At 58.8% G+C, this 228689-nt stretch carries 210 protein-coding genes, 1 other RNA gene and 2 pseudogenes; 105 read left to right on the plus strand and 108 right to left on the minus strand.

The features are described from left to right. Positions 1-12: 12 nt before the first annotated feature. From ACIPR4_RS20105 to ACIPR4_RS20115, 3 genes are read left to right on the plus strand one after another with little or no spacing between them, the layout of a single operon-like run. On the plus strand, positions 13-759 hold the full coding sequence (locus ACIPR4_RS20105; protein ID WP_187290216.1) for a menaquinone biosynthesis protein: 747 nt from the start codon (positions 13-15) through the stop codon (positions 757-759). Next, positions 749-1897, plus strand: a complete 1149-nt coding sequence (gene mqnC, locus ACIPR4_RS20110; protein ID WP_013570507.1) for a cyclic dehypoxanthinyl futalosine synthase — start codon at positions 749-751, stop codon at positions 1895-1897. The genes ACIPR4_RS20105 and mqnC overlap by 11 nt, the downstream gene beginning before the upstream one ends. Next, complete coding sequence (locus ACIPR4_RS20115) at positions 1890-2732, plus strand: MqnA/MqnD/SBP family protein (protein WP_013570508.1); 843 nt, start codon at positions 1890-1892, stop codon at positions 2730-2732. The genes mqnC and ACIPR4_RS20115 overlap by 8 nt, the downstream gene beginning before the upstream one ends. Positions 2733-2903: 171 nt before the next feature. Here ACIPR4_RS20115 and ACIPR4_RS20120 read toward each other — a convergent pair whose 3' ends face one another. Beyond that, entirely contained in the window at positions 2904-4439 is a 1536-nt protein-coding gene (locus tag ACIPR4_RS20120) for a glycosyl hydrolase family 79 N-terminal domain-containing protein (RefSeq protein ID WP_013570509.1), read from the minus strand. A 51-nt stretch (positions 4440-4490) separates the two neighbouring features. On the opposite strand from ACIPR4_RS20120, the gene tgt reads away from it, so the two are divergent. From tgt to secF, 6 genes are all read left to right on the plus strand, one after another. Next, on the plus strand, positions 4491-5606 hold the full coding sequence (gene tgt, locus ACIPR4_RS20125; RefSeq protein WP_013570510.1) for a tRNA guanosine(34) transglycosylase Tgt: 1116 nt from the start codon (positions 4491-4493) through the stop codon (positions 5604-5606). A gap of 196 nt (positions 5607-5802) precedes the next feature. Next, positions 5803-7599, plus strand: coding sequence for a tetratricopeptide repeat protein (locus ACIPR4_RS20130; RefSeq protein WP_187290217.1), 1797 nt, complete (start codon positions 5803-5805; stop codon positions 7597-7599). Between the two features lie 53 nt (positions 7600-7652). Next, on the plus strand, positions 7653-8249 hold the full coding sequence (locus tag ACIPR4_RS21940; protein ID WP_013570512.1) for a putative signal transducing protein: 597 nt from the start codon (positions 7653-7655) through the stop codon (positions 8247-8249). A 255-nt stretch (positions 8250-8504) separates the two neighbouring features. Then, positions 8505-8828, plus strand: coding sequence for a preprotein translocase subunit YajC (yajC, locus tag ACIPR4_RS20140; RefSeq protein WP_013570513.1), 324 nt, complete (start codon positions 8505-8507; stop codon positions 8826-8828). 8 nt (positions 8829-8836) lie between these two features. Continuing rightward, positions 8837-10417 carry a protein translocase subunit SecD gene (gene secD, locus ACIPR4_RS20145; protein WP_013570514.1) on the plus strand — a complete coding sequence of 527 codons (1581 nt, stop codon included), beginning with the start codon at positions 8837-8839 and terminating at the stop codon, positions 10415-10417. Positions 10418-10473: 56 nt separating this feature from the next. Next, positions 10474-11427, plus strand: a complete 954-nt coding sequence (gene secF / locus ACIPR4_RS20150) for a protein translocase subunit SecF (protein ID WP_013570515.1) — start codon at positions 10474-10476, stop codon at positions 11425-11427. Positions 11428-11763: 336 nt separating this feature from the next. Here the strand turns inward: secF and ACIPR4_RS20155 are convergent, their stop codons facing one another. The 13 genes from ACIPR4_RS20155 to ACIPR4_RS20215 form a co-directional block, all read right to left on the minus strand. After that, positions 11764-12138 carry a cytochrome C oxidase subunit IV family protein gene (locus tag ACIPR4_RS20155; protein WP_013570516.1) on the minus strand — a complete coding sequence of 125 codons (375 nt, stop codon included), beginning with the start codon at positions 12136-12138 and terminating at the stop codon, positions 11764-11766. 34 nt (positions 12139-12172) lie between these two features. Next, entirely contained in the window at positions 12173-12907 is a 735-nt protein-coding gene (locus tag ACIPR4_RS20160; RefSeq protein ID WP_013570517.1) for a cytochrome c oxidase subunit 3 family protein, read from the minus strand. After that, entirely contained in the window at positions 12900-14570 is a 1671-nt protein-coding gene (locus ACIPR4_RS20165; RefSeq protein WP_013570518.1) for a cytochrome c oxidase subunit I, read from the minus strand. Before ACIPR4_RS20165 ends, ACIPR4_RS20160 begins: the two co-directional genes overlap by 8 nt. Continuing rightward, complete coding sequence (coxB, locus tag ACIPR4_RS20170) at positions 14567-15610, minus strand: cytochrome c oxidase subunit II (protein ID WP_013570519.1); 1044 nt, start codon at positions 15608-15610, stop codon at positions 14567-14569. Before coxB ends, ACIPR4_RS20165 begins: the two co-directional genes overlap by 4 nt. A gap of 73 nt (positions 15611-15683) precedes the next feature. Continuing rightward, a complete protein-coding gene (locus ACIPR4_RS20175; protein ID WP_013570520.1) occupies positions 15684-16598 on the minus strand; it encodes an SCO family protein in 915 nt (304 codons plus the stop codon). Between the two features lie 11 nt (positions 16599-16609). Continuing rightward, positions 16610-17326 (minus strand): hypothetical protein, encoded by a 717-nt coding sequence (locus tag ACIPR4_RS20180; RefSeq protein ID WP_013570521.1) that lies wholly within the window; start codon positions 17324-17326, stop codon positions 16610-16612. After that, positions 17316-18653 (minus strand): hypothetical protein, encoded by a 1338-nt coding sequence (locus ACIPR4_RS20185; protein ID WP_013570522.1) that lies wholly within the window; start codon positions 18651-18653, stop codon positions 17316-17318. The genes ACIPR4_RS20180 and ACIPR4_RS20185 overlap by 11 nt, the downstream gene beginning before the upstream one ends. A 56-nt stretch (positions 18654-18709) precedes the next feature. Then, positions 18710-19528: a c-type cytochrome gene (locus ACIPR4_RS21945; protein ID WP_013570523.1), complete on the minus strand. Its 819-nt coding sequence runs from the start codon at positions 19526-19528 to the stop codon at positions 18710-18712. After that, entirely contained in the window at positions 19525-20067 is a 543-nt protein-coding gene (locus ACIPR4_RS20195; protein ID WP_013570524.1) for a DUF3341 domain-containing protein, read from the minus strand. The genes ACIPR4_RS21945 and ACIPR4_RS20195 overlap by 4 nt, the downstream gene beginning before the upstream one ends. Then, on the minus strand, positions 20067-21509 hold the full coding sequence (gene nrfD / locus ACIPR4_RS20200) for an NrfD/PsrC family molybdoenzyme membrane anchor subunit (protein WP_013570525.1): 1443 nt from the start codon (positions 21507-21509) through the stop codon (positions 20067-20069). The genes ACIPR4_RS20195 and nrfD overlap by 1 nt, the downstream gene beginning before the upstream one ends. Further along, positions 21509-24670 (minus strand): TAT-variant-translocated molybdopterin oxidoreductase, encoded by a 3162-nt coding sequence (locus ACIPR4_RS20205; RefSeq protein WP_144312502.1) that lies wholly within the window; start codon positions 24668-24670, stop codon positions 21509-21511. Before ACIPR4_RS20205 ends, nrfD begins: the two co-directional genes overlap by 1 nt. A 35-nt stretch (positions 24671-24705) precedes the next feature. After that, positions 24706-25608, minus strand: a complete 903-nt coding sequence (locus ACIPR4_RS20210; protein ID WP_013570527.1) for a cytochrome c3 family protein — start codon at positions 25606-25608, stop codon at positions 24706-24708. Positions 25609-26005: 397 nt separating this feature from the next. Beyond that, the gene (locus ACIPR4_RS20215; protein WP_245536396.1) at positions 26006-27880 is read right to left on the minus strand and encodes a phospholipid carrier-dependent glycosyltransferase; all 1875 of its coding nucleotides are present in this window, start codon (positions 27878-27880) and stop codon (positions 26006-26008) included. 202 nt (positions 27881-28082) lie between these two features. On the opposite strand from ACIPR4_RS20215, the gene ACIPR4_RS20220 reads away from it, so the two are divergent. Together ACIPR4_RS20220 and ACIPR4_RS20225 are read left to right on the plus strand one after the other, a co-directional pair. Beyond that, positions 28083-28646 (plus strand): PEP-CTERM sorting domain-containing protein, encoded by a 564-nt coding sequence (locus ACIPR4_RS20220; protein WP_013570529.1) that lies wholly within the window; start codon positions 28083-28085, stop codon positions 28644-28646. 174 nt (positions 28647-28820) lie between these two features. Next, positions 28821-29930 (plus strand): Rieske 2Fe-2S domain-containing protein, encoded by a 1110-nt coding sequence (locus ACIPR4_RS20225; protein ID WP_245536397.1) that lies wholly within the window; start codon positions 28821-28823, stop codon positions 29928-29930. Between the two features lie 14 nt (positions 29931-29944). On the opposite strand, the gene ACIPR4_RS22865 is transcribed toward ACIPR4_RS20225, so the two are convergent. The 6 genes from ACIPR4_RS22865 to ACIPR4_RS20250 all read right to left on the minus strand — a co-directional run bounded on the left by ACIPR4_RS22865 (position 29945) and on the right by ACIPR4_RS20250 (position 37514). Further along, entirely contained in the window at positions 29945-30115 is a 171-nt protein-coding gene (locus ACIPR4_RS22865; RefSeq protein WP_013570531.1) for a hypothetical protein, read from the minus strand. A gap of 44 nt (positions 30116-30159) precedes the next feature. Then, a complete protein-coding gene (locus ACIPR4_RS20230; RefSeq protein ID WP_013570532.1) occupies positions 30160-32718 on the minus strand; it encodes a DUF3536 domain-containing protein in 2559 nt (852 codons plus the stop codon). Between the two features lie 65 nt (positions 32719-32783). Then, the gene (locus tag ACIPR4_RS20235) at positions 32784-33500 is read right to left on the minus strand and encodes a DNA-3-methyladenine glycosylase family protein (protein ID WP_013570533.1); all 717 of its coding nucleotides are present in this window, start codon (positions 33498-33500) and stop codon (positions 32784-32786) included. A 22-nt stretch (positions 33501-33522) separates the two neighbouring features. Beyond that, positions 33523-34734 carry a bacteriohopanetetrol glucosamine biosynthesis glycosyltransferase HpnI gene (hpnI, locus tag ACIPR4_RS20240; protein ID WP_013570534.1) on the minus strand — a complete coding sequence of 404 codons (1212 nt, stop codon included), beginning with the start codon at positions 34732-34734 and terminating at the stop codon, positions 33523-33525. Positions 34735-35031: 297 nt separating this feature from the next. After that, positions 35032-36285, minus strand: coding sequence for an ABC transporter permease (locus ACIPR4_RS20245; RefSeq protein WP_013570535.1), 1254 nt, complete (start codon positions 36283-36285; stop codon positions 35032-35034). Then, positions 36285-37514, minus strand: coding sequence for an ABC transporter permease (locus ACIPR4_RS20250; RefSeq protein WP_013570536.1), 1230 nt, complete (start codon positions 37512-37514; stop codon positions 36285-36287). The genes ACIPR4_RS20245 and ACIPR4_RS20250 overlap by 1 nt, the downstream gene beginning before the upstream one ends. Before the next feature lie 159 nt (positions 37515-37673). Between ACIPR4_RS20250 and ACIPR4_RS20255 the strand changes: the two genes are divergently transcribed. The 8 genes from ACIPR4_RS20255 (at position 37674) to ACIPR4_RS20280 (ending at position 41610) form a co-directional block, all read left to right on the plus strand. Continuing rightward, entirely contained in the window at positions 37674-38684 is a 1011-nt protein-coding gene (locus tag ACIPR4_RS20255; protein ID WP_013570537.1) for an MBL fold metallo-hydrolase, read from the plus strand. A 27-nt stretch (positions 38685-38711) separates the two neighbouring features. Further along, an RNA gene (rnpB, locus tag ACIPR4_RS21965) (RNase P RNA component class A) lies at positions 38712-39104 on the plus strand. Positions 39105-39116: 12 nt separating this feature from the next. Beyond that, positions 39117-39572: a GNAT family N-acetyltransferase gene (locus tag ACIPR4_RS20260; RefSeq protein WP_013570538.1), complete on the plus strand. Its 456-nt coding sequence runs from the start codon at positions 39117-39119 to the stop codon at positions 39570-39572. A 154-nt stretch (positions 39573-39726) separates the two neighbouring features. After that, complete coding sequence (locus ACIPR4_RS20265) at positions 39727-40212, plus strand: YcxB family protein (RefSeq protein ID WP_222829245.1); 486 nt, start codon at positions 39727-39729, stop codon at positions 40210-40212. 2 nt (positions 40213-40214) lie between these two features. Next, positions 40215-40802, plus strand: coding sequence for a hypothetical protein (locus tag ACIPR4_RS20270; protein ID WP_013570540.1), 588 nt, complete (start codon positions 40215-40217; stop codon positions 40800-40802). Positions 40803-40841: 39 nt separating this feature from the next. Then, positions 40842-41075, plus strand: a complete 234-nt coding sequence (locus tag ACIPR4_RS20275; RefSeq protein ID WP_041586223.1) for a hypothetical protein — start codon at positions 40842-40844, stop codon at positions 41073-41075. 9 nt (positions 41076-41084) lie between these two features. Beyond that, complete coding sequence (locus tag ACIPR4_RS23595; protein ID WP_425358325.1) at positions 41085-41249, plus strand: type II toxin-antitoxin system RelE/ParE family toxin; 165 nt, start codon at positions 41085-41087, stop codon at positions 41247-41249. Further along, the gene (locus ACIPR4_RS20280; protein ID WP_013570541.1) at positions 41221-41610 is read left to right on the plus strand and encodes a helix-turn-helix domain-containing protein; all 390 of its coding nucleotides are present in this window, start codon (positions 41221-41223) and stop codon (positions 41608-41610) included. Before ACIPR4_RS23595 ends, ACIPR4_RS20280 begins: the two co-directional genes overlap by 29 nt. Before the next feature lie 7 nt (positions 41611-41617). Here the strand turns inward: ACIPR4_RS20280 and ACIPR4_RS20285 are convergent, their stop codons facing one another. The 8 genes from ACIPR4_RS20285 to ACIPR4_RS20320 all read right to left on the minus strand — a co-directional run bounded on the left by ACIPR4_RS20285 (position 41618) and on the right by ACIPR4_RS20320 (position 50546). After that, positions 41618-43300 (minus strand): M28 family peptidase, encoded by a 1683-nt coding sequence (locus ACIPR4_RS20285; protein ID WP_013570542.1) that lies wholly within the window; start codon positions 43298-43300, stop codon positions 41618-41620. 47 nt (positions 43301-43347) lie between these two features. After that, complete coding sequence (locus ACIPR4_RS20290; RefSeq protein WP_041587039.1) at positions 43348-43842, minus strand: hypothetical protein; 495 nt, start codon at positions 43840-43842, stop codon at positions 43348-43350. A gap of 39 nt (positions 43843-43881) precedes the next feature. Next, the gene (locus ACIPR4_RS20295; RefSeq protein WP_013570544.1) at positions 43882-44712 is read right to left on the minus strand and encodes a glycoside hydrolase family 16 protein; all 831 of its coding nucleotides are present in this window, start codon (positions 44710-44712) and stop codon (positions 43882-43884) included. Positions 44713-44928: 216 nt separating this feature from the next. After that, a complete protein-coding gene (locus ACIPR4_RS20300) occupies positions 44929-45906 on the minus strand; it encodes an SPFH domain-containing protein (RefSeq protein ID WP_013570545.1) in 978 nt (325 codons plus the stop codon). Further along, on the minus strand, positions 45906-46091 hold the full coding sequence (locus ACIPR4_RS20305) for a hypothetical protein (protein WP_013570546.1): 186 nt from the start codon (positions 46089-46091) through the stop codon (positions 45906-45908). Before ACIPR4_RS20305 ends, ACIPR4_RS20300 begins: the two co-directional genes overlap by 1 nt. 223 nt (positions 46092-46314) lie before the next feature. Next, positions 46315-47709: a mercuric reductase gene (locus tag ACIPR4_RS20310; protein ID WP_013570547.1), complete on the minus strand. Its 1395-nt coding sequence runs from the start codon at positions 47707-47709 to the stop codon at positions 46315-46317. A gap of 91 nt (positions 47710-47800) precedes the next feature. Next, positions 47801-49063 (minus strand): serine hydroxymethyltransferase, encoded by a 1263-nt coding sequence (locus ACIPR4_RS20315; RefSeq protein WP_013570548.1) that lies wholly within the window; start codon positions 49061-49063, stop codon positions 47801-47803. 274 nt (positions 49064-49337) lie between these two features. After that, entirely contained in the window at positions 49338-50546 is a 1209-nt protein-coding gene (locus tag ACIPR4_RS20320) for an alpha/beta hydrolase family protein (protein WP_013570550.1), read from the minus strand. A gap of 204 nt (positions 50547-50750) precedes the next feature. On the opposite strand from ACIPR4_RS20320, the gene ACIPR4_RS20325 reads away from it, so the two are divergent. Then, entirely contained in the window at positions 50751-52190 is a 1440-nt protein-coding gene (locus ACIPR4_RS20325) for a nitronate monooxygenase (RefSeq protein WP_013570551.1), read from the plus strand. A gap of 41 nt (positions 52191-52231) precedes the next feature. Here the strand turns inward: ACIPR4_RS20325 and ACIPR4_RS20330 are convergent, their stop codons facing one another. The 7 genes from ACIPR4_RS20330 to dnaB form a co-directional block, all read right to left on the minus strand. Beyond that, positions 52232-52768: a DUF488 domain-containing protein gene (locus ACIPR4_RS20330; RefSeq protein ID WP_013570552.1), complete on the minus strand. Its 537-nt coding sequence runs from the start codon at positions 52766-52768 to the stop codon at positions 52232-52234. Between the two features lie 6 nt (positions 52769-52774). Then, positions 52775-53182 carry a hypothetical protein gene (locus ACIPR4_RS20335; RefSeq protein WP_013570553.1) on the minus strand — a complete coding sequence of 136 codons (408 nt, stop codon included), beginning with the start codon at positions 53180-53182 and terminating at the stop codon, positions 52775-52777. 35 nt (positions 53183-53217) lie between these two features. Continuing rightward, positions 53218-54399: an alanine racemase gene (alr, locus tag ACIPR4_RS20340; protein WP_245536398.1), complete on the minus strand. Its 1182-nt coding sequence runs from the start codon at positions 54397-54399 to the stop codon at positions 53218-53220. 8 nt (positions 54400-54407) lie between these two features. After that, positions 54408-55118 carry a helix-turn-helix transcriptional regulator gene (locus tag ACIPR4_RS20345; RefSeq protein ID WP_013570555.1) on the minus strand — a complete coding sequence of 237 codons (711 nt, stop codon included), beginning with the start codon at positions 55116-55118 and terminating at the stop codon, positions 54408-54410. Between the two features lie 28 nt (positions 55119-55146). Further along, entirely contained in the window at positions 55147-55512 is a 366-nt protein-coding gene (locus ACIPR4_RS20350) for a VOC family protein (RefSeq protein ID WP_013570556.1), read from the minus strand. Between the two features lie 74 nt (positions 55513-55586). Beyond that, on the minus strand, positions 55587-56795 hold the full coding sequence (locus ACIPR4_RS20355) for an MFS transporter (protein ID WP_013570557.1): 1209 nt from the start codon (positions 56793-56795) through the stop codon (positions 55587-55589). 12 nt (positions 56796-56807) lie between these two features. Further along, a complete protein-coding gene (gene dnaB, locus ACIPR4_RS20360; RefSeq protein ID WP_013570558.1) occupies positions 56808-58199 on the minus strand; it encodes a replicative DNA helicase in 1392 nt (463 codons plus the stop codon). A 117-nt stretch (positions 58200-58316) separates the two neighbouring features. On the opposite strand from dnaB, the gene ACIPR4_RS20365 reads away from it, so the two are divergent. Further along, positions 58317-58607, plus strand: coding sequence for a DUF5076 domain-containing protein (locus tag ACIPR4_RS20365; protein ID WP_013570559.1), 291 nt, complete (start codon positions 58317-58319; stop codon positions 58605-58607). Positions 58608-58611: 4 nt separating this feature from the next. Here the strand turns inward: ACIPR4_RS20365 and mnmG are convergent, their stop codons facing one another. The 3 genes from mnmG to ACIPR4_RS22870 are packed head-to-tail and all read right to left on the minus strand — an operon-like array spanning position 58612 to position 61201. Next, on the minus strand, positions 58612-60501 hold the full coding sequence (gene mnmG, locus ACIPR4_RS20370) for a tRNA uridine-5-carboxymethylaminomethyl(34) synthesis enzyme MnmG (protein ID WP_013570560.1): 1890 nt from the start codon (positions 60499-60501) through the stop codon (positions 58612-58614). Further along, on the minus strand, positions 60498-60917 hold the full coding sequence (locus ACIPR4_RS20375; protein ID WP_013570561.1) for a PIN domain-containing protein: 420 nt from the start codon (positions 60915-60917) through the stop codon (positions 60498-60500). The genes mnmG and ACIPR4_RS20375 overlap by 4 nt, the downstream gene beginning before the upstream one ends. Then, positions 60908-61201, minus strand: a complete 294-nt coding sequence (locus tag ACIPR4_RS22870; protein ID WP_013570562.1) for a hypothetical protein — start codon at positions 61199-61201, stop codon at positions 60908-60910. The genes ACIPR4_RS20375 and ACIPR4_RS22870 overlap by 10 nt, the downstream gene beginning before the upstream one ends. 18 nt (positions 61202-61219) lie before the next feature. Between ACIPR4_RS22870 and ACIPR4_RS20385 the strand changes: the two genes are divergently transcribed. After that, entirely contained in the window at positions 61220-62116 is an 897-nt protein-coding gene (locus ACIPR4_RS20385) for an SDR family oxidoreductase (protein WP_222829246.1), read from the plus strand. A gap of 238 nt (positions 62117-62354) precedes the next feature. Here ACIPR4_RS20385 and ACIPR4_RS20390 read toward each other — a convergent pair whose 3' ends face one another. Then, a complete protein-coding gene (locus tag ACIPR4_RS20390) occupies positions 62355-63452 on the minus strand; it encodes a rhodanese-like domain-containing protein (protein WP_245536399.1) in 1098 nt (365 codons plus the stop codon). Between ACIPR4_RS20390 and ACIPR4_RS20395 the strand changes: the two genes are divergently transcribed. Then, positions 63431-64159, plus strand: a complete 729-nt coding sequence (locus ACIPR4_RS20395; protein WP_013570565.1) for a dienelactone hydrolase family protein — start codon at positions 63431-63433, stop codon at positions 64157-64159. The genes ACIPR4_RS20390 and ACIPR4_RS20395 overlap by 22 nt on opposite strands. Here ACIPR4_RS20395 and ACIPR4_RS20400 read toward each other — a convergent pair. From ACIPR4_RS20400 to ACIPR4_RS20410, 3 genes are all read right to left on the minus strand, one after another. Continuing rightward, the gene (locus ACIPR4_RS20400) at positions 64156-64575 is read right to left on the minus strand and encodes an EamA family transporter (RefSeq protein ID WP_013570566.1); all 420 of its coding nucleotides are present in this window, start codon (positions 64573-64575) and stop codon (positions 64156-64158) included. The two genes, ACIPR4_RS20395 and ACIPR4_RS20400, sit on opposite strands and share 4 nt — an antisense overlap. Positions 64576-64598: 23 nt before the next feature. Continuing rightward, positions 64599-67859: a TonB-dependent receptor gene (locus ACIPR4_RS20405; RefSeq protein ID WP_049781061.1), complete on the minus strand. Its 3261-nt coding sequence runs from the start codon at positions 67857-67859 to the stop codon at positions 64599-64601. Positions 67860-68054: 195 nt separating this feature from the next. Then, the gene (locus tag ACIPR4_RS20410; protein WP_013570568.1) at positions 68055-71291 is read right to left on the minus strand and encodes a TonB-dependent receptor; all 3237 of its coding nucleotides are present in this window, start codon (positions 71289-71291) and stop codon (positions 68055-68057) included. Between the two features lie 369 nt (positions 71292-71660). Here ACIPR4_RS20410 and obgE point away from each other — a divergent pair, with 369 nt between their 5' ends. Beyond that, positions 71661-72761, plus strand: coding sequence for a GTPase ObgE (gene obgE, locus ACIPR4_RS20415; protein ID WP_013570569.1), 1101 nt, complete (start codon positions 71661-71663; stop codon positions 72759-72761). A 134-nt stretch (positions 72762-72895) separates the two neighbouring features. Here obgE and ACIPR4_RS20420 read toward each other — a convergent pair whose 3' ends face one another. Continuing rightward, entirely contained in the window at positions 72896-73303 is a 408-nt protein-coding gene (locus ACIPR4_RS20420; protein ID WP_013570570.1) for a winged helix-turn-helix transcriptional regulator, read from the minus strand. Positions 73304-73403: 100 nt separating this feature from the next. On the opposite strand from ACIPR4_RS20420, the gene ACIPR4_RS20425 reads away from it, so the two are divergent. Beyond that, positions 73404-74177: an SDR family NAD(P)-dependent oxidoreductase gene (locus tag ACIPR4_RS20425; RefSeq protein WP_013570571.1), complete on the plus strand. Its 774-nt coding sequence runs from the start codon at positions 73404-73406 to the stop codon at positions 74175-74177. 3 nt (positions 74178-74180) lie between these two features. On the opposite strand, the gene ACIPR4_RS20430 is transcribed toward ACIPR4_RS20425, so the two are convergent. Continuing rightward, the gene (locus ACIPR4_RS20430; RefSeq protein WP_425358326.1) at positions 74181-75521 is read right to left on the minus strand and encodes a glycoside hydrolase family 27 protein; all 1341 of its coding nucleotides are present in this window, start codon (positions 75519-75521) and stop codon (positions 74181-74183) included. Positions 75522-75710: 189 nt separating this feature from the next. Between ACIPR4_RS20430 and ACIPR4_RS20435 the strand changes: the two genes are divergently transcribed. The 6 genes from ACIPR4_RS20435 (at position 75711) to ACIPR4_RS20460 (ending at position 81420) form a co-directional block, all read left to right on the plus strand. Then, the gene (locus ACIPR4_RS20435; RefSeq protein ID WP_013570573.1) at positions 75711-76271 is read left to right on the plus strand and encodes a hypothetical protein; all 561 of its coding nucleotides are present in this window, start codon (positions 75711-75713) and stop codon (positions 76269-76271) included. 155 nt (positions 76272-76426) lie between these two features. Further along, positions 76427-77002, plus strand: a complete 576-nt coding sequence (gene nadD / locus ACIPR4_RS20440; RefSeq protein WP_013570574.1) for a nicotinate (nicotinamide) nucleotide adenylyltransferase — start codon at positions 76427-76429, stop codon at positions 77000-77002. Between the two features lie 2 nt (positions 77003-77004). Further along, on the plus strand, positions 77005-77493 hold the full coding sequence (locus ACIPR4_RS20445; protein ID WP_013570575.1) for a carboxymuconolactone decarboxylase family protein: 489 nt from the start codon (positions 77005-77007) through the stop codon (positions 77491-77493). Between the two features lie 54 nt (positions 77494-77547). Beyond that, positions 77548-78873, plus strand: coding sequence for a M20 metallopeptidase family protein (locus ACIPR4_RS20450; protein ID WP_013570576.1), 1326 nt, complete (start codon positions 77548-77550; stop codon positions 78871-78873). Positions 78874-79301: 428 nt separating this feature from the next. Then, on the plus strand, positions 79302-80429 hold the full coding sequence (locus tag ACIPR4_RS20455) for a hypothetical protein (RefSeq protein ID WP_013570577.1): 1128 nt from the start codon (positions 79302-79304) through the stop codon (positions 80427-80429). 190 nt (positions 80430-80619) lie between these two features. Then, positions 80620-81420, plus strand: coding sequence for a TIGR03435 family protein (locus ACIPR4_RS20460; RefSeq protein ID WP_013570578.1), 801 nt, complete (start codon positions 80620-80622; stop codon positions 81418-81420). Between the two features lie 87 nt (positions 81421-81507). Here the strand turns inward: ACIPR4_RS20460 and ACIPR4_RS20465 are convergent, their stop codons facing one another. From ACIPR4_RS20465 to ACIPR4_RS20475, 3 genes are all read right to left on the minus strand, one after another. After that, positions 81508-82080 carry an HNH endonuclease gene (locus tag ACIPR4_RS20465; RefSeq protein WP_013570579.1) on the minus strand — a complete coding sequence of 191 codons (573 nt, stop codon included), beginning with the start codon at positions 82078-82080 and terminating at the stop codon, positions 81508-81510. Next, on the minus strand, positions 82073-82834 hold the full coding sequence (locus tag ACIPR4_RS20470; protein WP_222829247.1) for a DNA cytosine methyltransferase: 762 nt from the start codon (positions 82832-82834) through the stop codon (positions 82073-82075). Before ACIPR4_RS20470 ends, ACIPR4_RS20465 begins: the two co-directional genes overlap by 8 nt. 117 nt (positions 82835-82951) lie before the next feature. Then, entirely contained in the window at positions 82952-83470 is a 519-nt protein-coding gene (locus tag ACIPR4_RS20475; protein WP_013570581.1) for a lipocalin-like domain-containing protein, read from the minus strand. A gap of 74 nt (positions 83471-83544) precedes the next feature. Between ACIPR4_RS20475 and ACIPR4_RS20480 the strand changes: the two genes are divergently transcribed. From ACIPR4_RS20480 to rsfS, 3 genes are all read left to right on the plus strand, one after another. After that, a complete protein-coding gene (locus tag ACIPR4_RS20480) occupies positions 83545-84486 on the plus strand; it encodes a LysR substrate-binding domain-containing protein (protein WP_013570582.1) in 942 nt (313 codons plus the stop codon). After that, positions 84483-86405, plus strand: a complete 1923-nt coding sequence (locus tag ACIPR4_RS20485) for a glycoside hydrolase family 35 protein (protein WP_013570583.1) — start codon at positions 84483-84485, stop codon at positions 86403-86405. Before ACIPR4_RS20480 ends, ACIPR4_RS20485 begins: the two co-directional genes overlap by 4 nt. Positions 86406-86786: 381 nt before the next feature. After that, positions 86787-87392, plus strand: a complete 606-nt coding sequence (gene rsfS / locus ACIPR4_RS20490; RefSeq protein WP_013570584.1) for a ribosome silencing factor — start codon at positions 86787-86789, stop codon at positions 87390-87392. 64 nt (positions 87393-87456) lie between these two features. Here rsfS and ACIPR4_RS20495 read toward each other — a convergent pair whose 3' ends face one another. Further along, on the minus strand, positions 87457-90759 hold the full coding sequence (locus ACIPR4_RS20495) for a TonB-dependent receptor (RefSeq protein WP_013570585.1): 3303 nt from the start codon (positions 90757-90759) through the stop codon (positions 87457-87459). 220 nt (positions 90760-90979) lie between these two features. Between ACIPR4_RS20495 and ACIPR4_RS22310 the strand changes: the two genes are divergently transcribed. Both ACIPR4_RS22310 and cobO read left to right on the plus strand, forming a co-directional pair. Further along, positions 90980-91477, plus strand: a complete 498-nt coding sequence (locus tag ACIPR4_RS22310) for a 23S rRNA (pseudouridine(1915)-N(3))-methyltransferase RlmH (RefSeq protein ID WP_013570586.1) — start codon at positions 90980-90982, stop codon at positions 91475-91477. Between the two features lie 10 nt (positions 91478-91487). Then, positions 91488-92033: a cob(I)yrinic acid a,c-diamide adenosyltransferase gene (gene cobO / locus ACIPR4_RS20505; RefSeq protein WP_041586226.1), complete on the plus strand. Its 546-nt coding sequence runs from the start codon at positions 91488-91490 to the stop codon at positions 92031-92033. Between the two features lie 195 nt (positions 92034-92228). Here cobO and ACIPR4_RS20510 read toward each other — a convergent pair whose 3' ends face one another. Beyond that, positions 92229-94265 (minus strand): M3 family metallopeptidase, encoded by a 2037-nt coding sequence (locus tag ACIPR4_RS20510; RefSeq protein ID WP_049781064.1) that lies wholly within the window; start codon positions 94263-94265, stop codon positions 92229-92231. A gap of 274 nt (positions 94266-94539) precedes the next feature. On the opposite strand from ACIPR4_RS20510, the gene ACIPR4_RS20515 reads away from it, so the two are divergent. From ACIPR4_RS20515 to ACIPR4_RS20540, 6 genes are all read left to right on the plus strand, one after another. Then, the gene (locus tag ACIPR4_RS20515; RefSeq protein ID WP_013570589.1) at positions 94540-95742 is read left to right on the plus strand and encodes a cytochrome P450; all 1203 of its coding nucleotides are present in this window, start codon (positions 94540-94542) and stop codon (positions 95740-95742) included. A 21-nt stretch (positions 95743-95763) separates the two neighbouring features. Beyond that, complete coding sequence (locus ACIPR4_RS20520) at positions 95764-96969, plus strand: cytochrome P450 (protein ID WP_013570590.1); 1206 nt, start codon at positions 95764-95766, stop codon at positions 96967-96969. A gap of 180 nt (positions 96970-97149) precedes the next feature. Continuing rightward, positions 97150-98058: a glycoside hydrolase family protein gene (locus ACIPR4_RS20525; protein ID WP_013570591.1), complete on the plus strand. Its 909-nt coding sequence runs from the start codon at positions 97150-97152 to the stop codon at positions 98056-98058. Positions 98059-98475: 417 nt separating this feature from the next. Beyond that, positions 98476-99666, plus strand: a complete 1191-nt coding sequence (locus tag ACIPR4_RS20530; protein ID WP_013570592.1) for an MFS transporter — start codon at positions 98476-98478, stop codon at positions 99664-99666. Positions 99667-99710: 44 nt separating this feature from the next. Further along, positions 99711-100139, plus strand: coding sequence for a MerC domain-containing protein (locus ACIPR4_RS22315; RefSeq protein WP_083811974.1), 429 nt, complete (start codon positions 99711-99713; stop codon positions 100137-100139). Between the two features lie 49 nt (positions 100140-100188). After that, complete coding sequence (locus ACIPR4_RS20540) at positions 100189-103131, plus strand: glycosyl hydrolase family 28-related protein (protein WP_013570594.1); 2943 nt, start codon at positions 100189-100191, stop codon at positions 103129-103131. 13 nt (positions 103132-103144) lie between these two features. Here the strand turns inward: ACIPR4_RS20540 and ACIPR4_RS20545 are convergent, their stop codons facing one another. Then, a complete protein-coding gene (locus ACIPR4_RS20545) occupies positions 103145-103765 on the minus strand; it encodes a TetR/AcrR family transcriptional regulator (RefSeq protein ID WP_041586228.1) in 621 nt (206 codons plus the stop codon). A gap of 81 nt (positions 103766-103846) precedes the next feature. On the opposite strand from ACIPR4_RS20545, the gene ACIPR4_RS20550 reads away from it, so the two are divergent. After that, positions 103847-104743: an NmrA family NAD(P)-binding protein gene (locus ACIPR4_RS20550; RefSeq protein ID WP_013570596.1), complete on the plus strand. Its 897-nt coding sequence runs from the start codon at positions 103847-103849 to the stop codon at positions 104741-104743. Positions 104744-104898: 155 nt separating this feature from the next. On the opposite strand, the gene ACIPR4_RS20555 is transcribed toward ACIPR4_RS20550, so the two are convergent. Continuing rightward, positions 104899-105720: an alpha/beta fold hydrolase gene (locus ACIPR4_RS20555; protein WP_013570597.1), complete on the minus strand. Its 822-nt coding sequence runs from the start codon at positions 105718-105720 to the stop codon at positions 104899-104901. Positions 105721-105959: 239 nt separating this feature from the next. On the opposite strand from ACIPR4_RS20555, the gene ACIPR4_RS20560 reads away from it, so the two are divergent. Then, on the plus strand, positions 105960-106169 hold the full coding sequence (locus ACIPR4_RS20560) for a DUF3606 domain-containing protein (RefSeq protein WP_013570598.1): 210 nt from the start codon (positions 105960-105962) through the stop codon (positions 106167-106169). A 461-nt stretch (positions 106170-106630) separates the two neighbouring features. Here ACIPR4_RS20560 and ACIPR4_RS22320 read toward each other — a convergent pair whose 3' ends face one another. Continuing rightward, positions 106631-107077 carry a very short patch repair endonuclease gene (locus tag ACIPR4_RS22320; RefSeq protein WP_083811975.1) on the minus strand — a complete coding sequence of 149 codons (447 nt, stop codon included), beginning with the start codon at positions 107075-107077 and terminating at the stop codon, positions 106631-106633. An 18-nt stretch (positions 107078-107095) separates the two neighbouring features. Between ACIPR4_RS22320 and ACIPR4_RS20565 the strand changes: the two genes are divergently transcribed. After that, positions 107096-108325: a DNA cytosine methyltransferase gene (locus tag ACIPR4_RS20565; RefSeq protein ID WP_013570600.1), complete on the plus strand. Its 1230-nt coding sequence runs from the start codon at positions 107096-107098 to the stop codon at positions 108323-108325. Then, on the plus strand, positions 108322-109056 hold the full coding sequence (locus ACIPR4_RS20570; RefSeq protein ID WP_013570601.1) for a PmeII family type II restriction endonuclease: 735 nt from the start codon (positions 108322-108324) through the stop codon (positions 109054-109056). Before ACIPR4_RS20565 ends, ACIPR4_RS20570 begins: the two co-directional genes overlap by 4 nt. 45 nt (positions 109057-109101) lie before the next feature. On the opposite strand, the gene ACIPR4_RS20575 is transcribed toward ACIPR4_RS20570, so the two are convergent. After that, positions 109102-111198 (minus strand): S9 family peptidase, encoded by a 2097-nt coding sequence (locus ACIPR4_RS20575; protein ID WP_222829248.1) that lies wholly within the window; start codon positions 111196-111198, stop codon positions 109102-109104. 127 nt (positions 111199-111325) lie between these two features. Between ACIPR4_RS20575 and accD the strand changes: the two genes are divergently transcribed. Together accD and ACIPR4_RS20585 are read left to right on the plus strand one after the other, a co-directional pair. Continuing rightward, entirely contained in the window at positions 111326-112165 is an 840-nt protein-coding gene (gene accD, locus ACIPR4_RS20580) for an acetyl-CoA carboxylase, carboxyltransferase subunit beta (protein WP_013570603.1), read from the plus strand. Positions 112166-112388: 223 nt separating this feature from the next. Beyond that, positions 112389-113126: a Crp/Fnr family transcriptional regulator gene (locus ACIPR4_RS20585; RefSeq protein ID WP_013570604.1), complete on the plus strand. Its 738-nt coding sequence runs from the start codon at positions 112389-112391 to the stop codon at positions 113124-113126. Between the two features lie 24 nt (positions 113127-113150). Here the strand turns inward: ACIPR4_RS20585 and ACIPR4_RS22630 are convergent, their stop codons facing one another. Then, positions 113151-113483 (minus strand): hypothetical protein, encoded by a 333-nt coding sequence (locus ACIPR4_RS22630; RefSeq protein WP_013570605.1) that lies wholly within the window; start codon positions 113481-113483, stop codon positions 113151-113153. Positions 113484-113718: 235 nt separating this feature from the next. Here ACIPR4_RS22630 and ACIPR4_RS20590 point away from each other — a divergent pair, with 235 nt between their 5' ends. Next, the gene (locus ACIPR4_RS20590) at positions 113719-115470 is read left to right on the plus strand and encodes a tetratricopeptide repeat protein (protein ID WP_013570606.1); all 1752 of its coding nucleotides are present in this window, start codon (positions 113719-113721) and stop codon (positions 115468-115470) included. 356 nt (positions 115471-115826) lie between these two features. Further along, positions 115827-117128 carry a phthiocerol/phthiodiolone dimycocerosyl transferase family protein gene (locus ACIPR4_RS20595; RefSeq protein WP_013570607.1) on the plus strand — a complete coding sequence of 434 codons (1302 nt, stop codon included), beginning with the start codon at positions 115827-115829 and terminating at the stop codon, positions 117126-117128. On the opposite strand, the gene ACIPR4_RS23250 is transcribed toward ACIPR4_RS20595, so the two are convergent. Next, on the minus strand, positions 117129-117518 hold the full coding sequence (locus tag ACIPR4_RS23250; RefSeq protein ID WP_245536553.1) for a hypothetical protein: 390 nt from the start codon (positions 117516-117518) through the stop codon (positions 117129-117131). Here ACIPR4_RS23250 and ACIPR4_RS20600 point away from each other — a divergent pair. The 3 genes from ACIPR4_RS20600 (at position 117408) to ACIPR4_RS20610 (ending at position 120729) form a co-directional block, all read left to right on the plus strand. Beyond that, entirely contained in the window at positions 117408-118238 is an 831-nt protein-coding gene (locus tag ACIPR4_RS20600; RefSeq protein ID WP_245536541.1) for a class I SAM-dependent methyltransferase, read from the plus strand. The genes ACIPR4_RS23250 and ACIPR4_RS20600 overlap by 111 nt on opposite strands. A 320-nt stretch (positions 118239-118558) precedes the next feature. Further along, a complete protein-coding gene (locus ACIPR4_RS20605) occupies positions 118559-119926 on the plus strand; it encodes a bifunctional folylpolyglutamate synthase/dihydrofolate synthase (protein WP_013570610.1) in 1368 nt (455 codons plus the stop codon). Then, positions 119923-120729 carry a lysophospholipid acyltransferase family protein gene (locus ACIPR4_RS20610; RefSeq protein ID WP_013570611.1) on the plus strand — a complete coding sequence of 269 codons (807 nt, stop codon included), beginning with the start codon at positions 119923-119925 and terminating at the stop codon, positions 120727-120729. The genes ACIPR4_RS20605 and ACIPR4_RS20610 overlap by 4 nt, the downstream gene beginning before the upstream one ends. Positions 120730-120939: 210 nt before the next feature. On the opposite strand, the gene ACIPR4_RS20615 is transcribed toward ACIPR4_RS20610, so the two are convergent. Beyond that, positions 120940-121773: an SDR family NAD(P)-dependent oxidoreductase gene (locus ACIPR4_RS20615; RefSeq protein ID WP_013570612.1), complete on the minus strand. Its 834-nt coding sequence runs from the start codon at positions 121771-121773 to the stop codon at positions 120940-120942. A gap of 128 nt (positions 121774-121901) precedes the next feature. Here ACIPR4_RS20615 and ACIPR4_RS21950 point away from each other — a divergent pair, with 128 nt between their 5' ends. Together ACIPR4_RS21950 and ACIPR4_RS20625 are read left to right on the plus strand one after the other, a co-directional pair. Continuing rightward, positions 121902-122507 carry a TetR/AcrR family transcriptional regulator gene (locus ACIPR4_RS21950; RefSeq protein ID WP_187290218.1) on the plus strand — a complete coding sequence of 202 codons (606 nt, stop codon included), beginning with the start codon at positions 121902-121904 and terminating at the stop codon, positions 122505-122507. A 220-nt stretch (positions 122508-122727) separates the two neighbouring features. Beyond that, entirely contained in the window at positions 122728-123078 is a 351-nt protein-coding gene (locus ACIPR4_RS20625) for a VOC family protein (protein ID WP_013570614.1), read from the plus strand. Positions 123079-123139: 61 nt separating this feature from the next. Here the strand turns inward: ACIPR4_RS20625 and ACIPR4_RS20630 are convergent, their stop codons facing one another. Next, positions 123140-124036: an RluA family pseudouridine synthase gene (locus tag ACIPR4_RS20630; protein ID WP_013570615.1), complete on the minus strand. Its 897-nt coding sequence runs from the start codon at positions 124034-124036 to the stop codon at positions 123140-123142. 386 nt (positions 124037-124422) lie between these two features. On the opposite strand from ACIPR4_RS20630, the gene ACIPR4_RS20635 reads away from it, so the two are divergent. Further along, positions 124423-125037, plus strand: coding sequence for a hypothetical protein (locus tag ACIPR4_RS20635; protein ID WP_187290219.1), 615 nt, complete (start codon positions 124423-124425; stop codon positions 125035-125037). A gap of 157 nt (positions 125038-125194) precedes the next feature. Here the strand turns inward: ACIPR4_RS20635 and ACIPR4_RS20640 are convergent, their stop codons facing one another. Further along, positions 125195-125998 (minus strand): Abi-alpha family protein, encoded by an 804-nt coding sequence (locus ACIPR4_RS20640; protein ID WP_013570617.1) that lies wholly within the window; start codon positions 125996-125998, stop codon positions 125195-125197. Positions 125999-126337: 339 nt separating this feature from the next. Between ACIPR4_RS20640 and ACIPR4_RS20645 the strand changes: the two genes are divergently transcribed. Both ACIPR4_RS20645 and ACIPR4_RS20650 read left to right on the plus strand, forming a co-directional pair. After that, positions 126338-127105, plus strand: coding sequence for an SDR family NAD(P)-dependent oxidoreductase (locus ACIPR4_RS20645; protein WP_013570618.1), 768 nt, complete (start codon positions 126338-126340; stop codon positions 127103-127105). A gap of 126 nt (positions 127106-127231) precedes the next feature. Next, the gene (locus tag ACIPR4_RS20650) at positions 127232-127525 is read left to right on the plus strand and encodes a putative quinol monooxygenase (RefSeq protein ID WP_013570619.1); all 294 of its coding nucleotides are present in this window, start codon (positions 127232-127234) and stop codon (positions 127523-127525) included. A gap of 183 nt (positions 127526-127708) precedes the next feature. Here ACIPR4_RS20650 and ACIPR4_RS20655 read toward each other — a convergent pair whose 3' ends face one another. Further along, positions 127709-128650 (minus strand): LysR family transcriptional regulator, encoded by a 942-nt coding sequence (locus tag ACIPR4_RS20655; RefSeq protein ID WP_013570620.1) that lies wholly within the window; start codon positions 128648-128650, stop codon positions 127709-127711. Between the two features lie 239 nt (positions 128651-128889). Here ACIPR4_RS20655 and ACIPR4_RS20660 point away from each other — a divergent pair, with 239 nt between their 5' ends. Further along, positions 128890-129264, plus strand: a complete 375-nt coding sequence (locus ACIPR4_RS20660; RefSeq protein ID WP_041586229.1) for a hypothetical protein — start codon at positions 128890-128892, stop codon at positions 129262-129264. A gap of 301 nt (positions 129265-129565) precedes the next feature. Here ACIPR4_RS20660 and ACIPR4_RS23375 read toward each other — a convergent pair whose 3' ends face one another. The 5 genes from ACIPR4_RS23375 to ACIPR4_RS20685 all read right to left on the minus strand — a co-directional run bounded on the left by ACIPR4_RS23375 (position 129566) and on the right by ACIPR4_RS20685 (position 134271). Then, positions 129566-129700, minus strand: coding sequence for a hypothetical protein (locus ACIPR4_RS23375; RefSeq protein WP_281046961.1), 135 nt, complete (start codon positions 129698-129700; stop codon positions 129566-129568). Between the two features lie 762 nt (positions 129701-130462). After that, positions 130463-131590: a hypothetical protein gene (locus ACIPR4_RS20670; protein WP_013570624.1), complete on the minus strand. Its 1128-nt coding sequence runs from the start codon at positions 131588-131590 to the stop codon at positions 130463-130465. A 248-nt stretch (positions 131591-131838) separates the two neighbouring features. Next, the gene (locus ACIPR4_RS20675) at positions 131839-132771 is read right to left on the minus strand and encodes a DUF2971 domain-containing protein (protein WP_013570625.1); all 933 of its coding nucleotides are present in this window, start codon (positions 132769-132771) and stop codon (positions 131839-131841) included. Between the two features lie 223 nt (positions 132772-132994). Continuing rightward, complete coding sequence (locus ACIPR4_RS20680) at positions 132995-133810, minus strand: NAD-dependent epimerase/dehydratase family protein (RefSeq protein WP_013570626.1); 816 nt, start codon at positions 133808-133810, stop codon at positions 132995-132997. Continuing rightward, positions 133807-134271 carry a MarR family winged helix-turn-helix transcriptional regulator gene (locus tag ACIPR4_RS20685; RefSeq protein WP_013570627.1) on the minus strand — a complete coding sequence of 155 codons (465 nt, stop codon included), beginning with the start codon at positions 134269-134271 and terminating at the stop codon, positions 133807-133809. The genes ACIPR4_RS20680 and ACIPR4_RS20685 overlap by 4 nt, the downstream gene beginning before the upstream one ends. A gap of 115 nt (positions 134272-134386) precedes the next feature. Here ACIPR4_RS20685 and ACIPR4_RS20690 point away from each other — a divergent pair, with 115 nt between their 5' ends. From ACIPR4_RS20690 to ACIPR4_RS20725, 8 genes are all read left to right on the plus strand, one after another. Further along, complete coding sequence (locus ACIPR4_RS20690; protein ID WP_013570628.1) at positions 134387-135121, plus strand: gamma-glutamyl-gamma-aminobutyrate hydrolase family protein; 735 nt, start codon at positions 134387-134389, stop codon at positions 135119-135121. Position 135122: 1 nt separating this feature from the next. Beyond that, positions 135123-135713: a 16S rRNA (guanine(527)-N(7))-methyltransferase RsmG gene (gene rsmG / locus ACIPR4_RS20695; RefSeq protein WP_013570629.1), complete on the plus strand. Its 591-nt coding sequence runs from the start codon at positions 135123-135125 to the stop codon at positions 135711-135713. 318 nt (positions 135714-136031) lie between these two features. Further along, positions 136032-136874 carry a ParA family protein gene (locus ACIPR4_RS20700; RefSeq protein WP_013570630.1) on the plus strand — a complete coding sequence of 281 codons (843 nt, stop codon included), beginning with the start codon at positions 136032-136034 and terminating at the stop codon, positions 136872-136874. A gap of 80 nt (positions 136875-136954) precedes the next feature. Next, the gene (locus tag ACIPR4_RS20705; protein ID WP_013570631.1) at positions 136955-137863 is read left to right on the plus strand and encodes a ParB/RepB/Spo0J family partition protein; all 909 of its coding nucleotides are present in this window, start codon (positions 136955-136957) and stop codon (positions 137861-137863) included. Between the two features lie 29 nt (positions 137864-137892). Then, positions 137893-138618: a methyltransferase family protein gene (locus ACIPR4_RS20710; protein WP_013570632.1), complete on the plus strand. Its 726-nt coding sequence runs from the start codon at positions 137893-137895 to the stop codon at positions 138616-138618. Between the two features lie 4 nt (positions 138619-138622). Then, positions 138623-139156: an MOSC domain-containing protein gene (locus ACIPR4_RS20715; protein ID WP_013570633.1), complete on the plus strand. Its 534-nt coding sequence runs from the start codon at positions 138623-138625 to the stop codon at positions 139154-139156. Positions 139157-139336: 180 nt separating this feature from the next. Then, positions 139337-139867: a DUF2199 domain-containing protein gene (locus ACIPR4_RS20720; RefSeq protein WP_013570634.1), complete on the plus strand. Its 531-nt coding sequence runs from the start codon at positions 139337-139339 to the stop codon at positions 139865-139867. 90 nt (positions 139868-139957) lie between these two features. Further along, a complete protein-coding gene (locus ACIPR4_RS20725) occupies positions 139958-140770 on the plus strand; it encodes a DUF3800 domain-containing protein (RefSeq protein WP_013570635.1) in 813 nt (270 codons plus the stop codon). Between the two features lie 350 nt (positions 140771-141120). On the opposite strand, the gene ACIPR4_RS20735 is transcribed toward ACIPR4_RS20725, so the two are convergent. From ACIPR4_RS20735 to ACIPR4_RS20750, 3 genes are all read right to left on the minus strand, one after another. Beyond that, the gene (locus ACIPR4_RS20735; RefSeq protein WP_013570637.1) at positions 141121-143556 is read right to left on the minus strand and encodes an ABC transporter permease; all 2436 of its coding nucleotides are present in this window, start codon (positions 143554-143556) and stop codon (positions 141121-141123) included. A gap of 649 nt (positions 143557-144205) precedes the next feature. Next, positions 144206-144502 (minus strand): HU family DNA-binding protein, encoded by a 297-nt coding sequence (locus tag ACIPR4_RS20745; protein WP_013570638.1) that lies wholly within the window; start codon positions 144500-144502, stop codon positions 144206-144208. 239 nt (positions 144503-144741) lie between these two features. Continuing rightward, the gene (locus ACIPR4_RS20750) at positions 144742-145467 is read right to left on the minus strand and encodes a DUF2461 domain-containing protein (protein ID WP_013570639.1); all 726 of its coding nucleotides are present in this window, start codon (positions 145465-145467) and stop codon (positions 144742-144744) included. A 258-nt stretch (positions 145468-145725) separates the two neighbouring features. Here ACIPR4_RS20750 and ACIPR4_RS20755 point away from each other — a divergent pair, with 258 nt between their 5' ends. Next, the gene (locus tag ACIPR4_RS20755; RefSeq protein WP_041587053.1) at positions 145726-146865 is read left to right on the plus strand and encodes an acyltransferase family protein; all 1140 of its coding nucleotides are present in this window, start codon (positions 145726-145728) and stop codon (positions 146863-146865) included. A 97-nt stretch (positions 146866-146962) separates the two neighbouring features. On the opposite strand, the gene ACIPR4_RS20760 is transcribed toward ACIPR4_RS20755, so the two are convergent. After that, a complete protein-coding gene (locus tag ACIPR4_RS20760) occupies positions 146963-147823 on the minus strand; it encodes a 2-hydroxyacid dehydrogenase (RefSeq protein ID WP_245536401.1) in 861 nt (286 codons plus the stop codon). Positions 147824-148099: 276 nt separating this feature from the next. Between ACIPR4_RS20760 and ACIPR4_RS20765 the strand changes: the two genes are divergently transcribed. Further along, on the plus strand, positions 148100-149023 hold the full coding sequence (locus ACIPR4_RS20765; RefSeq protein ID WP_013570642.1) for a LysR substrate-binding domain-containing protein: 924 nt from the start codon (positions 148100-148102) through the stop codon (positions 149021-149023). A 39-nt stretch (positions 149024-149062) separates the two neighbouring features. Here ACIPR4_RS20765 and ACIPR4_RS20770 read toward each other — a convergent pair whose 3' ends face one another. Together ACIPR4_RS20770 and ACIPR4_RS20775 are read right to left on the minus strand one after the other, a co-directional pair. After that, positions 149063-150196, minus strand: a complete 1134-nt coding sequence (locus ACIPR4_RS20770) for an FAD-dependent oxidoreductase (protein WP_013570643.1) — start codon at positions 150194-150196, stop codon at positions 149063-149065. Continuing rightward, positions 150193-151773 (minus strand): FAD-dependent monooxygenase, encoded by a 1581-nt coding sequence (locus ACIPR4_RS20775; protein ID WP_013570644.1) that lies wholly within the window; start codon positions 151771-151773, stop codon positions 150193-150195. Before ACIPR4_RS20775 ends, ACIPR4_RS20770 begins: the two co-directional genes overlap by 4 nt. Before the next feature lie 43 nt (positions 151774-151816). On the opposite strand from ACIPR4_RS20775, the gene ACIPR4_RS20780 reads away from it, so the two are divergent. Next, entirely contained in the window at positions 151817-152497 is a 681-nt protein-coding gene (locus ACIPR4_RS20780) for a TetR/AcrR family transcriptional regulator (protein WP_013570645.1), read from the plus strand. A gap of 60 nt (positions 152498-152557) precedes the next feature. Here ACIPR4_RS20780 and ACIPR4_RS20785 read toward each other — a convergent pair whose 3' ends face one another. Both ACIPR4_RS20785 and ACIPR4_RS20790 read right to left on the minus strand, forming a co-directional pair. Then, entirely contained in the window at positions 152558-153448 is an 891-nt protein-coding gene (locus tag ACIPR4_RS20785; RefSeq protein WP_013570646.1) for an SDR family oxidoreductase, read from the minus strand. Between the two features lie 315 nt (positions 153449-153763). Next, on the minus strand, positions 153764-154921 hold the full coding sequence (locus ACIPR4_RS20790) for an FG-GAP repeat domain-containing protein (RefSeq protein ID WP_013570648.1): 1158 nt from the start codon (positions 154919-154921) through the stop codon (positions 153764-153766). A 391-nt stretch (positions 154922-155312) separates the two neighbouring features. Between ACIPR4_RS20790 and ACIPR4_RS20795 the strand changes: the two genes are divergently transcribed. Beyond that, positions 155313-156356 (plus strand): SGNH/GDSL hydrolase family protein, encoded by a 1044-nt coding sequence (locus ACIPR4_RS20795; RefSeq protein ID WP_013570649.1) that lies wholly within the window; start codon positions 155313-155315, stop codon positions 156354-156356. Here the strand turns inward: ACIPR4_RS20795 and ACIPR4_RS20800 are convergent. After that, complete coding sequence (locus ACIPR4_RS20800; RefSeq protein ID WP_013570650.1) at positions 156304-156711, minus strand: nuclear transport factor 2 family protein; 408 nt, start codon at positions 156709-156711, stop codon at positions 156304-156306. The two genes, ACIPR4_RS20795 and ACIPR4_RS20800, sit on opposite strands and share 53 nt — an antisense overlap. A gap of 156 nt (positions 156712-156867) precedes the next feature. Here ACIPR4_RS20800 and ACIPR4_RS20805 point away from each other — a divergent pair, with 156 nt between their 5' ends. Beyond that, a complete protein-coding gene (locus ACIPR4_RS20805) occupies positions 156868-157284 on the plus strand; it encodes a secondary thiamine-phosphate synthase enzyme YjbQ (RefSeq protein WP_013570651.1) in 417 nt (138 codons plus the stop codon). A gap of 166 nt (positions 157285-157450) precedes the next feature. Here ACIPR4_RS20805 and ACIPR4_RS20810 read toward each other — a convergent pair whose 3' ends face one another. Together ACIPR4_RS20810 and ACIPR4_RS20815 are read right to left on the minus strand one after the other, a co-directional pair. Continuing rightward, positions 157451-157819, minus strand: coding sequence for a sulfite exporter TauE/SafE family protein (locus ACIPR4_RS20810; protein WP_013570652.1), 369 nt, complete (start codon positions 157817-157819; stop codon positions 157451-157453). Further along, positions 157816-158298, minus strand: a complete 483-nt coding sequence (locus ACIPR4_RS20815; RefSeq protein WP_013570653.1) for a rhodanese-like domain-containing protein — start codon at positions 158296-158298, stop codon at positions 157816-157818. The genes ACIPR4_RS20810 and ACIPR4_RS20815 overlap by 4 nt, the downstream gene beginning before the upstream one ends. A 56-nt stretch (positions 158299-158354) precedes the next feature. Here ACIPR4_RS20815 and ACIPR4_RS20820 point away from each other — a divergent pair, with 56 nt between their 5' ends. The 6 genes from ACIPR4_RS20820 (at position 158355) to ACIPR4_RS20840 (ending at position 163065) form a co-directional block, all read left to right on the plus strand. Further along, on the plus strand, positions 158355-158705 hold the full coding sequence (locus ACIPR4_RS20820; RefSeq protein WP_013570654.1) for an ArsR/SmtB family transcription factor: 351 nt from the start codon (positions 158355-158357) through the stop codon (positions 158703-158705). Beyond that, positions 158702-160084, plus strand: coding sequence for an MBL fold metallo-hydrolase (locus tag ACIPR4_RS20825; protein ID WP_013570655.1), 1383 nt, complete (start codon positions 158702-158704; stop codon positions 160082-160084). Before ACIPR4_RS20820 ends, ACIPR4_RS20825 begins: the two co-directional genes overlap by 4 nt. A 364-nt stretch (positions 160085-160448) precedes the next feature. Beyond that, positions 160449-162107 (plus strand): M28 family peptidase, encoded by a 1659-nt coding sequence (locus ACIPR4_RS20830; RefSeq protein WP_013570656.1) that lies wholly within the window; start codon positions 160449-160451, stop codon positions 162105-162107. A gap of 276 nt (positions 162108-162383) precedes the next feature. Beyond that, entirely contained in the window at positions 162384-162635 is a 252-nt protein-coding gene (locus ACIPR4_RS23415; RefSeq protein ID WP_342612443.1) for a type II toxin-antitoxin system RelE/ParE family toxin, read from the plus strand. Further along, on the plus strand, positions 162533-162751 hold the full coding sequence (locus ACIPR4_RS23380) for a type II toxin-antitoxin system RelE/ParE family toxin (RefSeq protein WP_281046969.1): 219 nt from the start codon (positions 162533-162535) through the stop codon (positions 162749-162751). Before ACIPR4_RS23415 ends, ACIPR4_RS23380 begins: the two co-directional genes overlap by 103 nt. Continuing rightward, the gene (locus ACIPR4_RS20840) at positions 162748-163065 is read left to right on the plus strand and encodes a helix-turn-helix domain-containing protein (RefSeq protein WP_013570657.1); all 318 of its coding nucleotides are present in this window, start codon (positions 162748-162750) and stop codon (positions 163063-163065) included. Before ACIPR4_RS23380 ends, ACIPR4_RS20840 begins: the two co-directional genes overlap by 4 nt. Positions 163066-163154: 89 nt before the next feature. Here ACIPR4_RS20840 and ACIPR4_RS20845 read toward each other — a convergent pair whose 3' ends face one another. After that, positions 163155-165662, minus strand: a complete 2508-nt coding sequence (locus ACIPR4_RS20845) for an excinuclease ABC subunit UvrA (protein WP_013570658.1) — start codon at positions 165660-165662, stop codon at positions 163155-163157. Between the two features lie 384 nt (positions 165663-166046). Between ACIPR4_RS20845 and ACIPR4_RS20850 the strand changes: the two genes are divergently transcribed. Together ACIPR4_RS20850 and ACIPR4_RS20855 are read left to right on the plus strand one after the other, a co-directional pair. Then, positions 166047-167537, plus strand: a complete 1491-nt coding sequence (locus ACIPR4_RS20850) for an ATPase domain-containing protein (protein ID WP_013570659.1) — start codon at positions 166047-166049, stop codon at positions 167535-167537. A 22-nt stretch (positions 167538-167559) separates the two neighbouring features. Then, the gene (locus tag ACIPR4_RS20855) at positions 167560-169101 is read left to right on the plus strand and encodes a two-component system sensor histidine kinase NtrB (protein ID WP_013570660.1); all 1542 of its coding nucleotides are present in this window, start codon (positions 167560-167562) and stop codon (positions 169099-169101) included. Positions 169102-169151: 50 nt separating this feature from the next. On the opposite strand, the gene ACIPR4_RS22875 is transcribed toward ACIPR4_RS20855, so the two are convergent. The 3 genes from ACIPR4_RS22875 to ACIPR4_RS20870 are packed head-to-tail and all read right to left on the minus strand — an operon-like array spanning position 169152 to position 170281. Next, positions 169152-169310 carry a hypothetical protein gene (locus ACIPR4_RS22875; RefSeq protein WP_013570661.1) on the minus strand — a complete coding sequence of 53 codons (159 nt, stop codon included), beginning with the start codon at positions 169308-169310 and terminating at the stop codon, positions 169152-169154. 23 nt (positions 169311-169333) lie between these two features. Then, positions 169334-169699, minus strand: coding sequence for a hypothetical protein (locus ACIPR4_RS20865; protein WP_013570662.1), 366 nt, complete (start codon positions 169697-169699; stop codon positions 169334-169336). Between the two features lie 9 nt (positions 169700-169708). Then, positions 169709-170281 carry an RNA polymerase sigma factor gene (locus tag ACIPR4_RS20870; RefSeq protein ID WP_013570663.1) on the minus strand — a complete coding sequence of 191 codons (573 nt, stop codon included), beginning with the start codon at positions 170279-170281 and terminating at the stop codon, positions 169709-169711. Positions 170282-170531: 250 nt separating this feature from the next. Between ACIPR4_RS20870 and ACIPR4_RS20875 the strand changes: the two genes are divergently transcribed. The 3 genes from ACIPR4_RS20875 (at position 170532) to ACIPR4_RS20885 (ending at position 173671) form a co-directional block, all read left to right on the plus strand. After that, positions 170532-171119, plus strand: a complete 588-nt coding sequence (locus ACIPR4_RS20875) for a hypothetical protein (protein WP_013570664.1) — start codon at positions 170532-170534, stop codon at positions 171117-171119. Between the two features lie 480 nt (positions 171120-171599). Continuing rightward, positions 171600-172862 carry a right-handed parallel beta-helix repeat-containing protein gene (locus ACIPR4_RS20880; protein ID WP_013570665.1) on the plus strand — a complete coding sequence of 421 codons (1263 nt, stop codon included), beginning with the start codon at positions 171600-171602 and terminating at the stop codon, positions 172860-172862. A 95-nt stretch (positions 172863-172957) separates the two neighbouring features. Next, positions 172958-173671: a DNA alkylation repair protein gene (locus tag ACIPR4_RS20885; protein WP_013570666.1), complete on the plus strand. Its 714-nt coding sequence runs from the start codon at positions 172958-172960 to the stop codon at positions 173669-173671. Between the two features lie 176 nt (positions 173672-173847). Here ACIPR4_RS20885 and ACIPR4_RS20890 read toward each other — a convergent pair whose 3' ends face one another. Further along, positions 173848-174636 (minus strand): GNAT family N-acetyltransferase, encoded by a 789-nt coding sequence (locus ACIPR4_RS20890; protein ID WP_013570667.1) that lies wholly within the window; start codon positions 174634-174636, stop codon positions 173848-173850. Between the two features lie 140 nt (positions 174637-174776). Here ACIPR4_RS20890 and ACIPR4_RS20895 point away from each other — a divergent pair, with 140 nt between their 5' ends. Beyond that, on the plus strand, positions 174777-175361 hold the full coding sequence (locus ACIPR4_RS20895; RefSeq protein ID WP_013570668.1) for an HD domain-containing protein: 585 nt from the start codon (positions 174777-174779) through the stop codon (positions 175359-175361). A gap of 19 nt (positions 175362-175380) precedes the next feature. On the opposite strand, the gene ACIPR4_RS20900 is transcribed toward ACIPR4_RS20895, so the two are convergent. Next, the gene (locus ACIPR4_RS20900; protein ID WP_013570669.1) at positions 175381-176550 is read right to left on the minus strand and encodes a GGDEF domain-containing protein; all 1170 of its coding nucleotides are present in this window, start codon (positions 176548-176550) and stop codon (positions 175381-175383) included. A gap of 139 nt (positions 176551-176689) precedes the next feature. On the opposite strand from ACIPR4_RS20900, the gene ACIPR4_RS20905 reads away from it, so the two are divergent. Both ACIPR4_RS20905 and ACIPR4_RS20910 read left to right on the plus strand, forming a co-directional pair. After that, complete coding sequence (locus tag ACIPR4_RS20905) at positions 176690-177445, plus strand: carbohydrate-binding family 9-like protein (protein WP_013570670.1); 756 nt, start codon at positions 176690-176692, stop codon at positions 177443-177445. Between the two features lie 165 nt (positions 177446-177610). Continuing rightward, positions 177611-178348 (plus strand): sensor histidine kinase, encoded by a 738-nt coding sequence (locus ACIPR4_RS20910; protein ID WP_144312508.1) that lies wholly within the window; start codon positions 177611-177613, stop codon positions 178346-178348. Between the two features lie 820 nt (positions 178349-179168). On the opposite strand, the gene ACIPR4_RS20915 is transcribed toward ACIPR4_RS20910, so the two are convergent. Both ACIPR4_RS20915 and ACIPR4_RS20920 read right to left on the minus strand, forming a co-directional pair. Then, on the minus strand, positions 179169-180086 hold the full coding sequence (locus tag ACIPR4_RS20915; protein WP_013570672.1) for an NADP-dependent oxidoreductase: 918 nt from the start codon (positions 180084-180086) through the stop codon (positions 179169-179171). A gap of 38 nt (positions 180087-180124) precedes the next feature. Further along, a complete protein-coding gene (locus ACIPR4_RS20920; RefSeq protein ID WP_083811977.1) occupies positions 180125-180616 on the minus strand; it encodes an SRPBCC family protein in 492 nt (163 codons plus the stop codon). A 50-nt stretch (positions 180617-180666) separates the two neighbouring features. On the opposite strand from ACIPR4_RS20920, the gene ACIPR4_RS20925 reads away from it, so the two are divergent. Further along, positions 180667-181743 carry a Gfo/Idh/MocA family protein gene (locus ACIPR4_RS20925; RefSeq protein ID WP_245536402.1) on the plus strand — a complete coding sequence of 359 codons (1077 nt, stop codon included), beginning with the start codon at positions 180667-180669 and terminating at the stop codon, positions 181741-181743. Between the two features lie 66 nt (positions 181744-181809). Here the strand turns inward: ACIPR4_RS20925 and ACIPR4_RS20930 are convergent, their stop codons facing one another. The 6 genes from ACIPR4_RS20930 to ACIPR4_RS20955 form a co-directional block, all read right to left on the minus strand. After that, on the minus strand, positions 181810-182241 hold the full coding sequence (locus ACIPR4_RS20930; protein WP_013570675.1) for a type II toxin-antitoxin system VapC family toxin: 432 nt from the start codon (positions 182239-182241) through the stop codon (positions 181810-181812). Then, a complete protein-coding gene (locus ACIPR4_RS20935) occupies positions 182241-182501 on the minus strand; it encodes a hypothetical protein (protein ID WP_049781169.1) in 261 nt (86 codons plus the stop codon). Before ACIPR4_RS20935 ends, ACIPR4_RS20930 begins: the two co-directional genes overlap by 1 nt. A gap of 15 nt (positions 182502-182516) precedes the next feature. Beyond that, entirely contained in the window at positions 182517-182891 is a 375-nt protein-coding gene (locus ACIPR4_RS20940; protein WP_013570677.1) for a hypothetical protein, read from the minus strand. A 21-nt stretch (positions 182892-182912) separates the two neighbouring features. Further along, on the minus strand, positions 182913-183599 hold the full coding sequence (locus ACIPR4_RS20945) for a phytanoyl-CoA dioxygenase family protein (RefSeq protein ID WP_013570678.1): 687 nt from the start codon (positions 183597-183599) through the stop codon (positions 182913-182915). A gap of 2 nt (positions 183600-183601) precedes the next feature. Further along, on the minus strand, positions 183602-185632 hold the full coding sequence (gene thrS / locus ACIPR4_RS20950) for a threonine--tRNA ligase (protein ID WP_013570679.1): 2031 nt from the start codon (positions 185630-185632) through the stop codon (positions 183602-183604). Positions 185633-185959: 327 nt separating this feature from the next. Further along, on the minus strand, positions 185960-187039 hold the full coding sequence (locus tag ACIPR4_RS20955; protein WP_013570680.1) for an NHL repeat-containing protein: 1080 nt from the start codon (positions 187037-187039) through the stop codon (positions 185960-185962). 130 nt (positions 187040-187169) lie between these two features. On the opposite strand from ACIPR4_RS20955, the gene ACIPR4_RS20960 reads away from it, so the two are divergent. Continuing rightward, positions 187170-188330 carry a pyridoxal phosphate-dependent aminotransferase gene (locus tag ACIPR4_RS20960; RefSeq protein WP_013570681.1) on the plus strand — a complete coding sequence of 387 codons (1161 nt, stop codon included), beginning with the start codon at positions 187170-187172 and terminating at the stop codon, positions 188328-188330. A gap of 186 nt (positions 188331-188516) precedes the next feature. On the opposite strand, the gene ACIPR4_RS20965 is transcribed toward ACIPR4_RS20960, so the two are convergent. Both ACIPR4_RS20965 and ACIPR4_RS20970 read right to left on the minus strand, forming a co-directional pair. Then, a complete protein-coding gene (locus tag ACIPR4_RS20965) occupies positions 188517-189722 on the minus strand; it encodes a DUF2252 family protein (RefSeq protein WP_013570682.1) in 1206 nt (401 codons plus the stop codon). Further along, positions 189719-190381 (minus strand): HAD family hydrolase, encoded by a 663-nt coding sequence (locus ACIPR4_RS20970; RefSeq protein WP_013570683.1) that lies wholly within the window; start codon positions 190379-190381, stop codon positions 189719-189721. Before ACIPR4_RS20970 ends, ACIPR4_RS20965 begins: the two co-directional genes overlap by 4 nt. Before the next feature lie 34 nt (positions 190382-190415). Here ACIPR4_RS20970 and ACIPR4_RS20975 point away from each other — a divergent pair, with 34 nt between their 5' ends. After that, positions 190416-190679: a UBP-type zinc finger domain-containing protein gene (locus ACIPR4_RS20975; protein ID WP_013570684.1), complete on the plus strand. Its 264-nt coding sequence runs from the start codon at positions 190416-190418 to the stop codon at positions 190677-190679. Between the two features lie 184 nt (positions 190680-190863). Then, positions 190864-192012 carry a type IV pilus twitching motility protein PilT gene (locus tag ACIPR4_RS20980; RefSeq protein ID WP_013570685.1) on the plus strand — a complete coding sequence of 383 codons (1149 nt, stop codon included), beginning with the start codon at positions 190864-190866 and terminating at the stop codon, positions 192010-192012. A gap of 44 nt (positions 192013-192056) precedes the next feature. Here the strand turns inward: ACIPR4_RS20980 and ACIPR4_RS20985 are convergent, their stop codons facing one another. From ACIPR4_RS20985 to ACIPR4_RS21000, 4 genes are all read right to left on the minus strand, one after another. Next, a complete protein-coding gene (locus tag ACIPR4_RS20985) occupies positions 192057-192926 on the minus strand; it encodes a 2-dehydropantoate 2-reductase (RefSeq protein WP_041587058.1) in 870 nt (289 codons plus the stop codon). An 85-nt stretch (positions 192927-193011) separates the two neighbouring features. Beyond that, positions 193012-193323: a type II toxin-antitoxin system RelE/ParE family toxin gene (locus ACIPR4_RS20990; protein ID WP_013570687.1), complete on the minus strand. Its 312-nt coding sequence runs from the start codon at positions 193321-193323 to the stop codon at positions 193012-193014. Continuing rightward, positions 193320-193598, minus strand: a complete 279-nt coding sequence (locus ACIPR4_RS20995; protein ID WP_013570688.1) for a hypothetical protein — start codon at positions 193596-193598, stop codon at positions 193320-193322. The genes ACIPR4_RS20990 and ACIPR4_RS20995 overlap by 4 nt, the downstream gene beginning before the upstream one ends. Before the next feature lie 125 nt (positions 193599-193723). Then, the gene (locus ACIPR4_RS21000; protein WP_013570689.1) at positions 193724-194503 is read right to left on the minus strand and encodes an SDR family NAD(P)-dependent oxidoreductase; all 780 of its coding nucleotides are present in this window, start codon (positions 194501-194503) and stop codon (positions 193724-193726) included. 105 nt (positions 194504-194608) lie between these two features. Here ACIPR4_RS21000 and ACIPR4_RS21005 point away from each other — a divergent pair, with 105 nt between their 5' ends. The 4 genes from ACIPR4_RS21005 to ACIPR4_RS21020 all read left to right on the plus strand — a co-directional run bounded on the left by ACIPR4_RS21005 (position 194609) and on the right by ACIPR4_RS21020 (position 199941). Then, a complete protein-coding gene (locus tag ACIPR4_RS21005) occupies positions 194609-195496 on the plus strand; it encodes an AraC family transcriptional regulator (protein WP_013570690.1) in 888 nt (295 codons plus the stop codon). A 190-nt stretch (positions 195497-195686) separates the two neighbouring features. After that, positions 195687-196874 (plus strand): S41 family peptidase, encoded by a 1188-nt coding sequence (locus ACIPR4_RS21010; RefSeq protein ID WP_013570691.1) that lies wholly within the window; start codon positions 195687-195689, stop codon positions 196872-196874. A gap of 45 nt (positions 196875-196919) precedes the next feature. After that, on the plus strand, positions 196920-197261 hold the full coding sequence (locus tag ACIPR4_RS21015) for a PadR family transcriptional regulator (RefSeq protein ID WP_013570692.1): 342 nt from the start codon (positions 196920-196922) through the stop codon (positions 197259-197261). Between the two features lies 1 nt (position 197262). Beyond that, a complete protein-coding gene (locus ACIPR4_RS21020; RefSeq protein WP_013570693.1) occupies positions 197263-199941 on the plus strand; it encodes an ABC transporter permease in 2679 nt (892 codons plus the stop codon). A 28-nt stretch (positions 199942-199969) separates the two neighbouring features. Here the strand turns inward: ACIPR4_RS21020 and ACIPR4_RS21025 are convergent, their stop codons facing one another. After that, positions 199970-202666 (minus strand): GH116 family glycosyl-hydrolase, encoded by a 2697-nt coding sequence (locus ACIPR4_RS21025; RefSeq protein ID WP_013570694.1) that lies wholly within the window; start codon positions 202664-202666, stop codon positions 199970-199972. A gap of 250 nt (positions 202667-202916) precedes the next feature. Between ACIPR4_RS21025 and ACIPR4_RS21030 the strand changes: the two genes are divergently transcribed. After that, entirely contained in the window at positions 202917-203477 is a 561-nt protein-coding gene (locus ACIPR4_RS21030) for a TetR/AcrR family transcriptional regulator (protein ID WP_013570695.1), read from the plus strand. A gap of 89 nt (positions 203478-203566) precedes the next feature. Here the strand turns inward: ACIPR4_RS21030 and ACIPR4_RS21035 are convergent, their stop codons facing one another. Together ACIPR4_RS21035 and ACIPR4_RS21040 are read right to left on the minus strand one after the other, a co-directional pair. After that, positions 203567-204712 (minus strand): right-handed parallel beta-helix repeat-containing protein, encoded by a 1146-nt coding sequence (locus tag ACIPR4_RS21035; protein WP_245536403.1) that lies wholly within the window; start codon positions 204710-204712, stop codon positions 203567-203569. An 854-nt stretch (positions 204713-205566) separates the two neighbouring features. Beyond that, positions 205567-206693 (minus strand): annotated as a pseudogene (locus tag ACIPR4_RS21040) (IS110 family RNA-guided transposase). 281 nt (positions 206694-206974) lie between these two features. On the opposite strand from ACIPR4_RS21040, the gene ACIPR4_RS21045 reads away from it, so the two are divergent. Beyond that, on the plus strand, positions 206975-209002 hold the full coding sequence (locus ACIPR4_RS21045; RefSeq protein WP_013570697.1) for a phospholipid carrier-dependent glycosyltransferase: 2028 nt from the start codon (positions 206975-206977) through the stop codon (positions 209000-209002). 677 nt (positions 209003-209679) lie between these two features. On the opposite strand, the gene dnaN is transcribed toward ACIPR4_RS21045, so the two are convergent. Beyond that, complete coding sequence (dnaN, locus tag ACIPR4_RS21050) at positions 209680-210873, minus strand: DNA polymerase III subunit beta (RefSeq protein WP_013570698.1); 1194 nt, start codon at positions 210871-210873, stop codon at positions 209680-209682. 854 nt (positions 210874-211727) lie between these two features. On the opposite strand from dnaN, the gene ACIPR4_RS23385 reads away from it, so the two are divergent. Both ACIPR4_RS23385 and ACIPR4_RS21060 read left to right on the plus strand, forming a co-directional pair. Continuing rightward, complete coding sequence (locus ACIPR4_RS23385) at positions 211728-211856, plus strand: hypothetical protein (protein ID WP_281046973.1); 129 nt, start codon at positions 211728-211730, stop codon at positions 211854-211856. Positions 211857-212041: 185 nt separating this feature from the next. Then, positions 212042-212524: a cupin domain-containing protein gene (locus tag ACIPR4_RS21060; protein ID WP_013570700.1), complete on the plus strand. Its 483-nt coding sequence runs from the start codon at positions 212042-212044 to the stop codon at positions 212522-212524. Between the two features lie 135 nt (positions 212525-212659). Here ACIPR4_RS21060 and ACIPR4_RS22635 read toward each other — a convergent pair whose 3' ends face one another. The 3 genes from ACIPR4_RS22635 to ACIPR4_RS21070 all read right to left on the minus strand — a co-directional run bounded on the left by ACIPR4_RS22635 (position 212660) and on the right by ACIPR4_RS21070 (position 215206). Next, positions 212660-212884, minus strand: coding sequence for a hypothetical protein (locus ACIPR4_RS22635; RefSeq protein WP_013570701.1), 225 nt, complete (start codon positions 212882-212884; stop codon positions 212660-212662). A 197-nt stretch (positions 212885-213081) separates the two neighbouring features. Further along, positions 213082-214863: a M20/M25/M40 family metallo-hydrolase gene (locus ACIPR4_RS21065; RefSeq protein ID WP_013570702.1), complete on the minus strand. Its 1782-nt coding sequence runs from the start codon at positions 214861-214863 to the stop codon at positions 213082-213084. Between the two features lie 46 nt (positions 214864-214909). Further along, positions 214910-215206, minus strand: a complete 297-nt coding sequence (locus ACIPR4_RS21070) for a DUF485 domain-containing protein (RefSeq protein ID WP_013570703.1) — start codon at positions 215204-215206, stop codon at positions 214910-214912. A gap of 44 nt (positions 215207-215250) precedes the next feature. Here ACIPR4_RS21070 and ACIPR4_RS21075 point away from each other — a divergent pair, with 44 nt between their 5' ends. Further along, the gene (locus ACIPR4_RS21075) at positions 215251-216042 is read left to right on the plus strand and encodes a hypothetical protein (protein ID WP_245536404.1); all 792 of its coding nucleotides are present in this window, start codon (positions 215251-215253) and stop codon (positions 216040-216042) included. 7 nt (positions 216043-216049) lie between these two features. Here ACIPR4_RS21075 and ACIPR4_RS21080 read toward each other — a convergent pair whose 3' ends face one another. Then, positions 216050-216466, minus strand: coding sequence for an XRE family transcriptional regulator (locus tag ACIPR4_RS21080; protein ID WP_013570705.1), 417 nt, complete (start codon positions 216464-216466; stop codon positions 216050-216052). Beyond that, positions 216463-216825 (minus strand): type II toxin-antitoxin system RelE/ParE family toxin, encoded by a 363-nt coding sequence (locus ACIPR4_RS21085; protein ID WP_041587061.1) that lies wholly within the window; start codon positions 216823-216825, stop codon positions 216463-216465. The genes ACIPR4_RS21080 and ACIPR4_RS21085 overlap by 4 nt, the downstream gene beginning before the upstream one ends. 98 nt (positions 216826-216923) lie before the next feature. Here ACIPR4_RS21085 and ACIPR4_RS21090 point away from each other — a divergent pair, with 98 nt between their 5' ends. After that, positions 216924-217466: a cupin domain-containing protein gene (locus ACIPR4_RS21090; RefSeq protein WP_013570707.1), complete on the plus strand. Its 543-nt coding sequence runs from the start codon at positions 216924-216926 to the stop codon at positions 217464-217466. Here the strand turns inward: ACIPR4_RS21090 and ACIPR4_RS21095 are convergent. Next, positions 217463-218719 (minus strand): MFS transporter, encoded by a 1257-nt coding sequence (locus tag ACIPR4_RS21095; RefSeq protein WP_013570708.1) that lies wholly within the window; start codon positions 218717-218719, stop codon positions 217463-217465. The two genes, ACIPR4_RS21090 and ACIPR4_RS21095, sit on opposite strands and share 4 nt — an antisense overlap. A gap of 62 nt (positions 218720-218781) precedes the next feature. On the opposite strand from ACIPR4_RS21095, the gene ruvA reads away from it, so the two are divergent. The 3 genes from ruvA to ACIPR4_RS21110 are packed head-to-tail and all read left to right on the plus strand — an operon-like array spanning position 218782 to position 222018. Next, positions 218782-219378, plus strand: coding sequence for a Holliday junction branch migration protein RuvA (gene ruvA, locus ACIPR4_RS21100; RefSeq protein ID WP_013570709.1), 597 nt, complete (start codon positions 218782-218784; stop codon positions 219376-219378). A gap of 38 nt (positions 219379-219416) precedes the next feature. Then, complete coding sequence (locus ACIPR4_RS21105) at positions 219417-220442, plus strand: lysozyme inhibitor LprI family protein (protein WP_013570710.1); 1026 nt, start codon at positions 219417-219419, stop codon at positions 220440-220442. A gap of 22 nt (positions 220443-220464) precedes the next feature. Beyond that, a complete protein-coding gene (locus tag ACIPR4_RS21110) occupies positions 220465-222018 on the plus strand; it encodes a trehalase family glycosidase (protein ID WP_013570711.1) in 1554 nt (517 codons plus the stop codon). A 163-nt stretch (positions 222019-222181) separates the two neighbouring features. Here ACIPR4_RS21110 and ACIPR4_RS21115 read toward each other — a convergent pair whose 3' ends face one another. Further along, entirely contained in the window at positions 222182-223939 is a 1758-nt protein-coding gene (locus ACIPR4_RS21115; protein WP_013570712.1) for an alpha-glucosidase, read from the minus strand. A 186-nt stretch (positions 223940-224125) separates the two neighbouring features. Here ACIPR4_RS21115 and xylB point away from each other — a divergent pair, with 186 nt between their 5' ends. Further along, on the plus strand, positions 224126-225589 hold the full coding sequence (gene xylB / locus ACIPR4_RS21120) for a xylulokinase (protein WP_013570713.1): 1464 nt from the start codon (positions 224126-224128) through the stop codon (positions 225587-225589). A gap of 3 nt (positions 225590-225592) precedes the next feature. On the opposite strand, the pseudogene ACIPR4_RS23600 reads toward xylB, so the two are convergent. Further along, positions 225593-226416 (minus strand): annotated as a pseudogene (locus ACIPR4_RS23600) (glutaminyl-peptide cyclotransferase). Positions 226417-226474: 58 nt separating this feature from the next. Between ACIPR4_RS23600 and ACIPR4_RS21130 the strand changes: the two are divergent. Beyond that, positions 226475-227083, plus strand: a complete 609-nt coding sequence (locus ACIPR4_RS21130) for a cysteine hydrolase family protein (RefSeq protein ID WP_144312511.1) — start codon at positions 226475-226477, stop codon at positions 227081-227083. 162 nt (positions 227084-227245) lie between these two features. Here the strand turns inward: ACIPR4_RS21130 and ACIPR4_RS21135 are convergent, their stop codons facing one another. Continuing rightward, positions 227246-228658, minus strand: coding sequence for an L-fucose/L-arabinose isomerase family protein (locus tag ACIPR4_RS21135; protein WP_013570715.1), 1413 nt, complete (start codon positions 228656-228658; stop codon positions 227246-227248). Positions 228659-228689: the final 31 nt, after the last annotated feature.

A 228689-nucleotide genomic window follows, 5' to 3' on the forward strand; every position in this document is an offset into this window, starting at 1 on the left:
TTGAGAATTGGCATGATCTCCTTCACCAATGCAACGCCCTTTCGGTTCGTCCCACCGCGTTTCAAGGCGCAGATAGTCTTCGGAGACCCGAGCGAGCTTACCGCGTTGATGATGGAAGGAAAGCTGGATGTCTGCCTGCTGCCGACTGGATCGCCGATCCACCTCGAGGAAAAGGTAAAGCCTCTCGGGCCTTATGGCATTGCCTCTTACGGCCATGTCATGAGCGTCCGGCTGTTTTCCAAGGTGGCCCTGGCGGAGCTTCTGGAGAAAGACCGTGCGATGCATCTGACCCAACGGTCGACGACCACGAGAAAGTTGTTGCAGATTCTCTTTAAAAAGGAGTTTGGCGCCACCCCGCGCATCTCGTCCGACCCTTCCGAAAGTGACGCTCGTCTTCTGATCGGCGATGAAGCGTTGAACTTTGCGAGGCAAGAGTATCGTTGGCCGGTAAACCGCGATATCGGCGAATGGTGGATGGAGCAGACCGGCCACGGATTTGTGTTTGCGCAGTGGGTGGTTTCGCCCACGGTGAGTGACGAGTCTGTCTCCGACCTGACCCAATGGATCGAGGAGAACCTTACCTTTGCCGCGACGGCCGAGGGACGCAGATCTCTGCGCGAGGCAGGCACTGCGGCGGGATGGAATCCTGACATGGCGGAGCTTTATTTTGAGCGTCTGGAGTTTCGCCTGACGCAGGTTCATCTGGAAGGCCTTTCCTACTTTCACAGACTTTTGAAGGGAACAGACGATGGCGATTGAGAGAATTTCCGCTGAGACGGGACTGGCGTGGCTTCGGGATATGCCGCTGGTCGAGCTGATGGCCCGCGCCGATGCCGTGCGCTGGGAGCTGCACCCCAGGGCCGAAGTGACCTACGTGCTGGATACGAATCCCAACTACACCAACGTCTGCACGGAGAACTGCACCTTCTGCAGCTTCTACCGTCCGGTTGGCAGTAAGGAAGGCTACGTCCACAGTCCGGAGGAGGTCGCCTCCCGTGTGGCGCGCGCGTATGCGCAGGGCGCAACGACGGTGCTGCTGCAGGGCGGACATAACCCCGACCTTCCGCTGGATTACTACCTCGCCCTGATCGACGCGATCCAAGCGAGCACGCCGAAGATGCATCTGCACCTCTTCTCTCCGTCGGAGATTACGCAGATTGCGAAGGTGGCAGGCGAGACGGTGGACCAGATCCTGCAACGCTTCTGGGAGCGCGGCGTGAAGACGATGCCGGGCGGTGGCGCGGAGATCCTCACAGATCGCGTGCGACGCAAGGTTTCGCCGAAGAAGCTCTCCGCCGACGGCTGGATCAATGTGATGCGGAGCGCGCATCGCGTGGGTATGTCGACGAGCGCGACGATGATGTACGGCCACCTGGAAGAGAACGAAGACATCATCGAGCACCTCGTCCGTCTGCGCGAGCTGCAGGATGAAACGGGCGGCTTCTACGCCTTCATTCCGTGGAGCTTCAAGCGCGGAGCTTCGCCACTGTCGCAACTGGTGAAGACGGATGCCCTGCCGAGCTTCTACCTGCGCATTCTGGCGATCTCGCGCCTGATGCTGGACAACATTCTGCACATCCAGGCGTCGTGGTTCGGAGAGGGAATCCGCGCGGGCCAGCTTGGCCTGTACAGCGGAGCGGACGACTTCGGCGGCATTCTGATCGAGGAGAACGTCCTCTCGCAGGCGCAGCACAAGGTAGCGATTACACGTCCCGCGTTGCTGAATGCGATTCGTGAAGCGGGCTTCACGCCGGTGCAGCGAACTACGGGGTACGAGGTAGTCCAGGGAACACCGCTGGTGAACATCGTGCATCCCGAAGCCGCCGTGGAAACCTTCCAGCGCACGCCGGGACCACAGCAGGTCGTCTCGCAGGAAGAAGAAAGAGCGAATGCCTGATTCGAATTCGTCCGCTCTGCGGCAGCTACGCATCGGCCACACACCGGATGCGGACGACGCCTTCATGTTCTATGGCTTCGTCTCCGAACAGGTAGTCATTCCCGGCTGCGAGATCGTGCACGAACTCACGACCATCGATGCTCTGAACCGCCGCGCGTGGAGCGACGATCCCCTGGAGGTGACGGCGATCTCCGTGCACGCGTACTTCTCCCTGCGCGAGCGGTATGAGCTTCTGGGCGTGGGCACGAGTGTGGGACGCGGCTACGGTCCACGCCTGTTGAGCCGCAATCTGAAGACTGTGGACGAGTTGGAGGGAAAGCGCATTGCTCTTCCGGGACCGTGGACGACGGCGACCCTCGCAGCGCGGCTCCTGCTGCCTCCATTTATCGAAATACAGCTACGTTTCGACGAGATCATCGACGCCATCCTCTCGGGCGAGGTCGATGCCGGTGTCATCATTCACGAGGAACAGCTCACCTTTGAAGAACGCGGCCTGCGTCTGCTGTGCGATCTTGGTGCGGTCTTTGCGGAGAGACACGAAGGCCTGCCGCTTCCGCTGGGCGTGAACTGCGTGCGGCAGGACCTCGATCCCGAACTGAAGCGCGCCATCGCAGACAACTATCGCAAGTCGATCCAGATCGGCTTCGCGCAGCGCGAGAAAGCGATGGAGTACAGCGCCCCCTTTGGCCGCGGCGCTCCAGTGGAGTTGCTGGATCGTTTCGTAGCAATGTACGTCAACGACGACTGCCTGGCCATGAACGCGGACGTGGTGCGTGCTGTGCAGATCCTGGAAAACGGGTACAACGCGCACTCGGTAAAGAGTCCTATTCTTTAGCTCTTTCTTGTGCCCCATTCTTTCGCGGCTTTATCGCGGAAGGGTGGGTCGCGCGGGGCGCACAAACCCGATCCTTCAGGAAGCCACACGAGAACACCCTGTCCGACCACAGCTTCATCGCATGCGCTGCTTGAACAAACTTTCAGCACTTCCCCTCAGAACCACAAGCGGCTATTTACAGACTGGGTTGTTCGCCGCTTCCAGCGTGAAAAAGGTAATGCTCGCAGCAGGTAAAGCCAGGCTCCCCTTGGCGGCACTGACGCCCGCAGGGGTTGGGACATCGCCCTCCGCTGTGAGAGAAAGCTCTTTGCCATTGAGCTGGACGGTGTGGCTCAACAGGTCCGCCGAGGTAAGCGTGTAGCGAGTGGACTTCTGCGGGAGGCTCAACATCTGCGGCGCAGTGCGGTCGAGGTTGAGCGCGAGCAGGGTGACACCGCCGGGATGGTTCTTCATACAGGCGGCATAGAGATGCACCTTGGGCGAGGGCAAAGCGCCTGCATTCAGAATCGTGGTTCCCATGGTATTGTGCCAGAGCAATGCCGCCCAGTAGTTGGGACGCGGTGTGAGCGTCTTTTCATCGATGAGCGCGTAATCCGAGGCTGCAAGCGTGTTGTGCAGAATCACCTGGACATGTCGCTTGGCAAGATTGCCCATCTGGTCGAGGTAGCGGAAGCTGTCGATAAACGTGGAGGCCCAACGGTCGCCTCCGCAGGCTGTCTGGCCTGTCTCCGTGAGCCACATCGGCTTGCCTGGAGCGTATTCATCGCGAAGCCCGGCGTAGAACTCTTCTACGATGCCGGTGCGGGAGAGCCACTCTTCGGAGAGCGCGGCTTCCGGGGTGGTCGAGCTCTTGATGCTGCCCATGTTGCCGCAGCGCGAAGAGACGCTTCCGTAGAAGTGATAGGAGAAGACATCCACGGGGTCGGGCCCGGAGGCGGCAAGAAGTTCTTTCGAAGGCAGGAGCTTCATAGGGACGAAATCAATCCCTTCGCCGACCGAGCCGGGCCCAAGGAGCAGCGCATGCGGCGAGGCCTTGCGAAAGAAGGGCTGGAAGACGGCGAAGTCGCGCCCGTAGGCGGCAGCGTCATAGCCTTTAGGAACGCCTGCGGCGGTGGTGAAGGTGGGCTCGTTCATGAACTCCGCAGCGGCGATGTTGCCTCCAAGGGAGTCGTCGTAGCGGAGGAACTTGGTCGCCTCAGCGGGTGTCCAGGTGCCGGAGGCATCGCGTGTCCCAAGACCGGTGCTGAAGGAGGTCACGATCTTCGCATCGACGGCTTTTGAAAAATCAACGACGCCCTTCCATTGCGCGCATGTGAGAACGCCACCAAAGCCTTCAGGCGGCGTCGCGGGCGCAGGGGCATCCGAATCCTGAAAGTAGACGGTGTTGGCCCAGCTTCCGGAGACGCGGATATACGCGGGACTGAGTGCAGCGGCAAGTTTGCGCAGACGTGGATTGGAGAGGTCGAGCGGCGTCCGCTGCTCGAAGAGCGAGGGGTCCATGCCCGGCGTCTGGTTGGCACTTGTGGGTGGCTTAGCTGCGGCAGTGCTCGCGTAGGGCTTCCAGAAGCGCCCGCCGATGACTTCGACCATCTCAACGTTGTAGGACTGAAAGCGCGGGTCGACCGTGCCGACCTTGGGCATGGTTGAGGGATTCGTCTGGGCGAAAGCAGTCGTGGCCGAGAGAGCGAGTGCGAGCGTGATTTTCATGGGGCGACTACTCTAGCACCGTCCGAACACCACAGTCCTTAGAATGAAGAGATGGGTTTGACGTTTGAAGTGAGCAAGACCACTGCGGCGGGTGGGCGGCGCGGTGTGATCGGTTTGCCGCATGGCGATGTGCAGACGCCTGTCTTTATGCCGGTGGGAACGGTGGCGAGCGTAAAAGCCGTTCCGCAGGAGACTGTGGAGACCATCGGCGCTGGCGGTCGCGGTGCGGAGATCATCCTGGCGAATACGTATCACCTGTATCTGCGGCCCGGCCATGAGCTGGTGCGGCGGATGGGTGGCGTGCACAAGTTCATGAGCTGGCGGCGGCCCATGCTGACGGACTCCGGCGGCTTCCAGGTCTTTTCGCTCAAGGGCCTGCGCAAGGTGAAGGAAGAGGGTGTGGAGTTTCGCTCGCATCTGGATGGCGGCAAGCACTTCTTCTCTCCCGAGCACTCCATGGCGGTGCAGATCGCCCTCGGCGCGGACATCATGATGGCCTTCGATGAGTGCACGGAGCATCCGGCAACATGGCAGCGCGCGAAGGACTCCATGGAGATGACGCATCGCTGGGCGCAGCGCTCTTTGGATTACTTCCAGGCGCATGCGAGCGAGGTTCCCTGGCACGAGGAGCGCGGCGGACGGCGGCAGAGCCTCTTCGGCATCGTACAGGGCGGGATGCACAAGGACCTGCGCACGCAGAGCGCGGAGACGCTCGTCGCCATGGACTTCGACGGCTATGCCATCGGCGGTCTGGCCGTGGGCGAGGAGCGCGACGTCACGCGCGAGATGATCGCGCACACGCTGGAGTATCTGCCCAAGGACAAGCCCCGGTACGTGATGGGCGTGGGCTATCCCGACGAGATCGAAGAGTACGCCAAGATGGGCGTGGACATGATGGACTGCGTTCTTCCGACGCGCGCGGGGCGCCACGGTCTGGTCTTCACCTCGCAGGGACGCGTGAATATCAAGAACAAGATCCACGAAGAGGACGGTGGACCTCTCGATCCAGCCTGCACCTGCTCGGTCTGCGCACGATACTCGCGGGGCTACATCCGGCATCTCTTTGCCGCCGGAGAGGCTCTTGGTATGACGCTCGCAAGCGTACATAACCTGGCGTTTTATCTGGATACGATGGAACGTGTGCGCGGAGAGATTGCGGAAGGGTGATTTCTTCCCGGCCATGATCGATCTCAATCCATAAATATTTTTCGCGCGCGGCGTTGAGAAAATAGCTTGAGGATAGTCATTGTCAGCAGAGGGTGGATACTGACAGTTTTCGGTTCCGTGCCAGGTAAGACCTGGCCGGAGGCATGGCCCATGCCTACCTTGAGCGCTCGGCATGGGCCGTCCCAAAAGACGCGGAATGACAGCAAGAAGGACCAGCAAAACCGGCAGACTGGTTCGCCAGAATCACTCTGCCTTCTTAAGTCTTTCAACGGCCTGGATAACAGCCATCCTTGCATTCACTTTTCTGGCCTATCTTCCGGTCTTGCGGTTTGCGTATGTCTTTGACGATGTCGAGCAGATTGTTAAAAATCCGCACATCCAGTCCTGGCAGTATCTGTCCGACTACTTTACTCAAAGCCTATGGAGCCACGGAGGTGCGTTTCAAACGCGATTCTATCGCCCATTCTTCCTGCTCTGGCTGCGCCTGAACAATGCACTCTTTGGTTTGAATCCTTTCTATTGGCATCTGACCACTCTTGTTAGTCACGTGTGTGCGACGTTTGTCCTCTATCTCCTGGTCCGTCAGGTCTCGAGAAATTGGCTGCCCGCCATTTTCTCCGCGCTCCTCTTCGGTCTGCACCCCATTCACATCCAGGTGGCAGCGTGGATCTCTTCTGTCAGCGAGTCTCTTCTCGCGGCTTCGCTGCTGGCCTCGTTGCTTTGTTACATGCTGAGTGTGTCGCGGAAGGACAAGCGGTGGCTGACCGCTTCGCTGGCGCTCTACACTGCGGCGCTGCTGTTGAAAGAAACTGCGGTCGGTCTCCCCGCAATCGTCTTTCTCTACGTGTGGCTTTGGAATGACCCGCAATCCAAAGACACGAGAGCCCGTTTCGCCTTTGCCCGCACGCTTCCATTTTTGGCTGTCACAGCGGTTTACCTCTGCGTGCGTGCTGTCGTGCTCCATACTGTCGTCGCGCAATCGTCTCCGATGCGGGCTTCGACGCTCTTCTTCACGCTGCCTTCCATTCTCCTGGCTTACTTCAAGCTGTTTTTGTGGCCCACGCGCCTGAGTCCCATGTATCCCTCGGTGCTCCTCACTCGTCTAGAAGCAAAAGCTTTTCTCTTTCCGCTTCTGGGATGGGTCGCTCTGGCTGTAGGGGCCGTGTTCTTGATCTGGCGGGACAGCAAGCGCACAGGACTGTCCTCGGCGGACAAGGACGATCAGAGACTTCTGCCTCTCTCGCTTCTTTGGGCTGCAATCTTCCTGCTGCCTGCGCTTTACCTGCCTGCACTTCAGGAAGGTGCGTTCATTCAGGATCGATATCTCTATCTTCCCTCAGCCGGATTGGCCATCGTCGTGGGTCTCGCAATCGCCAGAGTAGGAAGCGAAGGCAGAAAATTTCTTGGGATGCCAAGGGTACAGATAGTTATAGCCGCAACATTGGCAGTCATCATGGCCTTCGGAATCAGACGGGAAATCTATGTCTGGGCGGACAATATATCGCTCTTCACAAGAGCAGTGGAGCGATCTCCTGGGAACAAGATCGCGCAACATGATCTGGCTGCTGGACTCCTCGATGCCAAACGCTATGAGGACGCGATCCCTCTGCTGCAAAAGCTTTTGCGGGAAGAGCCGAACGATCCCGTAGGCAATAACAACCTGGGACAGGCTTATCTGAATCTTGGCGACCGAATCCATGCGGAAGGCTATTTGGCAAAATCCTGCCAGATCCATCCGACAGCCAGGCAGCTTTACCAATTGGGCGCGGTTCGATTCAACCTGGGTAGAGCAGACGCCGCCGAACAGACCTTCCGACAAGCCATCGCCATGGATCCAAACGGCTTAGGTTATCACTCAGGACTCGGCCTAGCGCTGGAACGCCTCGGGAAACAAAACCTCGCGAAAGAAGCTTTTGAGCAGGAGGTTACTGTAAACCCACAAGACACAATCTCCAGGCAAGCCATAGCGCGACTCTCAACTGGCGGTCTTTAAGCTCCGGTATCTCGAATCTGCATACGATAGAGAGAGTATGCGGGAGATAGAGAATGGAAGCCGAAGACTTCAGTACGCACTACAAAGCGATGGAAGACGAGCAGCTTCTTTCTCTGGCCCTCAAGTATGACGAACTGACCGACTCTGCCCAGACGGCGATGCGTGCCGAGTTTGCGCGTCGCGGGTTGGAGCCGCCTCTGCTCGAAGAACGCCCCGGAAGCGAGGTCGAACCGCTGAAGCTGGTCACGGTGCGTCGCTACCGGGATCTTTCTGAGGCGATTGTGGCGCGGTCGCTGCTGGAATCCGCCGGAATCACCGTGGATCTGCAAGATGAGAACCTCGTCCGGCTGGATTGGCAGGTTTCGAACATGATCGGTGGCATTCGCCTGCGTGTGGAAGCCCAGGACGAGGCAGGCGCAACCGAACTGCTGCGTGAGGCCGGGCCGGGTTCGATCGAGTTCGCCGCGGGGCAGGATTTTGTCCAACCCCACTGTTTTGTCTGCGGTTCGTCGGACATTACCTTCGAGGGCGCTTCGCGGAGTGCGGCCATGACCGCGCTCTATCTTCTGTCGGTTCCGCTGCCCACGGGCGCAAAGACCTGGGTCTGCAACCAATGCGGCACTCGCTGGAAGGATGAGGAGACGGTTTAGTTCTGTTCACGCTGGCAAAGATTCTTTTGATTTCGACAGAACAGAGACTGGCCGGGGCCGAAAAGGGAATCTCGCGACTCTACCAGGCCGCAACGTGTTGACAGTGATGGCGGGGTACGCGATTCTATTGACTAGCACTCATCTGCCTTGGCAAATGATGGGCCCTTGTGCTTTGTATAAGGGTTCTGGCAGGGTGCGGCAATCTTTCTCCGTACGGGCTCTGCCTGATGGAGCCTTAAATTAAGGAAGTCCCCTTTGTCCTCAGTTCCCTTTGCTTTTCTTTTGATGTTCCAGAGTGCTGGTTCGGGTTTCAGCTCGACTACGCTTCTGCTGCCAGTGTTTCTGATCGCCATGGTCTTGATGTCGGTGATCCCGAATCGCAATAAGCAGAAGAAGTGGCAGGCGATGCTGGCTGCGCTGAAGCCGGGCGATGTCGTGACCACCGTAGGCGGTCTGCGCGGCACAATTCTGAACCTGCGGGACGAGACCCTGACGCTGCGTGTTGCTCCTGACAATATCAAGCTCGAGTTTTTGAAGAGCGCTATCGCCTCCGTAACAACTACGGAAGAAGAGAAGTAAACGACCCAATGCAGAAGAACCTGACCGGCAAGATCGTTGCCATCATCGCTATCCTCGTGATCTTTGTGTACGGTGCACTGGGCAAGATCCCGGGACGCGACAAGGACGGCAAGACCAACCTCCAACTTGGGCTCGATCTCAAGGGCGGAACTCACCTGGTTTTGCAGGTGCACACGGCTGAGGCGATTGCCGCAGCCACCGACAACGCCGTGCAGCAGGTGCAGACCGACCTGGCCAAAGTGGGTGTAACCGGAACAACGGTGACGCGCAGCCAGAACGCGGCGGAGCCGGGCGTGATGATCATCACGGGCGTTCCTTCGGCCAAGCTGAGCGATGTGCGCGACGCCTTGACGGGTTCGACCTATGGCGACTACGACCTGACCTCGCAGCCTGACGGCACCATCCGCCTCTCTATGAAGGCAACGGCGGTCCGCGAGGCGCGCGAGCGTGCTCTGGAGACGTCGATTGAGACGATCCGCGAGCGTGTCGATACGCTGGGTGTTGCGGAAGCCGCGATCCAGAAGTATGGACAGGGCGAAGACCAGATCCTGGTCGAGCTGCCCGGCGTGAGCGATCCCGGACAGGTAAGCCGCGTGATCCAGTCCACGGCCCGCCTCGAGATTCACGAGGCGGTGAGCGGACAGGGCTATCCCACCGAGCAGGAAGCACAGGCTACCGCAGGACCGGACACAGTTGTAATGCAGGGCGGCAACGGCGCTGGCGACAACCAGTGGTGGGTTCTGAAGCGCGTTTCGATCGTGCAGGGACCGGACTTCCGCGACGCTCGTCCCAGCCAGGACCAGTCCGGACGCACGGCGGTTTCGTTCAACCTGACCACAGCAGCAGGCGACCGCTTCTACGCGTACACCAGCGCGAACGTCGGCAAGTACATGGCCATCGTTCTCGACAATCACGTCAAAGAAGTCGCGACGATCAACAGCGCGATCCGCGACAGCGGAGAGATCGCCGGCGGGTTCAACAAGGACAGCGCCGCCGAGCTTTCCCTGATGCTGCGCACGGGTTCGCTTCCGGCTTCGATCACCTATTTGGAAACACGCACCGTGGGAGCATCTCTGGGCGCGGCTTCCGTGAAGCAGGGTGTGATCGCGGCTGTGGCCGGCATGCTGGCCGTCATGGCCTTCATGCTGATCTACTATCGCGGTGCGGGCATCAACGCCGACCTCGCGCTCTTCCTCAACCTCGTGATTCTGCTTGGCTTTATGGGCTTTACCGGATCCACGCTGACGCTGCCGGGCATCGCCGGTGTGATTCTGACGATCGGTATGGGCGTCGATTCCAACGTGCTGATCTTCGAGCGTATTCGTGAAGAGCTGCGCGAGGGCAAGAACGCGCACGCTGCCGTACAGAACGGATTTGCACACGCCTGGATCACGATTGTGGATACCCACATCACGACCATCGTCTCGGCTGCCATCCTGTTCTTCGTCGGAACCGGTCCGGTCCGCGGATTTGCCGTCACGCTGGTCTTCGGTCTCCTGGCGAACCTGTTTACCGCAGTGTTTGTGTCGCGCACGATCTTCGACTTCCTCCTGAACCGCAAACAGCGCGGCGAAGCGTTGTCGATCTGATTCGGCTTTTGTAAGAGATTTGTTTCTGGGCTCGTTGAGCCACACGGAGTTATATTTTGGAACTGTTTCGCGAAGTAAATATCGATTGGCTAAGCAAGAAGTGGTACCTCCTGAGCTTCTCGCTGGTCTTCTCTGTGGCCGGAATCCTGAGCATGCTGTTCTGGCACGGCGTGCCGCGCGGTGTGGACTTCAAGGGCGGCACGCTCGTCTACGTTTCCTTTCCCTCGACGCCGAATGAGGACCATCTTCGTTCGGCGCTGGACAAGGCCGACGTAAAGGACTTCCGCCTTCAGCGCATCAGCGGCAATATGGGCGCGGCAGCAAACGAAGAGGTGATCGCAGTCCCCGAGATGGCGGATGCGAACCACGACGCCGCTCGCCAGTCCATCGAAGCAGCGCTCACGAACAACTACAAGGATTCAGGCTTCCGCGTAGAGCAGACGGACATCGTTGGACCCACCGCTGGCAAGCAGCTGACGCGGCAGGCAGGATGGGCCATTCTGTGGTCGCTGGCAGGCATGCTGATCTACCTCTGGTTCCGCTTCGAGCTGATCTATGGCGCGGCCGCTGTCGTCGCCGTCTTCCATGACACGCTGATTACGATCGGCGCCTTCTCCCTGACCAACCAGGAGATCACGCTGACCGTAGTCGCCGCGATCCTGACGCTCGTCGGTTACTCCATGAACGACACGATCGTCGTCTTCGACCGCATCCGCGAAAACCTGCAGACGATGCGTAAGGCCGACCTGAGCACCGTGGTGAACAAGAGCATCAATCAGACACTGAGCCGGACGGTCCTAAGCTCCGGCCTGACGTTCCTGACCGTCCTTTCGCTCTACCTCTTCGGCGGCGAAGTGCTGCATGGCTTCTCGTTCGCACTAGTGGTAGGCATCCTGATCGGAACCTACTCCTCGATCGCTGTAGCGGCACCGATGCTGGTGGCGTATCAGGACTGGCGTGCAAGCAAGGGCAAGGCGATTACCCTGCCTGGAGCGAAGGTTCGCGCTTAGTTCTTGTTTCTGGACTTATAAGAGCCCGGCCTTTTGGCCGGGCTCTTATATTGTCCCTACATAAAGCTCCGAGACTCTGGGTGCCCCGTACATCGCGCTTTTGCGATGTGCGGGAGGGATTGCTCTGGAGAAGCAGATTGCCCGTTTCTGCGGACTCCCGAGGATCCGTTTGTGCGCTCCGCGCCCCCACTCTTCCGCGATAAGGCCGCGAAAGAATGGGGGCACAAAACTGGTCTCTTAATTTGTCATCCCGTAGCGAAGCGGAGGGATCTGTTCGTTCTTAATGAAGAACGGGACAGCCCGAAGGCTGTCCCGTTCAACTATAGGGCGTGCAGCCTACCACTGTCCCCAGGCGCGGGAGATATAGTCGCTCATACTCATGATCACAAGAATAGAAAAGGTAAAGAAGCCAGCGGCCACGGTGAGCTTGACCAGGCGGGTGCTGTACTTGACGTGCATGAAGAAGAGCACGACGAAGACAGCTTTCGTCACTGCGATAGCCAGCGCTACAGGCGCGGTAAAGATGCCCAGCGGCAGCTTGGACGCAACCACCGTGAGGATGGTGCCGACCATCAGGATCGCGAAGATACCGAGGTATGTGGCCGGTCCAACGATGTGATGTTCGGCATGCTCCGGGTTGGTCACATTCGCCGGGTCGTGATGCTCCGAGGTGTGCGGGTCGTGCTTGGTGCTTACTTTGGTATCGCTCATAAAATTCTCCGGAGGCCTGTGCCCCGATGCGCGTTTAGTGCCGGTTGATCAGATACAACAGCGGGAAGAGGAAGATCCATACGATATCGACGAAATGCCAGTAAAGGCCAAAGTTCTCAATCGGTTGGACATATCCCGTGGTGTACAGACCCTGCCGCGCCTTGACGACGAAGTAGATCAGCATGCCGAGACCGATGATCATATGGAAGGCATGGACGCCGGTCATGGCAAAGTAGAGCGAGAAGTAGATCTGCGTCTTGTTCGCCATGTCGACGGGCAGGGGCTTCTCAGCCTTATCGGTCGGGTGGACGAACTCGGAGATATCGAAGCTGGCTCCGGGGACGTGGTGCAGTTCAAACTTTTCCTTGTACTCAACAGTTTTGATGCCAAGGAAGACGCAGCCCAGGACGATGGTGGCGACAAGATACATCACCAGCGCGCCCTGCTTGCGGACCTCGGCGGACCAAACGGCCATGGCCATCGTCAGCGAAGAGCCGATGAGGACGATGGTGTTGATCAGGCCGAGCGAAAGGCTAAGCGTATTGGAACCCGCAACGAAGGCGTCGTAGTACCAGTTGCGATAGAGCAGGTAGGCCATGAAGAGGCCACCGAAGAACATGATTTCCGTGAGCAGGAAGAGCCACATGCCGAAGCCTGCGGCTTCGCGCTGCTGCTCCGCCGTCTCAAAGTGGTGCTTCTGATAGAACGGATGTTCGTGCACGCCGTGGGGCGCGACAACCTCGTCGTGTGTGAGCGCGTGATCAGCCAACGGTCGTTACCTCTTTTTCAGTCTTGTGCGCGAGCCACTCGTAGTCGTAGGCTTCCTGCTCGACAATCGGGATCTCGATAAAGTTCTCGGTCAACGGCGGGGACTGGATCTGCCACTCAAGACCGGTCGCCTGCCAGGGATTGTTGCCTGCAATCTTGCCGTACTTCAGGCTCCATCCCAGGTACAGGAGGGGCAACATATATCCGACGCCGAGGACGGTTGCACCGGCAGTCGAGAGTACGTTGAGGACCTGATACTCAGCCGGGTAGGCATGGTAGCGTCGGGGCATACCGAGGTAGCCGACGATGAACTGGGGGAAGAAGGTCAGGATGAAGCCGATGAAGGTGGTAACGGCCGCAAACTTGGACATGCCTTCCGGATACATGCGGCCGGTCATCTTGGGCCACCAGAAGTGAATACCCGCGAGGAACGCCATCAACATGCCACCGACCATCACGAAATGGAAGTGGGCAACGATGAAGTAGGTCTCCGTGAGATGGATGTCCATACCCAACGAACCGAGGAAGACGCCCGTCAGACCGCCGATGGTGAAGAGGCCGATGAAACCGAAGACGTAGATCATCGGGGTCTCGAAGGTGATGGAACCCTTCTGCAACGTGAACGCCCAGTTGAAGATCTTGATGGCCGAAGGTACGGCAACAAGCATCGTCAGCAGAGAGAAGACGAGGGCCGAATAGTTCGACACGCCCATGATGAACATGTGATGGGCCCAAACGAAGAAGCCGAAGAGCGCGATGGCCACCGAAGAGAACGCGACGGCCGTGTATCCGAAGACACGCTTACGGCTGAAGGTCGAGATCACCTCGGAGATGACACCGAAGCCCGGCAGAATCATGATGTACACGGCCGGATGCGAGTAGAACCAGAAGAGATGCTGGAAGAGCAGGGGATCTCCGCCCTTGGCCGGATCGAAGACGCCGATGCCTACCGTGCGCTCCAGAGCGACGAGAACAATCGCAATCGCGAGAACCGGTGTACCGAGCACCATCATGATGGACGCCGCATAGTTCGCCCAGACGAAGAGCGGGAGGCGGAACCAGGTCATGCCCGGAGCGCGCATGCGGTGAATGGTCACGATGAAGTTCAGACCGGTGAAGATGGAAGAGAAGCCCGCGATGAAGATCGCCGTCGCCGTGGTGATGACATGGGTGTTCAGGTAGTGCGTCGAGAGGGGCGTGGTGAAGGTCCAGCCGGTATCGACGCCGCCGAGCACGAGCGAAGCGAGTGTGAAGAAACCACCGCCCAGGTACAGGTACCAGCTCAGAAGATTGATACGCGGGAAGGCAAGATCCTTCGCGCCGATCATAATCGGAATCAGGAAGTTACCCAGCGTTGCCGGAACGGAAGGCACCAGGAACAGGAAGATCATCACGATACCGTGCATCGTGAACATCTTGTTATAGGTGTCCGCCGCCATGAGATCGCCTGCCGGTGTGAGCAACTCGAAACGGACCATGCCGGCAAAGAAGCCGCCGAGCAGGAAGAAACCCGTGATCGAGAACAGATAAAGCATGGCGATGCGCTTGTGGTCAGCCGTGAGCAACCAGCTGAGGAGGCCATGCTCCTTGTTGATGTAATTCACCTTGGGCAGCGTGGCTGTCCGCTGATCGGGGAGGTTCACGATCGTGTGTGCGGTACTCATGGGATCACCGTTCCTGACGCGCTGGGCGCCGCTTGGTTCGATTGCGAGGTACCGAGTGTCTGCTGCACGCGGTAGTTGGTCTTAAGTCCTTTGATGTACTCGACGAGGTCGATCATGCCTTCTTCCGAGATCTGTCCCTGGTAGGTCGGCATGATTGGCTTGAATCCCGCGGGAAGGTGCGCCGAGGGGTTCAAAATCGCGTCACGAAGGAAGCCGTCCGTAACCAGCTGCGTACTTCCATCGTCCATCTTCAGTTTAGCGCCATGGATGCCCGCGAGGTTCGGTCCGCGCGCGGCGGCATCGCCCGTATGGCATTGGGAGCAGCCCATGGAGGCAAAAAGGCGTTCGCCATTCTGCGCCAGGCTCATACCGCTGGTGGAGGAATCGACCCATGCCTGGTAATCGGACGGAGTCATCACAACGATGTCACCAACCATGCCTGAGTGCAGAGTGCCGCAGTACTGGGTGCAGAAGAGATGATAGGTGCCCGCGGCTGTGGCGTTGAACCAGACCGTAGTGTAGCGGCCCGGGATCACTTCACGCTTTACGCGGAACTCCGGGATCGAATAGGAGTGGAAGACGTCCTGCGAGATCATGGTGAGCTGCACATTGCGTCCCATGGGAACGTGCAGCGCGTTGATCTCGTGCTGTCCGCCCGGATGCTCCGCCTTCCACATCCACTGCTTACCGACGATGTAGATGTTCATCGAATCGGCTGGCGGATTGTAGATACGGAAGTACAGCCATGCGCCCCAAACGAAGCAGAAGAGAAAGATGCCAAGAGGAATGATGGTCCAGGTCGCTTCCAGAAGCGTGGAGCCTTCAATCTGAATCGCGTTGGGGTGCTTCTCCTTGCGGTACTTGATGGAGAAGACGACGAGGAGGGTGAGGACCAGGGCCATGCCCACGAGGGTCATGAGCCAAAGGAAGATGTACAAGGCATCTGCCTGGCCTGCGACCGTCGACGCCTCGCGCGGCCACAGAGCCGAGGAGGTGAGCCACTTTGTAAGAAACTGCCAAAGTACTGGACTGATACCCATCGTTAGCCTTTATCCGTTCTTCTAATCTGCGTCGCGTTTCTTTGTCGCGTCTCTACTGCGTACTGCGAGAGTGTTATGCCTTGTCGTCGTGGTCTTGCGTAAGTGCGTGTTCACGACCGAGCTTTGCGTCTTTGCGGAACATAAGGAACATGAAACTGCCGAGCGAGGCCACCGTAATCATGCCTCCGAACTGCACCACACGAGCGACGATCAAACTATGTTTGTTGCGCTCGGGATCGTAGTGATAGCAGTACGTAAGAATGTTGGCGACCGGCGAACCAATCTTGTTGCCTGAGGATTCAATGAGGCCGAGAAGCATGTCCTTGGGCGAATACTCGACCCCCATGTAGTACTGGGCGACCTTGCCTTCGGGAGTGACGAGCTCGATGGAACTGGCGTGCGCGTACTGGTTGAGCACACCGTCCGGGCCGGGAACTTTGACATAACCGAAGCCGATGGCCGAAGCGAGGGCATCGATCGAAGCCTGGTTGGTGGTAGTGAGGAAGTGCCAGCCGTTTTCGGTGCCGGGGCGACCGTAGCGGTGGGTGTAGATGGCCTTCTTCTTTGCAGCTTCCGCCACCGTATCGTTCGGGTCGATGCTGGCGATGATCACATCGAAGTCTGTACCCGGGTTGAGCTTAACCATGGCAAGCGACTGAACGAGGCCGTCGAGCTCTTCCGTGCAGAGCATGGGGCAGTTCAGGTAGACGAGGGAGACGACGGCGGGCTTCTTGCTCTGCGACCCAAAGTACGTTCCGAGCGTCACGGCCTTGCCGGTCTCGTCCGTAAAGCTGGCCGAAAGAGGAAGCTCGCGGTTCAGATGCTGATCGACCTTTGCTCCCTTGAGTACCGAGGGAAGCTCGTTGCCGCTGTTTTCACCCGTCTGCTTATCGCCGTAGGAGGTCACCTGTGCGTGGACACAGAGCGGCATGAGCGCAATCGTGAGAAGCGCCGTGCCAAGTGTCGAGATGTGTCCGCGCAGATTCAAGCTGATCCTTCTTACTTCTTTGTCGGTGAAACGGTTTCGCCGCTGGCTTCATTGGCGTACTTCATCTTCTGTTCGCGTGACTCAATCTGGTCGATCTCGAATCCGGTGCGAGCAAAGCCGTTGGTGAGCGGTGCATGGATGGTACGGTTCGTCTCGCCAGCCATCAGGGTCTTGGCTTCTGCGGGGGCTCCTGCCGGAGCGGGAAGACCGCGCTTGACGATCGCCTCCATGGCCTGATCGATCGGGATACGAATACTGCCGTCGGTTCCGGCCGTGGTGTGATCCAGCAGAAGATCTTCGCGAGCGTGCAGATCGCTGGTGGACTGATTACTGTCATCCGCGTCGAGGCGGGGGGTGGGGAAGCTCTGCGCCAGACGGGCCGATTCCTTCTGCTCCATATACGGGTTTGTCGGCAGATTGACACGCTTGTGATCGACCGCAGGGCTTCCACCTGCGGTGACGGCCTGTGGCGAAAGCTTGGCTTCGTCCCCATCCTGCTTCAGGAGACCATAGTTGATGGCCTTACCCATGGCGAAGCAGAGAAGGAAGAAGACGACGAGGAACGCCATGAGGCCCGCGAGGAAGACCACGACACCGCGTGTATTGACGTCGGTGGTCTCGTATCCCGGATGCTCTGCGTCGAACTTCTCCGACGGATGCGGCTGCGGTTTGCTCATGCCGTGCTCATCCTCGTATTCACTGGGGCGGTTCTGATTCTCAATGGGCATGTTCTGCCTCCAGGATCTCGGCGGTGTGCGGATCGTTGAGAACAACGACCGGGCGTGCCATGAGTTGCGTCAGGTAATAGGCCATCCAGAGCGCGATAACCGCGACCGGGACAGTAATGTAGGCGAAGATACCGAAGTTGCCGGCCAGGTGAAGGTTTCCACGCGCGCCGGGGAAGTTCGGTTCAATCAGCCAGAAGAGATCGAAGGCCTTGGCGAAGATCATCCAGCCGGTGAGGAAGAGCATCTTCTTGCGGCTGTACTTGAAGTCGCGGCTCAACAGGCAGCAGAACGGGATGACCCAATGGAAGACGAAGTCGCAGGTCGTGATCACCCACCAGCCGCCGTGCGTCCGGTTGAGGTACCAAGGAATCTCCTCGGGCGAGTTGGCGCTCCAGATAATCAGGAACTGCGCGAAGGCCAGGTAGATGTTCAGCATGACGAAGCCGAGCATGAACTTGCCGAGATCGTACTGCTCGGTCTTGCGCAGAATGGTCTTGTACGGCTCGTACTCCGCCAGGCGGATCGAGGTGTGAACGCCAAGGGCGAGCACCGCGTAACCCTGACCGACGAGGAACAAGAAGCCCCAGACGGTGGAGTACCAGGTAATGTCCAGCGCCATGATGAGATCGATGGCAGCAATCGAAAGCATGATGACGTAGATCAGGATGCCGATGCCGGAGATGTTTTCGGCCTTAATGCGCCAGTACTCAAAGCTCTTCAGGGTGCCGCGATTCGGATCGGCGTCGCGCTGCAGGCTCCACTTGTTCAGGAAGAAGCCCCAGAGGAGGATGAAGCCGAAGACAACCGCCATCTGGATGCACACTGAAACCGGGCTGAGCATCGCCCGCTTGTAATCCAGGGCATGCGCTTCGCCTTCGGTGAGAAGATGACCGGCGAGTGCGTTGCGAACGGCGTCATAGCTGGTGTAGCGGGCCCAGAGCCAGAGGTGCTTGCCGAAGGCGATCAGCGGAATGAAGAGAAGGACGAGCAGGGGCGTGGTGCGCGTCATCGCTTCGAGCGGACGGCGCAGAAGCAGACCCCACTTACCACCGGAGACGTATTGCAGCATCAGCAGGCAGAGACCGCCGCCAGCGAAGCCGAAACAGAGCATGAATCCGAGCAGGTAGCCGCGGAGCATGTGGTTGCGGCCCTCCGAAGTGAACGCGAAGACGACCGAAAGCAGCGCGAAGAGGGCGGCGACGATGAGGGCGCGTGTGCGCCAGACCGCTACCACCGCCGGAGCGCTGAGGTCCGCAGGAAGTACGCGCGGGCCATGGTAGGCGTGCCCGTGTGCGTCGTGCCCGATAAGTTCGTTTCCGTGTGCCATTCGGTCTCTCGTCCGCCTTCTTGTCGCTGATGCTGCTTACTGCCTGCTACTTGGTGCTATCGGTTGGTGCTGCCGGGTGCGTTCAGCTTCACGTTGTTCGCCGAGCCTGGCGCCGGCTTTTCCGCGGTTACCGGTCCTGGCTTTGCAACCACTGCGGGTCCCGTGGGGTGGCTGTTGACCATATCTTCCCCGGGGATACCGTTGTCCTGGTTATTCGGCGTGCCGTAGACCGCGGTCGAGGGAAGGGTCCACTCGGCCGCGAAATCGCGGGGAAGGCCTTCACGCTCGGCAACATCCTCGAGCTTTTCTACCTTGGCGCCAGACTTGATATCTGCCGTGGTTGCGTGCTGCGAAAGCTGCAGCGCGCGAATGTAAGCTGCGATGGCCCAGCGGTCTTCAGGCGTAACCTGCGCGGCGTAATCCGGCATCGCGCCGTAGCCGTTGGTCATCACGTTAAAGAAGTGGCCGAGAGGCGCAGAGCGCAGGCGGTCCGTATGGAAGTTGCCCGCCGGACGATAGCCACGCTGCACGATCACGCCGCCGCCGTTGCCGACGCGCGAATGACAGGCCGCGCAGTAGATGTTGTAGCGCTCCTGTCCGCGCTGAAGAAGCTCAGCGTTGACCGGGAAAGGCATACCATCGCCCTCTTTGCCGTCGACCATACCCGTCAGCATGTAGCTATCGGCATCGGTCTGCGAGCGGGCGATCGTGTTCTCCACCTGCGGGCGCGCACCGCGGCCGTCGGCGTAAAACGCGCTTCCGCGCTGCGGATAAAGCTTAGGCTGGTCCTGCATGTCCTGACGGCAACCGGTCAGGAGGGCAGCGGACGCGATGGCCGATGCTGCGGCGATCCGCTGGAAAGAGTTCAAGGTCACAGCTCCACCTCCACCACACTCACAGCGTGGAACTGCTCAAGAAACGCGCGTGTGTCGTTCGCGTCGAACTGTGGGTCGATCGCTTCCAGGCAGAGGAAAAACTTGTTGTCCGTCGCGCCCAGACGAAAGTTGGGGGCGTTGAAGAGGGGATGATAAGGCTGCGGCAGACCGTTCAGCGCAAGCATGCCGAAGGCCGCCGAAAGTCCCGCGAAGAGAATGGTCCACTCGTAGGCCGGGATGATAAACGCAGGCCACGAGAACAACGGACGCCCCGCAATGTTAAGCGGGTAAGCAATCGCGGAAACCCACGTTTCCATCAGGAAGGACGTGGTCAAACCGAGGAGTCCGCCCATCAAGGTCAGCAGGGGTACGCGGTTGCGGTGTACATCGAGCGCTGAGGCCGCCTCTTCCACCGGATAGGGGGTGTAGCACTCCATGCGGCGGTAACCCGCATCGCGTGCAGCTTCGGTCGCGTGCACCATGGCACCCGGCGTATCGAATTCGGCCAACAGACCGTAGACTCCCTCACGCACCAGCATCAGGCCGTCTCCTCAACAGTTTCTTCCGCGTCGATCCCATGGATCTTGGTCGCCGGAAGCATCATCTTGATCTCGTTCATAGGAATCATCGGAGCGAAGCGCACGAAGAGAAGGAAGAGCGAGGTGAACAGGCCCATCGTTCCGATGAAGAGCAGATAATCCCAGCGTGTGGCCTTGTACGTACCCCAGCTGGAAGGAAGAAAGTCGCGGTAGAGCGAGGTCACAACGATGACGAAGCGCTCGAACCACATACCGATGTTCACGATGATCGACAGAAGGAACAGGTACGCAACATTGGTACGAAGCTTGCGCCACCAGAGCGTTCCGAGCGGGATCGCGATGTTGAAGAGAATCAGCAGCCAGTAGCCCCAGCCGAGGGGACCAAACATGCGGTTCCACATCATGAACCACTCCCAATGGGAGGCGGAGTACCAGGCCATGAAGACTTCCATCGCGTAACCGTACGCAACGATCAATCCCGTGCCGAGCATGACCTTCGCCATATTGTCCAGATGACGAACCGTGACGAGATCTTCCATGTGGTAGAACTTCCGGATCGGAATGGCCAGGGTCAGCACCATGGCGAAGCCGGAGTAGATAGCACCAGCAACGAAGTAAGGCGGGAAGATCGTCGTATGCCAGCCGGGAAGAGCAGCAACCGCGAAGTCGAAGCTGATGACCGTGTGTACCGAAAGTACGAGGGGTGTAGAGAGACCCGCAAGAAGCAGCGACGCCGTCTCATACCGCATCCAGTGGCGGGTCGAACCGCGCCAGCCGAGAGACAGAAGACCGTAAGCGTACTTGGCGAAGGGAAGCTGCGCCTTGTCGCGAAGGGTCCCGAAATCCGGCACCATGCCGATGTACCAGAAGACCACCGAGATCGTTGCGTAGGTCGAGACGGCGAAGACGTCCCAGGCCAGCGGCGAACGGAACTGCGGCCAGACGTTCATCGTGTTTGGCAGCGGAAGGAGCCAGTAACCGAGCCACGGACGGCCGACGTGCAGGATGGGGAACATACCCGCGCAGACGACGGCGAAGATCGTCATGGCTTCCGCGAAGCGGTTAATGGAGTTACGCCAGCCCTGCTTGAAGAGCAGAAGGATGGCGGAGATCAGGGTGCCGGCGTGGCCGATACCGATCCACCAGACGAAGTTGATAATCGCGAATCCCCATGCACCGGGAATCGTGACGCCCCAGATACCGACGCCCTTCAGGACCAGCCAGGTGACGGCGATCACGAAGAGGGTCGCGATGCCCGACGCCACGATCAGGCCGAAGAACCAGCCGAGCGGGGTGTGCGAGGTAAGCACGACGCGCGAGATCTTCTCCGTGACCGACTTGAAGGTGTGGCCGGGAGCGATGACAGCGAATTCGCCTGTGACCGGGTCGATCATAGGATCGACTGCGGGATCGTGGTGCGGCGGTAGAGGTTTGGTCGCCATTATGCCTGCTCCAATGCCGGGTTCGGGTTAATCACGCCTGCCACATAGGTGGTTCGCGGGCGATAGTTCAGATCGCCGAGAACAGCGTAGTTGCGCTCTTCGGCCTTACGCTTCGCGACCTTGGAGCCCTTGTCATTGATGTTGCCGAAGGTGATGGCGTCCGTCGGGCAGGCCTGCTGGCATGCCGTGATGACTTCTCCATCGCGAATCGCGCGACCTTCCTTGTCCGCCGTGATCTTGGCCGACTGGATACGCTGCACGCAGTAGCTGCACTTCTCCATGACGCCACGCGAACGAACGCTGACATCAGGATTGCGCATGAGCTTGGTGCTCTCCGTCTCGTAATCCGAGTACAGGAGGAAGTTGAAGCGGCGCACCTTGTAGGGGCAGTTGTTCGAGCAATAGCGCGTGCCCACGCAACGGTTGTACACCATGGTGTTGATGCCTTCGGGCGTATGCACCGTGGCGCCCACCGGGCAGACCTGCTCGCAACCCGCGTTTTCGCAGTGCTGGCAGAGCATCGGCTGGAAGTGGGCCTTGGGAGCGTGGAGGTCGCCTTCGAAGTAAGTATCGATGCGCAGCCACTGCATGTTACGGCCGATCTTGACCTGCTCGCGGCCGACGACGGGGATGTTGTTCTCCGCGTAGCAGCTGACGATGCAGGCGTTGCAGCCTGTGCAGGAGTTGAGATCAATCGCCATGCCCCAGGCGTTCTGGATCTGGCCGGAGCTCTTGTCGACGTTGTCGTACTTCCACGCGTCGGGGAAGAGGCTCATCTCCTTTTCCGGTGTCTCGCGCATCGCGCCAGCGCCGGTCTTTAGATTCGTCGGGGTTCCGAGCTCTTCGTGCGCAAAGTTGGGGTTCGCCTTCACCTCGTCGAGGGTGGCATAGCGGATGATCGACCGCTCCATCGCTTCGTGGCCGCCGAGGGAGACCGTACCGGGCTCGACGGGGTGAGCGAGATCGCTCTGCGCCGTCTTTCCACGGTTATCGAGCGAATGGACCGAGGTGACGCAAAGATCGTGCGTACCTTCTGTCTTGCGCGCCTGCAAACCGCCCTGCGAGAAGGGAGCATCCGAGGTGCGGAGAACGTAGCCATTGGATCCGACACCCTGACCGACACGGCCAAAGTTGCGGCCCAGGCCAAGATGCACGGTGATCACACCCTGAGGATGGCCGGGAACGACGAGCGGGGGAATGACCAGCTTGCGGCCGTTGAGTTCGAGCTCCAGGAGCTCCGTCTCTTCGGTCTTCAGCGCGGCCATCGTCTCCATGCTCATCAGAGCGGCGTTGTCCCAGGAGAGGTGCGTGACCTGCTTGGGCAGCTCCTGCAGCCAGCCGTTGTTCGCATAACGGCCGTCGTAAGTAGAGGTGTCCGCCTTGAAGTTGATCTCGTAGCCACCGGCAGTGGCCGGTGCGGTTGCGACGACAGTGGAAGCCTTCGGTACTCCCGACTTCGGCGTGAAGGCGGTGCCTTCAACCCAGCCGTCGTGGAGAGACTTCTTCCAACCAGTAGCGAAGTCGCCAGTGATGTACGTCTTCGCGGCGATCTGGACCGCATCGTAAGCCGTGGCGGTCGCGTCCGGAAGCAGCGCCTGGAGAACGTTGTGCGCGGAAACGCCGTTATAGAGAGGATCGATCAGCGGCTGAATGATGCTGATGGTTCCGTCGTAGGAGCGCGCGTCCGACCAGCTCTCAAGATAGTGCGCCTGGTTGATGTGCCAGGTCGTTGAGACGCCGGTCTCATCTACATACATACCCAGGTGGGCAGAGTTGGGGACCTTGGTGAGGGCAGAAGAGAAGTTGAGGTCGGCGGGAGCGCTATAGACCGGATTCACGCCCATGATGACCAGCCACTTGACCTTGCCGGAGTTGATGTCCGCGACGAGCGACTTCAGCTCGGCGGTCTGCTCCGTGGGGAGTGCCGCGACAGGCTGCGTATAGACGACCGTCTTGCCGATAGCTCCGATGGCGGAGTTGAGAGCGTAGGCGGCAGCGTGGATCGCGGCGGAAGACTGCGGTCCGGCGATGACGACCGCGCGACCGGAGGACTTCTTGAGGTCTTCGACAACCGTGGTAAAGAACTTCTGAACCTCTGCGTCGTCGAACTTGCCCGATCCAGCAGCGAGCGAACCGGCAAACGATTCAAGATCGCTCGGCTTGAGACCGAGGCGATGCTCGGCCTTGAAGCCCGTAACCGTAGGCATGCACTCTACGACGTAGAGGCGGTTCATCGTCTTGCCCTCTTCGTAACGGTGACGCTCGGCGTAGGCGCGAGAGACCGGGAGGAAGCCGGGGAAGGCGTTGGACGAAAGAAAGTCGGCGTCGAGCGAAAGGATCACATCGGCGTCTTCGAGCTTGTATTGCGCGTCGGTGTACTCACCGAAGGCAGCCTTGGAGGCGGCGCGAGCGCCATCCATATTAATGGCGTCGTACTGGACCAGCTTGGCACTCGGATACTTGGCCTGCACTTGCTTCCACTGTGCGGCAAGGGTGGGCGAGGTGATCGTATCCGTAAGGAAGTAAACACCTTCGCCGCTTCCAGTTGCCTTGACGGCGTCAGAGAAGGTTCCAGCAAAATCACCAAAGGTCGAATTCACGGTCAGACCGGCAGCGCGCTTGACAACGTGCTGCGAACGGTCCGGATCGTACAAGTCGAGGAGCGACGCCTGCGTAAAGAGGTCCGTCTTGCCCAACGACATCGGGTGTTCGGGGTTTCCGTCGACCTTGATGGGGCGGAAGGCGTCCGTCTTGACGAGAACGGGAACCGCACCGGTCGGGAAGGGATACGCCGTAGCAAAGAACATCGGCTTTCCGAGGACGAGGTCTTCGGGCTGCTTCACGTACGGGAAGATCTCTTCGTCAGGCTGCTTGGTGCAACCGGTCATCCCGGCAAGGGCGAGCGATGCGCCCATCACCTTCATGAAGCCCCGGCGAGAGACGCCGTCGGTCAGCTCACTGGCCTGACGGGGAAACTCTTCGCGCAGCATGGCTTCAAAACCGGGATCCTCGGCGAGATCGTCGAGCGAGGTCCAGAAACGCTTGCCCTTCTTTCCGGCGAGGCGGGCCTGCACTTCGGCGAGGGTGAGCTTGGCCGGGGCGATGCTGGTAACCACAGTTGCGCGCTGAGGCGCACTCGACATCGATGTAGCTTCTGGCATTGCGTTTCCAATCACTTCAGAACTAGGCGTCGTACTCATCGGTGGCATACCTCGCAGCTCTGCAGCTCGTTTGGCGTGCGGATGTGGTACTTGTCCGTGAGATAGACCCCGAGATCGCGCTGCGAGGTGAACTTCTTGTAGCTTGCCGGCATGATGATGCCGGGGCCTGCATCGGAGTAGGTTCCGGGACCGCCGATCGGGAAGGGGTTCATTCCCGGACCCGTCGTCGGTTGACCCTTGCCTGCGGCCTTCATCTGCAGGAAGGCCACTTCAGGATTGCTCTTGGACGGATCCTTCGTCACGCAGTTGACACGCTGTGCCGTGGGTCCGTTGGAGCCGGTATCGGCGCACCAGACAGGTTTGCTCTCGCTGGGGCCTGCCCACGCCATGTTGTAGATCTCGGAGGTCGGGCGAAGATTCTTCGCCGGATCGCGATGGCAGTTCAGGCACCACTCCATCTGGAGGGTGTTCTCTGCGTACATGAGGGGCATCTCGTCGACACGGCCATGGCAGCTTGCGCAGCCAATACCCTTGTTCACGTGGATTTCATGATTGAAGTAAACGTAATCCGGAAGATCGTGAACACGGATCCATTTGATAGATTCGCCTGTGGCCCAGCTAGTCCGTACGGGCTCGAGCATGGCGGCGTTGGTCCAGATCTGCGCGTGGCAGTTCATGCAGGTCTTGGTAGGAGGAATTCCGGCATAGGAAGACTTCTCGACCGAGGTGTGACAGTACTGGCATTGGAGGCCCAGGCCTTCGACGTGGTGGCGATGCGAGAACGGAACCGGCTGGTCGGCCCGCTGGCCCTGCCGCGTCACCCACGGGGATCGCTGCAGCTGGTTCAACGCCACGCCCAGGGCTACGACGATCAGACCTGTCAAAACAAGGCCTGCCCGAGCCAGGGCGTTCGAACTGCGGTCAAAAACTTGCGCCATGAGTACGTCCTGCTTCCTCTGCGTCTAAGGAAAAATCATTGTTCAAAAATCACGATTCAAAAACTGCTACAAACTCTTCACTACCTGCTACCGAACTACCTTGCAAACCGTCTACACCACACCATTGCGGTCAACCGGATTGTTCGCGCGGCAACATGCAGCGAAGAAATACATCCGGGAGATTTCAATATATCAGCGCAACGGAGCTGATTTGCTCCATCGGGAATGCAGCGCTAGTCGTTTTCTTTCATCGACTTTCGATAATCGAACTTACAGCTGTGACGCCGATCACAACATCTTGGATGTAAGTGCCGAAGAGCCTTGTATTACCGCTATATCTGCTGTTTTCGTCAGGTATCTGAAGCGGTAACTAAGCCTAAATTAGTCCGAGTTCAATTTATTTTTTGTTCATCTTGTTACTTAGGATTTGCTTTCCCCCACCATCGGAAATCACGAAGGCTTGCGCCGGAAGCGACGGGGCTTTACCAGCTTCGGTCCAGAGAAAGATGCGCTGCGGCCCTGTCCATTTCTGAAGGAAGCTCGCGTCGTCTTCGAAGATCTTTGGAGCGTCACTGAAGAAGCTGCCGTACCAGAGATTGGCGGAGTGCCCGTGCAGGATGTGGATTGGCTCGCCGCCGTTAGGCCCCGGACGCTGCAGGTAAAAACCGAGCGTAGAAGCAGCTTCATACTCGTCATTGAGGACGATCAGATCGCCGCGACGGATCTCGCGTGCGATAGCGAGAGCGTGTGTCTGCGAGGTCAGCACGGGCGAAAAGATCTGCAGACCCATGTGCGCGGCGATCAGGAAGAGATAAGCCATTCCAGCGAGCGCGAGGTTCGCGACGTGCGGCTTATACCTGCGTCGTGCCCACCAGCAGGCATAGCTTCCGAAGAAGAGCGCAACGGCGGTCAGCACGAGTGGAACGCGAAATGCCCCCATGGCCTGCGCGTTGAGATCGAGGAAATGGCCGAAGGAGAGGGCGTAGTCGCCTGGATTCTGTTGAAGCAGAGCAGCCAGATCGAGACCGGGCGAAGGTGGTTTGGCGTGGAGCACAAAAAACGTGCAGGCAATGGCCGCAGTCGACCCACACACCAGCAGGACAACCGAGATGTGTTGCCCCGCCGTTACCAGGCCTCCGGGTAGCTGGAACTCCTCCGCTTGACGGGCCTCGTCGTGAAGCCACTTGGCGATCAGAAGTGCGAAGGCGGGCAGGGCAGGAAGGACGTAGTACTCCTGCCGCGTGGAAAACGAGAAGAAGACGAGCGGAAGGAGCGCCCAGACGCCAAGCAGAAGACGCGCGCGCCCTTCTTCGTTCATGCCCTTTCTCCGCAGAGCATTGCGCCAGGGAACAGAGGCGATGGCTTTGAAGAGAAATGCGCTCCAGGGCATCAGCCAGATGAGGATGAGTCCCCAGAAGAGAACGAGCGGCACGGTGTCGTAGTCGCGTGGAACGCGGAGGTTGAGGTAGCGGAGGACGTGCTCGTTCATGAAGTAGAACCAGGTCCAGCCGTGCACGTTGCCGAGGGTAGGAAGGGGGACGTTCCAGTGTCCCCCGAGATGATTGAGCCCGAGAGGATGCCCCTCAGTCGGGTTATGCAGCCCCGCGAGGATGTGCCACGGGGCTGCGACGGCGAGGAAGACCAGCAGCGTCGGCACAAGATGAAGCTGCAGCAGGCGGTTTGCAGTTCCCTTCACGCCGCGCGTTACAAGGAGATACAACAGCACGATACCCAGGGGGAAGACGAGGCCGATGAGGCCTTTGGTCAGAATGTTGAGGGCGCAGGCGATACCGAAAAGAAGACATGGCGCGAGCGTCGGCCTGGGCTGCTCTTCGGTGTGCCAGAAGGCAGCCAGCGCAAGCGTGAGCCAGAGGCAGACGATAGCGTCCGGAATGAGGATTCGCGTAAAGATAAACAGGCCGAAGCTGGAGAGCAGGATCAGCGCGGCGTAAAAACCGACGCGTGCACTCCGGAAGATGCGGCGGCCGAGGCCTTCGACCGTCAGCAGCAGAGCGAGGACGTAAAGCGCGAGCGGCAGGCGCGCCGCGGCCGCGTGGACGCCGAAGAGGCGGAAGCTTGCCGCCATACTCCAGTAGAGGAGCGGCGCCTTTTCCAGGTAGCGGATGCCATTGGCATAAAGGGTAACTGGATCGTGCCTCTGCACCATCTCGCGTGCGACCTCGGCGTGGACGGAGTCAGCGTCGTCCAGCAGAGGTGGCGTGACAAGTGCAAACGTGGCATAAAGAACGAACCACAGCGCAATGAGGACCAAAAGATTCCGACGCGACTGTGGAGGTGTGTTCATACGGAGAAGTGTAGTGCGACGGCTTTCGGCGATTTGTAGTTGTCTCGAAAAAATGGGACTGCGCTACAGCATTGGAATGGGAAAATGACTTCTCATCTCCGCCCTAGTCTTTGCACGGTCGCAATCGATAGATTTCTTATGCGTACACAAATGCGCCGGGGAGTTTTCTATGCGCTTCAGGGCCCTTTTATATCTTGCTGCCACCCTCTTTTTTTATCCTCTCTCTGCCAGAGCGGATCTCATCGGAGACAACATTCATGTGTACGAAAACAATCCGATGCAGGCAACGACCAAAGATCTGGGATCCATCTTCGCGCCGGGCAGCGGAAGCAATGCCCTTTTGGGTTTCGTGACCTATGAGGTAACGGGCGATCAGATCTCTCTGCTCTTCAACGTGCCCAAATCGTTTTATCTTGAAAGCCGGTCTTTTACCTTCGTCGATACAAGCAAAGATCCCTGGATGGACCTTGTTTCCATGGATGCGCAATCGACTCCTCTCTTCGGTCAGGATGGCTCCGTAAACCAGCCAAGGCCTCCGATCATCACCTTCGACACTTCCAGCGTGACGTTTACGTTTGGAGATGTGGTGATCCCTCCTGGCAGTAAAGAGATCTTCGATCTTGACTTCCGCGATCCGGTCTCTGCTACACCTGAACCTGCCTCTCTCCTGCTGGTTGGCTCCGCCGTTCTTGGAGTGCTGGGTATGGGTAGGCGAAGATTTTTCGCGCGATAACGGTTTCTACTTTGTCATCCCGTAGCGAAGCGAAGGGATCTGCTGTTTATTTCCTGACAAATCAGATTTGTGCGCTCCGCGCGACCCCATCCTTTCGCAAAGACGCGAAAGAATGGGGCACGGGCCTCTCTTCTCGCCTTGTGTGGCGACGGTCACTTTACGGCGAAGCTGAAAATGCTAACCTCAGCTTCGATGAAGTTGCGGAACGACAAGCCGGATGGAACGCCTCAGCCACCAGCGGAGATGATCTTTGGGGAGTGGTATCCGGCGTTGCGAACAAACGCGCTGTCCAAAGGGAAGACCCTGACGGCCCTGCTGCTCGGTGTGCCTCTGCTGCTGGGGCGCAAGAACGATGGAAGCATCTTTGCCATGCGGGACCTCTGTCCGCACAGGGGGATTCCCCTTTCGGCGGGTTGGTTCGATGGCGATACGGTGCAGTGCAAGTACCACGGTTGGAAGTTCGAACCCTGCGGCGGCCAATGCGTGGAGATTCCTTCGCTGACGCAGATCGACGCGCTGGAACCCACGAAGATCTACGCCGGGGCGTATCCCTGCGTGGAGCGCGATGGACATGCGTGGGTCTACCTGCCGGAGGCGGGCGCTGGCCGGATTGCGGACCGCTCGACACTGCCTGTCGTGCCCGAGGTTCCGAAGTTTTCGACCAAGTTCCGAACGGCGCATCTCTCCGCAGAACTTCCCTGCAACGTGGACCACGGCATCATCGGCCTGATGGACCCGGCGCATGGGCCATTTGTGCACCAGGCATGGTGGTGGCGGTCACAGGCCTCGATTCACGAAAAGAAGAAGCTCTTCGTGCCGATCGAAGAAGGCTTTCGTATGGCCTCGCATGCGCCGAGCGCAAACTCCGCTCCGTACAAGCTGCTGGGCGTCTATGGCAGCGAGATCACGACGACGATCGACTTTGTTCTACCGAATCGGCGCTATGAGACCATCCGTGCCGGAGAGAAGTGGTTCGCCTCGCTGACCACCGTCACGCCCGTGACTCCGGCGACGTGCCGCATCGATGTAGTGGCCTGCTGGAATATCTTTTACGGGGTCCCGTTTGTGCCTGCCATCGCGAAGTACTTCGGCGCGAAGTTCGTCCGGCAGGACCAGGAGACGATGATCGAACAGGCCGAGGGCTTACGCTTCCGGCCAGCCATGATGTTGATTGACGATGCCGACCTGCCCGCGAAGTGGTACTTCGCCCTGAAGCAGCGCAGGCTTACGGGCAAAGGGGAACATCCGCTGGCAGGACCCATGGAGCTGCACTGGCGAAGCTGAACGTTCGCTGGGTCTTAGCGGTGGAAACCGTGAAAGAACCCGTAGGCGAAGAGCAGAAACGCCATCAAGGTAAGCAGGAGCATGATGCTGATGAAGGTTGTCGCGCGCGCCTCCTGCTGCGGCGTGGGCCTTGTAATCCCAAAGACATCGATAAAGATACTGACGAGCGATTTGACCGGATGCATGATGTCTATCAGAGTGCTCCGCGAGACGCTTCGATGCAAGCCCCCTATAGGGGTGTGGCCGGTGCGAAGGCGGAGACGCCCGACTCCGTCACCAGACGCTCCGTGTCCAGGTTGAGCGCTTCGCCGAGACGCATCCAACTTGTGCGCCATTCGCTGGGCCAGTAGCCGGAGCCGCGGCGGAGAAGGTCGTTCCAGATATTCTGCGCCTGCCAGAGGTCGACCTCAAAAGGCAGGTCGCGGAGGGTTTCGGCGATATCCAGCGTCTGCGCGATGGCTTCCGCGGGATGGGTGGCATCCGCGCCTGCTTCCAGGCGATGCATGGCGCGCTGCATGCATGCAGCAGCGGCAAAGCTGAGTTCGGCTTCATTGAGCGTGACCTTGTCCTCCGTCGCCCGCCGGAGCAGCGAAGCCACCAGAACGGAGTCGAAGGGATCGGTTTCGAGCGCCTGACGAAAGCTGGCGTTCAAGGCAAAGCCTGCCGCCAGGGCCAGCGCGGGAGGAGACTCCATGCCAGCGCGGGAGAGGAAGCGCAGAAGAGACGAATGATCTTCGTAGATGGTGCGAAGACTGGTTTCCACCTCGATCACCGTTGCGTCCAGAATACTGCGCAGAATACGCTGCTGTTCGTCGTGGAAGAGAGAGGTCAGCGAATAAGCTGTCTGTCCGAAGTAGCGGTCGATAAGGCGGATGACCTCGGGGAGATTGGCGCTCTCCATTGCGGTGTGGACGTTCTGTTCAAACTCCGCAAAGGCAACCTCCGACGCCTCGGTATACGGGCAGACGGCGGCGGAGAGGTTCTGGTCGCCGAGATGAAGCACGGCGAAGCTGACCTCCTCCTGCTCCTCCGTGATGCGGCTGCGAATCTCCGCGCGACCGATGGCGAGGCGTCCGCGCCCGGAGGTGAAGACCTCTTCCGAAATGCGGCGGACGTCGAAGCAGAAGAGTCCGCCCTCTTCCGGATAGGGCCGGAAGATCGAGCTGATGGCGTAGTGCGCTCCTACCTGCTCCAGACCGATAAACATCTTCTGGACCCACTGGTAGTAGACCTCCGCGCCATCCGCCGGAGTCTTGATGTTGCTCTTCGCCTCTGCCAGCGTGGCGAGGAAGGCGTCCTGAATGGGCGTTGCCACCTCTCTACCGAAGAGCTTGTGCGTCAGTTCAAGGACGCGTCCGGCATAGGCGATGATCTGCACGGTCTCGATGCCGGTGATGTCGTCGAAAAACCAGCCGCAGGAGGTGTACATGAGCTGGGTGTGGCGCTGGAGCTCCATCAACTCCCAGGCGCGGACACGCTCTTCCGCTGTCAGTTCATGCGTGCCAAACTCCGCAAAGTAGCGTGCCTCGTTCTCGGTGGAGCGATTGAGGATGATGCGGATGTACGCGTCGCGCGCGGCCCAGACGTCGTGGAAGAAAGTTCCGCCGAGCTGGTCCGTGAGCGGATCGACAGCATCACGCAGACGATCCAGCGCATCGCGAAGCGGCGCCCTCCACTTCTGGTTCCAGCCCGGCTTGCCGCCGTTACAACCGCAGTCGCTCTTCCAGCGTTCCACGCCGTGGGCGCAGGACCACGAAGAGTCTTCGACGACGCGCGCCTCCATCCGTGGAGGAAACTTCTCCAGAAACTCGGCGTAGTTGGTCAGCTTTGCCAGACCTTTGTCTTCGAGATAGTGCATCGCATAGGCGAGCGCCATGTCGCCGTGCTTGTGGTGATGCCCGTAGCTTTCCCCGTCCGTCGCGATGTTCACGATCTGCGGAAGAGGTTTTCCGTCTTCCAGGTATTCGGTCTCATGAAAGCGCGAGACGAGGCGCTTGCCGAAGTCCTTGCCAGAGTCGAGCACGCCTTCAAACGCGACAGCCCGGGAGCCATCACCGTCATAAAAGAAGACATCGATGGAGCGGCCCTCGGGCAGTTTCACGAGGTACGGCGTATTGGCATTCACGACACCGCCCGTGACATCCGTCCACTCCGCCTCAGGTGCGCCTGCTTTCGTGAGCGGACGTACTGCTGCGGCCTGCAGCGGTGCAAGGACGGTGAACTTGATCCCCTCCTGCGCGAGCAGGTCGAGGACGTCGTGATTGACGGCGGTCTCCGCCAGCCACATGCCTTCCGGCTTGCGTCCAAAGCGGAACTCAAAGTCGCCGATACCCCAACGAATCTGCGTGAGCGCATCACGGCGGGACGTCAGCGGCATGATGATGTGGTTGTAGACCTGTGCCATGGCGGAGCCGTGACCGCTGTAGCGGTCGGCGCTGGCCTTGTCCGCGTCGAGAATCATGGTGTACGTGCGCGGCGCAAACTCCTGCAGCCAGCTCAGCAGCGTAGGCCCGAAGTTGAAGCTCATCCGGGCGTAGTTATTCGTAATGCGGACGATCTTGTTCTCTTCGTTGAGGATGCGCGAAGCGCCGTTGGGCGAGTAGCACTCCGCCGTGATGCGCTCGTTCCAGTCGTGCCAGGGCGCGGCGGACGATTGCGACTCTACCGTTTCAAGCCAGGGATTTTCGCGGGGTGGCTGATAGAAGTGACCGTGAATGCAGACATAGCGCTCACCCAGTGCAGCGGGGGAGACATCAGCGCGGGATTTCAATCGACGTGTGCGGGCCATCTGTCCTCATGCAATACGGAGCGGAAGGTGAAACAAAAGAGTTCAGGATTTCTGAAGCGTACGATTCATTTCGGCTGTAGTTGTTTGCCCGCTGCCAGATCGCAGGCGCGGTACATGTACCAGCTTGCCACGGATCGGAAGGGACGCCACTTCTCAGCACGCTTTTCGATGACAACTGCTTTGGGAAGGTCGCGGGGAACGACCTTGCCTGTCGACTTAAGGCCAAGAAAAGTAAGGGCAAAGCCTTTGCGCACTCCATAGTCGTCCACGGGAAGAACGTCCGGACGGCCAAGGCGGAAGATCAGCATCATCTCCACCGTCCAGCGGCCGATGCCGCGGACCTGCGTGAGGTGTTCGATGATGGCCTCGTCGTCCATACGGCGGATCTTCGCAAGCGTGGGCACGGTGCCGTCGAGAGTCTTGGCAGCGAGGTCGCGGAGGGCAAGCGCTTTGTTATGCGAGAGACCCGCGCCGCGCAACTGCTCGTTGGGGCAATCCAGAAGATGCTCTGGCGAAGGATGAAGGCCGATGCCGCAGACGGGATGGAAGCTTTCCAGCAGGCGGCGATGGATCGTAGCCGCAGCCTTGCCGTGAAGCTGCTGGAAGACGATGGCCTCCGTCAGTGCTTCAAAGGGCGACTGTTGCCCCGCTGTACGCATGGTGAAGGCACCAGCCCGCGCGATGAGGCGGCCCAGCTTGGCGTCGCGCGCAGTCAGGTGCGCGAGGGCTGCTTCGGTATCGTAAGGTGGCTTGCGCGTGCGGGCTGGATGGCTTTCCGACATGAAGGGGATGCTAGCAGAGAGGTTAGCTCCGGTGAAGAATGCCTCGCCGCAGATGAAAGCGTTCGCCGCGCCAGACGACCGTATCTCCCGCATAGCTCCACGCCCAAAGCAGAAGTCCGATGCAGTCACGCAGCGGCAACAGCCAGATGTCGCGGAGGACCTGTTCGTCGCGCAGGATGCCAACACCAATCGAAAGCGCCACGGCCACCCTTGCTAGCAGAGCCACGGAGAGCAACGTGAAGCTCCAGAGCTCGAAGCCGCTGGCAACGCACGTAGCCAGCGCCCACGCGATCACGTACGTAACGGCGACACCAAGGTATCCCGCGCGGCGCGAGTCGCGCACAGAGCGCATCCACCGCAGCTGATGGTCGCAGAAGCCGCGCAGTGTATAGCGCGGGACGATGGTCTCCACGATCTCTGGCACCAGCTCAATAGCGTAACCTGCGCGATAGATCCGCGCTCCAAGTTCGTAGTCGTCCGCGAGATGTTCTGTGAGGGGAGCGAAGCCGCCGATTTCTTCCAACACAGTACGCGGCATGGCGAGCGTGGAACCGAGGCCAAAGCGGAGGCCGCCTTCCAGCATGCGCGCGGTCAGGACGCTGGGAAAGAACTCCGTGGCGATGCCTAGGGCTTCAATACGCGAGAGCAGGCCATGGCCCTTGGCCGACGCGCCGAGATACGGCGTGGTGACCATGCCGACCTTCTTTTTTCCGCGCGGTGTGAAGCCTGCGACGACGCGCGCCAGGTAGTGCGGAGAGACGAGAATGTCGCTGTCGTTGACGAGGAGGATCTCGCCGAGGGCGTGCGGGAGCATCTGCGCCAGATTGCTCACCTTGCCGCTGGTGCCGAGGCGTTCCGGGCACTCGAGGACACGGATCGCAAGCTCCGGAAACTCCGCTCGAAGGCGGTCGATCTCCGCCACGGCGGGGTCTTCCAGAGACGAAACGCCGAAGAGGATCTCGTACCGTCCCGCATACTGCTGCAAGCAGTGTGAGCGAAGTCCGGCGTACATGCGCGCGTCCACGCCTTTGAGCGGTTTCAGCAGCGTGACGGTGGGAGCCGTCGCAAGAGCGGTGAGCGGATGCGCGCGCCAATGGTGCGTAAAACTGCGACCCGCGCGGAGCGTCAGCACCATGTAGACGAGGCCCGCAAGCGTCATCAGGGCGCAGAAGATGGAGACGGCGATAGCGATGTGCGCGGCGAGGTCGGGGGCGATTTCAGTGGAAGGAGTCACTGAGGTAAGGATACGGGATCGCCGTTGCGAAGGAGACCATCGTGACTTCCAAAAAGTAGCACTTTTACTCAACCAACCCCGTCATTTCGACCGACCGAAGCAAAGCGAAGGGAGCGGAGAAATCTGCTTTTGCCATGTGCCAAAGGCACATCAGATCGCGCTTTGCGCGATAAACAAAAGCAGATCTCTCCACTTCGGTCGAGATGACGAAAATTATGGGTTCGAGATGACGAAAATTATGGTCGTATGACGGACATTACTGGGTCGAGATGACGGACATCATGGCCGGAAACTTGGCTACTCGTAGCGCAGCGCTTCGATGGGGTTCAGGTTCGCCGCCTTCCACGCAGGATAGATACCGAAGACGAGGCCGATGGTGCAGGAGATGAGAAACGCCGCGATCACCCACGTCGCAGAGAGCAGCGCCGGAAGGAAGAAGTGCATGCCCAGGACGACGAAGCAGCCGATGGTGACGCCCAGCAGGCCTCCCACGGCGCAGAGGGTCATCGCCTCCAACGTGAACTGGTAGAGGATCGTGCGCTTGGTCGCGCCGATGGCTTTGCGGATGCCGATCTCGCGCGTTCGTTCCGTGACGGAGACGAGCATGATGTTCATCACACCAACGCCGCCCACCATCAGGCCGACGCTGGACAACGCAAACATCAGGATGAAGAGGCCACCGGTGAGCTGCGTCCACAGGCGCGTCAGCGCGTCGGAGCCGAACATGGCGAAGTTGTCGTCCTGGTCGGACTTCACCTTGCGGCGCGCGCGGAGGACGTCGCGCACCTCTTCTTCCACCGCCGGACGGTTCATGGGATCGTCGTATTTCAGGCTCAACCAGTAGTCGAGCACCTCGGGATGGAGCTTGTGGAAGGTGGTGATGGGGAAGAAAGCGAAGTCGTCGTCGGGATTCTTGCCGCTGCTGAAGGCCTGTTTGAGCGTGTCGATCTGCCCAATGACGGTGAAGGTCATGCCGTTGACGGTGATCTCCTGGCCGATAGGATCGAGGCCGGGAAAGAGCGTCTCCGCCGCGTCATGCGCGAGCACGGTCACGTTGGCAGAGCGTTCTTCGTCCATCTGGTTGAAGAAACGTCCGCGCACGATGTGCCAGTCGTTGACGTCGCGCGAGGTCCAGGATTCGCCGCCGAGCGGAGCGTTTTCCACCTTATGCCCGTTCGCTTTGAGGATGGACATGCCTGCTCCACCGAAGGCGTCGAAGTTCTGATAACGCAGCGAGGCGGCAACGCTGGCGACGTGCGGCAGATGCATCAGAGATTGCGCGTCCTCATACGTAAGCTGCTTGCGCAGAAGCATCGCGGGCGTGGGACGCTTCCCAAAGACCTCGAAGCGGAAGATCATGAGCGTGTTGGTTCCCAGCTCGGAGATCATGCCGTTCACGTTATCGTTCAGGCCATTGATTACGCTCGACATGATAATGACCGTAATCACACCGATGACAATGCCGAGGATGGTAAGACCGCTGCGCAGCTTGTTGGCGCGCAGCGTGTCGAGCGCCATTTTGATCGTTTCTTTCTGGTCGCTAAGGCGCATTACATATCACTCCTGAGCGCAACGATGGGATCGAGGTCCGCCGCCTTGCGTGCCGGGTAGACGCCGAAGAAGATTCCCGTCACCGTACTGACGAAGAGGCCAACGAGGATGCTCCAGATCGCGACGTTAGCTGGAAAACCGGCAACAATGGTGACTCCGTACGCCACGAGGACACCGCCGAAGACGCCGATGATGCCTCCCACGAGAGACATCAGGGCGCTTTCGATAATGAACTGCGCCATGACGTCCTTCTTGCGCGCGCCGAGGGCCTTGCGAATGCCAATCTCGCGTGTGCGCTCGGTTACGCTGACCAGCATGATGTTCATGATGACGATACCGCCGACGACCAGCGAGATCCCCGCCGCGGGAATCGCAATCGCCGCGAACCAGCCCGTAATCTGCTTCATGATGGTGGCGAAGGCGTCGTTCTGGTCCAGATTGAAGTCGTCATCGGAGCCGGGAATGTCGTGGCGGAAGGCGCGCATGAGTACGCGCGTCTCTTCCATCGCGTCCTGCATGGCCAGGCCGGAGCCGCCGCGCGCCTTGAGGAAGATCGTGACCGACTTCTGCAGGCCGTAGCTGCGTTGAAACGCGGGCAGAGGAACGGCAACCCAGTTGTCCTGGCTCTGCCCTAAGGTCTTTCCCTGCTTCGCACCCACGCCGACTACCGTGTACGGAACACCGTCCACGCGGATCTCTTTGCCGATGGGATCCTCGCTCTTCAAGAGGTTTTCCTGAATATCGGTACCGATGATGGCGACGTGCGCGGAGTGGTCTTCTTCCGACTGCGTAAAGGTGCGGCCCTGCGCGATGTCGAGGTTGTTGAGTACAGGCATGCCACTGGTCCAACCCCGCAGAGCAACGTCGGTAACGGATTCGGTACTGAATTTCACCGTGCCGCGCGTCGTCTGCTGTACACCGATAAGAGCGCACTTGTGGCACTGCTCCACCAGCCAGCGGTAGGCGTCCACCTGGACGTTTTTACGTTTCTGGAACTTGGTATAGTCCTCGAAGCTGGTGATCGCCGTAGGCTGCTTGCTGACGGTGAAGACGTCGCTGCCGAAGGTGTTGAGCTTCTGGTCGACATAGGCGTTCGCGCCGTTCACCAGCGTGACGACAGCAATAACCGAAGCGACGCCGATCATCACGCCCAGAAGCGTGAGGACCGTCCGGAGTTTGTTGGCCCAGAGCGACTGCAGAGCGAGTTTGAAGGCTTCTTTTAGATCCATGGGGCTAAGTCCATTGCGTTCATCGGCGGTTCTACTTCTGGGAACGCGGTTTCTGCATGTCTGGGAGCACTCCTAGCGTATGCGAAATCTCCCTCTCTCAGGGAACTGTCTTGAGCGAATGTGCGCCGTTGCTCTGGTTGTGGGAATCTAAGAGCAGACATGAATCTCCTCAAACCAGCCGTCCGGGTCGGCGGCAAGTTTCAAAACCCTGTCCCAACCGAAATGTCGGCCTTGACCATGATGCCCCGCCTTTTGGTGGCGGCGATTGCGGCACGGGCCGAAGAGAGCGTTCCAAAGATCCCCCTTGGGCCCTTCGTGACCGATCCGGCGGCCTTCGCCGTCCCCTCCGCAACCGGCCTGCGCATCACCTGGCTGGGCCATTCGTCGCTGCTGGTGGAGATCGATGGCACAAACCTTCTGATCGATCCAGTCTTCAGCGAACGGGCCTCCATGGTGCAATGGGCAGGACCGAAGCGGTTTTTCCCTCCCCCGCTGCGGATCGAAGACCTGCCGCGCATCGACGCCGTCCTGCTCTCGCACGATCACTATGACCACCTGGACGCACCCGCCATGCCCTTACTCGTGGAACGCACGACGGAGTTTATTTGTTCCCTGGGCGTGGACGAGCATCTGCGACGATGGGGCGTTCCCCCCAGCAAGATCCGGGCGATGAACTGGATGGATTCCATCACCCTCCCCAGCGGCCTGAAGATTACGGCGCTCCCTGCGCGGCACTTCAGCGGCCGCAGCCTGCGGCGCTTCCGGACGCTCTGGTCCTCGTTTGTTCTGCAGGGGTCGAAACATCGCGTGTACTTTGGCGCGGATTCGGGTCCGTGGCCGGGATTCCGCCGCATTGGCGAAGAGTTTGGGCCATTCGACCTGGCCATGGTGGAGGTCGGCGCATGGAACAAGCTCTGGGGGGCCATTCATCTTGGGCCGGAGAATGCGGCGTTTGCCTTCCGCGATCTGCAAGCGCGCGTGTCCATGCCAATCCACTGGGGACTCTTCAATCTGGCGCTGCATGCCTGGTTTCAGCCAGCGGAGCAGATCACGCAGCTGGCGCTGGCGAGGAACAAGCCGCTCTTCATGCCGGTGCCGGGCGTACCTACGGATGTGACGGGGTTCAACCAGAACTCGCTGTGGTGGCGGCGGTATATGACGGCGAAGTAGCCGGTCCCGCGTATACTCGACCCTGAGCAGACGGACCGGATGATCGCCGCCAGCGTTCGCAAGAACAACGGGGGAGGAAAGTCCGAACTCCGCAGGGCAGTGTGCCGGGTAACGCCCGGGATGCTGGTTTCAAGACCAGCAGACGGCAAGTGCCACAGAGAAGATACCGCCCCTGGCAACAGAGGTAAGGGTGAAAAGGTGCGGTAAGAGCGCACCGCGCAGGCAGTAATGCAGGCGGCAAGGTAAACCCCACACGGAGCAAGACCAAATAGGCGGGAAGAGGCAGCAATGCCGAACGCGCTGGCCCGGCGCGTCAAACTCGCGGGTAGGTCGCTTGAGCCATGCAGCGATGCATGGCCTAGAGGAATGATCATCGACCGGCAACGGTTACAAAATTCGGCTTACAGGTCCGTCTGCTCAAATCATTCTTAGATGTCGATCGAAATCCAATACCGGCCGGGAACCCCCGGCGACCTCTCCGCGGTGAATGCCGTAGAAGAGGCATGCTTTCAGCCCCCCCTCCGCTTTTCGAAGGGCCTGTTGCGGCGAATGCTGCGCGACGACCTGAGCCTGGTAGCCCTGAGCAGCAAAGAGATCGCCGGCTTCGTCATCGCCAGCCTGGAAACAGAAAACTCCCAACGTTTCGGCTATATCGCCACGCTGGAGGTCCTGAGCGCCTATCGCAGGCACGGCGTGGCACGGCATCTGCTCATGACGGCGGAAGACCTTCTACGCAACGAGGGTTGCCGTTATGTCGCCCTGCACGTAGCCATGAATAACGTCGCAGCGATGGCCCTTTATGCCAGTTGCGGCTACGAGTCTGTGGGCACAGTGGAGAAGTTCTATCCAAACGGTACGGACGCGGCGCTGATGGTACACCTGCTTTAGCCCGTAGTCCCAAAACCACAACGCGGAAGATTACGAAGGCTCGACTGCCAAAAGGTTGAGCAACAGCTGTGCGACCTTGATTTACCCTGCTATCACCATGCGCCTCCATCCCACTATGACGTTTGAGCAGTACAAAGCGACCTACCTGGCTCTCATGGCAGAGAAAACAAAGGTAAAGCAAAATCAATCCTGGAAAGGCTACGTGTCGATCGCTCTCGCATGCCTCGCTATCGGTCTCGCACCACAGCTTCCTGCAGCGCGCACACCCGTTTTCTCGATCTTTGCGGTGTTCATCCTCTATTCGGTTGCATGTAAACCGCTTGCAAGGCGCGCTCAGGAAAAATGCTTAAAAGCTATCTACGATGAAGAGCAAGCCAAACTCAACGACCAGGTGCTCACCATCGACGAGTCGGGCGTCTCGTGCGATCAAAGCAAGGGACTAGCCACCTCACACCAAACCTGGCCCGCGTTTATTAAGCGCATCGATACGCCTGACGCCTTCGTCTTCCTGCCCTCCCCGAATACCTTCCTCCGCATCCCGAAAGAGCACCTGACTCTGGCAGATCAGCAGCTTATTCTGGAATGGAGTTCAAGGCCGCAGGGCTTGGGTAACTCCACGCAGCTGCCAAAATCGCAATAGCCATGTCCATCGACCGCACAGCCCGTGTTTTTTCCTCCTTTGAAGAACAGGAGGCAGAGAGCTATCGCTATTGGCAGACATTGCCGATTCGCGAACGTATGCAGGGCACGTGGGCGCTCTCCCATCGACACCAAGCAAAGGAAGATCCGATGCTTCCACTGACCTCCGACTACCGTGATCTGCTGACGCTCTTCGCGAAAAACAACGTGCGCTACCTGATCGTCGGCGGCTATGCGTACTCCATCTACGCCCGCGCGCGGTTTACGGGAGACATCGATCTCTTCGTCTCGCCCGATCCCAAAAACGCCGAGCGCGTCTTTCTTGCGCTGCTGGAGTTTGGCAGTCCTCTCCAGGGCGTCACAGGCGCGTACTTCGTTCAACCGGACGTCGTCTTCCAAATAGGCGTAGACCCGGACCGCATCGATATCCTCACAGGCATCTCAGGCGTCAGCTTTGAAGAGGCATGGAGTACGCGCGTTGTGGACGAAGGTTATAACTTCATCTCGCGTGAAGCCTTGATCGCGAATAAAATCGCGACCGGGCGGGATCAGGATCTGGTGGATGTTAAGAATCTGCGGCGGTATGTCTAATTCGCTCATGCTAAAAGAAAACCTGCCGATATAGCAAAAATGCTATATTCAGATGTGGCTAAGCCAACCAAAGCATCCAGGATTGCTGTGTCCTGGGAGGGCGATTCTCTGGAGGTCCTCCGCGCATGGCCAAAGCCTATTCGCGAAGACTTCGGAGTGGCTCTTGGGGAGATGCAGGAGGGCAAGATGGCCGCTCTTCCAGTTCGCCCCATGCCTTCCATTGCTCCGGGAGTCTTTGAGCTGAAGGATTCGGACGAGAGCCAATGGTATTGACTGGTCTATCTGGCCCGAGTAAAAGACACCATCTACGTTCTGCACTGCTTTACAAAGAACACGGCCAAAACAGAAAAGCGGGATCTTGCCACAGCAGAGCAGCGTTGGAAGCGAGTGCAGCAACGATTACGAGAGGAGCAGAAGAATGAAAAGCAAAGACTTCAACAAGGATAAAACCCCGCATCTGACGCATGGAAGTGTGCTGGATGAGCTTGGCTTCAGCGCCTCTGAAGCTCTGGAGATCAAGGTCAAAGCGGAGATCTACCGCGATCTGCTTCAGTACATTCAAGAGCGAGGCTTCGCGCAGCAGGAGCTCGGCACTCTGCTGGCGATTCACCAGCCCGATGTGAGCAATCTTTTGAATGGCCGTGTCTCCAAGTTCAGCGTCAGCAAGCTCATCAAGTTCGCCGGAAAACTGAATCTCGGTGCCGAGGTCAAGCTGACGAAGCCAAAGGCTGGCAAATTACCGAGCATCACCGCCTCACATAAGGCACCGAAGCGCATCGCTGCAAAATTGAGTTTGAAAGCACGCTGAGCTCAATTTATTGGACGTCGGCTGCTCCGGGTTTGAGTGTCGGCGTCACCGCTGCATCCCCCACATCAAACAGTGTGAGATACGCCAGCCTCACGATCTTCTGCATCTTGGGAAAGTCGATCTTCTCCACCGTGTCCGTCGTGTGATGGTAATCCGGATGGAAGCCGGTGAAGAACCAGATGGCCGGCACGCCGTGCAGGACGAAGGGGAACTGGTCCGAGCGGTAGAAGAGGCCGAGCGTCGTATCGCGGTCGAACCGGCCGTCGAGGATAAGGCCGACGCGCTTGTCTTCGCGCTCCACGATCTTCTGCAGATCGGGTGAGTAGAGCGAGCCAATCAGGTTCAGGCGATTGCTTGTATCCGCAGGGATCTCGACCTGTCCCTCGGTCTGCGCGCTGGGCTTTTCATCGCGGCCGATCATGTCGAAGTTGACGAGGGCGCGCGTCGTCCTGAGATCGCGGAGCGGATGTTGCGTGAGGTAGTTCGAGCCTTCAAAGCCGCGCTCCTCCGACGCGAAGACGACGAAGAGCAAGCTGCGCTTCGGCTTCACCGGGTTCTTCGCGAAGGCCTGCGCCAGAGCAACGACGCCCACCGTGCCGCTGCCGTTATCGTCCGCTCCGCTCCAGATGCCGGTGTGGCGCGTGCCGTCCGGCTCTTCCACTTCGGAGACGCCATTGTGGTCGTGGTGCGCGGAGAGCATCACCGTCTCCGCACGCAGCTTCGGGTCGCTGCCTTCGAGCAGGCCGACGGCGTTGTACGTCACGCCGGGCGTGCGGGTCAGGTTCTTCATGCGCAGGTGGATCTTCGCACCCACGATTTCCTGCGAGCGCGGCTTGAGATCGGCGTCGATGGAACGCTGCAGCTCACTGGTCGAAGCAGAGACAAACTTGTCCGCAACGACGACAGGCACGTTCATCAGGGGGATGTGGAGTTCGTCACCATCGAGTTGCTGCAGCGGGATCGGCGTCAGGCGCTTGCCGGTAACGCCTGCAAAGACGCGGGCCATACGCGCTGCGGTGGAAGGATGCGTGCTGTTGGGTTCGGGCAAAATAATTACCGCAACGGCGCCATGCCGCTGGGCGTTGAGCGCCTTCACGCGCAATGTACCGTGGCTGGTAAGACCGGTACCGTTGAAGATCGAGTGCTGGTCGTCCTCCTGCGGCTCGTACTCCATCATGAGGACGACCTTGCCGCTCACATCGACGCCTGCGTAGTCGTCGTAGTGCAGCTCAGGCGCGGTAATGCCGTAGCCCACGTAGACCAGCCCCGCGTCGATGCTTACAGGATCGCGAAAACTTCCGCCGATCTGCGGCGCGTGCCAGCTCTCATGCTTGCCATTCTGCTCGAAGGAGATCTCGGTCGCCTTGGGGTCGCTGGCGTAGTCGATGACGGGAACGGCCTGCAGGTAACTGGGCTTGCCGTTTGCATCGGTAGCAATGGGCTTCAAGCCAGCCTTGGCGAACTCCGCAGCCACCCACTGCGTCGCGGCGAGGTCTCCGGCGGAGAGCGTCATGCGACCCTCTGTGCCATCGCCCGCAAAGAAGGTGAGATCGGCCCGCATGCGTTCCTGCGAGATGTCGTTGTATCCGGCGCGCAGGCGCTGCGGGATAGTGCTTGTCTGAGCTACTGCCGTAACGCCAACGCACAAGGCAACGAGGGCCGCGAACTTCGCTTGCTTAAATGAGAGCATGCCAACACTATGGCATGCTCTCCGTCTTGCACGATATGGCGAAAGGCTTATGCAGCGGTAATTGCGATGCTCACGTTTCCTAAAGCGAGCCATACCGCGAGGATGGACATCAAGATGGCGACCGCATCCTCAACCACAGCAACATTCCAGTCCGGACACTTCAACGCCGCCACAGCGCGCGTCCGCACAAACCAGCCGCCATACGAACCGACCAGGGCGCCGACAATACCTGCGATGATCGCAACGGCCAGCGGAAGTACAAGGGGCTGCGCCAGGATGGCCGCGCAGAGAGAAGCGAAGACAACACGCGCGCCGAGGCCCGGAGGCGAGAGGCGGCTGGCTGTATTGGGAAGCTTATCTCCATAGAGTTCGCCGAGCGCGGCCAGCGTGAAAACCACCACGGAGACCAGGTAGGCGGCGTATCCGCGCCATCCCGTCAGCGCAAGGTGGTGTAGATAGGCGAACCAGCAAATCACCGCAATCGGCGTCATGGTGCGAAGGCCGGTGCATACACCGATCAGCAATACAAGGAGATAGCTCATGCAGCCCATGATGCGACAAGGAAGGGGTTCGCGCAATCGCTAATTTTTCTTTGCATAAACACGCACATAGTCGACGAGCATCCGCAGCGGAAACTGCGTGCTTGCGTCCGGAGGGCCGGGCCAGTCTCCACCGACGGCGAGGTTCAAAATCATAAAGAAGGGCTGGTCGAACGGAAGGTCGCGGCCATGCTCCGGGGTATCGAGCACCATGCTGCCATACGCGGCACCATCGAGGAAGAACGTCATCTTCTCTTTGCTCCACTCGACGGCGTAGACGTGGAAGTCGTCCGCAAGCTTTTGTCCTTCGGGCAGATCGTGGCGCGCCTGCAAGAGACTGCTGGCTCCGAAGCCGGGGCCATGCAGCGTGGAGTAGACCCGGCCGGGGTCTTTGGGGATGTTCTCCATGATGTCGATCTCGCCGCACGCTGGCCATTTCACCTGTGCCGCGCTGACGCCCTCCATCCAGAAGGCAGGCCACGCCCCACGCCCCTGCGGAATTTTGATGCGTGCCTCGAAGCGGCCATATTGCTGCGCAAATCTACCCAGCGTCTTCAAGCGAGCAGAGGTGAAGTGCTGCGGCTTACCGTCGACACCGGTAAAGTCCTCCCGATGCGCTTCGATCACGAGATTGCCGCGCTCCATCCGCACGTTCTTCGTTCGCGCCGTGTAGGTCTCCAGCTCATGGTTGTACCAGCCGCTGCCGCCGAGATCGTAGACCCACTTCTTCGGATCGGGCGAAGAGCCGTCCCTCCCGTTGAACTCATCGTGCCACGTGAGCTTCCAACCGGGAGGAGCCACGATCTTCTGCGCGATGGCTGAAGATACAAAGATTCCCGCAGCTAGAAAGACAACGAGGCGTTGAAACAACATTGCTGATTATCATGCTCCCACGCGCGGTTCACGGTCGAGGCTTATTTTCTTCGGAAATAGCGACCAGGTTCTTTTTGGGAAGCCGCACCTCTTCAAGGTGTCGCAGCATCGGAGCTTACATCGAATCGCTTTTGAGTTGCACAGACTACGCCCGATCCGGACGTAGTCTGTGCAGCGGTTCAGCTATTTGGCGGATGGCTCTTCACTCTGCAGACGTTACCGAACGGGCGGCAGCTGCATCATGGTGTTGCCGCCCGTCTCCACGCTGGGAAGCTGGCCGTTCCAGCGCTCGATCAGGGCGCGCTGGTTTTCCAGCTTGCGAAGCTCCAGCAGCTGCGGCGTGATGCTGGTCTGGCGAATGCGGTTCGCTTCGGCCTCACCTTGCGCGCGAGTCACAGAAGCTTTGGCTTCACCGTCTGCTTCGGCGATGGTCTTCGCCGCTTCGGCCTGCGTCTTCGCCAACTCATTGCGTGCACGCTCGGCGTCCTGGATCGCCTGCGCCTTGCCCGTGATCGCGTTGGCAATCACGCTGGGGACGCGCGGCGCACCGATGAAGCCGAACTGCTGGATCTCCACGCCCACAGGATCCATGCGGTCCTGAATGAGCTTCTGCACGCGCATCAGGAACTCCGTCTTCTGTTCTCCGTAGATCTGCTCCACGGTGAACGTAGACGCGACCTCGTTAAGCGAGTTGCGTACCGTGTCGCGCAGAATGCCGTGCGTGAACTGATCGAGATCCGTCACGCGATACTTCACATAGAAGTCCGGCACGCGGCTGGGCTGGATCGCATACGAGAGCGAGACGTCCGCGTAGATCTCCATGCCCTCTTTCGAGTTGAAGCTCATGGCTTCATTCGTCGGTCTGCCTTCGCTCAGGCTCTCCGTCCATTTGACCGTCTGCACGAAGGTAGGGAACTCCACAATCTGCGAACGCAGAGGGCTATAGAAGACCCAGCCCGTGCGAATCGGAATCTCCGAAGCGCCGCGCTGCGATCCACTCAGGACCACCTCGACGCCAACGTGTCCGGCACCGATGCGCGTAACAGACGCCACATAGTTGAAGAAGACACTCAGCACAACAAACGTCATGACTAAGAGGACAGCATAACGCACCAATCTCTTTACGCGTTGTAACTGGACATCCTGAGTAAGTGTGGTTTTACTTTCAGAATTGAATTGTTCAAAGAGTGACATTACGTCCGCCTCCAAAGGGAACGCACCGCGGTAAGTACACCCACCACCGTAACGACAAGCACGACGATACCGCCGTACAGAGCGGCGTCGCTTGCTAAGTTCATCCAGCGGAACGCGGTAATCATCAACTTGTATCCAAGGACGATTACCAGGAAGGAAAGGAGCACCCGGTATTTCAACTGCATCGTACTTCGCCTGGCCTCGTAACTTCTCCGGCCAACCAACATCTGAAAGATTATGCCGAGTAAGTGCCCCGCACCATCCATCCGAAGTGCTATTTACGAAGGCCAAAACAGGAGTATCCTAGAGAAAGCATGGAGGTCTTCCCTCCGCTTACTTCTTGGACAAAAGAATGCCTCGGCACTTACGTGTCGAGGCATTCTTTTTGTCTTCGCACTCTTGCCTTTGCTATGAGTCGAGGCTCATAAAGAGCGTGTTCAGTACTTCGGACTTCGTGGGATGCGAGAAGACCGCATCGCGCAGCACCGTGTACTTCAGGCCGCCCAACATCGCGAGCTGGATCTGCGCGATCACCTCGCCGCCTTCGACTCCCACGATAGACGCGCCGAGGATCAGGTCCGTCTCTGTATCGATGATCGCCTTCAACATGCCGCGCGACTCCGCCATCTCCAGCGCGCGCGCCATGTAACTCATCGGAACGCTGGCGACGCGGATCTTCTTCCCCGCCTTGCGGGCTTCCATCTCGTTCATACCAACGCGCCCGATCTCGGGGTCTGTGTAGATGGTGTAAACCAGCGTGCGATCGCTGACGCGGCGCGAACCATTGTGCAAGAGGTTTGCTGCGACGATGCGATAGTCGTCGTACGAGACGTGTGTGAACGCCGGTGGCCCCTTCACATCGCCAAGCGCCCAGATGCCTGGGACGCCAGTTTCAAGCAGGTCGTTCACCTCGATATAGCCGTGCTCGTTCTGCTTCACACCCACGCGGTCGAGATGCAGCGACTCAACATTCGGACGGCGGCCCGTGGCGACCAAAAGATGCGTTCCATGCAGCTCCTTGCCGTCCTTCAGCTTCAAGCGGATGCTGCCCGTCGTTCCGCTCACCTCGGCAGCCTCCGTCTCAAAGAGAATCTCCAGGCCGTCTTCGAGAAGGATGTCTCGCGCGCAACTGCAGATGTCCTCGTCCTCATGCGGCAGCAGGCGCGTGCCGCGTTCGATCACCGTAACCGCGGCACCGAAGCGGTGAAACATCTGCGCGAACTCCAACGCAACGATCCCCGCGCCCAGGACGATGAGATGGTCGGGCACCTCTTCCAACTCCATGATGGAGGTGCTGTCGAGGAAAGGAACGTTGTCCAGCCCCTTCAGCTCAGGAACCACTGGACGTTCGCCGGTATTCAAAAAGACCTGCTTCGTAATGAGACGACGTTCGGTTCCATCCGCTGCTTTCACTGCGATGGCATATTCGCCAGCGGACGCAGGCTGCTCGGCGAAGCCGCCTTCGCCCATGATGATGGTCGCGCCTGCCTTTTCAAGGCCTTTGATGTTACTGGCATTCGAATGTTCGACGATCTGCCGCTTGCGGGCGATCACCGCAGGCATATCAGTGTGGATCTCACCGCCGGAGATGCCGAAATCCGATGAGCGGTGCGCAAGGTACGCCACGCGCGCGCTGGCCGCCAGCGTCTTGGAGGGCGTACAGCCTACGTTCACGCAGGTGCCGCCGATGTGCCAACTCTCCACGATGGCAACACTCTGGCCCGCCTTTGCCAGGTCTTTTGCGAGCGGTACACCCGCCTGTCCACTGCCGAGAATCACTGCGTCAAAACGTTCGTCGCTCATGCGTTTCAGCCTACCAGCGAGCGAAGAAACGTGCAGAAAAAAGGGGCGCTGGCCGAAGCCAGCACCCCTCGAAGTATCGCTACAAATAGGTTTACGCGCGAAGCCAATCGTAGAGCGGAAACTTCTCCGCCATCTCGCCGACGCGGCCACGAATCTGCTCCAGGCGACCGGCATCGTTGCGATGCTCCAGCGCCTCTGCGATCCAGGCGGCGATCTCGCGCATCTCCGGCTCCTTCATGCCGCGCGTGGTGAGCGCCGGCGTTCCAAAGCGGACGCCACTGGGCTTCATCGGCGGGTTGGTGTCGTAGGGAATCGCATTCTTGTTCACCGTGATGCCCGCAGCTCCTAGCGCGTTCTCGGCTTCACTGCCGAACATACCCTTGGCAAAGACATCCACGAGCAAAAGATGCGTGTCCGTACCGCCGGAGATGACGCGATAGCCTTCTCCGGCGAGCGCCTCAGCCAGCGCCTTCGCGTTCGCGACGACCTGCGCGGCGTAAACCTTGAAGTCCGGCTGCAGGGCCTCCTTGAAGGCCACGGCCTTCGCCGCAACAACGTGGACGAGAGGTCCGCCCTGCTGTCCAGGAAAGACGCTGCGGTCGATGCTGGCGGCAAGCTCCTGCTTCGAAAGAATCATGCCGGAGCGCGGTCCGCGCAGGGTCTTATGCGTCGTCGTCGTGACGATGTCGGCATACGGTACGGGCGAAGGATGCGCTCCACCGGCGACGAGGCCCGCGAAATGCGCCATGTCCACCATGAGCTTTGCTCCCACGGCGTCCGCAATCTGCCGCATGCGGGGAAAATCGAACTGGCGCGGGTACGCAGAGCCGCCGCCGACGATCACCTTCGGCATCTCGCGCTTGGCGAGAGCTTCCAGCTCGTCATAGTCCACGACTTCGGTATCGCGACGCACATGGTAGCCGACGATCTTGTAAAGCTTGCCGGAAAAGTTCAGCTTGTGCCCGTGCGTGAGATGTCCGCCATGCGCGAGGTCGAGCCCGAGCAGCGTATCGCCCGGCTGAATGATGCTCATGTACGCCGCGGCATTGGCCTGCGAACCGGAGTGGGGCTGTACGTTGACGTGCTCCGCGCCGAAGAGCTCCTTGGCGCGATCGCGGGCGATATTCTCCACCACATCGGCGAACTCGCAACCACCGTAGTAGCGCTTGCCGGGATAACCTTCGGCATACTTGTTGGTAAAGACGGTTCCAGCCGCTTCCATCACGGCGCGGCTGACAAAGTTTTCCGAGGCAATCATCTCCAGACCTTCGTGCTGGCGGACAATTTCTTTTTCTATAAGTGCTGCAATCTCGGGATCAGAGGAGGCAAGCGGAGCGGCAAAATCGATCGACATACCTCGATTATCCCACTAATAGGGCATACGTCCGTACTACGGAAGTGCAGTGGCAATGAGGCATCCGTGGGATAGAGGCGACCGCAAAATGAGGAGATTCTAATCAGGCCGCAAAGAGGCCAACTCTTTCGGCTGCAAGGAAAGAGATCTGCCATGAGCGACCTGATTATCTCCGCCGTCTTCCTCGCGATCCTGATCGCGCCCTGTGTCATCGCTTCCTTCACCGGTCACTCGGTCCGGAAGACAATCTAAGTAACCCGGCCAAGCGACCCAGCTAAGCCGCCGAGGCTGCAGGTTTTGCGGCCCGTTCTCGCAGCCGCTTGTAGGCCTTGTAAACAAAGCTCCCCATCCACCATCCATCCATATACTTGTACGGCGTCTCGCCCGTGGTGTAGTGCCCGCAGGGCAGAACCTTGCTGACAAAGTCCACACCGCGCTGCCGGAAGGCCGTGAGCACCTCCAGCGAAAACTCCCGCAGGAACGTCAGATCGTAGGTTGCGTGAATGACCAGCGTCTGGCGCGACGTCTCCGCCGCATAGCGGTCCATCACGCTCTCCGGGCTGATGCCCATGAAGACCCGCCGTACCTCAGCCTGCCCCATGCCCACCTGCTCAAACGCCTCGCGCACATGCCGCGTGCTCTGGCCCGTCCAGACGACGTCTCCAAAGCGCGTCGAAGCATGATTGAAGACGCAGACCTGCAGACGCGAATCGAACGCCGCCGCCATAAACGCATAGCAGCTCCCCAGACTTGTCCCCAGAACACCGATCTGCTCGTACCCCTGCGACTCCAGCCAGTCCACACAGCTGCGGATGTCCACCACCGCCTGACGGCAGGCAGAGATGGTTCGTCCCACATTGGAACTCACGGCGTAGTCGCTGCGCTCCAGCTCCGCCGGTCGGCGGACATCATGGTACGGCTTCGACAGGCGCAGACCCGCGACGCCGAACTTGTTGAAGATCGAACAAAGAGCGTTGTGGCTGAAGGCATCCGCATTCCACTGCGGCATCACGATGATCGCCTGCCTCGGGCCGGGCTTCCGCTTGTCTTCCGGCTCCGGATACCAGCGCGCATTCACCTGGTCATTCTCCGGATGCTTGGTACGAACGGGCGAGGTAAACCGTAGAAACTGCGCCTTGTCCAGCTTTCCGCTCTCGGCATCGGCACGTACCTGCGCCGCCTGCTTCAGCGTCTCGGGACGGACGTTCGTGGGAAAGAGGTCAGGGAAACGCTCTTCCAGTCGAAAATCCGTAGGCGTGTCATAGCCATAGAACGCTTCGCCGTTAGCAACGATCTCATCATTGATGCGGAGCATCTTCTCCAGCGCATCGGCGTCCTGCTCCGTGGCAGAGGCAGCCGTCGCGCTAAAGTCACTGAGCCAGTCGAAGCCCCATTCCATTGGCCGCACAATACGGTTGGTGTCTCGTGTGGTGAGCGCAGTCTCCCACTTGAACATCCACTGCGAATAAAGCTTTCCGAACATTCTTTAAGTCTACCAACCCTGGAGAATCTTCCTCTTGCACAAAGATTGCTCTAGCGGTTATCGCTCTCTGGCGCGGTGACAGGCATCACTGTCGAGCCTTTGAATCGGTGTTACTTTTGCATCCCGTAGGGCTGTGATTCCTTGCCCTTGGAAGTTACAAAACTAAGACGATCGCTGCGTTGTTGGAGAGGCAAGATAGAACACATGACGAAGAATTATCCGGTAATTATTCAGGGCGGTATGGGGACGGGCATATCGAACTGGAGGCTGGCACAGGCAGTCTCGCAGCAGGGACAACTCGGCGTGGTATCAGGTACTGCGCTGGATCAGGTGTTGATACGACGCTTGCAGGACGGCGATCCGGGCGGGGATATGCGACGCGGGATGCTCGCGTTTCCCTTTCCAGCCATGGCAGAGCGCATCTGGAACAAATACTTCATCGCCGGTGGCAAGGACGAGGCTGTGGCTTACCAGACAGCACCTCCGCTTGGACTGACAAACTCGCGGGCCTCCGTGGAACTGTGCATCCTCAGCAACTTCGTCGAAGTCTTCCTGGCGCGTGAGGGCCACCAGAACCCCGTCGGCATTAACTATCTGGAGAAGATCCAGGCGGCGCATCTGCCGACCATCTACGGAGCCATGCTTGCCGGTGTGAGCTACATCATCATAGGAGCAGGCATTCCGCTCAAGATTCCGGGCGTGCTCGATCGGCTTACGACCCACCAGGCCGTGGAGTACACGTTCCACGTCACCGGCGCGCTGGAGAGCGACGACAATACGATGCACTTCGACCCCCGCGATTACATGGAGCAGGAGCTTGCTCCCCTGGAGCGCCCTCGTTTCCTTGCCATCGTCTCTTCCAACACGTTGGCAAGCACCATGGTGAAGAAAGCAAATGGGAGGGTGGACGGACTTGTGGTCGAGATGAACTCAGCAGGAGGCCACAATGCTCCTCCGAGGGGGAGGATGCAACTCTCCGCCGCAGGCGAGCCGGTCTATGGCGAACGCGACGGCGTCGATGTAGGCAAGCTATGCGAACTGGGCGTACCGTTCTGGCTGGCAGGCGGCTATGGAAGCGCCGAAAAACTACGGGAAGCCCTCTCCCAGGGCGCAACCGGCGTACAGGTTGGCACCGCTTTCGAGTTCGCAACAGAGTCCGGCCTGCGTTCGGATTACAAGGAGCGTCTCCTCGCTGAATCCGCTGCTGGCAAGGCACACATCTTTACCGACCCACTGGCTTCGCCTACCGGCTTTCCTTTCAAGGTTGCGATGCTGGAAGGCACAGGCTCTGACGAACTCGTGGGCTCGTCGCGTCCGCGCATCTGCGACCTCGGTTTTTTGCGCGAGGCCTATCGCACCGCCGACGGCGAGGTCGGTTATCGGTGCCCGGCTGAACCGCTGCCCCTCTTTCTTTCGAAGGGCGGCCGCGTCGAAGATACGGCGGGAAGGAAGTGCCTCTGCAATGCTCTGCTGGCCAATATCGGTTTAGAGCAGGTACGGAGCGGCAAACATCGTGAGCCGGCCATGATCACCGCTGGCTACGACCTGATCCACGTCCACCAGTTTCTTCCGCCGGGCCGGTCGAGCTACGATGCGGCGGACGTCCTCCATGCACTATTACAGCCCGAGCCTGCGACGGCTTAGAGTACCTTCCTGTTGCCGCAGAAGGAGAAAGCACCCTGGCGTTAGGGAAACTCCAGCCGCCCACTCAGCGGATAGGTCACCCTGTCACCCTCGACATGCGCCATCTTCGACAGCACATGCAACGAAGTCTTCGCCGCACTCACAATCTCGTGCACCTCAATACCCCGAGCCACCAGTGCATCCGCAGTCAGCGAACGATGGCAGCGCCACGGCACCGCCTCCGCGCACATCACGGCGACGCGTTCTTCGCTTGCCAGAGCGATCAGCTTCTCTAACGCCTCAGTAAACGCCGCCGTCTGCATGTAGTCCGCATAGCCGCGAAAGCTATCGTTGCGCCAGGCGTTGTTGATCGAATCGGGCACGGGTTTGCGAAAGCCGCCGAGCTCTTTGCCCATCCACACGTAACGCAACCCCGCTGCCTGTAACGAAGCCGAAAGCGCCTCTTGCGCGAACTGCGGATTATGCCGCGAGCGTGGGACCGTGCGCGTGTCCACAACGCTCTGCACGCCATGCGTCTGTAGCATGCCGACGAACTCTTCGATCGTCCGTGTGGAGTGGCCCACCGTAAACACGAGCATGCTCTGTTAGACGCGGCGCGTCCGCAGACTGGACACGATGCCAGCAAAGGCAAAGAGCAGCCACGACAGGGGCGGCACCATCACGAAGACGAGGCCGGTCTTCGTCCGTGGCGGATGCAACGCGACCAAACCGTACAGCGCCAGCGAAAAGACCGTCACCACCAGCGACAACCAGCAGAGCGTCCTGCGCGCGGCGGAAGACCACTGCTTCGCACGCACATGCGCCACCAGCAGAGCCACGAACGGCGCGGAGACCCACAACACAAACATCGCTTGCAGAAGATACGAAGGCTGATTGCGCCCCACGTAGATCACCAGACCCAGTGCGCCCATCAGCCCAACCTCCGCCGCCATGAGGCCTATCTTGTCGAGGGGATCGCGCTTACTTTTTGAAGAGATCTTTTTCGACTTCACGTGCCCTGCCTTCCAACTTTGCAACGAGAATAACGCTAATCCACAATCACGCGGGAAACGCGCTCGGAGATGCCGCAGATGATCTCATACGGAATCGTCTCCGCCCAGCGCGCATGCTCTTCTGCGCCAATGCGTTCTGCGCCCTGCGCGCCGATCAGCACAGCCTCTTCGCCGATCTCCACACCGGGAATCTCCGTGACATCCACGATCGTAAGGTCCATCGAGACACGCCCCACCACCGCTGCGCGCCTTCCGTGAAGCAGCACCGCGCCTGCGGGCGAAGAAAGTTCGCGGCGCAGACCATCCGCATATCCCACCGGCAACAGCGCGAGACGCATGGTCTTCACCGCGGTAAACGTTCCGCCATAGCCGACGTGATCGCCCGCCTGCACCTCGCGCAGCGAAACAACACGCGTCTTCCAAGTCATGACGGGCTCCGGATGCAGTTCCGGCGCGCCGCCTTCGAGATCCAGCGCATAGCCATAAAGTGCAAGACCAGCCCGCGTCATCGGCATAGCGCCAAGACTTTCTGCCATCACGCGCAACTGCGGCATCACCACACCGCAGTCCACCGCGGAGGTGTTACCCACATGCACAAGGGCAGGTCGGAGGCCGGTCTCACGCACCTGTTCCAGCGCGCAGGCGAAGCGGGCCATCTGCGACTCCGTCTGCGCTCCGTGGACGATCTCCGCCGAAGCCAGGTGCGACATCACACCCTCCAGCTTCAACCGAGACTCCGGCCCGAAGCGCTGCAACAGGGCCGCCATCTGCGCGCCGGGCCTTACGCCCTGCCGCGCCATGCCCGTGTCCACCTCGACGTGTACGGCCACGTCCCGCAGGCCAAGCTTCTTCGCCTCGGCCTCCATCAGATCGAGGTGATACGGCTCCCACACTACTGGCGTCAGGGCGTACCGTATTGCGGCCACTGCTTCGCCCGCCCAAACGCCGCACATGACCAGCACGCGCGGCGCAATGCCCTGCGGAAGGATGCCGAGCGCCTGCCGCACACGCACGCCCTCTTCCACAGAGGTCACGCCAAGCCACTTTGCCCCCGCCGCCGCCAGCACCGGCGCGCACTCCACCGCGCCGTGGCCATAGCCATCTGCTTTGACGACCGCCAGAACATCCACACCCGCCGTTGCCTGTACTGCCCGCAAATTGCGCGTCAGCTTTGAAGCGGAAACCTCTGCCCATACCGGGCGCATTGCGTTGGTCACTACTTCTCTCATCGTATGAGGCCCATCTTCTTTACTTCTTTCTCCGGCACAACAGACCGCATGTAATCTTTGAGCCTCTGCCCGCGCTTGGGCGTAAACACCTCTTCCAGCACCACAACCTCGCGCATGCGGTCGAGGCGGAAGTTACGGAAGTCCTCACGCTTTTCGCACCACGCCGCCAGCGTCCAGACGCCGCCCCAGAAGACGAGCGCCAGCGGCCACACACGCCTGCTCGTCACCGTACCGTCCAGCTTCTCATAGATAAACGCCGCGATATGCGTCCGCACAGACGCGCCATGGAGAGCGTCAATCCGCTGGCGCTGCTCTTTCGGCATCCAGGAGGTGGGCGCATACATCTGCACCATGTCCATCTCGGCGCGCATGGGGGCTGGGAGTACGGCTTCAATCTTGCGGAGCGCGTCCTTGGCCGCCGCGCCCGTCTGCTCGCCACCCCAGGCGAAGGCCATCCGCGCTCCCAGGACGAGCGCCGTCATCTCCTCAGCCGTGAACTGCATCGGCGGAAGGTCCATATCGCGACGCAGCGTGTAACCCACGCCCGCTTCGCCTTCGATCATCACGCCGTTCGCCTGCAGGTCTGCAATATCGCGATAGAGCGTGCGCGTGGAGACCTCCAGCTTGGACGCCAACTGCGCTCCCGTCAGCATCCTGCCGGAACGCAGCATCTGCACCACGCGGAATAGTCTATCGGCTCGTCGCATACTGACATCCTACTGCCATTTACGCCTCCTACGCGCCGTGAACGCCGACGAGGTTTCCTTCTGTATCCCTCAGGCAGAAAAATTCGCCGGGAACGCCGGAGAGGGTCATCTTCGGCATGATGACGGAACCGCCAGCAGGCTTCACGCGCGCAATGGCAGCATCCACATCTCCCAGCAGCCGCAGGTACACCAGCGTTCCGCCCATGGAAGGCTTCTGTTCCTCACGGTAGACGAGTGCGCCCTGAATAAAGGGCGCGGGAGCGGGAAAGAGCCGCATCGGTTCTCCGCCACTCTCTATGCTGGTGAGCTTCACCTGCAAAACTTCTTCGTAAAACCTTCCTGCCCGATCGATATCGACCGTGGGTATCTCAAAAAAGGTCAGTGCATCGCTCATCGGTCTTCTCCTTGTAAGCCGCGTCTCTTGCGGCTACAGGAAGAGACTACTGACACCCTGCTGACACCATCCTGTCAGCAGGCTTTGGATCTTCTGTCGACGAAAGAGACCAGAGCAAGGACAGAGACGCCCACACAGATACTCACCGCACCCTCGGTAAGAAGAAGACCATGCGCCCCCGCCACTCGATAGGCCCGCCCATCGCTGAGCACCATAATCTCAATCGCCACATTGCAGGCGGCCATCAGTATGGCATACAGCGTGGCGCTCAGTGGATTATCGCGCCCGATCAACTGGAAAGCCAACGCGCTCGCCGCAACATAGTTCACCCCGGCAAGCAGCGCATACAGGCTGACACCCGCAAAGAAAACCCACCAGAGACGTGGCCCAAAGGCCATACCCAGCGTAGCGATGGACGAGAGCACACCCGCCCCGACAAACAGCCAGCGGCGGTCATAACGAGCCGACAACCAGCCGCCTAGCACCGCACCCACGCTGGAAAGAATTGCCACGCCCACACCCGTAATCCACGCCGTCCGACCCGGAAGCGCACCGAAATCCGCGCCCATGCCTCCGAAATAATTGGTCGCGACAAAGGTGGCCGCAGGCGCCAGAAAGATCAGGAACCCCAGGGCATAGCGCGGCTGCCGAATGACCGTCCAGAGATCACTAAGGACTGTACGCATCGCCTCCGCAACGCGCCGGGGCACTCGCTCCTCATGCCGCGCAAGCAGCAGAATACAGGGCGGCAGAAGCATCTCCAATGAGCCCACACCAGCCGCCCCCACGCGCGGCAGGCGCGTCACAGCAACGACCATCAGTGTTCCCCCCGCCATGCCTCCGAGATAAGCAATGTTGAGCCACATCCCGGCAGCGGCCAACCGCGTCTCGTCCACAAGATTCGGCACCATGCCGCCAATGGTCGATCCATACATCTGCACCGAGAGATAACCCAGCGTCAGCACGGCGGTAAGCAAAGCGCGGCCATGCGGACTCGCCACGGCAGCATCCAGCCCCAGCACGGCACAGGCAAGACAAAGCGCAGCGACGCAGGCCAGCACCCAGGCCCACACCCTGCGCGCCAGACCGCAGTCCACCAGTGGCGTTAGAAGAAAGCTGAGAAAGCTCGGCAGGAGAACGATAAACGTGATGCCCGCAACACGGTCGAGCGCCATGCCGCGCTGCGTGAGCAGCAACGGCAGCGCCGCCGCTACAAACCCGTTGAACAGCCCAAACGGAAGGTAGGCAACGCCCACCATCCATGCCTTGAACTCGCGCGTCATGCGGGGCGCAGGCTAGTAGCCCGCATAGTCGTCCCCGCCTGCTCCAATCGGGTTTTCAAAGCGTGTGAAGTCCGCAATATAAGCCAGCTGTACCGATCCAGTAGGACCGTTACGCTGCTTGGCGATGATGATCTCCGCCTTGCCCTTCAGGTCTTCGTTTTCGCGGTCGTAGTACTCCTCGCGGTGGATGAAGCAGACCACGTCGGCGTCCTGCTCGATCGATCCAGACTCACGCAGATCGGAGAGCAACGGCTTCTTGTCGCCCGCGCGCTGTTCACTGCCACGGGAGAGCTGCGACAGAGCCACCACCGGCACACCCAGCTCCTTCGCCAGCGCCTTCAGACCGCGCGAGATCGCCGAGACCTCCTGCGTACGGTTTTCAAACCGGCCCTTGCCGCCGCCCGTCGCACCCGCCGTCATCAGCTGCAGGTAATCGACGACGATCAGGTCGATGCCGCCCTCCTGCTGCTTCAGACGCCGCGCCTTCGCACGCATTTCGGCCAGCGCAATGCCCGGCGTGTCGTCGATGTAGATCTTCGATCCCACCAGCCGTTCCAGCGCGTTCACCAGCTTGCCACGGTCGTCCTTCGCGATAAATCCCTGCTGGATCTTGCGCGCGCCCACCATCGCCTCGGAGGCCAGCATACGGCGAAGGAGCGACTCCTTCGACATTTCGAGCGAGAAGACCGCCACGATCTTGTTGCCACGCAGCGCCGCGTTCTGCGCAATGTTGATCGCCCATGCCGTCTTGCCCATGGAAGGACGCGCGGCGATGATCGTCAACTCACCCGGCTGCAAACCGCTCGTCATCCGGTCGAACTCGGTATAAAACGTCTGTAGACCCGTGACCTCCTGCCCCTGCTCCATCAGCTCGTCGATGGAACCGAAGCTCTCCGAGACGATGGAGCCGACGTCAGAAAGTCCACGCCGCACAGCGCCCTCGGAGATCTCCAAGAGCCGCGACTCCAGGTCGTTCAGCAGACCGAGGGACTGTTCACTCTGATCGGCGGCACGGTTCAAGCCCTCTTCGCAGACCTTCATCACGTTGCGAAGGATGCTCTTGTCCTTCACGATCTGGACGTAGTTCTCAATCGCAAGATGGCGTGGCAGGCCTTCCTGCAACGAGGCAAGGTAGGAGGGATTTCCAACAGCCTCCAGCTCCTTCTTGGTCTTCAGAGCATCGGCCACCGTGACGGCGTCAATGGCATAACCCAACTCCACCAACTCAAGAATCACGATGTAGATCCGGCGATGCGAGTCCACCGAAAAATCTTCCGGGTGCAGTTTGGCCGTCGCGTCGACCACGGCGACAGGATCCGTCAGCATCGCGCCCAGAATCACGCGCTCCGTGTGCAGCGATGCGGGAAGACCGTCTTTTTCGAGAATATGGAGAAATGTTGCCATGGGGCCCTTCCGATCTCTTACAGGATAAGACCTCGCGCTCAGGAGTCACCTGTGAACTTCTAGGATAAGGTGGCTCTCTTCGTGGACTTCGGGAGACAATCATCCTGAGGAACCACGATGTCCGCCAAAGAACAGCTCCAGATCCCCGCCGCCGCCCAGCGTGACCCGCGCTCTCTCGAAGTCCTCCGCGTCTGGATTGCGGAGCAGGACCAGCACATCGCGCTTGCCTTCGGCATGTGGGAAGATCCCGCCGACTGGGGCACGCTTCTGGCCGACCTGGCCCGCCACATCGCCAACGCGCACGCCGAGCAGGACCGCCACGTCAACACCGACGACTTCCTCGACCGCCTGCGCGAGGGCTTCGACCACGACCTCGACGGCTCAGGCGAAGAAGGCGACCCGAACTAGCCTCCTACGACGCCAGTTCGCGCGTATGCACTTCGATCAGGATATTGATCAGCGTCATCGCCGCGGGCGTCACGCCGGGAATGCCGCCAGCCTGCCCCACCGTCATCGGCCGCACACGCTCCAGCTTCTCCTGCATCTCGCGGGAAAGGCCGGAGATTCCCTTATAGCTGAACGAGGTAGGAATCACCCGCGCCTCGCTCGCCTTCAGCTTCTCCACGGAGCGGTCCTGCTGCGCGAGATAGCCCGCGTACTTGATCTGCGTCTCGACGGCTTTGGCTTCGCTCTTCAGCCGCCAGCCGAGCGGACCAGAGAACTCCGAAGCCGTCAGCGAAGGGATCAGGTCGAAGACCGTCACCTCGGGCCGCTTCAACCGCTTCGCCAGAAGCTCGCCGTCGACGCGCGTCGTCTCCAGCGCCACCTTCAAACGGGCCATCCGCATCTGCCGCGCTTCGAACTCCGCCCACGCCTCGTCCGTGATCAGCCCCAGCGCACGTGCCTTCGGTGTCAGACGCACATCGGCGTTATCGATCCGTAGATGCAGGCGAAACTCCGCCCTCGAGGTAAACATGCGGTAGGGCTCGTTCGTTCCCTTGCTGATGAGATCGTCGATCAGGATGCCTGTGTAGCCTTCGCTGCGGTCGAGCGTAAACATCGGCTCGCCCTTCACACTCAGCGACGCATTGATGCCCGCCATCAGCCCCTGGCACGCGGCCTCCTCGTAGCCCGAAGTCCCATTGATCTGCCCGGCAAGATACAGACCATCGATCGACTTCACCTTCAGCGAACGATCCAGCTCCGTCGCATCGATCGCGTCGTACTCGATCGCATACCCGGGACGCAGCATCTCCGCGTTTCCCAGCCCCGGGATCGAACGCACCATCGCACTCTGCACCTCCATCGGAAGGCTCGTACTCATGCCGTTGATGTAGACCTCGTGCGTGTTCAGGCCCTCGGGTTCGAGGAAGAACTGGTGCTGCGTCTTGTCCGGAAAGCGGACGATCTTGTCTTCGATGCTCGGGCAGTAGCGCGGCCCGATGCCTTCGATCTGCCCCGTGTACATCGGCGAACGATGCACGTTGTCGCGGATCAGCTGCAGCGTCTCCGGCGTCGTCACGGCGATGTAGCAACTGATCTGCTTGAGCGCGGGAAACTGCTCCTCGCTGGTGCGGAAGCTGAAGGGAGTCGGCTCCTCATCGCCGGGTTGCTCCTCAAAACGCGCCCAGTCAATCGTGCGCCCATCCAGACGCGGAGGCGTTCCCGTCTTCAGACGGCACTCGCGCAGGCCAAGCTTCTTCAACGACTCACCCAGCAGAACACTTGCAGGTTCGCCACTGCGCCCAGCGGTGTACTGCTGCTCTCCACAGTGAATCAACCCATTCAAAAATGTTCCGGTCGTAATCACAACAGCCTTGGCCTCAATCACGCGCCCATCCCGCAACCGCAGCCCCGTAATCCGCCGCTGCCCCGTGCTGACTCGCTGCCCCGCTGACCCGCTGACCGGCTCCAGCACTACATCAATAACTTCAGCCTGCTTAATAAAAAGGTTCTTCTCGCGCTCCAGCACCTCGCGCATCTTCACACGGTAGAGCGCCTTATCGCACTGCGCGCGCGGCGACCATACCGCCGGTCCACGACTCGTATTCAGCAGACGAAACTGGATGCCGCAGGCATCGGCGACCTCGCCCATCACGCCACCCATCGCATCCACTTCACGGACAAGATGGCCCTTGGCAATCCCGCCAATCGCAGGATTACAACTCATCTGCGCAATCAGGTCAAGGTTCAGCGTAAAGATCGCCGTCCGCAGCCCCATGCGCGCAGCCGCAACCGCAGCCTCGCACCCGGCATGGCCCGCGCCCACAACGGCAACATCGTATTGTTCGGTAAAACTCATAGTCCTGCCTCAACAACCCGCAGTTCCGGCACCAGCGTGAAGTGCCGTACGTTATGCGTTAGAACTCCATGACCGTATATAAGTGCAGTCGAAGCGATGATCGAATCAGCCAGCACAATCGTGAAACCGCGCCCGCGCAATTCTCCATTCAGCAGTCCGGCCCGACGGGCGATGCTGCTCTCTACAGGGTAAATCCCCGCCGAACTCTCAACCGATTTCAGGAAGTTTTCACGCCTGTTGCGCTGCACCTCAGTCCGCGCTCGGGCTACACCGTGTACCAACTCAAGTATGGTGATCGCGGAGAGGAAGAGCGATCCCGATTCAGCGGCCTCTCCTATACGAAAAAGCAGATCGACTAAGGTCACCTCTGCACGTTCCGCACGGATCAGAACCGAAGTGTCAACAATCAGTCCCACTTACCGTCTTCGAGCGGTTGATTCATCAGCTCATGCCCTTCCCGAACGTCCGCAGCAAAGGCTTCATCCATCAATGCAGGCGGATGGCCTTGTTCTTCGCGTGCCTTCAAGATAGCGATCATTTCGTGCGCAGTTCGCCCACGCAAAGGCGCATCTTCCGGTTGATGCAGCACAGCGATGACTTCTCCCGCTCGCTCCAACTCCACCCTGTCCCCCGCGCGCACATGCTCCATCAGCTTCGCAAAGTCGCGCACAACATCCGCTTCCTGCACGTGAATGGTCATATTTCAAGAATAACCCTCTTGCGATACCCTCGCCACATGCCAATCCCGCAGAAAACACCGAAAGTCGCCCTCATCACAGGAGCCTCCAGCGGCATCGGCCTGCTGGCCACGCTCACCCTCGCGCGCAACGGGTACACCGTCATAGCCACCATGCGCGACCTCGCCCGGGCGACGCATCTGCGCGAAAAGGCAGAGGCCGAAGGCCTCGCGGACCGAATCGACCTGCACGCACTCGATGTCACGGACTCCGCACAGGTTACCGAGGCTGCCAATTACGTGAAGGCGACCCACGGCCGCCTCGACGTCCTCGTGAACAACGCTGGCTACGCGCTCGCGGGCTTCTCCGAAGAAACCACCCTCGCCGAGCTCCGTCATCAGTTCGAAACCAACTTCTTTGGCGCAGTTCAGACCACCACCGCCATGCTGCCCCTCATGCGCGCGCAGACTCGACAAACCGGCGGAGCGAAGATCCTCATGATCTCCTCCATCTCCGGCCTCACCGCCTTCCCGCTCCTCGGCAGCTACAACGCCTCCAAGTTCGCTCTCGAAGGCTGGAGCGAAGCGCTCAGCATGGAGCTACGCAGCCTCGGCATTCACGTCAGCCTGGTCGAACCCGGTGCCTTCGACACCGACATCTGGAGCCGCAACGCAACCATCACCTCAGCGACGCAGTCCCCGGGCTCACCCAACTACAAACGCTCGCAGGCATTCCTCGCCCAGATTGGAAATGGAAAGATGAGCAAGGCCGACCCGCAGCAGATCGCCGACCTCATCCTCCGCATCGCACAATCGCCAAACCCGAAACTCCGCTACCTCATCGGCAAAGACGCCCGCTCAGCAAAACTTCTCCGCACCCTCCTGCCCATGCGCCTCTTCCAGAGCATTCTGCTCAAAGCAAGCGGCATCGACAGCTAGGCAACACACCGCACTGTGCCCCATTCTTCGCGGCTTCATCGCGAAACCGGGGTCCCCGGCGAACGGCTTTTTGTTCGCTGGGGTGGAAAAGGGTGAGATCGCGCAGAGCGCACAAACCAGATGTCGAGGAAGGGGCCATGCGCTGAAAGCGCATCTTTCCCTAGAAGAGCGCCCCAGGAAGAACCCGAAAAACAGATCCCTCCGCTACGCTACGGGATGACAAAGAGGGGATTTGCTTTCAATCAAACCGCGGCAGATGCCGCATATCATCCTCGGGCACCAGCTCCATCGGAAACCCGGCCTTCGTCCAAGCCTTCAGCCCACCCTGAATCACACGCACATTGTTCCCGCGCTCGTTGAGCATGTGCGCAATCCGCGCACTCGTCGCATCCCGCAGACACGAGCAGTACACATAGATCTCACACTCCGGAGCCAGCGTCTCGCGCAGCGCCTCCAGCTCAGGCAACAGACGACTCGGCTCCACGCGGATCGAGTTCTTGATCCGCTGCATCCCGGGATCGTAATAGCCATGGCTGCGCACATCCGCGATCACCACCGGGCGGTCCAGCGTCGGATTTTCCAGCCGCTCCAGAACCTCTTCCGCCGTAACCCGAGCCACCTGCGAATACTTCCGTCCCTTGATCGCCACCACCAGCCACGCGGCGGCATACCCAAACGCCGCCAGCGCCACCACTCCCAGAACCACATGTCCCACAACGGCCAGGGCGTTCGTAATCTTCAACAGAAAAGGGCTGAGCAGGAATCCAACGCCCATCCAGGCCGCGCAGTGCAACATCGCGCCCACAACATCCATCCGCCAGAACCGGAAGGGACGCATATGCAGGCTGCCCGCCAGCGGCGGGGCCATGGAGTTCAAACCCGGCACGAACCGCGCGATCAGCAGCGTGCGCGCGCCCTTCTCATAGAAGAAATCCGCCGACCGGAAGATGCAGACCTCGGGATCCATCGTAAGACGGCACAACCGTCCCAGCAGCCACCAACCCGTCGTCCGGCCTGCAAGATACATCAGCGTCGCGCCGATGTTTTCTACCAGCACCCCGAGAACAAACAGATGCACGATAGAGAGCTTGCCCGCATGCGCGGCCGCTCCGGCCAGCAACATCGTCACCACCACCGGCATCGGCAGGCCGAGCGAGGAAAGAAACAGAATCACCCCCACGGCGATATACCCGTGCCCCGCTACCCACACCGCTGCCCAGCCCATACCGCCACCCGCAAAAAATTCGCTATGCCGGTTTGGATGCAGGAATAACTCTCCTGACCGTATGCCAATGCGAGATGAAATACTCTCGCATGCGCCCGTTCGTCCTCGCACTCGCTCTGCTGCTCCCTGCGGCCCACGCCCAGATCAATTCCGCTCTTCTGGTAGACCCCAATCCCGATCTGAAATTCCCCGCCCGCAACCTCGACGTCACCATCCCGTCCCATGGCACACCGCTCCCCGGCGTCTTCTATCTCGCTGAAGGGAATAAGCCTCACCCCACCGTGCTCCTGCTCAACGGCCTCGGCTCCGAGCAAAACGGCGACCTGGCCCAGACCCTTCGCCGCGCCGGTTGGAACGTCCTCGCCGTCCATTCGCGCGGCACCGCAGGCGTTACCGGCACCTACACCCCAGCCACAGCCACGGAAGACGCCGAGGCCGAGAGCGCCTTCGTCCAGACCAACGCCACCACCTACTTCGCCGACCCCAAAAAGGTCGTCCCCCTTGGTTACAGCGAAGGCGCAACCGCCGCCCTGGCCCTGTTTACACAGAATGCGCAGATCCCAGCAGTCGTCCTGATCTCTCTCCCCACACAGGGAGCGCCCGGTGCGCCCAAAGTAGCCACCCGCCCCGTCCTTCTCTTCTCCGCCGAAGACGGCAGCGCACCCCAGACCGAAGCGCTCCTGCTCGCAATCAAACCCACCAGTCCGCACTCCCTGCACATGCACATGCGCACCGACCACAACTACGCCACGCTGCGCATCGCCCTGCAGTCCATCACCGTAGACTGGCTCGCCCGCCAGTTCCGCCCCGAACATTAACCTCGCGCCAGCACCACGGCCCCGGCTGCGATCAACCCGCCACCCACGACCTTGCTCACAGACATCCCCTCGCCCAGAAACGCCCACGCAAACAGGATCACCAGCACCACGCTCAGCTTGTCGATCGGCGCAACGCGCCCGGCATCGCCCATCTGCAGCGCGCGGAAGTAGCAGATCCAGCTCGCTCCCGTCGCCAAACCGCTCAGCACCAGAAACATCCAGCTGCGGCGTTCGATCCGCCCCAGACCACCATGCGCCCCCAGCGCGTAAGCCCAACCCCACGCAAAGACAAGCACCACCGTCGTGCGCACCGCCGTCGCCAGGTTGGAGTCCACACCCTTCACGCCGATCTTCGCCAGCACCGCCGTTGCCGCGGCAAAGACCGCACTCAAAAGCGCCCACCCCAACCAACCCATAGCAATTTCCTCTGCGACCTACGCTACCACTCCACACGCGCGCCAAACTGCACGCGCCGCTCGCGCGCGTTCGCTGCGTTGGCCGAATCGAAGCTTCCGAACGGACGCGACTGCAGGCCCTCCGTCGCGATCGTCGCCGCATCCTGAAAGACCAGCGGCGTCACGCCATTCACGGCATCTCCCACAAGAAACGCCCGCTGCTGCACACCGGTGTAGTTCACATGATTCAGAAGGTTGAAGCCGTCGACATAGACACGCGCATGCATCGCTTCGGAGAGATGGAATCGGCGACTCAGGCGCAGATCCAACACCTCGACCCACGGCAGCCTCTGCGTATTCCGTCCGACTGTGGGCAGATACCGCGCCCCTCCGGAACCGTTGATCGTCTCGCGTCCCGCGTCCAACTCGCTTCCGCCCAGGATCTCGTAGCTGTACGGTCTTCCACTCACAGCGGAAAGACTCGGAGCAAAGACCCACCCATTCGCCAGCCGTCCCGCACTTTTGTCCAGGTGAAAGACCGGCTCCCAAAGGCCGCTCGCACTCACCTTGTGCCTTCGGTCCAGCGTGGAAGCCGCGCGGTCATACCGCACCTCAAACGGATCGAACTGCGCATCCTGCTGCGGCGCGGCGGAGTGGTCCTGCCCGTAGTCCAGCATCTTCGCGTACGTCCACGACGCTCGGAACTGCACGCCGCGGCGCAGGCGGTGCTCCGCCTGCGCGATCAGCGCGTGATAGCTCGCGCTCGCATTGGAAAGAATCGCCGTCACCGGTCCAAAATCCGACGACACGCGCGCCGTGTACAGCGGGATAGAAAACACGTCGCCGTCCCGCGCTCCCGCCTCGCCCCCACCATTCGGGCGCACCACGCGAAAGCTGGCCGCCGAGGTCGACGGAGCGATGTTGATGTCCGTGGAGTTCGGCAACTGTCGGCTCGCCGCACCCGCATAGCCCAAACTGACCTCCGTTCCTCCAAAGTCATGCTCCACCGCGAACGTTGTTTGCTCCACCATCGGCAGTTGAAACCTGCGGCTGAACATCACCGCCGAGGTCGTCTGCAACGCAATCCCCGTCGGCGCGCAGGCGTACGTCGCCGGATAGCCGAAGTTCGTCCCCGCACTCGCGCACTGCGCATCGACGATCGTCTTCGGCCCGATGCGTAGCGAGTGCGAACTCGACGGCTGCGCAGTATTCATCAAGGCCGAGCGAATCGTTGCCCCTGCCACGCGCCCGAACGACACACCGAAGCCCGCATGAACGACCGTCCGCCGCGAGACGCTCCACGCCAACCCCACCCGTGGCTGCAGATTGTTCGTGTCCGAAGGCAGCGCGCTCGTGCGCGCTGCCAGACCCGCATTCGTTCCAAACAACGCATCCAGCTCTGCATTGGGATGCTGTGCTGGCGGCAGCGCCACGTATTCATAGCGAAGACCCGTATCCAGCGTCACACCCTTCGCCGGTCGCCAGTGATGCTGCACAAACGCCGCCCACTCACTCATATGGAAATCCGACACGCTATGACCGAAGCCCTGCGTATACGAGTGGAAACAGAAGAAGTGCTCACTTGCGAAGATCGAAGGGCAAGCGCCATTGGGATACGCCGTCGCGGAAAACGTGTAGTCCGTAATGAAGTCGACCAGCCCACCTGCGTGCCCGTCCGTCGTCCCGCTGGAGTAGTTGTACGTGCCCTCCTCGTTCGCCAAAGAATCGATATGCTCCTGGATCAGGCTCACATCAAAGCCCGCCTGCAACAGCGAAACACTCCCCGCCCAGCTCACCGTGTCCGCGAACTGCCAGCGCCGTTCGTCAGGGTAACTTCGACGTCCCAGCGACGCAGGCTTGCCCAGATAAAACTCCCCACCGAGATTGATCTGCGGCGAGTATCCATTCGGCCCGCTATGCGGCTCTTGCGGCAGAGGCGTCTGCGCCGCCTGCGTCTCCACGTCGCTGGAGTAACTCGCGCTCAACTCGTTGCTCAGAAAGCTCGTCGCAGAGTACGTCCAACGCGCAATGCCTTCATCCGTATGCATCCTGTCGTTGCCGAAGCTCGTCACCGCGCGATGCAGTACCGGCTCACCACGCACACCCGCAGGCGAAGTTCGCCGCGCGCGGTTCCACTCCACGCTGAACTGGTGCCGCGCACTCGCCTGCCAATCCAGCCGCGGAAAGAACGCCACCTCATCCCTCCGTCGCGGAACAATGCCAGACAGGGAATCGATATACCGCAAAGCCGCATCGATCTTCGGCAGCGTCACACCACGGTTCTGCAACAGCGCCGTCTGTGTCGCGCTCAGGTTATAAAAATCCGTCGTCGCCGGAGAAGACAGTGCAGGAAAGTTGCGCCTCTGCTGCTCATACGCCACAAAGTAAAACAGCTTCTCTCGAAGCGTATGCCACGGCACGCGTCCCTCTGCCGACAAGCCCCACTGCAGACGCAGATCCTGTGGTTTGTCGAACGTACTGACCGATTGACCATCGTTGTATCGCGTAAGAATTGCGAACGGGTTCGTCGCCGCCAGCGCATTGTCCTGCGCCTGGAAGAACGCAGACCCATGCGTCCGCGCGGAACCGCGCCGCGTCACCGTCGTCACACTGCCGCCTGCCGCCTTGCCCAGGTCGGCGGAGGAGTTCATCGTCTCCACGCGAAACTCCTGCACTGCCGTCTCCGGCAGAAGAAGGTCCGCTCGCACACCGCCACGTGGCACGCCGAGAAAGCTCTGGGTGTCGTCGACTCCATCCAGCACGTATTGGTTCTGCGTCGTCGCCACACCACGAGCCGTGATCTGTAAAAACGTGGAATCCGTCGCGTTCATCAACGGCGTCAGCAGAGCGAAGCTCGACCATCGCCTACCGTCAAGCGGGAGCTCCTGCACCTCTGCGGGAGAGATCGTCACGTTCGCCGGGGTAGCCTGCATCTCGACCTCAGCAACGGCCTGCACAGTCACACTCGCCGTCGCCCCGACCACGTGCAGCTCCACCTCGATCTCCAGCGTCTCCCCAAGCTCCACCGTCACGGTGCCAGACCAGGGCGCGAACGCAACAGCCGATTTCGCGGGAGAGACCACCACCGCATACGCTCCCGGCGCAAGCCGGGGAACGAAGAATGCCCCCTGCGCGTCGGTGGAAACCACCCGCGTCCGAGCCGCGTTGCCGTCCGCGGCCCGTGCCACCAACACACGCGCACCCACCACCGCAGCGCCCGCGCCATCGCGCACCACACCGCGCAGAGCTCCAGTCACCGTGTCCTGCGCGCACAGCCCCGACACGCAAAACAGATAAATCATCATTAGGGAAAAAATCCGGCTCGACACTTCATCCCTCGTTGCGCAGAATCTACGAGCCGTAGATCGCGCAAAATCTCTGAGAAGGGAAACACAGCGCGGACTCCATCAAGAAGTCCGCGCCAGGAAATCGTTACGACATTAAGTTGTAGGTCAGAGAGGGCGGCAGCCACAGACCGCCGCCCTCCGGACAATCTCGGCTTAGAAGAACAGACGTCCACCGATTTGGATATTGCGTGGGTTGTAGGCGTAGTTGTTGTTGGAGTTCTGCACTGCGCCGAAGGTGCTCTGGTACGTGAGCGAGGTGCCGGTCACGTTGTAAGCAGTCGTGTTGATACCCGTGATGTTCTGGTGGTTAGCAAGGTTGAACGCCTCGCCAATCAACTCGAAGCGCATGCGCTCCGTGATGGGGAAGTCGCGTTGCACACGCAGATCGATCACGATATCGCGCGGATATTGGAAGGTATTGCGCCCGAGGATCGGCATATACGTCGTACCGGTTCCGCCGAGGCCCGTGGTGAAGGGTTTCAAGCAGGTTGCAGCCGCGCATTGATTGCTCGTCGTGAAGCTGTTAGTGCTCGCCGAGTAAGGCAGACCGGACTGCATCTGGAACGCAGGCTTGATCGACCATCCGTTCGTTGCCTGCTTCAAAATGGCATTGCCGTGCGTTCCCGGGATATTCAGAATCGCCCAGCCCACGACGCGGTGCGGCACATTCAGGAAGGAGTTGCCGTAGTTCGCGCGTGCATTGTTGTAAGGATCGATCCACAGATTGCTGCCGAGACCGGTGACCTGGTTCTGATTGAAATCCAGCGCATGCGACCATGTGTAGTTTGCGTCGAAACTGATGTACTTGCTCGCGCGCTTCTGCACTTCCACTGTGAGAGCGTGGAAGCTGGAGTTGACGTTGCTGATCGCCGCATAGGCCGCATTCGCTGCCGTGTTCTTGACCGTCGGCGTTCCGCCAACCGTAGCGCCGGAGTAAACCGTCACAGGAAAGCTGCTGCCGCAGGCAAGAGGTCCGCAGTTGCCGGTGCCCGTCACGGTGTAGTTCTGTGTGTACGTCTTCGTCGGATCCAGGTTCAGATTCAGGCTGTTCGGAAGCTCACGTCCAAGCGAACCGAGATAGCTGACCGAGAGCACGGTGTTCATTCCCAGTTCCTGCTGCACCGCGAGATCGAACTGCTGCGCCATCGGATTCTGGAAGTTCTTGGCCAGGTACTGGATGTCCGGCGTCGTCGTGCCACCCGGCGTGAACGTCGTGGAAGGAAGACGAGGAGCCGAGGCGGAAGGCGTCAGCGTATAGGCATTCTGACCGCCAGCCGCACCTGTGGTGGAGCGCGCAGTCAGGAAAAGCGCATTCGGAATATGGCCATAGTACATACCGTACCCGCCACGAACCACCGTCTTGCCCAGGCCGTAAGGATCCCATGCAAAACCGAGACGAGGCGAGATGTTGTTCTTGTCGCTCGGCGTATTCAGAGTGTCCGGGAAAGCGGCGTTCGGCAGAATGACATCTGGCAACTTCTCATAGTCGTAGCGGACGCCGAGGTTCAGCGTCAGCGTCGGTGCGAGCTTCCAGTCATCCTGCGCGAAGAAGCCATAGTCGATCGTGCGCACATCGAAGTTCGGGCGTCCGAGCGTCTGTTTGTAGTTGGTGTAGCAACCCACAGGAACATACGCCGCGCCCGTACCCGTACCGCAGCCTCCACGGCTGGGGCTGGCGAGATCGGAGATGTAGCCCAGCAGCGTGCCGTAGGTGTAAAGACCGTTTGGCGGCGCCGTCGAACCGCCCAGCGTGTTCTGAATATCGTAGTTGTGCAGCAGGTCGAGACCGACCTTCAGGTTGTGCTTGCCATACAGGAAGCTTGCGGTATCGCCGATCTGCCACTTGCGCTCATCCGGCAACGCAGCGCGGAAGCTGTAGTACGGTGCGCCCATCGTGAAGGCGTTTGTGGGCAGGTTGATCTGTACGGGGATTCCCGAAGCAGGCGTGAGAAATTGGTTGGTGAAGGCAACGGGAGTCTGGCGGCCCTCGTCATTCAACTCGCGCGCGTATTGATAGCGAAGCTCATTGGTAATGTGCGACGTGATGATGCTATCCAACTTGGCCAGGCCATAGTCCAGCTTGACGAAGTCAGTTCCGAAAGAGTCCGTCGCGTAGGTGTTGGACTGCTGCGTCTGCACGCCACCCGGCGAATCCCAGCGCAGGCGATGGTAGAGGACGCTCACGTGATTCTTGCCGTTCACCTGCCAGTCAAGCTTGGGGGTGTTGATGTCCTGATTGCCATAACGTGCAACCGGACCGAGGGCGGTGTTCATCGACTGGATAAAGCTGCGATACGTTGCCAGTGCCTGCGCCGACGTGACCGTTGCACCCGTCGAATTGGAAAGACGCGTGGTCAATGTTGCCAGGTCTGCCGCGGAGGGGTCCGCGTAGAAAGTGGTATTGCCGGCACGGCCCGTGCCTGGGAAGTTACGACGGAACTCATCGAACGCATAGAAGAAGAAAAGCTTGTCCTTGATAATGGGGCCGCCAATACCGAAGCCGTACTGATTGCGCTTGTCCTTCGGCTTGAAGTTGATCTGGCTTGCGGTTCCCGTGGTCGTGTTGTAGACAACCGTGTTCGTGTAGGGATTCGGAGCGGCAAGCTCATCGCCCCGATGATAGAAGTACGCTTCACCGTGGATGGCATTCGTTCCACTCTTCGTCACCGAGTTCACCACGCCACCGACGGCACGGCCAAACTCCGCCGAATAAACGCCCGTGTTCACCTGAAACTCGCGGATCGCCGTCTGTGCGGTGGAGTAACCCGCGCGTGTACGTCCGCGCTCTTCACCGAAATAAGCCTGGTTGTCATCTGCGCCGTCGATCAGCACGTTGTTGAGCGTTGCGCTGATGGCGCGGAACGAAATCAAGCCAAAACCCGAAGCGTCATTGGTCACGCCCGGCGTCAACAGCGAAAGAGAGGACCAGCGTCGATTGTTGATCGGAATACTCTCGATTTCGGCATTCGAAAGCTGACCGCCATAGGCAGGCGTGTCGAACTTCAGCACCGGCGTCTCCGCCGTCACTTCTATTACGCTTGAGCTGGCGCCCGCCGTAAGATGCGGATTCAACTCCGTCACCTGGTTCACCTGCACCATCACCTGGTTCGACTTCAGCTCCGAGAAGCCCGCGGAACTAATCGTCACCGTGTAGGTTCCGGGAGGCAACTGGGGAGCCTTGAAAAAGCCACCGTCGTCTGCTGTCAGTGCCAGATCGGCGTTCGTGCCGTTATTGTGAATCGTGACGCTGGCTTTTGGAATGACGGCATTGGTCGCGTCAAACACCGTGCCGGAGATTGCGCCCTGCGTGGTGGACTGCGCCCAAACCGTGGTCGCCATGGTGAAAAGACAGCCCGCAAGAATTGCTCGTGCTGAAAGTAGATGCTTCATCTGGTGCTCTCCTGAAAAGCTGCATACTTCGTTTGCAACACACACTTTTGTGTCAACCTGAACGCTTTGGACACAACGGAGCCCTATAGGACTTCCCGGGAGTCTGATCGTTCACGTTGCTGCTCAGTGCGAAATTTCGATTGTTGTCTTTTGCGCGCTTTGCCCTTCACCGCGGCCGCGCGCTTGTTTTTGGGGTTACGGCCCATTGTGACAGTTCACCCGGACCGCCACAACCGCCGGAAATTCAAGGAAAACGCAGAAACCTCAGAATAAAAGCCCATATTTCCACACCCCAGGGTTGCGAGGGAGCCCGGTCCGGCCCTCTCGGTGGCAATCCGCTAAACTATAGGTACAGCAAGGGGTTTCGTAATGTTTATCGATGAGGCAAGAATCCGCATTAAAGCCGGAGACGGCGGAAACGGCTGTATGGCGTTTCGCCGGGAAAAATTTGTTCCCCGGGGCGGTCCCTCAGGCGGTGATGGCGGGCACGGCGGCAATATTCTCATGACGTCTTCCACCCAGCACAACACCCTGCTCCAGTTCCGGTTCAACCCCGAACACAAATCCGAGCGCGGCGGACACGGCGAAGGCTCCAACTGCTCCGGCACCTCAGGCGAAAACCTCGTCCTCAAGGTCCCCGTGGGCACGCAGCTCTACGACGACGAGACCGGCGACCTCATCCACGACTTCGCCCACCCCGACGAGACCATCATCGTCGCCAAGGGCGGTCGCGGCGGACGCGGCAACCAGCACTTCGCCACGCCCACCCACCAGGCTCCCCGTGAGCACGAACTCGGCCGCCCCGGCGAAGCCCGCAACTACCGCCTCGAACTGAAGCTCCTGGCGGACGTCGGTCTCCTCGGCTACCCCAACGTCGGTAAATCGACGCTCATCTCGCGCCTCTCCGCCGCCCGTCCCAAGATCGCGAACTACGCCTTCACCACGCTCGAGCCCAACCTGGGCGTCGTCCAGGTCGGCGAATGGCCGCACGAACACAGCTTCGTCATCGCCGACATGCCCGGCCTCATCGAAGGTGCCAGCCAGGGCGCGGGCCTTGGCATCCAGTTCCTCCGCCATATCGAGCGCACCAGCGTTCTGGCCCATCTCGTGGACGTCTCCGACGGCTCCGGTCGCGATAACCCCGTGGAAGACTTCAAGATCATCGAAGCCGAGCTCACCAGCTTCGGTCACGGTCTGCCCTCCAAGCCAGTCCTCGTCGTCGCCACCAAGATCGACGTCGCCAACCCGGACAAGTTGAAGAAGCTACAGGCCATGGCGAAGCGCAAGAAGCTCCCCTTCTACGCCATCTCCGCCGTCGCCGGTACCGGCATCGAAGAGCTCAAGTACGCCATCTCGCAGGCCGTCATCGACTTCCGCCGCGACAACCCGGCACCCCCACCACCGCCGCCGATGCGCAAAATGAAGGCCAACTACCCGCCCCCCCAGGCCAGCAAAAAAACCGTCCGCTAACCCACCAAAACCGGGTGCCCCATGTCCCGCTTTTGGGACATGGGTATTCGCGCAACGGGCGACCCTTTGTGCCCCGTTCTTTCGCAGCTTCATCGCGAAAGGGTGGGGTCGCGCAGAGCGCACAAACCAGATCCTCATGGAAGGGCTTTTACTACAGCCACCCCAACCTTAGGCCGAGCATCAAACTTCGCCCGAGCCTTCGCCACCACCTTGCAGTTCTTCTCCGCCCACATCCAAACCCCGCAAAACGCCTCGCTCAACTCAAACCCCAGCTGCGTCAGCTCATAGTCCACATGCGGCGGAATCACCGGATGCACCGTCCGGATCACCAACCCATCGCGCTCCATCTGCCGCAGCGTCTGGGTCAGCATCTTCTGGCTCACGCCCGGAATGGCTTCGCCGATCCGCGTGAAACGCATCGTTCCGCCCTGCGTTAGAGCCTCCAGCACCTCCATCGTCCAACGGTCGGCCACGCGGGCGATCACCTCCGCTACCAGCGCGTCCACCTCCGGCGTTGTTTCGGGATACGTCTTCGTCGCCATGCCTGCCTCCCATACGCACCATCGAGTAAGTACAGCACAAACAAGTGCCTACTTCCTGAAAGAGAGTGTCAGCTTTAGAGTACAGCAAGAGGTGAAACACATGAGCAGCACGACTACAGAAAAGAAGATCGCCCTCGTCACCGGAGGCTCTCGCGGTCTCGGCAGGAACACCGCGCTCAGCTTTGCCCAAAAGGGTGTCGACGTCATCCTCACCTACAACTCCAACAAGACCGAGGCCGACTCGGCCGTGGCCGCGATCCAGGCCCTCGGCGGCAAAGCCGTCGCCTTGCAGCTAAGCGCTGGCGAGATCGCTACCTTCGACACGTTCGTCGACGCAGTCAAGTCCGCCCTGCAGCAGAACTGGAACCGCACCACCTTCGATTACCTCATCAACAACGCGGGCAACGGTTACCACGCCACCTTCGCGGAGACCACCGAAGCCGCCTTCGACAACCTCGTAAACATTCACTTCAAGGGCGTCTACTTCCTCACGCAGAAGCTTCTTCCCGTCCTCGCCGACGGTGGCCGCATCGTGAACCTCTCCTCCGGCCTCGCCCGTTTCGCCACGCCCGGCTTCTCCGCCTATGCGTCCATGAAGGGCGCGATCGAAGTGCTCACGCGCTATATGGCGAAGGAACTTGGCGCTCGCGGCATCGCCGTCAACACCGTTGCTCCCGGCCCCATCGAAACCGACTTTGGCGGCGGCGTGGTGCGCGACAACGAAGCCATGAATAAAGCTATCGCCTCCACAACAGCGCTCGGTCGCGTCGGCCTGCCGGACGATGTGGGTCCGATGATCGCCTCGCTCGTCTCCGAAGACAATCGCTGGGTCAACGCGCAGCGCATCGAAGTCTCGGGCGGAATCAACCTCTAAACGCTATCGCACCGCATAGAGCACGGAAGCATGAGGAGCCAGCTCCACATGCACCCCGTGCTCGGATGTGCTCTTTTCGCCGGTCCAAAGGTCCGTCATCGTCCCACTCGCCGCCTTCCACCCCACCAGGTTCCACAGCAGATCCACCGGCAGCTTGGTCTCACCAAGATTGAAGACCGCAACATACTGCTCGCCATGCGCGCCCTTCGCCACCCACGCGCGCAAATCGCCATCGCTGAAGGCCAGCCGGTTGAGCGAGCTATGCTGGTTTACCGCCAGCACCTCCACGTTCGTCAGTAAACTCTTCGTCCAGTCGTCCAGCGTCAACAGATCGCCGCCAAACATCAGGGGCGAACGAAAGATCGACCACAGCGTCATCATCGTGCGTTGCTCGTCATGCGTCAGCTTCGACATCCGCGCCTCGCCCCGCTCGGCACGCAGACCGATGTGTCCCAGAGGAAGCATATCCGCATCCGGCCAGTGACCGCCGCGCGTATCCGGCTCCACGAAGATCGACCACTTCTCCATCAGGAAGTACATCGCCTTCACCGACTTCCACTCGTCCCAAAGATCGTCCGCAATACGCCACATCTGCGCATTGCCGCGCAGGTCGTCCACACGGTCCGTCGGCGCGGGTCCAGGCGAAAGGCTCAGCGCAATCGGCTGTCCCGACTTCACAATCGCGCGATGCAGCGCCGCGATCTCCGCCGAGTGGTACGGCCGCGCCATGTCGTCGGCCTTGATGAAGTCCACACCCCACGACGCATACATCTTCACCAGCGAATCGTAATAAGCCTGCCCGCCGGGCTTCGTCACATCGACGCCGTACATATCCGTATTCCACGCACACGTGCTGCTGGTGTCGGCAATCTCCATCGCATGCGTATCCACCGTTCCCAGAACCGGAAGATTCCGCGCCACCGCCTGCCGCGGGATGCCGCGCATGATGTGAATGCCGAACTTCAGCCCCTTGCCATGGACATACTCCGCAAGCTCGCGAAAGCCAGCGCCATCCTTCGCGGAAGGGAAGCGATTCGGCGCGGGAATCAGGCGTCCATACCCGTCCATCGCCAGCTCCGCGCCCACGCGGTATCCATGCGCCTTCGGCTGCGGCTCCGACCACTGGATATCGACGACGATGTACTCCCAGCCAAAGCGCTTCAGATTGCGCGCCATCACATCCGCCGTCGCGCGCACTTCGCTCTCCGTTACGGTCGTACCGTAGGCGTCCCAACTGTTCCAACCCATCGGCGGAGTCGGAGCGAGAACCTTAGTCTGCGCTCGCAGCAAGGGCAGCACCACCGACACACACACAGCAGCGAGAACAAGGCTCTTCAAAACCACACGCATCCGCACACCCCTCGAAACATCAGATCACCACTATCGCACCCGACCTTTCGTAGAGCATTCGGTGGAGTACCCAATCGAGTACCTGTTGGAATATCTCGCGGAGTACCCAGAGAGCTAACAACAACCTGCACAAGCGCACGCATCTGTCGTCTTAAGACCGCTACGCTTAACGTGGGAGCTCCGATGAAACTTCGCGCACTACTCTTCTCTACCCTCCTCGTTCTCACCACTGCAAAAGTACAGGCACAGGTAGGCCTGTATGCAAACTTCACAGCGCAACACGTGGGCGCTGCTACCGGCCAGACCTTTGGCAGTGCAGGCAATCTCTCCAACGGCATCTTCCTCTACGGTCCGACCTTCGGCATCTATAACGACTTCCTTCACGCTGGCCCGCTGCACATCGGTGCGGACATTCGCGGCTCGATCCTCTCCAACGGAGACGCCAAGATGAACAACGGCATGGCCGGTCTGCGTGCGTCCATCAAAGCACCCGTCCTTCCCATCAAGCCCTACGTACAGGCCTCCGCAGGCGTCGCCGGTTTCAACTACGGCCGCAGACAGGCCCTTACCAACTCCTTCACCTACGAGATCGACGGCGGCGTGGACCTCACCTTCCTCCCGCGCCTCGACTGGCGCATCGTCGAAGTCGGCGGCGGAGCCCTCACCAGCTCCGGCCCCGGCGCAAAAGACGGCAACGGCCTCTTCCACATCAGCACCGGCCTCGTCTTCCGCCTCCCCTTCTAGCAGAAACCTGTGCCCTATTCTTTCGCGGCTTCTTGCGAAAGGGTGGGGTCGCGCAGAGCGCACAAACCAGATCTCTGAGGAAGCCACTCTCCTTTTTGTCATCCCGTAGTGAAACGGAGGGATGACAAACATGAAACGCGTACCCTAGAGAAGCCATGCGAACAGCCCTCTACGGCGGCAGCTTCGACCCACCCCACCGCGCCCACCGCGCCGTAGCCCAAGCAGCGGCGGACGCCTTCGCGCTCGACCGCGTCCTGCTCGCACCGACGGGCAGACAACCCCTCAAAAGCAAGGCCCACCAGGCCACCTTCGCCGACCGCCTCGCCATGACCAGCCTTCTCTGCGGAGAAGACCCACGTCTCGAAGCCACAGACCTCGACGCCCCCCATCCAGACGGCACCCCGAACTACACCATCGATCTCCTCCGCTCCCTGCACACCGCCGAAGACCAGCTCTTCGTCATCGTCGGTGCGGACAGCTTCAGCGAACTCCACCGCTGGAAAGACCCCGAAGCCCTCCTGCAGATCGCCGAATGGATCGTCGTCTCCCGCCCAGGCGCGCCCTCGCCGCAGCCCACGGAACGCATCCACCTCCTCGATACACTTTCTCTGGAGATCTCGGCCACCCGCATCCGCGCGCAGAACCACACCACGCAGACCGCCACCCAGATCGGCGACCTCACCCCCGAGGTCGCCGCCTACATCGACCAGCACCACCTCTACAGGGAGTAGCAATGACCGCCCCTTCAAACAATGACATGCCGCAACCCAGGGTCACAGAAGCCCTGCGCTTCGATTACCTAACCGCCTTCCCCGAGGGCTACGCCAAGCTCGCCGCCTGGGGACATGTCATCAACAACAGCGGCGTGGAACAGTCCCTGCTCGAACTCATCAGCATGCGCTCCTCCACGCTGAACGGCTGCGCCATGTGCCTCGACAAGCACAGCAAACAGGCCATCAAGGCGGGTGAAACCACCGAGCGCCTCTTCGCCATCGCCGCCTGGCGCGACTCGCCCTACTTCACCGCCCGCGAACGCGCCGCCCTGCAGTGGACCGACGCCATCACCAACATCCAGACAGGTCATGCCCCACTGGCAGCCTGGCACGAGATGCTTATCCACTTCACCGAAGCCGAAGCCGTACAGGTCACCCACGCCATCGCCAACATGAACTCCTGGAACCGCCTCGCCATCGCCTTCCGTCACCGCGTGGGAGAGAAGTAGATCAATTTCGCTTCTCTCGCAAACGAAACCGTGTCATCCTGAGCGCACCCCCTCATGCGCATACCCTTTGCTCCAGCTCTCCTGCTCAGCACCTTCGCCGCAGTTAATAGCGCCGCCGCACAAACCATGTCCACCGCCGACATGGTCGCCATGTACAAAGATCTCCACGCGCATCCGGAGCTCTCCCACCACGAGGAGCGCACTTCGGCGATCCTCGCCAAGGGCCTCCGCTCTGCCGGATACACCGTCACCGAGCACGTAGGCGTCTACCCGGACGGCAGCAAAGCCTTCGGCGTCATCGGCATCCTGAAGAACGGCAGCGGCCCCACCGTCCTCGTGCGCGGCGATATGGACGCCCTCCCCGTCACGGAAGAGACCGGCGTCGCCTATGCCAGCAAGGTCACCGCCATCACCGCGACAGGCGCGACCACCGGCGTGATGCAAGCCTGCGGACACGACGTGCACACCACCGTCCTCCTCGCCACCGCGCGGAACCTTGCGCAGGAGAAGTCGAAGTGGCACGGCACGCTCATGATCCTCGGCCAGCCTTCCGAAGAGACCATCGACGGAGCGAAGGCCATGCTCGCAGACCATCTCTACGAGCGCTTCGGCACACCCAACCGCATCGTCGGCCTGCATGACACCAACGTGCTCGCGGCGGGACGTGTCGGCGTTCCCAGCGGTCCGGCCATGGCCAGCTCTCAGACGATCGACGTCACCATTCGTGGCATCGGCGGACACGGTTCCATGCCCGATCTCGGCAAAGATCCCATCGTCATCGCCGCCGCCTTCATTCAGCAGATCCAGACCATCGTCAGCCGCCAGGAAGACCCGCGCGACCCCGCCGTCGTCACCGTCGGTTCCATTCACGGCGGCACCAAGGCCAACATTATCCCGAACGAGGTCAAGCTCGAACTCACCACGCGCGCCTTCTCCGACCACGCCCGCGAGGTCATCCACACCGGCATCCGCAACGCCGCACGCGGAGTCGCCATCGCCGCAGGCCTGCCGGAAGACCTCTATCCCATCGTCACCATCCTGCCCAATGAGGCGACCTCCGTAAACTTCAACAACGAGGCCCAGGCCGCGCGAGTGAAAGCAGCGATGACCACGGCCCTCGGCGCGGCCAACGTCACAGACTTCCGCCCTATGATGGGAAGCGAAGACTTCGGCCTCCTCGGTCTGGCCGCCACACCCCACATCCCGACGACCTTCTTCTGGCTGGGCGCAATGTACCCGGACCGCTTCGCCGCCGCGCAGGCCAAAGGACAACTCCTCCCCGGCATCCACACCAGCCGCTTCGAGCCCGACCCCGAGCCGACGCTCCACACGGGAGCCATCGCCCTCACCGCCGCAACGCTCGAACTCCTGAAACCCTGATCGGGTCTAGCCATACGATCGGTTTCGTGGGTTAACCCAATCCAGAGAACGGATGGAAGGAACGAACAGGTTCACATGAGGCAAGTCAGCATGAGGGGCCTTGCTTGATGCGGGTCAGGCCAAGCGGAGAACCCTACAAATCCCGTCTCGGCGGCCCGATATGGGACAACAAGCAGACAGCGTTTATTTTATCTAATAAAAAATGGTGTTGAGGATATGTCCATTGCTATATGCTCCATCGCATGGGCCACGACACATAGGCCATTTGTCGTAGTAGCTGGGCTAATTATCTTTCTGGGTTCTCTCTAGTTTTGTGTTGCGAAGTTGATGTTATGAAGTCGTATTCGCAGGAATTCCTGCGATACGCCTTTTGGAACCCAACAGACGCCTGTATCTCATCGCGTCAGCACACGATTTAGGAGAACTCCATGAGCTTCACTCTGCCAATACGTGTTCCATCTCTATCGACACCCCTTCGCACACAATCAGAAGCAATTCCTTTCGGAAGTGTCATACCGAAGAGATGCAGAGACTTTGGTGGTCTGCTTCTTGCAATCCTGTTTGTCTTTTTAGGCATTTGCCCGAAGAGCGTTTCAGCTCAGGGCTATCCGGGGTTTCCTGCAGCCACGCTAAGTAATTCGGCGACTCCGCTTCGCGGCATCACAATGGTGCCTTTCCATTCGGATTTTTATGGGAATATCCTGTATTCCTTCTACGCCAATACGGATGGAAGACTCGCTTATGCTTATTCAGCCGATGGCTCGAATTTCCTGGCACAGGATATCCCGGGAAATGGCTCCGGCGGCTTTTTCAACATTGCTCAGGACGCAGCAATAGGCGACTTCACGGCAGCGGTTGGATCTGTTGTATTCAACGCCAACACGATCTTCCTCGGTTATGTTGAGGCTGGCACTTACCAGCTCGTCATCGTGGAAGCGGATTTCATCCCCGGGGTCAATTGGGGACTTAGCTTTCACGAAGTCTATCGGGATAGAAACGCCGGAGGCGCAACAACCGCACCAGGAATGGTTATTGCTCCGAATGGAAACGTCGTGGCGATGTATGGAACCTCCGGTCGCTCTTCCGTCCTGAATGAAGGCTGGACGACCTACCGCGATGTCACTACCGGAATATGGTCGTCAAAAGACGCAAATCTAAACTGCCCAACACAGCCCGGTTTGGCAAACTTCAGGAATTCGATCTACATGGTGCAAAGGCAGAACGGCGGTGGTGGGCGAGGTATATGGGAAAACATACTAGACAATACTGGCTTCTACATCAACGGCACGGGTCACCAGATTATCGGTTCCACCTATTGGGGACTCTCTATGCTCGTTTGGCAAGGTGAACTCATATTTGCTGCACAAGAAAATAATGGTGAGCATGCATTAGACATTTATGCCTCCCTCGACGGTGTGAACTGGGTTACCAATCGTTACTTCGGCATCGATATTGGTGCCACTCCCGGTATTGCTCTCTACAATGGTGGTCTAACCGCAGCATTCAAAGCGAACGACGCACGGTATGTGACGTACGCAACCCATTCAACCCCCTAGACTGCAAAGTGCCTGCGGGTAAACCCGCAGGCACGCTATGCGAATATACTTGCCCAACCAAGAGCCTATCCATCTTTATCATTCACTTCTCGGGATCGGCGCAGTCCTATATAGATACAGTGGGACGACTGCTACTTCCAGGATGAGCACAGCTCCTCCGATACGATGAATCTGTCAGCAGATGGGAATCATGACGAGACTTACTGGTTATCCAATGCGGTGGCTTGTTACGGTCTGCTTTGCGGTTGGCGCCTGCACAGCGCAATCACAAAGCAGCGCGAGTCCGTCCTTCGACGTAGCTTCCGTGCGGCCGAACAACTCCTCGAAGGATGGCCGTTCGCATATCTACAGCTCTTCGAACAGTGGAAACTTCCGCGCGATCAATGTACCCATCAAAGCCCTTCTGCTCCAGGCCTACGCTCTGCCCGAGACGCAGGTCCTCGGCGTGCCGAGCAATGTCGGCTCCGGCATGTTCGACATCGAAGCGAAAGTGACTCCCGAGTTTGACGAACAACTGAAGCTGCTCAACGAAGAGGAGCGCAAAACCCAGAAGAGACAGATGCTTCAGGCATTGCTGGCCGATCGATTCTATCTCGTCTGCCACAAAGAGACGAGGCAACTCCCGATCTACGCCCTCGTGACCGCTCAGGGCGGCGTGAAGTTAGCCCCATCTAAAAGCAATGGCCTGCTCATCAACTCGTCGTATGGAAAACTCTCCGCACAGGGATTAACTTCAGAAGGCCTTGCACGCGAGTTGGCGAAGATTGTAGGGCGGCCCGTCGTGGATGAAATCAAGGCCACCGGGCGCTTCGATATCACCCTGCTCTGGACCCCGGACGAGGGACCGAGATCGAACGCAGTCCCATCCGCTGATCCGCCCCCGTCGATCTACACCGCCGTGCAGGAACAACTAGGCGTGAAGCTGGAACCTCGCAAAGGACCAGTGGAAGTGTTAGTCGTCGACCGTCTGGATCTGCCCACGGAGAACTAACGGCTCGCGATAATTCGTTGCAAAGCTCCTTATTGAGATGGGGCTTGCTAGAGGGTCGCACCAATTGCAGTGCGACGTTCTGCAGTTCTATTTTTCGCTTCCAAACTTCTTAAGCAATGAAGCCAGGACGGCGCGCTGCTCCTCCTGGCCAGCTCGACGAATTTGAGACAGTAACCAGATAGTACTCGGCTTCTCTCCTGTGATGTTCTTGGCTCCTTGATTACAGCTTGAGCATAGTGCTCTTAGATTTGATAGCTCGTCTTTGCCACCTAAATTTTTGTCTACGATGTGCCCAATATGGAGACGAACTTTTCGGTTAGTGGCAGGATCGATCTCTCCGGGACAGAGACCACACATTTGGCAGGTAAAGCCGTTTCGATCAAGAACCTCTGCGCGCAGCTTTGCAGAAATATCGCGTTTGAATATAACTTTTTTCTCTGGAGGCTCTTCCTTAAGAATGTACTGACCGGGTTTTAGCTCTACCGTGTCGTGATGCGTGAGTATCTGCCAGCCCTCATCTTCTCTGAGTTCGCGTAAGCGTCTCGCCCATTCACTGACACTCGTACCGATAGAGTCTCTAATTTCAATCGAAGTAACGACTTGTCCGATATGCGCCCGCAAAAACTGCCTGATTCGCTCTTTTGAGCCCGGTTTACGCACGCTTACCCTCCATTACCCCTTGCATATGTTGAAGCAGCTGCTGGCCGATCAACTCCGTGTAGGCGGGAGGAATTGCTTCGTTTATTTCATTCTTGGTCATCCAATCAATACCCATTGCCTCGCGCGCTGCGCCGAGAGTGCAGTTTCCTCCACCGGTTACCTGCACAAAATCCACCCATTCATCTGTCTTGCCGAAATGGGACTTGCGTCGATCGAAAGTATGAACTCTAGGGTGCTTTTTGTGAGGCGGAGCGACAATTTCAAAATTAGCCTCAAAGAGACGGTGTCGGAGAACCCTAAGCTTGGGAAACATCGTTCCGCATAGAATCACAGCATTTATTAATGGAGCTCCATCGACATTTTCAATCACGTAAGGTAGCCCAGTATTGATGAGCATTTCACGGACAGGTTCGACCAATCTGGGCCATTCATGGGCGTTGCCATTTCTCTTAGCAAGATCGGAATATGACTGACACGGAGGGGAAGCATGAATAGCATCGAACGATGTTAAGAAGTTGAAATCCAGCTGGAACACGTTTGCTTGGATGAAGGGAAGAGGATAACGCGGTTGCGGATTGATATCGACGCCCACAACGTCGAATCCTGCACGGCTGTAACCCACGCCCGCTCCACCTGCACAGCAAAAAAGATCGAGCAAGCGCGGTTTTCCCAAAATTGGTCTTCGGGCGAAAACGATCTCCTGATCCGGATATGGTTTGAACAGCCGGAGAGTACCCATTTTGCCCTTGCTCATGACCTAATAGTAGATGACTTGCACGTGGGAAATAGCATGGGAAGGTAGTGGGGAACCATCTTGGAAATTCCCTTATAGAAGTTCTTGGCAATCTCGTTAGGGCGGCGCTGCCGAAGATCAGCGCGACACCCGCTTCCACTCCACCTCTCCGGTCACATTCCCACCCGTCGTAGGCGTCGGCACCAGATACCTGAACTCATCCCCCATCAGAACAAAACTCCGCGTCTGCTTCGTCCCCTCCCAATTCGGAAAGAAGGCATGCTCGATGGAGAACGTCACCGTATGCTCCGCTTCGTTCACCGAGTACATCCCGAAGTGGCTATTGCTACCCTGGACCGCCGCTTCATTCTCCTGCGGCGTCCCCTTGCTCTTATCCTTCGCGGCAAACTTCGGTCGATCGGCCCGCAGGATCTGCAGCGCGTAATGCCCGCTCGCATCGAAGGTGAGAATCCCCTGCGGATTCTCCCCATAGAGGTGCACGCGGCTCGCATCCGGAAGAACATTGTCCACGAAGACAAGCCGCCACGTTCCAACCAGCCGGGAAGCAAGCGTCTCCTGCGCTTTCGTCGTAGAACCACCGCACGCCAAAACTATCAGGCTGCACACCAAAATCCGAACCACGCTCAAAGTCTTCATAGCTGGAATCTATGGGTGAGATAGAGTGAACACAAGTTCATAATTCTCTTGAAACCCATGAGATTTCCTCACCGATGACCCTAGACCTCGACACGCTGCAGACACTCGTCATCACCCATGATCTGCGCGGCTACCGGCAGGCGGCAGACCGGCTCGGCCGCACGCCTTCGGCGATCAGTCTGCAGATGAAGCGCCTGCAGGACGACGTCGGCGCGCCGCTCTTCCGCAAAAACGGCCGCGGAACTTCCCTCACTGAGGCGGGCGAGATCGTCCTCCGCTACGCACGCAAAATGCTCGCCCTCAACGACGAACTCCTGCACACCGTCCGTGGCGCGCATCTCGCCGGGAGCGTAAGGCTAGGCTTCTCGCAGGACTTCGCCGAAACCGTCCTTCCGCAGGTACTCTCTCAGTTCTCCGCGCTCTACCCGCTGGTGCAGATGGAGGTACGCATCGAAGGAAACGCCGCTCTGGTGCAGGCGATCGAGACAGGGGAGATCGACATCGCGCTCGCCGTGGGGCAAGCCGACCGCCCCACCGCAGAGGTACTGGGAGAGCTCGACCTCGTCTGGATCGCGGGAGACCGCTTCGCCGCCCGACCCGGCCAACCGCTTCCACTCGTCCTGCTCGGCCCGCTCTGCGCCTTCAGGAAGGAAGCCATACGCAGGCTCGAAGACGCGAGCATCCCCTGGCGCATCGCCGCCGTAAGCCCCAGCCTCGCGGGTCTGTGGGCTTCAGCCATCGGTGGGCTGGGCATCACCGCCCGCACCGCACTCGGCCTGCCCGCAGGCTTGACTTGGGATAAGTCCCTCTTTGACCTGCCCGCCCTCGACAGCTTCCCCGCCACGCTGCACGTTCGGCCGGGGGAGAGGTCGGAAGTCGTGGAGGTTCTCCGCGACCTTATCCGACAATCTGTGGCCGCCGCACTTCCACGGCACAAACGAAAACACGTTGGTGCAAAGAGAGCCTCATCCGCCTCTTCCCCAGAGATCACTTCACCGTATAGCCTCATCCCATGAACCTCCGCGCCATTGCCACGCTCGCTCTTGCTTTTACGCTGCCCGCCGTCGCTCAACAGGTGCCCCACAGCTTCGCCGCCGTAGGCGACCACTTCGAGCTCGACGGCAAACCCTTCCGCATCCTCACCGGCGAGATGCACTACGCGCGCATCCCCCGCGCCCGCTGGGACGACGCCATGCAGAAGGCGAAGGCGCTCGGCCTGAATGCCATCACCACCTACGTCTTCTGGAACGTGCATGAGCCGCGCCCCGGCGTCTACGACTTCACCGGACAGAACGACCTCGGCGAATACCTCGCCGCCGCCCAGCGCGCGGGCCTCAAAGTCATCCTCCGCCCCGGCCCCTACGCCTGCGCCGAGTGGGAGTTCGGCGGCTACCCCGCGTGGCTCATCAAAGATCCCACCGTCGTCGTGCGCTCCTCCGATCCTAAGTTCATGAAGCCCGTCGCCAAGTGGTTTCACCGCCTGGGCCAGGAGGTGCAGCCCTACCTCGCCGCCAATGGCGGGCCCATCATCGCCGTGCAGGTCGAAAACGAATACGGCTCCTTCGGCAACGACCATGCCTACATGGAGCAGATGAAGGACCTCGTCATCTCCAGCGGCATCGGCGGCAAAAATCCGAAGAAGGCCGTCGATGAAGATGGCAAGAATGTGCCCCAGGACACCGGCACCATGCTCTACACCGCCGACGGTGGCGTACAGCTTCCCAACGGCACACTGCCCGAACTTCCCGCCGTCGTGAACTTCGGTGGAGGCCAGGCGAAATCCGAGCTGGCAAGATATGAGGCCTTCCGTCCCAACGGTCCGCGCATGGTCGGCGAATACTGGGCTGGCTGGTTCGATCACTGGGGCAACAACCATCAGAAGACCAACGCCGCCGAGCAGGTCGCCGAGTACGAATACATGTTGAAGCGTGGCTACTCCGTCAGCCTCTACATGCTCTACGGCGGCACCAGCTTCGGCTGGATGGCCGGGGCCAACAGCGGCGACAAAGCTCCGTATGAGCCCGACGTCACCAGCTACGACTACGACGCGCCCATCGACGAGCGCGGCAATCCGACGCCGAAGTACTTCGCCCTGCGCGAGGTCATCCAACGCGTCACGGGCATCACACCCCCACCCGTGCCGGAGACGGCCGCCACCGTAGCCTATCCCATCGCGCCCATCCTGCAGACGGCCTCGCTCTGGGACAATCTCTCCAAACCGCATACCTCCGTCACGACGCTGACGATGGAAGACATCGACCAGGCCTACGGCTACATCCTCTATACGACGCAGCTCTCAGCAGGGCAGCAGGGTGAGCTCAAGCTCGACGAACTCCACGACTACGCCCAGGTCTATCTCGACCACAAACTCGTCGGGACACTCGACCGTCGCCATCAGCAAAGCAGTCTTACTCTGCCCGCTGCCGCCGGCGTGCGCGAACTTGAGATCCTTGTAGAAAACTCCAGCCGCATTAACTACTCCCTCGCTCTCCGCGGCGAACGCAAAGGCATCACACACCGCGCCCTGCTCAACGGAACCGAGCTGAGCAACTGGAAGATCTATCCGCTCCCGCTCGATCACCCCGAAGCGATCCTCTTCAAAAACGCGCCGTGCAGCGGCCCGTGCTTCTTCCGCACTTCGATCAGCGCCCCCGCAGCCATGACCCTGCCTGCGGACACCTTCCTCGAAACGACCGCGATCCACAAGGGCTTTGCCTGGGTCAACGCTGTGGCCCTCGGCCGCGCCTGGAACATCGGTCCGCAAGCCGCGCTCTTCGTTCCCGGAAGCTGGCTGCACAGCGGCGAAAACCAGCTCATCGTCTTTGACTTGACCGCCGAAGGCGCCCCTGCCCTCTCCACAAGAAAAGACACCCTCTACATCCCCGGCGCGGACGAAGCCAAACACCCCGCCGCCAGCACCATCAACCACCCCTAGCAACACTCCCGTGCCCCATCTTCGCGCGTCTTTTGCGCGAAGGGTGGGGTCGCGCAGAGCGCACAAACCAGATCTGTCTGGGAAGAACAACAGATCTCTCCACTACGCGACGGTAAAGCCGTCGCTCCGGTCGAGATGACGGAGAACTCACCCACACCACACACCGTCATTTCGACCGAGCGCGGAGCGGAAGCGGAGAAATCTGCTTTTGTTATGCGCCAAAGGCGCATCCGATCGCGCTCCGCGCGATAACAACAGATCTCTCCGTTTCACTACGGGATGACAACATAGAACCCGGGTGCCCCATGTCCTGCTTCTGGGACATGGGTTATGCGCAAAGCGCATTTGCTCTATCCTTGAGAGTGACACTGAAGGAGCAACATGCCCACACTTGAAACCGATCAGCTCCTTGCCGCGGCCGTAGATGCCTGCGACAGCAAAAAAGCTGAAGACATCCGTATCCTCGCCCTCGACGTCTCGGAGAGCGCTCTCACCGACTACTTCCTCATCTGCAACGGCACCAACGACCGCCAGAACGTCGCCATCTCGGACGAGATCGAGTACCGCCTGAAACATGACTTCGGCGTCTACCCTAACTCCGTCGAAGGCCGCCGCCAGGGCGAGTGGGTCCTGATGGACTACGTCGACTTCGTCGTCCACATCTTCCTGCCCGAAACCCGCGCTCACTACGGCCTGGAACGCCTGAAGAAGTCCGCGACCCAACTCACACTCGCCCAGCTTCAAACCGAGATCAAGGCCCGCATGGCCAACCTCGCCAAGTCGCGCGTGAAGACCCCGGCAAAGAAGGCTGCTCCCGCAAAAGCAGCACCGGCGAAGAAAGCTGCTCCGGCCAAGTCACCCGTCAAGAAAGCAGCCGCGAAGAAAGTCGCCGTCAAAGCAGTGGCAAAGAAAACATCGGTAAAGACAGTGACAAAGAAAGCTCCAGCCAAGAAAGCCCCTGCGAAAAAGACTGCCGCAAAGAAATAGTTTTCAGGAGGCAAAGAAAAAAGGCTGCTCCTCGGAGCAGCCTTTTGATTGCGGCAAACAATGGTTAGAAGATGAACTTCGCCCAGAGACGGAAGTTCTGGCTCGTATTCTCTCGTGCATTTTGCTTGTTGAGGTAGTTGGAGGTTCCGACATCAATCAGATTCGTGTCCAGGATACTTACGTTGTTATGATTGCCGACGTTCTGACCCTCGGCGCGCAGGACGAACTGTGCGTGTTCGAAGTGACGGAATGACGCCGGAATGTCCTTCTCCGCAGCAAGGTTCCAGAAAATCTGGCCTGGATTTTCGAAGCTGTTCCGCCCCACCTCCCGGGTAATAAACTGCGAACCATTCGGAATGAGGAAGCGGGCCTGGTCTGCGGTAATGGGAGTCACGGCGCCCGTAGCGTTGTTTGCCGCAAGGTCGTAGTAAACCCCAGGGACTGCTGTCGGGTCGTCAACGTAGGCTCCATCGATACCAACGGAGGTGATGGGTGCTCTCGAATTTCCAACGATCGGCCGATCGTTGGAGGCATTCAGATCCCCACTTGTGTCAATACCCACGATCTGGAAGGAGCTATACGGACCAGACGCGAGTTGCGTCGTACCCGACACGATGAAGTGCCGCGTGAACGCCTCAAGAAGCAGGTCCGCACCGCGGTTGGCAGAATGAAAACCACTCGGAGCAAAGATGTATTCGAATGATGCAATATGACGGCGATCAAACGTGGAGTTGCTGTATTCCTGCGCCTGGCGCTGCAAGTTAGCGCCATAGGGCGTATTTGGATTGGAGAAAGTAGAGAAGATCTCCGAAGCATCGTCCAGGTTCTTCGAGAACGAGTACGAGGCGCGGAACGAGATGCCGTGCGTGAACGCGCGCGAAACTTCGACTTGTGCGCTGTTGTAGTTTGAGTCGCCGCCGTTATTCCGAACGGTAACGGCACCGCGTGCGGGATTGAGGCGAACACCGTTCGAAAACGGATTGAGCTGTTGGGTAACAAACAGCTTCTTGCCGTTGGCCCCAACATAGTTGACCGTGAGCTTGATGGCGGCCGGAAGTTGACGCTCAAAACCAAGATTGTACTGATAGGTCATCGGATTGACCATATTGTTCGAGGTGCTCAGCACGGAAGACTGAGCCGTGAGAGCAGGCGTCAAGGTCGTCAGAAGGGTTGTGGCATTCGGCCCGAAACCGTTGGAGGTAGCTCCCGTGATGAGACCAGTGGGCGCAACGGGTGAAGACTGCGCGGAATTGACGATGATGTTGGTGAAGTCCACGTCGTAGAAGATGCCCAAACCAGCGTGGATCACCGTCTTGCCGTCGCTGAAAAACCCGAAGTGAGGATTGTAGGCAAATCCAACGCGAGGCGCGAAGTTGTTTTTATCCGCCTTCACTGGAACCACGGTGTTAATGGCCTGGTAGGGATTTTTCACATCCACAGAGGGGAAGGTCAGGGAGTTCTCTGGATTCGTGTCGTAGTCATAGCGGACACCGACGTTGAGCGTGAACTCCGGCGTGAGCTTGATGTCGTCCTGGATGAAGCCAGCAATCTTCCAGAGGTGGGGATCGACGCGGGTAGGTCCAAAGGTGCGGGTGATGGTTCCGCCCGATCCAAGCTGGTTGCTGATGAAGTTATCGAACGACGATGCACCAGCGCCCCCCGTGGCGTAGGTGATCTGACCCAAAGCATTCTGAGCGATTAGATCGGTCTCATGATCACGCGCAACGTCCGTGCCCATGCGGATGGACTGCCGACCTTTGGTCCAGGCAACGGTATCTTGAAATTGATAGAGCTGCTGGATGCGGCCTTGAGGGATATTCTGGGAAACTCCCAACGTATTGAATCCAGACCCTGCGATCGTGACATTGAAGATTTGAGCGGCAGGATTTGCAAGAGTTTCCGGAGTTCCGAAGAACTGCGAGCTTAGGCGTACCTCCGATGCCCTGAACTCATTCAGGAGGTTCGGGGTGAAAACATGAGTCCAAGTTCCTTGCGCCAGTTCCGCAGGTCCACCCTCCTGGGCATCAAATCCTGGGATGCCAGAAACATTGAGACCAAGATCAGGAGTGAAGGTGGAGCGATCGTGCAAATAACGATATGAGAATGTGTCGTTGGAACGCGGAATGAAATCGACTCGGAACTCCCACTGCGTGTCCGGCTCCTCCTGCGAGACTGGGGCGCGCTGGAAGAAGGCAAGGGGAATCGCGCAGGCCGTGCCACCGCAGTTCGCAGCACTGACGGCCAGGGTCTTGCTGCTGTCAGCAGCTTGAGCAAACGTCGTCAGATAGCTTCCGCCGTTTAAGAGACTCTTGAACAGCGCCACCTGCGACGCGGCCGTTGTCGAGCTTGCAGCGATCGTCGCTAACTGGTTGTAACCCGCCTGTGTCGGCAGAAGGATTTGGTCGGAGGGTGACTTTCCATAGAATCGTGTGAACTGGGTACCGCCGAAGGCGAAAAGCTTGTCTTTCCAAATCGGACCACCGGCTGTGAAGCCAAACTGATGCTCATCGAACCGCGCCTTGGGGTTAGGGGTTCCAGCCGGAATGGGCTTCTGCTGGCGCGTGACGCCGTCGAGAGATTCAAGACCCGAACCGCTATAAAGCTCGAACAGGCTTCCGTGAAACTGATTCGTTCCGCTCTTTGTAATCAGGTTGACCACGGCGCCGCCCGAGCGTCCGTACTCGGCAGAAGCCGAGTTCAGAAGGGTCGTGACCGTCTGGTACATGTCCGGGATCTGAGGATTGAAAGATTGGCCGCCGATACCCACATCATTGATGTCCTGGCCGTCTAGCATAAAGTTATTGCTACGCGGACGGGCTCCATTCACCTGAATTTGTTCGTAGTTTCCAGCGGTACCATTCAGGTTGAGGTTGGGGTTGATCAGAACTACACCAGGCAACGTTGCGACCAACTCGAATGGGTTAAGGGAGAAGATCGGAACCTTGGATAGTTCCTGGGTGCCAACCGTTCCGGAAAGCTGTCCATTTTCTGTATTGATGGCGTTCGTCTCCGCCTCGACAGTCACGGTGTCATTCACCGAACCCACAGCGAGCTTCGGGTCGTAGGTCGTCACGACGGATGGAAGTACGCGAAGGTCATTGACCTCGGATGCAGTGAAGCCGGGCATCTCAACACGGATCTTGTAACGTCCTGGATTGATGGCGTCGACGCGATAGGCACCCTCGCCCGTCGTTGTCACCGTGCGCTCTTCGCCGGTGTCCTGGCTGACGATCTTGACACTCGCGTTGGGAACCGCCGCGCCTGAGTTGTCCCGCACCACGCCAGCAACAATGCCCTTACTGGTCTGACCGGAAACGTACGGTACAGCGGCGATCATCAACAGGAGAACAGACAGAATTTTTTTCATTTGGATCTCAATCCTTTCAGGAGGACATTCGTCCGTTTAGAACAGGTTCAAGCGAACCCGGAGGAGGTGGCCCACGGACTGGAGTGTCGTAGCAGTATTTGCGTAGTTCACACTAATGCACTTCACATACCAACCCCGGCTTTCACATAAAAGCCCTATAAATAGGACTTTAGGCCCAGATGCCCCCTTGGGCTGGCGCAGAATCTACGATGATCCACATATGGATACCAAAATCTGTATATTTTGCCACAGATCTCCTCGCACCCGTACTCTCATTCCTGTGCGCATCACCCTCGCCACAATCCGCGACTCCGCTCCGCGCAACTCCCCTCTCGCCGCACTCACCCGCGACTACATAGAGAGGACCAACCCGTTTATCCCCGCCGAGTGGACACCCCTCAAGACTGTCCCCGACCTCCTTGCCCTCCGCGCCAGGCCCGCCTCGGTTCTCCTTCTGCTCGACAGCACCGGGCGTCAGTATGGTTCGGTGGAGTTCGCCAACCTGCTTGGGTCGCTCCGCGATGGCGGCAAGCGATCCGCCCTCCTTGCCATCGGACCGGCGGATGGCTGGTCGCCTGCCGACGTTAAGAGCGCCGACCACCTCATCTCCCTTGGCCCCATGACCCTGCCCCACCAGCTCGCCGCCGTGGTCCTGGCCGAGCAGATCTATCGCGCGGCCACCATTTTGGCTCGCCACCCCTATCACCTGGGCCACTAGAATCATGGGCATGGACCAGACAGAGACCCAGCGCCGCGGACTTATCCTGATCAACACCGGTCCAGGCAAGGGCAAGACCACCGCCGCGCTCGGCACAGCCCTGCGTGCCGCGGGCAATGGCATGCGCGTCCTCGTTCTGCAGTTCCTGAAAGGCTCCTGGCACTACGGGGAACTCGACAGCATCGCCCGCCTTGCCCCGGACATGGAAATCCGCCAGCTAGGCCGCGGCTTCGTCAAGGTCGGTGGAGCGGAGGCCGATCCCGAAGACCTCGCCCTCGTCGCCGACGCCTGGCGCGTCTCCGCCGAAGCCATCGCCTCCGGCGAGTACGACCTCATCGTTCTCGATGAGATCAACTACGCCATCAGCTACGGCATGCTCGACCCAGAGGTTGTGGCCAAAGTCCTGCAGGACCGTCCCGAGATGCTCCACGTCATCCTTACCGGTCGCAGCGCCCATCCCACTCTGGTCGCCCTGGCGGACACCGTCACCGAGATGCGCGAGGTCAAACACGCCTATCAAAAAGGCATCCTCGCGCAAAAGGGTATCGAGTTCTAGTACGTAAAAACTGTCCACATGCGAACGGTGAGTGGTCGCGAGTGACCAAACGCTCGAATCGGCTTGCCGCAACCCCGTGAAAACAATAGCCGCAGATTGGCTGCGCGAATGCATCCTCTCACTGCACAGGCTGCTCTCCTGTGGCGGCACGCGTTAGGACTCCTGCGTGCCGCCTTTTTTTTGCAAACCACTACCTCACTTAACCGGAGCAGCGAACTCCTCGTTGATCCACTTCCGCACCGCGTCATAGCTCTGCGGTCGGCCGAGGAAGTTCTTCACCAGCGTATTGGCGCTCACGCTCCCACCCGGTTCCAGTACGGTCTTGCGATAGCGCATCGCTGCCGGTCCATCCAGCAGGTTCTTCTCGTCGAACTGCGCGAAGAAATCCAGCGCGATCACCTTGCTCTGCATGTAGGTGTAGTAGTTCGAGCTGTAGCCCATCAGGTGCGTGAAGGTCGCGTACATCCGGTTCTCCGGAGCCTCCGTGAACGCGGCGTACTTCACGTAACCCTCGTGCAGCAGGGCATCCAGGTCCACCGTCTGCGGCGCGCGGTCGTGCATCGTCAGCGAAAAGTTCGCCAGCATCAACTGCCGCTCGATCGAGATGCCCCGTGCAAAGGCATCCGCCTTCACCATCTTGTCGAAGAGCTCCTTCGGCATCGACGCGCCCGTCTTCGCATCCTTGGCGAAGGTATCGATCACGGCGCGATTGGCGAAGAACTCCTCCAGCATCTGCGAAGGCGCTTCGACAAAGTCCCACTCCACCGAGAACGGCCCAATGCCCACCCACTCCTGGTGACCGCCAAGAACGCCATGCATCATGTGGCCGAACTCGTGGAAGAAGGTGACGACGTCCGCATACTGCATCAGCCCGGGATCGCCCGCCTCTCCACCTGCAAAATTGCCATTCAGCCGCGCCTCGGGAAGCGCCACATCGCGCTTGCCCGTCACCACCGTGCTGGCGTTGAACCACTTGTTCTTGCCCGCGCGGGGATGCATGTCCAGATAGATCCGCCCCAGCTTCTTTCCTCCGGGAGCGACACCGTCCGTCACGTCAAAGACCGTCACCGAAGGGTCCCACACCTCCGCATCCTTCGCCGGAACAAAGCTGACGTGGAAGATCCGCGAAGCGGCATGGAGAACACCCTCCTGCACCTGCGCAAAAGGGAAGTAGCTGCGCACCGACTGCGAATCGAAGCCGTACGTCGCGCGCTTGTACTGCTCCGTCCAGTAGCTGGAGCTGTACTCCGGAATCTCGGTGATCGAGCTGTCCTTCGACTGTGCAAAGGCGATCAGCTCCGCCTTCTCCTTCGCTGCCGCCGGGCGAGCCGCCTTGTCCAGCTCATCGATCAGCACACGGACGTTCGCGGGCGTGCCGACCATCTTGTCCGCCGTCGCCAGTTCCGCCCACGTGGCAAATCCCAGCAGGTGCGCCAGCTCCGAGCGCACACCCAGAACCTCCAGCAACAGGTCCTTATTCACCGGATACGCCCGCGTGTTGTACGCCGCAAACAGGCGCTGCCGCAGGGCGGTCGACTTCGCATAGGTCATCACCGGGCGATAGTCCGGCTCATCGGTCGTGATGGTAATCACGCCCTCCGCGTTCGCAGGATGCCGATGCATGTAATCCGCAGGCAGACCTTCCAGTTCGGCGACATCCTTCACCTCGATGTGCGCTACGCTCTCGGCGATGTTGCGCTGGTAGCGCAGCGCCAGCCCGGTCAGCTTGTCCTGCAGGTCGCGCACCTTGTTGCGCGTCGCCTCGTCCTTGTCCACGCCCGCCAAACGATACTCCCGCAGCGTCTTCTCCATATAGAACTTCGTCGGCGCATCGGCCTTCGAAACGTCCACGGCCCGCAGGGCCTCATACACCGCGCGATTGAGCGAAAGCTCATCCCCGGCCTTGCCCACGCGCTGAATCTCTATCTGGGCCACATCGCGCAACTCCTTCTTTGGCGATGCATTATTCAGCAGACTCGGCCCACTGCTCGCTGTATCCAGAGCACGTGTCGCCTCATCAAACGGAGCCAGCGTGTTCTCCACCGTGCGCGGCCCCTTCACCGCAAGCAACTGCGCCTCCAGCCTGGCCGCCTCGTCCAGATGCCCCTGCACCCACGCATGCACCGCCGCCGCATCGGGATTCCCGACCCAGACCCGCAAAGGATCGCTCGTACCCTGTGCCACACCCGCTGCACTCGTCGCCAACACTGCTCCCGCCACAATCTCCGCCATCCGCATCTCCGACTCCTGTTCGCGGAGAATACCACTCCGTGCCCCATTCTTTCGCGCTCTTGGCGAAAGGGTGGGGTCGCGCAGAGCGCACAAACCTGATCCTGAAGGAAGCCCTCTCTTCTTTTGTCATCCCGCAGGGATCTGCTTCTCTCAAAAGCAGATCCCTGCACTTCGTTACGGGATGACAAACGGAGCGGGAATAAAACAGAACACCAGCGTGTCCCACTCATGAGTCAAAAGCGATTTCCTGGAACGACTCATGCAGAGGAGAAACATGAACCAGTCCCCAGTAGCTATGCCGAGTCCGATCGACCCAACATTTCAGGACAATCCTCATGCGATCTACGATCCCCTGCGGGCTACGGAACCGATCTTTCACGACACGAAGTTGAACCGCGTCGTGTTGACCAGGGCCAAGGACGTCGGTGAAGTTCTAAATGACCGGGAGACGTTGGCCGATCCCAGGAAGTCGCTTCCCGATGCCTACGCCCGTCGTGTCTTTCGCGTCGATGAAAACTTCAGGCCGAACATGTTGCGCATGGACGATCCCGACCACAAGCGTGTTCGCTCCGCTGTCGTAAAGGTCTTCAACCAGGTCTCCGTGGACGCGATGAAGGGCCGCATTGAGCAGTTAGCGAACGCCATCCTGAATCCGCTCACAGACCGCTCGTCCTTCGATTTGATCGAAGAGTTCGCAAGACCCTTTCCCGTCACCGTCATCGCCGAACTCCTGGGCGTAGGCAATGACTCGCTTGCGGATTTCATGCAATGGTCGGTCGCTCTGTCGCAGGTCTTTAATCCCATGGCTACACCGCAGGAGTTGGTAGACCTGGCCTGGGGACAACAGCACCTCAAGGATTATTTCAGGCGAGTCGTGGACGAGCGCCGGGCCCGGCGCGGCACCGACTTTATCAGTTCGCTGATCACGGCGGAGGAAAAAGGACAACTCACAGAGTGGGAGGTCTTGAGCACCTGCGAGCTTCTTCTCTTTGCGGGCAACGTGACGACGACCGACCTAATCGGGAACGGTCTCCTTGCACTCCTGCAGCACCCCGAGCAGATGGAAAAGTTACGTGCCAATTCCGCGCTCCTGCCCGGGGCCGTCGAGGAGATGCTGCGCTACGATTCGCCCATCACGGTCACCAGTCGCGTGAGCGCGGAGACGACCCGTATCGACGGCTGCCCCTTCCACGCAGGCCAGACGATCTCGTCCATGCTGGATGCGGCCAATCACGATCCCGCCCTGCATGAGAACCCGCATGCCTTCGACATCGAGCGCGAGAATAAGCGTCACTATTCCTTTGGCGGCGGCGCTCATTTTTGCGTCGGCGCTCCTCTGGCGCGAGCCGAAGCGGAGATCGCGTTCTCTCTGCTCCTGAAACGGTTCCCGAAGCTTGCACTGGATCCGAGTCGCCCGCCGGTGCGGAAGATCGCAGCGACCTTCCGCGGTTTCAGTTCGCTCTGGGTCACGGTCTGAGCCAAGGCGAAAGAGGAGAAAATGAACGAACAAACCGAAGTACCCGTAATCAATCCGATCGACCCGAAGTTTAACGAGAATCCTCATGCGACGTATGACCCTCTGCGGTCCACCGATCCGGTCTACCGAGACACGGTATTGAATCGAATCCTGGTGACCAGGGCCAAAGAAGTCGGTGAGATTTTACAGGACAGGCAGATACCATGCGACCCCAGGAAAACTCTTCCGGACGCTTACGCGCGTCGCACCTTCTGGGTGGATGAAAACTACAAGCCCAGCTTGTTGCGCATGGACGATCCAGATCACAAACGCGTCCGCTCCGCAGTCGCAAAGGTCTTCAATCAGACCGTCGTCGACGCGATGCGAGGCCGCATCGAAGAGATCACAACCGTCATTCTGGATACGCTCGTGGGACGCACTTCCTTCGAGCTGATCGAAGAGTTCGCAAGACCTTTGCCCATCACCGTGATTGCCGAGTTCCTGGGAGTAGATGACGTCTATCTCGCGGAGTTCATGCAATGGTCGATTGCCATGCTGCAGAGCTTTAATCCTGCCCCCACACCCCAGCAAAAGGCCGACATGATGCGGGGAAGAGATTGGGGCATTGACTATTTCAAAAAGGTTGTAGACGCGCGCCGCACCACGCGAGGCAATGACTTTATTAGCTCTCTCATCACAGCGGAGGAACAGGGCCAACTCACGGAATGGGAGATCCTGAGTACCTGTGACCTTCTTCTGCTTGCGGGCAATGTGACGACGACCGATCTGATAGGGAACGGCGTGGTGGCCCTGCTCCAGCATCCGGAACAGTTGCAAAAGTTACGTGCGAACCCTGCGCTGTTACCCCACGCCATCGAGGAGATACTCCGGTACGATTCGCCCATCACGAGCGTTAACCGTGTGACTACAGACACGATCCGCATCGATGGCTGTCCTTTCCATGCGGGACAAAGCATTTCTTTGATGCTGGATGCGGCCAATCATGATCCCGCCTTGCACGAGGACCCTCATACATTCGACATAGAGCGCACAAATCAGCGCCACTACTCCTTTGGCGGCGGAGCCCATTTTTGCCTGGGAGCTCCCTTGGCGCGGGCAGAGGCAGAGATCGCATTCAAATTACTGCTGGAGCGCTTCCCGAAGCTTGCACTCGATCCCGCCCGCCCCCCAAAGCGCAAGCTCGCTCCAAGTTTCCATGGCTTTGAGTCACTCTGGGTCACTGTCTAGAGAGAAGACCAATCTTTTCAGCGAGAAACGCCTTTGTCCCAAGGACCGTTGAATTCCAAAATGAGATTCAGCGGCCAAGGAGTTACAGTTTCTTTTGCGTTTTTCTTCTAACTTTGACAATCTCACTGACTCAATCCGCTATAACTGCACCGTCGTTCCATGCTCGTGAGGATAGGTGCTATGAGAAAATCTCCGTTCATTTTAAGAGCCTGCGGTATCTTTCTCTTCGCTTTCTCGACAAGCCTGGCCCTTCATGGCTCTGGCCCTTCCGCTACGCCGGACAGCACTGCTTCAACGACCAAGAGCGTGAAGCGTGGCATCGCGTATAACCTGGCCGATCCGGCCGACCTCGCGGCACTCTCTCCGGGAGTGAGCTGGTGGTACGACTGGAGTTCTACACCCAGCGCCTCTGTTCCAGCGGATTACGCCACGCGCTATGGGATGGATTTCTTTCCGATGTTATGGAACGGAAACTTCAACAAAATGGCGATCGAAAACTTCCTCAAAGCAAATCCGAACATAAAGTACCTGATGGTCCTCAATGAGCCGAACCTGACAGATCAAGCCAACATGACCCCGCAAGCGGCTGCGACCTTGTGGCCGCAGTATGAGGCAATCGCAGCGGACACCGGCGTCCAGATCGTGGGACCTCAAATGAACTGGGGAACGATGCCGGGCTTCTCCGACCCCGTCGTTTGGCTCGATGCTTTTTATGCGGCTTACGAGGCAGCCAACGGAGGTCGTGCACCCCGCATCGATTTCCTCGGATTCCATTGGTACGACTACGGCCTGGGAGGCCAGTTGGATCGCCTCACCAAATACGGGAAGCCCTTCTGGGTGACCGAGATGGCCAACTGGCACAGTCAAAACGATGGTGCGCAGATCAATACCCTGGCGAAACAGGAAACCCAGATGACCGAGATGGTCGCAACCTGCGAACAACGCAGCGATGTCTTTCGCTACGCCTGGTTCACAGGACGTATCAGTCCCGACCCACACTTCACCAGCCTGCTCGGCGCATCGGGACAACTGACCCCACTCGGAACGCTCTATCTTTCACTGCCTGTTTCGGCACCGCCAGCCCAGTAAGTACAAGCCTAATAGCGACACCACACCGCACTTTGTGCCCCATTCTTTCGCGGCTTCTTGCGAAAGGGTGGGGTCGCGCGGAGCGCACAAACCAGATCCTTCCCAAAACCAAAACACGGGTGCCCCATGTCCCGCTTTTGGGACATGGGTTATGCGCAAAGCGCATCGTTCGCTCGAAGAGCAATCCAGACGAACAGCAGATCCCTTCACTGCGCTACGGGATGACAAACAAAACAATCCCGTGCCGCGCAAAGCGCACAAACCAGATCCCTCAAGAAAACCCTAAACCGGAAACCCAAAACATCGCCCGCTTTGCGACGTGTGGGATGCGCAAAGCTGACCCGACACCCGGTATCGCTATCATGAGGCAGAGTCTTCGCCGCGCGGATTCTCTGCCATCAGGGGAACCCAAACACAATGCGCAAATCAATCCTCGCTCTTACAACCTCGGCCTTCGGAATCGGGACCTCCGAGTTCATCATCATGGGGCTGCTGCCGGACCTTGCGCGCAGCTTCTCCGTCAGCATTCCCAAAGCCGGTCTGCTGGTCTCTGCCTATGCCATCAGCGTCACCATCGGTTCGCCTCTCGTCGCACTGGCACTTTCCCGGGTAGAGCGCAAGCGCTCCCTCGTCCTTCTGATGGGGATCTTCGTGCTCGGCAACCTGGCCTGCGCACTCGCGCCTACCTTTGGATTTCTACTCGCCGCACGCATCCTGACCGCGCTCTGCCACGGAGCCTTCTTCGGAACGGGAAGTATCGTGGCCTCCAATCTGGTTCCGAAAGAGAAGCGCTCGCAGGCCATCGCCATGATGTTCACCGGTCTTACGCTGGCAAACGTTCTTGGCGTTCCCGCCGGAACCGCCCTGGGCCATGCCTTCGGTTGGCGTTACTCGTTTGTCGCTCTGCTGCCGGTTGGGATCCTCGCCATTTTGGGACTGATCTTCTTTGTCCCGGAACAGGCCTCGGAACCCGTCCGCCTGCGGCACGAGTTGACCACGGTCCTGAAGCCGAAGGTGCAGGTCGTGCTGGCCCTCAGCACGCTCTCTTCGGTCTCCCTCTTCACGGTTTTCACCTATATCGCGCCCATGCTGGGCACGGTCACCCATCTCGCGCCAAACGCCATCACGTGGGTGCTCGTGCTCTTCGGCGCGGGCATCACGATCGGGAATATTGTCGGAGGCAAGCTGAGCGACTGGCGGCAGATGACCACCATCCTCGGCGGCATGGCGCTGGTCATGGCCGTTCTGTTGGTGATGCCCTTCGTCGAGCCGCACGCCCTTCCCATCGCCCTGACGGTCTTCGTCTGGGGACTCGTTCACTTTGCCGCCGCCGTGCCTCTGCAAGCCCGCATCGTGGAGAAGGCAAGGGCCGCGCCGAACCTTGCCTCCACGCTGAATCAGGGCGCCTTCAACTTCGGGAACGCCCTGGGCGCAAGCCTCGGAGGCCTTGTGCTCACGGCGGGATACAGCTATCGCTCGCTGCCCTTCGTTGCCGCCGGAGTGATCGTGCTCGTGCTGCTCCTAGCCCTGGCCGCGCGCCATCTGGACAAGACCCAGCTCAGCGAGCCGGACCTTGTCTTCGACAGAAGCTCCTTCCATATGCACTAACGAGAAATGCACTAATGAGAATGATTTCGCTTTAGAATGGAGGGATGTTGTCTTCTTCTCAAGCCATCGGCTCTCTTCGTAAACAGCCCTTTTGGGCTGACCGGCTGGGCACGTGGACCTCGGCACTCTGCCTCGTGCACTGCGCGCTGGCTCCGGTGCTGCTCTCCGGTTCTGCAGTCGCGGCGCACTGCCTTCCGTCGGAAGAACACACCCATCGCTCACTCGCCGTTCTGGTTGCCGCTCTGGGAGCCATCGCCCTGCTCTACGGCTTTCGCAGGCATCGCCGCTGGCAGGTGCTCGGCCTGATGGCGGGCGGTCTGGGCTGCATCGCCTTCGCTGCCTTTTGTGGAGAGACGCTTCCATCCCATGCAGCGGAGGTTCTCGTAACCATGCTCGGCAGCCTCCTTATGGTGGCAGCCCATCGGCGAAATCACACCTTCTGCCGCTCCTGCATATGCACTAGTAACCACTAAGACAAAGACCGCATGCCAGCACCGCGCGCGCCATGTATCTTCAATTGCAATGAAGACGCTAGCTCTGGCCCTTACTCTTGTTGCTTCCGCGGCAGCCGCGCAAAGCACCAGCTACTACCCCACGCGCCTCAACGACGCGGAAGCCGTCTACGTCCCCGCGCCCGCGAGTGCCAGCGTCGACAGCACCGCCGCTCTGCAAACCGCCATCGATACCGTGCAGCAGACGCCACGTCACCAGGGCATCGTCTTCGTCCCCTCAGGGACCTATCGCATCACGCACACCGTCTATGTCTGGCCCGGCGTGCGCGTCATCGGCTATGGAGCCACGCGCCCCACCTTCCTTCTTCCGGCAAACACCCCCGGCTATCAGAAGGGCATGGGATACATGCTCTTCTTCACCGGCGGACGCAAAGGCGACGGCCGCGATCGCCAGGGCTTGGACACGCCCTTTCCCGGCACAGTGCCCCCCGCGCCGGGCATCATCGACGGCAACCCCGGCACCTTCTACTCCGCCATCAGCAACGTCGACCTCGAAATCGGCAGCGGCAACCCCTCTGCCGTCGGTATCCGCTTCCACATCGCGCAGCACTGCTATATGGCCCACATGGACTTCCGCATCGGCTCCGGCCTCGCGGGCATTCACGACGTAGGCAACGAGGCCGAAGACCTCCACTTCCACGGCGGCACCTACGGCATCATGACGCGCAAGCCCTCGCCGGGCTGGCAGTTCACACTGATCGACAGCAGCTTCGACCATCAACGCGAAGCCGCCATCAAGGAACACGAGGCAGGTCTCACCCTCATCCACGACACCTTCACAAGTGTTCCCACCGCCGTTTCCATCGATCCCGGCTACTCCGATGAACTCTGGATCCGTGGCTCGCGTCTCGTGGACCTCTCCGGTCCGGCTATCGTCATCTCCAACGAGAACAACCCGCGCACCGAGATCAACCTGGAAGAGGTCATCGCCACCAACGTCCCCAAGCTCGCCTTTCTGCGCGAATCCAAACGCGAGATTCCCGGCCAGCCCTACGGAAGTTATCTCATCAGCTCCTTCACCTCGGGCCTCATCATGGCCGACGGCAAAGACCCCGGCGAGATCAAGAGCACCATCCACGCCGAAGGCCTCGCCCTCGCACCCAAACCTCTCGTGCCCGCTCTCACCGCGCTTCCATCGCCTTCGACCTGGGTCAACATTCGCGACCTCGGCGCAAAGGGCGACGGCCATACCGACGACACCGCCGTCTTCCAGAAGGCCATTGCCGAACACAAAACCATCTACGTTCCCATGGGCTACTACCTCGTGAGCGATACGCTGGAACTCAAACCCGACACCGTCCTCGTCGCTCTGCATCCGTCGCGCACGCAGATCTTCCTTGCCGACGGAACGCCTGCCTTCAACGGTCCCGGCGCGCCTAAGGCCCTCATCCACGCGCCCGCGGGCGGAGCGAACATCGTCTCCGGCATCGGCCTTTCCACCAACGGGCAGAACAACCGCGCGGTCGCCGCGCTGTGGGAGTCCGGCGTGAACTCGCTCATGTCCGACACGCGTTTCCTCGGCGGCCACGGCACACAGAACCCCGACGGCTCACCCAACCAGATCTACAACCAGGACCACTCCGCCGACCCCAACCCCGCGCGCAAGTGGGACACACAATCGCCCAGCCTGTGGATCACCAACAACGGCGGCGGCACCTTCTCCAACATCTGGACGCCGAGCACCTTCACTTCGGCAGGTCTGCTCGTCTCCAACACCACCACACCGGGACACATCTACGAGCTCTCCTCCGAACATCACGTCCGCAACGAGGTGAAGTTCGACCACGCCGCCAACTGGAGCATCTACGCCCTGCAGACCGAAGAAGAGCGCGGCGAAGGCGGCGCGACCCTGCCCATCGAGATCAGCAACTCGCACGACCTCACCTTCGCCAACTTCCACTCCTACCGCGTCGTCTCCAGCTTCCAACCCTCGGAGACGGCCGTGCGCGTGACCAACTCGAAGAACATCCGCTTCCGCAACATGCACATCTACTCGGACTCGAAGGTCTCCTTCAACAACGCGCTTCTGGACGAAAGCCACCGCATCACCATCCGCCAGCGCGAGATCGCCTCTCTCACACTGACGGGCGATGAGTCCGACGCGACCAAACCAGCCGCTCCGCCAGCCTTCATCGCAGGCGCGGTCGAAAAGCTGGCCACAGGCTTCTTCAACATCTCCGGCCCCGCCGTCGATCCCCACGGAACGCTCTACTTCACCGACCCGCACACGCAGCACATCTACCGCTACAACGCGACAACGAAGAAGGCGGAGACCCTCCGCGACGCAAGCGCACCCATAGACCCCGCCAACCTTGCCTTCGATCACGCGGGCAACCTGCTCATCACCTCGTACACCGGCACCGGAACCGTCTACGCGCTTAAGGTCAGCGATCCCAAGGCCGAGCTCCAAACGCTCAAGCCCGTCCCATCCAAACCAGAACCGGGCAAGACCGCCATCCTTCCCGTAGACTTTTGGCGCTTTGAGAACGACTTCAAGCAAGGCGTGCCGGTCAAAAAGGCGTGGCACTTCGTCTCACCCGACGGCACCACCTTCCTTCCCGCGGGCGACGACTTCATTAAAGGCTCGCTCTACTACGGCATCAAGATGGAAGACATCCTTCGCGGCTTCTCGCTCACCAAAGTGAAGACGGGCGACGTCCTCTATATCTCCGACGAGTCCGAACACAAGACCTACTCCACCGTGATCGCTCCCGACGGCACGCTCACCGATCTCGACCTCTTCGCAGACCGGGGTGGAGAAGGCGTTACCTCGGACGCACATGGCAACGTCTACATCGCTGAGGGCCAGATCTATCTCTACAACCCCGAAGGTGATGAAGTCGGCATGCTGGAGGTCCCCGAACGCCCCATCGCGCTCGCCATCGGCGGCACCGACAACAAGACCCTCTACATCCTCGCGCGCACCTCGCTCTATAGCGTTCGCCTGAAATAGACGAACGAGTCGATCAGCCCTTCACCCTGACGATCGGTTCGAGGAACCGCACCATCACCTGGTTCATCGACTCGATCGCGCGCGTGCGCTCCGCCGTCTTGCGTCCCGCGACCTGCGGCAGAAATCCCTTCAGGATCGTGAGGCAGACCTCCGCGCTCCAGAGCGCATCGGCCTTCGCCAGCGCAGGGCGTCGCATCGTCAGGAACTCCGCAAGCTGACCCACGAACGTCTCCGAGAGACGATGCTTCTCTCCCATCGCTCCTTCGGAGAGAAGCGCCTCCGTCAGCAGCGTGCGAAACGCCGGATGCTTCTGGTGGAAGACCACCACGATCTCCATGATCGCCGCAACGGCCTCCGCGAGAGGTCTCTTCACCAGCAGCGTGAGGTCGGCAGCCTTCTCCTCCTCTGCCAACGCGACGGAGTAACGTGTCGCCAACTCATCCGCAATCGCCTCTTTATTGGGGAAAAACTGGTAGAGCGTCGCAGGCGATACTCCGGCCTCGGCTGCAATCGCGTTCGTCGTAACCGCGTGATATCCCAGCTTCGCAAACAGCCTGGCAGCGGCGAGCAGCAGCCCCTCCACCCGCAGCTCTCCCCGGGAACTCCTCTTCCGTTCTGGCACGAAAACCGGCATACAGAAATTTTCTCACAATCCAAGTAAATACTTGCATCGTAAGGGAGAATACAAGTATCTACTTATACAGGAGAAAATCTTATGTACGCCATCATGGGAATTACAGGAAGGGTCGGCGGCGCCGTCGCCGATCATCTGCTCGCACACGGCCAGAAGGTCCGCGCCATCGTCCGCAACCCCGACAAAGCAGCACCATGGAAGACGCGCGGAGCGGAGATCGCCATAGCCGATTACGACGATGCCACCGCTCTCACCGCGGCCTTCACCGGAGTCAAAGGCGTCTTCATCATGGTGCCCCCGAATTTCGCACCTTCGCCGGGCCTGCCGGAGCTGCGCAAAACGCTCGCCGCCTTGCATGAAGCTCTCGCAAAGGCTCTGCCGAAGAAGGCCGTGTACCTCTCTTCCATCGGTGCGGAGCAGAAGAGTGGCCTCGGCCTCATCACCGCATCGCACCTGCTCGAAGAGACCCTGGGCGATCTCCCCATCGCGCACGCCTTTCTGCGCGCGGGCTGGTTCATGGAAAACTCCGCGGGCGACGTCGCCTCGGCCAGCGAGGGCAAAATTTATTTCCATCTGCAACCCCTCGATCGCAAAATCCCTATCGTCGCTACGCAGGATATCGGTCGCGTCGGAGCGGATACGCTGCTGCAAGACTGGACGGGGACACGGCGCATCGAAGTGACCGGCCCGAAAAACTATTCGCCGCTCGACATCGCAGCAGCCTTTGCCTCAGCGCTCCAACATCCCGTCGAAGCCATCGCCGTCCCGCGCGATCAGTGGACAGCCTCCTTCCTTGCGCAAGGCATGCCCGAAGGACGCACAGAGCCACGCGCCGAGATGGTCGACGGCTTCAACTCCGGCTGGATCCACTTCGGCAACCCGGGCACGGAAAAGTTCACCGGAACAACAACGCTCACCACCATGATCTCAAAGCTTGTTACAGACACACCACCACCGGCATTTCGACCGAACGCGTAGCGAGAGCGAGACGTCATTTCGACCGAACGCGCAGCGGGAGCGGAGAAATCTGCTTTGTTATGCGCCGAAGGCGTATCCGATCGCGCTCCGCGCGATAACAACAGATCTCTCCGCTACGCGACGATAAAGCCGTAGCTCCGGTCGAGAGTACGGAATTAGCTCTTAATGAACGCCAACAGATCCGGATTGATCACATCCGGATGCGTGGTGCACATACCGTGAGGAAATCCCGGATAGACCTTCAGCGTTCCCTTCGGCAGGATCTTGGCGGACAGCAGTCCCGCCGCGCCGATGGGCACAATCTGATCGTCATCCCCATGCAGTACCAGCACAGGAATATCGATCTTCTTCAGGTCTTCCGTGAAGTCCGTTTCGGAGAAAGCCTTGATGCAATCGTAGTGACTCTTCGCCGAACCCAGCATCCCCTGTAGCCACCAGTGCGAGACGATGCCATCGGAGATCGTCGTGCCTGGACGGTTGTAGCCGTAGAAGGGAAGCGGGATGTCTTTATACTGCTGCGCACGATTCGCTGCAAGGCCTGAACGAAATCCGTCGAAGACCTCGATCGGCAGGCCGCCCGGATTCTTCTCCGTCTTCAACATCAGCGGAGGTACAGCACTGATTAACACAGCCTTCGCCACGCGCTTCGTTCCATGACGGCCAAGGTAGCGAGTCACCTCGCCGCCACCGGTCGAATGACCGATCATCACGACATCCTTCAGGTCCAACGCGTCGAAGAGCTCGGCGACATCGTCGGCGTAGGTATCCATGTCATTGCCTGTCCACGTCTCACCGGAACGGCCATGTCCGCGGCGATCGTGCGCGATCACGCGGTATCCGTTTTCCAAAAGAAACAGCATCTGGTTCTCCCAGTCGTCCGCCGTCAGCGGCCAACCGTGCGAAAACACTACGGGCTGTCCTTTACCCCAGTCCTTGTAGTAAATCTCAATCCCGTCTCGAGTCGTAATGGTTGCCATTGCAGTCCTTCTCCTTCTCGGCTCTTTGGCCTGTAGGGTTACGTGTGCGTGTGGCGGGCAGTATGCAGAGTTTGCATCCTCGCCCAGTGAGGGATGCCCTCGGCATCTCCTAGACATTAACGCATACGGTCAGAAGGCATGACCCCCTTTCGAGGGGTTCACGGCAAGCTGCCTCGAAAGCCTGCACACATCCCCTCCGCCCCTGCGGTCATCCATCTACATACAAGAAAGAAGGCACCATGTCCGACGACCTGCTCGCAGTACCCGAAGAACAGCCCACGAAAAAGGGTCCGCACGACCCCAACGAGATCAATCCCAAGCTCTCCTCCGACATCCACTACTGGGCGGAAGAGTTCCACGTCACCGGCCAACAGCTTCACGAAGCCATCCGCGTGCATGGAACCCACGTCGCCAAAATCCGCGAAGCCCTCAAACACCACAAGCACTAAAGCTTCCCGGGGTGACAAAGAACCCGTGCCCCATTCTTTTGCGGCTTCATCGCAAAAGGGTGGGGTCGCGCAGAGCGCACAAACCAGATCTCCAAGGAAAGCCCAAAATACGGGTGCCCCATACATCGCGCTCTTTGCGATGTGTGGGCATATGCGTGAAGCGCATCTTTCGCTCGAAGAGCGACCCGGGACGAATGCATGAAACAGTCGATCCCACTTCGCTACGGGATCTGCTTTTCGTTTTTATCGAGATCCTAGTTGAGCGAAAAAAGAAGCCCACACAGCTTCCCGGCGCTGCCTTGCGCCAATCCGTTGCCGGGCGACAACGCAGAAAAACCATCTGCATCCAAACCTGGCGAGGTACAGTAGCAAAAACCTAAGACAAGCAAGAAGGCCAGAGCTGTCAGCTCTGGCCTTTTTTGCGGTCATCTGGGTCGCTCATAGCGACAGACCATATCGGATTACTTTGAAGGTAAGCGCATCACTATCTGTCGAACGCAGCGATGGAGATCGTCTCTCAGTTGATGCTCCCAAAATCTCAATAGGCGAATACGTTCAATTTTTAGCAATTTCGAAACCTTTTTGTGGCGATTCCGATTTCTTTCAATTTTTGTAGCCCAAAACTCTTGATGCGTTTTGGGAATATGGCCACACTTTCCGCAACCATGCCAAAAGCAACCATCCACAAATACAGCCAATCTTGCAGATTCAAAATAGAAATCGGGTTTACCGGGCAGATCGGAGCGGTTCGCGGTCCAGCCGCGAACTCCTGATCGCACGAGGGCCATTTTTAGCCGAAGTTCAGTGGTTCGATTTCCGCTTCCACGTACTGCCCCCATCGCCCGAGATCGCTGTTCGGAAACGACAAACTTTCCACCGGGCAGCTTCAGTTTGAGTATGCGTTCCATGGCCCTCGGGTTAGTCTAATGATTATGTTGCAACAGCCAAAGTTTGTCTCCTTTTTCGCAGGTGCGCGCGGGCTCGATTTGGGCCTGGAACAGGCTGGCTGGAAGTGTATTGCCGCAAATGAATATGACAGGGCCGCGAGTGACACAATCCGGCTCAATGAGCCCGACTTGCCTCTGTACTCTGAAGACGTTCGGAACGTAACGGGAAAACGTCTTATGAAAGACCTGGGTGTGCGCCCACGCGAACTATACGCCGTCGTTGGAGGACCTCCGTGTCAGGCGTTCTCAACAGCCGGAAGACGTTTGGGACTTAATGACGAGCGTGGAAATGTCTTTTTTCATTTTTTAGACTTGATCGCCGAGCTTCAGCCGAAATATGCAATTTTCGAGAATGTGCGCGGCTTGCTCTCTGCGCCATTGCAACATCGACCTCACAATGAGCGGGGGGAAGGGGCCCTCAGCCTACAAGAAGATGAATTGCCAGGCGGCGCGCTGAAGGTGATTCTCGCGCGCCTAAAAAGTATTGGTTTTGAGGTCACGTTTAATCTCTACAACACTGCGAATTTTGGCGTGCCGCAAAGCAGAGAAAGACTAATCTTTATTGCCAGCCGCGATGGAAAGCGGGTTCCCCACCTTACTCCTACTCATGATGCCAAAGGTGCGAGTGGTCTCTTGCCTTGGGTGACTTTTCGAGAAGCTGTGGCCCCCTTGAAATCCATCGATCACCACTTCGTCAATTTTCCTGCTAAGAGGCTGGAATACTACAAGCTATTGGCAGCCGGTGAAAACTGGAGAAGTCTTCCTCCAGAGTTACAGGCAGCAGCCATGGGAGATAGCTACCATTCCGGGGGCGGAAAAACTGGCTTCTATAGAAGACTTTCCTGGGACAAGCCTTCGCCTACTTTGGTAACACGGCCAAACATGAAGGCAACAGACCTATGCCACCCAACGGAATTGAGACCTTTGTCGGTTGAGGAGTATGCGGCCATCCAGACTTTCCCTCCCTCTTATCGCTTCGCAGGCCGTCTCGATGACCAGTATCGACAGATTGGGAATGCTGTGCCGTGCCATTTTGCACAACAAATAGCGCATCACATTCGGGCCTTTGAGGAAGGGAAATTTGCGGAGAATAGGACACTATCTCCTCTTAGCAGATACTCCAATACCGACGAAGCCTCATGGATAGGCGCGGAAAAAAATCAACGCGTTCCCAATCTTTTTGAAAACGAAGAGAGACTAACCGCTTGAACCTTTCATTTCGAGAACAGGTAGAGCGTTTTGTCGAGTCGGAGATCAGCGACTTTCACGCCCGACGCGTAGCCAACATCGAGGCGCTCAAGCTCTTGAAAGTCTTGAAAGCTAAAAATCCATACCTCTTCAAAGCTAAGAATGTCGAATCGGCCTCGGACTTGGTCAAAGCAATTCTTGATGCACGGCTTTCCTCTGGCGAAGAGGGCATGTTCGGGAATTTCATGGAATCGCTGGCCGTTTTCGTTGCTGAGCAAAAATGTGGAGGCGTTAAGTCCGGCATTGAAGGGGTGGACATAGAATTACAGCGCGATGGAAGACGCTATCTCATCGCAGTTAAATCAGGGAGAGCGTGGGGAAATGCAACACAGCACAAAAAGCTGCGCGAGAACTTCAAAACGGCTGTTAAGGTAATCCGCCAAAATAAGTTCGTGGGTGAGATCCAACCCACATTGGGTATATGTTACGGGAGTTTCAAAACAGTCAACAAGGGCGACCTCCTCGAAATCGGCGGTCAAAGTTTTTGGGAATTAATTTCGGCTGAACCCAATCTTTACATGGACGTTGTCGAGCCCATAGGATTTCGAGCAAAAGAATTTAACGAAGAATTTCAAAAGAAGCGAGATCATGCACTCAACCGGATGACTCTTGAGTTCATGGAAAACTTTTGTACGGCAGAGGGAGCTATCAATTGGCCGAAGGTCGTTTCGTTCGTCTCGAAGACACAATAGCTGCTCGGACCTCCCTCTCACTGAAACCAGTCATGTACAGATAACCTACTTCAGCTTCCGCCCAAAAAACTCCGCCGCCAGCCTGTAACTCGTTACCCAATTCCTATGCACAAGAAAGTCATGAATCTCATCCGGAAACACCTTCTCCTCCACATCCACATGCCTTTGACGTAGAGCGTCGGCCAGACGCACCGTCTGCGCGAAGACGACGTTGCGATCGTCGTCGCCCTGGATCAACAGCACCGGCGAGCGCCATGTATCCAACGACGACATCGGCGAAGAAAGCCACGCGAGCCGCTTGCGCGCCTCCCAGTCCACGCCCGGGTCGCCCGAGGGCCGCCAGAATCCCATCTCGTAGACCCAGTCGTGCACGCCATGCAGATCCACACCCGCGGCATAAAGGTCGCTGCCGCGCGCCAGCGCCAACGCCGTGAGATAGCCGCCATAGCTTCCGCCCCACGCGCCGATCCGCCGCGCATCCACATCGCTGCGTCCATGTAGATAGAGAGCCGCACCGATCACGTCGTTGTACTCGCTGCCGCCCTCAAAGCCATAGTGCAGTGCCTGCCTGAACTCCATGCCGTACCCGATCCCGGAGCGGTAGTTCACGCTCAGTACCACGTACCCCAGCGAGCAGAGATACTCGTTCTCCGCGTACGTGTTCGCGTAGTACTCCATCGAGTGCCAACCGAGAAACATCTGCCGCCGCGAACCGCCGTGGAAGAAGACGATCGCGGGATCGCGGCCGTCTTTTCTGAGCGCGTGGTTCTTCGGCAGAAAGATCTGTCCGTGGATCTCCATGCCATCGGCGGCAGGGAAGATCACCTGCTGCGGCGCAATCATCTGCGCGGAAGGGAAGTCCTTCGGAATGAGGTCCGGCGCAATCTCTTTCAGAACTCCGCCCTTCGCTACCACCGCAGGATGAATCGGCCATCTGGCATCGCTCGCCAGCACCACGACGCTGCCCTCGCTCGTCGCGACAGGAAAGACCTCGATCCCTTCGCCTTTCGTCAGCGCCGTGGGTAGAGAAGCTCCTGAGGCAGGCACGCTCCACACGTGCCGCCGGTCCGCATCCTTGGCATCCGCGCCGTATTGGTTTGAAGAAAACACGACCGCCTTGCCGCCGAGCATCGGAGCCACCTGCTCCACCTCGAACGCCCCCGGCGTCAGCAGCTTCGCAGCTCCACCGCCGGAAGGAATGGAGTACAGATGCGTCCATCCATCCTTCTCCCAGGGAAAGACCAGATAGCCATCCGCGCTCCACGTCAGAACATCATGCCCGACGATCTCGCGATACAGGCTCCCGCGCCCCTCGTCCGCGCGCCACAATAACTTGCCTTCGCCCGTCTTCGCATCCGCCACGCGAATCTCCCACGGAGGACCGCTGCGCACCGCGCGCTCGGAGGCGTCGTCAAAGCCCGTCGGGTTACGCACGAAAGCGATCTTCGTCCCATCAGGCGACCAAACCGGCTCACCATCCTGCTCGGTTCCGGGATCGACCCATGTCAGAGTCTTCTCGCCGAAACGATACTCGCCAATAAAAGCATGGTCGCCGCGCTCCGTCACAAAGACAACCGCACTCGCGTCCGGAGCCCAGCGCAGGTTCCGCATCGTGCCGCGCCCCTCAAACAACTGCGTCGGCTTCGGCTCTCCCTGCAAGGAAGCCACCCAGACCTGGCCTTTCGCCACATAGGCGACCCGGTCGCCCTTCGGCGAAATCGCGCCACTCTTTCCTGCCGCAATCAACTTTGGTTCGCCGCCGCCAGCCGAAACCATCCACACCTGCTGCTTCACCCCGTCCACCAGCGCAGCCGGGTTCGGCACCGGATGCGCTTCGCCCTGGACGGAGCCACCACGCGTGTAGACCACCCACTCGCCATCGGGAGTAACGCTGACATCCCCAAGCTCCTGGCCGTCGTCTTCGGCGTACGCCGTGACCATCCGTGCCTTCCAGGCGTCTCCGGCGGGTTCCGCCACCCAGAGGTTCCGCCGTCCCTCGGCGTTTGTCACCCAGGCCACGCGTCCTTTTACCGGGGCGGCCACTAAGTCATTGGTAAACGGGGCCTTCATCACCTGTTCCAGCGAAAACCCCTGAGCCCCCGCAGCCAAAGTTGCCAAGCCCATAGCCAATACGAACAGCACCAGCTTCCGCATCCCGCCCCCAAATTTTGAACTGAATGCAAGAATCCTAACCCGCCGATGCCCAAAGCGGAGCTGCCAACGACTGAAGCTGCGGATTCGCTCGCAAAAAGGTCTAAACTATCTCTCGATGAGCTGGTTTAAACGCGAAGACAACGAGATCGTCAACGACACCCAGAAGACGGTCCGCACCGAAGGCCTCTGGATCAAGTGCCCCGACTGTGGCAAGCCCATCTGGAAGGCCGACCTCGAAGCCAACCTGAACGTCTGCCCGCACTGCGGCTACCACTTCCGCATCGACGCGCGCTCTCGGATCGAAAACCTCCTCGAACCCGGCTATAAGCTGGTCGATCTCGAACTCAAGTCCACCGATCCGTTGCACTTCACCGATCTGAAGCGCTACCGCGACCGCCTGGCCCAGGCCCAGAAGAAGACCGGACTCAACGACGCCATTCTGAATGCCACCGGGCATATCGGTCACCATCCAGTCGTTCTCTCGGCGATGGAATATGCCTTTATCGGCGGCAGCATGGGTGCCGTCGTGGGAGAGACCATCGCCCGCGCCGTGGACCGCTCGCTGGCCACGCGCAACCCTCTCATCATTATCTCGGCCTCCGGCGGCGCACGCATGATGGAAGGCATCGCCTCCCTGATGCAGCTCGCGAAGATCTCCTCTGGTCTCGCGCGCCTCGACGACGCAAAGATTCCTTACATCTCCATCATGACGGACCCCACCACCGGTGGCGTCACCGCCAGCTTTGCCATGCTCGGCGACCTGAACATTGCGGAACCCGGTGCGCTCATTGGCTTTGCCGGTCCCCGCGTCATCGAACAGACCATACGCCAGAAGCTCCCCCCCGGCTTCCAGCGTTCGGAGTTCCTCCTCCAGCATGGTTTCCTGGACGCCATCGTCCCACGGAAAGACATGAAGGGTTGGCTCCTGCGTACGCTCGACTTCATGCAGCCCTAGTTCAACCATAACGGCATCAAATGCTCGCAGAAGCAGATTTCTATGCCTGCAAGCGGGTATAGTGTGGGCAGACTTCGATCCTGCTTGCCTCCGCTAGGCGCGCGGCGTAGTTCACGGAGTAGCGAAGTCCTCTTCGCCATCCGTCGCCATGGCTTGAACCTCTGCCGCCACCGACTATGCACGCAAGCGTACATTTGCCGAACAGGCACAAGGTGCCGACCCGATGGAAACAACCTCGAAAGCGGAATTCAATCCGGCCCGTTTCAAGAACACCATTCTGCGTCACCTGTCGTCCGACATCATCGAACATCTTCACCTGACGGCGGTCGCGCTGCCGATCGGTCGTCCGCTGGAAGAGATCGGCAACACCATCAAACATCTCTATTTTGTGGAGGAAGGCGTAGGTTCGATGACGACCGCCTTCAAAGATGGCTCAGAAGCGGAGGTCTCCATGTTCGGCTATGAGTCCGTCATTGGCGTCTCCGCTCTGATGGGCACAAAACGCAGCCTCAACCGTATCTATATGCAAATTGAAGGACGCGGCTTCTCCTGCCCCACGGACTTTGCCAGGAAAGAATTCAGCCTGGGCGGAGAGTTCCAGCGCCTTTGCCTCCGCTACGTACAGGTACAGCTCACCCAGCTGGCGCAGTCGGCGGGCTGCGGCGTAAAACATACCGTGGACCAGCGACTGGCGCGCTGGCTATTGATTACCTCTGACCGCGCCCGGAGCGACAACCTCAAATTTTCCCAGGAGTTTCTGGGTTCCATGCTGGGGAGCAAACGGACTTCCGTCTCGCTGGCAGCTCACAAATTCAAGCTCGCCGGTCTGGTCGACTATCGCCATGGCATGATTCAACTGCTGGACAAACCCCGCCTGCAGCAGAGGGCTTGCGAATGCTATGCCGTCGTCAAAGACCATCTCGACAACTACACCGAGTTCGACACAGGTTTCGTGGTGTAGCTTTTCAGCGCGTCAAGGGAAGTTCTAACGTACGGAGAATGACAGGCTGACGGGAATGCCGTCTCCGGCCTTCGCCCACACCAGAGAATCCCCTACATCCACAATCTTGCCATCGCGCACGACCATCACATCCACCGCCTCGCGCGTACAGGCATGCGCCACTGCGTGACCGTTGGCATCCACCGTCGCTGTTTGTAAATCGCTGCCGTAGCTCTGGCAGGTGACTTCTACTGGCCCGGAATAATGATGGGGAACTTCGACACGAAGTGTCTGCCGATGCTCCCTGCAGCACAGCATCACGGGAACAAAGCATACCGCAGTGAGTATGGCTAAGTCCGATGCTCTTAAAGGTCTCATTCCTTCACTCTCTCTTGTAAGCGAAGGAGAGTCAAGCCTTCCTCCGTGTATTCGCTATGTCTTTCCCCGCCAGGGCCTTACGAGAGACGGAATATTCTGTGCGACCGCGTGTCTTAACCTCTAGTCCTATACACCGAAGTCTTATTTCTGATCACCATCGCGTCGACGCATGCCTTGTGATGCTCCAGCCCGGGTATGGCAATTTCCACTCAACCATATTTTGAAAGGTCTTCCCTTGACCCCTATTTCCTGTAGCTCCTCTGCTGTCTCTGTCGTGCGTAACTCCGACGCTCCTCACTCATACGCTCCCGGCTTTAGCGCACGTAGAAAGACCCTGAAGAACCTCTTCGGCACACTCGCCCTTTTCACCTCGCTGATCTCTGCCCCCTCGCTTGTGGCACAGCACCATCACCACGGCGCAGAGGGCGGAGATGCTAATGCCGCCATCGAGAAGTTTGGCGCGGTCAAGATGCCGATCTCCTGCGCCGCCTCCGTACAGGCGCCCTTTGAACGCGGCATCGCTCTGCTCCACTCGTTCTGGTATGAAGAAGCTGTCAAGCAGTTCAAGGCGGTTGCTGTCGCCGATCCTCACTGCGCCATGGCCCAGTGGGCGCTGGCGATGACCGAGCCGCGTCCCTTCTGGGATGGCCTGCCGGACGAACGTCGCAAGGCCGGTATCGCCGAAATCGACAAGGCCACCAGCCTGAAGCCGAAGACCGACCGCGAGCAACGCTACATCGCTGCCCTCAGCGGCTATCTCCACGCCTCCCCCTCCGACGGCAAAGCCGCTCTGCAGTCCTATGACGACAAAATGGCCGCGCTCCACACCGCCTATCCCGAAGATGTTGAAGCGACCGCTTTCTACGGCCTCGCTCTGGCAACCAGCGTCATCGACACGCAGGACATTGTCGGGGATGGCCGAAGAGCGCTCTCCGTGCTTGAACCGGGGTTCCAGGCGCACCCGGATCATCCAGGATTCGCGCACTACATCATTCATACCTGCGACAATCCGCAACTTGCCCGCGAAGCCCTTCCTGCGGCGGAGCGGTATGCCGCGATTGCGCCCTCTTCGGCACACGCTCTGCACATGCCCGGACATATCTTTGCGCGCCTGGGTATGTGGCCGGAAGACGTGACCTCCAACGTGGCCTCCGTTCACGCCTCGGAGTATGCGGAGAAGAACCATTTGGGCGGTGTGACGCACGAAGCCCATGCCTATGAGTTCCTTCTCTATGCCTACCTGCAGCAGGCCGACGATGCAGAGGCAAAGCGCATCCTGGACATGACGGAACCCATGGCCGCGCACCTGCGCGCTCCCGAATTTGCGACCGACGGTATGGCTCCCTACATCACTTATTTCCAGGTAGAGTTTCCTTCCATCTACTACCTGGAGATACACGACTGGCAGGCTGTCCTCGCGATTCCGGAACCTGCCAACTCCATCACCTCCACCAAGTACTACCGGTACTGGGCGCAGGCGATTGCGGCAGGTCATCTGCGCGACGCCGACGCCGCGGATAAGGCAGCCGCGGCCGCTCAGCAGTTCTCTGAAGCCGCGCAGAAAGAGGGAAGTCCGATCGGTGCGGAGATGGTTGCAACCTTGGGCACCGTCAAAGCATGGCAGAGCTTCGCGCATAAAAATGACGATCAGGCATTGCAGCAGATCAGCGCCGCAGCCGATATTCAGGACCGTGTCGGCCAGGCAGAGGTAGACATCCCCGCACGTGAAATGTACGGCGACATGCTGATGCTGGAGGATCGCCCCGGCGAAGCATTGGTGCAATATCGGACCGCCCTTCAGCTCAGCCCGAACCGCCTCAACGCTCTGGCGAATGCTGGCCGCGCCGCCGAAGCTTCAGGCCGACCCGATGAAGCCGCGACGTATTACACGCAGCTCTTGAAAATCACTGCGGGCGGCACGAAGACCCAGAGGCCCGAAGTCGCACACGCTCACGAGTTCATCAACCGGCAGGAAGCCCTTCTTTAGGTTTCCTTTGAGGAGACGACCCACATGTCACCAACGAATCGTTGGTGCGAATCGAAACGTTGCTGCGTGAAAACTTACATGGCGTCTTCGGAGAACACGATGCACAGAAACGTCGCAACAACATCGCTCGACTCTGGGCGAAAGACAAAATAGAAGTCCTTTACACGTTCCTCGACCCACCAACGAAGTAACCGTGCCCCATTCTTTCGCAGCCTTATCGCGAAAGGGTGGGGTCGCGCGGAGCGCACAAACAGATTTTTCAGGAAGCGCGAAGAACTAACCAGGGGAATAAAGAAGCTACAGGTGTGTTTCCACTTACAACACTTCCTCGATTGGAAGTTGGAAGGGGAAGTCCATTGCTGAAGGTAGCCGATCCTGTACTGTCCGCATCACCCGTTGCATCCACACCACAGATGCCTTCGATGGGCTCCTTCCAGGAGTTTTATTGGCTCCTGGAACAACTCTGTTCGTTTTCTTTCGTCCTTCTGGCTGAAGTGGAAGGAGAAACAACGGTGGAGGATTGGCAGCGAGCAGCGGACCTCGTGCAAGCCCGGTATCCATTGCTTTCTGTCTCGATCCGGAAAGAGAACGGGAAGAGACCCTACTTCGTTCCAAACCCTGAACCCATTCGTGTGCGCGTAGTCCCCATGTCCTCCATCTCTTCCCTCACCGACGAAATGGAACAGGAGCAACGAAATCCCTTTGGCGACGGGAGCGGAGTCCTCACGCGCATCAAGTTAATTCACAGCAGAGAACGATCCGCAGTCTTACTTACGACGCATCACTCCCTGGGCGATGGAAGATCGAATCTTCTTGTCATGCAGGATCTTCTTGCGGCCGCGGCAGGGGAGCCGATTGGCCCGCGCTTGCCTCCCGGACCAACTGGAGACCAGGTTCTCGGGTTCAAAGAGGTTCCATATAAACGGAAACTTCCCGCCGGTACAAAGTTCAGCATAGTCCCCGATCTCTTCGCACGGTCGGGCAGGGTTCGTATCCGTCGTCTCCAACTCGACCGGGAAGAGACCTCGACGCTCGTGCAGCGCGCCAAGGCCGAAGGGACGACCGTACAGGGAGCTCTCGTGGCGGCCTTCGTGATGGCTGGCCGGCACTACTCCAAAGCCTGGAGAACTTCTTCTGTACGTTGTTTGAACACGATGGATCTGCGTTCGATGATGCATCTTCCCATGACCAGTGGCGTTCTCCTGGCAGGGCATCATGCTGTCTACGAAGCGTCGCAGAGTCTGCCCTTCTGGGAGTTTGCACGTTGGATCAAGAACGACCTTCGCAAAGCGCGAACACCGGAAGGTGCACTGGCGTCGCTGGGAAGTATCCGGAATATCCTCAGTGAGGAACGTACCCCGGAACAGTTTCAGACCATCCTGAACGCAGGACCATCGATAAATCTGATCGTCAACAACAACGGCATCTATAACTCGAGAACGGATTTTGAAGGATTGAAGCTGCGGTCCCTCTCCTACGCAGGGCCCGTCATCGCGGAAGGCCCGCAGAACATCTCCGCCATTACGGTCGACGGGATACTGGATCTCACGCATGTGAGCATGAATCCTTTTCCGGATTTTCTGGAAGAGGCGCGAGACCTGCTGGTTACGTTCTCTCACGAAGCCAGAGAACCAGCCGGAGCAGGCCTTCGCGGGTAACTAGCGTGCCCCGAGTCTGAAGCCCAAGGCCTCGACAACGCGTCGGGTCGTTGGGCGAAGAGCGTCGGCTCCACGTTCGATCAGGCGATCGACGCCTCGGGCCGCGCGCACGATCTGATCGGCACAATGGTCTACACAGACGGAGAATCGAACATCCAAAGGGAGGTGAGTGGGTACTTTTGCTGGAACCGCAATCGTCGCAGGCGTTAGGCTGGAGCTTGGAACCAGGAACAGGCCACGATGCAAGCCAACAGCTCCCCATCCCGAACCGCTCTCAGTGTGGCCCTGCGCCGCGCCGCGCACCAAAGAGTGGACGCGCCGCTCGTATTCGAAGATCTGCTCGCCCAGCGCATCGTAGGTGCCGAAGCGGAGCGTTTGGGTCTGTCGCAAAACGCTCCCAGACGCAACAGCTCGCGCACGCTGCGCGCCTTTCTTGTGGCCCGCTCCCGCTATGCTGAGGACCTGTTGGCTGCTGGGGTTCGAGAGGGCGTGACCCAATACGTCCTTCTGGGCGCTGGGCTCGATACCTTCAGCTACAGGAATCCGCACAGCAGCCTCCGCTGCTTCGAGGTCGATCATCCGGCCACGCAACAATGGAAGCTTGGCCTTCTTACCGAGGCCGGCATTCCCATTCCACTCTCTACCACCCATGTTCCCGTCGATTTCGAACATCAGGACCTCACTTCACAACTCGTTCAAAAGGGCTTCGATCCTCACCAGCGAACCTTCTTCGCCTGGCTCGGTGTGGTCCCTTACCTCACGCTCGCCGCGTTTGAATCAACGCTCGACGTGATTGCTTCGCATCCGTCCGGGTCAGGCTTTGTGATGGACTACAGCCTGCCGCGTGCTTCGCTGCCTTATGAGGAACAGCTCGCTCACGACTCGCTCGCCGCGCGTGTGGCTGCGGCAGGCGAACCCTTCCAATTGTTTTTCGACCCGAAGAATCTCAGCGAGAGACTCCGGCTCAGATCTTTTTCCCGCATCGAAGATCTCGATGCGCACAACATCAATCAGCGCTACTTCAAACATCGCGAAGACGGTCTGGCAGTCCTCGGCACAGCAGGTCATCTCCTCTCCGCCTGGAAGACGGAAGAAGAGCAAAGGGTTTAATTCTTTTCTTCGGATGAACCGGAACGGGTCGCGATCAGGCAGGGGACAATCACCATGGCAAGAAATGCAAGTCCAACGAAGACATCATGCATGGCAAAATCTCCTGGGGTCGGCCCGAAGTGCTCAGAGGGGTTCAATCAGCTTTTTTAGAATCTGCCTCTGCGCCAGATTGGGACATTCCACTTCTCTCCTTTCTGCTAACACCTTTGGGGCATGCCCACTCACTCTGCCTTCCTCCGTCCCTTTGGAGAGGGTGATTTTGAGCCGATTTCTCTCCCTTAGAGGCTTTCTTTCATCGTCCCGACCCCTAAAATTGAGCTATGAACTACGCCACCGCCATCGAGCATCTGTATGCGTTGGGACACGAACTGGCCCCCAAGCCCAAGGGATCCAACGCCCCTCGAAGAAAATTCGATCTCGCGCACATGCGCGCTCTGGCCGAAGAGTTAGGGAACCCTCAACGTTCCTTTACGTCCATCCTGATTGCCGGGACCAATGGCAAAGGGTCGACCTCGGCCACGCTGGCAAGCATTCTGAAGAGCGCGGGCCACAGCGTCGGGCTCTATACTTCGCCGCATCTCGTCCGTGTCAACGAACGCATCAAGACCTCGCACGACGGCGCGGCTCTCCGAGACATCGATGACGACACCTTCGCCCGCCTCTACGTGCGCGTAGACGACGCAGCGGCGAAGCTCGTCCAGGAGAACAAGCTTCCGCATGCCCCCAGCTTCTTTGAAGTCGTAACCGCCATTGCCTTTCTGGCCTTCGCCGAAGCAGGCGTCAAGATGGCGGTTCTCGAAGTCGGTCTCGGCGGACAGCTCGATGCCACCAACATCGTCGATCCCATCCTCAGCGTCATCACCGATATCTCGCTCGACCATACCGAGTGGCTGGGCGACACCATCACGCTCATCGCCGGGGAGAAGGCGGGCATTCTGCGCGAAAACGGCATCATGATCACGCTGCCGCAGCACGCCGACGCCAACCGCGCCCTGGGCGAAGTCGCCGTCGCCAAGAACGTCACCGGCATCAACGCAGCCGAGTACCTTCCTCTGCGCTCGAACGAAGCCCCGCGCAAAGACGCGGCAAACCATTACAGCGTCCGTGTTCGCAACGAAGACCTCGCGGTGGACTCTCCCCTGGCGGGCAGCCATCAGCAGAGAAACATCGCCCTCGCCATCGCCACAGCGGTCGCGCTGGACGCGAAGGGAATCACCATCTCAAACGCCGCGATTGCCGAAGGAATCCGCACCACCGCATGGCCGGGACGCCTGCAGCGTCTCACCCTGCAGGGCCGCGACGTGCTGATGGATGTCGCGCACAATCCCGCAGGCGCCTGGGCGCTCCGCTCCTATCTCTCCAACACCTTCCAAGGCCCGCAGACACTCGTCTTCAGCTCGCTCGCAGACAAGGCCGTCGCGGAGATGGCGCAGATTTTGTTTCCGCTCTTCGAGGAAGAGGGAGGTAGAATTCTGCTCGCACCCATGAACAACCCCCGCGCCGCCACCGCAGAACAGCTCTCCTCCATCGCGACAGAGCTCGACACGAAAGCCGAAGTCTTTGCCGATGTCGCCTCCGCCATGACCGCCGCACTGTCGTACGGGCCGGGAACCATCGTCGTGGCAGGCTCTGTCTTTCTGGTCGGCGAAGTGCAGGCGCTGATCGACCGCGGAGAGTGGACGGCATGAGCAGCAGTACACCCTCCCCTGGTCGTAAATTCTTCCTCAAATGGCTGACGTATTTGTTCCTTGCTCCCCTGATGGCGCTGTGGACAGCCTTCTGCGGAACCCTCGCGCTTCTGGTCTCTCTGTGGGATAAACCCGGTAGGCAGCAGCACGCCGTCGCACAGATGTGGGCCAAGGGCATGCTCGCACTCGCACTTTCGCCGATGGAGGTCATCCACCCGGAGCGCCTGCAGCGGTCCGGCGGCGCGGTCTACGCCAGCAATCACCTGAGCTATATGGATACGCCCGCGCTCTTCGGAACGCTGCCCTTCCAGTTCCGTATCCTGGCCAATCACTATCTCTTCAAATACCCCTTCGCCGGCGGATATCTCGAACGCTCCGGACAGGTGCCGATCGACCAGACCAGCATGCGGTCACAGGTAGCTGGCCTGATGCGTGGCGTCCGCTCGCTGCGCGAAGGCATGCCGCTGCTCCTCTTTCCCGACGGTTCGCGCGCCTCAGACGGACACGTCCACCAGTTCATGAGCGGCGCAGCCTTCATGGCCCTGAAGGCCCAGGTGCCGATCATCCCCATGGCGCTGATCGGAACCTACGAGCTGCTGCCGATGCATACCTACGAGTTGAATCCTCGTCCATTGAAACTCGTCATCGGCGAAGCCATCGATACGACAGGACACACCACGAAGGAGACGGAAGAGTTTACGCAACGCCTCTTCAACTCCATCAGCGACATGTACTACGAGTACTCGCCGCTGGACCGGCCAGACCTCACGCCGGAGTCCGAAGCGAAAGACTTTGCTATTTAGAACGAAAGATCTTCTGCGATAGAGTGCTCGTTGCGTTGTCTTTTTGCTGGGATGCAAGGAAAGAAACGAAGCTGTCACGGATAACTCTGCTTCGCCACTCTGAACGATTCGAAATCGATCACTGATCGTAAGCCGACTTCACAGTACCGGTATGAACCGGTCTCCATTGCTCAGACCGGTACTGTGAAGTGGCGGGTCAGGGAGGTATAGCTAGTTTTGTGGACGCCCCTGTGCTGAGTTCGAGAGTTCAGACCACTTCTCCCAGAGAGCGATACGTGCCTCGTAGACACTGCGGATACGGGGTAGACCACTGCTGCCGATGAAGAGGCGTAGAGGCGGAGCTTCCGCATCGACTATTGTGAGGGCCGCATCAGATGTGGCACGAGGGTCTCCCTTCTCCATGTTCGTGATCATCGAGGCTACCTGCTGACGCAGTGGGTTATAGGCCTCCAGTTCCGCTGAAGTCTTCGCGGAAGTGGCATTTCCAAAGTCGGTGGCATAGGCACCGGGCTCAAGAAGCGTGACCTGGATGCCAAACGCCTTCACTTCCTGCGCAAGCGACTCATGCAGCGACTCGAATGCCCACTTGGAGGAGCAGTAGAGGCCAAGCAGGGGAATCGCCGTCAAGCCAAGCATGCTGGAAACACCAACAATGTGGCCGCTGCCCTGTGCGCGGAGAAAAGGAAGCGCGGCCTGGATGACACGCAATGTCCCAAAGACGTTTGTCTCAAAAAGAGTGCGTACGTCTCCCTCGCTAACCTCCTCGATCATGCCCACAAGCGAGTACCCGGCATTGTTCAGGACAACGTCGAGGCGACCGAAGTGGCCGTACGCAGCGGCCACCGCCTTCTTGACTTGTTCTGTATCCGTGACATCGAGAGCGAGCGGGAGAACACGATCTCCGAAGCGCTCGGACAGATCCTCTACGTCGGTGAGTTTGCGGGCGGTGGCGGCGACGAGGTCCCCGCGTTCAAGTGCGGCTTCTGCCCAGATGCGTCCAAAACCGCGGGAAGCACCCGTGATGAACCAAACTTTCTTTGCCATATTCAGATCTCCTTGAAACCTATGTAAACAGTGTTAAGATTGAAGACGTGGTTGTGCCTGACTGCATGCCGGAACTCCCGCATAGAGAGGGCCGCGCAATCTGAACAGTGTAAAGATAGATGTGCCTCATGGCAAAACGATCCACATATCATCACGGAGATTTGCGGACGGCCCTGATCAGGGCTGCGGACGAGATCATCGCTGAAGGTGGGATTGAAGCCTTTACCCTCCGCGCTGCGGCGAAGCGTGCGGGAGTTTCACCCGCTGCCCCCACGCATCACTTTGGCGGCGTCAAGGGTCTGCTCACGGAGGTGGATCTGCTTGCGTTCGAGCGAGCGGGTAGCTATCTCGACGAAGTCCCCGAGACAAAGGACGCGGCTGAAAACGTGCGGGCGCTAGCGCTTGCATTTGTGCGCTTCGCGGTTGAGAATCCGGGACACTTCCGCCTGATGTTCCGTGGAGATCTGGTAGATCGCGATGACCCCCGCTATCCAGCGGTCAGTCAGCGGCCGGCCCTAAGGCTGGGCAAGGCCGTGGCCGCGTACCATGGCCGGTTCCACATAGATATGAAGCGCTTCGAGGATGCAGCGGAAATCCTCGGTGGCTTCGCGACGATGCACGGTCTCGCTCAACTGGTGCTGGAAGGCAAGGCTTTAGTTTTTTTCAGGAAAACGAACGTCAAGGAGTTCATAGAGATTGACCTGCCACGAATCCTGAAAGAGATCTATCCGTGAAACCAGTTGCTCTTTCGAACGATAGGTAACGAGAAACGCCGTTGTCCTCAGTTGAAGATCACTATCGAGAAGATGACCAACGAACTTCTCTTTCTGAAACAAAGAAATTGAGTTGCGCTTGTAGGGTCCTCTCCGGCGGATTGTAAAATTCCGCTCTGGCAGCACGTCGTGATAAGTTCGCTCCCGAAACCGGCCTGCATCGCACATCCAGGAAGGAGTCATGATCTTTGGGACACACCTCGTCATCTCTAGTAAAGACGCTGAAGCGGACCGCGCATTCCTTCGCGACGTGCTGGGCTTCGCATCCGTCGATGCAGGGCACGGTTGGCTGATCTTTGCTTTACCTCCGGCAGAAGCAGCGGTTCACCCCTCGGAAGAGAACGGAAACCACGAGCTCTTCTTCATGTGCGATGACCTGAAGGCCGAGATAGCCACCCTCGCGGAACGCGGCATCCATTGCTCCGAGGTGCATGAGGCACGATGGGGATCCATGACAAGGATTTCGCTTCCCGGTGGAGGGAACGTCGGCCTCTATCAGCCGAAACACCCTACAGCTCTGGGTTTGAAGTGAAGCGCTGTGTAAGTGGGTACAGCAGAAGGCTGTTACGACACTCTGCTTCGCCGCCGTGAACCTACGGATGCGATGAGAATCCAGACGGCAAAGCTGCCTCAAGATGGATCCGTTCTCCGGTGATGGGGTGGTGGAATTTCAGAAATTGGGCGTGCAGGAAATATCCTCCATCGCCCGGAAGGCCGGGGAGATCTTCAAGAGGCTGGCCGGTTGGGCCGTACAGAGGATCGCCTACCAGGGGATGACCGATGGAGGCCAGATGGATCCTGATCTGATGAGGGCGGCCCGAACCCAGGCTTACCTCAAAGGTTGTGGCGTCTGTCGTGCGTGAGATCACCTTCGCCAGGGACTTGGACGGTTTGCCATCTGGGTTCGCGGCCCACACGGAACCGATGCGCGGGTGCGGTACAAGGCCGATGGGTGTGAGAATTTCGTAGGCGTCGCGATCTGCAATGCCTTGAGCCAGCGCCCGGTAGATTTTTTCGATCCTGGAGGTGTTCCAGTCTGCGGTGAGGTTCGAAGCCGCCTGCGGCGTCTTGGCGAAGAGGACGATGCCGGTAGTGGCCCGGCCCAACCGGTGGACAGGGTTTGCGTCGGGGCTTTGCTTTTGCACCAGGCGCAGGAGGGTGTTTTCCATGAAGCCGCCGCCGGGGAGGGTGGGCAGACCGCCAGGTTTGTTGACGGCCAACAGATGTGGGTCATCCAACAGGACTTCGAAGTGCTGAGGAGCGTCTGGTTCGATCCAGGGTGGACGGTTCCAGACAAGCATTTGGCCTGAGGTCAGCGCTTCGCTTCCAGTAGCGATGACGCCGTTGACGGTGACTTCGCCGTTGTTCAGATTTTGTTGCCATGCTTGTGGACTTGAGTGTGGGTAAAGGCTTGCCAGGTGCGAAAGCAAGGTCTGCCCATGATCTTTGCCGCCGATGATCGTGGTATAGGCATAGCCCCGGTTGAGCATGTGGTTTGAGTGTAAGCCAAGTCATCTGCATTTCTCGTCATACAAAAGGCGCTCCAAAGCCGCGACGCACCGCCAACGGGAAGCCAACATATTGGTATCGATCCAGGATCGATAAGTATATTGGCGATTTATTACTTATCGAAGAATCACAACTGACGATAAGTGCGTTTATCAGGAGTGATCCGCCGATGTTGCCGATAACGCGACTTTGCGGGGGCTTGCCGAGCGGTAGTGAATTGGGGACACTGACAGATATGGGGATAATGGTTGTATTGATGGCTTACGCTGTCGCACTAACCGTAGCTGCGTCCGTTGGAGCGGTACTGTTGGGGACGTTGGTTTACGTTCTGACGCGAAAATCGGGACGTCGCAGAAAACGAGCAGTTGTGGCATCAGCTCTCTTCCCCTTCATGTGTGTGCTTTTCGCCGGTGCATGGTTTGTCGTATACGCCAGCATTAACTCTCTCGTTTTCGACCGGGATCCAGGCTTAGGGGATGGTTGGCAAACGCCTCTGCCGAACGGCTACGCCTTGATGATGATCGACACCACGGATCAAGGTACGGTCTACAACCCGAAAACTCAGGGGAAAGATGGTTCGATAAGTTTGAGAGATGATGCTGTGTTCGGAGTGCGCCAGTTGCAGGTTTCACAATCACTCATCTTTGGGGCACGCGACGTTGGCTATTTTGGCCGTATCGGACAGGAGTCAAAGTTTGTAGACAGCTACTTTGAGCTCCAGACAAAGCAAAACAAGGTCATCGAGTTCAAGTCTCTCGAAGATCTTCGCAATCGCGCATCCTCGGAAGGCGTCACACTGAATCTTCGGCCTTTTGAAGCAGTCTTCGGAGACTACAGGACGACATGGTTTGATTACATATCTGGGCTGATACTGATTGTCGTGCCTCTCATCGGGTTCGGTCTGCTTGTTCGATGGGTTTGGACCATTAGAAGGGTAAGAGAAGATTCACCTCACTTAGCAACGCTTGAAGAGACACCCTAGAGCCTTGCCCTTGGTTGACGTGCGCGTATTTGTGAAGAAAGCCAGGCATTCCCCTGCACAGAATACTTTCTCGCAGAAAACGGTGTTTTCGGAAACCACGGATTAGTAACGGGAAGTCGGCTTACAGTCATCGATCCGTAAGGGACGCGAGGTGCGTTTATGAGGGCCTCTGATCACTCGGGCCGCCCTTATCCGTTGTGCCTGCGTTTCCTGAGACGGCGCGGATGAAGCTCACCCCATAATGCGTCAGCGCATATTCAGTCTTCAAGACTGTCTCGCTGCCCCTCATCGGCATGGGAGTTTCGCCCAATAGATAGTGGTCTTTTGCCTCGGCCTTCTCTGTGCGCGAGATGATGCCGAGCCTGATAAGGTCCTGAATTACGAGTTCGATGTGGTTGAGCTTGGCGTATGTAGCTCTATCATCGTCTCCCATCTTGTCCTTATGTAGCCAGTATTCGGCGTGCCCGAAATTGATGCGGAACTTTGGATCGTAGACATCTACTAGCTTCCAATGTTCGACCGGCCACATAGCAAATGGAAGGCCGGTATTGATGTCGAGTGGCTGCGAAAAGAACGCCCAGAGTCGGTCAAGATAATGTGCTTCATCGGCACTCATTTCTGAAAGCGTCTGCGCAAACGATGGCAAATATCCTTCGCTCTGGTCGATCGCGCTGTCCATGAGGTTCGCCCACCGGTCTTGCAAAGTGGGGTCTGACTGCACAGACGCGCCTTGCAGAAGCGGGATAATAACCTTAAAGTCTTCGTGGGTAGTCGGGCGCTTCCCACTGCGGCGCTCCCTGAATTTGTCGGCCACATTGCGCATGTTTTCGCCGATGGTCGCGTCATAAAGGTCTTTGAGGCTTTCTCCAATGGCTTTAGTCGTGGGGGAAAGGATGTTCTTGACCTGGTCATTATTTAGGAAGCCGAGTGCATCTTTGATTGTGTCGGGATCGAGGTGCATGTGGTCTTCTCCTGCTAATGATTACCCTATCCTGAGCGTCAAGAGCAGAGCGTGACGATCGCCAATTGACTCATTGCCCAACATTAGTACCGGGAAGTCGGCTTCTCATCAGTAATCATGATGACGAGAACGGCGTTTCACGGGAACTCAATGTTGAAGTAACGTCTGATTCCATTTGGTTATCGGACCGATAGGAACTTAACACGCATCAAGACACGGTCTTACGGATCGAATCCTCAGTACGCGATTCCATGGTGCAGTGATATTCGTTGACGCAATCACGCGTCTTTGGAATGAACTCGTCATGAATCCGGGCGCAAACCAAGAGGAGCATTCCGCATGTCGAAGCCTTTAGAAAACAAACTCGCACTTGTAACCGGATCATCCCGCGGCATTGGGGCAGCCATCGCAGTTCGTCTCGCTGCTGAGGGTGCTTATGTCCTTGTCAACTACTCTGCAAGTCCTGAACGCGCGAAAAAAGTTGTGGACGAGATTACGAAAGCTGGTGGCCATGCAGAGGCCGTCGGTGCCGATCTTGGAAGTCTAGATGGCCCGAAGACGCTGATTGCTTCCATCGATACATCCTTCGGAGGCAAGTTTGGCGGCCACCTGGATATCCTTGTTAACAATGCCGGTACTGCGGAGTTCGGGCCCTTTCTCGAAACCTCAGATCAGTCTTATGACAAGCTCTTCAACGTTAACGTTCGCGCACTCATCGAACTCTCCAAGGATGCAGCGAAGCGCATGACGAAATCTGGATGGGGCCGGATCATCAACATCGGCTCGGCGTTTGGCGAAGCTGCGCCGATGCCAGGTGTGACGCTGTACATCGCCACGAAGTTTGCGGTTCACGGATTTACGCGTGGCCTGTCCCGTGAACTGGGTGCAACGGGTGTGACGGTCAACGGAGTTCAGCCGGGGCCGACCAACACCGAGCTTAGCCCGGATGACAACGGTCCCGCCGCCCAGGCGATGAAAAAGCTCACCAGTGTTGGCCGTTTCGGCAAGGCCGAAGAGATAGCCGCTGCTGTAGCTTTTCTGGCGAGTCCCGAATCATCTTTCATCAACGGTGAGAACCTCACGGTCGATGGCGGTTGGAACGCGTAGCGTGACGTGCGGCACGTTGAGCACGTGCCGCACCTTACTTCGCCGAATCACCGGCGAGGCCATCAAGCCTCAGGTGGTCTTCACCCGGCTTCACAACCTCAACAGCAAATAGAAAGAGAGAGACCTATGGATCGCTTTGGAATTTTGGCAGTACTTGAAGCAAAACCAGGCAAGGAAAAGGAAGTTGCAGAGTTCTTGAAATCCGCCCGGTCACTTGTTCTGCAAGAAGTTGGCACATCGGCCTGGTTCGCATTCCAGACAGGGCCAACAAGCTTCGGTATCTTCGATACCTTCGCCGATGAGGATGGACGCAACGCCCACCTTACGGGCGAGGTTGCCAAGGCACTCTTCGCAAAAGCGGAGGAACTCTTCGCTAGTAAACCGCAGGTCAGCATGGCCGATCTCCTCGCAACGAAATAGCGTACGTCCGTTAGATTTTGGGATCCTCTCAGATTCTTTGCTCCAGAGTTCGAATGTCGCGCTACGCGTCCGGCTTTTGCTCGACGGGAAGCTTCCCTGGGTCACCAATCTTCGACCGCAAGGATTTCACGTTGCAGCCGCGGTCACCGGCAAAGGCGGGCGCGGCAGCCTTCGGGCCGCACATTACTTCGCCGGAGCAAAGGCAGCCTGTAACAGGCGACGCGCCTGGTTTCCGATTTCTTTGCGTTCCTGCTCGATGAGATGGATGAATGGCTTGACCACAGTCACCTGCGAGTTCTTAGGCCATGCCAGGATCAGCTCTGCCCGGTAGTCGTCGGGTTGCAGCCGCAGGAAGCGGATGCCCTCGGGACGCAGATTCAGAGCGCACATGGGAACGATCGCAATACCTTGTCCGCCAGCGACCAGCGTGAAGATTGTTTGCAGCGCGTCAGACTCGTAGGCCACCTTCGGTGAGAACCCATGCGTCTGGCCCATGCCGAGTATGGCGTCATGGACGGTCGGGGCTCCGTCGCGGTGGAGAAGAATAAACGGCTCCTCCGAGAGGCTCTCGAACTTTATCTTCTTCGCCGTGAAGGCATGACCAGAGGGAACTGCCACCAGAAGCGGCTCACGGAAGATGGTCTTCACCTCGAGCTCGCGTGCCAACTTTTTCGCGAAAGGTGGCCGCGTGATTCCGATATCAATCTCCCCTTGCGAAAAGGCCGCTTCCTGCTGGGTTGGATTCATCTCTTTGAGGAGCAGTCTGACGCCAGGAAGAAGTTCTTTGTACTTCCGCACAATGCCGGGGAGGAAACCAGCGGTCGCCACGCTGCAGAAGCCAAGGGTTAGAGTTCCGGTTTCTCCTCGATCGGCACGCTGGGCCGCCTCGGCGGCATAGTCGGACTGTTTCAGAGTGCGCAGGGTCTCCTGATAGAAGACCTGTCCCTGAGGCGTCATGCGTACGGTCCTGCCGGAACGCGCAAAAAGATTGATGCCGAGTTCCTGCTCCAACTGAGTGACCGTCTTGCTGATCGCGGGCTGGGAGATATGCAGGAACCGGGATGCCTCACGGAACCCTTTCTGTTCCGCCACCGCAACAAAGTAACGCAGATGCCTTAATTCCATTGATAACTCCTGGATATCATTTAGATGATTCTCACTCATCCATGGAATCATTTCTTATACAAAGGCACTCCAGGAGTGGTCGTTATGGAGATCGCTAACAGCTATGTCATGCCGATAGCCCATTGATGTAGGAGCTTTTCAGTCGAGCTATCCGCCGGGAACGACATCTCAATGCCGGGCCAGGCTTCGATGAAGTTGCCCGCATATGCGACTTTCGAGGCACAAGTACGGAAGCGTGTTTGCGCTCGACTGATACGATCGACACGATCGCGAGCGAAAGGAATCTCTTGGTCCCGAATAAGTCTGCACGCCCTGCATACGCGACGGCTATCTGCTTCTACGAGATCGTGGTCGTTCTACTCGCTCTTCTCGGAAGGTCCTTCGACCACTGGCTTCGGACGACACATCCGTCGCGCTACCACGCAGCACCGCTCGCGCAGATCGTAGCCTCGACGGTCAGCTATGCATTGGCTCCCTTCGCCGCCATCCTGCTCTGGCAAATGCGACCGTTAGCGGCTCCTCTGCTCGCGGTTCGCGCGGCCATTTCTCTTCTCAGTTATCTCGGCATTTTGATTCGTCAACCATTCAGCCATGCTGCTCTCGTCCGAGAATGATCCCGTTGGCGACGATACACGGGGCGGTATACGCCATCGGTTTAGGAGTTGTCGCGCTCAACATCTGGATCGCCTGGTACGCCTACAAAATAACCACGCGGCGCTGGACGACAAGAGCCCCAGTAAGACTTGCGCCGTGAAAACGCTCTCCTCGTCATTCAGAAGCTACACACGGCAACCGCAGACTCCATGCCCATTAAGTGATGCCTTAAATTCGGATCACGCAGAATCAGAAAAACACAAAATCCAGTAAGTGCCGAATCCGGCCCCGTAACAAACTCATTACAAAATCCCTTCACGACTAGCCTGATACACCGTCTGCACCTTCGGCGAGAAGCCAAAGCTCCGCAGCTTCGATCCATCGATGCGACTCATCCACGGGATCAATCAACGGCTCGGCGGACGCTTCAATCGGCGACCCAACAAGACTGGCCATCTCGTAGAACGCCTTGTCCGTTCAATCCGTATTACGGCTTCTCCGCTGAACTTAGGTTGAGGGAAATTAGATCGGATCCGCGTGGCTCACTCGGCGAAAGCGTGCCCATATCCGGGAAATGTCTGTAGATGGCTTCGATCACCGCATCTGCCTGCCTCTGGTTAACACCCGGAAGGATGCAATGACTACACGGCCAAGAAACCACACCACTCCATTCGACATAGAGACCCTCCGGATAATTGGACCCTCGCCTCCCTCGCTCGCCTTGCGGTACTCGAACCTTTCTACCGTCGCTCGGGAGATTGTTGACGAGCTATAACCGCCGGGTGCATGACCTTTACTTATCAAGTCGAGATTTCCTACCTGCAATCGCACGTCGGTGCCTCGCAGCGAGGAGATCGCCTCGCTGACTACAGCGAACGTAATGAACAGGCAAATGACGACTTGGGAAACTCGCGAAGTCGCGCCCCGGAAGAAGAGATAACCTGCACCGGATCCCAAGAGAGCGCTAAGAACAACACGGCTATAAGTTCGCCCAGACTCGCTCACGCGAACAATCACTTCGTTCGCGAAATCCTCAACATTGAAGGTTGCAGGCATCGTGAGATCGGTCTAGAGCCAATTCCTGCGAAACGGTGTTTTTGAAATCCGTGAGAATAGGTTCTGATAAGCGTGCATCTCTTTAGGAACGATCACTCACGATAAGCCGATTTATCGTTACCAATTTAGATCGGTCGTTAGCTAGTCTCCAACCTTAGGTCCTTAGACAGCATTCACGACACGTCTGAGCAAAGCCTCGCCCGGGTTTTTGAGCGCGGACACAACATTCTCTGAAACCTTCGCTATCAATTTTTCTCCCCAAAAGGGGTCGCGCATGTCGTAATAGATAACCCGTATGTGTTGAAGATCAAAAGGAACGTCTTCCTGGTTTGAAGAGATCAGTACAACTGGCTTGGACAAAGCATGTGCAAGTCCAAGCTCGTAGAAAACGTTTGGGTTTCGTCCAGTCAACTCCGCCACAAGCACTTTAGCTGCGCCAATCCCAGACCAAATTTGGTCCATGACCTTCCCGGTGGCAAATATCTCATCATCAGCCCTCACTGCACGCAAACCCGCTTTTGTTATTGCTGGTTCATAGATCGATTTGTAGTAACCTCCGAGAGGTTCAGCGAACGGCATCATTACGAAGCAGCTATCGCCATGTTCAATTTTCACCCCTTTGCTTATCCGCCGAAGAGTCTCGTCTGACTGCGGACTTGTCTCGCCTTCACGGGCGATATCAAGGATGCGCCTCTTGTCACCAACATCCTCGACTAGCTGCGCTTCGCTGAGATCCTCGAGTAGTACGCTTTTGAATTCGTCCACCTTGTCGTCTGGAATCTTGAACGTATCAACAAGAGCGTTCCGAAAAAACTGGTCATCTGGAATGTTTTCGCCGCGATAGTGTTTGTAGACGTCAGATACTGTGGGTGCGTTGAGAAAAGCGCTCCTGATTCCTTCAAGCTCATCACCGGATCCCTGCGGACGCAATATCTTCTTAGCGAGTTCAGTGACTTCAACATTGCCATCGGCGGGTCGTGAGAGAAGACCATACTTGATCGAAGAGCTAATCTCCACTCTTGAGGGACCATGGAAGGCGATGCCCGCAAACTTGACGGCTTCCCTATCCGTGCAAGCGCGTCCTGCGTTTTGTTCTAGTATCGCCCTCGGAATGCGGAGCGCTTTCTTGACAGAGTGCCGCGGAAACGAAGGGACAGGGCCGCCCTTTGTCTTTACGCGCCCCGTTTTCTTAGCAAGATTGGCTTTCTTCGTACGCTTCTTAGCGGCCTTCGTTGCGTTCTTTTTTGCGGACGGTTTAGGACTTCCGGCTGTTTCAGTTTCGTCTGCCATTACCTGAAAATCTCCAATCGCCAATGGCTTTGTGACACACAGAATCCGAAATCGAGTCTGAATGACAAAACGAGCTTAGCAGCTAGTGGCAAATGTACGCGACTGATGGCACGTAAAGATTGTTGCAGCTCTGCGAAGCGGTCGGATTAAGCAGTGACTCCCGATAAACGCCCTTATTGTCAGCCATAATTACTGACAACAGGCCGACTTGTCAGGAGTGAGTCATCGATCCGTAGTGCAGTTGAGGTCTACCAATCGATTGTGCACTTTGTCGCTTCTACAGGGACGGTGGGATAACCCATCTGCTCGAGCAGTAGCTGCACGCTGACTTTTGAGAAAGCCGGATGATTGCCTGGCCCAATCCAGACCTTCGCAATCGGCAGTAGGTTAGAACGCCGTTTCACCCACGCAGGCGTATCCAAAGCGAGATACCGGGCCATCATCTTTGGCTTTTGTGCGAAACGAACATTAGGGAATTCGCTTACCTTCAACTCGTGAACGAGACGAAACTCATTCTCAGACTGCCACTTTTTGTCTTTTGCTAGCGGCGCAAGTTTATAGACCCATTCGTCCCAGGCGGCGAAGAAAAACTTGCCCCATTCCGCTGGATTGTCCCGTCTGTCTCCGATGAGCCCCTCGCGGTAGAAGTCTAGCGTTGCAGTAGCAATCTTCTTTGCGGCTGCTAGCTGCTTTGCCGGATCGTAGGTGACCCGATAAATCTGGCTTGTGGCCTCTCGCCAGAGTCCTCGAATATAGAACCCAATTGCGTAGCCGTTTGGCTTAGCGTAGCGGTCCCATTGTGTCAGTTCATCTTCATCGCCACTGAAACACGTGACAAAGAACTTGCTAGTGCCATGGGTCGGCGAGTCTGGTTCTTCCTTTACATAATCCAAGACTCTATTTAGGAATTCGACTGCATCCTGATCGCGATGTAGTTCTTGAATCAGTTCGGCGACGGCCTTCTTATAGAGGTCTGTCGCGTACTTTGTTTCGGTTGTGTCGTTGAGACAAGAAACCTGTGAAGCGAAGAGTGTTGAACTTTGAAGAATACCTAGCAAACCGGCTCCGTTGGTGTAATGCCAGATGATGTCATCGCCGCTGAATTCGAAGACACCCATCTCCTTTGCCACATCGCTCACAAAACGGCGGTATTTCTCATTCTCTTCTAAGGTGATATCCATGCCGCCAGTCTAATCTCGACGGGCATATTGGTCACGATAAACGCTCTTCTCGTCATTTAGAAGCTACACACAGCGAGTGCCGCGACTCCATGCCATAAAGGAGTGAGCGAGAAAATGTCCTCGCAACCGCGAGGACATCTCTTATGTTCACACTCAAGGTCAAAGCCTGACTCAGAAGGACACACCATGCACGGCGTGCGAGGCCGAGTCCGCAACAACCTCGTTACAGAATCCCTTCCCGACTAGCCTGATAAACCGTCGGCACCTTCGGCGAGAAGCCAAAACTCCGAAGCTTCGATCCATCCATGCGCCCCATCCACGGATCGACCAACGGCTCCGCCGACGCCTCAATAGGCGAACCGACAAGACGGGCCATCTCGTAAAGGGAAGCGGGCGCATCATCGCAGATATTCACGACCTGCCCGTCCATCGCACCGGTCAATGCCAGTTCCACGGCACCCGCAACATCCCGCTGGTGAATCAGGCTGAAGGTCTTCGCCGGATGCCACTTGAACCGCGCGACAATCGGCGGGACCGAAGCCAGATGTCCGTCCCCATCGCCATAGACAAAGCCGAGACGAAGGATGCTCCAGTTCAGACCGCTCTCGCGCAGCTCCTTCTCCGCGGCAATCTTGCTTGCGGGATACGCGAGCGTGGGGTGTGTCTCATCCTCTTCGAGACCCGGATGGGTTGCGTTCGCGTCGTAGACCAGACCGGTGCTTGCCATAATGAAGCGAGCCTGCGGAGCGTGCGCCTTCACTGCGGCGATCAGTTTCTTCGTGCCATCGAGATTCGCCCGCCAGATCTCGTCGTCATTCTGAGTCCGGAAGACCGCCGCAAGATGAACGATCGCCGAAACGCCCTCCACGGCCTGCTGCAACGTAGCCGCATCCAGCAGATCGCCTTCCACGCGCGTAGCTCCAGCGGGAACTTCCTTGCCCGGCCGCACCAGCGCGCGGCAATCCACACCGGCATCCACGAACTGCCGCAGAAGGCGCGAGCCCACCAATCCCGTTCCACCCGTAATTAAAATAGTCATGATTTATTTCCTTCCGAAATGTGTGCGTTAAGGCGTTGCGTTGCGGTTTGCAGGACACGACGGGCGACCGCCAACTCCGCGGGGTTCATGCCATCGAATGCTGTTGCCAGAATGAGGGTGATCGGATCGGGCAGCGTCTTCCAGAGCTTCTTGCCGGAAGCGGTGATGCGAAGCACACGTTGACGCTGATCAACAGCGTCGGGCGCTTGGTCGACCAGACCCTTGCGCACCAGGGTCGCCACAACCCCGCTCAGCGTGGCCCTCTCGATCTGGAGCATGCGCACCAGGTCGCGCTGCATCGTTGGCCCCTCGTTCGCCAGCTGATACAGCACATACCACTGCGTGGACCCGATGTCGTACGGACGGAGAATCGAGTCCATCACCGCGCGGGATGCGAAGTACAACCGCTTCGCCCACGCGCCTACCGAGTCATGCTTCGGAATCTCTACCTCGCCAATCATCCGATCTCCATTCGCTAGCTACCTTACAAATTGATAGCTACCGAACGATCTGTCAAGTCTCCCAACAATAAGTGGGATTCGCGACTGCTCAAAATACGCTCTAATACAGTTAGCTATGAAGAAGCCGCGCATCGCCATTCCGGTCCCCACCAGCTTTGACCCCGCCTACAACGAACGCTCGTGGCCCGAGTATGCGCACGCCGTCGAAGAGGCAGGCGGCGAGGCCTTTCCCGTCCCTCTCGACCTGAACGACCAGGCCCTGGAGACGCTGGCGAAGGAGGCCGACGGCTTCCTTCTTCCCGGAAGTGGCGCGGACGTGGATCCCGCGCGCTATGGCCAGGAGAAGCAACCGGAATGTAATCAACAGGATACAGCGCGCGAACGGGTGGATGGACGCATTCTGGAAGTTGCCGACGAACTGCGGAAACCCGTTCTGGGCATCTGTTTCGGCACACAGCTGATGAATGTCTTTCGTGGCGGGACTCTGATTCAGCATCTCACTCCGATGCCGGTAAACCATCCTGCGGGCCGAGCGATTGCCGTCGCCCACGGAACGGCGGTTGCGAAAGACTCTCTTGTGGGCGAACTGCTGACGGACGAAGAGGCTCCCGAGCGCGACGGCTACCTTCGTCTGCCGGTCAACTCCAGCCATCATCAGGCAGTAGCCATTCCGGGCGACGGTCTGCGGGTTACAGCTCGCTCCACGGAAGACGGTGTGATCGAGGCCATCGAAGGCCCACCGGATGGGCCATTCCTTCTGGGAGTGCAGTGGCACCCCGAGCGGACGACGGCGATCAGCGCCGCTTCGCGGGCGATCTTTTCCCGGCTGGTCGCCGAGGCACAGAAGTAGCGTGAAGGTCTCCTCCCTCCTGCAGCCTTATCTCAATGCTCCCTTGCCAGATGGCGTGGAAGAGAAGCTGGCGCAGTATCTGGAACTGATTCTGAAGTGGAATGCCCGCACCAACCTGACAGCGGTGCGCGATGCCGAGGGGATCGTCCGACGTCACTTCGGGGAGAGCCTCTTTCTCGGCGGACTGCTTCCAGAGTTCTCGACTCTGCTTGATTTCGGTTCGGGAGCAGGCTTTCCCGGAATCCCCGTCCAGCTCATCAGGCCCCTAAGCAAAGTGACTTTAGCGGAGTCCCAGGGTAAGAAGGCCAGCTTTCTCCGAGAGGCTGTGCGCTCTTTGGCGATTCCCAGTGACGTCTGGGCGGCAAGAGTGGAAACCATGCCGGAGTCGAAGACCTTCGATGTCGTTGCGATGCGGGCCGTGGACGGAATGGCGGCTGCAATCGCGGTGGCGGTAAGCAAAGTACGTCCTGGGGGGCAGCTTGCCCTAATGCTGGGACGGGAGAAGATGGATCTGCCCGAAGACTTCAACTGGGCCGATCCTGTCGCGGTTCCCGGAGACGGCGGTCTCATTCTCCTGGGTTCTCGAAACTAGGAATGTTCCACGTGGAACATTTGCCAAGGTCTGAAGCTTAATTGTTCCACGTGGAACAATTAAGTAAGAGCGCTCGGCGTGGACAACGAATTCGATAAATGACCTCGTCCGAATTTCGGACTCGCCGGGCGGGGATGAGGTCCTTGGAATGTTCCACGTGGAACATCCGCCGGAGCCGAAATTGAATCCAAATTGTTCCACGTGGAACAATTTCGGCCCACCTCGGGGCTTTCCACAGCTAAATGGACTTGTACACAGAGGATCAACCGTAAGCGCATGGCGGCTCGTGCGGGACTCCCGTAGTCTGAGAAGAACTTCATGAGCAAGATACTCGCAGTAGTCAATCAGAAAGGCGGCGTGGGAAAGACCACGACCGCGATCAATCTTGCGGCTGCGCTGGCGATGGAGGGGCTTCCGACCCTCGTCGTCGACTGCGATCCCCAGGCCAACACCACCGGCGGTCTCGGTCTGGGACGCGACGATGCCCGTATGTCGACCTACGACGTGCTCGTGGGCAACGCCACCATCGCCGAAGCCACTGTTTCCACGGGGATTGAACTGCTCAAGGCGATTCCTTCGAGCAAAAACCTGATCGGCGCGAATTTCGAGCTGGTTAATGGTGAACGGAGAGAGTTCCGCTTGCGGGAGGCCTTGGCCGTCGTGAAGGAACAGTATCCCTTTATCGTGCTGGACTGCCCCCCGGCGCTAGATCTCCTCACGCTGAACAGTCTTGTTGCGGCGGACGGCCTGCTGGTTCCGATGCAGGCGGAGTACTTCGCGCTGGAGGGCATTAGCGAGTTGATGAGCACGCTGGATAAGGTCGTGAGCGCTTTCAATCCCACACTTGTGCTCGAAGGCGTCGTCCTCACGATGTATGACCCGCGCACCAGCCTTTCCCAGCAGGTTTCGGAGAATCTCAAGAAGTTCTTCGGAGATAAGCTCCTGCAGACGACGATTCCGCGGAACATCCGGCTCGCCGAAGCTCCCTCCCATGGGCTTTCTGTGATGGAATACGATCCGAAATCCCGTGGAGCGGAAGCCTACCAGGAACTCGCGCGGGAGCTCCTGAAGCGCAATAAAGTAGTAAGTCCACGCGAGAAAGAGCGCAAAGCCTCTGCCGGGAGACCCAAAGAGATCCGTTTCTGGCCGTACAACAAGTAGAAATTCCAGAATGTTCCACGTGGAACACTTAAATTGTTCCACGTGGAACATTCTTCGAGCACGAGATTAAGGATGAACCGATGAGTGCAGCAGCCGTAGACAAACGCAGGGCACTGGGCAAGGGACTGGAGTCTCTTCTGCCTTCCAAGCCGACGCCGCCTCCCGCAGTCTTACCGACACTGCAAGCGGCGGAAGATACCGGGAAACCGAAGGAGCTACGCGTCGACCAGATCGTACCCAGCCGCTTTCAGACCCGCATGCGTTTCGATGAGGCGGAACTGAAGGAGCTGGCTCAATCGATTGCCGCTACGGGTGTGGTGCAGCCGGTCGTCGTCCGTCGCATGACGGATGGCAGATATGAGCTGATTGCCGGAGAGCGACGTTGGCGCGCCTCGAAGATGGCAGGCAAAGAGACGATTCCGGCGGTCGTTCGCCAGGCCAGCGATGAGCAGGCGATGGAGATGACCATCGTCGAGAACCTGCAGCGCTCTGATCTCAACCCGATGGAACAGGCGCGGGCCTTTGATCGGCTGGGGCGCGAGTTCGCGCTGACACAGGAGCAGATAGCGGTGCGTACGGGAAAAGAACGCGCTTCGGTGGCGAACTTCCTGCGTTTGCTGCGACTTCCGCCCGAGGTGCAGGACAAGGTCGAGGCGGGTGAACTTTCGTTTGGGCATGCAAAGACGCTTCTGGCCCTCGAAAACGAGGCCCAGATGGCTGCGGCGGCGAAGAAGGTGCTTGCTCTTTCCATGAGCGTTCGTCAGACAGAGACCTACATCAAAGGCCTGTTGGACCCGGAGCGCAAGCTGGGCAAGGTTGAACCCCCGCCCGAGGTGATCGATCCGAATGTGCGCGAAGCGCAGGTGGCGCTGCAAAGGGCGCTTGGCCTGAAGGTGCGCATTGAAGACAAGAATGGAAGGGGCCGGGTCGTCATTGAATACTCCCGGCTGACAGATTTCGACACCCTTTTCGAGATGTTGACGAAGTAGGTTCACGTACTCCGGAGAGGAGCCCGGTTTTGATCGCTGCAACAGAGTTTGAATATCGCTATCGCTACATGCTGCATGGCCTGATCTATGCGATCGGCTTTTCCGCGCCGTGGGATGCGACGGCCTTCCAGGTGGGCAATCACACGTTCTGGCTGAAGGCCGCCGCCTGGTTTTCAGAACATCTCGGTATGGGATTTCTTTCCGCGACGAACCTGGTGCTTGGGCTGGCGATCCTGTTTGCCGTCGCGGGAGCTTTGCTGAGATGGTGGGCCGCGGCCTATCTGGGTGCGTCGACGACACAGCGCGGCAGCATGGTAGCAGGGCGCGTGGTGGCGGACGGACCGTATCGCTATGTGCGCAATCCGCTCTATCTTGGCACTGTTTTGAACACGATGGCCCTTGTGGTCCTGATGCGACCCGCAGGCGCGGGACTCACCATGGTTTTGATCACGGTCTTTCAACTGCGCCTGATCGCCCGCGAAGAACCCTTCCTGACGCGCGAGATCGGTCCTGCCTATACGGAATACTGCCGCGCTGTGCCGAGGATTATTCCGCGGTTGCGGTCCAGCGTGCCTCACGGAGGCGTTCGGCCGACCTGGGGACAGGGATTGACGAGCGAGGTATATGTCGTAGGTACCGCTCTGTCGTTCGCAGCGTTGGGGTGGCGGTATGACGCCAAGCTGGTGGTGCAGGGCATCCTGGTGAGTGTGGGGCTGGCGCTGGTGGTGCGGGCGTTCATTCCGAACCGGGGATAAAGGGATGTTGGTCGAAGCGGTCAGCCTGAGTGCGCGGCACGGTTTCTGCAAGGAACCGCAGATCTTTGTGCGGCTCCTTGCAGGGGTGGGCGTGGAGGGCGACGCGCACGCGGGCAAAACGGTGCAGCATCTCCACGACAAGCGCAAGGACCCGACCCAGCTAAACCGGAAACAGGTGCATCTGCTGGAGGCCGAGTTTCTAGAAGAGCTGGCGGCCAAGGGCTTCCGCCTGCGACCGGGCGAGTTTGGGGAAAACATCCTGACGCGCGGGCTCGCGCTCGCGGAGCTGCCGGAGGGAACGGAGCTTTGCCTTGGAGAGCAGGCTGTTGTTCAACTGACCGGTCTTCGCAATCCTTGTGTGCAGATCGACCGCTTTCAGAGTGGGCTGCTGGCAGAGACGATTGAGCAGTTGAACTCCGGAGAGCGGCGTTTCAAGGCTGGGGTGATGGGTGTTGTGTTGCTGGGTGGGGATGTTGCTTCCGGCGACGCGATCCGTGTGAAACTGCCGCTGACTCCGAAGGCGATGGTTCGGATTTAGAGTTTCGACTTGTACTTGAACCCATGTCCCAGAAGCGGGACATGGGGCACCCGGGTTCTGGGATGACAAAGGGGCTTCCTGAGGGATTCGGTTTGTGCGCTCTGCGCGACCCCACCCTTTCGCAAAGAACGCGAAAGAATGGGGCACGAAGGTCGGAGCCGGGACTCGTAAAATACACAGATGGATCGCAAATTTACCTGTTCAGTGTGTGGCGAGGTGCATGAATCGCTGCCTCTGAGCTATAACGCTAAGATTCCAGACGCTTTAGGTGCGATTCCCGAAATGGAACGCGCCAGCCGAGCACAGTGGAATGCGGACCAGTGCGTTCTCGATGGCACGCGGTTCTTCCTTCGAGGCAGAATCCTACTGCCGATTACGGATGCGCCGCCGGAGCCGCTGGAGAAGGATGGGCCGAACTTCGTCTTCGGAGTCTGGGCTGAGCTGGACGAAGCGACCTTCCTGCGCGTTCACGAGAAGTGGTTCGATCCGCAGAGGGTCATGGAACCTTTTTACCCGGCGAGGATGCATACGTCGCTGTTTCTCTACCCGGAGACGCGAGGGCTGGAGCTGTTGCTCCAGACCAGGGCCGTCGGGCGGCGACCGCATATCACCGTTCGCGATGCCGGGCATCCGCTTTACCGCGAGCAGAGGGACGGGATCACGATGGAACAGATCCAGGGGTTCGCGGAGCGCATGTTGCATCGCTCCTAACCAGGGAAATATATACCTGACGAATCATCAGGAAGGGCGGATGATAGGTGGGAATCAGGTATTCCTAAACCAGTGTCCGGGAGCGAATGGGTGGCGGTCTTTTATGTCTATGTTGATGAGAGTGGGAAACTGTCGGGCAAGACAGACTATACGTGTTTGTGTGGATTCGTTGGACACGGAATGGCTTGGGAGTCGATCAGCACCGGTTGGACGATGTGTCGAATGCGCTGGGGATGTCCGCCTATACATATGAGTCGAGTGATGAATCCGACTGCAAAAGATGATGCTTGGAATAAATACCGTAAGCAGTTTTCTAGTGAGGAAAAGTGGATAGATAATCGCGATGCAATGTTGGAGGATTTCGCGAGAATCATAGCGGCTCACGATGCTGTAGCAATTGGTACTGTAATCGACGCGAACTGCTATCGAAGAATCCAAGCTGGCCCAGATGCTTTCGATACTGCTGATTCCAACGTTTTCGCCTTCCATAACATCATCATGCGCGGGCTTGAAAAGATTAGTACGGTCGATACAAACTCTACCCTCAGCGTGATCGTGGACGATGACCCTGAGTATGCATGGCAATACTACAAACTTCTTGATGGGCTAAGGCAGAATCCAGATAAGAGGTTTGCAAAGGTCCCCGAACGCGTTCACGCCATTTGTTTTGGTAATGATGTCTCATATCCTGGCCTTCAGGCGGCTGATATGCTTTCTTGGCTGGCGAGGGATTTCATGGTCAGAAAGAAAACCGACCCCAGTGCAGAGATCTCAACTCTGCTTGCTTATTTGACACATGCTGGTATGCACCAGCCGAGCATTATGGATGAGAAGCAACTTTTACAACTAGCACAAAATGTAACTGAAGCGAAGAAAATGGCGGAACAGGATGAACTTGCATAAAACGGAATCTGAGAACTTCGATGCAGCGATGGACACCTTGTTAAGAGCGAATCCGCAGCTTGTAAAGGCTGCGATGGAACAGGAGAAGCAAGAGCGCGAAGCGGAGCGTAAAGCTAAACGCGCTTCTTCGGATCCCGCTTCTTTCAACCACGGTAGGAGAACTACCTTGATCTCTCAAGTATAGTTGCCCTAACTAGAGTAGGAAGTCTTATCGGTGTTGATCTTCTTCTCTGCCAATAGGCATGCTTCTGCAGCACGGTGCCGGGTGCTCGTGCTGGTGGGTGAAATCGTTTGGCTGGGCCATCTCGGTGTGTTACCCGATTGCGATGATCCGAGCAGGGGAACACCTTTCACTCGTACCGCAATGCTTCCAACGGATCAACCTTCGTCGCCCGCCGCACCGGCGCCCAGCACGCCAGAAGTCCCACTCCGACGCACAGCGCACCCACGGCGATCAAGGTTGCGGGATCGCCGGGTTGCACTTCAAACAGGAACGACTTCAGGACCCGCGACAAAACAATGGCCAGAACAACGCCAGCGATCACGCCACTCGCGATCAATCGAAATCCTTCTCCGAAGATCAATTTCCGAATGTCAGTCTGCTGCGCTCCCATCGCACTTCGAATCGCCAGTTCCTTGCGTCTGGAGGCCACAGACAAGGAAAGCACACCGTAGATTCCCACCAGCGTCAGCAGGCTTCCCAGTGCTGAAAATCCCGTGAGCAGGTGCATGGCAAAGGTGCGTGAGGAGAGAGATTCGTCACGAATCTGTTGCAGAGTCTTCACATTTTCAATCGCCGCCGTTGGATCTACGGAGCGTAGCTCTCGTTCCACCGCAGCCACCATCGTTCGCGGATCTCCCGCAGACCGAATCACAAGATGTTTGGAAAACGCATTTGCTTGCCAAAGTGGCAGATAGACCTCCAGGGACGCCTCCTGTGTTAAATCATCGGTCCGTCCGTTCGCAATCTCGCCGACAATTTCGATGCCCGGCTTATCGCGCCCGTTGGGCCAGAACTTTCGTCCGATGACGTTGCCTTGCGGAAAGTAGCGTTCCGCAAATGCCTTATTTACGATCGCCACCGCAGGCGCCTTGTCGTCATCCGTCGAACGAAATTCCCGTCCTTCTATCAACGCCATGCTCATCAACTTGAAGTAGTCAGGCGTGACCGCGCGTAGCGGCAGAGCTGTCTTTTCGCTCTCTTTCATCGCCGCCGGCTGCCCCTCAATCTCCAAAGTTGCGGGCCAGTTGTTTCCCGTAAGCGGCACTCCCCAGGCAAACGCTGCGTACTGCACGCCTGGCAGAGCTGCAACGCGCTCCAGCGCTTGCCGGTGAAAGCTGCCCCAGGTCGAGGAGCTTTGCACCTCCGTCACGCTCATCGTTAAAATCCGGCTCGTGCTGTAACCCGACGGCACCGCGGCGATCTTCACCATCGTACGAATCAGCAGTCCCGCGCCCACCAGCAATGCCAGCGTCAGCGCTGTCTGCAGTATCGTGACCCCTTGTAGAAGCCGCCTCTCTCCGGTTCCCGCTGTCCCTTTCGGGCCCGCGCTTTTCAGCACATCCATAGGGTCCAGACGAAACGCTCGCAGCGCGGGAATCATCCCCGCGACGAACGCAGCAAGCACCGCCGCTCCAATCCCCCACACCAGGACCGCCCAACCTGCCGTCACTCCATCCAGACGCGGAACGGCATGTCCCGCAATCGCCTTGAACAGTTTCACGGCGCCCACGGCAAGTCCGCCACCCAATGCTCCCCCGAGCAGGGCCAGCAATAAGCTCTCCGTCAGGACTTTTCTCAGAAGTGCTGTGCGGCTCATGCCCATCGCGATCCGGACCGCATACTCTTGTTGTCTTTGCAGACCGCGCACCAGCAGCAGTGCTGCCGCGTTTCCGCAGGCGATCAGCAACACCAGACCCGAAGCGCCAAGCAGCGGCAACAGAATCCGCTTGCCGTCTCGATTCATCTCCTCTGTTACCGGCTCCAGTTGCGGCGCAAACCCTTCAAATTTCTTTTCCGACAGCGCCTCTCTTGCCGCCAGTACAGACAGCTCCTGTTGTGCATGTTGTGGAGTGACTCCATCCCGCAGCCGCGTGACTACCTCCCAATAAGGCTCTTTCAAATACTTCGGGTCCGGATATGCCGGCGCCCAGAAATCCACGGTCGCGTTCACGTTGTAGTTCGGCTCCTTCGCCGCTCCCGGCGACGGCAGGAACCGCACACCCGGTTGCATCACCCCGATCACAATCGGCGTCACATCCCGGCGGCTGATGCGCACCGTCTTCCCGATAATCTGCTTATCGCCGGCAAACGTCCGCTGCCAAAACTCGTACCCCAGCACAATGCCCTTCACTGGCCCTGGACCGAAATCAGAATCCTCAAAACCGCGTCCTGCCACCGGCTTCAGCCCCATGACACGGAAGTAGTCCCTGGACACATTCATTCCCTGCATGGATTGGCTTCCGTCGTTGCGAATGAGGAAATTGAAGGTCCAGGTATATGCGGCTACGCTCTGGAAGGAGGTTGCCTGCTGCTGCCACTCCAACCACTGTTGCGCGGCCCAGCCGCGGGGGCTTTCCATCTTCCGCCCATCAACGCGCTTCGCTGGAATCATCATCAGCTGGTCAGGCTTCACGTACGGTGGTGGTGTCAGCAACACACCTTGAATCAAACTGAAAACGGCCGCCGTGGATCCGATCCCCAGCGCCAGAGTCAGCGCCGCAATCAGACTGAAGCCCGGCTGCTTCCGCAGCATCCGAATCGCTAACTGGACATCTCGCAGCATACTTCCTCCCTTTAGCTTCTCCGAAGCCCACTCCAGTATTCGAGAGCAACATAGTATGCGCACTTAAAGGCCCAATGAGAAAAATGGCGAACCGAGGGGATAGAGTCGTTTGCCAGACCAGGCTATTCGCTGATGCAGCGGAATTTAATCAAGAACGGTGCGGGCGGGGGTCTTTCCGTGGCGGACAAGGCAGCCCTGAGAACAACCCAGGCTGTTCAGAAGCGAACAGATCGATCCGAAAATGGACAGCAAAGAAGTGAGGTGTTTCGGAGGGCCAGGTTCTGCGAACGAGGGAAGGATGTTCTCTGGGAAGATGCCTTGTCGTGCGTGACCAGAACTCCGTTGATGGCGACGACATGGGGCGCGATGAGCAGATCCATTGCGGAAAGGGGCTTTGCCTGCCGCTGAGATTCGAGCACGAAGCCTCTTTGAAGGGTCGCTCTTCGAGCGAAGGATGCGCTTTGCGCATAGCCCACACATCGCAAAGAGCGCGATGTATGGGGCACCCGGTATGTAGCTTTCCGGTTTAAAGCTGTAGACAGCAGAAGACCGCGGACTCTCCGGGTTCGCATGCGTTGCGCATGTTCCCCCGCCACATCCGCGGTCGTTCTGGTTGGAGAAAACTCTTCCGCCGAAGCGAGCCCTGGGGCTACTTCTTTACGGGAGCGATCGCGTCCTTGGCTGCCTTGGCAACGCGGAACTTGACGACCGTCTTGGCCTTGATCTTGATGGTCTCGCCGGTCTGGGGGTTACGACCGAGACGAGCCTTGCGCTCCGCCTTGACGAGCTTTCCGATTCCGGGGATGGTGAACTCACCGTTCTTCTTGGTCTCCTTGACGGCGATCTCAGCGATCGCTTCGAAGAAAGCAGCGCTCTGCTTGTTGGTGAGTTCGAGCTTCTCTGCCAGTGTGCGGACGAGCGCGGTCTTGGTTATGCCTTTTGCCATGGTGTTGCTCCTTTGTCGTAAGTACGAAACTGTGTGAACCGAGCTTTCCGAACGACGGATGAAAGTGGCGCTTCGCCAGTATTCACGCGGGTGCGGTGAACTGCTCCGAAACCAACGATGCGTCTTTCGCGGCGCTTTGTCAATGCGAAATCTTCGGGTTTTACCGGTTTTTTTAGGTTTTTCTCGGTTTTCTCTGGAAAAGTGCCTAAAAGGGTTCAAAACTCCCTAATTCAGAGGATTTAGAAGAAGGTTTTAACGCGAGGTCTGGTTACCAATGGGCTGTTGAGCAGTTCGACCAAGGGCGCCGCCGCGCGGAAACGCGTGATGATTTCCTGGGCGAGCGTCGGCTCCAACACCGTTTCAGCGGGGAGGGAGACGGAGGCCTCCCACTGGCGACAGCGGAGGAGATCGTCCGCGGGAGAGTCGGGAGCGAAGCCTTTGGGTGTGCGTGTGAGGGGGTTGCTGTGGAAGTTCGGCATCAGTTTGCGGAGTTTCTTGTCGTCGAGTGCTTTGCGCACGCGGTCGGGATCGTCCGCGATGAAGCGGCGCAGTTTGAGGAGTTGGTCGCGATCAGGCATATAGATGCCGGAGGCGATGAGCAGTTCTTTCCCGGTGAAGTGGAAGTAGAAGCCGCCGCCTGAGGTCTTCTCCATGCCGGTGCGCGCCCACCATGCGCCGAGGTTCTCTTTATAGGGGCGTTTGTCGTTGGAGAAGCGGATGTCGCGGTAGATGCGCATGGCGATCTTATTCGCAGGGCGGAGGTGTGCGGGTGCGAAGTCTTCCATGGCGCGGGTGATGTGTTCGATGAGGGCGAGCATGGGTTGTTGCAGCTCGGTCACGAAGACGTCCTTGCGCGCGGCGAACCATTCGCGGTCGTTGTTGCGCTTGAGGGCGCGGAGGAAGCGGAGGGCAGAGGGGGTGAAGTGTGGGGCGGGGGTTTTCGTCGGGGTTCGCTTCGTGGCCATCGGTTTTAATTTTATGTTGGTTTGGTTGTTCGTGGCTGAACCTAGCGTTTGGTCGCTCTTCGAGCGAACGATGCGCTTTGCGCATACCCATGTCCCAGAAGCGGGACATGGGGCACCCGGATTTGTAGCGGTTTGAAGGACATGACAAAAGTTCTGGGGTTCCTGAGGGATCTGGTTTGTGCGCTCCGCGCGACCCCACCCTTCGCGCAAGAGCGCGCGAAGAATGGGGCACGGGTTCTGTATGCTGGTTCACACTCTATGAATCGAACGCCTGCGTATCTCCAAACGAAAAGTCACTATGAGATTCTGGACGGCCTGCGTGGTGTCGCGGCCTTGATGGTGGTCATGTTTCATACCTTCGAAGCATATGCCGATGGCAATCGCTTCAAGCAGATTATGAATCACGGCTACCTTGCGGTGGACTTCTTCTTTCTTCTGTCGGGGTTCGTTGTGGCGTATGCCTACGACGACCGCTGGGGGAAGATGACGCAGTGGGATTTTTACAAGCGCCGCCTGGTGCGACTGCAGCCGATGGTGATCATGGGCAATGTGATCGGCGCGGCGCTGTTTTACTTTCAGGCGTGTCCTATCTTCTCGCTGGTCAGTACGACGCCCGTGCACAAGATGCTGCTGGTGATGCTTGTGGGCTTCACGATGCTTCCGCTGCTTCCTTCGATGGATATTCGCGGATGGCAGGAGATGCATCCGCTGGATGGGCCCGCGTGGTCGCTCTTCTTTGAGTACATCGCCAATATTCTTTACGGCATTGGCTTTCGCAAGCTTTCGAACAAGGCGCTTGGCGTCTTCGTTGCGCTGTCAGCGGCGCTACTGATTCATCTCACGGTCTTTGGGACGCAGGGCGATGTGATCGGTGGATGGGCTGTCGACAAGACGCAGATGCACATCGGGTTTGCGCGCATGCTTTATCCGTTCTTCGCGGGCATTCTGCTGATGCGGTTGGGAAAACGGATTCATGTTCCCAACGCATTTACGTGGTGCAGCCTAATGATCGTGGTTATCTTCTGCCTGCCGAGATTCGGAGGTCCGCAGCATCTGTGGAGGAATGGGCTTTATGAGTCGTTCTGCATTATCGTTCTCTTCCCGATTGTTGTAGCCATGGGCGCGGGCGATCGGATCTCCGGCCCACTGGCCACGAAGCTCTGCAAGTTCTTTGGAGAGATCTCTTATCCGCTTTACATCACGCACTACCCGTTGATCTACGTCTACACGGCGTGGGTGACGCGCAATAAGATTCCGGCAGCGCAGGGTGCGGTGTGGGGTGTGGCGCTTCTGCTCACGGCTGTCACGATCGCGTATGCCTGTTTGAAGCTCTACGATGAGCCGGTTCGGGAGTGGCTCAGGAGGCGTTTTTTAGTGAAGAGCGCGCTCGACTCATAGCTCTACTGGTAGCTCGATGAGCAGAGAGTTTGCGTTCACGCTGCGTTCCTGCGTCTTGGGCGAGTGTTGGACCGGATTTAGCTGCGCTCCGATTAATCTAGAAGGCCGCGTGCAGCGGCGACTCTCCACGACGAAGCCGTTCGATATTCTCAGCTACAGCCTTGGCAATCTCCTCGAACGAAGCTTCTGTCACACCGCCTACGTGCGGTGTCGCGATGACGTTGGGTAGAGTCAGGATTGGGTCATTCGTTGGCAGTGGCTCCTGCCAGAAGACGTCGAGGCCCGCGCCTGCAAGGTGTCCGCTGGCAAGCTGAGCGTACAGCGCCTCCTGATCGATCAATCCGCCTCGGGCCATATTGATCAGATAGGCTCCGCGCCTGAGTCCTGCGAGTTCCCGGGCACCGATCATTCCTCGCATGTCTTCGGTATAGCGCATGCAGAGAACGAGGATGTCTGTTTCCGCGAACGCTCGCTCCCGTTCTTCTTGAGAAAAGCAGCGAGAAAGACCGAACTCGCTTACTTTCGCCGCTGTCGGGTCGCGTGTGATTCCTATCAGATCCACCTCGAAGCTATGAAGACGCTTGGCGATGGGCAGCGCGATCGCACCCAAGCCGTAGAGACAGACGGTGCGGCCTGCGAGCATCTTGCCAAGCGGTGCTCCAAGCACTCCCGCACGCACATTCGCATCGGCTTTGGGCAGGTCTCGCAAGAGCGCAAGGATGAGCAGCAGGGCATGTTCCGCAACCGACTCAGCATTGCCTCCCGTCGCGGGCACATTGGCTACGTAGACGCCTTTCTGTTTCGCACTTTCGAGGTCGATGCCTTCGAGGCCCGCTCCCCATTGTTGAATCAGCCGAAACTGACCGGCTTCCATCTCCCGCCGACCCATCCGCAGCATCTTTGGGATGACCACGTCGGCCCTGCCTAACTGGGGAAGAACATCTGTTTCAGAACACACGACGATCTCATCGTTACAGCCGGGAGGAAGATGCTTGCGAAGGTATTCAGGGGCGTCGGGAAAGTTGTTTCCGCAAAAGAGGATTCGCATCTATAGGCCCTTTTCGATTAGGAGCACGCCTGCGCCGTCGGTGAGGTGATGTGTATATAAAAAGCTCCGCAATGATTTCCGCATCTCGCTCTCTTTTCTGGAACAGCCTGTTCCTTCTTTCAACGTAGCGAGAAACATTCATATCGTCCAATACCTGAATTGACCTGAATTGATATATTTTCTGGTATGTCTCATTCCATTGAACTTCGCCAGATGCGTTACTTTCTCGCCGTCGCGGAGACCCTGCACTTTGGCCGCGCGGCCAGCAAGCTCCGGATTGCTCAACCGAACCTGAGTCTGCAGATTCGAAAGATCGAAGAGGCACTCGGGCATGCACTCTTTATCCGGACAACACGCGGTGTGACGCTCACAGCAGCCGGAGCCTTTCTTGCGGGGCGAACGGAGGAGTTGCAGACGCGTTTTGACGACATGCTTCAGGCAGCGCAGCGGATTGGAAAGGGCGAAGAAGGCACGCTCTCGGTGGGCTTCAGCGGCTCCGCCATGTATGGTCCACTTCCATTCGTGCTTGACCGGTTTCGGCGGCGTTATCCCAAAGTCCGCGTGCAGCTACGGGAGATGTACGCCCCTGAGCAGGTACCGCTCCTGCTCGACGGCACGCTGGACGTTGGGTTCATCCGGGATGGAAGTGCGAACGAAGGGCTGCGCATGACTCCGCTTTCGCGAGAGCCTTTTCATGCTGTGTTTCCGCAGTCCCACAGACTGGCAAAGGAACGAACTCCGCTGGCACCACAGGCACTGAAGGACGAGCAATTCGTCCTCTTTACTCCTCGCATCGCGAAACTCGCCTTTGAAAGGACCCTGGCTGTCTGTACTACAGCCGGCTTTGCTCCTGAGATTTCGCTGGAAGCACCGCAGTGGGTGACGGCTGTCAGCCTGGTCGCCGCGGGGATGGGCATCTCCATCGCGCCAGCGAGTGTTGCCCGTTTGAATATTCCCGGCGCGGTGTTTCGACCTCTGCGCTCCAAGGCATGGTCGTCTATCGATCTTTGGACTGAGAAGACGATGCGCAACCCTGCAGCGACTCAGCTCCTTGCCATCGCAAAAGAGGAGTATGCCAAGAACCCCATGATTGCTCTCACCAAGAAGTAACGACCACCGCGCTTCTCAGAGGGCGGATATCCACGGCAATTATTCGACGGGCTGGTGGTTGGTGAAGAAATTAACCAGACTCTGAGGAGCGTCGGGGCCGAGACACACCTTGAGAATGCCTTCCGCGTCCGCGGCTTCGGACGCGCTGCGGGGGAAGAGGTCTGCTTCATACACGAGGAGCGCGGCTTCCACGTCGCCGGGGTTAGCGGCGATGGCCTTCGCGAGTTCAGCGCCGTCGAACATGGCGAGGTTGGCTCCTTCACCGGAGGGGATCATCAGGTGCGCCGCATCGCCGAGCAGTGTCACGCCGGGGACGCGGTCCCAACGGTGCTCGACCGGGAGCGCATGAATTGAGCGCGGCACAGGGGCCGTCTCACCGTCGGTGATGAGCGCTGTCAGCTCCGGGGCCCAGCCGCCGAACTCCTCGGCGACCCTGGCCAGGGCAGTCTTCGGGTCAGAGAAGTCGATGCTGCCTATCCAATCCTTTGGCTTGTTCAACTGCACGTAGGTGTGCAGCACTCCGTTGGGCTCGCGGTGCGCGAAGATGCCTTTTCCTGGGGCTGGCGCAAACATCGCACCACCGCCCACTGCCTGCGCGCTCGGCTTGTGACGGGTGTCTGTGTCCAGCAGGTACGTCTCGATAAAGGACGTGCCGGTATAGGCCGGTTGCGCTTCGGAGAGAAGCGGACGAACGCGCGACCAGGCACCGTCGGCACCCACGAGGAGGTCAGTCGTCACCGTGGAGCCGTCCGTAAAGGTCAACGTGTGCTGGCTGTTGCCAAGCGGGGATACTGCTGTGAGTTTGTGTCCCCAGCGGACCGTGCCGGAAGGAAGTGAGTCAAGCAGAATCCGGCGAAGCTCTCCTCGGGGTACTTCGGGTCGACCGCCTGTGCCGTCGTCGAAATCTTCAAAGAGGACGTTGCCGTGTTTGTCGAGTACACGCGTTGCCTGACCGCCAGGGTGGATGATCGCGAGGAACTCTTCGAAGAGTCCTGCTGCCCGCAGTGCGAGCTGCCCGTTGTTTTCGTGGATATCGAGCATGCCTCCCTGCGCGCGCGCGTCTGCCGAGGCTTCCGCTTCGTAGACCGTGGCTGCGATGCCGTGCACGTGGAGGACGCGGGCAAGTGTGAGGCCGCCGAGACCGGCACCGATGATTGCGATTGGAGTATTCATATGGTTTCTTTCATGAGCCAGTGAGCGGCAGCGCTTTGAAGTTCGCTTTGGTCCGGTTCGTTGTCGGAGGCCCAGGCGATGATTCCGTCAGGGCGTATGAGTGCGACGCTCAAACCGAATTGTTCTTTCGCACGGCCAGAGACGTATTGGATGCGGTCGCCATATCCACTTGCCAAAGTTTTAAGTGAGGCATTGGTCTCAAAATCAAGCAGCATCGCCTTGCCATCGTACATTCGCTCACCGATGGTTGCGCCGTCTTCGAACTCAAAGTTGGGAACACTGTAGCCGACGAGGGAACCGACAAGGGAGCCGACGAGAGGGTGATTGCCAGCAAGATCGTAGTGTGTGAAAACGCCCCACACTCTTGCTGCCATATAGGTGGCACCATCGCGCGTATCTATCAGGTCGCGGAGGATCGCATTCAACGCGCGGGAAGAGGGCCCTGGTCTCATGATGGCCACCTGCGCGCGAGACCAATCCAGAACCTGTGCGCCGAGTGGATGGCGTTCTGTTTGATACGTGTCCAACAATCCGACTGGCGCTTTCTCGTGGAAGGTGGCGGCGAGCTTCCAACCGAGGTTCATGGCGTCGCCTATGCCGAGGTTCAGCCCCTGGCCTCCCAACGGCGAATGAATGTGCGCGGCATCGCCAGCTAAAAGTACACGTCCGCTGCGGTAGGTCGCGGCTTGCCTTGCCCGGTCGGTCCAGGTGGTTACGGCATGCAGGGCGGCGATGGTGACGTCGGTGTTGGAGACGCGGCGTAGCGCCTGCTGAACGCGTTCCAGCGTGACCGGCCCTGCACGATGCGCTGCACCGCCGTCGAACTCCGCCATCACCACATACCCTGGCTGCGATTGCAGGTACATGCCTGTGGGTGTCAGGTTGCGGCCTGGGCTTAGCTTCTCCGGGTCGACAAGATCAACCTGAGCCGAGTAGCCGGTAAACTCCGGCTCCGTACCGGCGAATTCAAAGCCGCCGAGCTTGCGAACAACACTACGGCTTCCGTCGCAACCTACGAGCCACTTGCCTTCGAACGATTGGTCACCTGCCTGAACGGTCACTCCTTCTGCGGTTTGCTGAAAGTCAGTGATGGCAAGCCCGCGCCTGATCTCGACGCCTAACGCTTCTGCGCGGCGAGACAGCACGGATTCCATCTCCTCCATCGAAGACAACAAGCTGGTCTGGGGCGAGCCTGGCAGGCGATACTTCCACTGCGAGGTGTCGATATTGCCTTCGAGAAGCGGGATGCCCGCGAAGTGTCCGACCTGACGCAGTGGCCCGACGGGGGTTGAAGTCTTGTGAGGGTTGTTGAGTCGTTTGTGTAGATCGAGTTCCTTAAGCAGGTCGCGACGGTAGAGCGCTTCGATCGTAGGCGACGAAAGTCCCCGTATTCCAAAAGGAAATTGCTTCAAGGGTGAGTGAGGATCCTTCTCCTTTTCGAGGATAAGGACGGAACATTTAGCCAAGGCCAGTTCACAGGCAAGGAAGAGACCTACGGGACCCGCGCCGACGATGAGGACATCGTGCGCGGTTGAAGACTGCTCTTGCGAATCCTGTAGAGGTTGATGGAACATCATTCCATGATCTTGGAACATTGTTCCAACTATGTCAAGATAACGCATGGTGAAAAAAGCGCGCAGCGCTCCACGGCGGGAAGAATCGCTCTCGCGCGAGAGCATTATCGAAGCGGCGATTGAGCTTCTGGATAGCAGCGGAGAGAGTGGTTTGACCTTCCGCACGCTGTCGGAACGACTGGCGACCGGTCCTGGTGCGATCTATTGGCATATCGCCAACAAGAGCGAGCTGCTGACCGCCGCCTGCGATGCCATCGTTGCCCGCACGATGGAGGCGACGACTTCCAGAGCGAAGCCGAAGGCAAACCTACGCGCTCTCGCGCTGGGCATGTTCGATGCGATGGATGCGCATCCCTGGGTTGGATCGGCGCTGGGGCAGGCACCTGGAGCGATGCCGATGGTGCGCATACTCGAACGCCTGGGCCAGCAGGTCCGCGCTCTTGGCGTGGAGGACGGTACGCAGTGGGCGGTGGTGGGGGCGCTGCTGAACTACATCCTCGGTGTGGGTGGGCGGAACGCGGCCAACGGGCAACTGGCGCGGGCGCGGGGCCTGGACCGGTCCGACTTTCTTGAAGCGGTGGCGACCGCCTGGTCTCAGCTCGATGCGCATCTGTACCCTTTCACGCGAAGCGTTGCGGGGCAGGTGCGGGCACACGACGACCGTGAGGATTTTCTCGCCGGGATCGATCTGATCCTCAAAGGGATTGACGCACAGCGGCGGCGCTGACGCCTTCAACAGCGCAAAGCGCACCGGTACTCTGCAGGCACCGGTGCGCCGTTGGCCGAATTACGCCTGCGTGTAGTCCATGCCGTCGAGGTCGGCGATCAGGCCTGGCCCTGTGGGTTTCCAGTTCAGCTTTTGCTGCGTGAGCGCGCTGGAGGACGACAGATCATGCCCGGCGAAGTGGGCAAGCCAGCCGAAGTGCGCCTCTCCCTCTTCGGGCTTGATGCTGACGACAGGCACTTTCAAACCGCGGCCGAGGGCTTCGGCGATGACCTTCATCGACACGCCCTCTTCATCCACGGCGTGATAGATCGCGCCCGGCTCTGCCTTTTCAAACGCCAGGCGATACAGCCGTGCCACATCGGAGACGTGGGCCGCAGGCCAGCGATTGCTGCCGTCGCCGATGTAGGCCGATAGATGCTTTTCGCGCGCCACGGGGAGTATGTACGAGACCAGTCCCTGCTTGCGTGTGTCGTGCACCTGCGGCAGACGCACTACAGAGGTGTTCACGCCGCGCGTCGTCAACTCCTTCACCACCGCTTCCGAAGCCGCGCGTGGGTTCCACGAAGCGATCGTTCCGTCCTCCGTCGATGGCTTGCCGTCGACATTGTCTACAAGACCGGTTGCCGAGGTGATCACGAACGGGCGGTTGGAACCCAGAAGCACTTCGCCGATGGCCTGGATGGCGTTGCGGTCGTCCTCACAGTTCTTTTGCAGCTGCGAGAAGTCGTGGTTGAAGGCCAGATGGACGACGCCTTCAGACCTGGCGGCACCGTCGCGCAGGCTGTCGAGGTCTTCGATGTTGCCGTACTTCACTTCGGCTCCGGCGGCTCGCAGAGCCTCAGCGCCGACTTCCGATCGTGTCAGCCCCAGCACTTGATGGCCAGCCTGGACCAGTTCCAAAACAAGCGCCGAGCCGATGAATCCTGTTGCACCGGTTACAAAGATACGCATGATGATGTCTCCCTCAGTTCCACGTCTGCGGCCGATCTGCACCGTACTTCACTAGATGGGTTTCGGCGCGCGGGCGATCTGGGCTGATCGTCCGTATGATCGGTCCAATCGTCCCACAACTTTCAAACCTTGAACGTCCGAAAGATATGGCTCGTCGTCGAAGACCGGCACTGCGCCGACCACAAGGCCAAGAGCCTCCGTTAGGTCCCGCCTTCGCGCCATACCAGCTCCTCATGCTTGCCTTCTTCAATCACCTGTCCGATCTCAAAGAGATGCGGACTCCTCGGCGCTCTGACTCGGGTTAGTGAGTCTTCGCTAGTCTGGAAAGTAGATCGTGATGGAACCGGCATCGGCATTAGCTGTAAGGATTGCGTTTCGCGGACCGGCAGTAAGGCGCGCGATAGAAACGGATCCCCAGCCACCAGCAATAGGCGAGGCCGTGGAGGTAAACCTTCCAGCCGCACTCCGGTGGTAGATTTGCATCGTTCGGCTCTCCGCGCAGGCGACCACGATTGACTGGGTTCCGTCGCCTGTAAGGTCTCCAGCGGCGACGCTGTTGGGACCGCGGCACTCTGCCAAAGGAAGTGGTGAACCGGGCGCAGGATGGAGCCCACCGTGGCCGTCACCGAGCAGGATGGAGATGGCATTCTCAGTCGGACCGGTAATATCGCGCTGATATGGGATGACGATGAGATCCGGGTTGCCGTCGCCGTTGAGGTCATCAATGGCAACCTGCCACGGTTTGGCGCCCGCAGGGAACGGTGAACCAGCGGCGCTCTGCAGGCCTCCCCGGCCATCGCCAAGCAGGATAGAGACGGTATTGTCGTCAAGATTGGTAGTGACGATGTCCGGGTTGCCATCGTGGTTGAAGTCGGCAGTACGGAGGCGTTCATAGGGGCGGCGGCCTGTGGGGAAGTATTTGCCCGCCGTAACAAGACGTCCCATACCGTCACCTCGGACAACTTCAATCCGATTGCTTCCCCAACTGTCTGTGGCGACGTCGAGATTGTGATCGGAGTTGAAGTCGGCAACGACAACGCCATGGGGATGCGGGTCAGAGTGGACGTCGACAGGCGATCCGGGCGCGAGATGAAAGCCTCCACGGCCATCGCCGAGAAAGACGCGCAAATAGGGCGACTGGTGATTGGCGATGACTAGATCGAGATTCCCGTCGTTGTTCATGTCACCGATGGCGACGTCGTTGGGTAGATGACCGGCGGGAAAAGATGAACCGGCCGCTAGATGAAAGCCTCCCCGACCGTCGCCGAGCAACACGGTGATGGTGCCGGAGTCGGTGTTGTCCGAGCCGGCGTTGGCGACGACGATGTCTAGATTGCGATCATGATTGACGTCAGCGATGGCGATCCACCGGGGGCTCGGTCCAGTGGAAATCGTGACCTGATGAAAGCTCTGACCGTGCGCCGCCAGGCTGCTGGCGACGAGGATCAACGCGAATTGAGTTGAATTGCGCATAGCGGCAATGCGGGATTCTAACGCAATATGAGTATGTCCTGGAAGCGCGCTTGTTCATTGGGTGAAGGAGAAGCGAGTCGCTGTAGGACTCCGCGATTTTTGAAATGCAAGGGACTAAGGCGCTAACGGCTGGCGACGGTTCCAGGATCGATGGTCAGGTGACGAGAACACGCCAAAGCACTTATCGAGTGACATCGGTGGAAGCTTCAGATGAATCTTGAGCTTTTGATTCCCTGGCTGGTGTGTTTTATCACGCCGATGCACGGGCCCTGCACCAGGTTCGGGTCAGGGTACGTTCGCTCTAAATTTCGATCTTGCGCACCCTCGGGTTTAATCGCATAATCTGCACGCAGACAAATGGGCCCATGTAGCTTCCTCCTGGAGGACCACCGTGCGCATTCTTGTCGCTCTTACCGCCGCGCTTCTGGCTGCTTCCACACTTCCCGCCCGCGCCACTTCTTTTAGCTCCGTTGTTGTTTATGGCGACAGCCTTTCCGACAATGGCAATCTGTTCACGGCGACGGGTGGTCTGGCACCCGCACCCCCTTATGTGAATGGCCGCTTTTCCAATGGAAGTGTGGCGGTGGAGCAACTCGCGGCCCAACTGAATACGTCGCTCCATGATTTTGCCTTTGGGGGTGCGACCACGGGTATCGGCAATATCGGCGATGGCGGAACGCCTACCACTCTGGGTTCGTTCGGCCTTCCCGGGATGGCGACCGAGTACGCCGCGAGTGCCGCGCTGCTGCCGCCCGCCCTCATTCCGAGTTCGCTCTTCGTCGTGTGGGGCGGCGCGGACGACTTCGAGGCGCTCAGTGCTCCAACCGTCGCACAGAGCCAGGCGGCCGGGCAGATTGCGGCGGCGAATATCGACGGCATCGTAGCTGCACTGCAGGCGCTGGGCGCGACCAGCATCCTGGTGCCGAACCTGCCCAATCTGGGTGAAACGCCGGAGTTCAACGGGGATCCGGCGGCGATCGCTTACAGCGATGCGTTCAACGCTGCGCTCGCGTCCACGCTGCCGTCGGGCGCTACGCTGTTTGACACCGACGCACTCTTCCATTCCATCCTGACCAGCCCCAACGCCTACGGTTTTACAAACGTCAACACGCCCTGTCTCCTGGCCGCGGCGAATCCAGATTGCAACGGATATCTTTTCTTTGACGCGATTCATCCCACGACCGCAGCGGATGCGTTTCTTGCGCAGGGCTTCGCCGAAGCCATGACGCCTGCAGCGGTCACGCCGGAGCCGTCGTCTCTCCTGCTGCTGGGAACGGGAGTGTTGAGCGTGGCTGCGTCGCTGCGTCGGCGCAAGCTGGCGACGCGGTGCGTCACTGCGAGTACACTTCATTGTTGCCTTGAGTGCCCTCTTGAGCACAGCTTCACTCGCCTTGTACTCTTCGGTGTGCGAATGCGGCAGACGGAGCAGCGATAGAGTCGACCTCATCTCCAAGGTCCATCGCTGCGATGAGACCACTCTTCACGGTGAAGAGGTGAAGAACCTCACTGTCGGAAAGAACATCCCCTTGAAGGCTCTTGACGAGTTGGTGCACCCTGACGCGGATCTTGCCTCCATCTTCCTCGGTCATCGCAAGTGGTAGGACATGGGGATCGAACTCACTCCATTGTCGGGTCCAATAGGCGCGGACCTCTTCCTTTCCAACGACCTTGCCGCCCTCGGAAGCCTTGGGCCAGCTCACGTCCTGCGTCATCAGCGCTAAAGCACCGTCGAGGTCTCGCTTGTTGAAGGCGGTGTACGCCTGCTCAATAAGGGTCTTCGCGTCTGCCATTCATCCTCCTAGAACGCTTGCTGTCACTCGATTGTTGTTCTCTTCACCAGTACTTCTCAACGACGCTTCGACACCAGAGCGATCGCTCACGCATGAGGATCAGCATCCAATCTCTTTTATCGGTTGCAGTACATTGAGGTAAAGCGGAGGCAGCAATTGGCGCAGTTAGTGCACACCCTTGAGATCACAACGCGTGGTCAGGGACTCTATGAATTTACGGCCATCGTCAATGAATGGGTGAGGCGTCAGAAGATGCAAACGGGCCTTCTGACCGTCTTTTGCCGACACACGTCGGCTTCGCTTTTGATTCAGGAGAATGCCGATCCCACGGTGCGCCACGACATCCAAGCCTACTTCGAGCGTCTCGCACCCGAGGATGGGCCGTATCATCACAACTCGGAAGGGCCTGACGATATGCCCGCCCACCTGAAGACAGCACTGACTCAGGTGCAGCTATCCATACCGATGATGAAGGGCAGCCTTGTATTGGGCACCTGGCAAGGCATTTACCTTTTCGAACATCGGGTACGCCCTCATCGACGAGAGATTGTGTTGCACCTGATCGGGGAATAGGCGGGTCTCTTGCCTCAAATCTTTGGGTCAATGCGGCGTGGAGCGCGAGATATCAATCTCTTGTCCATCACCGCCCATAAGGCAGCTTAACGCCTCTGAATCTCACCGGCAGCCGAGCCGTCTTGCTTCGTCCGGTGAGGTCAGGCCGAAAATAACGCGATTCTTCTCAACGTTCTATGGCGAGTTTGATAGCCAATGTAACAAGCAGGACGGCGAATCCTCTGCGGAGCGCCACATCCGACAGGTGCTGTGCCCAAAGACCTCCCAACCAGCCTCCGACAGAGAAACCGGCTGCGATCCACAATGCCAGCTTCAGATCGACGTGCCCGGCCTTGTAGTAGGTCCAGAACGCGAACATCCCGATGGGTAAGAGCAGGGTCGCAACGGAAGTGCCCTGTGCGGTCTTCTGCGACATTCCATAGAAGAAAACCAGTGCGGGGATCAGAAAGGCGCCGCCGCCAATTCCAATCATGCCGGAGATGATGCCGATGACCAGGCCTAAAGCGAGGCCACCGGCAATTACGAGCGGAGTCATGCGTTCGCTTTCTTCGGATCGTTCCAGGGCATGCGGCCCAGCAGAGAAGCCATCATGCAGGTATCGCTCACGCCCGCGTAAACAAGCCCCGCCCCAACCAAAGCCGCACCGGCAAAGAACTTCCTCGAACTGAGAAGGCCCAGGCCGAAGAACGCAAGCACCAGGGAGCCCGCGGCGACGCGCACCTGTCGTTCCATCGACCACGGCTTCTTTGCGGCAACCGTTAGCGGCTTGCCGCTGTCCATCCACGCTTGTATTCCACCGTGCAGCACGGTAAGCGCTTTGAAACCCTTTCTAGCCAGAGTTTCACGGGCCTCTTCCGCCCGTCGTCCGCTGCGGCAGACAAGCGTAAGCGGTGCCACGCGGTCCCAGCCATCACTTGCTTTGTCCAGTGTCCCAAGTGGAACCAGTTCTGAATTCTCAAGATGGCCGTTAGCGTATTCAGGGTATTCCCGTACATCAATCAAGCGAACGTTCATTGGCGCCTCCATGCGAATAACTTCACTGTATGCCTACATAGTGATATATTCAAGTCATGGCAACTTCGATGATGAGCGAAAAAATGCTGGAGCTGGTGGCACGGCGCTTCCGCACCCTTGGAGAGCCATTCCGCCTTCGTATCCTCCAAGAGCTGGAGGCAGGGGAAAAGTCGGTGGGCGAACTGGTTGCCGCCCTTGAGGGAAATCAGCCCAACGTCTCCAAACATTTACAGATCCTCTCCGACGCGGGACTGATTGCACGCAGACGGGAAGGCACGTCCATCTTCTACACAATCAGCGACCCCATGGTGTTCAAGCTCTGCGCTCTGGTATGCAGCAGTGAGACCCAGAAAAGCCGGCGCGAATTTGAGCAGCTGGCAGGACAGAAAAGACAGGCGAAGCGATGAAGATCAAACAATTTGAAGTACCGGGACTTGCCCAGTTTTCCTACGTCATCTCGTCGGAGGACGAAGCCGTAGTGATCGATCCCATGCGCGATGTGGACCGGTACATGAACTATGCAAAAGAGCAGGGCGTGGCGATTACCTCTGTGACCGAAACCCACATCCATGCGGATTTTGCTTCGGGGTCACTCGCACTTGCCGAAGCCACAGGCGCGCAGCTTGCTCTCAGTGCGTATGACCAGGCGCCGTACCGCTATGCCATGTCTCACCATGCACTGCATGATGGCGATGCCGTGCAGATCGGCAACGTGCGTCTGGTCGCGCTCCACACGCCGGGCCATACCCCGGAGCACCTGAGCTTCGTCCTTTTCGATCAAGAACGGGACGCGTCCCAGCCGCTTGCGCTCTTCAGCGGAGACTTCCTTTTTGTAGGCTCTCTTGGACGTCCAGACCTGTTGGGTGAGGAGGCGAAACAGAAGCTCGCTCACGACCTGTACGACAGCCTGCATGAACGCATAGCTTCTCTCCCTGATGGCGTCCATGTCTACCCAGGTCATGGTGCGGGATCACTCTGTGGGTCGGGCATGAGTGAACGGGCCGAGTCGACGCTTGGCTATGAGCGCCTGAGTCAACCTTTATTCAAGCTGAAAGAGGATGCCTTTGCTCGCGAGATCCTGGCCAGTGTTCCGCCTATGCCGTCGTATTACCCACGCATGAAGGAGCTGAACTCTAAAGGCGCTTCGAGCGTTGCGGACCTGCCAGGCGAGATTGCACTCACACCTGCCCGTGTTGCGACGCTTCTAGCCACCGAGAGCGCCACAGTGGTCGATCTACGCCGTCCCGAAGCGTTCGGCGGCGCGCATATTCCTGGTGCGATGAACATCGGCGCAGGCCAGAACCTTTCTCTGTGGGCCGGCTGGATGCTGGCCCCGGAACGGAAATTGATTCTCGTCAACGACGAAGGAGATGATGAGGAGTCGCGCCGGTCACTCGTCCGGGTAGGGCTGGATCATATCGAAGGCTTTCTACAGAAGGGAATGGCCGCATGGGTGGACGCAGGGATGGAGTTCACGCGAACCACGCAACTCTCCACGAAGGAGGTATTCGAGCGGCACCCTGACACTCGGATTCTTGACGTCCGTAGCCATAAAGAATGGACCGGCGGCCACATTCAAAATGCCATCCATATTCCCCTGGGCGAGCTGAAGGACCGGCTTAAAGAACTCCATGGAGACAACGACATCATCGCCGTCTGTGGAAGCGGGTATCGTTCCAGCATCGCGGCGAGTGTGCTTCAGGCGAGTGGCTTCAAGGGGATCAGTTCCATGGATGGTGGCATGTCAGCCTGGAAGGAACGGAAGTTGCCACTTACAACAAGCTGACCCAAATTCATCTAGCCCTCACGTCTGATTGCTCCTGATGAACGCGCTTCTCATAAGCAATGATTGGCAAGAAGCCTACTCCAGTACCGACTTACCCCGCACGCATTGAGGCTCCTCTTCCTTTTTAAAGCAGCCGATACCAAGAAGAGGTTTGCGGCGATTGTGAGAGTTCGCCGTAAGGATTGCCAACGAGATTGGATTGCGTCGTGAACGCGAATCCGATAGCGTTGTGCCATTACTTATATTTCAAAGAGTCTCCGCGGCGGCATGCCGTGCTGATTTTGCAGGCTATTTCCGCAGCTTCTGCTCATTGGATTTCCTCTTGTTCTGTTAATCATCTTCCTTTTGAAAGCGAGAATCTTAAATGCCTCTGCTCCGCTTCAAGCAGGCCGCCGTTATGGTCGCGGCCCTGCTGCTTCTCTCGTCCGCAATTGCGCAAGAACAAGCTGGTGACAAGGTCGATCTGGATACGTTGACGCAGATCAAAAGCGAGGCCCTTCAGCACTCGCAGGTGATGGAGAACCTCTTCTATCTGTCCGAGGTCTACGGTCCTCGCGTCAACAACAGCCGCAATCACCGCGCCGCCGCTGAGTGGGCGATGAAGCAGATGAAAGAGTGGGGGATGCAGAACGTCCACCTGGAGAAGTGGCCCTTCGGGTATGGATGGCAGATCAAGAAGTATTACGGCGCGATGGAGGCACCGGCTTACGCTGCTCTGAATGGTTTCCCGCTGGCGTGGACGCCTGGGACCAATGGGCCCGTCACGGCGGATGCGATCTGGGCTCCGATTCACTCCAAGGAAGATTTCGCCAAGTACCACGGCAAGCTGAAGGGCAAAATTGTGCTCATCTTCGATCCGGCCCCGCTGACGCTGCACACGAAGGCGGATGCGCAGCCTTCTCCGACGGATGAGGAGATCCTTGCGCGCGGCGGACGTGGTGGCGGAGAGGGTGGTCGTCGACCCGTTGCTGCTCCCGGCTCCCCTGAAGCCAATCGCGATCCGAGCGGACGCGGCAGACCGGGAGAGGGCACGTGGGAGTTCACGCCGACGTCGCAGGCTCTCTCCGGCAACAAGGCATTGCGCAATGAGCTGAATGCCTTCCTGAAGGAAGAGGCCCCGGCGGTGGTGCTGACGCCGGGTTATAACGGCGACGGCGGAACGATCTTTTCCACCTACGGCGGGTCGGAGAATCCGAAGGATCCTATTCCGCCGCCGATGGTGGCCATCGGTGCTGAGCAGTACAACCGCGTGGTGCGTCTGCTCCAGCACAACATTACGCCGAGGCTTACCTTCGACGTGCAGGTGGAGTATCAGAAGGCGGACCAGGACGCCTTCAACGTGATCGGCGAGATTCCGGGCACCACGAAGAAGGATGAGGTCGTGATGCTGGGCGGTCACTTCGACAGCTGGCAGGGCGGCACAGGCGCCACCGACAACGGCACCGGATCTTCGGTGGCGATGGAGGCTGTGCGCATTCTGACGACGCTGCACAAGCCGATGGCGCGCACGGTCCGCGTTGCTCTCTGGGGCGGCGAAGAAGAGGGCGTGTACGGTTCCACGGCCTATGTACAGCAGCACTTCGCTCCACGCGACACGATGAAGAAGACACCGGAGTACGACAAGCTGGATGTGTACTTCAACGACGACGGCGGCTCGGGCAGGTTCCGCGGCGTCTCGGCGGGGGGAAGTCCGCAGATCGGGGTCATCTTCAAGTCATGGATTGAGCCCATCAAGGACCAGCACATCATTGCGGTTTCGGGCACGGAGTTCCGACCGACACCGTCTCCGGGTGGAACGGACTCGACTGCGTTCTCGTGGATCGGCCTGAATGGCATCGGCTTCCAGCAGGACACGCTGGAGTACGGCACGCGGACGCACCACTCCAACGCGGACCTTTACGACCGCGTGCAGAAGGACGATGTGATGCAGGGTTCCATGATCGAAGCGTGGTTTGCGTATAACGCGGCGACACGGGCGGAGATGCTGCCGAGGATTCCTACGCCGGAGCCTTTGAAGAAGTAACGGAGCCATGGAATGACAAGGGGGTGAGGCTTTGGCCTCATCCCTTGTCGTTGCATCGACTGCCTGGGCAGTATCGCGGTGACTTGTCGAACATTGCTTATGCAAAGCGCGTTTCTCACCATGCAGCAAAGACATCCGGAGCTTTGGATCGCGCATCCCGCTAGCCACAATGGAAGAGGTGGAAGTATATGCTCTTGAGAGCATATGATCCAGGGGGCATATTAGATGAAGTGGGCAGTTAAGTTTCATGAGGCCTTTCTGGCTGAGTTCGACGAGATGGCAGCAGAGGTTCAGGACGAGCTTCTGGCCGAGGCCAAGTTTGTAGAGTTGTTTGGTCCAGAGACAGGTCGACCCCACGTCGACACTCTGGAAGGATCGAAATACGCAAACATGAAGGAACTGCGGTTCGAGGCGGCAGATGGAGAGTGGCGCGCGCCGCCTTTGCGTTCGACCCGCAGCGTAGGGCGATTGTGCTGGTCGCCGCTGACAAGAGCGGCGTCAACGAGAAGCAGTTTTACAAGCGGCTGATCGACAAGGCTGAAGAGCGGTACGAGCAGCACCTCGAACGGTTGAAAGTCGAGGAGAAAACCGCAGTCAAGAAAGCGGCCACCAAATCGAAGCCAAAGAAAGGGAAAAAGCGATGAAGACTGTTGATGAAATAATCGCCAGGCTACCTGCGAGCCGTCGGAACAAAATCGAAAAGCGCGTTAGCCAACTCGTCGCCGAGGAGATGACGATGCGCGAACTTCGCAAGGCGCGGAAGGTCACTCAAGTCCAGCTTGCGAAGAAGCTTGGCGTGAAGCAAGAACAGGTTTCCAGGTTCGAGAAGCGTGCCGACATCCACCTCTCTACCTTGAAACGTTCCGTCGAAGCCATGGGTGGAACCCTCACCCTGATTGCACAGTTCCCCGACGGCGCCCCGGTGAAGTTGACCGGCTTTGCTGACATGAATCCCTAACACTTGAAGAGTTCCGCGCAGAATCATGGCCTCTAAGAAAGGCGCGAGATTGACCCTTTCGTCGTTTCTGACGCAGTTGCAGAGTTCGTCTATAAGAGGGTGGCCGCGAGGAATGGAGCTGTCTTGCTATTCTTTGCTTTTGCGATGACGTTTGGTGGACCGGCTGCAACGATGCGTCCGCCTTCGTCGCCTGCACCGGGGCCGATGTCGATGACCCAGTCGCTGGCTGCGATCATTTGCATGTCATGTTCTACGACAAGGACGGTGTTGCCCGCGGTGACGAGGTTTTGTAGCTGGCGCTGGAGGCGTTCGACGTCGGAGGGGTGGAGGCCTGTGGTGGGCTCGTCGAGGATGTAGAGCGTGTTGCCGCGTTCGGCGCGCTGGAGTTCTGTGGCGAGTTTCACGCGCTGGGCTTCGCCGCCGGAGAGCTCGGTTGCGGGTTGGCCGAGGCGCAGGTAGCCGAGGCCAACTTCCTGCAGGACCTGCAGGGCTCGGGCGACGTGAGGGTCTTCCGCGAAGAAGTCTGCGGCTGCGTCGACGGTGAGGGCGAGCACGTCGGCGATGCTCTTTTCGCAATAAAGGACTTCGAGCGTCTTGGCGTTGAAGCGTGCGCCGTGGCAGGTGGGGCAGGGGCTGTAGACGCTGGGGAGGAAGAGGAGTTCCACGCAGACGAAGCCTTCGCCGGTGCAGGTTTCGCATCGGCCCTTGGCGACGTTGAAGGAGAAGCGGCCCGCGTCGTACTTGCGCGAGCGTGCGAGCTTGGTTGTGGCGAAGAGTTTGCGCACGTGGTCGAAGAGGCCGGTGTACGTGGCCATGTTGGAGCGTGGGGTGCGGCCGATGGGCTTCTGGTCCACGACGACGAGGCGGCGAATGTGTTCCATGCCGGAGACGATCTTTCCTCCGGTGGTCACGATGGCTTCCTGTTCGAGGCCGTCGGCTTCTTCATCTTCTGTTTTAAGTTTTTGTCCGAGGCGTTTGGCTACGAGTTCGACGAGCACCTGGCTGACGAGCGTGGATTTCCCTGAGCCCGAGACACCTGTGACCGAGGTGAAGATGCCGAGAGGAAACTCCGCGTCGAGCGCTTCGAGATTGTTGCGCGTGATGCCGCTGAGCTTCAGCCATGCCTTGGGTGTGCGACGTTGCGCGTGGGACGGCGTGGCCATCGGAAAGAGGTAGCGGCGCGTCTGTGATTCGGTGATGGATGCGAGGCCTGCGGGCGGGCCGGAGTAGAGGACTTCGCCACCGTTGACGCCTGCGCCGGGGCCCACGTCCACGATCCAGTCCGCGCGGCGGATGACGTCGAGTTCATGTTCAACGACGAAGATGGAGTTGCCGGATTGCTTGAGCTCATCGAGAGCATCGAGTAGAGCTTCTGTGTCTGCCGGATGCAGGCCAGCGGAGGGCTCGTCAAGGACGTAGACGACGCCGAAGAGATTGGAGTGCAGTTGCGTAGCGAGGCGCAGGCGCTGCAGTTCGCCGGGAGAGAGTGTGGGCGTGCTACGTTCGAGCGAGAGGTAGCCGAGACCGAGGTTGAGCAGAACGGCGAGGCGCGCGGTGAGGTCGGCGGTGATGCGCTTTGTGACTTCGGTCTTTTCGGGATTCGCGGCGTGAGCATGGCCGCCGGTTACGGCGAAGGGCGCGAGCACAGCGCTGAGGCGCTTGAGCGGGAGCGCGGCGATCTCTGCGATGTCGTGGCCCGCGAATTTTACGGAGAGCGATTCGGGGCGGAGGCGTTTGCCGTGGCAGACGTCGCACACGGTGGAGAGCATAAACTGCGCGACGCGCTTCTTCATCAGCGCACTTTGTGTGTTGGCGAAGGTCGTGAGCACGTGGTGCTTGACGCCGGTGAAGGTGCCCATATAGCTGGGCTCCATCTTGCGCTTGAGGGCCTGTCGGGTTTCGGCGGGCGTGAATCCGGCGTAGACGGGCACCTGTGGCTGCTCTTCGGTGAAGAGGATCCAGTCGCGGTTCTTCCTGGGCAGATCGCGCCAGGGGATGTCGACGTTGTAGCCGAGAGAGACGAGGATGTCGCGCTGGTTCTGGCCTCCCCACGCGGTGGGCCATGCCGCAATGGCGCGTTCGCGGATGGTGAGCGAGGGGTCGGGCACCATGGTCTGCTCGGTGACTTCGTAGACGCGGCCGAGGCCGTGGCACTTGGTGCAGGCGCCTTCGGCGGTATTGGGCGAGAAGGACTCGGCGTAGAGCAGCGGCTGATGGGGTGGGTAATCTCCCGCTCGCGAGTAGAGCATGCGCAGAAGATTCGACAGCGTGGTGACGGAGCCGACGGAGGACCGCGTAGTGGGAGCGCCGCGTTGCTGCTGCAGAGCGACGGCCGGGGGCAGACCGTCGATGGAATCAACCGCAGGCACAGAAAGCTGATGAAAGAGACGCCGCGCGTAGGGCGAAACGGATTCGAGATAGCGGCGCTGGGCTTCGGCGTAGAGGGTGCCGAAGGCGAGCGACGATTTGCCCGAACCGGATACGCCGGTGAAGACGACGAGGGCGTCGCGAGGGATGTCAACGTCTACATTGCGCAGGTTGTGTTCGCGCGCGCCGCGCACACGGACGGTGCCGTCGTTTTTCGGTGTGAGTTTCACGAAATCCCTCGAACGCTTGGATGCGGAGGGTGGAGGGCGGGATCGCCTGCAACGAAACTCAGATTATTCGCGCACACTGCGTTCGTTCAGAAGGAGCGTTTCCCGGGTTTGAAGAAACAGCAGATCCCTTCGCTTCGCTGCGGGATGACAAAGTACGAGCCTTGATTGTTCCCTAAACATGCCGAGAAAGGGACTCCCTATGCCCGGCTACATGCGTATTAGGAGATGTTTTTTGGGGGGTGTCATGTGGCCGACTTGACGGGCAGAATTTACGTTATGAAAGAGAGAAGCCATTCATAACCCCTCCGTAAAGCATCCAACTAAATCGCATATACGATTTCCCAACGGGAATCGACTCGACTTTTTCGGGGAAAGGAACCCAACTTGGCTCAAACGGCATCTGTTACGGCAAATACTGGTGAACCGAACCGGATCGATACCGGTGTCCATGGATTGAACGATATTCTGAACGGCGGTCTGCCGGGTGGGCAGATGTATCTCCTCGAAGGAGATCCGGGCACTGGGAAGACAACGCTTGCGATGCAGTTCATCATTGCGGGCGTGAAGAAGGGCGAGCGAGCGTTATATGTGACCCTCTCGGAATCGAAGGCCGAGTTGGAGGGGTCCGCTCTTTCGCATGGATGGAACATCGAACTGCTTCCGATTGCGGAGTTTATTCCCGCCGAAGCGAGCCTTAGTCCCGAGCAGCAATATACGGTCTTTCATCCGAGCGAAGTGGAGCTGGCCGGAACGATTCAGAAGCTGACGCAACTGATCGACGATGTAAAACCGGAACGCCTGGTGATCGATTCACTCTCCGAGCTTCGCCTGCTTGCTGCAGATACGATGCGGTATCGCAGACAGCTTCTTGCGCTCAAGCATTTCTTCGTCGGTCGCGACACGACCGTTCTTTTGCTCGACGATAGAACGGCGGAGGGCAGTGACATGCAGCTGCAGAGCATCGCCCATGGCGTGATTCGTCTTGAGAAGATTGGGCGGACCTATGGCGTAACGCGGCGGCGCGTGGAGATTATCAAGCTGCGCGGAAGCGCCTATCGCGAGGGATATCACGACTACACCATCGTGCAGGGTGGTCTTCAGATTTATCCACGCCTGATCGCGAACGAACACTCCACCACCTTCGCTGGGGAAAGAATCCAGAGCATCCTGCCTTCGCTGGATAAGATGTTTGGAGGCGGCATCAATCGCGGCTCCTCGACGCTTCTCATCGGTCCTTCAGGAAGCGGAAAGTCCACGCTCGCGATGGCCTATGCTTACGCCGCTGCCAGCCGAGGGGACCGCGCGATCGTCTATGCCTTCGATGAGATTCTGCGCACCGCGCAGGACCGCGCCAAATCTCTCGGCATGGATGTACAGGCGGAGATCGAACGCGGAACGCTGGCGATGTCTCAGATCGATCCTGCGGAGCTTTCCCCGGGAGAGTTTGCCTGGCAGATCCGCCGCGACGTGGAGGAGAAGGATACACGCGTTGTGGTCATCGACAGTCTGAACGGCTTTCTGATGGCGATGCCGGGAGAGAACGATCTGAACCTGCATCTCCACGAGCTTCTGGCGTTCCTCAATCAAAAAGGTGTGGTGACGTTCCTCATCTATACGCAGCACGGCCTTGTCGGAAGCATGCTCACGGAAGTGGACGTCAGCTATCTCGCCGATACGGTGATGCTGCTGCGTTATTTTGAATCGGAAGGTTCTATTCGCCAGGTTCTTTCGATCGTAAAGCAACGCGTCGGTCCCCATGAGCGAACGTTACGCGAGTTCACCATGAGCGAAGAGGGACTGGTGATTGGGGAGCAACTAAGCAGCTTTCAGGGCATTCTTACGGGCGTCCCAAGTCTCACAGTAGACAATGTATAGGTAACGTCCGAGGCCCGAAGTTATGAGTATGGTTGTGCGCGTCATTGCTCCGATTGGACGCGACGCTGAATTGATTACCGAGTTGCTGCATCAGAACGGGGTTTCCGCCGAAACCTGTCCTGACCCTCTGTGCCTGTTAGGGGAAGCGCCGATTGGTCCGCTCCTGATTGCAGAAGAAGCATTGAGTACAGAGACAGTCCGCATCCTCGGAGAGTGGATGCGGAGCCAGCCCGCGTGGTCTGACCCGCCCATCCTGATCCTTACGGGCAGTGGACGCGAGACATCGCGAACGAACCGTCTTGAACTCGAGCGTCTTCCGCTTGGCACACCGGTACTGTTCGAACGACCGATCCGGACAGCCACGCTTCTCAGCGGTGTGCGCGCGGCACTACGAGCACGGCAGCGTCAATACGAGATTCGTGATTCGTTCATCGCGCGCGACGCCGCCCTGGCCGAACTACATCAGCAGCGGGAAACCCTGCAGGTCGTCCTGGATAACTCCATCGTCGGTGTGATGATTGGAAAAAGGGGGGGCAATATCAGCTACGCCAACCAGGCGATCCTGCGCCTGCTCGGCTATACGGCCGAGGAGGTAGCAGGGGGGAGAGTGCGATGGAGCGACATCAATACCTCCGAATATGCAGAAGCGGACCGCAAGGCCGAAGAACAGATGCGAAGCCATGGCGCGGCGGACTCATATCACAAGGAACTCCGGGCGAAAGACGGACGACGGATCCCCTTTCTTGTGGGCGTGACCCTTATTCCATCTGAGAGCTCTTCCGCGGCTTCTGACGATATCGCTGTATTTCTGACCGATATGTCGCGTCAAAAGCAGGCCGAGGCGGCCCTGATCCAAAGTGAGAAGCTTGCCGCGGTCGGACGGCTTGCCGCTTCTATTTCGCACGAAATCAACAACCCCTTGGAAGCGGTCACGAACATCCTTTACATCGTCGAACAGAGTGTTCAGGATGCCGAGACACAGAAATACATGACGACCGCACAGGCCGAACTGCAACGGGTCAGCCAGATTGTCACACATACTTTGCGCTTTCACCGTCAGGCGACAAACCCGAGGGCCCTTACAGCCGAAGAGCTGCTTGAGCCGACACTCGGCCTGCATCACGGAAGGCTGTCGAACTCAAACATCGACGTGCAGGTGCATCACTGTGGCGCACAGCAGATCGTCTGCTATGAGGGCGATATACGGCAGGTACTGAACAATCTCATCGGGAACGCCATCGACTCGATGAAGACCGGTGGACGTCTTGTCATTCGGACGCGCGATGCATGCCTCTGGAAGAGCAATGTCTCCGGTGTGCGCATTACTATCTCCGACACCGGCCATGGAATGACACAGGAGGTGCGCGCGCGCATCTTCGAGCCGTTCTACACCACCAAGGGAATCAACGGGACAGGTTTGGGATTGTGGATCTCGCAGGGCATTGTGGAGAAACATCACGGGCTTCTTCAGGTGCGTTCCGCGATTACGGAAGGGAGTGGAACGGTGTTCAGTTTGTTCCTTCCCAATGTGTTTCAGAGTGCGGAAGAGATTCAGGCGGGTTAGAACGGTACACGTCGCGACGGGTCGGGCCTTTGGCCCTATATCTCAGGCTGCTAAGCGCTTTGTGGGTCGAGGTTGCCGGCTTCTTTACTACCGAAGAGTACGTGATACAGCAGCTCGTTGAACGACAGTTGGGACAGGAAGTTGATGTCCCAACGCGGCGAGGGCTTTACTGGATGGTTGATTTCGGTCTGCGCTTCTGACGATGCCATGGACTCGCTCCTTTCGTGCGTGCTCATTTTGCTGTTTGCTCCGATGTGGTCTCGCTTTTGCATCGATCGTGGTGTCCCCACCATCCGCCTCTGCCGCGCATGCCGGAGCGGAAGCGTTCGCGTTCTTCGGGGGTCATGTTGGCCCAGCGTTCTCCCATGTCGCGCTTCCATCCGCGAGGACCGCCGCCTCCATGTTTGTGGAAGCCGCCGAAGAGGATCTTGCTGAGCACTAGGAGGCCGAGCGCCTGCGTGAAGCTGATCGGCTTCCAGCCGATGATGGCAGGGACAAGCCAGTTCCAAAGCCGCTCCACCACGTATCCGAAGGTCGTGATCGCCACCAGGGCTATGATCACGATCTTGATTGCTTTAAAAAATCTGTACCGTCTCATCGATTCTCCCTATTGACCCGTTCCGTACTCTTGCTTGATCTCCAGCAGACGTTCACGCAGATAGAGCACGGCGTAGCGTTTGCGGGAGAGAAGCGTGTTGATGCTTATGCCTGTCTCTTCGGACAGTTCCTTGAAGCTGCGGCCTTCGAACTCATGCGCGAGGAAGACTTCGCGCTGGTTCTCCGGTAGTTCATCCAGCGCCGCATCCAGAGCGTCGAAGAGCAGGTTGCGCGCGAAGACTGCGTCGGGCCCAGCATCGGGCGAAGGCAGCAGATCACTCAGCGATCTGCTTTCGTCGTCCTCGTCGAATGTCTCGTCGAGCGAGACCGTCCGGCGTTTACGAAAGAGGTCTGTGATGCGGTTGCGTGCGACGCGGAAGAGCCATGCCGTCATCTGCTCCGCTGGCTTCATCAGTCGATAAGCCTCGATCAATTCATAGAAAACATCCTGAAGAACGTCCTCCACGTCTCCTTTGTCGAGCACACGGCTGCGGATGAATCGGCGCAGACGCGGTTCTTCTCGCTCCAGAGCTTCTGCGATCGATTGGTTCTGGTCCGCTATCGTCAAGTCGGCAACCTGCATCTGCTTCCTTCACTCACTATGAATCCTGCAGAGCTCTTAGGGGAATAACGTTTGGCGGGGCGGGATATTGTGCTTCGCGCAAAATTCATAAGAAGATTTCTTCAAAAGAAACGCGCTGTGGCTTCCTTCGGGAATAAAGCGTCAGGGAGATTGTCCCTACGACGTGGCTATGCGTTCAAAGTGAGTCGTTTCAATTTTATGCAGGCCCAACAGATACGCCCCACGATCGGTGAAGAAAGGAGACACCCAAATGATTGAAGAAATCTTTATGGTCGAAAATCCTCCACTCAACAGGACCATTGACTTCGGAGGCGGGACGATTCAGCTTGGGGCACAATGCGTAGGTGCTGTTCTTGTGTGGGCGAAGAAAGTTCTTCGAGGAGATGACATTAATTTAACCGATCCAAGCAATAGTGAGTCGTTAAATGCCTCTGTAGCCGCCAGAGCACAGCAAGGTCGACAAATCCAGCAACTCGGAGCGCAACAAGCTCAGCAGGACGCGTTCTACACCATCAGAGGGGGCCTCACATTTACAGGGCTTTCTTTAGGAATTGAACGTTATGTTCATCTTCAGGGCCACCAAATTTTGGTTTCAATCGCCACTCACGCGCCTTCCAACAAGGTGTACATTCTTGTTCTTCGAGAACCGGTGGTAAATGGCCGGGCCCCAGGACACGCCGTCGGCGTTTACAAAGCAGCTGCGAATTCTTTTTATTTTTTCAATCCAAATACTGCTTTGTACCGATGTTCTTCGGCTCAGGAATTCTTAGTTCAGGCAAACCAGGAACTTGGTGCCTATCTCAATGGTTTCGGGGTTGGTACTTCTCTTCACCTCTAATGATGCACGAAGTCAGAGCGCTTTGATCAGATCGCGCAGTAGCGGAAAGATCTGATTTTCTGCTTGCCCGCCTGGATCGCTCTTCGAGCGAACGATGCGCTTTGCGCATCCCATGTCCCAGAAGCGGGACATGGGGCACCCGGTTTGGGTTTCCTGAGGGATCAGGTTTATGCGCTCTGCGCGACCCCACCCTTTCGCGATGAAGCTGCGAAAGAATGGGGCACGGGTGTGGGGTTACGTTGGTGTGGAAGTCTCTGATCTTTTCGGAATAAATTTCCTGCGCTGGGGTCTATTGCACTAGACATGCACCTTCTGCACTCAAGAGTTTGATTTCTTTCTCTGCCTCTCAGCCTGTGCGACGTTCGCTGCAACCCGCTCCACGTCAGCACCAAGACCTCTCTTCACAAGAGAAATCAAGCGGATGGTCAACCGATCCCGTCGGTGCCGTTCGTCTCACGCTGATTGACCAGGAGAACCTCCATGAAATTCCGTCCCTTGATGTTTTCTGTCTTCCTGTATCTCTCACTGACGAGCGTGGTGGCTGAAGGAGCTACGCTATGCGTTAACACGCAGGGAACGGACCGGTGCTACAACAGCATCTCCGAGGCTGTCGCCGCTGCCGGAGTAAACGATGTGATCCATATTGGCGCCGGCACCTACCGCGAATCGGTGACCATCACGAAGCCCGTATCGCTGGTTGGGCAGCATGCCGTCATCGATGCTTCGGGACTTTCCCGTGGAATCTTTGTCAATGGGATGGCCGCGCCTGGTCTCGCGCAGGTTCACATCTCCGGCCTCACGGTGCTGAATGCCAACTTCGAAGGCATTCTGGTTGCGAATGCGTCGGCGGTCACGATCTCCGACAGCATCATCGCAAATAACAATCATTCTCTCTCCGGCGCTACGTGCCCCGGCATTGAAGCGTTCGAACCGGGAGAGCAGAACGACTGCGGGGAAGGCATTCATCTCCTGGGGGCAGACCATGCCATCGTGACGCACAATCAAGTCCATGGAAACTCCGGTGGCATTTTATTATCGGACGACACAGGGCCGACGCATGACAATCTTGTGAGCCTGAATACCGTGACTGACAATCCGTTTGCATGCGGCATTGTGCTCGCATCGCACGTGCCCGCCGCAGTGAGCGGATCCGCACAATCTCTCGGGGTATTTCACAACACGATCTGGAAGAACTTTTCTTCAGGCAATGGAGTAAAGGTCGATGGCGGCGCCGGAATCGGTATCTTTGCTTCCGTCCCTGGAGCTGCGTCCTACGGCAACGTGATCATTGAGAACGTTCTCACCAGAAGCGGCCATCCCGGCATCGCCCTGCATGCTCACGCTCCCAATCAGAAGCTGAACGACAACATGCTTGTGGGCAACGGCATTGCGGATAACGGCGCGGACACGGCTGACGCCGCAACACCTGGATCCACGGGAATCAACGTATTCTCCGTGGTGCCGGCCACAGGCAACATCATCTCGGAAAATACGATTCAACAAGAGACGAACGACGTTGCCGTCAATAATTCTTCCCTCGTACAGGTAGAGTTTAACAATCTCGTCGGACACGGTGCTGGTGTGAAGAATCTTGGAACCGGCCCTGTCGACGCGACCTTGAACTTTTGGGGCTGCGAGGCTGGCCCTGCCGCCAGGGGAAGCGGCTGTTCCACCGTGGATGACCCGAACATCCTCTTCGCGCCGTGGCTGAGTTCCATCGCTCCGCTCGATCCGAAATTCTAACCAGTCCCGTTACAGAAGTTCTCCGCTCGATTCTGTTCGAAAGAGGAAGGCCACGCTCAGGGATGTCGTTCCTCCCTGAGCGGTAACATTTCTCCATGGCACAAGGAAACAAGCTGAACGCAGCAGCGGTGAGGCGCGAGGTACACGCGCTGCGCGATCCGGAGAGAGCCGTCTTTTTGCAGCGCTTTTTCCGTACCGGGCCGGGTGAGTATGCCGAGGGCGATCGCATGCTGGGGCTGACGGTTCCGGCGCAGCGGGTGGTGGCGCGGGCGTTTCGAGCTTTGCCTCTCGAAGAGATCGCCAAGCTTCTGGCTTCGCCGTTTCATGAGCACCGATTGATCGCCCTGCTGATTCTGGTAGATCGGCATACACGCGGCGATGAGGTGGAGCAGCTTTTGTTGCACCGCTTTTATCTGACGCATCTCGACGCGGTGAACAACTGGGACCTGGTGGATACTTCGGCGGCGGCGCTTGTGGGCGAGCATGTGTCGGAGAAGTTATTGCAGAAGCTCCTTGCTTCTCCGAACCTCTGGCACAGGCGCGTGGCCATCGTATGTACGTTTGCGGAGCTGCGGGCAGGACGGGTGGAGACGACGTTTCGCGTGGCGGAACGGTTGCTGGGAGACAAGCACGATTTGATTCACAAAGCGGTGGGGTGGCTGTTGCGCGAGGCGGGTAAGAGATCTCCGGAGGCTTTGCTCTCCTTTCTGCGCACGCACTACGACCGTGTGCCGCGGACGACGTTGCGGTATGCGATTGAGCGGCTGGATGTCGTGGACCGGAAGCTGTGGCTGGGTGGACCGCAGTAAGCGTCAGGCTGGACGGGGGGCGATGTGAGTCTTCTTTGACTTCCGGACAGATCTGGTTTGTGCGCTCCGCGCGACCCCACCCTTTCCCACCCCAGCGAACAAAAAGACGTTCGCCGGGAACCCCGGTTTCGCAATAAAGCTGCGAAAGAATGGGACACCCGTTTTTTGGGGCTTCCTCAGGCTTGCGGGAGATATCCCATGAATCTTCCGCTCGGGCGGTAGCCCAGGCGCTGGTATACCGGATATCCGGCTTCGGTCGCGTGAAGCACGGTCCTCTGAATGCCCGTCGCCTCGTAGGCCGCATTCAGCGCATGCCGGATGACCGCGTCGGCATATCCTTTACGTCGAGCCTCGGGCTTTGTTGCCACCAGAAAGAGAAGAAGGCAGTCTTCGTTGACGATGGCCGTCGCGGTTGCCACGGGTTCATCCTTCTCGTAGGCGACAAACCCATAGGCATGCTTTTGCCAGAGGGTGTGCTCCTTTACGATGGAGCGGCCAGCCTGAATTGGAAGATGGTACGCAACGCTATTCAGGTCTACGAAGTCTGTGATGGTCGTGTCATCGCCGATTCGTACAAAGCGAAGGTTGGAGAGGGTGCTGGGTTGCAGAGGGAGAATATCTCCGACCATGCCCGTCATTGGCAAGGGTGCGAGCTTTTCCTCCTGTGCAATGGCGGCTAGTTCTTCCGCCGCGCTGCCGGTGAGATAGTCCAGGCAGACGACAGCCCATCCCGGAGCCTCATGGGCCCGCAGGTACTCCGTTATTTTCTGCATTCTCTCGCGCAGAACACCTGCATCCGAAAGCTCTTCGGTGAGGAAGAGCGTGTTGTAAAAAACAAAGGGAATATTGGCCCAGGCAACCGCTATACCCGACCTGTCGGTAAAGTCTTTTTTGGGGAAGGGACTTACGAGCAGTTTCCAGGTGGTTACAAATTGATGCAATGACTCAACGAGTTCCGGCCGCACGCTTGCTCCTCACAGTCTCTCTGCGCTGCGGAGAGACTCTTTTCTCCCAAGACACTGGAAGACGCTGAATATTCCAAAACGGATGAGATTTCGAGGTACGCCGCGTGCGAGTTAGCATGACGGACGGAGGCTAATTCGCCGTGCAACGCATTCTTGATTTCATTTTGGAGTTGGACAAGCTGAAGGGCGTGACACGGAAGGTGCGCCCGTTGGGCTTGTCGCGGTATGAGAACTCAGCCGAGCATAGCTGGCAGATTTCCCTGCTGGCGATTTCGCTGGAAGAGTATGCGGAGTCTCCCGTGGACATCGCGCACGTGGTGCGGATGCTGCTGGTGCACGACATCGGCGAGATCGATACGGGCGACACGATGGCCTATGTCGAGGGCGGATGGGTGGAGCGCAAGGCGGATGAACTGACCGCCGCGAAGCGGATCTTCGGGTTACTGCCCGCGGAACGCGGTGCGGAGTTTCTGGCGCTTTGGGAAGAGTTCGAACATGGCGATACGCCGGAGTCTCGATTCGCCAATAGCGTGGACCGCGCGATGCCAGTGCTGCTGAATCTCGCAAACGAAGGGCAGAGCTGGCGGGAGAACAGCATCAGTTACGAGCGGGTCGTGAAGCGCGTGGAGTGGCAGGTAAAGGCAGGCTGTCCAGCGCTCTGGGAGTATCTACGGGTGCGGTTAGGTGAGGCGCGGGAGCTGGGTCTGTTTGGGGCCACGGAGTAACTCCGGCCCGCAGTAAACATCATGCCTGGACGAGAACGCGGTTTCGTCCGGCGGCCTTTGCTTGATAAAGAGCAGAGTCGGCGCGACGCGCGATGTCTTTGATCGTGTCCTCGGGGCCGCGCCAGGTGGAGAGGCCGAGGCTCACGGTGAGATGCTGCTCCGGGTCTTTCGAAGGCTCTTTTTGCTCAAAGGCGGGAAGGCGCATCGCTTTCACGGCGTTACAAACGCGGTTGGCGACGATCATAGCGGCTTCCGCGCTGGCTCCCGGAAGCAGGATGACGAACTCCTCCCCGCCCCAGCGGCCGAGGATGTCGATGCCACGGACGGCGTTCTGCATCGTCTCCACCACGGCGATGAGCGCGGCATCGCCGCTGTGGTGACCGAAGAGATCGTTGATCCGTTTGAAGTGATCGAGATCGAGGATCAGGAGGGAGAACGGCGTCTCCGTGCGCTGACTCTTGATCACCTCCCGATCGCACCACTCCAGGAAGGCGCGGCGGTTGTAGATGCGCGTGAGGGGATCGGTACTGGCGAGATATTCCAGCTTGTTGGCGAGCTGGGCCGTGGTGAGCCAGAAAAAACCAAAAGCCAGGCCGAGCGCGGCAAGGATGAAGAGGACGTAAACCGCGCTGGTGTCCACCGGAATCTGGAAGAGCGTTTTCACCATACGCAGGATGGCAGCCGTTGCACGGATGAGATTCAGAACACCGAAGCCAGCCAACACGCCGATGTTGAACCAGACCGGTGCGAGAATGCCCTTCTTCGGCTGACGCAAAAGAAAGAACGCCGTCTGCGCGAGCTGCGCGGCGATCAGCAGGCTGATGACGATGACGCGAAACTGCGCATTGGGCATCAGGTGGACGTCGAGAAAGTATGCGGCGACTTCGATAGCCAGCAGAACGAGGCCGAAGCGGGGAAGAAGCGAGGACGTATCGAGCAGCTCCGTAAATGAGACATGCAGAAGGACGAAGGCGAGGAGAACGAGACCGTCCGCTCCGAGAAAGGTCAGGATCTCGGGAAGTCTTCCGGAGAGTCCCAGCAGCATGGCTCCCGCCCCGCCGGTCGCGAAGGCGCCGCCCAGCCAGCCGAGGCCGAGAAGGTGGCGGTTGCTCAAGCGCACGGCCATGAGCGAAACGCTGCCTGCCGCGAGGATGATGCATCCGACGATGAGAATAAAACCGGTGCCCATGGGGAAGAGGATCGCCTTCTCGTTTCAGGAACGAGAGATACCTTGATTTTCGAGTAGTTTGATAGTAGCCCTATGCAGAGGATTTACAGGCCTGCACTGCGGGTCCCTTTTCGGGACCGTGGGGCAAGGAGAAAGTTTAATGTTTCGTAGATTCCGCCTGGCTTTTTGGATGCTTCTGGCCGTACCCGCGCTTTACGCGCAGGTCATAAAAGATACGCCGAAGAGTTACCAATGTTTTCGGACAGAAAAGCCGTTGGTCGTCGATGGCAAGCTCGATGAGAAGGCGTGGAAGAAGGCGGAGTGGACGACCGACTTCGTGGATATTGAGGGTTCGGCCAAGCCCCTGCCCAAGTTCAAGACGCGCGCGAAGATGCTCTGGGACGACCAGTACCTCTATATTGCGGCGGAATTGGAAGAGCCCGAGGTGAAGGCCACCCTGACCGAGCATGACTCGGTGATCTTCCATGACAACGACTTCGAGGTTTTTCTGAAGCCGCTGGCGACCGAGAAGGGATACTTCGAGTTCGAGATCAACGCCTTGAATACCGGGTGGGACCTTTTCCTGAATAAGCCGTATCTCGAGCAGGGCAAGGCGGACAATAGCTGGGAGATGCCGGGGCTAAAGACCGCCGTCGTGGTCCACGGAACCCTGAATCATCCGGGAGACAGAGACAAGGGATGGACCGTGGAGATCGCGATGCCCTGGAGCGCGTTTGCGAGCCGTCTTCCTGTGACGCCTCCTGTCGCGGGCACCGAGTGGCGCGTGAACTTCAGCCGCGTGGAGTGGACCGCCGGGAAACCCCACGAGGACAATTGGGTCTGGTCTCCGCAGGGAGTCATCAACATGCATGTACCGACAGAATGGGGTTATCTGAAGTTTTTAGACAAGAGATAGCTATCTTTTGGGGTTCGCACATCATCCTATGAATGCAATAAGGCATAACGGCCCCGTACGTCGTGGTCCGAAGCAGCCACAACTGGCCCGTGGAGGAGCTTCCCTCCGGTACTTGACGTCACCACGACGTTCTTCCCAGTGCAGAAATTTCTGCGGAAGAGTCCCTTGTCGACAGAGAACCAGAACGAGCGGCAACGGTTCCAGGAGCTGGAAGAGGCTCTGCGAAAGAGCGAACGCCTTGCGGTGGCAGGGCAGTTCTCTGCCGCGATCATGCATGAGATTAATAATCCTCTGGAGACCATCTCCAACCTTGCTTACCTGGCCAAGGCAGAGGCAGACAATGCCGCCAAAGTCCGCGAGTATCTTACGCAGCTCGAGTCGGAGCTTGCCAACGTGATTCGGATCGCAAAGCAGACGCTGGGTTTTTTTGGACCCGCGGAGGCGTTGCGCGCAGTGAATCTCGTGGATGTGGCGGAGTCCGCGCTGCTGGTCCATGGACGAAGACTGTCGGCGAAGCAGGTAAACCTTGTGAAGCGTCTGGTCGATCAGGCCACGGTGAAGATCCATCCGGGCGAGATGCTGCAGGTACTTTCGAACCTGATTGCCAATGCCGTGGATGCCCTTCCGGAAAAGGGAACCTTAGCGATCCGTCTCCGGAAGAGCAAGAACGAGGTCCACTTGATGATCGTCGATGACGGGCATGGCATTCCGCCGCCGCTGATCGACAAGGTCTTCGAACCGTTTTTCACGACGAAGAAGGAACAGGGCACGGGCCTCGGGCTGGCGCTCTCCAAAGCAATTGTCGAGCGGCACAAAGGCAAGATCCGTACCCGCAGCAGCGTGAGCAAGGGACGATCGGGCACGGCGTTTCGTATCTCGCTGCCTCTGCACGAAGCTGCCTAAAAGAGCCTGTACGGATTTGGGGAAGATCGAGGTCTGCCTTAAGCCTCTCTACCCAAGAGAAACTTTTTTATAAACCAAATCACAGAAAAAGAAATCAATCCCCTCTTCAGAAGAAAGCTGCCCTGTGTCTTGCGTCAGGTTCGCGAGGCCTTATGTCTTCAGTGGAAGCGATCTAAAGATAAGTTGCTTCTCGCGAAATAAAAGCTCTTTTCATTTTGTTAATGAAGCATCGCTACCGTACGGGCGAAATCTGAAGGTCGAACGGCAGAGTTTATGAATAAAACATATCTATCTATAAGGAATGAGCCGCAGGCGAAACAGCAACGCTATCAGAGGAAATATCTTACTTTTCTCATCGCGCTCGCACTGGCGTTTTGTCTTTACTGGTGTTTTTTATTTATGGTGGTGCAGCCGACGCCCGTCCAACCTGGCGTCGGAGTGCAGATGGAACAAGTTCGATTGCCCTAGCGCCGACTTATCTCAGCGACATTTCCTTTTTGGCAATTCATGCGGGCGATACCATACGCCGCGACTTTTCTTGGAAAATCCTGTTTGTGCTGGGCGCCTCGTACATCGCGCTTTTCGCGAGGGTGCGGGAAGCGTGTTTGTTCTGTTTTTGAGTGGGGCGGGGATTTAAAAGCGGTTCACACGTCTGCGCGAATACCCACACCCGGTTTTGTGGGTTTTGAGACTTTGACGGACAGATCAGGTTTGTGCGCTCTGCGCGACCCCACCCTATCCACCCCAACGAACAAAAAGCCGTTCGTCGGGGACCCCGGTTTCACCGGTAAAGCTGCCGAAAGAATGAGGCACGGGTGAATTACAGGACGAGGAGGAGGACCTTGCCGGAGACGTGTTCTTTTTCCAGGGCGATGTGCGCCTCCGTGGCTTCGGCGAGGGCAATCATGCGGTCGATGGGGAGGATAAACTTGCCGTCGCGCAGGTCTTCGGCGAACTCCCGGACCCTTGTGGAGTCGGGCTGCGACATGATGTGGTTGAGTTCGATCGTGGGGTTGAGGGTATGGTCGGGTATCGGGGTGACGACCGTTCCGAAGACTCCGCCCTGCTTCACATGCGTCATCAGGATGTCCGCGGTGTGTCCGCCGACGGTGTCTGCTACGGCATCGACAAAGCCGAGTTTTTCGAGTGCCTCGGGATCATCGAGTGCGAGAACGGTATCCGCGCCGAGTTCCTTTGCAGCTTCGAGGGAGTGCTTGCGAACGCCTGCGATGACGTGCGCTCCGAGCTTCTTTGCCGTGTGAATGGCGGCGCGGCCCACGCTGCCGAGCGCGCCGGTAATCAGAACGGTCTGGCCGGATTGCACCTTCGCTCCGAAACGGACGAGCTGATCTCCGGTAAGGGCAACCAGGGGAAGCGCGGCGGCCTGCACCAGATCGAGGCCTTCGGGAACGTGGGTGACTTCACCAGCCTGTGCGACGACTAGTTCAGCGTACGTATGGTGGGTGAGTGCCATGACGCGGTCGCCGACGGCGACTCCGCTGACCTCGCTTCCTATGGCGCGGACGATGCCGGAGACATCGCGGCCAAGGATGGCGGGAAAGGAAATGGGCGAGCGCGCCTGCGCGCTTCCATTGCGCATCTTGTAGTCGATCGGATTGACGCCGACGGCTGTGGAGGCGATGAGGATCTCATGCGGAGCGATCTCGGGGTCATGCGCGTCCGTAACGTACTTCAGCTTTTCGGGACCACCAAATTCGTAGAGCAAAACTGCCTTCATCGTTTTTCTCCCATCCGTTGGATGCAGTGCGGGGAGGGTCAGGTGTATTTTCGCCACGCCTCGTTGGGATCTTCGGCCACATGCTTCAGCAGCTGAAAACGCGCGCGGAGGAGACGCTGCACGTGCGGTTCGAGGAGATGTTTTGCGACGAGAGCGCCCAGCGCACCGAAGGGCAGGGCGAAGTGCACTTCATCGCGGAGCAGGGTGCCTTCGGGCGTCTCCGTGAAGTGATGGTCGTGATGGAAGTGGGCGAAGCGCCCGGCTTCCTGGCTGTCCTGAAAGAAATGGGGCGGGTCGAACGCAGTGATGAGGGTATGGTGGCTCTGCGGAAGGCCGAAGAGCCAGCCCTTCCAATGCACCCGGCTGCCGAAGGAGACACGTCCGCTCGCTGGGAATGGCTTGAAGCCGAGGGTTTGATGCACCAGCTCAACATTGGTGGAGAGCGCGAAGACGCGGTCGATCGGAGACCGGATGAGGATGCTGTCTTGAAGAATCGTTTCGTGCACGGGAGCCATGAAGATGGGATGCACGATATCCTGTGCGGGCGCGAAAGGTGAGGTGCTGGATGTTACGAATTTTCATGGGAGTGTTCTTATCGGTTGCCGTTTCCGCTGTGGCACAGGAACCGGTGCGTGTCGCCGTCGTGGGCCTGGAGCATGGGCATGCGGGCGGGGTCTTCAGCAATATTGAGAAAAATCACGATGTAAAGCTGGTGGCGATTGTGGAGGCGGACAAGCCTCTGCGGGAGAAGTATGCGGCGCGGTTTCATCTAGATGCGGGTCTCTTCTATGACGACATGGATGCGATGTTTGCGAAGACGAAGCCGGAGGTCGTGCTGGCCTATAACGCCGTACAGAAGCATCGCGAGGTGGTAGTGAAGGCCGCGGAGCATGGCGTCTCCGCGATGGTGGAGAAGCCGCTGGCGACAACACTGGAAGATGCCGAGGCGATGAAGGCTGCTGCCGTGAAGCACCACACGCAGCTGCTGGTGAACTACGAGACGACCTGGTACGCCAGCAACGCCGAGGTGCTGAAGGAAGTGGCCGACGGCAAGCTGGGGAATGTTCGCAAAGTCGTGGTGCATGACGGGCATGAGGGGCCGATTGAGATCCACGTGGGCCCGGAGTTCGCGAAGTGGCTGACCGATCCCATCGGCAACGGTGCGGGCGCGATGTTCGACTTCGGTTGTTACGGCGCGGACATGGCCACGGTGATGATGCATGGACAGGCGCCGATCAGCGTAACGGCGGTGGCTCAGACGAACAAGCCTGAGGTCTATCCGAAGGTCGACGACGATGCGGTGATCATCCTGAAGTACAAGGGATCGAACGTAGTCCTGATGCCAAGCTGGGACTGGTCCTTCTCACGCAAAGACATGGAGGTCTACGGCGACGGTGGTTACGCCATTGCGGTCGATCCGACGGCGCTGCGCTTGCGCTATAAGGGCGAGAAGACCGAGACGGCGAGCGTAGCTCCCGCGCTGCCGCCGGACCAGGCGACTTCGTTTGGCTATCTTGTTGCCGTGATGCGTGGCCGCGTGAAGCCGGTCGGGGATTATTCGGGTCTGGATACGAACATGGTCGTGATGCAGATCCTGGATGCGGCACGGCGCAGCGTGAAAGAAGGCAGGACGGTGCAGGTTACGCCGTTGAAGTAGGTCCGGTTGCGGTGCCCCACGCTCGTCATGCGGGCGTGGGGTATTTTCTTTGGGACGGGGATATGGCTAGCGAGAGGTCTCATCACTGCGCAGCCTGGCGTGACCGTATTTGCGGCTCCATTTGAGCATCGTCTCATCGCGTGTCACCAGAGTCAGGTCATAGAGGCGCGCGGTGGCCAGAAGCATCCTGTCCGCTGGATCCTTATGCTTCAGATCCGGTAGGCGGGTCGACTCAATCAGGATCTCTGTTGTGAGTGGCAGAAGTTGAAGTCCGTTGTCTTCTGTGGCGCGGTCGATCCAATGTTCGATCGAAGTGAAAAGATTGATGCGCTTCTTCCCGATGAGAAGAGAGATTTCCCATACGGACGCCGCAGAGATAAAGAGCTTGCGCTCCTTCAGCCATTCGTCCGTATCCGCGACAAAGTCTGGGCTGATGTAATGGTCGTTCCCAGATTGCAACCAGAGCCAGATGTGCGTATCGAGCAGGAAGCCGGGCATTAGTCCCAGAGCTCTTCAGGAAGCGTGAGTTCCTGGGGAAGAGGGGAGATGATATCGCCTTCGATCTCGATGGCTCGGCTCCGTCCAAAGATGGAGCGAAACTTGCCATTCTTTTTACTGGGCGGATTCAACTCCGCTACGACTTTACCCCGTTTCGTAATCGCGATAGAACCCGAGGAAGGAAGATCGTTCATCAGGCTCAGGCACTTGGCCTTGAACTCCCCGGCGGCGATGGTGCGCGTTTTGGCAGCGGGCTTCATGACCATAGGATATGACTATGTCGGCGGCTCTTGCAACAGTGCCGCATCGCGTTCTTTCTGCGTGGTGCTGTGGCAGTTGTGGCAGAGGAGCTGGGTGTTGGCTTCGGTGTAGCCGTCGATGGCTTTGAAGCGGTCAAGTTCCGCGCCGCGTGGAGGGAGTTCCGCAAGACAGATATTGCAGAGGCCTCTTTGCAGCTTGAACTTCAGGTCTTTGAGCTTGCGGCGTGCGGTGGGTGTGCCGCGTTCGTCGAACTCCAGACGCTTGGCGATGTAGCGGCGTATCTGGTGACGAAGGGCGGGATCGCCAGCGGCTTCGCGGTCGATGGACTCGCGCAGGGCCGTGAGGATGGGGAGGACGCGGAGCCTTTGCTCTTCGGTGAGGGATGGCATGCGGTGTCTCCTTTGTTCGAGCTAGGCTTCGTGCCAGTTCATTCCACTGGGAAGTGTGACGTTTGCATAGTCGAAGTGAAGCACGCGGCGGTGGCCGGAAATGGAAGACGCCGAGGATGCGTGGAAGAGGAGCGGGCGCATAATCAGCGCTCCGCCCGCAGGCACGGGACAAATGTGCTCCGCGGACTCGGCTGCCAGCAACTCAACATCGCGCACAGCGATCTTACCGCCCTTGTGCGAGACCGGGATGACGCGTAATGCGCCGTTCTCGATAGGGCAATCGTCGAGGTGCACGCGCACACTGAGCATTCCCTCCATCACAGAGGACGGCGGCTGTACATGGAGTACACCTTCCTTCATCGACCATGGGCCGAAGCCTTCCGCTTCAACGCGCTCCTTAACCGCGATGGTCACGTCCTGATGCCACGGAACCTTCCAGTTCGTGCTCTCGGTCTTATCAAAGAGGATGCCCCGGACTACGGTTGCAGTTGGGCCGAGTACAGGTTCAACGAGGCCAATGAGGGTATCGCTGTTTGCAAGTTCCCGCATTGACGGAAAGTCGAGGAGATTGCGCAGACCTCCACGACGATCCGCAGAAGAGTCCTGCCATGACCCAACTTCACGAAGCAAGGCTTCGACCGTCATAGGAAGTAAGACCTCTTCCACGACAGCGAAGCCCTGTTCGTCGATCTCGGTTGCGAGTGACATGGTTACAGCGTCGCAGCCTTCGTTTCCAACAGGTTCTTTGCGCGGGCGAGGAAGTCCGCCAGCGGGGTGGAGCCTTCGTCGCCCTTGCCGCGTGTGCGGACGGAGACGGCTTTGGCTTCGGCTTCCTTGTCGCCCATGATGAGGACGAAGGGGACCTTTTGCAGTGTGAGGTCGCGGATCTTTGCGTTCATCTTTTCGTTGCGGGCGTCGAGCGTCACGCGAAGGCCGATGGCTTCCAATTCTTTCTTTACCGTTTCAGCGTAGGCGGTGTGCTTTTCGCTGATGGGGACGAGGCCGATCTGGATGGGTGCGAGCCAGAGCGGGAAGGCTCCCGCGTAGTGCTCGATCAGCACGCCGAAGAAGCGTTCCACGGAGCCGAAGAGGGCGCGGTGGACCATGACGGGCTGGTGCTTCTCACCGTCTTCCCCCGTGTATTCCAGTTCGAAGCGCCGGGGCAGGTTGAAGTCGAACTGCACCGTGGAGAGCTGCCAGAGGCGGCCGAGGACATCGACGAGTTTGACGTCGATCTTCGGACCGTAGAAGGCCGCTTCGCCGGGGATCTCCTTGTAGGGAATGTTCTTGCGATTCAGAGCGGTCTTCAGGCCGTTGACGGCGAGCTCCCAGTCCTTCGGGTCGCCGACGTAGTGCTTCGCGTCGTTCGGGTCCCAGGTGGAAAGCTCCACCTTGAACTCGTTGAAGCCGAATTTGTGCAGGACTTCTTCAGCAAACTCGACGCAGGCGACGACCTCGTCTTCGATCTGCGCGGGCGTGCAGAAGATGTGCGCATCGTCCTGCGTAAAGCCGCGGACGCGAAGCAGGCCGTGCATGGTGCCGGAGCGCTCGTAGCGGTAGACGTTGCCGAGTTCGGCGTAGCGTACGGGAAGGTCGCGGTAGCTCTTCGGCGAGTTCTTGTAGATGAGGATGTGGCCCGGGCAGTTCATGGGCTTCAGGCGATACTCCGCGTCGTCCAGCTCCATGGGAGCGTACATGTTCTGACCGTAGAAGCCTTCGTGGCCGCTGATCTGCCAGAGCTCGCGGCGCATGACGTGCGGCGTCACGACGAGGTCGTAGCCACGGCGCAGGCACTCGTCGCGCATCCAGTCTTCCATGGTCTTGCGGATGATCGCGCCGTTGGGATGCCAGAAGATAAGGCCCGAACCGGCGAGCTCCTGGATGGAGAAGAGGTCGAGCTGTTTGCCCAGGACACGGTGATCGCGAGCCTTGATCTCTTCCAGATGCTTGAAATGCGCGTCGAGGTCCTTCTGGTTGTAGAAGGCGGTTCCGTAGACGCGCTGGAGCTGCGGGTTCTTCTCGTCGCCGAGCCAGTAAGCTCCTGCGATCGTGGTGACCTTGTAGGCCTTCACGCGGCCAGTGGAAGGGACGTGCGGTCCACGGCAGAAGTCGGTGAAGGCGCCGTTTTTGTAGAGCGAGACCTCTTCGCCGGGATGTGTGAACTTTTCGATGAAGTGCTGCTTCATGAACTCGCCGTGCGCGGCATAGTCGGCCAGCGCCTGCTCGCGCGGCTCGTAGGAGCGAAGAAAGGGCTCGTCACGCTTGACGACGTCGGCCATGCGTTGCTCGATGGCGGCGAGATCGTCGGGCGTGAAGGGCTTCTCGCGATAGATGTCGTAGAAGAAACCGTTGTCGGTTGCGGGGCCGTGGCCGAGCTTCACTTCGGGGTAGAGCTCTGTGATGGCGGTCGCCATGACGTGCGCGGCGGAGTGGCGCAGGACCTTGAGCGCGTCGGGGTCAGACTCCTTGAGGAGTTCGAGCGAGACGTCTTCGGTGAGCGGCTGACGCAGGTCGACGATCTTCTCTGCCGCCGTGTTGTCGGCGGCGTACATGGCGTCTTCGCTAGTCGTCTCGTCCGTGGTGCTGGCAGGGGGGGCGGCATGCAGTGCCTTGATGCGGGCGACGACGACGACTGCGGCGAGGCGAGGCGAGATGCTGGTCGCGATGTCGAGGGGCGTGGTGCCGGAGGGGACTTCGCGGATACTGCCGTCGGGGAGGTGGATCTTGATCTGTTCGCTCACCCTTACAGGATATGGTGTGGGCGACGGGGGAGTCGAGTGGGGTGGGGAAACGCTGGGGTTTGCTACGTGCAGGAGGACAAAAAGGAGGGGCTTCCTGAGGGATCAGGTTTGTGCGCTCCGCGCGACCCCAACCTTTCGCAAAGGGCGCGAAAGAATGGGGCACAGATGCTTCACCCGACCGACAACTTTTTTGTCATCCCGTAACGGAATAGAGAGATCTGCTTTTCAAAGCGGTTCGCGCCTGACGCGAATGCCCACACATCGCAAAGAGCGCGATGTATGGGGCACCCGACTTTGTGGTTCTTTGAAGTTTGAAGGACGCGGATCTCAGTGGATCGCGAGGAGGCCGAAGTTGCTGATGTTGAAGGCCGAAGCTGTGTCCAGGATGGCTGGAGTGACGTCTCCGGTGGCGGTGGGGGCGAAGGCGGCGAGTTCAAAGAAGCTGTTGAACGCGCCGAAGACCCCAACGGTATAGATGTTGCCGACGGAATCGACCTCCACACCGCCTAGCCCCTGATTTGCTCCAAGCGTGGCGCCTCCAACGGTCTTGATGGGGGCGACGTTGCCGGTGGCTCCCGCGGCGAATTCGGCGACCACGCCGAAGTTTCCGGTGGGATCGGCGGAGGAGACATAGATGTTGTTGCTGGCGTCGAGAGCGACGCCGTTCGCCGGGAATACCAGTCCCGTGGCGGGTCCGCTAATGGTGCTCGCGGGCGCGACGTTGCCCGTCGCGGTGGGCGAGAAGACCGAAATGCCGAGTTGGACCAGGTCGGAGACGTAGAGGTTGCCGGCCGTATCCACTGCGAGCGAGAGCGGTTGATTGAGCAGCGTGGCCGCTCCGGTGATCGTCCGCGTCGGGATGGAAACTCCGTTGGCTTTGGGGTCGAAGACGAAGATGGAAGACGGGTTGGAGAGATTGGAGAGGCTGTTGGACGGAGCGTCCGAGACATAGATGCTTCCAGCGCTATCCACGGTAATGCCGATGGGAAAGATGAGCGACGTGGAGGTGATGGTGCGCATGGGTGTGGCGGCCCCTGTCGCGTTGGCGTCGTAGACAAGGATCTCTGAAACCGAAGTGGTGGTGCTGACGGCGGTGACGTAGACGTTTCCTGTGCTATCGGTGGCGACGCCGCTAAGGAAGAAGCCCGCGGGTCCGGTGATGCTGGTGGCGGGCGCAACAATCCCGTTTGTGGCGGTGCTGAACTTCAAGATGGAGTCTGAGGCAGTGGCTACGTTGAGCGTATTGTTCTGCACGACCACGATATTCGCCGCGCCTCCCGCAACCAGAGGTGTCGGGGGTGTGGCAGGTGTGGTCGATCCGATACCGTTGTTGGAGCTGTTACCGCAACCAGACAGGAGAGTCAGGCCGACCAGGATCGTGCCCGCACAGATTAAAGATCGCTTCATGGTGTCCTCGCATCTTTTCGGACACGGCTTTTTAGCTTTTGATGCGGCAGTCTGAGAGAAATTAAAGGGAACTGTAAGTATTCAGGCACAGATAGCGACGCACTTATACAAAAGGATCATGGTGACCAAAATGGGATTGAAGGTAAGCGATCTGGCACCGCGTGCGTTGCAAAGCGAGATCCGTGCGATGACGGCGGAGTGCCAGCGGATGGGTGGGGTGAACCTGGCTCAGGGCGTCTGCGACACCGACCCCCCGGAGGTCGTTCTGCGCGAAGCGAAGGCGGCGATGGATGCGGGCTTCAACCAGTACACGCGGATGGAGGGGATTGAGCGGCTGCGTGTGGCGGTGGCGGCGGAGGTCTCCGCGCGGCATGGCTTAGGCGTGGATCCCGAAGGCGAGGTGCTGATTACGAGTGGGGCGACGGGCGCCTTTCACGCAACGGCGATGGCCCTGCTGAACCCCGGCGACGAGGTGATCGTCTTCGAGCCGTTCTATGGCTACCATCCGGGGACGCTACGTGCCCTGCGCATGGTGCCGGTCGTTGTTTCTCTTACAGGAGACGACTGGGCTTTGGATATTGACGCGATGCGAGCAGCGGTTACAGAAAGAACGCGGGCGGTGCTGATCAATACGCCGGGCAATCCTTCCGGGAAGATCTTTTCCCTTGCGGAGCTGGAGGCCGTTGCGACCCTCGCACTGGAGCACAACCTCTTTGTCTTTACAGATGAGATCTACGAGCACTTTACCTATGGCAAACGGCCGCATATCCCGATGCGGACGCTACCGGGGATGCGCGAGCGCACGATCACGATGAGTGGCTACTCCAAGACGTACAGCGTGACGGGGTGGCGCATTGGAACAGTAGTTGCGGATGCGCGATGGACGCCTTCGATCAGCTACTTCCATGACATGACGTACGTCTGTGCTCCTGCGCCTTTGCAGCATGGCGTAGCTGCGGGGTTGGAGACGCTGGATGCCGGTTTTTATAAAGGGCTGGCGACGGAGCATCTTTCCAAGCGCACGATGCTGGTGGAGGCGCTGCTCGATGCAGGGTTGACGCCGCATCTGCCGGAGGGCGCGTACTACATCCTCGCCGACGTCTCGCGTCTGCCAGGGGAAACGGCTTCAGAGAAAGCGCGATGGCTGCTGCGCGAAACGGGTGTTGCCGGGGTGGCGGGGAGTGCGTTCTTTCGTCCCGGTGGAGGCGAGGGGTTGATGCGGTTTTGTTTTGCGAAGAAGGATGCGGAGTTGAAGGAAGCCTGTGAACGGTTGGGTGCGCTTCGCGGGTAACTCTACTTTGTCATCTCGTAGCGTAGATCTGCTTTTCGGGTTTTCCGCTGGGTCGCTCTTCGAGCGATGGATGGGGCACCCGGCACCCGATCTTAGTTTCCTGATGGATTTGGTTTGTGCGCCCTGCGCGACCCCACCCTTTCGCGATGAAGCCGCAAAGAATGGGGCACAAAACAGTGAAGGCGGTTAGCCCACACGGCTTAAGGCGTACTGGCGGCAGTGTTCGAGATAGCTGGCTTCGTGGTCGGCTACGAGCGACACGACCGAGGTCCAGAGCCAGCCGGGGGCTTCCAGGCCGCGGCTGTGGCGGCTCTTGATCTGCTTCGCCCAAGCCTGGCGGACATCCGGGGACATCTGACGGGCGTGGGCTTTGCCGACTACGGAGGCGAAGAGGCGCGCGGAGAGAATGGCCTCCTGCTGCGTAAGCGCGGCGAGTTCGAACTTCATATCCTGCGGACGAAGTTCTCGCACTACGACCTGACGTCCAGCGAAGGTGGATGAGAGCATGCGCTCGCCGAGGAAGGGTGAGAGTGCGAGGGCACCCGCCACAACGCGCTCGGCATTGTTTGCGGGCATTTCTACGTTCGGAGCGGTGGGTGCTGCGGCGCGTGTGGCTTCCTTGATGTCGATCATGCGGAAGCCGTGGCGGTTCTTCTTGCCTACGCCTACGAGGACGGCGTAGCGCAGACGTCCCAGCGAAGAACAGCCCTTCATCCAATACGCGGCGTCGAGCATTTGAATGGGCTGTCCCTCGTCGCACTGATGAAGGCATTGCACCAGCTTGCGTGCCTTCTCCCCTTCAAAAAACTTGCGCAAATGTTCGCGCTCGTCTCCGGTGAGCGACCAGAAGCGCTTGCCCAGAGGAATCGTGGGGGTGACGTCTTCGATGCGCTCCTCTGCAAGGTGCTTCCACTTGCGGTTGAAGGCTTCCTGCATCACCTTCTGAATGGGCGCGATCTGGTTTACGTCCGGTTTTTTGTGGCGGGAAGAGAGTTCGCCGAGGTAGCCGTCGATCATCGCCTCCAACATGAACGCCGTGGTGACGCCGGGGAGATCGGAGGAACGCGCGGCCATGGCGAGCGAAAGACCGAGGCGAAGGAGATCATGCGCCGGGTTGCCGATGACGGTCTGGTCGAGATCGCGAATCTGGATCTCCACCTGGCCGTCGAGGTTCGCTACAGGACCAAGATTGCCGACGTGGCAGTCGCCGCAGATCCAGATGGGCGGACCGGAGGGAAGAGACGCGGGCGCGTTGCCCTTCGAGAGCCATTCGTAAAAACGGATCGTGTTGCCACGGACGTAGGCATGAGCAGACGAGGCCATCTTGAGATGGCGTTGATCGTCGAGGACTTCTTTGCGGTGCGCAGGCTTTACCTGCAGGGAGATCCTCATCGGGCCAGGGGAGAGCTGTCGTAGTTGCGATAAAGATCGGCGACGTCCTCGTAGATTGCCACTGCACCGGATAGCTCTTCGCGTGTCCAACCGCCGGAGCATACGGCGATGGTGGAAACGCCTGCCTTGCCTGCTGCTTCAATGTCGTAGGGCGTATCGCCCAGAGCGATGCAGTGCGCTGCGCTCAAGCCCAGCTTGCCAATGGCTGCCTGAAAGATATCGGGGTCCGGCTTGGAGCTGCTGGCGTCGGCTGAGGTGGTGTCGCCCTCGGTGAGGTCTTCGATCTGCGCGATCTTTTTGTAGGCTGCGAGGTCTTCCTTGTCCGTAGACGAAGCCACTGCGATGCGAAGGCCATTCTCTTTCATACGCACGAGCAGGTCGCGCGCATGCGGTAGTGGCTGCAGATTGGGGAGATAGTCGCGATGGAAGACGCCGGCGCGATGCTCTTTGATGCGCGGTTGCAGGCGTTCGAGATCGCGCGCGGGAACGTAGGCGGGGATGACCTTGTCTCCGCCCTTACCGATCTGGTGCAGCATTTCGTTGAAGTCGACGTGGATGCCGAAGTGGGCAAGCGTTTTCATCCACGCTTCGGCGTGGGCGGCATTGGAGTCGATCAGGGTCCCGTCGACATCACACAGGACAGCTTGCAATTTACTCATGTGGAGTAGGATGCGAGCGAGGGAGAAGGTGCGTATGAAGAGCTGCAGTCATTTAGAGACAATTACGGAACCGAAGCCCAACACCAAGGGTTGTGAAGAATGCCTGAAGATGGGCGATAGCTGGGTGCATCTCCGCCTGTGCGAGGAGTGCGGGCATGTGGGATGCTGCGACGACTCAAAGAACAAGCATGCGACGAAGCACTTTCATCACACAAAACACCCCATCATGCGCTCCCTGGAACCGGGAGAGACATGGGGATGGTGCTATGTGGATGAGGTGATGCTGGATTTCTCGTAGCTGTTCGTCCGGCCTTTGCAAGGCATAAGTGACGATAGGTCGGGCCTTCAGCCCTCATCCGATCGCCGTTCCCGCTCCCTGGGGCGTTGCCCCGGGCTAATGCGATCAAGTGTGTGCCACTTAGTATCTGGCAAGCTACACTCTTTTCCTGCGACACATCGGCCGCAACTTCGTCCAAACGAACATGTCGACCTATGAAAACGACCTCTCGCGGCTGGTCGAGGAGCTTAATCGATCCGTTCCCTCCGAAGCGGTACGCGCAAAGTCCGCTTCCTTTCACACCGTCGTGGCGGAAGCTGCAAAGGAGGGCGCATCCGATCTACTACTGATCGCTGGCTCAGCCCCCATCCTGCGCATCCAGGGCGGGCTGCATCCGGCAAAGTCCTCTAGCCCGCTCACCGACGGCCAGATACGCGATATGTTGCTGCCACTGCTCTCTCCTGCGCAGTCCGAGCGCCTGGAACGGCAGCGTGCCATTGACCTCTCGTTGCTGCGGCCACCCACAGGCAGGCTCCGTGCAAACCTGCACTACCAACGCGGATCGCTTGCCGCCAGCATCCGCCTTCTGCCCGCGGAAATTCCCACATTAGAATCGCTCCACCTGCCCACGTCGCTCGCCATGCTGGCCGAACGTCGCCAGGGCCTCGTGCTGCTCACCGGTCCAACAGGTTGCGGCAAATCCTCCACTATGGCCGCGCTGGTCGAACGCATGAACGCGCGCCGACGCGACCACATCATCACCATCGAAGACCCCATTGAATATCAGCACACCAACCGCAACAGCATCGTCGAGCAGATCCAGGTAGGCCAGGACACGCCGAGCTTCGCCGAGGCTGTTCGTGCCGTCTTACGTCAGAATCCCGACGTCATCGTCGTCGGCGAAATGCGTGACCGGGACACCATCGCTGCCGCACTCACCGCTGCGGAGACAGGCCACCTCGTCTTGTCTTCCATCCATACGAACGATGCCGCGCAGACGATCTCGCGCATCCTCGACAGCTTTCCTCTCAACGATCAGTCCCAGGTACGCCAGCAACTCTCACTCGCGCTGCTTGCCGTCGTCGCGCAACAGCTTGTTCCCGGCATCGGTGGCGGCCGCTTCCCGGCCACCGAAATCATGGTCGCTACGAGCGCCATCCGCAATCTGATACGAACCGGGGCAGACCACCAGATCCGTTCGCACATTACCTCCGGCCGCGAAGAAGGGATGCTCACCATGGAGCAGTCGCTCGCCGACCTTGTGCGCGCACGTCGCATCACACCTGAAACAGCAGTGGCCCACTGCTACAACCGTGGCGAAATGAACTCGCTGCTGGGAGCATCGCTGCTTTAGGCAACAGCGCACCTCTACTCGGCAAATCATTTTATCGTTAGACGCTACTTCGCTTCGAGCAGCGTGACGGCCATGCGATTCAGTGGAGTCGCGATGCCGTGTTTTTCTCCCAGACGGACGATGACGCCGTTGCGTGCGTCGCTCTCCATGGGACGACCTGCCTGCCGGTCCGCGAGGAGCGAGTTGATGGAGTCGGGTGAGATTGCGGCGTAGAAGTCGCGGAGGTACTGGCCCACGTCTTCGGGAAGAGTTGCACCTTCGGCGCGGCCGACTGCGGCACACTCTTCCGCTATCTCTTTTGCGAGACGTGCAGGGGCTTCCTGCTGAAGAATCGCTACGGGGCGCAGTGTGAGCGCGGAGACTACGCCAGCAGCGTTGACGCAGAGCTTGCGCCAGGCGATGGAGAGAAAATCTTCGTGGGTCCGGACTTCTCCAGGAGCGAAGAGAGCGGCGAAGGCCCTGGCCGCCTCCGTGTTTTCTACATCGAGTGAGACGGGATTGCGCTGGAGGATATCGCCATCGGGCTTTCGTTCCGCGGGATACTGCACGATGACGGGGGCGACCCTGTGCTGCGCGAGATCCGGGAAGCGGTCGCGGTGTTCGACGCCGTTCTGCAGGATGGCGACCTTCGTCTCCGGCGAGAGAAGCAAAGGGAACCACGCGGCTGCGGCCTCTGTGGCATAGGTCTTGGTGACGACAAGGACCCAGTCCGCGCTCCAGCCCTCGGGTAGAGACTGTGTGGGATCGGTCAGGTTGAGCGCTTGGATCTCGACGGTGCCGGAAGGTGTTTCCACGCGCGGATGCGTGAGCGCACGGCGCGTGCAGAGGACGAGTTTGTGGCGGCCGGTTTGCTGAAGGGCTGCGGCGATGGTGCTGCCGATGGCTCCTACGCCAATGATTGCTATGTTTGCCATTCCCTTAGTATCTCGCATGAGGGGCAGGCTATAGTGCTTCCAATCAGGAGCTGGGATCGGGATCGCAGTCAGAGACATAAGTTGATTAGGGCTGCATCAACTTCCGCTCTGCATCTCGAGCCCCGTGGATGACGTCAAGGATGAGCGTTCTGTTCTTCTCACAGCGATAGAAGACGGCGTATGGATATTGATTCAGAGCCAACTGTCTCACCTCTCCGAGCGAAGAGTTCTGGATATTGCTCTTCTTGCCGATCGCAGGATGCTGCTCGATGAGAGCGAGCGCCTGTCTGACTGCAGTGAGAAACCGATCGGAGATTTCAGGGGCTGCTTTCTTTTGATAGAAAGCTCGTTCGTCGGCGATCGACTTCGAAGCCGCTGGCGTCAGTTCGATCTTCACGCCGCAGAAGACTTTTTCACTTTCGAGTTTGCCTCAAGCCATTGCGTAAACGCTTCGTCCGAGGCGAGTGCTTCCGGGGGACATTCGACGGACTTCCCTGAATTGAGAGCCCGCACGAGACGCTCTTCCAGGAGCCGCTGGTACTCTTTGTCGTAGGCGATGAGGCCTGCAACGTAGCTTGACGGCGTCTCACCCTCTTCAGCGCTTAGACGCGATTCGAGGTAGGCCATATCTTCGCCCTGAAGCGTGATCTCGAGTTTGGTCTCGTCTGCCATAGAGATAGGATGGCACGTCGTACGGAGCACTTTCAAGCACTGCGAAATCCGCCAATCCCGTTTTCGGAAACAGTAGCTTTATAAGATCCATTTCTAGGAGGGCGCCGTCTCCGGCGCCCTCGTGGCTAAAGCCCCATGCCGCCTGAGACTTCAATCCGCTGCGCATTGACCCAACGGTTGTCCTCTGAGAGCAGAGCGGCGATCATCGGGCCGATGTCTTCCGGAACGCCGACGCGACCGAGCGCCGTCGCGTCCGCGACAAGCTTGTTGATCTCCGGATTATCGCGAACCATGCCGCCACTGAAGTCCGTCGCGATCGCACCGGGCGCAACCGTGTTGACTGCGATCCCGCGTCCACCGAGTTCTTTCGCCAGGTAACGCGTCAGCACCTCGACCGCTCCCTTCATGGAGGCGTAGGCGGAGCTGCCAGGGTAGGACACACGTGTGAGCCCCGAAGAGATGTTGACGATGCGGCCACCATCGTTAATCAGCGGCAGGAGCTTTTGGGTCAGGAAGAAGACCCCTTTGAAGTGGACGTTGTAGAGGCCGTCAAGCTCTTCCTCGGTGACCTTGTCGAAGGCAGCGTGGTGCGAGGTACCGGCGTTGTTGACGAGATAGTCGAAGCGCTCCGCTCCCAGCTCCGCAAGCGCCTTCTGTACAGACTGCACGAACGCGTCGAAGGAACCGATGTTGCCGGTCTCAAGCTGCAACGCGACGGCCTTGGCTCCTGTCTCTCGGACTGCGGCGACGACCTTGTCGGCTTCTGCACGATTAGAGTTGTAGGTGAAGATCGAGTGGACGCCCCGCTGGGCGAGATGGAGCACCGTGTTGCGTCCGAGACCGCGGCTTCCGCCGGTGACGATTGCGATTTTTCCTTTGGGGAATGTAGTTTTCTCTGCTGACATGATCTGCTCCTATGATTCTCAGGCTAGGCCCATGCCACCTGAAAGGGAATGCCGAAACTCTCCCCTTTCTTGCCTATTCCTGCTCACAGCCTCTAAGCTGATGTTATGGATGGATTGCTGGAAGCGGTCAGGCGTTACACCCAAGCGCAGGCTGGGGAGAGCCCGTTTCGGACGGCGATCGAAGGGCTCACGATCCTTCGATCCGATCACGAAAAGCGTCCGAACCACCTCCTCTACAAGCCCGCTCTCTGCATCACTGTGCAGGGCGCGAAGAGGGCCATCTTTGGAGATCAGCGGTTCGACTATAGGGCCGGCCAGGCTCTGGTCGTAAGCGTCGAGATGCCCGGGCACGGCACGGTGGTCCAGGCAAGCCCGAGCGAGCCCTTTCTGGGTGTCATCCTTGAACTCAACCTTGGCATCCTGCGTGAAGTTCTGGACGAACTGGAGACACCGCCGGTTGCGAGCCCCCGTGTGACACGGGGCGTCTTCGTGACGGACTTCGACGGCCCACTCGCGGAGTGCGCACTGCGGATGGTGCGTCTGCTGGACACGCCCAAAGCGATCCCTGTGCTGTATCCCGCGATCATGCGCGAGATCTGTTACTGGCTCCTAACGGGGCCACACGGCGGCGAAGTCGTGAAGATGACGCTGACGAACAGCCACACGCAGGGAATCCTCAGCGCGATTCATCTGCTGCGTCATCGCTTCGCGGAGCCGATCCGCATCGAGGAACTGGCAACCGTCGCGCAGATGAGTCCCTCGGCTTTCCATCGTCAGTTCAAGGCGATTACTTCCATGACACCGCTCCAGTATCAGAAGCAGCTTCGACTCATCGAAGCGCGGCGGCTGATGGTCTCCGATGCGCTCAATGTGGAGACAGCCGCGTTCCAGGTTGGCTACGAGAGTCCGTCACAGTTCAGCCGCGAATATTCGCGCATGTTCGCGATGTCTCCTCGACGGGATGTGGCCTCATTGAAACCAACGGCGGCGTAACTTCCTGGTCTCGGTTATTGGACCATGACCTTGCCGGTGTAAGTTTTGGTCTCTTCAGCGGGAAGATGCAAAACCAACCAGATGCCAGTCCGTCTATAGCCGTATCTGCCGGCCCTGGAGCCAACCTTCGTCTCATGTGTGGTGCAGTGGATGAACTACGCATCGGAAACCGGAGGGAATCGGAGAAGATATGCTGCTGACGCTCGCTCTTGCCTCAACGCTATTGCAAACTCCAGAGCCTCGGCCGGGGCCTCTCGCGCCAGAGGTGGTCAAAGCCATTGACACTCATTATCTTTCTGCCAAAGAACCTCCCTGGAAGCATCTCCGCGCGGCACTCTTGAAAGCACCGCAAGCGACGGTCGCATCTCTGGATCGACAGCTCTCCTCCCTCCATGATGCGGATCTTCGCATTGTCACCTCGGAGCAGATGAAGACGATGCAGGCTGAGACCGCGGGGCACGAACGAGGCATCGGTCTGGTCGACTTCGCACTTACCGTCGCACCGGACACAGGCGAAGCAAAGGTGGTCACGGCGCTCGTAGACTCACCTGCGTTCAGGGCAGGCGTGTTGCCGGGCGATGTGATCGTGGCCGTTGATGGAAGACCTACGCGCGGGCTGCTTCATGAAGAACTCATGTTTTTGCTTCGAGGCGATCTCGGAAAGGTGCAGCTCACGATTCGTCGCGGCGGCAAGCAAGCCCAAAGAACAGTATCCAAAACAGAATGGGACCAGCCTGATGTGGTGTTCCATCGCATTGAAGGCACTCCTCATCTCGGCTATCTCGCCATTCGCCTTTTCACCCCGGAAGCGGGACACAAGGTGCGCCAGGCAGTCGCCTCGTTGGCTTCGAATGGAGTGAACGGGTGCATCGTAGATCTTCGCAACAACCCCGGCGGGTATCTCGATGCTATGGCCGTTGCAGGGAGTGCCTTCACGGAGGACGTGCTTGGCTGGAAGATAAGACGGGATGGCACACGCGAGCCGATTCAAGCAAAAGAGCGTTCGCCCACAAAGATGCGGCTCGTTGTCCTCATCAACGAAGGCACCGCAAGTGCCGCGGAAGAATTAGCAGCAGCCCTTCGCGATACAACGGGAGCTCGCCTGGTTGGAGCAAAAACGTATGGGCGAGGCCAGATACAAACTTACGTCAAGCTGACCGACGATGCCGGGATCGTGATTCCAGCAGCGACCATCGAAAGCCCTCATGGATTCCGCTTTAACCGGGGAAACGGACTCGTTCCGGATCTGGCGGTGCCAGCTACGGGAGCCGCAGAGGAAAACAACGGGGACCTAAGCTATCGAACGGGCCTGACCTTGCTGAATCAGCAAAATCAGGGCCCACCGAGAACAGAAAAATCTTTCCCCTTGCCAAACTAGGAGAGACGTCGTTACTCTCCTAGTGAGACTAGGAGATCGCGCAAAATGGGAAAGACCATCGACCTGCTTCCGGGGACATTGGACATGCTGATTCTGAAGGCCGTGTCCCTCAGGCCTTTGCACGGATATGCCGTCCTGCAGCGCATTCGTCAGATCTCAGGCGAGGTCTTCGATATCCCGCAGGGGTCGCTCTATCCAGCGCTCTATCGTTTGGAGCATCAGGCCCTGGTCGCGGCCGAGTGGGGTTTGAGCGAGAACAACCGCAAGGCCAAGTACTACACGTTGACGACCGCGGGACGCCGCAGACTGCGCGAAGAGACTGCTGGATGGAACCGTCTGGCGTCGGGTATCGCGTCCGCCCTGAACACTCAACCGGAGGAGGTGTGAGATGTTTGAACGCTTGCGTTCCTTGTTTAGTTCTCTGTTTCGCGTGCGGGCTCATCGGAGTGAGTTTGAAGCAGGCATGTCCGAAGAGTTGAGCTTCCATATCGAGCAGTACACCGAAGAGCTCATTCAAACCGGACTATCACCATCCGAAGCAGCACGCCGCGCACGCATTGAGTTCGGTGGCCGCAACAGCATTGAAGGAGAGTGCCGCGAGGCGCGTGGGCTGCACTGGTTCGATGAACTTGGGCGTCAGATGCGCTACGCCTCGCGCATGTTGCGCAAGACACCGGGGTTCACTACCACAGCACTTCTCACACTTGCTGTTTGTCTCGGAGCGAACCTCACGATCTTTGCGGTGATCAACTCCGTTCTGCTGCGTCCGCTGCCGTTTCCGGAGTCGGACCGGCTTGTCACGCTCTTCAATACGTATCCCAAGGCGGGCGTCGATCGCGACGGATCTTCGGTGACGAATTACTACGAGCGTCGAGGCCGGATTCCAGCATTCGCCTCGACTTCGATCTATCGCTACAGCACTGCGATCGTCGGTGAGAGTGGGTCCACGGAACGCGCACAGGCGATGCGCGTCTCTCCGGAGTTCTTCTCTACGCTTGGCCGCGGTCCCGTTGAGGGCCGGGGCTTCAAAGAAGAAGAGACCTCGTATGGCAGCGATCATGAGGTCGTGATCACCGATGCTTTCTGGCGGCACAGCGTCAATGCGGACCCTCACATCATTGGAAAAAAGATTCGTGTGGATGGCAATCCCACTACGGTCATCGGCATTCTTCCACCTGACTTTCGGTTCCTCTCTTCCGAAGCGCGCCTTTACTTTCCGCTGGCATCGAGTCTCGGAGAGCGCGGGCCACTGCAGCGACATAATGGCGGCAACTCCACCCAGATGATCGCACGGCTTGCACCTGGAATGCGTCTCACGCAGGCGCAGGAGCAGATCGATGCGCAGAATGCCAGATTGGAGGTAGACGACCCACAGGGCAAGATGCTGGCCGATGCTGGCTTTCGAACGCTGGTGGTGCCGCTGCATGCCGATCACGTGGCGAGTATCCGGCCTACGCTTCTTCTGTTGCAAGCCGGTGCGCTTACGCTTCTCCTCATCGGTACGGTCAACCTGGGGAACCTGTTTCTGGTGCGTGCCGGGAGCCGGGCCAAGGAACATGCTGTGCGGCAGGCTTTGGGTGCGAGCCGGAAGCACATCGCCAGTGAGGTGATGGTGGAGACCACTTTGCTGACGCTGGGCGGAGGCCTGCTCGGGCTTGCAGTGGCTGCTGGAGGAATTCGTCTGCTTAGCGTGCTTGGCGCGGAGAGTCTGCCGTTGGGAAGCCAGATCGTCTTCGATGCGCGCCTTGCAACGGTTGCGTTGGCGGCGGCCATTGCGCTGGGCGTGTTGTTGGCCGTGCCCATCGCGTGGCTCAATCTTCGACGGCCGCTGGGAGACGCGCTTCAGTCTGAGGGCCGATCCGGAACGAGTGCCCGCGCGACGCAATCTCTGCGCCAGGGCTTCGTCATCTCGCAGATCGCCCTGGCCTTCATGCTGCTGGCGGGCGCTGGCCTGCTTGGGATCAGCCTGCAGCGCTCCATGGAGGTCTCTCCTGGATTCCGGCCCGACCATATCCTCACAGGAAAGATCGTCTTTGCTTTGAAGAGTTACTCTGACGGTCTCGCGAGGGTTGCCTTTACGGAGAAGCTGGTCGATCAGGTTGCGCATCTGCCCGGGGTGCTCTCCGCCGGTGTTGTCACGAATGTGCCTCTCAGCGGCAACAGTGGCAAGAGTGCAGCTACGATTCAAGGGCGTTCGCCGCAACCGGGCGAATCCCCGCGCGGTCACTACTCCTATGGCGTGGGAGGAGACTACTTCAAGACGATGGGCTTCGCTTTGCTCGAAGGCCGTTTCCTTACGGGCACCGATTCGCGGAGCACGCAGCGCGTCTGCGTCGTCGACCAGGACTTCGCTCACTACTATTGGCCGAATGGCAGTGCTCTCGGGCATCGCCTGTTTGAAGGGGGCGAGCAACGCAACGATGCCGAAGCCTTCACGATTGTTGGCGTGGTTGGAAGTGTGAAGCAGGCAGGCCTCACAGATGAAGTGGCCCAGGGGGCGATCTACTATCCCTACTCCTTTCATAGCGGGGACATCTTCGTCGCTGTTCGCAGCAGCCTGCCTCCGGAGTCGCTTGGGCTGACGCTGCAGGGGGCCGTCCGGCAGATCGATCCAGACCTGCCCGTCAACGATGTCCGCACCATGGAAGCCCGCATGACCGACAGCCTTGCCGCTCGACGCACACCAGCACTGCTTGCGGCACTCTTCTCCGCCATCGCTCTGCTGCTTGTGGCCATCGGCAGCTATGGCGTGTTGAGCTATGCGGTCGAACAGCAGCGCCGCGAGATCGGCGTGCGCATGGCGCTGGGAGCGCAGCCCGGACAGATCCGCAACCAGTTCCTGCTTCTCGCGTTGCGTCTGCTGGCTTACGGTGTGTTGCTCGGGGGCATTGGCGCGTGGCTGACTGGACGAGCGATGCAGACGCTGCTCTTCCATGTGCCTGCCTTCAACCTGGCAATTCTTCTCGGTGCCGCAGGTGTTATGGGTGTGGTGTCCATCGTCGCTTGTCTATTGCCCTCTTACCGAGCGGCGCGGACTTCCATCGTCGAAGCAATCCGCGCCGCGTAGTGCATTAGAGTCAATTCGGCGTGATTGTCTACGGTTCCAAAACCCGCTCCTGGATCTCTGCTTTCTCGAAATCTTTCACAAAGGTTGAAAGGTCCAACGTTCTTCCTGCTGTGACCGCGAAGGGTGGAATCTGCACGGTCGTTGCTTTGCCGAAGGGTGTGCCCATCGGCTCGATAATCAGTTCTTTCAGCACAATCGGTCGATCGTCGAACGTCCTGGTGATGTGGAGGAGAACTTTGCTTTCGGCGGGTGAGTACTCAAGACTGGCCCAGAAGCGTGGGAAGAAGAGCGGAACCACCGTGTGTGTCTGGCCCGGAAGCAACACGGGCCCCAATGTCAGCCCGTGATGCGAGAGGTCCAGCGATGCATTGCTTAGCACCTCCGGGGCAAACCACGTGACGGGTGCGGCAACGTAGGTCAGCTCAGCAGGATTCCAGAGGTTCTGGCTCCAGGTCCAACCATTACGCAGATGAACTAACTGAATGTGGCGCATCATGCCCAGACCGTCTGCGACGTAGCCCAACTGGATCGCGGTCATGGCGGTGTAGCTTTCAAGATAAAAAGGCCAGGACCGCGAGCCCGGCATGTCGACGCCGCGCTGCATCTCCAGGTCCCACACTTTGGGAGCATAGAAGTCCGGAGTGCCGAGGACCGAGGTATGCAGTTGTTCGTAGATCGCTGACTTCGCCTGATCGTGCGGAAGGACATCTCCCCAACCGGCGTAGCGGCTCAGGAATTGGCCTGCGAGTTGTCCGCTGAAGAGACGGTCGTCGCGACGATGGGCTCCGCCGATGTCTGTTCCGTACGCGAAGAACCGGCCATTCCAAAGAGCATGAATGAGGCCAGCTTGCGTCTGCTTGAACTGAGTTTCGGCCTCATGGGACATCTGCGTATCCCCAAGCGCATCGCCGAGCACGACTCCTGCGCGCAGTGCCGCCAGGTAAACGGTGCCGGTATAGACGGAGATCTCCGGGTGCGGAAAGTCGTCGTACGTTTGCCCTCCCACGGGAATGAAAGAGTCGTCCCGGATCTGCGCTTTCATGTACGCAAAGCCACGGCGGATGTGATCGGCATTCTTTTTGATGAAGGTATCGTCGCCGGTTTGCTGATAGTCCTTTGCCAACTGGATGACCCAGGCCCCGGTGTTATCGATCATCTTCTCGTGCGGAACGGGCGTATGCCCGTGGTCATCGGCGAGGCCTACAAAGTAGCTGCCATCGAAGTGAAGTATTCCGCCGTCGGTGTCCTGCGTATCGGCGAAGCGTTGCAGCTCGGCCCGGTCGAGCTGGGTGAAGAATTTTTGATAGAAGGGATGCGCTACGAGTCTCTGGTCCATCGTGCCCGCGAGGCCTCCCATGCCACCTTCCATCACGCTGAAGTCGCCACTCTTATTCAGCATGGTGTTGGTGTAGATGGTGTAGCCGCTATTGATGAGCTTGAACTTCAACCAGTCCGGCAAGGTGCTGTCGAGAATGGGTTTCTGCCAGGACAACGTCTCTCTCAGGATGCGTGCGCGCTCTGAGAACTCGTAGTGAATCAGGGATTGGAAGTCCGGAAAATAGTTTTGAAAGTAGCGACCATAGTCGCTGGTGCCGAACTGGACAGAGGCGTGTGGGAGCGTTGGTATGGACCATGTGATCAGAAATCGGAAGGTCTGCTTGCCTCCGCCTGCGATGTGGGCTTTGATGGCAACGACGCTTGCGCCCGATAACTTTCCGCTCTGGCTGAGTGCGGTGGTCCCGGTGCGTGACGGAAAGGCTCCATCCTCGCGAAAGCTCTTCCATGAGTCGGCGTCTGTTTTACTCCATGCAGGATTGGTGCTGACGCTGCCACCCTCCGGCACCTCCGCGAGAATGGCCACGGCATTGATGTAATTCTGGAACGTGGCCTGGCGGATGGAGGGTGTAGCGGTAGAGAACTGTCGCAGACCATGAAGGCTATCCATCTGCAGAGCTTCCACCTGCGTTGCAGGAGAGGGAACGGCCACGAGCTTCTCTATATCGAACGCGCGGTCGTAACCGGTCTTCTCCGCTCCGGGTGCTACGTCGTAGATCCCACGCCCGACCAGGTCCGGCCACGAGAGAGCAACGGACGCTTCGACAGGCTTGGAGTCTGAGTTGGCAAGTGTGACTTCGATCCAGAAGCCGGGGAGTGACGAATCCTTGACGTTCTGCGGTGCCAAGCCGCTATAGGCAAAGACCGATACAAGGGAGTGCGGGCTGTTCGCAGAAGGATCGTCGAAGGCGATTCTCGCGGTCGGGAAGAGTCCTCGATAAGTGCTATGCCCATACGCACCCATGCCGTAGGCGGTGCGACGGTCGCGCTGAAGCCGCACCGCAGCCACGTTACCCGAGGAGTCTTTCTCCCAGACGGCGAGAAAAGCTTCCGCATCCCACTCAGGGTTCTCAGCGCGTGCCCGTGCCACACCGCTATCCGTGGCCCAGTTATTGACGGCGATGCGTGTGAAGTGGCCATCCGGAGCGAGGTCCACAGCACCCACTCCTATGCCTCCAAGAGGAACGCCGCTTGGCCCTGGCGCGTCGTGCAGTGCGAGATAGTTGGGAGCCTCCGTATTCACGGTGTCCGTTGTGGCGGCGAAGCGGCTGTTGGCCTGCTGTGCACCGTAATCTTCTCCTGCCTGTGAGTGCGCCTCGCAGGAAAGAAGCAGAACCATAGCCAGGGCGATTTCCGCGCCCTGGATCCTCTTCGTAAAAATACTTTGCATCGTTACCGTAGCCTTTGCATGTTTGCCAACAACTTTGTTTCTGAACTGGAACTCTGCCACATCTTTTCAGAGGCACTCTTATTTGAGCACTTCACAATGCAGGACGCATAACCAGGTCCGCTATGGCAGAATGCAGAATTCGAAGACTTCTCAGAAACCGAATAAATTCTTTTTGCGACTTTACCAATCGTTCGGTATCTATTATGCAGAGTCACTCAGACCTGACCGCTGTGGCGGTGCAAGGAGAGCTATGGCAAACCGTATTATCAGTGACGAAGATTTTCTTGCAGCAGCGCTCGAGCTATTTCGAACATACGGTTTCGACGGTGTGAGCCTCAAGCAGCTTGCCGATGCGACCGGGTTGGAAAAAGCCAGTTTGTACTACCGCTATCCCGGCGGGAAGGATGAGATCGTCATTGCGGCTGCGCGGGAGGTCGCCAAGTGGTTTCAGGAGAACCTGATCGAGCCGTTGAAAGGCGGAGGTTCGACGCGGAAGCGAATCCTGGCCACGGCGGAGCGCCTTAGAGAGTTCTACTTCGGCGGGTCGAAGGCCTGCGTCACAGATGTGTTGTCTCTTCCGGGCGGACCGGACAAACTGCGAACGGCACTCAAAGGCGTCATGGAAGCGTTGATCCAATCGTTTACGGAGGTCGCCAGGGAAAGCGGTCTGTCCCCGTCGCTGGCCCGCTCGCGAGCTGAAGAGGCGCTTGTCCGCATCGAAGGCTCGCTCGTGGTGGCTCGTGTCCTGCGGGACACCTCGCCCTTTGAACGAAGCCTCAAGGCGCTTCCGGAGCTTTTAACAAAAAGCTGACCGACCTAAAAATGGAGTTGCGGTTTACAGGCAGCCCCGTTCACCAACTTCAAAGGCGTTGTTCACTACAACCATTTCGAGCAAAGATCTCAATTGCAGGTGCAGGTACCAGAAGAGCTCTGCGCAGAAGCGCAGGATCCGAGGACGATCGGCGGCCCTGGAGCGAGGATACAGGCGACGTGTCCACCCTTGCCTGCGCCGCGTACCGGCTCGATATCACCCGCAACGGCAATAGGTGGCTTATTTGTGCTGTCGTAACTTATCTCAACCTTCGATTGATTGGCTTTGGTGATGGTATATGGCCACTCCGTCGTGTAATGCCCATCAGGCAAAAGCCCCCTGTAACTCGTCACCTTGTCGCCTATATAAACTCCGCCGGTACCCGCAACAATAAATCCACTGGCATTCAAGGACGAAGCATTTACGTTTCCCTTCGCATAGCCGTTGGAATCAGAGAAACACCCTATAAATTCGTTATTGATTCCGCTGTCAACAAATCCATTGGTGTAGTTATCTTCAGTCTGGATCGCCATGATGATGTTGCGGAGACCCGACACGTACACCCCCGCTTCCGTACTGACAGTCGCACCATTCCAAATCACTTCGCCGGACATAAATCGGTTGTTCGCGCCGGCAAGATGTATCCCCGCCGTACCGTTGCGCTCAATCTGAAAGTTTGTAAAACTGCTATTCGTTCCAGAAGAAAAAATCCCATAAACCCCGTTATTGAAGACGTAAAAGTTATCAAAAAAGAGCATGTAATTAAATGAGTTGATGTGGATTCCATCTGCTGAGCAGTTTGAAAACATCACTTCTTCGATATGGCCCCATTTTTGGGCGTTCACCGGCGCGGTCCGTTTATTGGAGGTATTCCACTCGGCCGGTCCGGTCAAAGTGGTCGCGGTAGAAAAGCAATTACCCGTCCCACCCTGGCGAGAGTTTCCATCCAGTGTGATCCCGTAGATGCTGAAGTTGAACGCAGAGGCGGGAACCGTTAGAACATCCGAAGCAGTGTGTGGCTTGAGTCGAAGGACCGAGGTTCCCCAACCATCTCCTTTAATATTTACAAACGCCTGGATCGAAAGCCCTGTTGTAAGGTAAATGCCCGCCGGGAAATACAGGATGCAGCCATCCTTCGGCCTTGTTCTGCCTGCGCAGGCTGTCATCGCTGCATTGGTTGCCGAAGTATCATCGGTTCTGCCATCTCCTGTAGCTCCATAGTTCACAACGTTCACAACAGGTGACTCAGGCCTGGCCCCATTAGCCGATGTACCAGGCCCCTCACTCGGAACCGTCCCCTGGCCTTGTCCTTGGCCTTGAGAAAAAATAGAGAAACAACAAAGCGAAGAGGCACACAGAAAATTGAAGAAGCGCTTCACGAATCCTCCCATGGCGGCTTGAAGAGCCAGGACAACGTGAGCATAGCGAACATCACCTCAGCAAATGTCAATACGACGTCATTCGATTTTCTTGCTCCCATCCGTTAAGACCAAGTCCTGCGTTCTTCTTTCCGGCCATAAAAAATAGCCCATAAGAACTCAAATTATGGTCGATTGAATACCATAATCTGGCCACCGGATCTCCTTTGCTTTGAATGTCGCTCTTCGGTACCGCTCCCAACTCTTGGGACCATAAGTTGGCCGAGACATTTCTAACGGACCATAACCTGGCACATTCGTAACCGAACGGCGCTAATGGAGTTTGGGACAGGTGTACACCCTTCGTTCAATGAGTGACTCGGCCTGATATGGAGTGACCGTGTCAACACCGCCAAATCTGTGGGTTTGTTTTTGTCGTTGTCGTTGCTTTCGTCCTTTCCCGAAGACAGAGCGAGCAGCAGTCGGGGCAGTTTTGAGCGACGATTGATCAGTCTGATATTCGCGGGTCGAAACCGCATAATCATGATCCGTCGGGAGCTGCCTCTGACTGTTATCGCGAGTCCGGTTGAGCCTGTCGCATAGGCCGAGCGAGGGTTCTCCTTCGTGCTTGCCCTGGCTGCTGCTGGCTCTGTGTTCGAGATGGATGTCAGCGTTCATTGAAAGTGTTCTTGTCTTTTTCCTTCTTAGGAGGTTTTTCTTTTGCGTTATTGTCAGGCTGCAACTTGCTGCCTGGAGACAGTCTCTGCTCTGGTTCCAATAGCCCAGATAAAGCCCAGCAGCTCTCGAGCTACAGCTGTGACGATCTTCCTCTGATCCTTGCCGGCCGCGCCCAGCTTCATATATCGCTTATGCAACCGGTGTTGCGCCTTCCACGCAATCTCCTTGGTCTCTTGTGAAATGGTCTCCTGTCGTCTGCGCAGACCGTACCAGATACCTGGTGGACGACGATAGCTCCATGCGGCTTCGACAACGATGCGTCGGAGGTGCGCGTTGCCGGTCTTCGTGATGCCTCCGCGTCTGGTTCGCTTGCCGCTGGAATCCTCGCTCGGTACAACGCCGCAGTAACCCATCAGCTGGCGAGCGCTCTCAAAGCGAGATACCTGGCCCAACTCGCTCGCAATGGTGACCGCCGAGATATCTGCAATACCGCGCAGTGCCTGTAGATCGTTGATGACTTGTTGCAGCGCCGGAGATGCCAGCTTCACCGCTTCCATGATGCTTGCTCCAGTCGTGCGACCCGCTCCCGCATGTGCTCGACCTCGTGCAGATAATCCTGGCGCGTAGACTCTTGCGCGATCTGGGTGAAACGCAGCTGCGCGACCCAGATTAGATAGGGTCGTGTCCACGGCCTGACTCCGGTCGGTGGACGCTGACCGGAGCGCAGAAGGAACTTGCTCAAGCGATGCCGCGCTCGGGTCTGATCCTGCTTGGCTGCCTCGCGGGCTCGCACCAAATCGCGTAACGCTTCCGACCCCTCATCCGGAACCCACACCGCCGTCAGATCCCCGGACCGATAGCACCGTGCCAGCTTCTCAGCATCCCGCCGGTCCGTCTTCACTCGATCGCCAGCCTTGACTGGTACCAGCGTAGGTGCCACAACCTCGCACTCGACGCCCAGTTCCGCGAGCTGCCAGTACACGACGTAGCCCGTCGGCCCGGCTTCATAACAGGCTCTCAACTTGGCGGCCGGACCAAGCTTCTTGATCAACCTGCGGATAGACTCAGCACGGTTGGGAATCGTTCCCAGGCTCCGAACCTCACCTTCCGGCTCCGCGACCGCCACGGCGATCGTCTCAGCATGGACATCCAAACCTAGAAATCGTACCTTCTCCTTCATGACCGGCTTCCTTCCGCTTGTGGCTCTGAACTGCGCGCCCTTCGACGCTCACAGCTTAACCCACGGTCGGCGCATCGGCGCCGGTCACTCCATACTGACTGTTAGCACCGCTTGAGATCGAGAAGGACGTACACGCCGACTTCCTGTCACTCTTCCAATGGGAGTGTTCCAGTGACGTGATTGACGATGCGGAGGTCCGAAGATATGGTGGCAAGGTTGTGAGAGAAAGATCATCCTCTCCGTTGCCTGCCGACACATTGCGGGTTTCCTGTGGAGTTTTTATGACGATAGAGAACCCTGAAGAGTTGAGCGAATCGACGCGGACAACGAAAGCTGGGCTCGCAGCAGCCATCGTCCTTGTTCTGATTTTCTTCGCGCAGTGTGTCTCTACGGCCAGAAGAGATTCGGTGAGTTGGGACGAATCCCAGCACCTCTACTCGGGATGGCTATCGTGGAAACAAGCGGACTTCGGCTTCAATCCGGAGGTTCCGCCCCTGGTCAAAATGTGGTGCGCGATACCGCTTCTCCATCGCAACATGACTCAGCCTCCTTACATCGGAGGCTCGTTCAAAAAAGAAGGCTTTGTCCTTGGCCAACGTTTTTTGGCCGCCAATGGCATTGACCCAACCTTGATCCCGGCTCGTCTCATGGCCGCTCTGCTCAGCGCGCTGTTGGCGATCACCATCTTTCTGGCTGCCCTGGAAATGTACGGCCAGACGGCAGCGCTGTTGGCGCTGGCCCTGTTCTGCTTCGATCCCAACTTCCTGGCGCACGGAGCATTCGTTACCACGGATGTTGGGGCATCGTTCACTCTGCTTCTATCCACCTACCTGTTCTACCGCGTTTTGAAAGCCCCCTCGGCTCTTCGAGTCATATGGCTGGGCATCGCCGTAGGCATGACCCTGACCGCCAAGTTTACGGGCATCTTCGTCCTCCCGATGATTGTCGTTGTCTCGCTCCTTGACCTCTGGAATCGAAGGGCCGCCCACGTCAGGAAGCACAGAGAAGCGAGCGGCCCACAACTGACCATGGTGGTTGCGTCCATTTCAGCGATGGGCCTGTTTTTCATCTGGGCGATCTATCGCTTCCGCTTCGCGGCACGACCTGCGAACCTTGCCCTGGATCCTGTGACGAACCAGTATCTGCAGGAGCTCTCCTCACCCCTCAGTCGTTCCATGTTGCTTTGGGTCGCGAACCATCACCTGCTGCCGGAGGCATACCTTTACGGCCTCGCGGACACCAAGATCTCAGCGGCGTCGCTGCCGAGTTATCTCTTCGGACACCTGACTCATCAGGCATCACGCTGGTACTACCCGGCCGCGTTGACCATCAAGTCCACACTCCCGTTCCTCCTTCTGCTGCTTGTTACCATCGTGGCGCTGGCCAGCAGACGCTGGCAGATCCGGCGGGAAGCCATCGTTCTGATGGTTCCACCCGCTGTACTCTTCGTTCTTGCGAGTACCTCTGATATCGGAATTGGCTTCCGCCATCTCCTCCCGATCTTCCCGATGCTGTACATCCTGATTGCCGGATGTGCGACACACCTCGTGCATCGGAATCGCAACCTGGCCTATGTCCTGGGCGCTCTGCTGCTCTGGCAGATTGGAACGTCGGAGCTCTCACGCCCCGGCCTGGTTGCCTACGCGAACGAGGCTTGGGGCGGGCCCGCAATGACCCATCTCTATCTCACCGATTCAAATACGGATTGGGGCCAGCAGTTACGCTATGTGAAGACCTACCTCGATCAGCATCCGAACGAGCCCTGTTACTTCGCCTACTTCGAACAGGGTCCGGTCGACTTCCGCGACTACGGCGTTCGCTGCCAGGTCCTGCCCACCGGTTCTGGCACCTGGACGGGAATGACTTCGATGCACTTCGGTTCGAATCCCTCTGTCTCTGGCCTCGTCCTGGTGAGCGACGGCGTCTTGGCAGGTGCGGACATTCCCGGCAAGACGAACCCTTACGCAACGTTCCAAACCCTGCGGCCGGATGCCGTGATCGACCGCGCCGTTTACGTGTACAAAGGACAATTCAAACTTGGCCCTGCGGCCGCTCTCGAACATGTAGAGGGATCAGGAATATTTCTGACACAAGGACGAACCCAGGAGGCACTCGTTGACGCAGAATTAGCCACCCGCCTGGACCCTGAGAGCGCGACGGCCTGGGAAGCCAAAGGCGACGCACTCGCCGCCATGGGGCGCCGCGCCGAGGCTCACATCGCTTACCAGATTGCGCTTGAAGCTCCAGAACTTGACCCGGTGTTCGAGCAGGAATTAGTGAGAGCCCTGCGAAGGAAAGCCGGTGCCTAGACCGTGATGCATCGACTCCGATCACCTCGTTGCTTCCTGCTGTCACAGGTAGCCATCACAGCTGGAAGAACGCTAAAGTAGAGCCGGCTTTGCTCCGGTCATTTGCTAACGAACTGAAGAGCAAGCCTTCGAAAGGAACTGCTCTCGTCTGTCGATAAATCGCCAATGCGTTGGCCCTACCTTTCGATACTTCATGAAGCACTTCCAACTCACGTGCTGAGATCGAGTCTTCCGTGGCGCGATCGCCTCAATTCCACTAATGTCTGGCATGTCCATGAGCGTGACGTCCGGACGGTGGGTTCGTGGAAATAGTGAAGCTTGATAGCAAAGTCAGCGGATAAAGCTTGGTCATGAACGGTCCCTGCATAATCCCCAGCAACTGATAAGGGTGAGCTGGGTTGCGTGCTTCGGTGTACCGGATTGACCGTGGAAGTCGCAAAGCGTGCAGCCCTTGCTGCGGTGCTGTAAGCCGTTGATCCTTGAATCGGGTGTCCGTCACGGCAGAGGTCAGAATCGCTCAATCCTATCGAGGATCAGGGAGCTAGAACCTAATTAGGCGAGCAGACTCCTACACATATGGCAGAACAGAAAATTCCGGCATAATGTGACCACTTGGCCACATTATGCCCGGAATAACAGCTTTAAAACCACCAAGACCTTCTTCTAGCTACGAAGGATCAGATGCGCATCGGCATGAGGATGTAGCGGTACTTCTGGTCTTCGTTGGAGTCTTCCGGGCGCATCTGACCGGCGGACTGGGCGTCCTTGAACTCCAGGCGGACTTCGCCGGTATTGCCGATTGCCTTGAGGAAGTCTATGAGGTATTGAGAATTGAAGCCGACGACGAGGGGGTCGTAGTTGTAGGGCGTCTCGATGATGTCTTCCGATTCGCCGGAGTCGGTGGAGGAGCTGGAGATGCGGAGCTCGTTCTGTTCCAGGCGGATCTTCACCGCGCCGGAGCGCTCGTCGGCGAACTGGGCGACGCGCTGCAGGGCTCCCATCAGGTCTTCCGAACGGACGATAACGAACTTGTTGTTGTCGCGCGGCAGGACAGCTTCGTAGTTCGGGAACTGGCCCGTTAGCTTGCGGCTGGTCAGGACGCGTCCGCCGATACGGAAGAAGAGCGTGGTGTCATCGTCCGCAAACTCGACGTAGTCTTCTTCCTCGGTGGCGGCGTTGGAGTTCGCCAGAAGCGAGGAGAGTTCGCCGAGCGCTTTGCGCGGGATGAGCGTCTTCTTCTCGCCGGAGACGCCGGCGAGGTTTTCGCCCAGGCGCTCGATGTGCGCCAGGCGATGCCCGTCGGTTGCCACCATGGCCATACTCTCCGCCTTGAGGACGAGAAGGGCACCGTTGAGGGTGTAGCGCGACTCTTCGCTGGAGATGGAGAAGATCGTTTTCGCGATCATGCTGCGCAGGGCGGGAACGGCTATTTTGATCGAACCCGTCGTGGGGAACTCGGCCACCTGGGGGAAGTTGGCGCGGGCCATGCCCACCATCTTGGTGTTCGAGCGACCGGCGCGAATCTGAACCCAGTGGTTGTCCATGAGCTTGATGGAGATTTCGCCGTCCGGAAGTAACTTGATGTAGTCGTAGAGCTTGCGGGCGGGGATCGTGCACGCGCCGGGCTTCTTCACCTTGGCCGCGCAGGAGGTCCGCAGCGACTGATCCAGGTCCGTGGCCGTGATGGTCAGACGGTCTTCGTCGGCCTCGAAGAGGAAGTTCGACAGGATCGGGATCGTGGTCTTGCGCTCGACGACAGACTGCGCCGCGGTGAGTTCGCGCAGAAGCTCCGAACGGGAGACGGTGATCTCCAGATTGCCGGTAGGTGCAGCGGAGGTGCCAGAGGAGAGCGGAGAGGCAGCGGTCGACACGGTTTGAATCCTCCAGGTGCTTTTACGGGCGGTTGGCAACAAGCGTATCACTGCCTTCACGAGCAGCGATATGGGTTTGATTCTAGCGGGTGTTGCGATGTTTTTCAGGATGTGGATTGCTGGGCTTTCTTTAGGAAAACGGGGTGTTTGTTTTTGTTCGTGCCAGCGACGAAGGCTTCTAAAAAACAACAGATAAATAAGAGACTTTTCTAGTAGCAGTAGTCGTTGCTGTTGGAAAAGTGGAAGAACGTCTTATGTGACAGAGAGCACGTGGGTTGAGTGCGTGTCCTGAAATAGAAAACAGGCCCTGCGAAAACCGGAAGATGCGGAAGGTTGGAGGGAACCTGCCGCCAGCGTCACGGGATGTGCGCATTCTGCACAACCGAAGAGCATCCACAGGTGAAAGAAACGGGTGGGATTAACGGAAAAGGCGGTCCGGGCCAAGTGGGCCGCGACCGTTCGCATGCCGTAATTTCAACAGTCCTCGTAGGAAGTCGAGGAAAGCTGGACTTATCCACGGTTTCCACGGAAATCGGAGGGGTGTGGAGGACGAGGGACGGAATCTCCTCTCCTGGGGCATTGGATTGCAGGGTGAAGCGGTTATTTCTTTTTGGTCATGCCTCGAAAGCGGGACATGAAAAAACGCAGGTGGAATAGTATGTTCTGCTTGGGATATCTACTATCCTTTTTGTGCAAGACTTTGCAAGGATGTATCTATGCGTGTGATCTGCAAGAAATCAATGATCGGAAGTGATGTTCGTTGTCCGATCTGTGGACAAGGGTTCGTAGTTTTTTGGCAGGGTCGTGTTCAGGCGCGCCAATTGGAGAAGAAGCTGGTGCTCCAGAGTCTCCGGATGCAACACGAAAACGGGTCGAATGGGGCCGAGGTTCATCCTGCGGCCGCCTTCGATGTCCCAATCTGGGATGGAGCGGCGCTCGGCGATGCGGTTAGTCAGCAGAACTCTGCTGCCGTCGGCCGTTGAAGCTGCCCGGCTTATCGAAGCGCTTTGACGATGCGATAAGTCTTTTAGTTCGAAGGATATAGCAATTCCAACCCCGCAGGATCTTTTACGCTTTTCTCAGAAAAGCTGCTCCTGGTCGAGGGGCTCATCCGGCCCGACGTGGTCCACGGATTGTCGTTCGTGGAGAGCGCAGGTTAGGATGCGGCATGCAAAATCGACGTGATCTTTTGGCTGCTCTGCCCGCGCTTGCGCTGTTCGGGCCCGCTTTGGCTGCTGCACAGGAACCTGCCTCCGACACGAAGACCGGACCGGTGGGTACGACCGATGGCACCGCCCGGCTGGCGCACAACACCATCTTTCGATACAGCGATATGAAGGTCAGCAGGTCCGCGAACGGGGAGAGCCGCGCGATCCTAAGCGGAACGCTGCCGACGGGCGAAGGCCTGGAGATGCACGAGACCATGCTCCTGCCGGGACATGCGCCCCATCCTCCCCATCAACACATGCACTCGGAGATGCTGCTGGTCCGGAGCGGGACTCTCTCTTGGCTGGTGAACGGGAAGCAGGAGACTGCCGGGCCGGGGGACATCCTCTTTGCGGCTTCGCAGGAGCTGCATGGCGTGAACAATATCGGGACTGCGAATGCCGAGTATTTCGTGGTGGCGATTGGGCCGAATCTGAAGAAGTGAATTAGTGCCATTTCGGGAGAATCGGGAAGATCTAAGTCTCTGTTGAGGCATATGAATCTGGTGCCCTGTACCTTGCTCTTCACGATGTGCAGGGAGGGTGCTTGTTCACTTCAGATTTGGGAAAAATCGGGATGCTTAAATGGGCTTGGAACGCGCCTCGCGAATCGGCGGTTTGGTCTCAAGCCCTGGACTTCTACGAGACAGGTAGAGGGTGGACCGGGACAGAAGCCGAAACGCGCGATTGCAGACTGCTCCTACGACTCGGGCCTGCTTCATAAATAACGGACCAAGCGAAGGCGTTGGCGTATTCGTTCTGGACTGCAACGCTTTGACCATCTCCGGCCCTATATAGGGAAGCATGGTAGACCTCCACCGTCTCTTGAAGAGTCCTTCGCGATGCCGAATCTTCTGCGCATCTGCCGGACTTAACAAGTCGCGCGTGGAGTTATTCCCGGTTTACTGCTGTACAAGCGGTTGGCTTGAATAAGTCTTAAGAGTCAAAGGCCCCATTTCCCGCAGTGGGATGTGGGGCCTTTGACCTTTGGCGATGCCACTCGTTACTGCGCGGTGGGAGTGCCGGGCTTGCCTGCTGGTTCTACGGCGTTGGGGAAGATGTCCTTGAGCGGGGCGTTGCGTTCGCGGTTCAGTTCGGGGTGCGGGAAGGGTTTGCGGGGCATCATCTCTTCGCGTTCCGAGGTGTTGTAGAGGAAGATCGCCTCGATGACCGCGGCCTGCATCAGGTCAGCAGGGTGGAGGCGTTCGACGGTGTCCATATTGGAGTGGTGGGTACGTGTCTCGTAGTCCATGGGGTCCTGGATGAATTGGAAGCCCGGCAGGCCGACGGCGTCGAAGGAGAGATGGTCCGTGCCGCCGGTATCGCGCGGGGTGAGAGTGGTTGCGGAGAGGTCGGCCAGGGGAGCGAGCCATTGTTTGAAGATCGGGCCAATGGCGTAGTTGCCCTGGAGATAGACGCCACGGACGCGACCTGTGCCATTATCCAGGTTGTAGTAGGCGTCGAGCGTCTCCCACTCCTTGGTGGTCTTCAGCGGGCCGGTGGGCTGGCGAGGCAGACCCGTGCCGGGATCGCTAGCGGGGCTTTTCTCCTCGAACTCACCGAAGTGCTGTTTTACGTAGCCTTTGGAGCCGTACAGGCCTTGCTCTTCTCCGCTCCAGAGCGCGATGCGGATGGTGCGGCGGGGGTGAAGGTCGAGCGCCTTGAGGATGCGGACAGCCTCCATGGCGACGACCGAGCCAGCGCCGTTGTCGGTCGCTCCGGTGCCGGAGATCCAGCTGTCGAGATGGCCGCCGACCATGACGACCTGCTCTTTCAGTTTGGGGTCGGAGCCGGGGATCTCGGCCACGGTGTTGAAGCCGTGTTCGTGGTCGCCGGTGGTGGTGGATTCGAGGTTGACCTCGAGTTTGACGGGGACGTTGGCCGCGAGGAGACGGACGAGGCGACCGTAGCCTTCGATGGTGAGGACGGCGTTGGGGACGGTGACGCGGTTGGCCGGGTTCTGCGCGCCGCGGACGAGGTCAGCGTTGTTGTCGTCGAAGATGATGCCGGCACCGCCGCCTTTGTTGCCGTCGCGCGAGGGGGTAAGGATGACGGCGACGCCTTCGTCGGTCATCATCTTGAGCGCTTTCGCGCGGAGGGCTGCGGTGCGCAGGCGTTCGGCGGGGGTGGGTGCGCCGGGGCGAGGTACGCGCGGCGTGGCCTGTTCGGAGCCTTCCATCTCTTTGAGTTCTTCGTCGGTGTAGCGGGAGAAGAGCGGCGCGGTGATGTCGGGAACGGGACGCATGATGCCGAAGAGGACGATCTTGCCGCTCAGCTTGCCCTTGTACTTCGTGATGGCTGCGTCCAGGTCGGCGTCTGTCGCGATGGCGAGGTGGACTACGTCGCCGGTAATGGGGCCTTTGGTGGCGGGAGACCAGGGAGCGGCCTGCAGCCAGAGGGGTTCGGTGTCCGGCGTGATGATGCGGGCCCAGGAGTTGATCTGCTGCCAGCCGATGCCAAACTCACCCCAGTCTTCGAGATGGGCGTTCTGCAGGCCGATTTTGGTGAGGGTGTCGCGGGTCCACTCGTTGGCCTTCTTCATGTTGGGCGAACCGGTGAGGCGCGGTCCAATGCCATCCATGAGGGCCGAGGCGAACTCCATGACGTGTGAGTGGGCGAAGCCTTCCTCGCGGATGCGCTGGTACATGGTGAGATCGAGGTGTTCGGTGGCGGGCTGTTCGGCGTAGTACGGAGGGACTTTAGGTTTATCTGCGGCGGAGAGTTGCAGGGTACAACAGGCGAGTGCGGCGAAAGCTGCACAACGGCGCGCGAAGTCTAAGTACATGAAGCCTCCAAAGGGGAATGGAGACAAGATACAGTGCGAACCGCGCCTATCGGCGGGTAATTCTGCGAATATAAATTCCGCCGAGATACACCGTACTGAAAAGGAACATGAGGATGCCGATCGGGAGGCCGACGCGCATGTAGGCCATGCTGAAGTCCGCGGTGTGGTGGCCGATGCTGGTGTACGCGAGCAGGGCAACGATTCCGACGAAGGTGGCGATGAAGAACGAGCTCAGCGTCGAGGCGAAGATAAAGAGCGCCGTCTGGAAGATGCCGAAATCGCCTACGGGAGCGCCGAAGAGGCGGGGGCCTTTGTAGTCGTTTGCGGTGGTGTAGTTATTCATCGAAATGTCCCCTGCGGATAGAATAACTCTTGATGGTGGATGCAGTGACAGAACGGGGCTTACAGGAGATCTCGGCGGCGGAGGCTGCGGCGCAGTCGCGGCCCGAGACGGCGACCAATGGCGTGCATTATGCGACGTTTGGCGATCTGAGTGGCATTTTAGGTAAGGGTCGCGATGTTTCGGTGGACGCGGAGCTGAAACGGCTTGTGAATGCGGTCCCGCTGGCGATGTCTGCCGCTCTGGATAAGACGGTCTTTTATTTTGTTCCTTTGGCGATGACGCTGTCCGGTGAGGCAGAGAGCGTGGAACAGAAAAAATCGTCGCCGACGTTTGTAGCGACGGCCTATTCGGCAAAGCTGGCCGATCGCGCCATCTGCCACAAGAACGTCAAGCTCGAAGGGCACGACGGTGTATTCCTCTCCAGCCGCCTGCACGGCGACGCATTTGCGCTGGCGTTTGAACTGTTTATCAATGTTGCGCATGGAGTAGTGGACGTAACTGGCGTTCCAGAGGGTTTTGCCACGCTGGCGTGGGGGCAGACTGAGGTGGGCGCGCGCGGCGAGACGAGCTATGACGCCTTTGAGAGCCGGGAGAAGGCACGCAAGGGCGGCCTGGTGGACGAGAAGGCCAAGTCGGAGTTTCTTGAGGCCGCGTTTGTGGATGCGATGGCGATTTATATGCTCTCGCTGTACCTCGATTTTGAATACGCGGACCTGAAGGAGCGGGAGTATCCGCTGCTGGCACCGCGTGAGCTGGGAGACCGCTTGCGCGCGGTGAATGCGCTGTTCCCGCCGAATTTTGGGTATGAGTTTTTGATCAAGTACAAGCGGCGGTAGGTTGGAGTTACGCGCTTCGACGAACCTTTGAGGCAGGTAGAGATCCCAGAGGCTTAGGAGATGAACCGACCGTAGTTTTGTTTTTTGCCGGGCCGCGCACAGGGTTTTTTCTGGCAGGCAGCTTATCCCGAACTTCAAAGATCAACCGTTTTCCTAAAATATTGGCCGCACGCGTCAACGTCTCCAGCGACACTGCGGTGTTCGCGGGATCGAGCAAGCGATCCAGCTGAGATCGGCTTGTCTTTAACTCCCTGGCCATACTTTGCTTAGTCTTCTTCTGCTTCTCCATCTCCTGCTTGAACTGCCAGGCGAGGACGCGCTTGATGGCCGCTCCCTCCACCTCGTTGCGCATGCCCTCTTCTTCAAGAAAATCGTCAAAGGAGGAACCGGTGTGCAAGGCTTCGGATTGCTTGTCTTTGTTCATCGCTTTGCCCTCGTTTCCGCTTCATGGAGCCGCTTATTCCTTCGGGCGAGGTCCAGATCCTCATCCGGTGTCTTTTGAGTCTTCTTGATGAATCCGTGAAGCAGAATCATGCGACTCTGGACGTCGATGTAAAAGAGTACCCGTGCAATCTTTCCGCCTGTTAGATTTGTTCGCACTTCGTAGAGTCCGTCTTTCAGAGGACGGCAGGTTGGCATTCCAATCGGCCAGCCAAACTCTACCGTCTTGATATCGATGCCGATCCGCCTGCGATCTTCTACGGGCTCCAATCCCCTAAGCCACTCCCGAACTGGTTCGCCTCCGGCAGCGGTACGAAAAAACATCGCCGGAATTCGCTTCATGGAGGAGGGAGTGTTCGCCTTCACCGAGTTAGTGTACCTTATGTGGTACATAGGCGTCCACATTCACCGGACGTTTTTGCAAACGCATATTATTTTTCATGAGCGATTTCGATCCGAAGTTGGTTTCAGCAGAGGTTCTTCCCATCCCCGCAGACGATCTTTCGCGGGATCTGGTCGTCGCGAATGCGGATGGCAATCTACCGCACTTGGGGCTGGTGGGCGATACCTACACAGTCCTGCTGAGCGGGAAAGATACGGCGGGAAAATACTGCCTGATCGATATGCATGTGCCGCCGGGTGGCGGGCCACCTCCGCATCGGCACGATTTTGAAGAGACGTTTATTGTGCAGGCGGGGGAGATTGAGGCTACGTTTCGTGGAAAGACCTCCACTGTTCGAGCGGGCGAGACGCTGCATATTCCGGCGAATGCTCCGCATCAGTTTCGCAACGCTTCCAAGGAGAATGTGCGGCTGCTTTGCATCTGCGCGCCAGCGGGACAGGAAGGGTTTTTTGAGGAGGTTGGCGTGCGCGTGAGTGGACGAACGGTCGCTCCTCCTCCGCTTAGCCCCGAGGAGCAGAAGGCCTTCGGGGAGAAAGCGATGGCGCTTGCGCCGAAGTATCGGACGGAGTTTCTGCGCTAGGGCAGAGTTGCGCTTAACTTGGTCCGGGTAAGGGTGGCGTAGCAGAGCGCACCGGCCAGGGTGATGGCGGCGCAGACGGTGAGCGCCAGCGTGAAGGAGTGTGTCCGGTCGAGCAGCCATCCGGTGAGGAGCGGAGCGGCGGAGGCGATCATGAAGCTGCCGAAGTTCTGCAGGGCAGAGACGCCTCCGACCAGCATGGCGGGGCTGGCGGCCTGTGCCAGACCCCAGCCTGAGGTTCCGGCAAACTGCATGAAGAAGAGCGCGCTGGCGATGGCCGCGACCGCGACCGTGGTGGATGCGGCGTGGGCCACGAGCAGCGTGCTCCCTGCGGAGAGGCAGAGGCCAATCACCGCGAAGGTACGGTGGATGCGCATCAGGTCGTCCTCCCTGCTGGCGAGCCTGTCGGCGAGGAAGCCGCTGCACAGCACTCCGCCGGAGGCCATGAGGAAGGGCAGGGCTGCCGTCCAGCCGCTGCGTTGCAGGGAGAGATGGCGCGCGGTCTGGAGATATCCGGGAAGCCAGGCGATGTAGAGCCAGTTGGTGTAGTTGACGCCACCGAAGCCGAGCATCATGCCCCACATCGAACGCTGGCGCAGGAGCAGACCCCAGGGAAGCACGGTGGGTGGTGGGCCCTCGTCGATGCGGAAGGGCGTGGCGGAGCGTTCGCGGTGCAGCGCGACCCAAAGGATGGCGACGGCGAGGCCCGCCGCACCAAGCAGGATGAACATGTGCCGCCAGCCGACGTGCAGCATGAGGATGGTGAGCAGCGGTGGAGCGAGTGCCAGGCCAAGCGTGGAGGAGATGTTGAGCGCGGAGGTGGCGCGGCCTCGGCTGCGATGGGTGAACCACTCGCGAATGCTGCGCATACCTGCGGGGTAGAACGGTGCTTCGCCGATGCCGAGCAGGATACGGAGGAGCAGAAACATCTGCAGGCTGCGCACGAAGCCGGTGAGTACCTGCGCGGCGGACCAGACGGCGAGGGCCGTCCCCATCATCCAACGCGAGCCGACGCGGTCCAGCAGGCCGACGAGCGGAAGCTGCGTGAGGCCGTAGGCGAGCGAAAAGATGGAGAGCAGAAGACCCATCTGCGTGGCGCTGAAGTGCATCTCCGCGCGGATGGTGGTATTGGCGACGGAGAGCGAGGAGCGGTCGAGGAAGTTGACCAGGCCAGCGGTGAACAGGAGCGACAGAGTGGCGGTCTGATGCCCCAGAAGACTTCGGTTGGAGGCGCGAGATGTCCGGCTTTGCTGCACAGAGGAACCTTATCAGCCGCGCGCGAATGTAGTTGCACGGAGCGACTAGAATCGCAGACAGAATGATTGCTCATCTACGTGGACGTTTGCTTGCGAAGTCGCCGAACCAGGCGATTGTGGAGTGTGGGGGTGTGGGATACGACGTCGCGATCAGCGTGACGACGTTTTCCGCGCTGAAGAGTGAGGGCGCGGAGGTGGAGCTCTTCATCAATACGCAGGTGCGCGAGGATGCCATCGCCCTCTTTGGATTTGCGGAGATGGAGGAGAAGCGGCTGTTTGAAAAGCTGATTACCGTCTCCGGCATCGGGCCGAAGCTGGGCATTACGGTGTTGAGCGGGATTGCGGCGCCTCTGTTGGTGGCGGCGATCAAGGGGTCCGACCATGCGACGCTGCAAAAAATTCCTGGGATTGGGAAGAAAACCGCTGAACGAGTTGTTGTTGAGTTGAAGGACAAACTGGAGGACATGATCAGTGCGCCTTCGGCGGACCCGGGCTTCCACGCTGGACCGGCGGGAGACGATGTGCTTTCGGCACTGGCAAATCTTGGGTATCAGAAGGCGGCGGCGCAGCGCGCGATCCAGACGGCGATCGAACAGGAGCCTGCGTTGCGGACGGAGTTTGAAAAGTTATTTCGTGCGGCCATGGGGGCTATGCGGTAAGCAGCGGGTCTTGGATTGGTGCAGTGGTAGGAGGTTGTATGCGTTGGTTGGGTGTTGCTTTGTTGTGTGGAGTCTCTCTGGGGGCGCAGGTGACTACGCCTGAAGAGAAGAACTGGGAGGCGGTGTGCAAGAAGGTGACGAGTGCGCCGCTTGCCGCTCCCGAGTTGAAGGGACCGCTCCGTGCGGAGCAGTTGCCGCAGTGTGATGCGGAGGGTCTGTACTACGGCTTCAAGGGAGCTGCAGATAACGCTGCGGCGTTGCAGTGTGGGTGGTGGCAGCGGGCGCATCCTCAGCCGACGCGTGGAGACATGTTCTATGGGGCGGGTGTGTTGACGATGCTCTATGCGAATGGGCGTGGTGTGGCAAAGAACTATGATCTGGCGCTGCGGTTCGCCTGTGAGCAGACATGGGCTGCTCCGGCGGAGATGGAGTATCGCATTGGGCATCTCGAAGCATTGCGCGATGGGAAAATGCCTGCAACAAAGCCCTTCGACCTGTGCGACGACGGGACGAGTGGTCTGAGCATGGGCGCTTGCGAGGCCGTGACGCAGGGGCTTGCGGATAAGAAAAGGATGGGCTCGGCGGACGCTGTTGCGAAGCGGCTTCCGGAATCTGCGAAAGACGCGTTCGCGAAATTACAGACAGCGGAGACTGCCTTTGAGATCGCGCGAGCCAGAGGCGAAGTCGATCTGACCGGCACGGGGCGGGCCGCGTTTTCTCTCGAAGAAGAAGGCAGGTTGAAGGACCAGTTCCAGATCAATCTGCAGCGGTTTGCGAAGGGCGATGTACCAGCGGCTACGGCGCCGGACGTGACGAAGCTGGATGCGGAGATGAATGACGTTTATCGGGGTCTACAAAACTCGCAAAAATATAAGAACGCGAGTGGTGGCGCGGTGACTGCGTTGGGCATTCAAAAGGCGCAGCGGGCGTGGCTGCTGCTGCGGGACGCGTGGATTGCCTTTGCGGCGAAGGCGTATCCGGGACTGGCACGGGAGAGGGTCGAGGCGCAGCTGATACGGCTGCGTCTGCATCAGTTGCGGTCGCTTGCGAGTTCTAAAAATTGAGCTCTAAGAATTGAGGCATCGCGTGCGAAGTTTTGTTCTGGTGTTGTTGTTGGCGTTGTGTGGCCGTGCGGGTGCGGAGGAGATTCGCCAGTACATTCATACGAGTTGGGATTCGCTTTCGCGGTCTACGAATGAGTGTGCGAGTGTGCGCGATGTGAAGGTGACGACGGCGCCGATTCTGTATCTGCCTGCGGGCATGGCGGAGCCTGCGGATGTGGCGAAGACGCGTTCTGCGTGTGGCGTGGAGGTGTTGCATCTGCCGCGCGTGATGCGGAAGATTGGCGATGTGAGGTCGGAGGAGTTGAAGCGGCCGGGGCTGCTGTATCTGCCGAATCGTTACGTGGTGCCGGGTGGGCGCTTCAACGAGATGTACGGGTGGGACAGTTACTTCATCGTGCTGGGGCTGGTGGCCGATGGGCGCGTCGCCCTGGCGCGTGGGATGGTGGAGAACTTCTTCTTCGAGATTGAGCACTATGGTGCACTGTTGAATGCGAATCGCACGTACTACCTGACGCGTTCGCAGCCTCCTCTACTGGCGGAGATGGTGGCGGAGGTCTACGAGGCCTGGGCGAAGTCGGACCCTGCCGCGGCGAAGGCTTGGCTGGCGAAGGCTGTGCCGGTGCTGGAGAGCGACCACGCATTGTGGACGAGCGAGGCGCATCGCGCGGGGGCGACGGGGCTGGCACGGTACTTCGATCTGGGTGAAGGTCCTGTGCTGGAGATGGCGGATGACAGCACGTACTATCCGGACGCGATCAAGTGGATGCTGGAACACAAGGACTCCACGTATCTCGTGGACGCGAACGCGAGCGATGCGGCGAGTTGCACTCGCGCGCTGACTTCGGTGTGCGTGCATGCGACGTTTGGCGGGAAGCGATTGAGCCGGGACTTCTATCGCGGTGATCGTGCGATGCGCGAGTCGGGCTTCGATACGAGCTTTCGCTTCGGTGCGTTTTCAGGATCGACGCATCACTTTGCGCCGGTCTGTTTGAACAGCCTTTTGTATAAGTACGAGATGCGTCTGGCGGAGTTTTCTGCCCTGGTAGGAATACCTGCGAAGGGTTGGACTGCGCGTGCGGAGGCACGGCAGGATGCGATGAATCGGTATCTCTGGGACGCGGCTGCGGGACGTTTTGCCGACTATGACTTTGTCGCGAAGAAGCGAAGCGGGTATGTGTATTCAACGGATTTCTATCCGCTCTGGGCGGGGCTTTCTACGGTTGCGCAGTCTGCAAAGATCGAACAGGAGTTGCCGAAGCTGGAGATGGAGCATGGCCTGGCGATGAGCGCGGAGAAGACGGGCATGCAGTGGGACGCGCCCTATGGCTGGGCTCCTGAACAGTGGTTTGCAGTGGAGGGGTTGGAGCGGACCGGGTTCCACGCGGATGCTGCGCGGCTGGCGGAGAAGTTCTGTCGCACAGTGGAGGCCAACTTCACGCGCGATGGAACGATTCGTGAGAAGTTCGACGCGGTGACCGGGACTACTGACATCCTGCTGACAGCCGGCTATAAGAGCAATGCGGTTGGTTTTGGGTGGACGAATGGGGTGTATGTGCGGTTGATTGGGCTGAAGTAGGCGAAGAAACCATGGGGCACCCGGTTTTTAACTTCGTCATCCCGTAGCGAAGCGGAGGGATCTGCTTTTCTTCCCTGACGAATCAGGTTTGTGCGCTCCGCGCGACCCCACCCTTTCGCGATGAAGCTGCGAAAGGATGGGGCACGGTTCGTTCTTATTCCAGCTATTTCGGAACCTGCACTTCGCCGATCCAGGTGGCGTAAGGCGGCAGGGTGAAGTGTGCGGTGGTGACAGCGTTCAGTTCTGTGTCCGTGGCTTGCAGGGTGCGGAGGACGTAGCCCTCCGGGCCGGTGGGTGGGATCTTGGCTGCGGCGAGGTCCAGCGAGATGGTCTGTGGCTTGTCTGTCATGTTGAGCGAGATCACGATGGCGTGATGGCCGGGCAGGTAGCGCACGTAGGAGAGCACGCTCTGGTTCGATTCATCGAGCATCATCATGCCGCCATCGCGCACGCTGTCGCGGGTGCGGCGCATCTTGATGAGCTTCTTGTGCCAGTTGAGCAGCGAGTTTGGATCGGCGAGCTCGGCCTGCACGTTGAGCGTCGTGTAGTTCGGCGCAACGGGAAGCCATGTCTTTGCCGTGGTGGAGAAGCCGGCTTGCGGTGAGCTGTCCCACTGCATGGGCGTGCGTTCACCGTCGCGGCCCTTTTCCGCGGGCCAGCCGGTGATGCCAATGGGGTCTTTCACGTCTTCCTTGCGCGTGGGTGTGGCGGTGGTCATGCCAAGCTCTTCGCCGTAGTACATCAACGCCGTATCGCGCGCGGTCAAAAGCATGGTGGCGAGCAGCTTGGCGATGTGGTCTTTCGCGACTGGGTCTTGGATGCCGACGGTGTAGCGGTCCGTGCTGCGTTCGTTATCGTGGTTGTCGAAGACGAGGAGCGGCTGCGAGCCGTGGACGCCGGTTTCAACGTCCGTGAGCTGTTTGCGGAAGCGCGCGGCGTCGAGTGTGCTGGAAGAGAAGCCGATGATCGTGTCCATCGGAAGCTGCAGCTCGTCCTTCTTTTCGCCGCCGTACCACTTGTCGACTTCGGCGATGTTGGGAAGATAGGTTTCGCCGATGAGGACGCGGTCGCCGGGATACTTCGCCACCATGGCGCGCATGCGGCGCATGACGTCATGCACTTCGGGCAGGTTGTTGGTGTACACGTCGTCCAGGTTGACGTCGCCCTGCTTGTTGACGCCGGGTTTTACGGGCTCGTCGCGAAGCTGTGTGTCTTCAAAGAGCGTGGGAACGGCATCGAGACGATAGCCCGCAACACCGCGATCCATCCAGAACTGCATGCCCTCGAACATGGCCCTTTCTACGGCAGGATTGCGCCAGTTGAGGTCGGGCTGCTGCTTGTAAAAATCGTGATAGTAGAACTCTTTCGTTTTGGGGGACATCTCCCAGGCGGAGCCGCCGAAGACGCTCTCCCAGTTGTTGGGAGGGACGGTTTTGCCATCGACTTTCTTGCCGGGATTCCAGACGTACCAGTCGCGCTTTGGATTGCTTTTGGACGAGGAGGATTCGAGGAACCACTTGTGCCGGTCGGAGGTGTGGTTGACGACCCAATCGAGAATGACGCGGATGTGGTGCTTGTTGGCCTCGGCGACGAGGCGGTCGAAGTCGGCGAGGGTGCCGTACTGAGGGTCTACGTTTTCGTAGTCGGAGATGTCGTAGCCGAAGTCGACCTGCGGCGAGGGGTACATGGGCGAGATCCAGATGGCGTCGACGCCGAGGGCTTCGAGGTAGTCGAGACGGCGTGTGATGCCCACGAGGTCGCCGATGCCGTCGCCGTTGGAGTCCTGGAAGCTGCGCGGGTAGATCTCGTAGATGACGGCGTGCTTCCACCAGGTGTTGTCGATGGGCGGAATGGTCATCGACGACTGTGCGGAGAGGGGTGCGGCGAGTACAAGCGAGAGTAGTGCAGCGGCTAGGCGCATAGTTTGAGGCTCCGATATGGGTTCGGGGCAAGGTTAGCATTTTGCCGGGATTTGAGGCAGGAAGGTCCGGACATAGATGCGGGTGCGGGCGACGTTGGGATTCTTCGCTGCGCTCAAGATGACGGTCTTTGCTCAGGGCTGTTTCGTTGGGAGGGGAGATAGACTTTCTTTGCGAGGTGGTGTGCGATGCGGGAGTTGTTTCTTGGGGTGGACTGCGGGACGCAGGGGACGAAGGCGCTGTTGATCGATGCGGATGGCACGGCTTGGGGGCATGGGCACGCGGCGCATGCGTTGATCGAACGCGAAAGCGGAGCGCGGGAGCAAGAACCGCATTGGTGGGTGGAGGCTGCGACGGCTGCGATCCAGCAGGCAGTCGCCGCGGCGAAGTCCAAGGGTGAGTGCGTGGTGCGTGGCCTGGGTGTGAGCGGGCAGCAGCATGGGCTCGTCGTGTTGGATGAGGCTCAGACGGTAATCCGTCCGGCGAAGCTTTGGAACGATACGGAGACGGCGGCGCAGAACGAGGAGGTTGTGCAACGGATGGGTGGTGCGGCGGCATGCGTGGAGAAGTTCGGAATTTCTCCATTGACGGGATACACGGTTTCCAAGCTGCTCTGGTTGAAAGAGAAGGAGCCTGCGAATTTTGCGCGGGTGCGGCACGTGATGCTGCCGCACGAGTATCTGAACTGGTGGCTGACGGGGCGGATGTGCGCGGAGTTCGGCGATGCTTCGGGGACGGGCTACTTCGATGTGCGGAAGCGCTTGTGGGCGAAGGATGTTCTGGACGCGATCGATCCGGCGCTCTTTGGATGTCTGCCGGAGTTGATCGGCGCGGATGAGGCCGTGGGGACGTTGAAGCCGGAGGTCGCGGCGCTGCTGGGTCTCGATGCCGCGTGTGTTGTCTCTCCTGGTGGCGGAGACAACATGATGGGCGCGATCGGCACGGGCAATGTGCGCGAGGGCGTGGTGACGATGAGCCTGGGGACTTCGTCCACGTTGTACTCATATCGCGAGGCGCCGATGGAGACGGTGCCGGAGGGCGTGGCTCCGTTCTGCTCTTCGACGGGTGGATGGCTGCCTCTGGTCTGCACGATGAACGCGACGAACGTGGTGAACTCGATGCTGAGCGCGCTGGGTCTGGGTGTGGAGGCGGTAGATCGTCTGCTGGCAGAGAGTGCACCGGGGGCGGACGGGATCACGGTGCTGCCGTTTTTGAATGGCGAGCGGACGCCGGACCTCCCGCTGGCGAAGGGATGTGTCTTTGGGCTTTCGGCGACAAATTTGTCCGCGGCGAACCTGCTGCGCGCCACGATTGAGGGTGTTACGTTTGGTGTGCTGGGAGCTTCGACGTGGGTGACGGCTTCGCGGATCCTGTTGATCGGCGGCGGAGCGAAGAGCACGCAGTGGCGGCAGATGGTGGCGGATGCCTCCGGTGCGCGCGTGGAGGTGCCTGCGGTGGAGGAGGCTGGTTGCCTCGGCGCGGCAATGCAGGCGCTGGCTGTTTCATCAGGCAAGTCGATTGCGTCGGTGGCCGATGTCTGTGTGCGTTTGGATGAGGCGAAGACGGCTGTGCCAGTTGCGGAGAAGTTTGCTCAGTATGCAGCGGCGATGGCGCGGTACAAGGAGCGATTGAAGGCGGAGTTTGGGGTTTAGCTCCTACTTCGAAATCTTGATTTCAAAAACCGTAGGCCACTGTTTGCCGGTGACGAAGAGGCGGTCGTGCTGGGCGTCGTAGGCGATGCCGTTGAGGACGGATTCTTCGTCGATCTTCTGGCTGGCGGGCAGAAGGCCGGTGAGGTCGATCCAGCCGAGGACGTGGCCGTCCTGCGGCGAGATGCGGGCGATCCGGTCAGAGTGCCAGACGTTCGCGTAGATCTCACCCTTGATGTATTCGAGCTCGTTGAGTTGATCGATGGTGCGGGCGCCGTCTTTCACCACGATGTGGCGGGTCTCTTTGAAAGTGGCAGGGTCGCGGAAGCGGAGCGTTGCGGTGCCGTCGCTGGTGACGATCTCTTTGGCGGAGTGCGTCATGCCCCAGCCTTCGCCGGTGTACTTGAACTGTTTGACCAGGCGCAGGGTGAAGCGGTCATAGACGAAGCAGACGTGCGACTGCCAGGTCCATTCGTAGATCTGCGAACCCCAATCGACGATGCCTTCGCCGAAGTCCTGTGGTGCGAGATTGATGCGCTGGAGGGTGTTGCCTGTTTTGGGGTCGGAGCGATGAGGGCCGAGCGGCCTTCCATTCCTGTGCCTTCGTAGAAGAGGCCGTTGAGGTAGAGGAAGCCTTCGGTGTAGTTGGAGGTGGCGTGCGGGTACTTTGCTACGACAGTGTAGTGGGAGATTGGAGCGGCGATGGCCTGGGTGGCGAGGAGCGCTAGAGCGAGGAGGAAGATGCGCATGTCGTCTTTGACTCTTCTTTTCGCTTTTGTCGATCTGGAGCGTAGTGATCTGCTTTGTAGAAACGATGTGACTGGGATCATCGGAATAAACCCGACCGAAGTGTGTTTTACAGATTGATTTCATTCGCCACGAAACTACGTGAAAGCGGCCGAAGCAGGTGTTGTTCAACAGAATTCGTTTTTTCTACTTTATCGGAAGGTAGCCATGCCAAATTTTCCAGGGAGTTTATTAGACAATGTTCAAACGGCGATTAAAAGGCCAGATGTTGTTGGCGTCGTGGTCGTGGACGAGCAAGGTGATCCGCCTGCGGCATACCCTCAAAGACCTCATCAGCAGCAGGTCCTTCTCTTCGCAGCGAGATTCGGGCTTCCTGTTTGGCTCATAGAACTAAACCCAAATCCAGCCAATCCCAATATCGCTACCCGGACTCAGTTGCGTGCGTTTCTGCCTCAAAATGTTCCCGTCATCACAAAAAGGGGTCTAAATGCCTTTCACAACACAAATTTGCTAGCTCAACTTCAGCATGCGCACGTTGACACCATAGTGTTGATGGGATTCGCTTCGAATCAGTGCGTCAAGTTAACAGCTGTGGGTGGTCATGAGGGATCACCCACAAATCCAGGGCCCTTCAATGACGGGGCTACCGGTCTCATGCTCACCGTGATGACTTGTCAAAATATTCTTCGCGGTGGTTCCGTTGGTGACTGGATTGCGACGCCTGGAGTCGAATTTTACGAAAGGGTCTAGTGAGCGGGTTATTCGGGTGGGATGCGCTTTGCACATGAACCCATGTCCCAAAAGCGGGACATGGGGCACCCGGTCGTAGATGTCCTGAGGGATCTGGTTTGTGCGCTCTGCGCGACCCCACCCTTCGCGATAAGGCCGCGAAGAATGGGGCACGGGGTGGTGCTACTGGTGGTGGTGCATGGGCCAGCCGAGGTATTTTTCGGCGGCTTCTTTGACCGGGGCGGCTACGTTGGCGAAGTTGGCCGCGACGTGGTGTTCGAAGCCGTTTTCGCAGATATAGCGGAGGAGCTTCTGCATGTTGGGGATCTCGACGACGCCTGCGCCGCCGAAGGTGTTCAGCGAGTCGTCCGTGAAGGCGCCTTCGCCGACGTAGCCGCGGATGGTTCCGGTGAAGTCGTCGGTCGAGAAGCGGGCGAAGCTCATGGCTCCAGCTTTCACCTTGCCGTCCAGGGTGCCATAGGTGTTTTCCTTACCGACCGTGCCCGCGACGATCTGCTGGAAGTCCATCTTCACGCCTTCGTTGAAGAAGTGCTTGGGCAGGTTGGAGCAGTGGAAGCAGACCGCCTTGTCCGGGTTGTTGCCGTAGTTGTTGTTCCAGTCCAGAAGGGCGGAGGGGGTTTCGCTCGCAAGCGTGAGGGCGTACATCGAAAGCGTTCCCATGGTGTCCACTTCGCAGGCGGAGGGCAGAAGCTTTTCGCTCATCATGCTCATGATGGTGCAGGGCACGATGCCGAAGAACTCTTCCATCGAGGTCCAGCACTGGACGGAGGAGATGGTGAGGTCGTTGGACTTCATCCAGCCGTCGATGACGACGCCGAGCTTGGACATCTTGAGCAGCGCGGCTTCGGGCGTGTTGTTGGTGGGGAGGTAACTCTTGATGGCGTTGAGCTTCTGCTGCACGAAGTCGTCGGTGTCCGGGAGTTTGGCGATGCGGCCGAAGATCTCGGAGAGATCGAGCGTGTCCACCGTGATGCCGGATTGTTCGAGGAGTTTTTCCGAGTAGCGGACGGTGTTGAAGGCCGCCGGGCGAGCGCCGATGGCGCCCAGGCGCAGGTTGCGGAAGCCGCGGACGACGCGACAGGTGGCGGCGAACTCCTGCAGGTCTTTCGCGAACTCGGCGGAGTCGGGGGCTTCCGTGTGCAGCGTGGTGAGGGAGAACTTTTCGCCGTACTGGCGGAGGTTGTTGGCGATGGACATCTTGCCGCAGAAGCTGTCGCGGCGGAAGGCGATGGACATCTTGCCGGTGTCGTCGGGCGTGGCCTGGATGAGAATCGGGACTTTGAGGTTGGAGAGGCGGATGGCGTCGGCGAGGCCGCGCTCCTCGCCGAAGTTCGGAAGGGTGATGATGATGCCATCGATGTCCTTGGCGTTCTTCTGGAAGAGGGCGGTGCAGCGCTTGGCCTCTTCATAGGTTTCGACCGCGCCGAAGGAGGTCTCTTCGGGGGTGACGCAGATGGCCTTGTGGCCCGCGCGCTCGATAGCGGCGATCATCTCGGTGCGTCCGGTGGCGGCGAGATGGGAGGGGAAGAAGCCGCGGTTTCCGACGAGGAGGCCGAAGGTCATTTGCTGAGGCATGATCTATTCCTTTTGCTGTTGTTTGGGTCGG

The sequence above is a fragment of the Terriglobus saanensis SP1PR4 genome (assembly GCF_000179915.2).
GTDB classification, from domain to species: Bacteria; Acidobacteriota; Terriglobia; order Terriglobales; family Acidobacteriaceae; genus Terriglobus; species Terriglobus saanensis.

Excerpts from the sequence above, each read along its gene's own strand:
- ACIPR4_RS20445 (WP_013570575.1), top strand. The coding sequence starts at position 77,005 with ATGACCGCCCCTTCAAACAATGACATGCCGCAACCCAGGGTCACAGAA.
- ACIPR4_RS20825 (WP_013570655.1), top strand. The coding sequence starts at position 158,702 with ATGAAGATCAAACAATTTGAAGTACCGGGACTTGCCCAGTTTTCCTAC.
- ACIPR4_RS20510 (WP_049781064.1), bottom strand. The coding sequence starts at position 94,265 with ATGGCGGAGATTGTGGCGGGAGCAGTGTTGGCGACGAGTGCAGCGGGT.
- ACIPR4_RS20840 (WP_013570657.1), top strand. The coding sequence starts at position 162,748 with ATGAAGACTGTTGATGAAATAATCGCCAGGCTACCTGCGAGCCGTCGG.
- accD (WP_013570603.1), top strand. The coding sequence starts at position 111,326 with ATGAGCTGGTTTAAACGCGAAGACAACGAGATCGTCAACGACACCCAG.
- ACIPR4_RS21085 (WP_041587061.1), bottom strand. The coding sequence starts at position 216,825 with ATGAAGCGAATTCCGGCGATGTTTTTTCGTACCGCTGCCGGAGGCGAA.
- ACIPR4_RS20515 (WP_013570589.1), top strand. The coding sequence starts at position 94,540 with ATGAACCAGTCCCCAGTAGCTATGCCGAGTCCGATCGACCCAACATTT.
- ACIPR4_RS20480 (WP_013570582.1), top strand. The coding sequence starts at position 83,545 with ATGACCCTAGACCTCGACACGCTGCAGACACTCGTCATCACCCATGAT.
- ACIPR4_RS20120 (WP_013570509.1), bottom strand. The coding sequence starts at position 4,439 with ATGAAAATCACGCTCGCACTCGCTCTCTCGGCCACGACTGCTTTCGCC.
- ACIPR4_RS22310 (WP_013570586.1), top strand. The coding sequence starts at position 90,980 with ATGGATACCAAAATCTGTATATTTTGCCACAGATCTCCTCGCACCCGT.
- ACIPR4_RS21105 (WP_013570710.1), top strand. The coding sequence starts at position 219,417 with ATGCGTTGGTTGGGTGTTGCTTTGTTGTGTGGAGTCTCTCTGGGGGCG.
- ACIPR4_RS22320 (WP_083811975.1), bottom strand. The coding sequence starts at position 107,077 with ATGGAACGCATACTCAAACTGAAGCTGCCCGGTGGAAAGTTTGTCGTT.
- ACIPR4_RS20350 (WP_013570556.1), bottom strand. The coding sequence starts at position 55,512 with ATGAGCGATGCACTGACCTTTTTTGAGATACCCACGGTCGATATCGAT.
- ACIPR4_RS20290 (WP_041587039.1), bottom strand. The coding sequence starts at position 43,842 with ATGAGCTATCTCCTTGTATTGCTGATCGGTGTATGCACCGGCCTTCGC.
- ACIPR4_RS20225 (WP_245536397.1), top strand. The coding sequence starts at position 28,821 with ATGCTAACCTCAGCTTCGATGAAGTTGCGGAACGACAAGCCGGATGGA.
- ACIPR4_RS20365 (WP_013570559.1), top strand. The coding sequence starts at position 58,317 with ATGTCCGCCAAAGAACAGCTCCAGATCCCCGCCGCCGCCCAGCGTGAC.
- ACIPR4_RS20285 (WP_013570542.1), bottom strand. The coding sequence starts at position 43,300 with ATGCTCTCATTTAAGCAAGCGAAGTTCGCGGCCCTCGTTGCCTTGTGC.
- tgt (WP_013570510.1), top strand. The coding sequence starts at position 4,491 with ATGGGTTTGACGTTTGAAGTGAGCAAGACCACTGCGGCGGGTGGGCGG.
- ACIPR4_RS20315 (WP_013570548.1), bottom strand. The coding sequence starts at position 49,063 with ATGTCGATCGATTTTGCCGCTCCGCTTGCCTCCTCTGATCCCGAGATT.
- ACIPR4_RS20155 (WP_013570516.1), bottom strand. The coding sequence starts at position 12,138 with ATGAGCGATACCAAAGTAAGCACCAAGCACGACCCGCACACCTCGGAG.
- ACIPR4_RS20755 (WP_041587053.1), top strand. The coding sequence starts at position 145,726 with ATGAATCGAACGCCTGCGTATCTCCAAACGAAAAGTCACTATGAGATT.
- ACIPR4_RS21060 (WP_013570700.1), top strand. The coding sequence starts at position 212,042 with ATGCAAAATCGACGTGATCTTTTGGCTGCTCTGCCCGCGCTTGCGCTG.
- ACIPR4_RS20815 (WP_013570653.1), bottom strand. The coding sequence starts at position 158,298 with ATGAACGTTCGCTTGATTGATGTACGGGAATACCCTGAATACGCTAAC.
- ACIPR4_RS20690 (WP_013570628.1), top strand. The coding sequence starts at position 134,387 with ATGAAGAAGCCGCGCATCGCCATTCCGGTCCCCACCAGCTTTGACCCC.
- ACIPR4_RS20435 (WP_013570573.1), top strand. The coding sequence starts at position 75,711 with ATGAAACTTCGCGCACTACTCTTCTCTACCCTCCTCGTTCTCACCACT.
- ACIPR4_RS20410 (WP_013570568.1), bottom strand. The coding sequence starts at position 71,291 with ATGAAGCATCTACTTTCAGCACGAGCAATTCTTGCGGGCTGTCTTTTC.
- ACIPR4_RS21070 (WP_013570703.1), bottom strand. The coding sequence starts at position 215,206 with ATGAATAACTACACCACCGCAAACGACTACAAAGGCCCCCGCCTCTTC.
- ACIPR4_RS20735 (WP_013570637.1), bottom strand. The coding sequence starts at position 143,556 with ATGCTGCGAGATGTCCAGTTAGCGATTCGGATGCTGCGGAAGCAGCCG.
- ACIPR4_RS20770 (WP_013570643.1), bottom strand. The coding sequence starts at position 150,196 with ATGAATACTCCAATCGCAATCATCGGTGCCGGTCTCGGCGGCCTCACA.
- ACIPR4_RS21045 (WP_013570697.1), top strand. The coding sequence starts at position 206,975 with ATGACGATAGAGAACCCTGAAGAGTTGAGCGAATCGACGCGGACAACG.
- ACIPR4_RS20945 (WP_013570678.1), bottom strand. The coding sequence starts at position 183,599 with ATGTCACTCGCAACCGAGATCGACGAACAGGGCTTCGCTGTCGTGGAA.
- ACIPR4_RS21015 (WP_013570692.1), top strand. The coding sequence starts at position 196,920 with ATGGGAAAGACCATCGACCTGCTTCCGGGGACATTGGACATGCTGATT.
- ACIPR4_RS21090 (WP_013570707.1), top strand. The coding sequence starts at position 216,924 with ATGAGCGATTTCGATCCGAAGTTGGTTTCAGCAGAGGTTCTTCCCATC.
- ACIPR4_RS22635 (WP_013570701.1), bottom strand. The coding sequence starts at position 212,884 with ATGCTTCCCTATATAGGGCCGGAGATGGTCAAAGCGTTGCAGTCCAGA.
- ACIPR4_RS20935 (WP_049781169.1), bottom strand. The coding sequence starts at position 182,501 with ATGAAGCCCGCTGCCAAAACGCGCACCATCGCCGCCGGGGAGTTCAAG.
- ACIPR4_RS20260 (WP_013570538.1), top strand. The coding sequence starts at position 39,117 with ATGTCGATCGAAATCCAATACCGGCCGGGAACCCCCGGCGACCTCTCC.
- ACIPR4_RS21080 (WP_013570705.1), bottom strand. The coding sequence starts at position 216,466 with ATGAACAAAGACAAGCAATCCGAAGCCTTGCACACCGGTTCCTCCTTT.
- ACIPR4_RS20905 (WP_013570670.1), top strand. The coding sequence starts at position 176,690 with ATGTTTCGTAGATTCCGCCTGGCTTTTTGGATGCTTCTGGCCGTACCC.
- ACIPR4_RS20320 (WP_013570550.1), bottom strand. The coding sequence starts at position 50,546 with ATGTTCGGAAAGCTTTATTCGCAGTGGATGTTCAAGTGGGAGACTGCG.
- ACIPR4_RS23375 (WP_281046961.1), bottom strand. The coding sequence starts at position 129,700 with ATGGCCAGTCTTGTTGGGTCGCCGATTGAAGCGTCCGCCGAGCCGTTG.
- ACIPR4_RS20610 (WP_013570611.1), top strand. The coding sequence starts at position 119,923 with ATGAGCAGCAGTACACCCTCCCCTGGTCGTAAATTCTTCCTCAAATGG.
- ACIPR4_RS20900 (WP_013570669.1), bottom strand. The coding sequence starts at position 176,550 with ATGGGCACCGGTTTTATTCTCATCGTCGGATGCATCATCCTCGCGGCA.
- ACIPR4_RS20405 (WP_049781061.1), bottom strand. The coding sequence starts at position 67,859 with ATGATGATTTATCTGTTTTGCGTGTCGGGGCTGTGCGCGCAGGACACG.
- ACIPR4_RS22865 (WP_013570531.1), bottom strand. The coding sequence starts at position 30,115 with ATGCATCCGGTCAAATCGCTCGTCAGTATCTTTATCGATGTCTTTGGG.
- ACIPR4_RS20615 (WP_013570612.1), bottom strand. The coding sequence starts at position 121,773 with ATGGCAAAGAAAGTTTGGTTCATCACGGGTGCTTCCCGCGGTTTTGGA.
- ACIPR4_RS20645 (WP_013570618.1), top strand. The coding sequence starts at position 126,338 with ATGTCGAAGCCTTTAGAAAACAAACTCGCACTTGTAACCGGATCATCC.
- mqnC (WP_013570507.1), top strand. The coding sequence starts at position 749 with ATGGCGATTGAGAGAATTTCCGCTGAGACGGGACTGGCGTGGCTTCGG.
- ACIPR4_RS20965 (WP_013570682.1), bottom strand. The coding sequence starts at position 189,722 with ATGAGGATCTCCCTGCAGGTAAAGCCTGCGCACCGCAAAGAAGTCCTC.
- ACIPR4_RS20545 (WP_041586228.1), bottom strand. The coding sequence starts at position 103,765 with ATGCCGGTTTTCGTGCCAGAACGGAAGAGGAGTTCCCGGGGAGAGCTG.
- ACIPR4_RS20210 (WP_013570527.1), bottom strand. The coding sequence starts at position 25,608 with ATGGCGCAAGTTTTTGACCGCAGTTCGAACGCCCTGGCTCGGGCAGGC.
- ACIPR4_RS20330 (WP_013570552.1), bottom strand. The coding sequence starts at position 52,768 with ATGCTCGTGTTTACGGTGGGCCACTCCACACGGACGATCGAAGAGTTC.
- ACIPR4_RS20280 (WP_013570541.1), top strand. The coding sequence starts at position 41,221 with ATGAAAAGCAAAGACTTCAACAAGGATAAAACCCCGCATCTGACGCAT.
- ACIPR4_RS20925 (WP_245536402.1), top strand. The coding sequence starts at position 180,667 with ATGGGAGTGTTCTTATCGGTTGCCGTTTCCGCTGTGGCACAGGAACCG.
- ACIPR4_RS21065 (WP_013570702.1), bottom strand. The coding sequence starts at position 214,863 with ATGTACTTAGACTTCGCGCGCCGTTGTGCAGCTTTCGCCGCACTCGCC.
- ACIPR4_RS20195 (WP_013570524.1), bottom strand. The coding sequence starts at position 20,067 with ATGCTGGTGCGTGAGGGAGTCTACGGTCTGTTGGCCGAATTCGATACG.
- rsfS (WP_013570584.1), top strand. The coding sequence starts at position 86,787 with ATGCCCACACTTGAAACCGATCAGCTCCTTGCCGCGGCCGTAGATGCC.
- ACIPR4_RS20820 (WP_013570654.1), top strand. The coding sequence starts at position 158,355 with ATGGCAACTTCGATGATGAGCGAAAAAATGCTGGAGCTGGTGGCACGG.
- ACIPR4_RS20220 (WP_013570529.1), top strand. The coding sequence starts at position 28,083 with ATGCGCTTCAGGGCCCTTTTATATCTTGCTGCCACCCTCTTTTTTTAT.
- ACIPR4_RS20745 (WP_013570638.1), bottom strand. The coding sequence starts at position 144,502 with ATGGCAAAAGGCATAACCAAGACCGCGCTCGTCCGCACACTGGCAGAG.
- ACIPR4_RS20205 (WP_144312502.1), bottom strand. The coding sequence starts at position 24,670 with ATGCCAGAAGCTACATCGATGTCGAGTGCGCCTCAGCGCGCAACTGTG.
- ACIPR4_RS22630 (WP_013570605.1), bottom strand. The coding sequence starts at position 113,483 with ATGAGACCTTTAAGAGCATCGGACTTAGCCATACTCACTGCGGTATGC.
- ACIPR4_RS20765 (WP_013570642.1), top strand. The coding sequence starts at position 148,100 with ATGTCTCATTCCATTGAACTTCGCCAGATGCGTTACTTTCTCGCCGTC.
- xylB (WP_013570713.1), top strand. The coding sequence starts at position 224,126 with ATGCGGGAGTTGTTTCTTGGGGTGGACTGCGGGACGCAGGGGACGAAG.
- ACIPR4_RS20875 (WP_013570664.1), top strand. The coding sequence starts at position 170,532 with ATGATTGAAGAAATCTTTATGGTCGAAAATCCTCCACTCAACAGGACC.
- ACIPR4_RS20655 (WP_013570620.1), bottom strand. The coding sequence starts at position 128,650 with ATGGAATTAAGGCATCTGCGTTACTTTGTTGCGGTGGCGGAACAGAAA.
- ACIPR4_RS20475 (WP_013570581.1), bottom strand. The coding sequence starts at position 83,470 with ATGAAGACTTTGAGCGTGGTTCGGATTTTGGTGTGCAGCCTGATAGTT.
- ACIPR4_RS20715 (WP_013570633.1), top strand. The coding sequence starts at position 138,623 with ATGTTGGTCGAAGCGGTCAGCCTGAGTGCGCGGCACGGTTTCTGCAAG.
- ACIPR4_RS20450 (WP_013570576.1), top strand. The coding sequence starts at position 77,548 with ATGCGCATACCCTTTGCTCCAGCTCTCCTGCTCAGCACCTTCGCCGCA.
- ACIPR4_RS20940 (WP_013570677.1), bottom strand. The coding sequence starts at position 182,891 with ATGCCATCCCTCACCGAAGAGCAAAGGCTCCGCGTCCTCCCCATCCTC.
- ACIPR4_RS23385 (WP_281046973.1), top strand. The coding sequence starts at position 211,728 with ATGCAACACGAAAACGGGTCGAATGGGGCCGAGGTTCATCCTGCGGCC.
- ACIPR4_RS20785 (WP_013570646.1), bottom strand. The coding sequence starts at position 153,448 with ATGCGTATCTTTGTAACCGGTGCAACAGGATTCATCGGCTCGGCGCTT.
- ACIPR4_RS20640 (WP_013570617.1), bottom strand. The coding sequence starts at position 125,998 with ATGCACCTCGATCCCGACACAATCAAAGATGCACTCGGCTTCCTAAAT.
- ACIPR4_RS20130 (WP_187290217.1), top strand. The coding sequence starts at position 5,803 with ATGACAGCAAGAAGGACCAGCAAAACCGGCAGACTGGTTCGCCAGAAT.
- ACIPR4_RS20870 (WP_013570663.1), bottom strand. The coding sequence starts at position 170,281 with ATGCAGGTTGCCGACTTGACGATAGCGGACCAGAACCAATCGATCGCA.
- ACIPR4_RS20255 (WP_013570537.1), top strand. The coding sequence starts at position 37,674 with ATGAATCTCCTCAAACCAGCCGTCCGGGTCGGCGGCAAGTTTCAAAAC.
- ACIPR4_RS20955 (WP_013570680.1), bottom strand. The coding sequence starts at position 187,039 with ATGAAGCGATCTTTAATCTGTGCGGGCACGATCCTGGTCGGCCTGACT.
- ACIPR4_RS20235 (WP_013570533.1), bottom strand. The coding sequence starts at position 33,500 with ATGTCGGAAAGCCATCCAGCCCGCACGCGCAAGCCACCTTACGATACC.
- ACIPR4_RS20460 (WP_013570578.1), top strand. The coding sequence starts at position 80,620 with ATGACGAGACTTACTGGTTATCCAATGCGGTGGCTTGTTACGGTCTGC.
- ACIPR4_RS20830 (WP_013570656.1), top strand. The coding sequence starts at position 160,449 with ATGCCTCTGCTCCGCTTCAAGCAGGCCGCCGTTATGGTCGCGGCCCTG.
- ACIPR4_RS20395 (WP_013570565.1), top strand. The coding sequence starts at position 63,431 with ATGCGCCCGTTCGTCCTCGCACTCGCTCTGCTGCTCCCTGCGGCCCAC.
- ACIPR4_RS20550 (WP_013570596.1), top strand. The coding sequence starts at position 103,847 with ATGTACGCCATCATGGGAATTACAGGAAGGGTCGGCGGCGCCGTCGCC.
- ACIPR4_RS20420 (WP_013570570.1), bottom strand. The coding sequence starts at position 73,303 with ATGGCGACGAAGACGTATCCCGAAACAACGCCGGAGGTGGACGCGCTG.
- ACIPR4_RS22875 (WP_013570661.1), bottom strand. The coding sequence starts at position 169,310 with ATGGCATCGTCAGAAGCGCAGACCGAAATCAACCATCCAGTAAAGCCC.
- ACIPR4_RS20355 (WP_013570557.1), bottom strand. The coding sequence starts at position 56,795 with ATGACGCGCGAGTTCAAGGCATGGATGGTGGGCGTTGCCTACCTTCCG.
- ACIPR4_RS20520 (WP_013570590.1), top strand. The coding sequence starts at position 95,764 with ATGAACGAACAAACCGAAGTACCCGTAATCAATCCGATCGACCCGAAG.
- mnmG (WP_013570560.1), bottom strand. The coding sequence starts at position 60,501 with ATGAGTTTTACCGAACAATACGATGTTGCCGTTGTGGGCGCGGGCCAT.
- ACIPR4_RS20270 (WP_013570540.1), top strand. The coding sequence starts at position 40,215 with ATGTCCATCGACCGCACAGCCCGTGTTTTTTCCTCCTTTGAAGAACAG.
- ACIPR4_RS20650 (WP_013570619.1), top strand. The coding sequence starts at position 127,232 with ATGGATCGCTTTGGAATTTTGGCAGTACTTGAAGCAAAACCAGGCAAG.
- ACIPR4_RS20265 (WP_222829245.1), top strand. The coding sequence starts at position 39,727 with ATGGCAGAGAAAACAAAGGTAAAGCAAAATCAATCCTGGAAAGGCTAC.
- ACIPR4_RS20885 (WP_013570666.1), top strand. The coding sequence starts at position 172,958 with ATGGCACAAGGAAACAAGCTGAACGCAGCAGCGGTGAGGCGCGAGGTA.
- ACIPR4_RS20495 (WP_013570585.1), bottom strand. The coding sequence starts at position 90,759 with ATGAAAAAAATTCTGTCTGTTCTCCTGTTGATGATCGCCGCTGTACCG.
- ACIPR4_RS20345 (WP_013570555.1), bottom strand. The coding sequence starts at position 55,118 with ATGCGACGAGCCGATAGACTATTCCGCGTGGTGCAGATGCTGCGTTCC.
- ACIPR4_RS20305 (WP_013570546.1), bottom strand. The coding sequence starts at position 46,091 with ATGCAGTTGAAATACCGGGTGCTCCTTTCCTTCCTGGTAATCGTCCTT.
- ACIPR4_RS20780 (WP_013570645.1), top strand. The coding sequence starts at position 151,817 with ATGGTGAAAAAAGCGCGCAGCGCTCCACGGCGGGAAGAATCGCTCTCG.
- ACIPR4_RS20790 (WP_013570648.1), bottom strand. The coding sequence starts at position 154,921 with ATGCGCAATTCAACTCAATTCGCGTTGATCCTCGTCGCCAGCAGCCTG.
- ACIPR4_RS20105 (WP_187290216.1), top strand. The coding sequence starts at position 13 with ATGATCTCCTTCACCAATGCAACGCCCTTTCGGTTCGTCCCACCGCGT.
- ACIPR4_RS20185 (WP_013570522.1), bottom strand. The coding sequence starts at position 18,653 with ATGGCACACGGAAACGAACTTATCGGGCACGACGCACACGGGCACGCC.
- ACIPR4_RS20775 (WP_013570644.1), bottom strand. The coding sequence starts at position 151,773 with ATGATGTTCCATCAACCTCTACAGGATTCGCAAGAGCAGTCTTCAACC.
- ACIPR4_RS20180 (WP_013570521.1), bottom strand. The coding sequence starts at position 17,326 with ATGCCCATTGAGAATCAGAACCGCCCCAGTGAATACGAGGATGAGCAC.
- ACIPR4_RS20810 (WP_013570652.1), bottom strand. The coding sequence starts at position 157,819 with ATGACTCCGCTCGTAATTGCCGGTGGCCTCGCTTTAGGCCTGGTCATC.
- ACIPR4_RS20630 (WP_013570615.1), bottom strand. The coding sequence starts at position 124,036 with ATGCTCAACCGGGGCTATGCCTATACCACGATCATCGGCGGCAAAGAT.
- ACIPR4_RS20485 (WP_013570583.1), top strand. The coding sequence starts at position 84,483 with ATGAACCTCCGCGCCATTGCCACGCTCGCTCTTGCTTTTACGCTGCCC.
- ACIPR4_RS20250 (WP_013570536.1), bottom strand. The coding sequence starts at position 37,514 with ATGGATCTAAAAGAAGCCTTCAAACTCGCTCTGCAGTCGCTCTGGGCC.
- ACIPR4_RS20245 (WP_013570535.1), bottom strand. The coding sequence starts at position 36,285 with ATGCGCCTTAGCGACCAGAAAGAAACGATCAAAATGGCGCTCGACACG.
- nrfD (WP_013570525.1), bottom strand. The coding sequence starts at position 21,509 with ATGGCGACCAAACCTCTACCGCCGCACCACGATCCCGCAGTCGATCCT.
- ACIPR4_RS20585 (WP_013570604.1), top strand. The coding sequence starts at position 112,389 with ATGGAAACAACCTCGAAAGCGGAATTCAATCCGGCCCGTTTCAAGAAC.
- ACIPR4_RS21025 (WP_013570694.1), bottom strand. The coding sequence starts at position 202,666 with ATGCAAAGTATTTTTACGAAGAGGATCCAGGGCGCGGAAATCGCCCTG.
- ruvA (WP_013570709.1), top strand. The coding sequence starts at position 218,782 with ATGATTGCTCATCTACGTGGACGTTTGCTTGCGAAGTCGCCGAACCAG.
- ACIPR4_RS20115 (WP_013570508.1), top strand. The coding sequence starts at position 1,890 with ATGCCTGATTCGAATTCGTCCGCTCTGCGGCAGCTACGCATCGGCCAC.
- ACIPR4_RS21950 (WP_187290218.1), top strand. The coding sequence starts at position 121,902 with ATGGCAAAACGATCCACATATCATCACGGAGATTTGCGGACGGCCCTG.
- ACIPR4_RS22870 (WP_013570562.1), bottom strand. The coding sequence starts at position 61,201 with ATGACCATTCACGTGCAGGAAGCGGATGTTGTGCGCGACTTTGCGAAG.
- ACIPR4_RS20325 (WP_013570551.1), top strand. The coding sequence starts at position 50,751 with ATGACGAAGAATTATCCGGTAATTATTCAGGGCGGTATGGGGACGGGC.
- cobO (WP_041586226.1), top strand. The coding sequence starts at position 91,488 with ATGGACCAGACAGAGACCCAGCGCCGCGGACTTATCCTGATCAACACC.
- ACIPR4_RS20705 (WP_013570631.1), top strand. The coding sequence starts at position 136,955 with ATGAGTGCAGCAGCCGTAGACAAACGCAGGGCACTGGGCAAGGGACTG.
- ACIPR4_RS20720 (WP_013570634.1), top strand. The coding sequence starts at position 139,337 with ATGGATCGCAAATTTACCTGTTCAGTGTGTGGCGAGGTGCATGAATCG.
- ACIPR4_RS20800 (WP_013570650.1), bottom strand. The coding sequence starts at position 156,711 with ATGGCAGACGCGAAGACCCTTATTGAGCAGGCGTACACCGCCTTCAAC.
- ACIPR4_RS20960 (WP_013570681.1), top strand. The coding sequence starts at position 187,170 with ATGGGATTGAAGGTAAGCGATCTGGCACCGCGTGCGTTGCAAAGCGAG.
- ACIPR4_RS20625 (WP_013570614.1), top strand. The coding sequence starts at position 122,728 with ATGATCTTTGGGACACACCTCGTCATCTCTAGTAAAGACGCTGAAGCG.
- ACIPR4_RS20915 (WP_013570672.1), bottom strand. The coding sequence starts at position 180,086 with ATGAAGGCAGTTTTGCTCTACGAATTTGGTGGTCCCGAAAAGCTGAAG.
- ACIPR4_RS21005 (WP_013570690.1), top strand. The coding sequence starts at position 194,609 with ATGGATGGATTGCTGGAAGCGGTCAGGCGTTACACCCAAGCGCAGGCT.
- ACIPR4_RS20300 (WP_013570545.1), bottom strand. The coding sequence starts at position 45,906 with ATGTCACTCTTTGAACAATTCAATTCTGAAAGTAAAACCACACTTACT.
- ACIPR4_RS20680 (WP_013570626.1), bottom strand. The coding sequence starts at position 133,810 with ATGACTATTTTAATTACGGGTGGAACGGGATTGGTGGGCTCGCGCCTT.
- ACIPR4_RS20565 (WP_013570600.1), top strand. The coding sequence starts at position 107,096 with ATGATTATGTTGCAACAGCCAAAGTTTGTCTCCTTTTTCGCAGGTGCG.
- obgE (WP_013570569.1), top strand. The coding sequence starts at position 71,661 with ATGTTTATCGATGAGGCAAGAATCCGCATTAAAGCCGGAGACGGCGGA.
- ACIPR4_RS20975 (WP_013570684.1), top strand. The coding sequence starts at position 190,416 with ATGAAGAGCTGCAGTCATTTAGAGACAATTACGGAACCGAAGCCCAAC.
- ACIPR4_RS21940 (WP_013570512.1), top strand. The coding sequence starts at position 7,653 with ATGGAAGCCGAAGACTTCAGTACGCACTACAAAGCGATGGAAGACGAG.
- ACIPR4_RS20865 (WP_013570662.1), bottom strand. The coding sequence starts at position 169,699 with ATGAGACGGTACAGATTTTTTAAAGCAATCAAGATCGTGATCATAGCC.
- secD (WP_013570514.1), top strand. The coding sequence starts at position 8,837 with ATGCAGAAGAACCTGACCGGCAAGATCGTTGCCATCATCGCTATCCTC.
- ACIPR4_RS20855 (WP_013570660.1), top strand. The coding sequence starts at position 167,560 with ATGAGTATGGTTGTGCGCGTCATTGCTCCGATTGGACGCGACGCTGAA.
- ACIPR4_RS20985 (WP_041587058.1), bottom strand. The coding sequence starts at position 192,926 with ATGGCAAACATAGCAATCATTGGCGTAGGAGCCATCGGCAGCACCATC.
- ACIPR4_RS20425 (WP_013570571.1), top strand. The coding sequence starts at position 73,404 with ATGAGCAGCACGACTACAGAAAAGAAGATCGCCCTCGTCACCGGAGGC.
- nadD (WP_013570574.1), top strand. The coding sequence starts at position 76,427 with ATGCGAACAGCCCTCTACGGCGGCAGCTTCGACCCACCCCACCGCGCC.
- ACIPR4_RS20555 (WP_013570597.1), bottom strand. The coding sequence starts at position 105,720 with ATGGCAACCATTACGACTCGAGACGGGATTGAGATTTACTACAAGGAC.
- ACIPR4_RS20470 (WP_222829247.1), bottom strand. The coding sequence starts at position 82,834 with ATGAGCAAGGGCAAAATGGGTACTCTCCGGCTGTTCAAACCATATCCG.
- ACIPR4_RS20700 (WP_013570630.1), top strand. The coding sequence starts at position 136,032 with ATGAGCAAGATACTCGCAGTAGTCAATCAGAAAGGCGGCGTGGGAAAG.
- ACIPR4_RS20230 (WP_013570532.1), bottom strand. The coding sequence starts at position 32,718 with ATGGCCCGCACACGTCGATTGAAATCCCGCGCTGATGTCTCCCCCGCT.
- ACIPR4_RS20685 (WP_013570627.1), bottom strand. The coding sequence starts at position 134,271 with ATGATTGGCGAGGTAGAGATTCCGAAGCATGACTCGGTAGGCGCGTGG.
- ACIPR4_RS23415 (WP_342612443.1), top strand. The coding sequence starts at position 162,384 with ATGGCAGCAGAGGTTCAGGACGAGCTTCTGGCCGAGGCCAAGTTTGTA.
- ACIPR4_RS20525 (WP_013570591.1), top strand. The coding sequence starts at position 97,150 with ATGAGAAAATCTCCGTTCATTTTAAGAGCCTGCGGTATCTTTCTCTTC.
- ACIPR4_RS21000 (WP_013570689.1), bottom strand. The coding sequence starts at position 194,503 with ATGTCAGCAGAGAAAACTACATTCCCCAAAGGAAAAATCGCAATCGTC.
- ACIPR4_RS21135 (WP_013570715.1), bottom strand. The coding sequence starts at position 228,658 with ATGCCTCAGCAAATGACCTTCGGCCTCCTCGTCGGAAACCGCGGCTTC.
- ACIPR4_RS21010 (WP_013570691.1), top strand. The coding sequence starts at position 195,687 with ATGCTGCTGACGCTCGCTCTTGCCTCAACGCTATTGCAAACTCCAGAG.
- ACIPR4_RS20995 (WP_013570688.1), bottom strand. The coding sequence starts at position 193,598 with ATGGCAGACGAGACCAAACTCGAGATCACGCTTCAGGGCGAAGATATG.
- ACIPR4_RS20560 (WP_013570598.1), top strand. The coding sequence starts at position 105,960 with ATGTCCGACGACCTGCTCGCAGTACCCGAAGAACAGCCCACGAAAAAG.
- ACIPR4_RS21030 (WP_013570695.1), top strand. The coding sequence starts at position 202,917 with ATGGCAAACCGTATTATCAGTGACGAAGATTTTCTTGCAGCAGCGCTC.
- ACIPR4_RS20165 (WP_013570518.1), bottom strand. The coding sequence starts at position 14,570 with ATGAGTACCGCACACACGATCGTGAACCTCCCCGATCAGCGGACAGCC.
- ACIPR4_RS21115 (WP_013570712.1), bottom strand. The coding sequence starts at position 223,939 with ATGCGCCTAGCCGCTGCACTACTCTCGCTTGTACTCGCCGCACCCCTC.
- ACIPR4_RS20400 (WP_013570566.1), bottom strand. The coding sequence starts at position 64,575 with ATGGGTTGGTTGGGGTGGGCGCTTTTGAGTGCGGTCTTTGCCGCGGCA.
- ACIPR4_RS20310 (WP_013570547.1), bottom strand. The coding sequence starts at position 47,709 with ATGAGCGACGAACGTTTTGACGCAGTGATTCTCGGCAGTGGACAGGCG.
- ACIPR4_RS22315 (WP_083811974.1), top strand. The coding sequence starts at position 99,711 with ATGTTGTCTTCTTCTCAAGCCATCGGCTCTCTTCGTAAACAGCCCTTT.
- ACIPR4_RS20750 (WP_013570639.1), bottom strand. The coding sequence starts at position 145,467 with ATGGCCACGAAGCGAACCCCGACGAAAACCCCCGCCCCACACTTCACC.
- ACIPR4_RS20880 (WP_013570665.1), top strand. The coding sequence starts at position 171,600 with ATGAAATTCCGTCCCTTGATGTTTTCTGTCTTCCTGTATCTCTCACTG.
- ACIPR4_RS21020 (WP_013570693.1), top strand. The coding sequence starts at position 197,263 with ATGTTTGAACGCTTGCGTTCCTTGTTTAGTTCTCTGTTTCGCGTGCGG.
- ACIPR4_RS20675 (WP_013570625.1), bottom strand. The coding sequence starts at position 132,771 with ATGGATATCACCTTAGAAGAGAATGAGAAATACCGCCGTTTTGTGAGC.
- ACIPR4_RS20295 (WP_013570544.1), bottom strand. The coding sequence starts at position 44,712 with ATGTTGTTTCAACGCCTCGTTGTCTTTCTAGCTGCGGGAATCTTTGTA.
- ACIPR4_RS20455 (WP_013570577.1), top strand. The coding sequence starts at position 79,302 with ATGAGCTTCACTCTGCCAATACGTGTTCCATCTCTATCGACACCCCTT.
- ACIPR4_RS20605 (WP_013570610.1), top strand. The coding sequence starts at position 118,559 with ATGAACTACGCCACCGCCATCGAGCATCTGTATGCGTTGGGACACGAA.
- ACIPR4_RS20970 (WP_013570683.1), bottom strand. The coding sequence starts at position 190,381 with ATGAGTAAATTGCAAGCTGTCCTGTGTGATGTCGACGGGACCCTGATC.
- ACIPR4_RS20540 (WP_013570594.1), top strand. The coding sequence starts at position 100,189 with ATGAAGACGCTAGCTCTGGCCCTTACTCTTGTTGCTTCCGCGGCAGCC.
- ACIPR4_RS20275 (WP_041586223.1), top strand. The coding sequence starts at position 40,842 with ATGCTATATTCAGATGTGGCTAAGCCAACCAAAGCATCCAGGATTGCT.
- ACIPR4_RS20530 (WP_013570592.1), top strand. The coding sequence starts at position 98,476 with ATGCGCAAATCAATCCTCGCTCTTACAACCTCGGCCTTCGGAATCGGG.
- dnaB (WP_013570558.1), bottom strand. The coding sequence starts at position 58,199 with ATGGCAACATTTCTCCATATTCTCGAAAAAGACGGTCTTCCCGCATCG.
- ACIPR4_RS20930 (WP_013570675.1), bottom strand. The coding sequence starts at position 182,241 with ATGCCCGGCTTCCTGCTCGATACGCACATCTGGCTCTGGTTGCAATCT.
- ACIPR4_RS20670 (WP_013570624.1), bottom strand. The coding sequence starts at position 131,590 with ATGGCAGACGAAACTGAAACAGCCGGAAGTCCTAAACCGTCCGCAAAA.
- coxB (WP_013570519.1), bottom strand. The coding sequence starts at position 15,610 with ATGGGTATCAGTCCAGTACTTTGGCAGTTTCTTACAAAGTGGCTCACC.
- ACIPR4_RS20980 (WP_013570685.1), top strand. The coding sequence starts at position 190,864 with ATGTCGACCTATGAAAACGACCTCTCGCGGCTGGTCGAGGAGCTTAAT.